At 67.9% G+C, this 221,326-nt stretch carries 209 protein-coding genes, 1 tRNA gene, 1 pseudogene and 1 riboswitch; of the genes and pseudogenes, 109 read left to right on the forward strand and 102 right to left on the reverse strand.

Annotation, left to right across the window (positions count from 1 at the left end; genetic code table 11):
* The 3 genes from MAY35_RS12890 to MAY35_RS12900 all read left to right on the forward strand — a co-directional run.
* On the forward strand, positions 1-691 hold a 691-nt coding region (locus MAY35_RS12890), incomplete at its 5' end, for a TlpA disulfide reductase family protein (RefSeq protein WP_238421693.1).
* Entirely contained in the window at positions 688-1,524 is an 837-nt protein-coding gene (locus tag MAY35_RS12895; RefSeq protein WP_238421694.1) for a CoA pyrophosphatase, read from the forward strand. The genes MAY35_RS12890 and MAY35_RS12895, both read left to right, overlap by 4 nt.
* Positions 1,521-2,714: a MarP family serine protease gene (locus MAY35_RS12900; protein ID WP_238421695.1), complete on the forward strand. Its 1,194-nt coding sequence runs from the start codon at positions 1,521-1,523 to the stop codon at positions 2,712-2,714. The genes MAY35_RS12895 and MAY35_RS12900 overlap by 4 nt, the downstream gene beginning before the upstream one ends.
* Here MAY35_RS12900 and MAY35_RS12905 read toward each other — a convergent pair.
* The 3 genes from MAY35_RS12905 to acs all read right to left on the reverse strand — a co-directional run bounded on the left by MAY35_RS12905 (position 2,629) and on the right by acs (position 6,324).
* Positions 2,629-3,693: an alpha/beta fold hydrolase gene (locus MAY35_RS12905; RefSeq protein ID WP_238421696.1), complete on the reverse strand. Its 1,065-nt coding sequence runs from the start codon at positions 3,691-3,693 to the stop codon at positions 2,629-2,631. The genes MAY35_RS12900 and MAY35_RS12905 overlap by 86 nt on opposite strands.
* A 3-nt stretch (positions 3,694-3,696) precedes the next feature.
* Positions 3,697-4,203, reverse strand: a complete 507-nt coding sequence (locus MAY35_RS12910) for a phage holin family protein (protein ID WP_238421697.1) — start codon at positions 4,201-4,203, stop codon at positions 3,697-3,699.
* A gap of 177 nt (positions 4,204-4,380) precedes the next feature.
* Positions 4,381-6,324 carry an acetate--CoA ligase gene (gene acs / locus MAY35_RS12915; RefSeq protein WP_238421698.1) on the reverse strand — a complete coding sequence of 648 codons (1,944 nt, stop codon included), beginning with the start codon at positions 6,322-6,324 and terminating at the stop codon, positions 4,381-4,383.
* A 380-nt stretch (positions 6,325-6,704) separates the two neighbouring features.
* Between acs and MAY35_RS12920 the strand changes: the two genes are divergently transcribed.
* The 9 genes from MAY35_RS12920 to MAY35_RS12960 all read left to right on the forward strand — a co-directional run bounded on the left by MAY35_RS12920 (position 6,705) and on the right by MAY35_RS12960 (position 13,729).
* A complete protein-coding gene (locus MAY35_RS12920) occupies positions 6,705-7,460 on the forward strand; it encodes an oxidoreductase (RefSeq protein WP_238421699.1) in 756 nt (251 codons plus the stop codon).
* A 980-nt stretch (positions 7,461-8,440) separates the two neighbouring features.
* Positions 8,441-9,502 carry a septum site-determining protein Ssd gene (gene ssd / locus MAY35_RS12925; protein ID WP_238421700.1) on the forward strand — a complete coding sequence of 354 codons (1,062 nt, stop codon included), beginning with the start codon at positions 8,441-8,443 and terminating at the stop codon, positions 9,500-9,502.
* A complete protein-coding gene (locus MAY35_RS12930) occupies positions 9,499-10,695 on the forward strand; it encodes a TadA family conjugal transfer-associated ATPase (protein ID WP_238421701.1) in 1,197 nt (398 codons plus the stop codon). Before ssd ends, MAY35_RS12930 begins: the two co-directional genes overlap by 4 nt.
* Positions 10,692-11,534, forward strand: coding sequence for a type II secretion system F family protein (locus MAY35_RS12935; RefSeq protein WP_238421702.1), 843 nt, complete (start codon positions 10,692-10,694; stop codon positions 11,532-11,534). The genes MAY35_RS12930 and MAY35_RS12935 overlap by 4 nt, the downstream gene beginning before the upstream one ends.
* Positions 11,531-12,151, forward strand: a complete 621-nt coding sequence (locus MAY35_RS12940) for a type II secretion system F family protein (protein WP_238421703.1) — start codon at positions 11,531-11,533, stop codon at positions 12,149-12,151. The genes MAY35_RS12935 and MAY35_RS12940 overlap by 4 nt, the downstream gene beginning before the upstream one ends.
* Positions 12,152-12,186: 35 nt before the next feature.
* The gene (locus MAY35_RS12945; protein WP_238421704.1) at positions 12,187-12,561 is read left to right on the forward strand and encodes a VOC family protein; all 375 of its coding nucleotides are present in this window, start codon (positions 12,187-12,189) and stop codon (positions 12,559-12,561) included.
* A 207-nt stretch (positions 12,562-12,768) separates the two neighbouring features.
* Positions 12,769-12,939, forward strand: coding sequence for a DUF4244 domain-containing protein (locus MAY35_RS12950; RefSeq protein ID WP_238421881.1), 171 nt, complete (start codon positions 12,769-12,771; stop codon positions 12,937-12,939).
* Positions 12,940-13,016: 77 nt separating this feature from the next.
* Positions 13,017-13,361, forward strand: a complete 345-nt coding sequence (locus MAY35_RS12955) for a TadE family type IV pilus minor pilin (protein WP_238421882.1) — start codon at positions 13,017-13,019, stop codon at positions 13,359-13,361.
* On the forward strand, positions 13,358-13,729 hold the full coding sequence (locus tag MAY35_RS12960; protein ID WP_238421705.1) for an Rv3654c family TadE-like protein: 372 nt from the start codon (positions 13,358-13,360) through the stop codon (positions 13,727-13,729). The genes MAY35_RS12955 and MAY35_RS12960 overlap by 4 nt, the downstream gene beginning before the upstream one ends.
* Positions 13,730-13,739: 10 nt before the next feature.
* Here MAY35_RS12960 and MAY35_RS12965 read toward each other — a convergent pair whose 3' ends face one another.
* Both MAY35_RS12965 and MAY35_RS12970 read right to left on the reverse strand, forming a co-directional pair.
* Entirely contained in the window at positions 13,740-14,285 is a 546-nt protein-coding gene (locus MAY35_RS12965; RefSeq protein WP_238421706.1) for a hypothetical protein, read from the reverse strand.
* The gene (locus MAY35_RS12970; RefSeq protein WP_238421707.1) at positions 14,278-16,605 is read right to left on the reverse strand and encodes a DEAD/DEAH box helicase; all 2,328 of its coding nucleotides are present in this window, start codon (positions 16,603-16,605) and stop codon (positions 14,278-14,280) included. Before MAY35_RS12970 ends, MAY35_RS12965 begins: the two co-directional genes overlap by 8 nt.
* Positions 16,606-16,941: 336 nt before the next feature.
* Here MAY35_RS12970 and MAY35_RS12975 point away from each other — a divergent pair, with 336 nt between their 5' ends.
* From MAY35_RS12975 to topA, 3 genes are all read left to right on the forward strand, one after another.
* Positions 16,942-17,145 carry a cold-shock protein gene (locus MAY35_RS12975; RefSeq protein WP_006359048.1) on the forward strand — a complete coding sequence of 68 codons (204 nt, stop codon included), beginning with the start codon at positions 16,942-16,944 and terminating at the stop codon, positions 17,143-17,145.
* Between the two features lie 192 nt (positions 17,146-17,337).
* Positions 17,338-17,922, forward strand: coding sequence for a hypothetical protein (locus MAY35_RS12980; RefSeq protein WP_238421708.1), 585 nt, complete (start codon positions 17,338-17,340; stop codon positions 17,920-17,922).
* Between the two features lie 186 nt (positions 17,923-18,108).
* On the forward strand, positions 18,109-21,174 hold the full coding sequence (gene topA / locus MAY35_RS12985; RefSeq protein WP_238421709.1) for a type I DNA topoisomerase: 3,066 nt from the start codon (positions 18,109-18,111) through the stop codon (positions 21,172-21,174).
* Between the two features lie 126 nt (positions 21,175-21,300).
* Here topA and MAY35_RS12990 read toward each other — a convergent pair whose 3' ends face one another.
* Entirely contained in the window at positions 21,301-22,761 is a 1,461-nt protein-coding gene (locus MAY35_RS12990; RefSeq protein ID WP_238421883.1) for an adenylate/guanylate cyclase domain-containing protein, read from the reverse strand.
* Between the two features lie 172 nt (positions 22,762-22,933).
* Between MAY35_RS12990 and MAY35_RS12995 the strand changes: the two genes are divergently transcribed.
* From MAY35_RS12995 to MAY35_RS13010, 4 genes are all read left to right on the forward strand, one after another.
* Complete coding sequence (locus tag MAY35_RS12995) at positions 22,934-24,220, forward strand: DNA polymerase III subunit delta' (RefSeq protein ID WP_238421710.1); 1,287 nt, start codon at positions 22,934-22,936, stop codon at positions 24,218-24,220.
* Between the two features lie 81 nt (positions 24,221-24,301).
* A complete protein-coding gene (locus tag MAY35_RS13000) occupies positions 24,302-24,700 on the forward strand; it encodes a helix-turn-helix transcriptional regulator (RefSeq protein ID WP_238421711.1) in 399 nt (132 codons plus the stop codon).
* Complete coding sequence (locus tag MAY35_RS13005; protein WP_238421712.1) at positions 24,697-25,218, forward strand: SRPBCC family protein; 522 nt, start codon at positions 24,697-24,699, stop codon at positions 25,216-25,218. The genes MAY35_RS13000 and MAY35_RS13005 overlap by 4 nt, the downstream gene beginning before the upstream one ends.
* A gap of 99 nt (positions 25,219-25,317) precedes the next feature.
* Positions 25,318-25,491, forward strand: coding sequence for a hypothetical protein (locus MAY35_RS13010; protein ID WP_238421713.1), 174 nt, complete (start codon positions 25,318-25,320; stop codon positions 25,489-25,491).
* A 104-nt stretch (positions 25,492-25,595) separates the two neighbouring features.
* Here the strand turns inward: MAY35_RS13010 and MAY35_RS13015 are convergent, their stop codons facing one another.
* Positions 25,596-26,438, reverse strand: coding sequence for an alpha/beta fold hydrolase (locus MAY35_RS13015; RefSeq protein WP_238421714.1), 843 nt, complete (start codon positions 26,436-26,438; stop codon positions 25,596-25,598).
* 164 nt (positions 26,439-26,602) lie between these two features.
* On the opposite strand from MAY35_RS13015, the gene MAY35_RS13020 reads away from it, so the two are divergent.
* Both MAY35_RS13020 and MAY35_RS13025 read left to right on the forward strand, forming a co-directional pair.
* Entirely contained in the window at positions 26,603-27,181 is a 579-nt protein-coding gene (locus MAY35_RS13020) for a TetR/AcrR family transcriptional regulator (RefSeq protein WP_238421715.1), read from the forward strand.
* 38 nt (positions 27,182-27,219) lie between these two features.
* Entirely contained in the window at positions 27,220-27,945 is a 726-nt protein-coding gene (locus MAY35_RS13025) for a phytanoyl-CoA dioxygenase family protein (protein WP_238421716.1), read from the forward strand.
* Positions 27,946-27,947: 2 nt separating this feature from the next.
* On the opposite strand, the gene MAY35_RS13030 is transcribed toward MAY35_RS13025, so the two are convergent.
* The gene (locus MAY35_RS13030) at positions 27,948-28,796 is read right to left on the reverse strand and encodes a hypothetical protein (protein WP_238421717.1); all 849 of its coding nucleotides are present in this window, start codon (positions 28,794-28,796) and stop codon (positions 27,948-27,950) included.
* Between the two features lie 443 nt (positions 28,797-29,239).
* Between MAY35_RS13030 and MAY35_RS13035 the strand changes: the two genes are divergently transcribed.
* The gene (locus tag MAY35_RS13035) at positions 29,240-29,791 is read left to right on the forward strand and encodes a response regulator transcription factor (protein ID WP_238421718.1); all 552 of its coding nucleotides are present in this window, start codon (positions 29,240-29,242) and stop codon (positions 29,789-29,791) included.
* Positions 29,792-29,812: 21 nt separating this feature from the next.
* On the opposite strand, the gene MAY35_RS13040 is transcribed toward MAY35_RS13035, so the two are convergent.
* The gene (locus tag MAY35_RS13040) at positions 29,813-30,190 is read right to left on the reverse strand and encodes a response regulator transcription factor (RefSeq protein WP_238421719.1); all 378 of its coding nucleotides are present in this window, start codon (positions 30,188-30,190) and stop codon (positions 29,813-29,815) included.
* Positions 30,191-30,320: 130 nt separating this feature from the next.
* On the opposite strand from MAY35_RS13040, the gene MAY35_RS13045 reads away from it, so the two are divergent.
* From MAY35_RS13045 to MAY35_RS13060, 4 genes are all read left to right on the forward strand, one after another.
* Complete coding sequence (locus MAY35_RS13045) at positions 30,321-32,090, forward strand: ATP-binding protein (RefSeq protein WP_238421720.1); 1,770 nt, start codon at positions 30,321-30,323, stop codon at positions 32,088-32,090.
* Between the two features lie 118 nt (positions 32,091-32,208).
* Positions 32,209-33,030 carry an alpha/beta fold hydrolase gene (locus MAY35_RS13050; RefSeq protein ID WP_238421721.1) on the forward strand — a complete coding sequence of 274 codons (822 nt, stop codon included), beginning with the start codon at positions 32,209-32,211 and terminating at the stop codon, positions 33,028-33,030.
* A 92-nt stretch (positions 33,031-33,122) separates the two neighbouring features.
* Positions 33,123-33,476, forward strand: coding sequence for a UBP-type zinc finger domain-containing protein (locus MAY35_RS13055; protein WP_238421722.1), 354 nt, complete (start codon positions 33,123-33,125; stop codon positions 33,474-33,476).
* Positions 33,477-33,482: 6 nt separating this feature from the next.
* Entirely contained in the window at positions 33,483-34,796 is a 1,314-nt protein-coding gene (locus MAY35_RS13060) for an NAD(P)/FAD-dependent oxidoreductase (RefSeq protein WP_238421723.1), read from the forward strand.
* 72 nt (positions 34,797-34,868) lie between these two features.
* Here the strand turns inward: MAY35_RS13060 and MAY35_RS13065 are convergent.
* The 3 genes from MAY35_RS13065 to MAY35_RS13075 all read right to left on the reverse strand — a co-directional run bounded on the left by MAY35_RS13065 (position 34,869) and on the right by MAY35_RS13075 (position 36,621).
* A tRNA-Thr gene (locus MAY35_RS13065) sits at positions 34,869-34,944 on the reverse strand.
* Between the two features lie 197 nt (positions 34,945-35,141).
* The gene (locus MAY35_RS13070; RefSeq protein WP_238421884.1) at positions 35,142-35,990 is read right to left on the reverse strand and encodes a triacylglycerol lipase; all 849 of its coding nucleotides are present in this window, start codon (positions 35,988-35,990) and stop codon (positions 35,142-35,144) included.
* Positions 35,991-36,042: 52 nt separating this feature from the next.
* On the reverse strand, positions 36,043-36,621 hold the full coding sequence (locus tag MAY35_RS13075; RefSeq protein WP_238421885.1) for a hypothetical protein: 579 nt from the start codon (positions 36,619-36,621) through the stop codon (positions 36,043-36,045).
* A gap of 214 nt (positions 36,622-36,835) precedes the next feature.
* Between MAY35_RS13075 and MAY35_RS23435 the strand changes: the two genes are divergently transcribed.
* From MAY35_RS23435 to MAY35_RS13105, 6 genes are read left to right on the forward strand one after another with little or no spacing between them, the layout of a single operon-like run.
* Positions 36,836-37,720, forward strand: coding sequence for a hypothetical protein (locus tag MAY35_RS23435; RefSeq protein WP_374237953.1), 885 nt, complete (start codon positions 36,836-36,838; stop codon positions 37,718-37,720).
* Positions 37,721-37,763: 43 nt separating this feature from the next.
* On the forward strand, positions 37,764-38,969 hold the full coding sequence (locus MAY35_RS13085) for a hypothetical protein (RefSeq protein ID WP_245404021.1): 1,206 nt from the start codon (positions 37,764-37,766) through the stop codon (positions 38,967-38,969).
* A 56-nt stretch (positions 38,970-39,025) separates the two neighbouring features.
* A complete protein-coding gene (locus MAY35_RS13090) occupies positions 39,026-39,511 on the forward strand; it encodes an enoyl-CoA hydratase (protein WP_238421725.1) in 486 nt (161 codons plus the stop codon).
* Positions 39,512-39,553: 42 nt separating this feature from the next.
* On the forward strand, positions 39,554-40,036 hold the full coding sequence (locus MAY35_RS13095; RefSeq protein ID WP_238421726.1) for an enoyl-CoA hydratase: 483 nt from the start codon (positions 39,554-39,556) through the stop codon (positions 40,034-40,036).
* Positions 40,037-40,042: 6 nt separating this feature from the next.
* On the forward strand, positions 40,043-40,750 hold the full coding sequence (locus MAY35_RS13100; RefSeq protein WP_238421727.1) for a hypothetical protein: 708 nt from the start codon (positions 40,043-40,045) through the stop codon (positions 40,748-40,750).
* 50 nt (positions 40,751-40,800) lie between these two features.
* Positions 40,801-41,472 (forward strand): VOC family protein, encoded by a 672-nt coding sequence (locus tag MAY35_RS13105; RefSeq protein ID WP_238421728.1) that lies wholly within the window; start codon positions 40,801-40,803, stop codon positions 41,470-41,472.
* 162 nt (positions 41,473-41,634) lie between these two features.
* On the opposite strand, the gene MAY35_RS13110 is transcribed toward MAY35_RS13105, so the two are convergent.
* Positions 41,635-42,831: an NADP-dependent malic enzyme gene (locus MAY35_RS13110; protein ID WP_238421729.1), complete on the reverse strand. Its 1,197-nt coding sequence runs from the start codon at positions 42,829-42,831 to the stop codon at positions 41,635-41,637.
* 269 nt (positions 42,832-43,100) lie between these two features.
* Here MAY35_RS13110 and MAY35_RS13115 point away from each other — a divergent pair, with 269 nt between their 5' ends.
* The 4 genes from MAY35_RS13115 (at position 43,101) to MAY35_RS13130 (ending at position 48,355) form a co-directional block, all read left to right on the forward strand.
* Positions 43,101-43,766: a GntR family transcriptional regulator gene (locus tag MAY35_RS13115; protein ID WP_238421887.1), complete on the forward strand. Its 666-nt coding sequence runs from the start codon at positions 43,101-43,103 to the stop codon at positions 43,764-43,766.
* Positions 43,763-45,028, forward strand: coding sequence for an MFS transporter (locus MAY35_RS13120; RefSeq protein ID WP_238421730.1), 1,266 nt, complete (start codon positions 43,763-43,765; stop codon positions 45,026-45,028). The genes MAY35_RS13115 and MAY35_RS13120 overlap by 4 nt, the downstream gene beginning before the upstream one ends.
* Before the next feature lie 117 nt (positions 45,029-45,145).
* Entirely contained in the window at positions 45,146-47,242 is a 2,097-nt protein-coding gene (locus MAY35_RS13125) for a DUF6541 family protein (RefSeq protein ID WP_238421731.1), read from the forward strand.
* A gap of 276 nt (positions 47,243-47,518) precedes the next feature.
* Positions 47,519-48,355 carry a hydrolase gene (locus MAY35_RS13130; protein ID WP_238421732.1) on the forward strand — a complete coding sequence of 279 codons (837 nt, stop codon included), beginning with the start codon at positions 47,519-47,521 and terminating at the stop codon, positions 48,353-48,355.
* Positions 48,356-48,374: 19 nt separating this feature from the next.
* On the opposite strand, the gene galE is transcribed toward MAY35_RS13130, so the two are convergent.
* The 3 genes and pseudogenes from galE to MAY35_RS13145 form a co-directional block, all read right to left on the reverse strand.
* Positions 48,375-49,394: a UDP-glucose 4-epimerase GalE gene (gene galE, locus MAY35_RS13135; RefSeq protein WP_238421733.1), complete on the reverse strand. Its 1,020-nt coding sequence runs from the start codon at positions 49,392-49,394 to the stop codon at positions 48,375-48,377.
* A gap of 57 nt (positions 49,395-49,451) precedes the next feature.
* The gene (locus MAY35_RS13140; protein WP_238421734.1) at positions 49,452-50,543 is read right to left on the reverse strand and encodes a GDP-mannose 4,6-dehydratase; all 1,092 of its coding nucleotides are present in this window, start codon (positions 50,541-50,543) and stop codon (positions 49,452-49,454) included.
* An 83-nt stretch (positions 50,544-50,626) separates the two neighbouring features.
* Positions 50,627-51,136 (reverse strand): annotated as a pseudogene (locus MAY35_RS13145) (dTDP-glucose 4,6-dehydratase); the annotation flags it as partial.
* 131 nt (positions 51,137-51,267) lie between these two features.
* Between MAY35_RS13145 and rfbA the strand changes: the two are divergent.
* Entirely contained in the window at positions 51,268-52,143 is an 876-nt protein-coding gene (rfbA, locus tag MAY35_RS13150) for a glucose-1-phosphate thymidylyltransferase RfbA (RefSeq protein ID WP_238421735.1), read from the forward strand.
* 15 nt (positions 52,144-52,158) lie between these two features.
* On the forward strand, positions 52,159-52,776 hold the full coding sequence (locus MAY35_RS13155; RefSeq protein ID WP_238421736.1) for a dTDP-4-dehydrorhamnose 3,5-epimerase family protein: 618 nt from the start codon (positions 52,159-52,161) through the stop codon (positions 52,774-52,776).
* Positions 52,777-52,853: 77 nt separating this feature from the next.
* On the opposite strand, the gene MAY35_RS13160 is transcribed toward MAY35_RS13155, so the two are convergent.
* The 3 genes from MAY35_RS13160 to MAY35_RS13170 form a co-directional block, all read right to left on the reverse strand.
* On the reverse strand, positions 52,854-53,648 hold the full coding sequence (locus tag MAY35_RS13160) for an ABC transporter permease (RefSeq protein ID WP_238421737.1): 795 nt from the start codon (positions 53,646-53,648) through the stop codon (positions 52,854-52,856).
* Positions 53,649-53,656: 8 nt separating this feature from the next.
* Positions 53,657-54,595: an ATP-binding cassette domain-containing protein gene (locus MAY35_RS13165; RefSeq protein WP_238421738.1), complete on the reverse strand. Its 939-nt coding sequence runs from the start codon at positions 54,593-54,595 to the stop codon at positions 53,657-53,659.
* 124 nt (positions 54,596-54,719) lie between these two features.
* Positions 54,720-55,262: an EXLDI protein gene (locus MAY35_RS13170; protein WP_238421739.1), complete on the reverse strand. Its 543-nt coding sequence runs from the start codon at positions 55,260-55,262 to the stop codon at positions 54,720-54,722.
* A gap of 124 nt (positions 55,263-55,386) precedes the next feature.
* On the opposite strand from MAY35_RS13170, the gene MAY35_RS13175 reads away from it, so the two are divergent.
* Entirely contained in the window at positions 55,387-56,109 is a 723-nt protein-coding gene (locus MAY35_RS13175; protein ID WP_238421740.1) for a hypothetical protein, read from the forward strand.
* Here the strand turns inward: MAY35_RS13175 and MAY35_RS13180 are convergent.
* A complete protein-coding gene (locus tag MAY35_RS13180; protein ID WP_238421741.1) occupies positions 56,082-56,441 on the reverse strand; it encodes a DUF2304 domain-containing protein in 360 nt (119 codons plus the stop codon). The two genes, MAY35_RS13175 and MAY35_RS13180, sit on opposite strands and share 28 nt — an antisense overlap.
* A 4-nt stretch (positions 56,442-56,445) precedes the next feature.
* Positions 56,446-57,147, reverse strand: a complete 702-nt coding sequence (locus tag MAY35_RS13185) for a glycosyltransferase family 2 protein (protein ID WP_238421742.1) — start codon at positions 57,145-57,147, stop codon at positions 56,446-56,448.
* Positions 57,148-57,238: 91 nt separating this feature from the next.
* On the opposite strand from MAY35_RS13185, the gene MAY35_RS13190 reads away from it, so the two are divergent.
* Positions 57,239-58,093, forward strand: coding sequence for a glycosyltransferase family 2 protein (locus tag MAY35_RS13190; protein WP_238421743.1), 855 nt, complete (start codon positions 57,239-57,241; stop codon positions 58,091-58,093).
* Here MAY35_RS13190 and MAY35_RS13195 read toward each other — a convergent pair.
* Together MAY35_RS13195 and MAY35_RS13200 are read right to left on the reverse strand one after the other, a co-directional pair.
* A complete protein-coding gene (locus tag MAY35_RS13195) occupies positions 58,090-59,364 on the reverse strand; it encodes a polysaccharide biosynthesis protein (RefSeq protein WP_238421744.1) in 1,275 nt (424 codons plus the stop codon). The two genes, MAY35_RS13190 and MAY35_RS13195, sit on opposite strands and share 4 nt — an antisense overlap.
* Positions 59,365-59,372: 8 nt before the next feature.
* Complete coding sequence (locus tag MAY35_RS13200; protein WP_238421745.1) at positions 59,373-60,740, reverse strand: M1 family metallopeptidase; 1,368 nt, start codon at positions 60,738-60,740, stop codon at positions 59,373-59,375.
* A gap of 221 nt (positions 60,741-60,961) precedes the next feature.
* Here MAY35_RS13200 and MAY35_RS13205 point away from each other — a divergent pair, with 221 nt between their 5' ends.
* Positions 60,962-61,387, forward strand: a complete 426-nt coding sequence (locus MAY35_RS13205) for a DoxX family protein (protein ID WP_238421746.1) — start codon at positions 60,962-60,964, stop codon at positions 61,385-61,387.
* A gap of 3 nt (positions 61,388-61,390) precedes the next feature.
* Here the strand turns inward: MAY35_RS13205 and MAY35_RS13210 are convergent, their stop codons facing one another.
* Positions 61,391-61,963, reverse strand: coding sequence for a hypothetical protein (locus MAY35_RS13210; protein ID WP_238421747.1), 573 nt, complete (start codon positions 61,961-61,963; stop codon positions 61,391-61,393).
* A gap of 134 nt (positions 61,964-62,097) precedes the next feature.
* On the opposite strand from MAY35_RS13210, the gene MAY35_RS13215 reads away from it, so the two are divergent.
* Positions 62,098-62,595, forward strand: a complete 498-nt coding sequence (locus MAY35_RS13215; protein ID WP_238421748.1) for a DUF5709 domain-containing protein — start codon at positions 62,098-62,100, stop codon at positions 62,593-62,595.
* A gap of 205 nt (positions 62,596-62,800) precedes the next feature.
* Here the strand turns inward: MAY35_RS13215 and MAY35_RS13220 are convergent, their stop codons facing one another.
* Both MAY35_RS13220 and MAY35_RS13225 read right to left on the reverse strand, forming a co-directional pair.
* Positions 62,801-63,148: a cupin gene (locus MAY35_RS13220; protein WP_238421749.1), complete on the reverse strand. Its 348-nt coding sequence runs from the start codon at positions 63,146-63,148 to the stop codon at positions 62,801-62,803.
* Between the two features lie 100 nt (positions 63,149-63,248).
* Complete coding sequence (locus tag MAY35_RS13225; protein ID WP_238421750.1) at positions 63,249-64,028, reverse strand: Clp protease N-terminal domain-containing protein; 780 nt, start codon at positions 64,026-64,028, stop codon at positions 63,249-63,251.
* Positions 64,029-64,249: 221 nt separating this feature from the next.
* Between MAY35_RS13225 and egtB the strand changes: the two genes are divergently transcribed.
* Positions 64,250-65,521: an ergothioneine biosynthesis protein EgtB gene (gene egtB / locus MAY35_RS13230; protein WP_238421888.1), complete on the forward strand. Its 1,272-nt coding sequence runs from the start codon at positions 64,250-64,252 to the stop codon at positions 65,519-65,521.
* Positions 65,518-66,498, forward strand: coding sequence for an L-histidine N(alpha)-methyltransferase (gene egtD / locus MAY35_RS13235; protein ID WP_238421751.1), 981 nt, complete (start codon positions 65,518-65,520; stop codon positions 66,496-66,498). The genes egtB and egtD overlap by 4 nt, the downstream gene beginning before the upstream one ends.
* Here the strand turns inward: egtD and MAY35_RS13240 are convergent.
* Positions 66,479-67,540 carry an LLM class flavin-dependent oxidoreductase gene (locus MAY35_RS13240; RefSeq protein WP_238421752.1) on the reverse strand — a complete coding sequence of 354 codons (1,062 nt, stop codon included), beginning with the start codon at positions 67,538-67,540 and terminating at the stop codon, positions 66,479-66,481. The two genes, egtD and MAY35_RS13240, sit on opposite strands and share 20 nt — an antisense overlap.
* A 189-nt stretch (positions 67,541-67,729) precedes the next feature.
* Between MAY35_RS13240 and MAY35_RS13245 the strand changes: the two genes are divergently transcribed.
* Positions 67,730-68,122 (forward strand): SHOCT domain-containing protein, encoded by a 393-nt coding sequence (locus MAY35_RS13245; RefSeq protein WP_238421753.1) that lies wholly within the window; start codon positions 67,730-67,732, stop codon positions 68,120-68,122.
* 36 nt (positions 68,123-68,158) lie between these two features.
* Here MAY35_RS13245 and thiD read toward each other — a convergent pair whose 3' ends face one another.
* Complete coding sequence (gene thiD, locus MAY35_RS13250; RefSeq protein ID WP_238421889.1) at positions 68,159-69,028, reverse strand: bifunctional hydroxymethylpyrimidine kinase/phosphomethylpyrimidine kinase; 870 nt, start codon at positions 69,026-69,028, stop codon at positions 68,159-68,161.
* 62 nt (positions 69,029-69,090) lie between these two features.
* Positions 69,091-69,205, reverse strand: a riboswitch (TPP riboswitch).
* Between the two features lie 207 nt (positions 69,206-69,412).
* On the opposite strand from thiD, the gene MAY35_RS13255 reads away from it, so the two are divergent.
* Positions 69,413-69,760 (forward strand): GNAT family N-acetyltransferase, encoded by a 348-nt coding sequence (locus tag MAY35_RS13255; RefSeq protein ID WP_238421890.1) that lies wholly within the window; start codon positions 69,413-69,415, stop codon positions 69,758-69,760.
* A gap of 81 nt (positions 69,761-69,841) precedes the next feature.
* Here MAY35_RS13255 and MAY35_RS13260 read toward each other — a convergent pair whose 3' ends face one another.
* The gene (locus MAY35_RS13260) at positions 69,842-71,503 is read right to left on the reverse strand and encodes a (2,3-dihydroxybenzoyl)adenylate synthase (RefSeq protein ID WP_238421754.1); all 1,662 of its coding nucleotides are present in this window, start codon (positions 71,501-71,503) and stop codon (positions 69,842-69,844) included.
* Between the two features lie 158 nt (positions 71,504-71,661).
* Here MAY35_RS13260 and MAY35_RS13265 point away from each other — a divergent pair, with 158 nt between their 5' ends.
* The 6 genes from MAY35_RS13265 to MAY35_RS13290 all read left to right on the forward strand — a co-directional run bounded on the left by MAY35_RS13265 (position 71,662) and on the right by MAY35_RS13290 (position 77,814).
* On the forward strand, positions 71,662-73,002 hold the full coding sequence (locus MAY35_RS13265; RefSeq protein WP_238421755.1) for a salicylate synthase: 1,341 nt from the start codon (positions 71,662-71,664) through the stop codon (positions 73,000-73,002).
* A 46-nt stretch (positions 73,003-73,048) separates the two neighbouring features.
* Positions 73,049-73,297, forward strand: coding sequence for an acyl carrier protein (locus MAY35_RS13270; RefSeq protein ID WP_238421756.1), 249 nt, complete (start codon positions 73,049-73,051; stop codon positions 73,295-73,297).
* Positions 73,298-73,313: 16 nt separating this feature from the next.
* The gene (locus MAY35_RS13275) at positions 73,314-74,495 is read left to right on the forward strand and encodes an acyl-CoA dehydrogenase family protein (RefSeq protein WP_238421891.1); all 1,182 of its coding nucleotides are present in this window, start codon (positions 73,314-73,316) and stop codon (positions 74,493-74,495) included.
* Between the two features lie 28 nt (positions 74,496-74,523).
* Positions 74,524-75,828, forward strand: coding sequence for a wax ester/triacylglycerol synthase family O-acyltransferase (locus MAY35_RS13280; protein WP_238421757.1), 1,305 nt, complete (start codon positions 74,524-74,526; stop codon positions 75,826-75,828).
* A 107-nt stretch (positions 75,829-75,935) separates the two neighbouring features.
* A complete protein-coding gene (locus MAY35_RS13285; protein ID WP_238421758.1) occupies positions 75,936-76,739 on the forward strand; it encodes a hypothetical protein in 804 nt (267 codons plus the stop codon).
* Between the two features lie 103 nt (positions 76,740-76,842).
* On the forward strand, positions 76,843-77,814 hold the full coding sequence (locus tag MAY35_RS13290) for an ABC transporter substrate-binding protein (RefSeq protein WP_238421759.1): 972 nt from the start codon (positions 76,843-76,845) through the stop codon (positions 77,812-77,814).
* A 282-nt stretch (positions 77,815-78,096) separates the two neighbouring features.
* Here the strand turns inward: MAY35_RS13290 and MAY35_RS13295 are convergent, their stop codons facing one another.
* From MAY35_RS13295 to MAY35_RS13325, 7 genes are read right to left on the reverse strand one after another with little or no spacing between them, the layout of a single operon-like run.
* The gene (locus tag MAY35_RS13295; RefSeq protein WP_238421760.1) at positions 78,097-79,416 is read right to left on the reverse strand and encodes a lysine N(6)-hydroxylase/L-ornithine N(5)-oxygenase family protein; all 1,320 of its coding nucleotides are present in this window, start codon (positions 79,414-79,416) and stop codon (positions 78,097-78,099) included.
* Positions 79,413-80,978, reverse strand: a complete 1,566-nt coding sequence (locus MAY35_RS13300; protein WP_238421761.1) for an aspartate aminotransferase family protein — start codon at positions 80,976-80,978, stop codon at positions 79,413-79,415. Before MAY35_RS13300 ends, MAY35_RS13295 begins: the two co-directional genes overlap by 4 nt.
* Positions 80,979-81,028: 50 nt before the next feature.
* Complete coding sequence (locus MAY35_RS13305; protein WP_238421762.1) at positions 81,029-82,492, reverse strand: condensation domain-containing protein; 1,464 nt, start codon at positions 82,490-82,492, stop codon at positions 81,029-81,031.
* A complete protein-coding gene (locus tag MAY35_RS13310; protein ID WP_238421763.1) occupies positions 82,480-84,801 on the reverse strand; it encodes a penicillin acylase family protein in 2,322 nt (773 codons plus the stop codon). Before MAY35_RS13310 ends, MAY35_RS13305 begins: the two co-directional genes overlap by 13 nt.
* Positions 84,802-84,806: 5 nt before the next feature.
* Positions 84,807-86,606, reverse strand: a complete 1,800-nt coding sequence (locus MAY35_RS13315; protein ID WP_238421764.1) for an IucA/IucC family siderophore biosynthesis protein — start codon at positions 86,604-86,606, stop codon at positions 84,807-84,809.
* A gap of 5 nt (positions 86,607-86,611) precedes the next feature.
* Complete coding sequence (locus MAY35_RS13320) at positions 86,612-87,220, reverse strand: GNAT family N-acetyltransferase (RefSeq protein ID WP_238421765.1); 609 nt, start codon at positions 87,218-87,220, stop codon at positions 86,612-86,614.
* Between the two features lie 58 nt (positions 87,221-87,278).
* Entirely contained in the window at positions 87,279-90,998 is a 3,720-nt protein-coding gene (locus tag MAY35_RS13325) for an amino acid adenylation domain-containing protein (protein WP_238421766.1), read from the reverse strand.
* 376 nt (positions 90,999-91,374) lie between these two features.
* Here MAY35_RS13325 and mbtM point away from each other — a divergent pair, with 376 nt between their 5' ends.
* Both mbtM and MAY35_RS13335 read left to right on the forward strand, forming a co-directional pair.
* Positions 91,375-93,024 carry a long-chain-fatty acid--ACP ligase MbtM gene (mbtM, locus tag MAY35_RS13330; protein WP_238421767.1) on the forward strand — a complete coding sequence of 550 codons (1,650 nt, stop codon included), beginning with the start codon at positions 91,375-91,377 and terminating at the stop codon, positions 93,022-93,024.
* A 110-nt stretch (positions 93,025-93,134) separates the two neighbouring features.
* The gene (locus tag MAY35_RS13335) at positions 93,135-93,881 is read left to right on the forward strand and encodes a siderophore-interacting protein (protein ID WP_238421768.1); all 747 of its coding nucleotides are present in this window, start codon (positions 93,135-93,137) and stop codon (positions 93,879-93,881) included.
* A gap of 7 nt (positions 93,882-93,888) precedes the next feature.
* Here MAY35_RS13335 and MAY35_RS13340 read toward each other — a convergent pair whose 3' ends face one another.
* The 4 genes from MAY35_RS13340 to MAY35_RS13355 are packed head-to-tail and all read right to left on the reverse strand — an operon-like array spanning position 93,889 to position 97,169.
* A complete protein-coding gene (locus MAY35_RS13340) occupies positions 93,889-94,677 on the reverse strand; it encodes an exodeoxyribonuclease III (RefSeq protein ID WP_238421769.1) in 789 nt (262 codons plus the stop codon).
* Entirely contained in the window at positions 94,677-95,675 is a 999-nt protein-coding gene (locus tag MAY35_RS13345; protein ID WP_238421770.1) for a GNAT family N-acetyltransferase, read from the reverse strand. The genes MAY35_RS13340 and MAY35_RS13345 overlap by 1 nt, the downstream gene beginning before the upstream one ends.
* A 7-nt stretch (positions 95,676-95,682) precedes the next feature.
* Positions 95,683-96,282 carry a peptide deformylase gene (locus tag MAY35_RS13350; RefSeq protein WP_238421771.1) on the reverse strand — a complete coding sequence of 200 codons (600 nt, stop codon included), beginning with the start codon at positions 96,280-96,282 and terminating at the stop codon, positions 95,683-95,685.
* 20 nt (positions 96,283-96,302) lie between these two features.
* Positions 96,303-97,169 carry a triacylglycerol lipase gene (locus tag MAY35_RS13355; RefSeq protein ID WP_238421772.1) on the reverse strand — a complete coding sequence of 289 codons (867 nt, stop codon included), beginning with the start codon at positions 97,167-97,169 and terminating at the stop codon, positions 96,303-96,305.
* Between the two features lie 244 nt (positions 97,170-97,413).
* On the opposite strand from MAY35_RS13355, the gene MAY35_RS13360 reads away from it, so the two are divergent.
* From MAY35_RS13360 to MAY35_RS13375, 4 genes are all read left to right on the forward strand, one after another.
* Positions 97,414-97,785 (forward strand): DUF3263 domain-containing protein, encoded by a 372-nt coding sequence (locus MAY35_RS13360; protein ID WP_238421773.1) that lies wholly within the window; start codon positions 97,414-97,416, stop codon positions 97,783-97,785.
* 47 nt (positions 97,786-97,832) lie between these two features.
* Complete coding sequence (locus MAY35_RS13365; RefSeq protein ID WP_238421774.1) at positions 97,833-98,318, forward strand: LytR C-terminal domain-containing protein; 486 nt, start codon at positions 97,833-97,835, stop codon at positions 98,316-98,318.
* Between the two features lie 76 nt (positions 98,319-98,394).
* Positions 98,395-99,075 carry a superoxide dismutase family protein gene (locus MAY35_RS13370; protein WP_238421775.1) on the forward strand — a complete coding sequence of 227 codons (681 nt, stop codon included), beginning with the start codon at positions 98,395-98,397 and terminating at the stop codon, positions 99,073-99,075.
* Positions 99,076-99,105: 30 nt separating this feature from the next.
* Positions 99,106-100,233, forward strand: coding sequence for a glutamate--cysteine ligase (locus tag MAY35_RS13375; RefSeq protein WP_238421776.1), 1,128 nt, complete (start codon positions 99,106-99,108; stop codon positions 100,231-100,233).
* Positions 100,234-100,236: 3 nt separating this feature from the next.
* Here the strand turns inward: MAY35_RS13375 and MAY35_RS13380 are convergent, their stop codons facing one another.
* The 7 genes from MAY35_RS13380 to MAY35_RS13410 all read right to left on the reverse strand — a co-directional run bounded on the left by MAY35_RS13380 (position 100,237) and on the right by MAY35_RS13410 (position 107,547).
* On the reverse strand, positions 100,237-100,626 hold the full coding sequence (locus MAY35_RS13380; RefSeq protein ID WP_238421892.1) for a DUF1304 domain-containing protein: 390 nt from the start codon (positions 100,624-100,626) through the stop codon (positions 100,237-100,239).
* 119 nt (positions 100,627-100,745) lie between these two features.
* Entirely contained in the window at positions 100,746-101,078 is a 333-nt protein-coding gene (gene mnhG, locus MAY35_RS13385) for a monovalent cation/H(+) antiporter subunit G (protein ID WP_238421777.1), read from the reverse strand.
* Positions 101,075-101,338, reverse strand: a complete 264-nt coding sequence (locus tag MAY35_RS13390; RefSeq protein ID WP_238421778.1) for a monovalent cation/H+ antiporter complex subunit F — start codon at positions 101,336-101,338, stop codon at positions 101,075-101,077. Before MAY35_RS13390 ends, mnhG begins: the two co-directional genes overlap by 4 nt.
* Positions 101,335-102,216 carry a Na+/H+ antiporter subunit E gene (locus tag MAY35_RS13395; RefSeq protein ID WP_238421779.1) on the reverse strand — a complete coding sequence of 294 codons (882 nt, stop codon included), beginning with the start codon at positions 102,214-102,216 and terminating at the stop codon, positions 101,335-101,337. The genes MAY35_RS13390 and MAY35_RS13395 overlap by 4 nt, the downstream gene beginning before the upstream one ends.
* Positions 102,213-103,829 (reverse strand): Na+/H+ antiporter subunit D, encoded by a 1,617-nt coding sequence (locus tag MAY35_RS13400; RefSeq protein ID WP_238421780.1) that lies wholly within the window; start codon positions 103,827-103,829, stop codon positions 102,213-102,215. The genes MAY35_RS13395 and MAY35_RS13400 overlap by 4 nt, the downstream gene beginning before the upstream one ends.
* Positions 103,826-104,620: a Na(+)/H(+) antiporter subunit C gene (locus MAY35_RS13405; protein WP_238421781.1), complete on the reverse strand. Its 795-nt coding sequence runs from the start codon at positions 104,618-104,620 to the stop codon at positions 103,826-103,828. Before MAY35_RS13405 ends, MAY35_RS13400 begins: the two co-directional genes overlap by 4 nt.
* Positions 104,617-107,547 (reverse strand): Na+/H+ antiporter subunit A, encoded by a 2,931-nt coding sequence (locus MAY35_RS13410; protein WP_238421782.1) that lies wholly within the window; start codon positions 107,545-107,547, stop codon positions 104,617-104,619. Before MAY35_RS13410 ends, MAY35_RS13405 begins: the two co-directional genes overlap by 4 nt.
* Positions 107,548-107,620: 73 nt before the next feature.
* On the opposite strand from MAY35_RS13410, the gene MAY35_RS13415 reads away from it, so the two are divergent.
* Positions 107,621-108,049 (forward strand): hypothetical protein, encoded by a 429-nt coding sequence (locus MAY35_RS13415; RefSeq protein ID WP_238421783.1) that lies wholly within the window; start codon positions 107,621-107,623, stop codon positions 108,047-108,049.
* 26 nt (positions 108,050-108,075) lie between these two features.
* Here the strand turns inward: MAY35_RS13415 and MAY35_RS13420 are convergent, their stop codons facing one another.
* The 6 genes from MAY35_RS13420 to glp all read right to left on the reverse strand — a co-directional run bounded on the left by MAY35_RS13420 (position 108,076) and on the right by glp (position 116,621).
* The gene (locus tag MAY35_RS13420) at positions 108,076-108,906 is read right to left on the reverse strand and encodes a universal stress protein (protein ID WP_238421784.1); all 831 of its coding nucleotides are present in this window, start codon (positions 108,904-108,906) and stop codon (positions 108,076-108,078) included.
* Positions 108,903-110,579, reverse strand: a complete 1,677-nt coding sequence (locus MAY35_RS13425) for an MDR family MFS transporter (protein WP_238421785.1) — start codon at positions 110,577-110,579, stop codon at positions 108,903-108,905. The genes MAY35_RS13420 and MAY35_RS13425 overlap by 4 nt, the downstream gene beginning before the upstream one ends.
* Before the next feature lie 535 nt (positions 110,580-111,114).
* A complete protein-coding gene (locus MAY35_RS13430; protein ID WP_238421786.1) occupies positions 111,115-113,400 on the reverse strand; it encodes an AAA family ATPase in 2,286 nt (761 codons plus the stop codon).
* Positions 113,397-114,524, reverse strand: a complete 1,128-nt coding sequence (locus tag MAY35_RS13435) for a phosphatidylcholine/phosphatidylserine synthase (RefSeq protein ID WP_238421787.1) — start codon at positions 114,522-114,524, stop codon at positions 113,397-113,399. Before MAY35_RS13435 ends, MAY35_RS13430 begins: the two co-directional genes overlap by 4 nt.
* A 28-nt stretch (positions 114,525-114,552) precedes the next feature.
* Complete coding sequence (locus MAY35_RS13440) at positions 114,553-115,275, reverse strand: phosphatidylserine decarboxylase (protein ID WP_238421788.1); 723 nt, start codon at positions 115,273-115,275, stop codon at positions 114,553-114,555.
* 104 nt (positions 115,276-115,379) lie between these two features.
* Positions 115,380-116,621, reverse strand: coding sequence for a gephyrin-like molybdotransferase Glp (gene glp, locus MAY35_RS13445; RefSeq protein ID WP_238421789.1), 1,242 nt, complete (start codon positions 116,619-116,621; stop codon positions 115,380-115,382).
* Between the two features lie 100 nt (positions 116,622-116,721).
* Between glp and MAY35_RS13450 the strand changes: the two genes are divergently transcribed.
* On the forward strand, positions 116,722-117,522 hold the full coding sequence (locus MAY35_RS13450) for an HAD-IIA family hydrolase (RefSeq protein ID WP_238421790.1): 801 nt from the start codon (positions 116,722-116,724) through the stop codon (positions 117,520-117,522).
* Positions 117,523-117,574: 52 nt separating this feature from the next.
* Here the strand turns inward: MAY35_RS13450 and MAY35_RS13455 are convergent, their stop codons facing one another.
* From MAY35_RS13455 to MAY35_RS13470, 4 genes are all read right to left on the reverse strand, one after another.
* Positions 117,575-118,033, reverse strand: a complete 459-nt coding sequence (locus tag MAY35_RS13455; protein ID WP_238421791.1) for an SRPBCC family protein — start codon at positions 118,031-118,033, stop codon at positions 117,575-117,577.
* Positions 118,034-118,133: 100 nt separating this feature from the next.
* Positions 118,134-118,604, reverse strand: a complete 471-nt coding sequence (locus MAY35_RS13460) for a DUF350 domain-containing protein (RefSeq protein ID WP_238421792.1) — start codon at positions 118,602-118,604, stop codon at positions 118,134-118,136.
* 174 nt (positions 118,605-118,778) lie between these two features.
* Positions 118,779-119,891 (reverse strand): acyl-CoA dehydrogenase family protein, encoded by a 1,113-nt coding sequence (locus tag MAY35_RS13465; RefSeq protein ID WP_238421793.1) that lies wholly within the window; start codon positions 119,889-119,891, stop codon positions 118,779-118,781.
* Positions 119,892-119,934: 43 nt separating this feature from the next.
* Positions 119,935-121,128, reverse strand: coding sequence for an acyl-CoA dehydrogenase family protein (locus MAY35_RS13470; RefSeq protein ID WP_238421794.1), 1,194 nt, complete (start codon positions 121,126-121,128; stop codon positions 119,935-119,937).
* A 230-nt stretch (positions 121,129-121,358) separates the two neighbouring features.
* On the opposite strand from MAY35_RS13470, the gene MAY35_RS13475 reads away from it, so the two are divergent.
* Entirely contained in the window at positions 121,359-121,985 is a 627-nt protein-coding gene (locus MAY35_RS13475; RefSeq protein ID WP_238421893.1) for a TetR/AcrR family transcriptional regulator, read from the forward strand.
* A 20-nt stretch (positions 121,986-122,005) separates the two neighbouring features.
* Here MAY35_RS13475 and MAY35_RS13480 read toward each other — a convergent pair whose 3' ends face one another.
* The gene (locus MAY35_RS13480) at positions 122,006-123,259 is read right to left on the reverse strand and encodes an MFS transporter (RefSeq protein ID WP_238421795.1); all 1,254 of its coding nucleotides are present in this window, start codon (positions 123,257-123,259) and stop codon (positions 122,006-122,008) included.
* Positions 123,260-123,346: 87 nt separating this feature from the next.
* Here MAY35_RS13480 and MAY35_RS13485 point away from each other — a divergent pair, with 87 nt between their 5' ends.
* From MAY35_RS13485 to MAY35_RS13495, 3 genes are all read left to right on the forward strand, one after another.
* Positions 123,347-123,961 carry a TetR/AcrR family transcriptional regulator gene (locus tag MAY35_RS13485; RefSeq protein ID WP_238421796.1) on the forward strand — a complete coding sequence of 205 codons (615 nt, stop codon included), beginning with the start codon at positions 123,347-123,349 and terminating at the stop codon, positions 123,959-123,961.
* A gap of 9 nt (positions 123,962-123,970) precedes the next feature.
* Positions 123,971-125,383 (forward strand): amidase, encoded by a 1,413-nt coding sequence (locus MAY35_RS13490; protein ID WP_238421797.1) that lies wholly within the window; start codon positions 123,971-123,973, stop codon positions 125,381-125,383.
* A gap of 182 nt (positions 125,384-125,565) precedes the next feature.
* A complete protein-coding gene (locus MAY35_RS13495) occupies positions 125,566-127,347 on the forward strand; it encodes a PQQ-binding-like beta-propeller repeat protein (RefSeq protein WP_238421798.1) in 1,782 nt (593 codons plus the stop codon).
* Positions 127,348-127,362: 15 nt separating this feature from the next.
* Here the strand turns inward: MAY35_RS13495 and MAY35_RS13500 are convergent, their stop codons facing one another.
* The 11 genes from MAY35_RS13500 to manD form a co-directional block, all read right to left on the reverse strand.
* Positions 127,363-129,141 (reverse strand): hypothetical protein, encoded by a 1,779-nt coding sequence (locus MAY35_RS13500; protein ID WP_238421799.1) that lies wholly within the window; start codon positions 129,139-129,141, stop codon positions 127,363-127,365.
* Positions 129,142-129,265: 124 nt separating this feature from the next.
* Positions 129,266-130,921: a cation acetate symporter gene (locus MAY35_RS13505; RefSeq protein WP_238421800.1), complete on the reverse strand. Its 1,656-nt coding sequence runs from the start codon at positions 130,919-130,921 to the stop codon at positions 129,266-129,268.
* Complete coding sequence (locus tag MAY35_RS13510) at positions 130,918-131,274, reverse strand: DUF485 domain-containing protein (RefSeq protein WP_238421801.1); 357 nt, start codon at positions 131,272-131,274, stop codon at positions 130,918-130,920. The genes MAY35_RS13505 and MAY35_RS13510 overlap by 4 nt, the downstream gene beginning before the upstream one ends.
* 158 nt (positions 131,275-131,432) lie before the next feature.
* Complete coding sequence (locus MAY35_RS13515) at positions 131,433-133,199, reverse strand: cation acetate symporter (protein WP_238421802.1); 1,767 nt, start codon at positions 133,197-133,199, stop codon at positions 131,433-131,435.
* A complete protein-coding gene (locus MAY35_RS13520; RefSeq protein WP_238421803.1) occupies positions 133,196-133,657 on the reverse strand; it encodes a hypothetical protein in 462 nt (153 codons plus the stop codon). The genes MAY35_RS13515 and MAY35_RS13520 overlap by 4 nt, the downstream gene beginning before the upstream one ends.
* Positions 133,650-134,465, reverse strand: a complete 816-nt coding sequence (locus tag MAY35_RS13525) for a LytTR family DNA-binding domain-containing protein (protein WP_238421804.1) — start codon at positions 134,463-134,465, stop codon at positions 133,650-133,652. Before MAY35_RS13525 ends, MAY35_RS13520 begins: the two co-directional genes overlap by 8 nt.
* Before the next feature lie 73 nt (positions 134,466-134,538).
* Positions 134,539-135,729, reverse strand: coding sequence for a sensor histidine kinase (locus MAY35_RS13530; protein WP_238421805.1), 1,191 nt, complete (start codon positions 135,727-135,729; stop codon positions 134,539-134,541).
* Between the two features lie 81 nt (positions 135,730-135,810).
* Positions 135,811-136,464 carry a bifunctional 4-hydroxy-2-oxoglutarate aldolase/2-dehydro-3-deoxy-phosphogluconate aldolase gene (locus MAY35_RS13535; RefSeq protein ID WP_238421806.1) on the reverse strand — a complete coding sequence of 218 codons (654 nt, stop codon included), beginning with the start codon at positions 136,462-136,464 and terminating at the stop codon, positions 135,811-135,813.
* Positions 136,461-137,903, reverse strand: a complete 1,443-nt coding sequence (locus MAY35_RS13540) for a mannitol dehydrogenase family protein (protein ID WP_238421807.1) — start codon at positions 137,901-137,903, stop codon at positions 136,461-136,463. Before MAY35_RS13540 ends, MAY35_RS13535 begins: the two co-directional genes overlap by 4 nt.
* Positions 137,900-138,865, reverse strand: coding sequence for a sugar kinase (locus MAY35_RS13545; protein ID WP_238421808.1), 966 nt, complete (start codon positions 138,863-138,865; stop codon positions 137,900-137,902). Before MAY35_RS13545 ends, MAY35_RS13540 begins: the two co-directional genes overlap by 4 nt.
* Positions 138,862-140,070: a D-mannonate dehydratase ManD gene (gene manD / locus MAY35_RS13550; protein ID WP_238421809.1), complete on the reverse strand. Its 1,209-nt coding sequence runs from the start codon at positions 140,068-140,070 to the stop codon at positions 138,862-138,864. The genes MAY35_RS13545 and manD overlap by 4 nt, the downstream gene beginning before the upstream one ends.
* A 95-nt stretch (positions 140,071-140,165) precedes the next feature.
* Between manD and MAY35_RS13555 the strand changes: the two genes are divergently transcribed.
* The 3 genes from MAY35_RS13555 to MAY35_RS13565 all read left to right on the forward strand — a co-directional run bounded on the left by MAY35_RS13555 (position 140,166) and on the right by MAY35_RS13565 (position 143,377).
* Positions 140,166-140,885, forward strand: a complete 720-nt coding sequence (locus MAY35_RS13555) for a GntR family transcriptional regulator (protein ID WP_238421810.1) — start codon at positions 140,166-140,168, stop codon at positions 140,883-140,885.
* 120 nt (positions 140,886-141,005) lie between these two features.
* Positions 141,006-142,394 (forward strand): MFS transporter, encoded by a 1,389-nt coding sequence (locus MAY35_RS13560; protein ID WP_238421811.1) that lies wholly within the window; start codon positions 141,006-141,008, stop codon positions 142,392-142,394.
* Positions 142,391-143,377 carry an L-idonate 5-dehydrogenase gene (locus MAY35_RS13565; RefSeq protein WP_238421812.1) on the forward strand — a complete coding sequence of 329 codons (987 nt, stop codon included), beginning with the start codon at positions 142,391-142,393 and terminating at the stop codon, positions 143,375-143,377. Before MAY35_RS13560 ends, MAY35_RS13565 begins: the two co-directional genes overlap by 4 nt.
* A 33-nt stretch (positions 143,378-143,410) precedes the next feature.
* Here MAY35_RS13565 and MAY35_RS13570 read toward each other — a convergent pair whose 3' ends face one another.
* The 6 genes from MAY35_RS13570 to MAY35_RS13595 all read right to left on the reverse strand — a co-directional run bounded on the left by MAY35_RS13570 (position 143,411) and on the right by MAY35_RS13595 (position 148,253).
* Positions 143,411-144,997 carry a polyamine aminopropyltransferase gene (locus MAY35_RS13570; protein WP_238421813.1) on the reverse strand — a complete coding sequence of 529 codons (1,587 nt, stop codon included), beginning with the start codon at positions 144,995-144,997 and terminating at the stop codon, positions 143,411-143,413.
* Between the two features lie 22 nt (positions 144,998-145,019).
* Entirely contained in the window at positions 145,020-145,445 is a 426-nt protein-coding gene (locus MAY35_RS13575; protein WP_238421814.1) for a DUF350 domain-containing protein, read from the reverse strand.
* Between the two features lie 57 nt (positions 145,446-145,502).
* The gene (locus tag MAY35_RS13580; RefSeq protein WP_238421815.1) at positions 145,503-146,039 is read right to left on the reverse strand and encodes a DUF4247 domain-containing protein; all 537 of its coding nucleotides are present in this window, start codon (positions 146,037-146,039) and stop codon (positions 145,503-145,505) included.
* On the reverse strand, positions 146,036-146,584 hold the full coding sequence (locus MAY35_RS13585) for a DUF2617 family protein (RefSeq protein ID WP_238421816.1): 549 nt from the start codon (positions 146,582-146,584) through the stop codon (positions 146,036-146,038). Before MAY35_RS13585 ends, MAY35_RS13580 begins: the two co-directional genes overlap by 4 nt.
* A gap of 65 nt (positions 146,585-146,649) precedes the next feature.
* Positions 146,650-147,285, reverse strand: coding sequence for a DUF4178 domain-containing protein (locus MAY35_RS13590; protein WP_238421817.1), 636 nt, complete (start codon positions 147,283-147,285; stop codon positions 146,650-146,652).
* A 71-nt stretch (positions 147,286-147,356) separates the two neighbouring features.
* Positions 147,357-148,253 carry a TIGR03621 family F420-dependent LLM class oxidoreductase gene (locus tag MAY35_RS13595; protein ID WP_238421818.1) on the reverse strand — a complete coding sequence of 299 codons (897 nt, stop codon included), beginning with the start codon at positions 148,251-148,253 and terminating at the stop codon, positions 147,357-147,359.
* 237 nt (positions 148,254-148,490) lie between these two features.
* Between MAY35_RS13595 and groL the strand changes: the two genes are divergently transcribed.
* The 8 genes from groL to MAY35_RS13635 all read left to right on the forward strand — a co-directional run bounded on the left by groL (position 148,491) and on the right by MAY35_RS13635 (position 159,815).
* Positions 148,491-150,116 (forward strand): chaperonin GroEL, encoded by a 1,626-nt coding sequence (gene groL, locus MAY35_RS13600; protein WP_238421819.1) that lies wholly within the window; start codon positions 148,491-148,493, stop codon positions 150,114-150,116.
* A 153-nt stretch (positions 150,117-150,269) separates the two neighbouring features.
* Positions 150,270-150,773 (forward strand): hypothetical protein, encoded by a 504-nt coding sequence (locus MAY35_RS13605; RefSeq protein WP_238421820.1) that lies wholly within the window; start codon positions 150,270-150,272, stop codon positions 150,771-150,773.
* Positions 150,774-151,829: 1,056 nt separating this feature from the next.
* Positions 151,830-153,470, forward strand: coding sequence for an HNH endonuclease signature motif containing protein (locus MAY35_RS13610; protein WP_238421821.1), 1,641 nt, complete (start codon positions 151,830-151,832; stop codon positions 153,468-153,470).
* Positions 153,471-153,575: 105 nt separating this feature from the next.
* Positions 153,576-154,235: a DsbA family protein gene (locus MAY35_RS13615; protein WP_238421822.1), complete on the forward strand. Its 660-nt coding sequence runs from the start codon at positions 153,576-153,578 to the stop codon at positions 154,233-154,235.
* 179 nt (positions 154,236-154,414) lie between these two features.
* The gene (locus MAY35_RS13620; RefSeq protein WP_238421823.1) at positions 154,415-155,371 is read left to right on the forward strand and encodes an MSMEG_6728 family protein; all 957 of its coding nucleotides are present in this window, start codon (positions 154,415-154,417) and stop codon (positions 155,369-155,371) included.
* Between the two features lie 350 nt (positions 155,372-155,721).
* A complete protein-coding gene (locus tag MAY35_RS13625; protein ID WP_238421824.1) occupies positions 155,722-156,747 on the forward strand; it encodes an alpha/beta hydrolase family protein in 1,026 nt (341 codons plus the stop codon).
* Between the two features lie 28 nt (positions 156,748-156,775).
* Positions 156,776-157,582, forward strand: a complete 807-nt coding sequence (locus tag MAY35_RS13630; protein WP_238421825.1) for a tyrosine-protein phosphatase — start codon at positions 156,776-156,778, stop codon at positions 157,580-157,582.
* Positions 157,583-157,634: 52 nt separating this feature from the next.
* Positions 157,635-159,815: a glycoside hydrolase family 3 C-terminal domain-containing protein gene (locus tag MAY35_RS13635; protein ID WP_238421826.1), complete on the forward strand. Its 2,181-nt coding sequence runs from the start codon at positions 157,635-157,637 to the stop codon at positions 159,813-159,815.
* A gap of 30 nt (positions 159,816-159,845) precedes the next feature.
* On the opposite strand, the gene MAY35_RS13640 is transcribed toward MAY35_RS13635, so the two are convergent.
* Entirely contained in the window at positions 159,846-160,328 is a 483-nt protein-coding gene (locus tag MAY35_RS13640; protein WP_238421827.1) for a PaaI family thioesterase, read from the reverse strand.
* Positions 160,329-160,454: 126 nt separating this feature from the next.
* Between MAY35_RS13640 and MAY35_RS13645 the strand changes: the two genes are divergently transcribed.
* The 6 genes from MAY35_RS13645 to MAY35_RS13670 all read left to right on the forward strand — a co-directional run bounded on the left by MAY35_RS13645 (position 160,455) and on the right by MAY35_RS13670 (position 164,914).
* The gene (locus tag MAY35_RS13645; RefSeq protein ID WP_238421828.1) at positions 160,455-161,072 is read left to right on the forward strand and encodes a TetR/AcrR family transcriptional regulator; all 618 of its coding nucleotides are present in this window, start codon (positions 160,455-160,457) and stop codon (positions 161,070-161,072) included.
* A 122-nt stretch (positions 161,073-161,194) separates the two neighbouring features.
* Positions 161,195-161,872 (forward strand): DUF4166 domain-containing protein, encoded by a 678-nt coding sequence (locus MAY35_RS13650; protein ID WP_238421829.1) that lies wholly within the window; start codon positions 161,195-161,197, stop codon positions 161,870-161,872.
* A gap of 90 nt (positions 161,873-161,962) precedes the next feature.
* Positions 161,963-162,403, forward strand: coding sequence for an SRPBCC family protein (locus MAY35_RS13655; RefSeq protein ID WP_238421830.1), 441 nt, complete (start codon positions 161,963-161,965; stop codon positions 162,401-162,403).
* A gap of 109 nt (positions 162,404-162,512) precedes the next feature.
* A complete protein-coding gene (locus tag MAY35_RS13660; protein WP_238421831.1) occupies positions 162,513-163,034 on the forward strand; it encodes a DUF6764 family protein in 522 nt (173 codons plus the stop codon).
* Positions 163,035-163,112: 78 nt separating this feature from the next.
* Complete coding sequence (gene ppk2 / locus MAY35_RS13665) at positions 163,113-164,063, forward strand: polyphosphate kinase 2 (protein ID WP_238421832.1); 951 nt, start codon at positions 163,113-163,115, stop codon at positions 164,061-164,063.
* A gap of 35 nt (positions 164,064-164,098) precedes the next feature.
* Complete coding sequence (locus MAY35_RS13670) at positions 164,099-164,914, forward strand: hypothetical protein (protein ID WP_238421833.1); 816 nt, start codon at positions 164,099-164,101, stop codon at positions 164,912-164,914.
* An 18-nt stretch (positions 164,915-164,932) separates the two neighbouring features.
* Here MAY35_RS13670 and MAY35_RS13675 read toward each other — a convergent pair whose 3' ends face one another.
* From MAY35_RS13675 to MAY35_RS13695, 5 genes are all read right to left on the reverse strand, one after another.
* Entirely contained in the window at positions 164,933-166,597 is a 1,665-nt protein-coding gene (locus MAY35_RS13675; protein WP_238421834.1) for a thiamine pyrophosphate-binding protein, read from the reverse strand.
* A 5-nt stretch (positions 166,598-166,602) separates the two neighbouring features.
* Positions 166,603-167,388 (reverse strand): cyclase family protein, encoded by a 786-nt coding sequence (locus MAY35_RS13680; RefSeq protein WP_238421835.1) that lies wholly within the window; start codon positions 167,386-167,388, stop codon positions 166,603-166,605.
* 57 nt (positions 167,389-167,445) lie between these two features.
* The gene (locus MAY35_RS13685) at positions 167,446-168,201 is read right to left on the reverse strand and encodes a tellurium resistance protein (protein WP_238421836.1); all 756 of its coding nucleotides are present in this window, start codon (positions 168,199-168,201) and stop codon (positions 167,446-167,448) included.
* Positions 168,202-168,267: 66 nt separating this feature from the next.
* Positions 168,268-170,412: an Ig-like domain repeat protein gene (locus MAY35_RS13690; protein ID WP_238421837.1), complete on the reverse strand. Its 2,145-nt coding sequence runs from the start codon at positions 170,410-170,412 to the stop codon at positions 168,268-168,270.
* Between the two features lie 28 nt (positions 170,413-170,440).
* Positions 170,441-172,117 (reverse strand): Hsp70 family protein, encoded by a 1,677-nt coding sequence (locus tag MAY35_RS13695; RefSeq protein ID WP_238421838.1) that lies wholly within the window; start codon positions 172,115-172,117, stop codon positions 170,441-170,443.
* Positions 172,118-172,193: 76 nt separating this feature from the next.
* Between MAY35_RS13695 and grpE the strand changes: the two genes are divergently transcribed.
* The gene (gene grpE, locus MAY35_RS13700; protein ID WP_238421839.1) at positions 172,194-172,685 is read left to right on the forward strand and encodes a nucleotide exchange factor GrpE; all 492 of its coding nucleotides are present in this window, start codon (positions 172,194-172,196) and stop codon (positions 172,683-172,685) included.
* A 12-nt stretch (positions 172,686-172,697) separates the two neighbouring features.
* Here the strand turns inward: grpE and MAY35_RS13705 are convergent, their stop codons facing one another.
* Complete coding sequence (locus MAY35_RS13705) at positions 172,698-174,764, reverse strand: prolyl oligopeptidase family protein (protein ID WP_238421840.1); 2,067 nt, start codon at positions 174,762-174,764, stop codon at positions 172,698-172,700.
* Between the two features lie 169 nt (positions 174,765-174,933).
* Here MAY35_RS13705 and MAY35_RS13710 point away from each other — a divergent pair, with 169 nt between their 5' ends.
* Positions 174,934-176,586: a serine hydrolase gene (locus MAY35_RS13710; RefSeq protein ID WP_374237952.1), complete on the forward strand. Its 1,653-nt coding sequence runs from the start codon at positions 174,934-174,936 to the stop codon at positions 176,584-176,586.
* Positions 176,587-176,589: 3 nt separating this feature from the next.
* Here MAY35_RS13710 and MAY35_RS13715 read toward each other — a convergent pair whose 3' ends face one another.
* The gene (locus MAY35_RS13715; RefSeq protein WP_238421841.1) at positions 176,590-177,870 is read right to left on the reverse strand and encodes an NADH:flavin oxidoreductase; all 1,281 of its coding nucleotides are present in this window, start codon (positions 177,868-177,870) and stop codon (positions 176,590-176,592) included.
* A gap of 27 nt (positions 177,871-177,897) precedes the next feature.
* Positions 177,898-178,512: a TetR/AcrR family transcriptional regulator gene (locus MAY35_RS13720; RefSeq protein ID WP_238421842.1), complete on the reverse strand. Its 615-nt coding sequence runs from the start codon at positions 178,510-178,512 to the stop codon at positions 177,898-177,900.
* A gap of 119 nt (positions 178,513-178,631) precedes the next feature.
* Between MAY35_RS13720 and lpdA the strand changes: the two genes are divergently transcribed.
* Positions 178,632-180,017, forward strand: coding sequence for a dihydrolipoyl dehydrogenase (lpdA, locus tag MAY35_RS13725; RefSeq protein WP_238421843.1), 1,386 nt, complete (start codon positions 178,632-178,634; stop codon positions 180,015-180,017).
* A 153-nt stretch (positions 180,018-180,170) separates the two neighbouring features.
* A complete protein-coding gene (locus MAY35_RS13730) occupies positions 180,171-181,055 on the forward strand; it encodes a DNA-3-methyladenine glycosylase (protein WP_238421844.1) in 885 nt (294 codons plus the stop codon).
* Here MAY35_RS13730 and MAY35_RS13735 read toward each other — a convergent pair.
* Together MAY35_RS13735 and MAY35_RS13740 are read right to left on the reverse strand one after the other, a co-directional pair.
* Positions 181,040-181,723 (reverse strand): class I SAM-dependent methyltransferase, encoded by a 684-nt coding sequence (locus tag MAY35_RS13735; RefSeq protein WP_238421845.1) that lies wholly within the window; start codon positions 181,721-181,723, stop codon positions 181,040-181,042. The genes MAY35_RS13730 and MAY35_RS13735 overlap by 16 nt on opposite strands.
* Position 181,724: 1 nt before the next feature.
* On the reverse strand, positions 181,725-182,261 hold the full coding sequence (locus MAY35_RS13740) for a carboxymuconolactone decarboxylase family protein (protein ID WP_238421846.1): 537 nt from the start codon (positions 182,259-182,261) through the stop codon (positions 181,725-181,727).
* A 25-nt stretch (positions 182,262-182,286) separates the two neighbouring features.
* Here MAY35_RS13740 and MAY35_RS13745 point away from each other — a divergent pair, with 25 nt between their 5' ends.
* The gene (locus tag MAY35_RS13745) at positions 182,287-182,751 is read left to right on the forward strand and encodes a MaoC family dehydratase (protein ID WP_238421847.1); all 465 of its coding nucleotides are present in this window, start codon (positions 182,287-182,289) and stop codon (positions 182,749-182,751) included.
* A gap of 27 nt (positions 182,752-182,778) precedes the next feature.
* Here MAY35_RS13745 and MAY35_RS13750 read toward each other — a convergent pair whose 3' ends face one another.
* A complete protein-coding gene (locus MAY35_RS13750; protein ID WP_374237954.1) occupies positions 182,779-184,056 on the reverse strand; it encodes a lipase family protein in 1,278 nt (425 codons plus the stop codon).
* A 432-nt stretch (positions 184,057-184,488) separates the two neighbouring features.
* On the opposite strand from MAY35_RS13750, the gene MAY35_RS13755 reads away from it, so the two are divergent.
* Positions 184,489-185,895: a lipase family protein gene (locus MAY35_RS13755; protein WP_238421848.1), complete on the forward strand. Its 1,407-nt coding sequence runs from the start codon at positions 184,489-184,491 to the stop codon at positions 185,893-185,895.
* Here the strand turns inward: MAY35_RS13755 and ramB are convergent, their stop codons facing one another.
* Positions 185,896-187,332 (reverse strand): acetate metabolism transcriptional regulator RamB, encoded by a 1,437-nt coding sequence (gene ramB, locus MAY35_RS13760; protein ID WP_238421849.1) that lies wholly within the window; start codon positions 187,330-187,332, stop codon positions 185,896-185,898.
* A gap of 78 nt (positions 187,333-187,410) precedes the next feature.
* On the opposite strand from ramB, the gene MAY35_RS13765 reads away from it, so the two are divergent.
* From MAY35_RS13765 to MAY35_RS13780, 4 genes are all read left to right on the forward strand, one after another.
* Positions 187,411-188,187 (forward strand): hypothetical protein, encoded by a 777-nt coding sequence (locus MAY35_RS13765; protein WP_238421850.1) that lies wholly within the window; start codon positions 187,411-187,413, stop codon positions 188,185-188,187.
* 467 nt (positions 188,188-188,654) lie between these two features.
* The gene (gene aceA / locus MAY35_RS13770) at positions 188,655-189,950 is read left to right on the forward strand and encodes an isocitrate lyase (protein ID WP_238421851.1); all 1,296 of its coding nucleotides are present in this window, start codon (positions 188,655-188,657) and stop codon (positions 189,948-189,950) included.
* A 165-nt stretch (positions 189,951-190,115) separates the two neighbouring features.
* Positions 190,116-190,982, forward strand: coding sequence for a 3-hydroxybutyryl-CoA dehydrogenase (locus MAY35_RS13775; protein ID WP_238421852.1), 867 nt, complete (start codon positions 190,116-190,118; stop codon positions 190,980-190,982).
* Between the two features lie 290 nt (positions 190,983-191,272).
* Entirely contained in the window at positions 191,273-192,058 is a 786-nt protein-coding gene (locus MAY35_RS13780) for a heparin-binding hemagglutinin (RefSeq protein WP_238421853.1), read from the forward strand.
* Positions 192,059-192,168: 110 nt separating this feature from the next.
* Here MAY35_RS13780 and MAY35_RS13785 read toward each other — a convergent pair whose 3' ends face one another.
* Both MAY35_RS13785 and MAY35_RS13790 read right to left on the reverse strand, forming a co-directional pair.
* Positions 192,169-193,137 carry a hypothetical protein gene (locus MAY35_RS13785; protein ID WP_238421854.1) on the reverse strand — a complete coding sequence of 323 codons (969 nt, stop codon included), beginning with the start codon at positions 193,135-193,137 and terminating at the stop codon, positions 192,169-192,171.
* A 64-nt stretch (positions 193,138-193,201) separates the two neighbouring features.
* Positions 193,202-193,726, reverse strand: coding sequence for a helix-turn-helix domain-containing protein (locus MAY35_RS13790; RefSeq protein ID WP_238421855.1), 525 nt, complete (start codon positions 193,724-193,726; stop codon positions 193,202-193,204).
* Positions 193,727-193,800: 74 nt separating this feature from the next.
* On the opposite strand from MAY35_RS13790, the gene MAY35_RS13795 reads away from it, so the two are divergent.
* Positions 193,801-194,979: a benzoate/H(+) symporter BenE family transporter gene (locus tag MAY35_RS13795; RefSeq protein ID WP_238421856.1), complete on the forward strand. Its 1,179-nt coding sequence runs from the start codon at positions 193,801-193,803 to the stop codon at positions 194,977-194,979.
* 206 nt (positions 194,980-195,185) lie between these two features.
* Here the strand turns inward: MAY35_RS13795 and MAY35_RS13800 are convergent, their stop codons facing one another.
* From MAY35_RS13800 to MAY35_RS13810, 3 genes are read right to left on the reverse strand one after another with little or no spacing between them, the layout of a single operon-like run.
* Positions 195,186-196,037 carry a polyphosphate kinase 2 family protein gene (locus tag MAY35_RS13800; protein WP_238421857.1) on the reverse strand — a complete coding sequence of 284 codons (852 nt, stop codon included), beginning with the start codon at positions 196,035-196,037 and terminating at the stop codon, positions 195,186-195,188.
* Positions 196,034-196,852 (reverse strand): SDR family NAD(P)-dependent oxidoreductase, encoded by an 819-nt coding sequence (locus MAY35_RS13805; RefSeq protein ID WP_238421858.1) that lies wholly within the window; start codon positions 196,850-196,852, stop codon positions 196,034-196,036. Before MAY35_RS13805 ends, MAY35_RS13800 begins: the two co-directional genes overlap by 4 nt.
* Positions 196,849-197,649 carry a TetR/AcrR family transcriptional regulator gene (locus MAY35_RS13810; protein ID WP_238421859.1) on the reverse strand — a complete coding sequence of 267 codons (801 nt, stop codon included), beginning with the start codon at positions 197,647-197,649 and terminating at the stop codon, positions 196,849-196,851. The genes MAY35_RS13805 and MAY35_RS13810 overlap by 4 nt, the downstream gene beginning before the upstream one ends.
* A gap of 41 nt (positions 197,650-197,690) precedes the next feature.
* On the opposite strand from MAY35_RS13810, the gene MAY35_RS13815 reads away from it, so the two are divergent.
* The 6 genes from MAY35_RS13815 to MAY35_RS13840 all read left to right on the forward strand — a co-directional run bounded on the left by MAY35_RS13815 (position 197,691) and on the right by MAY35_RS13840 (position 203,526).
* Positions 197,691-199,031 (forward strand): DUF445 domain-containing protein, encoded by a 1,341-nt coding sequence (locus MAY35_RS13815; protein WP_238421860.1) that lies wholly within the window; start codon positions 197,691-197,693, stop codon positions 199,029-199,031.
* A 178-nt stretch (positions 199,032-199,209) separates the two neighbouring features.
* Positions 199,210-199,698, forward strand: a complete 489-nt coding sequence (locus tag MAY35_RS13820; RefSeq protein WP_238421861.1) for a helix-turn-helix domain-containing protein — start codon at positions 199,210-199,212, stop codon at positions 199,696-199,698.
* A gap of 3 nt (positions 199,699-199,701) precedes the next feature.
* Positions 199,702-201,093: a heparin-binding hemagglutinin gene (locus MAY35_RS13825; protein WP_238421862.1), complete on the forward strand. Its 1,392-nt coding sequence runs from the start codon at positions 199,702-199,704 to the stop codon at positions 201,091-201,093.
* A 68-nt stretch (positions 201,094-201,161) separates the two neighbouring features.
* Complete coding sequence (locus MAY35_RS13830) at positions 201,162-201,485, forward strand: DUF2516 family protein (protein ID WP_238421863.1); 324 nt, start codon at positions 201,162-201,164, stop codon at positions 201,483-201,485.
* Between the two features lie 6 nt (positions 201,486-201,491).
* Positions 201,492-202,355, forward strand: coding sequence for a MerR family transcriptional regulator (locus tag MAY35_RS13835; RefSeq protein ID WP_238421864.1), 864 nt, complete (start codon positions 201,492-201,494; stop codon positions 202,353-202,355).
* A 55-nt stretch (positions 202,356-202,410) separates the two neighbouring features.
* Complete coding sequence (locus tag MAY35_RS13840; protein ID WP_238421865.1) at positions 202,411-203,526, forward strand: alpha/beta fold hydrolase; 1,116 nt, start codon at positions 202,411-202,413, stop codon at positions 203,524-203,526.
* Between the two features lie 13 nt (positions 203,527-203,539).
* Here the strand turns inward: MAY35_RS13840 and MAY35_RS13845 are convergent, their stop codons facing one another.
* Entirely contained in the window at positions 203,540-204,649 is a 1,110-nt protein-coding gene (locus MAY35_RS13845; protein WP_238421866.1) for a UDP-N-acetylmuramate dehydrogenase, read from the reverse strand.
* A 38-nt stretch (positions 204,650-204,687) separates the two neighbouring features.
* Between MAY35_RS13845 and MAY35_RS13850 the strand changes: the two genes are divergently transcribed.
* From MAY35_RS13850 to MAY35_RS13870, 5 genes are all read left to right on the forward strand, one after another.
* Entirely contained in the window at positions 204,688-205,194 is a 507-nt protein-coding gene (locus MAY35_RS13850) for a DUF2505 domain-containing protein (protein WP_238421867.1), read from the forward strand.
* A gap of 9 nt (positions 205,195-205,203) precedes the next feature.
* Positions 205,204-205,716 (forward strand): DUF2505 domain-containing protein, encoded by a 513-nt coding sequence (locus MAY35_RS13855; RefSeq protein WP_238421868.1) that lies wholly within the window; start codon positions 205,204-205,206, stop codon positions 205,714-205,716.
* Positions 205,717-205,917: 201 nt separating this feature from the next.
* Positions 205,918-206,616, forward strand: a complete 699-nt coding sequence (locus MAY35_RS13860; RefSeq protein ID WP_238421896.1) for a class I SAM-dependent methyltransferase — start codon at positions 205,918-205,920, stop codon at positions 206,614-206,616.
* A 5-nt stretch (positions 206,617-206,621) separates the two neighbouring features.
* Complete coding sequence (locus MAY35_RS13865; RefSeq protein WP_238421869.1) at positions 206,622-207,497, forward strand: carbon-nitrogen hydrolase family protein; 876 nt, start codon at positions 206,622-206,624, stop codon at positions 207,495-207,497.
* Entirely contained in the window at positions 207,494-208,663 is a 1,170-nt protein-coding gene (locus MAY35_RS13870; protein ID WP_238421870.1) for a hypothetical protein, read from the forward strand. The genes MAY35_RS13865 and MAY35_RS13870 overlap by 4 nt, the downstream gene beginning before the upstream one ends.
* Here the strand turns inward: MAY35_RS13870 and MAY35_RS13875 are convergent.
* Positions 208,639-209,289 carry a hypothetical protein gene (locus tag MAY35_RS13875; protein WP_238421871.1) on the reverse strand — a complete coding sequence of 217 codons (651 nt, stop codon included), beginning with the start codon at positions 209,287-209,289 and terminating at the stop codon, positions 208,639-208,641. The two genes, MAY35_RS13870 and MAY35_RS13875, sit on opposite strands and share 25 nt — an antisense overlap.
* A 261-nt stretch (positions 209,290-209,550) precedes the next feature.
* On the opposite strand from MAY35_RS13875, the gene MAY35_RS23285 reads away from it, so the two are divergent.
* Positions 209,551-209,673, forward strand: a complete 123-nt coding sequence (locus tag MAY35_RS23285; protein WP_281063134.1) for a hypothetical protein — start codon at positions 209,551-209,553, stop codon at positions 209,671-209,673.
* A 581-nt stretch (positions 209,674-210,254) separates the two neighbouring features.
* Here the strand turns inward: MAY35_RS23285 and purU are convergent.
* Positions 210,255-211,190 carry a formyltetrahydrofolate deformylase gene (purU, locus tag MAY35_RS13880; RefSeq protein WP_374237955.1) on the reverse strand — a complete coding sequence of 312 codons (936 nt, stop codon included), beginning with the start codon at positions 211,188-211,190 and terminating at the stop codon, positions 210,255-210,257.
* Between the two features lie 18 nt (positions 211,191-211,208).
* Between purU and deoC the strand changes: the two genes are divergently transcribed.
* Complete coding sequence (gene deoC / locus MAY35_RS13885) at positions 211,209-211,886, forward strand: deoxyribose-phosphate aldolase (RefSeq protein ID WP_238421872.1); 678 nt, start codon at positions 211,209-211,211, stop codon at positions 211,884-211,886.
* 19 nt (positions 211,887-211,905) lie between these two features.
* Here deoC and MAY35_RS13890 read toward each other — a convergent pair whose 3' ends face one another.
* Together MAY35_RS13890 and MAY35_RS13895 are read right to left on the reverse strand one after the other, a co-directional pair.
* Positions 211,906-212,880 carry an NAD(P)/FAD-dependent oxidoreductase gene (locus MAY35_RS13890; RefSeq protein ID WP_238421873.1) on the reverse strand — a complete coding sequence of 325 codons (975 nt, stop codon included), beginning with the start codon at positions 212,878-212,880 and terminating at the stop codon, positions 211,906-211,908.
* A gap of 58 nt (positions 212,881-212,938) precedes the next feature.
* On the reverse strand, positions 212,939-213,874 hold the full coding sequence (locus MAY35_RS13895) for a trans-aconitate 2-methyltransferase (RefSeq protein ID WP_238421874.1): 936 nt from the start codon (positions 213,872-213,874) through the stop codon (positions 212,939-212,941).
* A 48-nt stretch (positions 213,875-213,922) separates the two neighbouring features.
* Between MAY35_RS13895 and MAY35_RS13900 the strand changes: the two genes are divergently transcribed.
* Together MAY35_RS13900 and MAY35_RS13905 are read left to right on the forward strand one after the other, a co-directional pair.
* Positions 213,923-214,534: a helix-turn-helix domain-containing protein gene (locus MAY35_RS13900; protein ID WP_238421875.1), complete on the forward strand. Its 612-nt coding sequence runs from the start codon at positions 213,923-213,925 to the stop codon at positions 214,532-214,534.
* A gap of 67 nt (positions 214,535-214,601) precedes the next feature.
* Positions 214,602-215,840: an Ig-like domain-containing protein gene (locus MAY35_RS13905; RefSeq protein WP_245404067.1), complete on the forward strand. Its 1,239-nt coding sequence runs from the start codon at positions 214,602-214,604 to the stop codon at positions 215,838-215,840.
* Here the strand turns inward: MAY35_RS13905 and MAY35_RS13910 are convergent.
* Positions 215,837-216,601: an SDR family NAD(P)-dependent oxidoreductase gene (locus MAY35_RS13910; protein ID WP_238421877.1), complete on the reverse strand. Its 765-nt coding sequence runs from the start codon at positions 216,599-216,601 to the stop codon at positions 215,837-215,839. The genes MAY35_RS13905 and MAY35_RS13910 overlap by 4 nt on opposite strands.
* 84 nt (positions 216,602-216,685) lie before the next feature.
* On the opposite strand from MAY35_RS13910, the gene MAY35_RS13915 reads away from it, so the two are divergent.
* Together MAY35_RS13915 and MAY35_RS13920 are read left to right on the forward strand one after the other, a co-directional pair.
* Positions 216,686-217,813 (forward strand): ROK family transcriptional regulator, encoded by a 1,128-nt coding sequence (locus tag MAY35_RS13915; protein ID WP_238421878.1) that lies wholly within the window; start codon positions 216,686-216,688, stop codon positions 217,811-217,813.
* Positions 217,814-217,869: 56 nt separating this feature from the next.
* On the forward strand, positions 217,870-218,679 hold the full coding sequence (locus MAY35_RS13920; RefSeq protein WP_238421879.1) for a transglutaminase family protein: 810 nt from the start codon (positions 217,870-217,872) through the stop codon (positions 218,677-218,679).
* A 10-nt stretch (positions 218,680-218,689) separates the two neighbouring features.
* Here MAY35_RS13920 and otsB read toward each other — a convergent pair whose 3' ends face one another.
* Genes otsB through MAY35_RS13935 form a run of 3 tightly spaced genes read right to left on the reverse strand, consistent with a single transcriptional unit; the run spans position 218,690 to position 221,179 of the window.
* Complete coding sequence (gene otsB / locus MAY35_RS13925) at positions 218,690-219,484, reverse strand: trehalose-phosphatase (protein ID WP_238421880.1); 795 nt, start codon at positions 219,482-219,484, stop codon at positions 218,690-218,692.
* On the reverse strand, positions 219,481-221,013 hold the full coding sequence (locus MAY35_RS13930; protein WP_308192457.1) for a trehalose-6-phosphate synthase: 1,533 nt from the start codon (positions 221,011-221,013) through the stop codon (positions 219,481-219,483). The genes otsB and MAY35_RS13930 overlap by 4 nt, the downstream gene beginning before the upstream one ends.
* Before the next feature lie 4 nt (positions 221,014-221,017).
* The gene (locus tag MAY35_RS13935) at positions 221,018-221,179 is read right to left on the reverse strand and encodes a hypothetical protein (protein ID WP_005200235.1); all 162 of its coding nucleotides are present in this window, start codon (positions 221,177-221,179) and stop codon (positions 221,018-221,020) included.
* Positions 221,180-221,326: the final 147 nt, after the last annotated feature.

Genomic DNA, 221,326 nt, shown 5'->3' on the forward strand with positions numbered 1-221,326 from the left:
CCCCACCCCGACGCACCGACCGCCCCGTTTCCCTCCTGCCGCACGGTGGACCGTCGTCTTCATCGTCGTGATGATCGCGTTGATCGTGGCCATCTGGCCGCGCGGCGACGACTCGACGCCGATGTCGAGTGCGCCGCCGTCGGCGAGCGGGGCCCGACCGCAGGACGCGCCCGTCGACGAGGCGAGGGTCGCCGCGGCGCGGACCGATGCCGCGTTGCCCGACTGTCCCGTCACCGGCCTCCCCGAGGCCGCGGGTTCAGTGCTCGCCGGGGTCGTCGAACCGTGTCTGGGAACAGGTGCGCCCTACGATCTCGGGGCCGCGACCGCGGGCAAGCCCCTGGTGATCAACGTGTGGGCGCAATGGTGCGGTCCGTGTAAGACCGAGTTGCCGTATTTCGAGGAGTACGCGGCCCGCGCCGGCGATCGGGTGACCGTGCTGGCGCTCCACGCCAAGGAGGGCGGCAGCAACCCCTTCTTCCCGCTGACGTTGCTCACCGAGATCGGAGTTCGTCTGCCATCCGTGCTCGATCTCGACGGCCGGGTGGCCGCCGCCATCAAGGCGCCCCGCGTGTTCCCGTCGACCGTCTTCCTGCGCGCCGACGGCACGGTCGCGAAGGTCTATCCCGGGGTCTTCGACAGTCCCGACGAGATCGCCGACGCCGTGAACGAACATCTGGGTGTGCGCGCATGACCCCGCGCCCGGACGCCGAGCCGGGACCCCTCGTCCCGGCAGACGAGATCCCGCCGTGGCTGCGCGCCCTGACCGTCGATGTCGGGGCCGTCTCGAGGAGTGTCCACAACCGCGGCGGGGACCGGTCGCGGTGGGCGTCGATGTTGCCGAAGAACTCCCGGTCGGCGGCGGTGCTCGTGCTGTTCTCAGGTTCGTGGGAGGCGGCCGATGACCACCCCGGCGGGCTGCCCGCCGATGCCGAGGTACTCCTCACCGAGCGGGCGTCGACGCTGCGGCAGCACAGCGGGCAGGTCGCCTTCCCCGGTGGCGCCGCCGATCCCGGTGACGACTTCCCGGTCGGTACCGCCCTGCGCGAGGCGACCGAGGAGACGGGCCTCGATGCCTCCGGGGTGAGCATCCTCGCGACCCTGCCGAGCTTTCCGGTCGGGGTCTCCGGGTTCGACGTCGTCCCGGTGATCGGCTATTGGCACCGTCCGAGCGAGGTGCGCGTCGTCGACGAGGGCGAGACCGCGCGGGTGGACCGCATCAAGCTGCGCGAGTTGCTCGACCCGGCGAATCGGTTCCAGGTACGCCGCAAGGCGGTGGGCATCGTCTACAAGGGTCCCGCATTCTTCGTCGACAGCCTGCTCGTGTGGGGTTTCACCGGCGGTCTGATCGCCGCGATCAGCGAGGTGGCCGGCTGGGACCGGCCCTGGGACTCCGACGACGTCCGTTCGCTGGAGAAGATGATCGAGCTCGCCGGGAGTGCGCAGGAGTCCGGGTTCGAGCAGTTGCACCCCGACGGCCGGGCCCCGGTCGACGTACGGACCGCTGAGTCGGAGGGCGCGGGATGAACAGCTCGGCATGGGTCGACGTCATCGTCATCGCCATCGCCCTGCTGGCCGCCGCAAGCGGTTACCGGTCGGGCGCAGTCGCCTCGGCGCTCGCCTTCATCGGGGTCGCGCTGGGTGCGGTCGCCGGCGTGCTGCTCGCCCCGAGGTTGATCGAGCGGTTCGACGACCTGCAGGCGCGTGTGCTCGTCGGCGTGTTGGTGCTCGTGGTGCTGGTGGTCGTCGGCGAGGTCGCGGGCATGGTCCTGGGACGCGCCGCGCGGGGCGGGATCCGATCGCCCGGACTGCGTGCCGTCGACAGCGGTGTCGGATCGTTGCTGCAGGTGATCGCGGTGTTGCTCGCGGTCGGTCTCGTCGCGATACCGCTGCGTGAATCGGCCGATCCGGCGATCGCGGGCGCGGTGAGCGGCTCGAAGGTCCTGACCGCGGTCGACGAGGTGTCGCCGCAGTGGGTCGACGACATCCCCGACGACTTCAAGGCGCTGCTCGACAGTTCCGGACTGCCGAAGTTCCCGTTCGTCAGCACCCCGTCGACCTCCGTGGAGCCGCCCGACCCGGCGCTCGCCGGGCTGCCCGTGGTGAGGCAGGCGCGGGCCAGCGTCGTCAAGATCGACGGTGTCGCGCCGAGTTGCCGTCAGGCTCTGGAGGGCAGCGGGTTCGTCGTCTCGCCCGAGCGCGTGATGACCAACGCGCACGTCGTGGCCGGCACCGAACGTCTGCAGGTACAGACCTCGACCGGCGCGCAGCTACCCGCGAAGGTCGTCCACTTCGACAGCGAGAACGACATCGCGGTGCTCGACGTCCCGGGGCTGCGAGCCCCCGCACTCAAGTTCGCGTCCCGGCCCGCCTCCACCGGTGACGACGCGATCGCGCTGGGCTTCCCCGAGGCCGGCCCGTTCTACGTGAGTCCGCTGCGGGTCCGGTCGGTGTTCTCCCACACCGGCGACGACATCTACCGCACCGGGCAGGTCACCCGCGAGGTGTACGCGGTTCGCGGGTTGATCCGGCAGGGCAATTCGGGTGGGCCGCTGCTGAACTCGGACGGCGAGGTGCTCGGTGTGGTGTTCGGCGCCGCGGAGAACGCCGCCGACGAGACCGGTTTCGTGCTCACCGCCCGTCAGGTGCGTTCCGACTTCGACGAATCCGAGCGACAAAACGAGCGGGTGAGTACCCAGAGCTGCGTCCTCGCCTGATCTTGCGCTGGTGCACGCGCGCGATGTCCGCGGCCGGGTCGGGTTCGTGCCCCAGGAAGTCGAGAATCTGCCCGGTCACCGCCGCGGGCTGCTCCTGATGCGCGAAGTGCCCGCTGCGATCCACCTGCCGGTAGGTCTGATGGGCCGCCCAGCGGTGACCGTCGGCCATGACGTCGTCGAGGATGTACGGGTCGTCGCGTCCCCGCAGCGCCAGCACCGGTAGGTGGAGCCGCTGGTCCATGAGGTCCATGAACCGCGCTCCGTCCGGCCGGAACTGGGATCGGAACGCCCAGCGGCGGTACTCCAGACTGCAGTGCGCGACGTTGGGGATCAGCATCGCCGACCGGTTCAGTTCGACGGTCTGCGCGTAGTCGTCGTTCTCGCGCCACTCCGGCGACGACCGTTCCGCGAAGTAGTCGGCGACGAACACGGCGTCGTCGCGGGTGACCTGACGTTCACCGGCCCGCGGGATCTGGTTGCGCAGGAACAGGGGCAGGAATCTCGACCGCTGGGCCTTGTCGCGCAGCACGCGGCGTCGGAGCGCGCGCGGATGCGGCGAGGCGATCACGACGATGCGGTCGACCACACGTGGATGCAGCGTGGCCGTCGCCCAGCAGACCAGGCCGCCGTCGGAGTGGCCGATGAGCGTCGCGCTGGTGTGTCCGAGGGCGCGGACGAGTCCGTTGGTGTCACCGGCCAGGGTCCAGCCGTCGTAACCGCGCGGTGGTTTGTCGGTGTCACCGTAACCACGCAGGTCCACGGCGACAGCGCGGTAGCCGGCCTCGCTGAGGGCGGTCAGCTGGTGTCGCCAGCTCCACCAGAATTCGCCGAAGCCGTGGAGCAACAACACGAGTTCCCGGTCGCCCGCGGGGACGCCCGCCGGCTGGACGGCGTGGAACCGGACCCCGTTGGCGCGGACGTCGAAATGCTCCCAGTCGCCCGGGAGTCGAACGCTCGAGGGGTCGGGCGCCTCGCTCACGACTCAGCCTTCGCGCGCGGGCGGGATTCTCGGGTGCGAGGTCTCGTGCTCTGCGTGACGGTTCGGCAGGACGGTCGGCAGTTCGTTGACCGACTCGATCGTCTTCTTCGGTCCCCGTACCCGTTTGAAGAACAGGTACCCGACGAACGCGGCGACCACCGTCACCAGGACCAGGATGAGGAACACGATCAGGAACGCCAGCCAGCGCCAGACCCACTCGTCGAGCAGCTCGGCGAGGAAAAAGAAGAAGAAGAAGCTGGAGTACAGCGCCATCACACCGGCGACGATCAGCAGCCCCGTACCGGCACCGGCCTTCTTCGCCTCGGTGACCAACTCCGCCTTGGCGAGGGCGACCTCGGACCGGAAGAGGGTCGAGACACTGGCGGTCGCATCCTTGACCAGGCTTCCGATCGTCGGCTCACCGTTCCGACCGGCGTTGGCGTCGGAAAGCGGGATCGACGGGACGGAGTCCCGGCCCGCGTCGGGCAGGCCGTGCTCGTTGGGGCTCACAGAATCCTCCGTTGTTCGGCTGATGGGCCTTATGTTGCCATGCGAGCGCCGCCGAGGTGGCGGCCCACCCATGGGTGCGTCGGGGTGTCCCCGAACGCGCGATGCGCCACCGGCGACAGTTCACCGGTGGCGCATCGGTACTCCGACGTTCCCTGGGGAGTGTTCGGCCGGTCGGGATCAGGCCTTCTTCGCGCGGATCGCCTCGAACACAGACGGATCGACGAGCGTCGAGGTGTCGCCGAGTTCGCGTCCCTCGGCGACGTCCTTGAGCAGGCGGCGCATGATCTTGCCCGAGCGGGTCTTGGGCAACTCGGGGACGACGTTGATCTCGCGTGGTTTGGCGATCGGGGAGATCTCCACCGACACCTGCTGGCGCAGTTCGGCGATGAGCTGGTCGCCGGTGTTCTCGACACCTTCGCGCAGGATGACGAAGGCGACGATGCCCTGACCGGTGGTCTCGTCGGCGGCACCGATGACCGCGGCCTCGGCGACACCGGAGTGTCCGACGAGGGCGGATTCGACCTCGGCGGTGGAGATGCGGTGCCCGGAGACGTTCATGACGTCGTCGACGCGGCCGAGGACCCAGAGGGCGTGGTCGTCGTCGTAGCGGGCGCCGTCGCCGGCGAAGTACCAGCCCTGCTCGGCGAAGCGCGACCAGTAGGTCTCGCGGAAGCGCTCTTCGTCGCCCCAGATGCCGCGCAGCATCGACGGCCACGGCTGATCGAGCACGAGGTAACCCTGTTCACCGGCGCCGACCGGGTTGCCCTGGTCGTCGACGATGTTGGCGCTGATGCCGGGCAGCGGCTTCATGGCCGAGCCCGGTTTGGTTGCGGTCACGCCGGGCAGCGGCGAGATCATGATGGCGCCGGTCTCGGTCTGCCACCAGGTGTCCACGATCGGGGCCTTGTCGCCGCCGATGACCTCGCGGTACCACTTCCACGCCTCGGGGTTGATCGGTTCGCCGACGCTGCCGAGGAGTCGGACGCTCGACAGGTCGTGGGCATCGGGGATCTCGCGGCCCCACTTCATGAAGGTGCGGATGAGGGTGGGGGCGATGTAGTAGATCGTGACGCCGTACTTCTCGATGATCTCGAAGTGGCGGTGTTCGTTGGGGGAGTTGGGTGTGCCCTCGTAGACGACCTCGGTCGCGCCGTTGGACAGCGGTCCGTACACGAGATAGGAGTGGCCGGTCACCCAGCCGATGTCGGCGCCGCACCAGAAGACGTCGCGACCTTCTTTGTGGTCGAAGACGTAATGGAAGGTGTAGCTGACCTGCGTGAGGTAGCCGCCCGAGGAGTGCACGATGCCCTTGGGCTTGCCGGTGGTGCCGGAGGTGTAGAGCAGGAACAGCGGGTGCTCGGCGTCGAACGCTTCGGCCTCGTGGGTGTCGGACTGCTCGTCGACGGTGTCTTCCCACCACACGTCACGGCCCTCGACCCAGTTGAGGTCGGGGTCGTGGTTGGTACGACGCACGACCAGGACCTTCTCCACCGAGGCCGCGGCATCGTCACCGGTGCCGAGCGCCTCGTCGACCTGGGTCTTCAGCGGTGCGGGTTCGCCGCGGCGGTACTGGCCGTCGGTGGTGATGACGAGCTTCGCCTCGGCGTCGTCGACGCGCGAACGCAGTGCTCCAGAGGAGAAGCCGGCGAAGACCACCGAGTGGGTGAGTCCCAGTCGGGCGCAGGCGAGCATCGAGATGAGGGCCTCGGGGACCATCGGCATGTAAATGGCGACGCGATCGCCCGCGACGAGTCCGATGGAGGCGAAGTAGTTGGCCGCCTTGCTGACCTCGGCGAGGAGCTGGCTGTAGGTGAGGTCGCGGGTGTCGCCGGGTTCGCCGACCCAGTGGATGGCCACCCGGTCGCCCTTGCCCGCGGCGACGTGGCGGTCGACGCAGTTGACCGAGACGTTGAGCTTGCCGCCGACGAACCACTTCGCGAACGGGGCGTCCGACCAGTCGAGGGTGTCGGTGAAATCGGTGGCCCACTCCAGTCGGCGGGCCTGCTCGGCCCAGAACTCGAGACGGTCGGCATCGGCGCGGTCGTACATCTCGGCGGTGCCGTTGGCCTGGGCGGCGAACTCGTCGGAGGGCGGGAATGCCTTGACGGACGTGGAGGACATCGGTGACATGAGCCTTTCGCTGTCGACGGAGGACACACCACAGTAAGGTGACCCGACGTCGGGACGGGCAATCACTGTGAGCGTAGTCACGTCCTCGCTGAGGGCGGAACCGTCGGTATGCGAGCGCATCTCCTGCGCGATGAACGGCATGTGGACCGCGACGAACGGTCGTCATGCCTTTCGGTCGGATAACCGACAGGGCTCCCCGGGGAAACCGCCCGTTGCTATCTGAAACGGCCACTAACAATGCAGAGCGACGCATTCCTTCCACCCGAGAACACGGGTTCGGCGAGCCCGGCCTTCCGGTGATGGTGGACGCGCGGTGACGAACCGCAGGGGCGTCGGTCTCCGAGCATGGCGGGCGCAACTATCGTCGGAGGGTGACCACCGACCCTCTGGCGCCCCTGTTGGACCTGCCCGGCGTCGCCGACGCCGCCGACCGCGCTCGCGATGCCCTGTCTGCGGTACATCGGCACCCCGCCAACCTGCGCGGATGGGACAAGACGGCGACCGAGGCCTCCTGGCGGGCGGGTCGTTCCTCGGCCGCGATCGACGGGGGAAGCGTCGAGCTGCGGCGCGACGGTGACTTCGACGATCCCATCCTGGCCGGGGCGATGCGGGTCTCGCAGGCGCTCGACGGCGACTCGCTGGTGTCGTTGACCGCGGTGATCCGACGCGCGCCGGCCCAGGCGCTCGCGCGGTTGCACACCCTTGCAGCCGCCGACATCGTTACCGACCCCGATCTGCTGGGTCGCCCCCGAGGCGGGACGGATGTGGCAGAACGTCTCGATCTGTTGGGGCAGTTGACAACCGGGGCGACGTCGGTGCCGGCCCCGATCCTCGTCGCCGTGGTGCACGGAGAACTGCTCGGTCTCGAGGCGTTCCCGACGGCCAACGGTGTGGTGGCGCGGGGTGTGGCCCGACTCGTCGGAGCGTCGACCGGTCTCGACCCGCATTGCCTCGGGGTGCCTGAGGTGACCTGGTTCAAACGGGTCGTCGAGTACCGCGAACTCGCCACAGGGTTCGCGACCGGCAGTGCATCGGGTCTGCGGGACTGGATCGTGTTCTGCTGCGACGCGCTGGAAGCGGGTGCGGCGGAGGCGAAGTCGATCGCCGACGCGGCTCGCGCCGGGTAGGTCCGCGATCCCGAAAGGCGGCCCCGGACAGCACTGCGGGCGGCCGCCGGCGTCGTAAACGACGCGGTTGCCGCCCGCGTAGCACGGACTCAAGTTACCAAGCGTGCTTGGTGGGCTGTGGTCACCGCCTCGGCGATTGACCGCGAGTCGGGGTGTCGTGACCGTCCACGTGCTGCCAATCGTGGGCCATTCCTCCCGGGCCTGGCGCCTGTCGGAAAGAAGGCACGTGGCGCAACGAGTGGTGGCGGTCGGTCGTCCCGGCTGCGATGTCGCAGGCGCACAACACTTTTGCCATATGCGGCGTGCTCCGCGTGGGTGCTTGCCGCCCGTGCTGGGAAGTGCTCGGCGTGGGGGTCCGTTCCTTCTCTTCCGGATCGAACTTGGCCTTCCGAGTTTCCGTAACAACTGTTGTACACCGTGACGCCGATCACATCAAGCGTTGGGCGCCGGAATGTTGCGCAAAGTACTGACATGATCCAGAAGTGCTGTCTGACAGTTGAATTGGGGAGAATGTGCCTGTCACGACCCCCTTGAGCAGCGGCTGGGCGCCGGCGGGCGGGTGTCGACGCCCGCTGCGGCGGCGTACCTGGGTGGAGGTTGCAGCGGCGTTGCAGAAAACCGCATGGAAAACAATGCGTTAACGGATACGAATCGTGGCACGCGAACGATTACCGCCGTTGTTACCGATGAGTAGTACGGACATTCACGAAAGATATTGTTGTGCTTGCAAAGAATCCGAGCGCGTGTGTATAGTCATCGGTACCCGGTTCTCATACCGTCACGTTTCAGCCCGACCCCCCGGGGCTGAAACGTGACGACCCCGGCCTCCTCCCCCCCTGGCCGGGGTTGTCCTCTATCTGGGGTCTGGTATACCTCCCCTCGCGCCCAGGCCCGTAGGTCCTGTGCACAGCCTCGGCAGTTGTCCACACCCGTTCTCGGACCGGCCCCGTCGACCGTTCGACGGCCGCATGATCGTCGGCATGTCCGATGATCTCCTCGTTCTGGTCGATTCCGATCTCCACGACGACGTCGCCCGCTGCGCGGCCGCAGCCGGCTACCGCATGCTCGGCGGGCGTGCCGACGACTGTCGTCGCGAATGGCTGACCGCGCGGGCGGTGGTGGCCGACCCGGCCGCGATCGAGGTGCTCGCCCGCCTACGACCGCCTCGGCGAAGCGGCCTCGTGCTCGTGTCGGCCGTGGACCCGGCCGCCGACACCTGGCGGATGGCGATGGACCTCGGCGCCGACGACGCCGCGACCCTTCCCGCCGACGAGGGTCGGCTGGTGCGATCGCTGACCGATTCGCGGGTGCCGCGGCGTCGCCCCGCCGGAGTCGTCGCGGTCATCGGAGCACACGGCGGCTCGGGTGCCTCGACCCTGGCCGCGGCGGTGGCATTGTCCGCCGCGGAGGCGGATTCACCGACACTCCTGCTCGATCTCGACGATCTGGGACCCGGGACCGACTTGCTGCTCGGGCTCGAGCGGTGCCCCGGTGTGCGATGGCAGGATCTCTCGCTCGACGGTGGCGTCGTCGGCGGCACCGCCCTGCACCAGGCGTTACCCCGTGCGCGCGACGGGTTGTCGGTCCTGACCTCGSAGCGGGCGCCGTCGCTGGGGCTGACCACGGACGCGGTCACCGCCGTCATCGACGCCGGGCACACGCATGGCGATCTCGTCGTGATGGACCTGCCCCGATCCGCCGGGGCCGTCGTGCGCGCGGCCATCTCGTCGGCCGACGTGGTCGTCGTCGTCACCACCGCCACTGTCAGCGGTTGCGCGGGTGCGCGCCGGGTCGTCGATCGCGTCATCGGCGACGAGGTGGCCGTCGAACTGGTGGTTCGTGGCCCGGCACCAGGGGGTCTGCGTCCCCGGCAGGTCGCTGAGGCCATCGGGCTACCGTTGCTCACCGCATACCGTCACGATCCGCGACTGGCGGTGCGATCGGAGAGTGGGCCGCTACGACTCAGGCGTCGCAGCCCGCTCGCCCGCGCCGCCGGCGTCGTGTACGAGCGGGCGATGCAGCGTCGGCGGCAGTCGTCGTGACGCACGTGCGTGATGCGGGGCTCGCCGATGACGATCTCTTGGACCGCGTCCGCTCCCGACTCGCGGCCGACGCCGCCGACCCGAGTCCGGCGGTCATCGCCGAGGCGATCCGGGCGGAGGCAGGTGGCGTCCTCGGCGACACCGATCTGCTTGCCGCCCTTCGATTTCTGCAGACCGAACTGACCGGCGCGGGAAAGCTGGAGCAACTCCTCGCCGAACCCGGTATAACCGACATCCTCGTCGCCGGACCCGCGGAGGTGTGGGTCGATCGCGGCCAGGGCCTCGAGACGACCGCTGTCCGATTCCCGGACGAGGCCTCGGTGCGACGGCTCGCCGGTCGTCTGGCGCTGAGTGCGGGCCGCAGGCTCGACGACGCGCAACCGTGGGTCGACGGTCAGCTGTCGAACGTGGGTCGACGGGGCTACACGGTGCGGTTGCACGCGATCATCCCGCCGCTGGCGGCCGACGGAACGTGTATCTCGTTGCGCGTCCTGCGATCTGCGTCGAAGGATCTGACCGCTCTGATCGAGGGCGGCTCGATCCCGGGAGACACGGTGCCCGTCATCGGCGACCTGCTCCGGCACCGCCTCGCGTTCCTGGTGATCGGAGGCACCGGGTCGGGGAAGACGACCCTGCTCAACGCCCTGATCGGTGCGATGGATCCGCGGGAACGAATCCTCTGCGTCGAGGACGCACTCGAACTGGCACCACAGCACCCGCAGGTTGTGCGGCTGGTGGCACGCGCGGCGAATGTCGAAGGGGTGGGGGAGGTCCCGGTCCGGTCACTGGTACGGCAGGCGCTGCGTATGCGTCCGGACCGGATCGTCGTCGGCGAGGTCCGCGGCGGGGAGGTCATCGATCTTCTCACCGCACTGAACACCGGTCACGACGGCAGCGCGGGCACGGTGCACGCGAACTCGACCTCGGAGGTGCCGGCCCGGATGGAGGCGCTGGCCGCGCTCGGCGGGATGGCGCGGGACGCGCTGCACAGTCAGTTGGGTGCTGCCCTGCAGGTGGTGCTCGGGGTGGCGCGGCATGCGGACGGAACACGGGGTCTGGCCGAGATCGGCGTGGTGCGGCGCGACGCGGACGGGCGGGTGTCGATCGTGCCGATCTGGCTGCGCGATCAGGGTTTCACCGACCACCGGCGACTTTTCGATGCGATGGTCACCGGGCGCGAGGCGCCGCGATGAGCTGGACCCCGTCTCCGGTTGCCCCGATCCTGGCGGCCGTCGGCATCGCGCTCGTGCTCTGGACCCCGCTTCCGGCGAGCAGGCGCTTGGCCGCGGTCTGTGATGTCCCGTCCGAGGGTCGATCTTCGATGCCGGTGCTCCTCGTGCCGGTGGCCATACCGGTCGTCGTGTTCCTGGCCGCGGGAACCTCCGCAGGCGTCGCCACCGGGATCGCCGTGACGGTGGTGCTGTGGATTCGACGCAAGCGCCGGGCCGAGAGACTGCTGGACCGACAATTGGACGACATGCTGCTCGCGTTGTCGTTGATGATCGCGGAGTTGTCGGTGGGTGCACCGCCCGTGCGCGCCTGTGAGGCTGCGGTGACGGAGCTGCGACGCCGTGAGCCCGACGCCGCCGGGAGCCGTTCGGAGATCGCGGATGGTCTCGAGGCCATGGCGTTCCGGGCCGCGTTGGGCGGTTCGGTGATCGACGCACCACGCCCGACGGACGGGGCTTCGGGCCACGCGTCGTGGCAGCGGATCGGGATCGCGTGGCAGACCGCCGACCAACGCGGGCTGCCGATGATCGACATGCTGGGTGCTGTACGCGCGGATCTGCAGTCGCGCCGGGGATTCGCCGACCGGACACGCGCCGGGTTGTCGGGCCCGCGAGCGACCGCGACAGTCTTGGCCGGGCTTCCGCTGCTGGGCATCGCCCTGGGCCAGGCGACCGGGGCGCAACCGATCCAGGTCCTGCTCGGCGGCGGTCTCGGTGGTGTTCTGCTGGTCGCGGGCACCGCCCTGGCTGCGGCGGGCGTCGCCTGGTCGGAGCGCATCACCGGCAAGGTGCTCACCCGGTGAGCGACGGGGTGGCCGTCGCGTTCGTGATCGGCGTTCTCGGCGCGGCGCTGTGGATCTGGCCGTCCCCGAGATGGCATCTGTATCGCGTGGTCGACCCGCCACCCGGACGGGACCGTTCGCCGCGCTGGCTCGGCGCGGGCCCGCCTGCCGACGATCCGTTCGCGGTGGCGTCCGCGTTCGACCTGTTCGCGGTGTGCCTTCGATCCGGTCTGCCGGTCGGCACCGCGGCGTCGGTCGTCGCCGAGCGTGCGCCCGCCTCCATGCGCGGACCACTGTCACGGGTCGCGGACCTTCTCCAACTCGGTGCCGATCCGGACGCGGCGTGGTCCGCGCTGCTCGACACCGCTGGCGCCCGACCGGATGACGACGATCACCTGGAAGCGCTCGCGGCCATGGCGCGGCGTTCGGCTCGTGCGGGTTCGTCACTCGCCGGCGGGCTCGCCGAACTGGCCGAGGATGTCCGACGCCGCGCCCACGACGACGCCCTGGCCGCCGCCGAACGCGCCGGGGTCGCCATCAGCGGTCCGCTCGGACTGTGTTTCCTGCCCGCATTCATCTGTCTCGGGATCGTTCCGGTCGTCGTCGGGCTGGCGTCGTCGGTGATCGGCTCGATCTGAGCCGCGATGTCGGTGTCGGACCGCACAATGGCGGCATGACCGATTCAGGATCCCGACACCACGCCATCGACTACGTCGAACTGACCGTCACCGATCTCGACGCCGCACGGACGTTCTACGCCGACGCCTTCGGTTGGGAGTTCAACGATTACGGACCCGCCTATTCCGGGATCGTGAACCCAGCGGGCTCGGATGCGCCGGAGGTCGGCGGGCTCGCGGTTGCCGACACTCCCGCGCCCCGCGGGGGCCCACTGGTGCTGCTCTACTCAGAGGACCTCGATGCGACGGTGGATCGGGTTCGGGCGTCCGGTGGTGAGATCGTCAACGGCCCGTACAACTTTCCGGGTGGCCGCCGATTCCACTTCACCGACCCGAGCGGCAACGAGCTCGGGGTGTGGGCCACGTCGTAGCGGGGCAGGCGGCATATTCATCGGGATTCGAGGGATCCGTTCGGCGCCGCGGTGCGTCCAAGTAACTGCAACATCCCATCGACTCCCGTAGGAGAAGCCATGCCACCCATCATGATCCGCAACCACGACGCCGATACCGCGCCGGTTGCCGTGGTCGAACCGGACGCGTTCGGAACGCCCGGGGTGCTCGACCGGCTCGGCGCGCACATGACCCGGCTCGTCACGGACGAAGACGGGATGTCGACCGCCGAGTACGCGATCGGCACCATCGCTGCGGCGGCGTTCGGGGCCATCCTCTACACGGTCGTGACCGGTGACAACATCGTGAGCGCCCTGACGGGGATCATCGGGAAGGCTCTCAACACCTCGGTCGGCTGATGAGACTCCGCGACACGCTGCGGCGGCGTCTGAGTGGCACCGTGTCTCGTCGACGCGTGGTCGTCGACGAGGCGGGAATGGTGACGGTCGAGGCCGCGTACGCCATCGCGGCGATCGTCGTCGTGGTGCTCCTCGCCGTCGGGGCGATCGCCGGGGTGACGGCGCAGATCCGCTGCGCCGACGCCGCCCGCGAGGCCGCACGATTGACCGCCGCGGGGGACCCGTCCGCCCGGGACACGGCCCGCCGGGTGGCGGGTGACTCCGCGCGAATGTCGATCTCCGAGAGCGGGGATCACGTGATCGTCGAGGTGCGGACCGGGGTCGCGCTGTTACCCGGTCTCACGCTGTCCGCCTCGGCGGTCGCGGCGAAGGAGCCCGGTGGGCAGGACCAGGTGATGTTCGCACCGGGTGTGGAACGATGAGCGCCCGTCCCGGGCTGCTGGCCGATGAGAGCGGGAACGCCACGATCCTCGGCGCGTTCGGCATAGCGGCGCTGGCAGCGGTTCTCGTCCTGGTGATCTACGTCGGGGGAGCGGTGCTGGCCCGTCACCGCGCGCAGTCGGCGGCCGACCTGGCCGCACTGGCCGCAGCGATCGAGCATGCCGGCGGGGGAGCCGACCCGTGTCGGAACGCGCGCGACCTGGCGGGGATGCAGCGGCCCCCTGCCGAACTGGTCGGGTGCCGGATCGACGGTGAGGACGTGGTGGTCACGGTCCGCATCCCGGTCGACCTTGGCGGCTTCGGGATTCGTGCTGCGACCGCACAGGCGCGGGCCGGACCGGTGGCGTGACGCCCGCGTCTCAGTCGTCCTCGCCGACGACGATCCGCTTCGGATACACGCGCATGGATTGCATGGGAGCGAACCACAGTTGGTGAAAGTGAACGTCGGTGTCGCCGCGGTAGGCGAGCTCGAGGGGTTCGGTGCCCGTGTTCATCGGGATCCACGACCGCGCCGACCGGACGAACGACGACCAATGGATGAGCTCGCCCTCGGTCAAGAATCCGCCGGCCGCAGCCCACGTTTCGCCGGACTGTGCATCGGAGGAAGCGAGATACACCTCACCGAGTGAGGCGGTGACCCGCGGCCCGACCATCGCGGTCTGCAGGTACCACTGAGCGGTCGTCACCACATCGGTGAAACCCCCGGATCGTGCGGCGCACCAGGCGTAGTGCAGGTCGAGAGCGTCAAGTGCCTCCTCCTCGGAGAAGAACACGTCACGCTCGCCGATGGAGGACGGCAGATTGTCGGTGTCCTGCGTCGGCCGGGCGAGTAGGAAGAAGGCGCGCGACGGCCGGGGGATCTGACGCTGCGTGTAGATCCCCCGGTCCGATGCCTCGTCATGCATGGGCCAAGTATTCCCGACGCAGCAGTTCGAGGACGGCGACTGCGCCGTTCTTGTCGAGGGGATCGTTACCGTTCCCGCACTTGGGACTCTGCACGCACGACGGGCACCCGCTCTCGCATCCGCAGCTCGCGACCGCGTCCCGGGTGGCATCGATCCAGGTCAGGAAGGCCGAGTGGCCGCGCTCGGCGAAACCCGCACCACCCATGTAGCCGTCGTAGACGAACACGGTGGGCAGCCCGGTATCGGGGTGCAGGTCGGTGGAGAGCCCGCCGATGTCCCAGCGGTCGCAGGTGGCCACGAGCGGAAGGAGACCTATCGCGGCGTGTTCGGCCGCGTGCAGCGAACCCGGGAGGCGCGTCTCGTCGATGCCGGCGTCGGCGAGCGCCTCCGGGGTGAGCGTGTACATCACCGCGCGGGTGTGCAGCGTCTGCTCGGGCATGTCGAGTTCGACGGCGTCGAGCACCTCGCCGGTGCGGAGCGTGCGCAGATACCCGACCACCTGATGCGTCACGTCGACCTCGACGAAGGCGACGGTCAACGGGCCGAACCGGCGGCTGGCGAGAGTCGAGGTGATGGTGATGTCGGTGGTCTCGCGGGCCGAGGTGGTCCAGTCCGGGTCCTCCGGATGTGCCAGCGCGAGTCCGTCATCGAGGTCGAGCTCGTCGACGAGGTACGTCTCGCCCTGATGGATGTGGACCGCACCCGGGTGCACCGTCGACATCGCCCGGCCGGTGTCGACGGTGCCCAGCAGCTGAGACGTGGTCGTGTCGACGATGAGCACCTGCCCGCCGATGCCGCCCCGGATGTCGACGTCGGCGTGTGGTTCGACGCCTGCGGTGACGTACCAGCCCGACTTGCGATTGCGCAGAAGCCCCTCGGCTGCCAGTGTTTCCGCGACCTCGCGGGCGTCCCACGCGTCGATTTCCCTCTCCGACAACGGCTTCTCCATCGCCGCACACAGGAGATGTGGGCCGAGGATGTAGGGGTTGGCGGGGTCGGTCACCGTGGCCTCGACGGGCTTGCCGAGAAGCGATTCCGGATGGTGCACCAGGTAGGTGTCGAGGGGATCGTCACGAGCGACGAGCACGACCAGGGAGTCCCCGGACTCGCGCTGGCGCCCGGCGCGGCCGGCCTGCTGCCAGAACGAGGCGACGGTGCCGGGGTAGCCACTCACGATCACCGCGTCCAGGCCGCTGATGTCGACGCCGAGCTCGAGCGCGTTGGTCGTCGCCACCCCGAGAAGCTCCCCGTCGGAGATCGCCTTCTCGAGACGGCGCCGGTCGTCGGCGAGATAGCCCGCCCGATAGGCGCCGACGCGGGACTCGAGTTCGGGGGCGCTCTGCGACAGCAGGTGCCGGGCACTCAACGCGGTGAGCTCGACGCCTCGGCGACTCCGCGCGAAACACAGGGTCCGCGCGCCTTCGACCACGAAATCGGCCAGCAGGCGCGCGGATTCGGCTCCCGCGGATCGTCGGACGGGTGCGCCGTTCTCTCCGGTGATCACCGGCAGGAAATCGGGTTCCCACAGGGCGACGGTGCGTTCGCCGCGCGGGGAACCGTCCTCGGTCACCGCGACGGCCGGTTCGCCGATCAGTCGTCCCAGCGCTTCAGCGGGTTGTGCGACCGTGGCGCTCGCTCCGATGACGGTCGGGTTCGCGCCCGCGGCTCGGGCGATCCGGAGCAGACGCCGCATGACCAGGGCGGTATGCGACCCGAACACTCCTCGGTAGTGGTGGCACTCGTCGACGACGATGAAGCGCAGATGCCGGAAGAACTGCCGCCAGCGGTGGTGGTGGGACAGGATGCCGATGTGCAGCATGTCGGGGTTGGTGAAGATCCAGCGCGAGTGCGCTCGCGCCCACTGCCGGATCTCGGGATCGGTGTCGCCGTCGTACGCGCAGGGCTGCAGGTGCCCGAACTCGGGGCGGCCGGCGATGACCGAGGTGACCGAACGGATCTGATCGGCCCCGAGCGCCTTTGTCGGAGCCAGGTAAAGCGCGGTCGCATTGTTCTCGTTCAGCAATGCCGTCAGAATGGGCATTTGATAAGACAGGGATTTGCCGGATGCGGTACCCGTACAAATAGCTACATGGTTTCCCCGGAATGCCTCGTCGGCCGCTCGCACCTGGTGCGTCCACAACGAATCGATGCCGTTGTCCGCATAGGCCGCGCGCAGCGCCCGCGGCACCCAGTCCGGCCACTCCGCGAAAGATGCTGGGCGCGAGGAAATTACCGAGAGGTGGGTCAGCGGTGACGGATCGGCGTCGGAGCCGGCGAGGGTCCGGGCGAGTAGCCCCGTCCCGAATGTGGAGTACTGCATCTTCTCGTGGAAACTCTTCGAAATAGTGTCGATGCGGCCGGGTTCGGCCGCTCGCGGTGTTACCGACTGATGTCGTCGGGCTGAAGTTTGACGAGGTTTTCACTCTCTTTGGTTCGAGCGACTATCGCTGGTGGGGTGAACATGATTGACTGTTCGCGGCCGCAGCTTTCGCGACCCACCTCCGGGTGGGCGACAAGCGCGTTGCAGCCGTGGTACTGAGGTTAGTTTGGCGGATCGAAGCAGATCTTCGCGGGGCTCTTTGAGGTATGGCGGTCAACCGGCCACGACGCGATGACCCATCGCGTCGCGACAGTTGATATGTAAAGGATTGCAAGAATGGCACAGGGAACTGTGAAGTGGTTCAACGCGGAAAAGGGCTTCGGCTTCATCGCGCCTGATGAGGGTTCCGACGACGTGTTCGTCCACTATTCCGAGATCCAGGGTGCCGGTTTCCGCACCCTCGAGGAGAACCAGCGGGTGGAGTTCGAGGTCGGTCAGGGCACCAAAGGGCCGCAGGCCACTGGCGTCCGCGCCGTCTGAGAGTCCCCCGCGTGACTGCTGAGCGCAGTCGGGGCAAACCACCGCTCCCGTCTTGATTCGTCGAGGCGGGAGCGGTTTGTTGTGTGCGGGCCCGGTTCGACGGCCAGGTGACCGCCGATCTCGTGTTTTTCGGTGGAGCGAACCGCCGTCGGAAAGCGCGCCCGCGGGCCCCAGACGACATAACCTCGATCCGTGGGCCAGTTGTCCTTCTTCTCTGCGGAGACCGAACAGCCCGCGTACACCGATCTCGCGGGCCTGCTCGCCGCGCACGGGCAAGCCGTGCGTTCCGATTCCGGTACGCGGGTCTCGATCGTGGTCGCAGACAGGTGGCGGGCCACGCACATCGTCGAGGAGATGCGCGCCGCCGGGCTCGACGCCGAGGTGACCACGTCGGACGAGGGCACCCCGTTGGCACGTACCGCGGCATGCCACGAACTCGACGCGCTGCACCGGGCCTGGTCGGCGGGCGCGGTCAAGGCGATGCCCGCCGGTTGGGTCCCGACCTACCGCGCTCTGCGGCTCTGGGTGATCGCAGCCGGACACTCCGACGACGGCCGCTACCAGCTCGGTCTGGACCCGCACGCCCCCGACTCACACGCCGCTCTGGCCACCGCGCTGATGCGCGTGGGGATCGCGCCCACGCTCGTCGGTACGCGGGGGCAGTCGCCGGCGCTGCGGATCGCCGGACATCGTCGTCTGACCCGTCTGCACGAGTACGTCGGACCACCGCCGTCCGCTGAGGCCGTCGCGGACTGGCCTCCGGTGGACGAACATTAGCGATCTCAACTGGCAACGCTCTGAGCTGGCGAAACGCCTGCGGTCGGTAGGCTGCCGACGGTGTGGACAGCTCCGCCACGGAATTCTGATGTGCAAACGGCGCTATACATAAGGTACAAACCCAACGAACGCACCTGAACTGACACGCAGGAAAGTTCTCCACCCAGTCAACCAAAGGACGCCCCGGTGGCAGAGACCAGCACCGCATCCCGCTCGAGTGGGGGCACCCGACGCCTCGTGATCGTCGAGTCCCCGACCAAGGCCCGCAAGATCGCCGGCTACCTCGGGTCGAACTATGTGGTGGAGTCCTCCCGCGGGCACATCCGCGACCTCCCGCGTGGCGCGGCCGACGTCCCGGCCAAGTACAAGGGTCAGTCCTGGGCACGTCTCGGCGTGAACGTCGACGACAACTTCGAGCCGCTGTACGTGGTGTCCCCGGACAAGAAGGCGACTGTCAGCGAACTGAAGGCGCTGATGAAGGATGTCGACGAGCTCTACCTCGCCACCGACGGTGACCGCGAGGGGGAGGCCATCGCATGGCACCTGCTCGAGACGCTGAAGCCCAAGATCCCGGTCAAGCGGATGGTCTTCCACGAGATCACCGAGCCGGCGATCCGCGCGGCCGCCGAGAATCCCCGTGACCTCGACATCGACCTCGTCGACGCGCAGGAAACGCGCCGCATCCTCGACCGCCTCTACGGCTACGAGGTATCGCCGGTGCTGTGGAAGAAGGTCATGCCGAAGCTGTCGGCGGGCCGGGTGCAGTCCGTCGCGACCCGCATCATCGTCGAGCGGGAGCGCGAGCGCATGGCGTTCGTGTCGGCCGAATACTGGGACATCTCCGCGACGATGGACGCCGAGAGCACCGACGACTCGAACCCGCAGACCTTCAAGGCGCGACTGGTCAACGTCGACGACGCACGTGTGGCCACCGGACGCGACTTCGAGTCCACGGGTGAACTGAAGAAGTCCGACGGCGTCATCGTCCTCGACGCCGACCGCGCCGAGAGTCTGGCTGCCGGTCTGCGCGGTGCGGCGATGAGTGTGACCTCGGTGGAGGAGAAGCCCTACACCCGTCGCCCGTACGCGCCGTTCATGACGTCGACGCTGCAGCAGGAGGCCGGCCGCAAGCTGCGGTTCACCTCCGACCGCACCATGCGCATCGCCCAGCGGCTGTACGAGAACGGTTTCATCACCTACATGCGTACGGACTCGACGAGCCTGAGCGAGTCGGCGATCAACGCCGCCCGCGCGCAGGCTCGTGAGCTCTACGGCGACAACTTCGTCCACCCCACGCCCCGGCAGTACACCCGAAAGGTCAAGAACGCTCAGGAAGCGCACGAGGCAATCCGCCCGGCGGGCGAGACCTTCCGCACCCCGGGGCAGGTCGCCGGCCAGCTCGAGTCCGACGAGTTCCGTCTCTACGAGCTCATCTGGCAGCGCACCGTCGCCTCGCAGATGGCCGATGCCAAGGGCACGACTCTCAGTCTGCGGATCGCGGGCACCGCCTCCACCGGCGAGCGCGCGACGTTCGCGGCATCGGGTCGCACGATCACCTTCCCCGGCTTCCTGTCCGCATACGTCGAGACGGTCGACGAGCAGACCGGCGGTCAGGCCGACGACGCCGAGAACCGCCTCCCGCAGCTGACGGAGGGGCAGGCGCTCACCGCGACCGACCTGACCGCCGACGGTCACTCGACCAATCCGCCCGCGCGTTTCACCGAGGCCTCGCTGGTGAAGGTCCTCGAGGAGCTCGGCATCGGCAGGCCGTCGACGTACGCTTCGATCATCGGCACGATCCAGGACCGCGGTTACGTGGTGAAGAAGGGCAATGCGCTCGTGCCGTCGTGGATCGCCTTCGCGGTCGTCGGTCTGCTCGAGGCGTATTTCGAGAACCTCGTCGACTACGACTTCACGGCGACCCTCGAAGATGATCTCGACCAGATCGCCACCGGCAACGAGAACCGGACGAAGTGGTTGTCGGGGTTCTACTTCGGTGAGGACGGCAGCGATGCGGAGGGCGAAAGCCGTTCTGCCCAGTCGGCGATCGCACAGCATGGTGGTCTGAAGAAGCTCGTCGGCGTCAATCTCGAAGAGATCGATGCGCGGCAGGTGAACTCGATTCGCCTGTTCGACGACGAGGAAGGCCGCCCGATCTATGTGCGGGTGGGCCGTTTCGGGCCGTACCTGGAACGCAATGTCGCCACGTCGCCCGACGCCGAGCCGGACCTGCAGCGGGCCAACCTGCCTGCCGACATCACCCCGGACGAGCTGACTCTCGCGATCGCGGAAAAGCTGTTCGCCACACCGCAAGAGGGTCGTTCCCTCGGCACCGACCCGGCGACGGGTCACGAGATCGTCGCCAAGGAAGGACGTTTCGGTCCGTACGTGACCGAGATCCTGCCGTCGGACGACGATGACGACGACGGCGATGCGCCGGTCACGATCCCGGCCGGCCCGACCCCGCGTGACGGCGGTTCCGGCAGTGGCGCAGGCGGTTCGGACTCGGGCGACGCCGACGTCGTCCCGCTGGACACCCCGGGTGGCGGCACGGCCACCAAGACCAAGCCCGCGGCGAAGAAGACCGCCAAGAAGGCCGCGAAGAAGGCCGGGCCGAAACCGCGCACCGGGTCGCTGTTCAAGACCATGGACATCTCGACGGTGAGCCTTGAGGACGCCCTCAAGCTGCTGTCGCTGCCACGCGTCGTCGGCGTCGACCCCGAGTCCGGCGACGAGATCACCGCTCAGAACGGCCGTTATGGGCCGTACCTGAAGAAGGGTTCGGACTCCCGCTCACTCGGCAGTGAGGAGCAGCTCTTCGAGATCACGCTCGACGAGGCGCTCAAGATCTATGCCGAGCCCAAGCGACGCGGCCGGCAGGCCGCTGCACCGCCGCTGCGCGAACTGGGCAAGGACGACGAGGTCAGCGGCAAGCCGATGGTCATCAAGGACGGGCGTTTCGGCCCGTACGTGACCGACGGTGAGACCAACGCCAGCCTGCGCAAGGGTGACGAGGTCGCCACGATCACGCCCGAACGCGCGATGGAGTTGCTCGCCGATCGCCGGGCCCGCGGTCCGGCCAAGAAGGCCGCGAAGAAGACGACCAAGAAGGCCGCAGCCAAGAAGACGACCGCGAAGAAGACCGCGGCGAAGAAGACGACCGCCAAGAAGACCGCGGCGAAGAAGACGACGGCGAAGAAGACCACCGCCAAGAAGACGGCGGCCAAGAAGGCGACCCCGCCGGCCGAGTAGTGCCCGACCCGCGGAGCTTCCCGAGGCCGTATCTCCGTCCCGCTGTTCAGATTTGATCGGCGAGATGTAGACGGCATCGCGGGAGGTTCCGGCGGGCGCGGCACGGGGGCCGGTGACCCCCGTGTGTCAATCCTGCCGATGCGGTTCCAGGTGCGGCCGCGCGAGGAGCGTCTCGATGCCACGGCCGCGGAGTTCGACGCCTTCGCCGATCTCCCAGTGCTCGGCCTCCTGGTGGGAGGCGAGGAACACCGCACGCGCCGATCCGAGGACGCGCGTGGGCTCGTCTTTGGCGAGTTCGGTGAGACGTGCGGCCTCGTTGACCGGGTCGCCGATCACGGTGTACTCGAGGCGCTGCTCCGCGCCGATGTGACCGGCGATCGCCTTGCCTGCCGACACCCCGATACCGATGTCGGTGTCGCCGAGCGTCTCGTACAGTTCGGCACGGAGTTCGCGCGCCGACGCGAGTGCGCGCCCCGCGAAGTCGTCGAGGTCGAGCGGCGCCCCGAAGATGGCCAGCGCCGCGTCACCCTGGAACTTGTTGACGAAGCCGCCGTGCCGTCCGACCACGCCGACGACCACCCGGAAGAACTCGTTGAGCAGTTCGACGATCTCGCGTGGCGGCCGGTTGACGGCCAAGCGCGTCGAACCGACGATGTCGACGAACAGCACTCCGACGTAGCGTTCCTCGCCGCCCAGTTCGGTGCCCGTCTCGATGGCCCGTCGGGCGACGTCCTCGCCGACATACCGGCCGAACAGGTTGCGGAGCTGTTGGCGTTCGCGGAGGTCGGCGACCATGTCGTTGAACCCGGCCTGCAGCAGACCCAGATCGCTGCCGTCGTAGATCTTCACCGCGACGTTGAGGTCGTTCTCGCTGACCCGGGCCTGCGCTCGGCGAAGCTGTTTGATCGGGTCGTTGATGGCCGCCACGACGCGCACGATCGCGATCACACTGAACGCGAGCGCCGAGATCGCCATCCACAGGATGGGCCGTTCCAGGCCTGTCGAATCGGCCTCGATGATCCCCAGCCGGTGCAGGACGATCATCCCGATGATCACCAGCATCGGGGCCACCACGCTGATCACCCAGAATGCGGTGATCCGGGTGGTGACGCTCGGGGCGATCGCGTTGTCCGGGTTGTTGGCCATCGCGGCAACGGTGATCGGCCGCAGGACCTTCTCCGCCTGCATGTAGCTGAGCGCGCACGTGACCATCGCGCCGATCGTGCTGGCGATCGCGACGATGAACGCGTTCTTCGACGAGACGGTCAGGTTGACCAGGGTGAACAACGTTCCACCCACCACCCACAGGGCGGCGTTCACCGCCGTGAGCAGCATCGGGAGGGCGAGTGCGCGGCGTCGTGCCGCTTCGTTGTCGAGGCGCGTCCGGCGTCGATGCCAGATCAGCACCGGAAGCGACAGCTGGATGCTGGCGAATCCGCCGATGACCATGGCGATGAGCAGATAGGCCGCGAAGATGACCTGGTTCAGCGCGGTGATCTCGTCGAGACTGATCGAGTCCTGGATCGGCATGCCGAAGCGGAGGAACGCGAAGGTGAACAGCGCACCCACGAGGTTGGCTCGCAACATGTCCAGCGCAAGAATCGGCCACGGCGTATGAATCAGCCATCGGGCCAGATGCAGGCCCTTTGACCACCGCGACCGTTGTTGAACCACGAAGACCACGGTAGCTGGCTGCTTGCAATCGTTAAACACGGTTCCGCGCATCAGACGTGTCCGAACTGCGGATTAGGGTGTTGCTGTGACGAATGTCTTCGATCGACTGACCGGGCAAGAGGCGATCGCCGACGATCTGCGTGCCGCCGCGCGCGCCGCGCGAGCCCTGGCCCAGCGGCTCGACGCCGGCTCGTCGGCGGACCTGTTCCTCGCCGATGACGAGATCCCGGGGGTCGACGCGGGCTGGTCCCGAGCGTCGATGACCCACTCATGGCTTTTCACCGGGCCGCCGGGGAGCGGACGCTCGGTTGCTGCGACCTGTTTCGCGGCGGCTCTGCAGTGTCAGGCGCTCGACGCCGCGAACGTCGGCTGCGGGGAGTGTCGCGCCTGTGTGACGGTGATGGCGAAGACGCACGCGGATGTGCGTCACGTCGTGCCAGAGGGTCTCAGCCTCGCGGTCGGTGCGATGCGCGACATCGTGCAGGCGGCTGCTCGCCGACCGGGGACCGGACGCTGGCAGATCGTCATCGTCGAAGACGCCGACCGTCTCACCGAGCAGGCCGCCAACGCGTTGCTGAAGGTCGTCGAGGAGCCGCCGTCGCGGACCGTTTTCCTGCTGTGTGCGCCGTCGGTCGATCCCGAGGACATCTCGGTGACGTTGCGGTCGCGGTGCCGGCACGTCGCGCTGGTCACGCCGACCACCGCCGACATCGAACGCGTCCTGGTGGAACGCGACGGCCTCGATCCGGAGCAGGCGCGGTGGGCCGCATCGGTCTGCGGTGGTCACATCGGGCGTGCACGTCGGTTGGCGACCGATCCCGACGCTCGTTCGCAGCGGGAGAAGGCGTTGGGCCTGGCACGCGCCGCCTCGCGGGACTCCACGGCGTATGCCGCCGCCGAAGAGCTGGTGCGCTCGGCGGAACAGGCCGCGAAGGCGATCAGCGCGGAGCTCGACGAGGCCGAGACCGAGGAGATGAAGACCGCGCTCGGAGCAGGCGGTACCGGCAAGGGCACCGCCCGGATGCCGCGTGGCAGCGCGGGTGCACTCAAAGAACTCGAGAAGCGCCAGAAGTCCCGGGCCACGCGCGTCGGCCGAGACGTCCTCGACCGTGCGCTGGTCGATCTGGCCGCACTCTTCCGCGATGCGCTCGTCGTCGGTGTGGGAGCGCAGGTCACCGCGATGCACCCGGACAAGGCCGACGACATCTCGATCCCACTCGCCGGCTACGCGAGACCCGAACAACTGCTCCAGTGTGTCGAGGCGGTGCTCGCCTGCCGCGAGGCACTCGACATGAACGTGAAACCGAAGTTCGCGGTGGACGACATGGTCGCCCGGATCGGACTCGCGCTCAAACGCCGGGTCGACGTGTAGACGGACACCTCGTCGCCTAGCTCTCGTGCCGAGGGTGGTGGACCTCTTGGCTATTGGTAACCAATGTGTTACCAATAGGGGGTGGACGGATTCGAGGCGATCGCCGACCCGGTCCGCCGCTCGCTCGTCGCGCGGCTGGCCAGAGGGCCCGCGCGAGTCGTCGACCTCGCTGCCGATCATCCGATCAGCCGGCCCGCCATCTCACGCCATCTGCGGCTGCTGGGGGAGGCCGGCGTCGTCTCCGCGGTGGACCACGGACGTGAGCGTCACTACGAGCTCGTGCCCGGGGCTCTCGACGGGGTGCGAGAGTTCCTCGACGCGGTGGACGGCGGCACCGCCACTCCCAGGTTCGACGAGCACCACCTCGATGCCCTCGATCTCGAGGTACGACGCACCGTGCGTGAGCGCGAGCAGGCGGGCTTCGACGACGGCAACCGGCCGGCATCGGATTCGAGCAGCAGAAAGAAGGAGACAGGATGAGTGCCGACATGACGGCGACGGGCCGCCGGGAGGTCCGGGCGGGAGTGCCCTACGTGGTCCTCGAGCGAACGTTCGCCGCGCCGATCGACGCCGTGTGGGCGGCCATCACCGAGCCGTCCCGGCTCGAACGGTGGATCGGTACATGGACCGGCGATCCCACGAGCGGGTCGGTCGATTTCCGCATGACCGCGGAGGGTGACGACGTCGAGTCCGAACGGTTCTCGATCCTGGAATGCACACCGCCGCAACGGCTTGCGGTGACGTCCACGACCCCCGGCGATCAGGGCGACGAGGTGTGGCTGCTCGAGTTGGATCTGAGCGAGGTCGACGGCGCGACCACGCTCGTCTTCGCGCAGGGGATGTCTCGACCCGAATCCGCCGAGAACGTCGGTCCCGGCTGGGAGTACTACCTGGATCGTCTGGTGGCGGCCGAGTCGGGTCGTGATGTCGCGACGGTCGACTGGGATGCGTACTACCCGGCGCTGTCCGAGCCCTATGCGGTCATGTTCCGTCGCTGACATCCGCGAGAACCCCGTCCCCGCGGTGACCGCCCCGCGGCGACCTATCATGAGGTCACGGTCTCGGGCCGCGAACTGATGACGAGCGAGGGAGCAGCGATGTCGGACTTCATCCGCAAGGTCAAGGACGAGGCCAAGGCGGTCTCGGCCGCCATCGACCAGGAGCTGACTGTGCTCGAAGGCGTGCCCGGCTACGACCCGTTGGCCGACAACAACGATGACGAGGCGTCCGACGACGCCGACGCCCCGGGCGACGGAGCGGTCGAGAAATAGGCTGAGAATGTGAGCAAACGGCCGCCGGATGGGAAACCATCCGGCGGCCGTCCTGCTTCACGCGCGGGGGCCGCTCGCTTCTCAACGAACCCCAGTGGGGGCGCTCACTTCTGAACGAACCCCAGCAGCGCCTCGTTGACCTCGGCGGCGTGAGTCCAGAGCAGGCCATGGGGGGCATCGGCGATCTCGATGTAATCGGCTTCCGGGAATGCCTTGTGGAAGCGGCGCCCGCTGGCGTCGATCGGCAGGATGTTGTCGGCCGTGCCGTGCAGGATGAGCGTCGGCTTGCCCGAATCTCGAACCGCGGCAACATCTTCGCGGAAGTCTTCGATCCAGGTCGGCACCACTGCGTAGGCCGCGACCGGTGCGCTGCCGACGGCGGTGTTCCAGTTGGCGTCGACGACCTCCTGGGTGATGCGGCTGCCGAGGTTGTCGTCGAGGTTGTAGAAGTCCTTGTAGAACTGTGTGTACCAGGCGTAGCGATTCTGCTTGGCCGCCGCGGCGATGCCGTCGAAGACCGAGCGGTCGACGCCCTCCGGGTTGTCGTCGGTCTTGACGAGGAACGGTTCGAGCGACGCCAGGAACGCGAACTTGGCGATGCGCTCGGTGCCGTGGTTCTTGGCGTAGCGGGCGAGTTCACCTGTGCCCATGGAGAATCCGACGAGGATGACGTTGCGCAGATCGAGGGTTTCCAGCACCGTGTTCAGGTCGGCGGCGAAGGTGTCGTAGTGGTACCCGGTGCCTGCCTTGCTGGATTTGCCGAAACCACGGCGGTCGTAGGTGATGACGCGGTGGCCGGCGTCGATCACCTCGCGGGCCTGCAACTCCCAGCTGTTGCCGTCGAGCGGGTAACCGTGGATCAGCACAACCGGCTGACCGGTGCCGTGGTCCTCGTAGTACAGCTCGATGTCGGTCGAGTTCTCGGTGCCGACGGTGATGTAACCCATGGCGATCACTTCTCTCTGCTGAGACGACCCGATCGGGTCGGTGTGGAAGGAGCGGTAGATGTCCGGCGCGGTGAGAACGATCGTTCTCGCTGCTGATTGCTACAGTAGAGAACGATCGTTCCCCGCGCAAGCCCTGGGACCGGATTCGTTCGAGGAGGAGTGTCGTGACCGACGCAGTAGACCAGCGTGAACAGGTGATTCGTGCCGCTGACCAGTTGTTCAACGCACACGGGGTGCACGCTGTCGGAATGGACAAGGTGCGCGACGCCGCCGGCGTGTCGCTGAAGAAGATCTACTCGTTCTTCCCGTCGAAGGAAGCTCTGATCCTCGCCGTGCTCGACGACCGCACCCGCCAGTGGAACGCCGGCATCCTCGCGTGTGCCGAAGGTTTGTCGAGCCCGCGGGAGAAGCTGTTGGCCGTGTTCGACTTCCTCATGAAGTGGTTCGACACCGACGAGTTCCGTGGGTGCGCATTCATCAACGCGTACGGGGAACTCGGCGCCGAGATGCCGTCGGTGGCGTCGGCGGTCCGCGCTCAGAAGGCGGACTTCCAGCGGTACGTCGCCGGCCTCGTCGCGGAGCTGGGGGCTCCGGACGGTCTCGGCGCGCAGCTGTCGATCCTCGCCGAGGGAGCACAGACCACCGCCGCCATCGCCGGCTCCACCCGGGCGGCCGACGACGCACGCGCCGCCGCCGAGGTTCTGATCGATCAGGCGCTGCGCACACCGGCGGGACGAAAATGACTCGCGCCTGACTCGATCCGGTGCGACGATCGGCAACCATGATCGACATCCAGGCTTTCGTCGAGGACGGTTTCGTCAAAGTCGAACGCCCGGCGCTGCGCCCGGTCGCCGATGAGGCGCGGATGTACCTGTGGGCGCAGCTCGGGCTGTCCGAAGACGATCGGTCGGGGTGGACAGAGGCGGTGAAGTGGGCCTCGGACATGACCGGCCGGGGCCCGTTCGCCTCGCTTGCCGACGGCCCGGAGCTTACCGAGGCGCTCGACGCGGTGTGCGGACCCGGCACGTATGAGCCCCGCCGGGTGCTGGGCAACATCCCGGTCCGATTCCCGGTGCCGCCGACGGTCGACGACCGCGGATGGCACATCGACGCCAACACGCCGCGTCCGGACGGAACATGGTGTGTGAGTGGACGTCCGCAGACCGTTCTGGTGCTGACCCTGCTGTCCGAAGTCGGGCCCGACGACGCGCCGACACGGCTGCGACGCGGTTCGCACCGCGACAGCGTGACCGTCCTCGACGAGGACGGGATGAGCCCTTTCGATGCGGGGCCGCTTCTCGACGAGGCGAGCCGCGACCGTCCGATCGCCTTCGCAACGGGCAACCCCGGTGATGTCTACCTGGTCCACCCGTTCACCGTGCACGCTGCCGACGAACATCGGGGTGTCACACCACGTTTCATGGCGCAGTCGCCGGTCATGCTGACATCACCGCTCACGCCGGCCACCTCGGCACCGTTGGCGTGCGTCTTCGAGAGGTCTGTCTGACCTCAGGCCCCGCCGTCGTCAGAGTCCGAACCTGCCGAGTCGCGGCCGGTGTCCTCGTCGTCGCTGCCCGACCGATCGTGGGTGCCCAGTTGATCGTCGCCGCCACGGCCGGAATCCGAAACCGGCTCGTCGACCGGGGACTGCGGGTCACCGGCGGGTCGCTCCGGGGGGCCGTCGCCGCGGTCGGGCACAGAGCCGCGGGGAACGCCCGGGTCTCGATCGCCGGGAATGGTCTCCGGTGTGGCATCCCCACCGGTGTCACGCGGTACGACGACGGAGTCGTCGCCCTGGTCGACCGGCCGCTCTCCCGGCACCGGGTCGCGGGGCGCCGGCACGTCCCGAGGTGGTTCACGCACCTCATCGACGAGGACGACGAACGGTGGCGGGGCCAGCTCGGCGCCGCCGAACGCGTCTTCCACCGCGGGCGCCACCACCTCGTCGCCCTGCGCGGACGCGGTGTAGATCACGGGCGGTCGATCATCCCCGACGCCGCCGAACGCCATCATCGCCGACAGATTCTTTTCCATCGCAGCGGTTTTCGCGGAATCGAAGGTCGGGGACACCAGTTCGATCTTGTGGGAGCGGCCGGCGGCGACCGGACCGATCGATCGCGGGTATTCGACGATCAGGGACTGCCGGTCATCCCGCAGCGACAGGTTGCGGGTGATCAGCGTGCCGTTACGTCCATCGGGGGCCACCAGGAGGATCGCGCCCGTCCGAGGTGAGTCGACGAAGGCGGCCGCCTCGATCCGTTGCGTGGTCGCGGACGCCGGTACAGGCCGGTCGCCGGTGACACCGGCGATCATCCCGGCCGAGTCGGCGGCGGCGAATGTTGTCGGGACGATGGTCACGATCGAGACCATTGCGAGGGTCAGCGATGTGGCGGCACGCGATCTCGTGTCCCGCTGTCGCACGACCGTCGTCGTGCTGGCGTGGTGTCCACCCCGCCGGTGTGTTCCTGCCACCCGGGCCCCCTTGCTCGAGGAAATCATAGGCGGTCCGGTCGTCGGGACGTGTCAGACGAATGGACCACTGACAGGTGCACACTCCCCGTATCCTTCTGCGTCCACCGTGTCGGGTGACCATGATCTCATCTGCGCGCCTCGGACGTGCGAAGACCGTCCGATCGGCGCGTTGTCGGGACCGGCGTCGGGATACAGTGCCGGATGAGCGCGCCCGGTGGGCGCCGAGCGTCACGAAGGAGCGCGCATGACACTCCGGGCCCGGACCCCGACCGAGATCGGCCATCGTCGTGCGTCGACTGTGTTGTGCCGTTGTACCGAGGGCTGCTGACGTGGCTGTTCGGGTCGTGCTGGCCGACGACGACGTCCTGCTGCGCGAAGGGCTGGCAAGTCTGCTGACGACTGCCGGATTCGACGTGGTCGGACGGGCAGGCGACGCCGAGGATCTGCTGACCGTCGTGGCCGAGGCGATCCTGGTGCTGTCCGCGCACGTCGACGTCGACCAGGCTCTGGAGTTGCTCGAGAGCGGCAGGGGGATCGGTTACCTGCTCAAGACCCGGGTCACCGACGTCGATGACTTCGTCGACACCGTGCACCGCATCGCCGGTGGGGCGACGGTGATGGACCCGGCGCTGGTCCACGAGCTCGTCGCAGCGCGGCGACGCAACGATCCCCTCGAGGTGCTGAGCGCGCGGGAACGAGAAGTCCTGACCCTGATGGCCGAGGGGTTGTCCAATGCCGGGATCGGCCGCCGCCTGTGGATCACCGAGGGCACGGTGGAGAAGCACGTGCGCAGCATTCTCACGAAGTTCGATCTGGCCGACACCGCCGACGACCACCGACGGGTTCGGGCCGTCATCCTCTTCCTCGACGCCACGGCCTGAGCGGGCCGTGGCCCGACCGGATCACCTCCGGCCGGCGAGCAGCTGACGTATGCGGTCGGCCGACAGCGCGAACTTCGGCAGGAACCCGACCGCCGGACTGGCGTCGATCATGTCGGCGAACTCGTCCTCGTCATGCGTCGACACCAGGACGATGGCAGGCGTGGGGTCTGCGTCCAGCTCGTGGAGGGCCTCGACGACGTCGAAGCCGCTCTCTCCGCCGAGGTCGATGTCGACGAGCGCGAGATCGGGCCGAGTGGATCGGGTTTCGCGAACCGCGTCGTCGAGCGTCGACGCCGTCGCGATGACCGAGATGCCGCCGGCTTCGAGCATGTCACGCGCCGAGGCGCGGAAGTCGGCGCTGTCGTCGACGATGAGGCAGCGCAGAGGGGCGGCATTCATACTGTCGAGCGTGTCAGATATCGATGAGCGGGACATTCCTGCTAGCGGGAACTCCGACCGGGGACCGTGGTGGGATCGAGTTGCCGCGATCGTTGTCCGTCCGACGCCTCCGCCGCTCCGCTGGGGAGTCGTGACGGCGATCGTGCTCATCGCGTGCGAGGTGGGAATCGTGCGGTTGCTCAAGCACGTGTCGCCCGAGAACGCGTTCGGTGCGATCTTCCTGTTCGGCGTGCTGGTGGTCTCCGCCGGCTGGGGATTCGGTCTCGCAGTCGCGACCTCGCTCGCCAGCGCAGGGGCATACGTCTGGTTCCACGTCAGCGAGAGCAGCGAGAGTTTCGCACCCGCCGTCGTGGTGTTCCTCGTTCTCGCCCTGCTCACCAACTTGCTCGTCGGCCAATCCCGATCTCGGGCACTGGAATCCGAACAGCGCCGCCGCGAGGCGGACCTGTCGGCCGCGCTGGCGCGAACGGTACTGCGTGCCGCCGACCTCCCGGAGGCACTGACGGCGGCGAGCGCGCGACTGAGCAGCGTGCTCGAACTGCCACCTCCGGGCGCGGTCCTCGCCGAACCGGAGGCCCGCCATACGTTGGGCCGACGTCGGATTCCCCTGCTCGACGACGGCCGGTCCGTCGGCTCACTCCTCGTGCCCGCAGATCTCGACGCCGCCGGCCGGCGCAGGGTTGCACGTATGGTGCCCAGTCTCGAGGCGCTCCTGGCGGCGTCGCGCGATCGTGAGGAACTGTACGAACGCACGGTCGCCCTGGGTCGCCAACAGGCCGCGCTTCGCCGTGTCGCAACCCTGGTCGCCGCGCGCGCCGAACCGTCCGAAGTATGTCGGGCCGTCACCGCCGAACTCGCCGACGAACTCGGCGTCGAGCATGTCACCGCTGTACGGTTCACTCCCGACGGCGACTGCGAGATCCTTGCCGCACGCGATGACGGTGCCGATGGGGATTCGGTCGCGGTGACCACGGGGGAGCGGTTGACGCTGGGCGGGAACAACGTGTCGACGCTGGTCGCGCGGACCGGTTCGGCGGCGACCCTCGACTATGCCGAGGCCACCGGGCCCATCGGTGATCGGCTGACGGAGCGTGGAATACGGTTCGGCATCGGTGTTCCGATCACGGTCGACGATCGGCCGTGGGGAGCGGTCATCGTCGGCACGACTCATCGAGCCGCCCCGACGGATCTTCGGCTGCGGCTCTCGGACTTCTCGGATCTGGTGGCCACCGCGGTCTACAACAGCGAGTCCCGAGCATCGATGGCGCGGTCACGTGCACGCGTCATCGCCGCGGCCGACCAGGCGAGACGTTCCATCGAGCGGGACCTGCACGACGGTGCGCAGCAACGGATCGTGTCCCTGGGCCTCGACATCCGCGCCGTGCAGTCCGTCATCCCGCCGGAGCAGAACGCAGTGCGCGACAGGTTGGACGGACTGATCGATTCGCTGGCTCAGATACACCGGGACCTGCAGGAGTTGTCCCGGGGTATCCATCCCGCCATCCTCTCCCGCGGCGGCCTCGGGCCCGCCTTGAAAACGCTGGCCCGGCGGTCGCCGGTGCCCGCCTCGTTGACCGCCTCGATCGACGGCAGGTTGCCCGAAGCCGTCGAGGTGGCCGCCTACTACGTGGTGGCCGAGGCGCTGACCAACACCGCGAAGTATGCGCGGGCGACCGAGGTGGTGATCTCCGCGCACGTCGACGACGGTCTCCTGGTGCTGTCGGTGGTCGACGACGGCATCGGAAGCGCCGATCTCGCAGGGGGATCGGGCCTTCTCGGGTTGCGCGACCGCGTGGAGGCCGTCGAGGGCGAGTTCTCCGTCGCGAGCCCGCCCGGTGGCGGCACCACCATCCGTGCCGCGATACCGGTGGCCGGTTCGCCGGGTGTCGATACCGGCTAGCCGGTAACGGGAACCACCGGCCAGCATCCGGTCGTGTTTGCGGGCAGCATCGACGACACCGACGCCCGGGCGGACGAGTCTTGAGGTCAAGCGAACACGCGCTGACCAGGAGGATTCCATGCCGTTCATCACGACCACCGACGGAACCGAGATCTACTACACCGAGCAGGGTTCCGGCCGGCCGGTGCTCCTCAGCCACGGTTGGCCGCTGTCGTCGGACGCGTGGCAGGTCGAGCTCAAGCTCCTCGCCGACGCGGGCTACCGCGCGATCGCGCATGACCGTCGCGGCCACGGCCGATCCTCGAAAACGGCTGTGGGGCACGACATGGACACCTACGCCAAGGACCTGGCGGAACTCGTCGAGGCCCTCGACCTGAAGGACCTCGTGGTCATCGGACACTCGACCGGCGGTGGCGAGGTGGTGCGTTACACGGCGAAGTACGGCAAGGGACGTGTCGCCAAGGTGATCACCGCGGGCGCGGTCCCTCCGCTGATGCTCCAGACGGCGGACAACCCGGAAGGCACCCCGATCGAGGTCTTCGACGGCATCCGCAAGGGGGTGTTGACCGACCGGTCGCAGTTCTACAAGGACCTCGCCGAGACGTTCTTCGGGGCCAATCGCGACGGCGCACAGGTGTCCCAGGGCGCCAAGGACGATTTCTGGCGCCAGGGCATGATGGCCAATCTCTCGGCCGCCTACGACTGCGTCAAGGTCTTCTCCGAGACCGATCAGACCGAGGACCTCAAGGCGATCGACGTGCCGATGCTGATCGCGCACGGCGACGACGATCAGATCGTGCCGATCGCGGCCGCGGCGGAGAAGACCATCAAGCTCGTCAGCAACGGCACCTTGAAGGTCTACCCCGGTGCGCCCCATGGCATCTACGGTGAGTACCAGCAGGAACTCGACGCCGACATCCTCAAGTTCATCGCCGAGTGACCCCAGCTCCGGGCCGGCGGAACGGCCACCCCTCACCATTCCGCCGGCCCGGTTTCCCGGACCTTCGACGTTGCGCGAGAACGGAGTTGATGATGAGCGATCAGTCGATCGACACCTCGGTGGGCCCCAGCGGGCCGGGTTGTGTGGAATGTGAGGCCGCCCGGTCGTGGTGGTTTCACCTGCGGCGTTGCGCCGAATGTGGGCACGTCGGCTGCTGCGACGATTCGCTGAACCGTCACGCTTCTCGACACGCGGCCGACACCGGGCACGCGGTCATCCAGAGTTTCGAACCCGGGGAGGACTGGTTCTACGACTTCTCGACCGGCGAGATGTTCGCCGGCCCCGTCCTCGCGGCGCCGTCGTCGCATCCCGCGGACCAGGGTGTCCCCGGGCCGCGATCGAGGGTGCCGGCGGACTGGGTCGAGCAGCTCACCCAACGGCGGTAGTGATCGATGATCGACGATCGTGTGGTGCTTCCGCACAAGGTGATTCGTGAGAAGCCGGATCGCGGACCCGTCGGCGCCACCATGCACGCGTGCATCGTCGTGCGGATCTACGGACGCAGCCAGTGTCGTCATGCCTTCGAGATCCGAGACTTCCTGAGTCGCAGTGTTGTCCGGTTCACGTGGACGCCCATCGACACCGACGACGACTGCACGCACCTGCTCGGGTTGTCGCTGGCCGATGCGGGTCTGCCCATCGTCGACCTGCCGGACGGAACCCGTCTGCGGGCTCCGTCGGTCGCGGAGATCGCGGCCCGGCTGGGGTGGGTCAGTGACCCGAAGCTCCAGGAGTACGACGTGTCGATCTACGGGGCGGGTCCGGCGGGACTGTCCGCGGCCGTGTACGCGGCTTCGGAGGGACTGAGTGTCGCTGTCCTGGAACGTGAAGCGGTGGGCGGGCAGGCCGGTTACAGCAGTCTGATCGAGAACTACCTCGGATTCCCGGGCGGTATCTCCGGTGGCGATCTGGCCGAGCGCGCTCGTCAGCAGGCGGTCGAGTTCGGCGCCGAACTGCTGTTGATGCGTGACGGGCTCAGCACACGTTTCGCGGACGGGCGGGTGCACACGACGCTCGGCGACGGGACGACCGTCGTCGCTCGGGCCAGCGTGTGCGCAACCGGGGTCGAATGGCGGCGGCTCGGACTCGATCGGGAGGAAGAGTTCATCGGGTCCGGCCTGTTCTACGGCGCGGGCACCAGCGAGGCGCCCACGTGTAGCGATCTCGAGGTGTTCGTCGTCGGCGGAGGCAACTCGGCCGGTCAGGCGGCGATGAACCTGTCGTCGTTCGCCAAACGCGTCACCATGCTGGTGCGCGGTCAGACGCTGTCCGCCACGCTGTCGAGCTATCTCGAGGAGCGTGTTGCGCGACAACCGAACGTCGACATCAGAACCGATGCGCGAGTTGTCGGTCTCGAGGGAGGCAAGGGGCTGACCGCCATCCACATCGAGGACTCCCGCACCGGAGAAGTCGAGGTCGTCGAGACGCAGCGGTTGTTCGTCTGCATCGGCGGTGACCCGGCCACCGAGTGGGCGGCCGGCACACCGATCGCCCGGGACGACCACGGGTTCGTCATCACCGGTCCCGACCTGCCGACATCGGACTGGCCGCTGGACCGTGCCCCGTTCTATCTCGAGACGTCGGTGCCCGGCTTCTTCGCCGCAGGAGATGTGCGTCGCAACTCGGTGAAACGAGTGGCGTCGGCAGTCGGGGATGGCGCGATGGCGATCACCTTCGTCCACCACCACCTCGCAAGCAGTGGCTGAACGGGCTCGGTGGTGAGGTGCTGCGGTCGACGACGAAAGCGATCCGCTCGAGAGCGAATCGCCTGGTCCAAGTGGAGCCGCCCAGGGGAATCGAACCCCTGACCTATTCATTACGAGTGAATTGCTCTACCGACTGAGCTAGGGCGGCGTACTGCGCGAGGCAGCGCAGACGAGTCTAGCGAGCGCCGGGGAACGAGCAAAACTCGGGTCGGCGGAGGTTGGTCGTCGGCCTGCGGTTCGGAAACGAGGTCGCACGCGACTCCGGTTCGTCGACGCGACTTCGATCGAGGTCGCCTGGACGGAATCAGATCGCGTCCGACCTCATTTCGGACGGCTGCGTGTGAATCAGAACGGGAAGTCGGGCCCACACACCATCGGGACCCGATGAGCGGGGTCGAGGGCGTTGCGGACCAGCGCGGCGACGGTCGGGGAGTAGGCCATGCCGACGTGACCGATCCTCGACGACGGGCACACGTCCTGGACCACCGTGTTCGTGACGTTCGGCCCCGGAGGCATGAGCGTGAGCACGTATGGCGTCGAGATCTCGTCGAACCGGGTCGCCAGATTGACGTACTCGATCGAGGGATGTCTCGGACCCCAGTAGCTCTGACCGGGAGCGCGTGCGGGCAACCGGTCGGTGATCGCGCCGACGCGTGAGTATCCGCGGTTCGACGCCGACAGTCCGACGATGGTGCCCACCTGATCGGCGCGGCCGGGAAGCTGGGTGACGAGTTGGGCGATCGCGCCGCCCTGGCTGTGGCCGACGAAGTCGACCTTCGCAGCGCCGGTGGCCGCCAGGACCCGCCCGACGAAGGCCGAGACCGCGCGTGCGGACCGCTCCTTGTTCCCCAGGCCGCCGGTGTTACCGCTCCAACTGGTCTGACCGTAGGTCAGGCTGAAGACGCAGTAGCCCGCGTTGGCCAGGGTCGGGGCCAGGTAGGCCCAGTTCGCGCTCTGGTTCATGGCGGTCGCGTGCAACAGCACCACAGGGTGTCGCCCGGAGCGGTCGCGACAGTCGAAGCGGTTGGCGCCGGCAGGCGACTCCGATGCCGGGCTCAGATAGCGCGTGGCGATGGCGGTCGTCGCGTCGGTGGATACCGGGAACGGTGCGGCGTGCGCGGTGCCTGCGGCCAAGGACAGGCACACCGCCACCGCGCTCATGGCCGACACGACTCCGGATCGGATGCGGTTCATGAACGGATTGTCGCCGATGTTGTTCTCGTCCACGGCGCTTCGGTGACTGTCGTCAGGTGTCGCGACGGAGGAATTCGACGCCGCGCGGCGACAACTCGTACCCGACGACGAGGCTGTCGGTCAGCCCCATCGTCTTGAGCTTGGTGATGTCCTGCTTCAAACCTTCTCTGTCCCTGCCGAGTTCGGCAGCGAGATCGGTCGAGACGACGCCGGGCCTGCGTCCGATGAGGTCCAGGACCTCGCGTGTCCACTGCCCGCGCTTGGAGCGTGCGTCCATGCGATCGAGACGGGTCCGTATCTCGGCGACATCGTCGTCGGAGAGATTGTCGTCGGCGCGCAGAGCGATCCTCGGGTCTTCGCCGATGCACTGCAGGCCGATGCGGTAGGTCGGATTGTGGACGTTTACGCACAGGGTCGCCCGTAGGGCATCGGCGTCGTCGAATCCCGCCCGGCGCGCTTCCTGCTCGGAGATCCGCTCGGGGTCGACGCGTTCGAGCGAGGTCACCTCGATCACGTGCGTCTGTGCGATGAAGCTCGAACCGGGACGTATGCGGGCATGACCCCATCGCCGAAAGGCGAGGTCGACGGTTCCGTCGGCGACCCCGCGGACAACTGCGGCCGTGAGAAGCACGTCTTCGACGATAGCCACCGCAACGACCGTGCGTAGGGCGGTGTTCGGGGCCTGTCGCCCCTGTGGACGACAGCTGAGACGTTCCTGAGAGCTGTTGTAAGGTTGCCCGAGGTCAGCGACGGCAATGCCGACGTGTTCGGGGGGACCCCCTGCGTCGTGCTGTCGTTGAGCGCAACTGAACGACGACATGATCACCGGCCGGGGGGAGGGATCTTTGGTGCCGCCGCGCGCTCCCGCACTGTGGTTTGCCGACGTTCCGCCGATGCCCGCCGTCGATGCGACTCCCGCAGCCGATCTGGCCGCTCACCTGGCTCGATACCGATCAGTCGACGCAGTTCACGACGCCACATCTTCCTCGGCGGTGGCGGTTCTCGAGCGTCCCGTGGGCCCCGTCGAGCAACCAGATCGAGCGCCGGTCACCACAATTGAGACGGTCGCACCCCGGTCATCCTCCGACCTCGAAGCATTCTTGGCGGATGCGGAGAAGTCGGTACGTGCCAAGCGTGGCGGTGCGTCCAGCCGGGCGGGGGTCGTTCGTGCACGACTCGGTTCGCGACTGTGGATCGCCGGTGTGGCAGCAGCATTATTTGTGATTGTCGCCACAGTCGCGGGCGTGATCCTCGTGGCGGGAGGCGACGCGGACGAACCGTCAGTCGCCTTGACGCCGAGTGTTGACTCGACCTCGACACCTGGCGGCGCATCGACACCTCCGGTCGCCAGTGAGGCGGCGTGCACGCAGCGTCCGGTGGGTGCCGGGACCACGGTGTCCGACGGTGACGACGCCGGGAATCAGGAGTCGGGCGCCGGGGCGATTCGCGCGTTCAACCACGCCTACTACGTACTGCGGTCGGCTAAGGCGGCGCGTGCAGTCGCCGTACCGGGGGCGGTCGCATCCGAGTACGTGATGCAGCAGTACATCAACCAGCGGCCGCTGGGGACCAAGCACTGTCTGACGGTCGCCGATCGCGGACCGGGCGAGTACTCGGTGGTGCTCACCGAACTGCAGCCCGACGCCGCGCCCATCACCTATCGCCAGGTCATTCGCACGACGACCACCGGCGGCAAGTCCTACATCCAGTCCATCCGCTCGGTCGAATGAGTTACCGCCCAGCCTGTCCGGGCGCCTAGAGAGGTAGATGAGAATGAGTCACAGTCGGGGTCGGCATCGTAAGCGTCGTGTGCCGAGTGGTCCGTTGTTGTCGGTGACGTCGGCGGTGGTTGCGGTGTCGATCACTGCGGGAACCGGTGCGGCGTTTGCGGTTCCGGAGCAGGGTGGTACTGATCCGACCGATACCGCTCCGAGTCAGGGCGGTACGAGTCCGGGTGATGTGACTCCGGGTGTCGGTGCGGGTGCCGAGGCGAATGTGGAGCCTGTTGTGGTGCCTGGTCCGGGTAGTATTCCGGGTCCGCCGGTGGAGGCGCCGTATCAGGCGTACACCGCGCCGGGGTCGCAGTCGTATGACGAGCCGTATACGCCGTTGATCAACAATCGGGTGGCTCCTCGTGTTGCTCCGCCGGTTCGGCCGATTGCGCCGCCGCCGGAGAAGATTCGTGTGGGCAACTTTGTCACCGACATTCCGGAGGGCATGTCGAAGCGGGATGTGAACTCGATCAATGCGTGGTCGGCTTATGGTGAGGCCAAGATTGCGCAGGGTCTGATTTCTGCTGGTGTTCCTGAGGATGAGGCCACTCGTCGTGCCGCGGCGACGATCATCGGTGTGATGGCCGGTGGTACCGCTGGTGCTGTCGCGCTTGGTATTCCGTCGGCGGTTGTGGGGGCGGTCGGGGGAGCGGGAGTTGGCGCGGTTACCGGGCTTATTGTTGGTTCGTTGCCTCCGTACTACGCCCTTGGCGGACCCGGGGCAGCGATAGGTGCTGGTGCGGGTGCTGCAATCGGGGGCATCGGTGTTGGCGCTGCCGGCGCAGCGCTCGGATTTGCCATCGGCGGTACTGCTGGCGGATTGCTCGCGTACTCGCTCGGAGCCGGAGATCCGGGTGCGAACCCTGACGAGCCATGGCGCCAGAACGGCCCGCGTCATGCGCTGCCGGAATATGGACCGAATCAGTTCGAGTTTCATTTGCCATCGGACCAGGCACGTCTTTCGGGGCTCCCTGCTGTCGACTATGTGGTGAACCACCGCGGCGACGTAGACGCGCGGGTCGGTGCGTCGACGTTCAAATGGTCAGGCGTGCAGGCGCGTTTGCCCTACGCAGTGCTGGGTCCGCATGCTGAGAAGTCAGTCCGTGACTGGACACGGGCGCAATCTGAAAGTCTCAAGAATGCCGTCCCGGGTAGTGACGTGTTGTGGCCAAAAGAAGATGACGACAGCAGCTCGCTAAGGCAATGATTTGTGAGGCGTGAAACTAGTGTCGAAAATCTGTGTACCGATGAAGAGAGTGTGAGATGAAGAAGCCAGTGGTGGCAATTTGCGTTGCGGTAGTTGCCCTGTTCAGTGTCTTGCTCGGCGCAGGGCACGCATCCGCTGCTCCGATGCAGAACTTCAGTACCAACGGTACGACGTTCGGCACATTCGGCGACCATTCGTTCTGTCGCGGTGCGATTACATACAAAGTCGACGCCGCGCCCAATAAGCGCGGGGTCGTCCGGGTCACCGCGACTTCCCACGGGTTCTCGGGTCAGGGCCCGAGCTGGGTTCGAAACCCCAATTGCCGCTTTTTATTCCGATCTGCCTTCACGAGCGTCAGAGGGTTGGACCTGGAGAAGTGGACGACCGGATCATTCGGACCTGAGCGTGGCCACAAGAAGGTATGGGAAGTTGTGACTGGCTCGGGCCCGGCGACGGTAGGTATCACCACCTATGCCGTCAACAGTGCCGTTCGTGTTCCTCAAGCGCCGGCTGGTCCTGCATTCTTCATGCTGGTGCCGTAGTCGCTCTATTCAACTCTTCTGGGCCTATCGAAAGGTATTGTGATGACGAAGATCTTCGCGTTGTTTACCGCGCTCGCCGTGGCGGCCGTCCTCTGTAGTGTTAACGCCGTTCAGGCGGGAGCGGCTCCGATTCCCCAGGTTTCGCCTACCGGCTATAACTTCGGAATTTTCGGTGACCACTCGTACTGCCGAGGCGCGGTCAATGTCACGCTGGGTGCACCCAAGGGCAAGCGTGGCGTCGTCAGGGTCACGGTGCGCTCGCACGGGTTCACCGGGGCTGGGGCGAGTTGGAAGCGAAATCCGAATTGTCGAGTGCTGTTCGGTAACTACTACACCAGCATTCGGGGCTACAACCTGGAAAAGTGGGTTACCGCGTCGTTCGGCCCACGTGCGGGCGAGAAGAAGGTGTGGGAGATCAACACAGGTTCAGGTCCGGCCAGTCTGGGCTTCGGTGGCTTCTCGCCCAACAGCCCGGTTCGAGTTCCGTCCGGTTACGGTTCGACCATCTACATGCTCGTTCCCTAACTCCAGATGACCAACCCAACCACCCCACGCGACGGCGACCCGCAGGCCTGGGCCGAGCGGGCCGTCGTCGTGTGCGGGACAGCCGGCGGCGTTGGGACATCGGTTGTTTCGGCTTTGCTTGCCGAGCATCGGGCGTCGTCGACGCTCGGGTTGCTCTCATGGTGGGTGGACGCCTCGGGCAACGATTGCGACATCGAGCTGCGACTGCGTGGTTCGGGGAATCAGGAACTGCTCCGCACGGCGTCGGGGACCGGACTCTGGCTCCCGCCCGATGATGCGACGGCCACCGACGCCGTCGTCGAAACGTGGCGGCAGGGCGCGGTTCCCGTCGTCGACGCCGGCGCGCACCCGCTCACGCTGCTGCCCGAGCTCGCCGAAGACGACCTCCCGAACCTCACTCCGGTTCTTGTCATCGCCGCGCGACCCGACCTGCTCAACCGCGCCCGCGTCGTTTTCGCCGAATGGGACCGGGCAGGCGTACTCGAGAAGACGATCGTCGTCATCTCCTCACAGACACCGGCCACCCATAACGACGGGCTCGCCGACATGTTGGTCAATGTGGTGTCGGGGGCGGTCGGTGGCGTGATCGGCCTCGACTACGACCCCGTCATCGGCGCGGGTACCGCCCTCGACCAAGACGCGCGTCGCGGCTTCCTCTCGGCGACACACCAAGCGATCGCAACACTCGCCGCGGCGACCACCAATCGGAGCTGAACCGCGCCCACCCTTTCGCAAAACCGGTGAAGCGGGCAGCATGGGGCGGTATGACCGGCTCAACCCGCTCACCGCTCACCACCGCCCAGGCCGCCGAGATGGTGGCCGATCCCTGGCGCGTCATCGCCGACAGGCTCGCCGCCGCCTACACGACCGGCTCGATGGTGCGCGGCGGTGAGTTCGTCGCGAAGATCATCGACGCCGCCGAGGAGGCGAATCACCACCCGGACATAGACCTCCGCTACGGCACAGTGCATCTCGTGCTGACCACGCACAGTGCGCATCAGCTCACGGAAGCCGATGTCGCGCTGGCGAACCGGATCACCGGTATCGCCGCAGACCTCGGTCTTGAACCGGCCACCGCGCCGGTGACCCAGTTCAACCTGGCCATCGACGCCCTCGACATCCCGGCGATCCGGCCGTTCTGGAAAGCGGTGCTGGGTTACGGCGACGCCACTGAGCGCGAACCCGTCGACCTTGTCGACCCAGCCGGCCGGCTGCCCAGCGTCTGGTTCCAGCAGATGGACGAGCCGCGCCCGCAGCGCAGCCGAATGCACGTCGACCTGTGGATTCCCACCGACGAGCTCCACGAGCGACTGCAAGCCGCTATCACCGCCGGCGGACAACTGCTCACCGACGAGTACGCTCCCGCCTTCTGGGTGCTTGCCGACGCGGAAGGCAACGAGGTGTGCCTGTGCACCTGGCAGGACCAGAACTACTGACCCTGATCGCGCTGATGGGCTGGTAGCCGGCCCGCGCCGAAACGCGCCTCTGAAAAGCGCCCCTGAAAACCGCCCTCCAGCGGGCGACCGACGGTTATGTGTCATCGGGTCGCTTCTGATGGGCGGTTTTCAGGGGCGGTTTTCGGGTGGGTGAGGCCTCGACTACGAGCAGTGCCCCTCCGCACGGGCGACATCGGCGACGGCCGCTGCGACGGCCGGGGCGACCCGGTCGTCGAGCGGGCTGGGCACGATGCGATCGGCGCGCAGGTCATCGGCGACGACCGAGAAGATGGCCTCTGCCGCAGCGATTTTCATGCCCTCGCTGATGCGGCGTGCGCCGGCGTCGAGGGCGCCCTTGAAGACGCCGGGGAAGGCGAGCACGTTGTTGATCTGGTTCGGAAAGTCGCTGCGGCCGGTCGCGACGATCGCGGCATACTTGGCCGCGGCCTCCGGATGGATCTCCGGGTCGGGGTTCGACAGCGCGAAGACGATCGAATCGTCGTTCATCGACGCGATGAGCTCTTCGGGGATGAGGCCCGCCGACACACCGATGAAGACATCGGCCCCGGCGAGCGCCTCGACCGCGCCGCCGGTCAGCCCGCGCGGGTTGGTGCGCGAGGCAAGCTCGGATTTCGACTCGTTCAGTCCGTCGCGACCCTGGGACACGATGCCCTTGGAGTCCAACACCACGACGTCGGAGATACCCACTGCCAGAAGGATGTTCGCGCAGGCGACGCCCGCGGCTCCGGCGCCGGAGATCACGACCTTGAGGTCGGCGAGGTCGCGGCCGAGGTGGGTCGTCGCGCCCTTGAGGGCGGCGAGGACGACGATCGCGGTGCCGTGCTGGTCGTCGTGCATGACCGGGCAGTCGAGGGCCTCGATGACGCGACGTTCGATCTCGAAGCAGCGGGGCGCGGAGATGTCCTCGAGGTTCACGGCGCCGAAGCTCGGACGCAGCCGGATGAGGGTCTCGACGATCTCGTCAGGATCCTGGGTGTCGAGCACGATCGGGATCGAGTTGAGCCCGGCGAAGCTGCGGAACAGCGCGGACTTGCCCTCCATGACCGGCAGCGAGGCGCGCGGGCCGATGTCGCCGAGTCCCAGAACTGCCGATCCGTCACTGACGACGGCCACCAGGCGATCGGTCCAGGTGTACTTGTTCACCAGGGTGGCGTCGGTGTCGATCGCGCGCGACACCTGGGCCACGCCCGGGGTGTAGGCGATCGACAGGTCGCGCTGGGTGTCGATGGGTGCGCGCAGCTCCACCGAGAGTTTGCCGCCGACATGCGCCAAGAAGATCTCTTCGTCGGTGATGGGGTGATCGGCGATCGTGGGTTCGGTGTAGGGGGTCTCACCCATACGTGTGTCCTCCGTGCTCGTCACGGGTCCTCCTGGAATGCCGCGAAATATGCGGGTTGCATCGTCTCGCCGGCCACGCTGCCCGCGAGCTAGAAGTGATCCGCATCGACGCGAGCGAGGTGCGCTCAGCGGAGGCGGGCCGGGCGCGTGTGAGCGGGGTGACGCTCGTTACGGCCGCATTAAGTGTCTCACCGTCTGGGATTGACGCGGAAGGTGGGTCGGCCCAGGTGAAGACCTCAATGATCATTGGTAAGGTACAACTTGTGTCTATGTCGCATGCGACCGCTGAATCCGCTGCTGAACGGGTATATGCCGAGGTCAAAGAGCAAATTCTCACAAACGAGATTGCCGGCGGTGAGCTGATCAGCGAGGGTGAGATCGCCGCGAAGTGCGCAGTGAGTCGCACCCCGGTGCGTGAGGCATTCCTGCGTCTGGAGACGGAAGGCTGGATGCGTCTCTACCCGAAGCGCGGTGCTCTCGTGGTCCCGATCGGCGACCGGGAGACCCGCGACGTCGTCGACGCCCGCCTGCTCCTGGAGCGGCACGCCGTTCGATCCGTGGTGGCCCGCCCGGCCGCGGCCGCCGACCTCGTTGTCCGCCTGCGCGAGAATCTCGCCGCCCACCGCCGGGCCGACGCCGTCGACATGCCGCAGTTCGCACGCATCGACGCCGAGTTCCATCAGCTCATCGCGGCGGCCGGTGACAACCCGCTCCTGTCCGGTTTCTATTCGACGCTGGGGGAACGGCACCGTCGCATGACGACGGCTTCCGTGCATCGGGACGCACGCGTGGCGGCTCGTATCCTCGACGACCACCAGGCCCTCCTGGAGGCGATCGAGGCCGGTGACCCCGAGCGTTTCGACCACCAGCTCGCTCGACACCTCGCCGCGGTCCATGACCTCCCTGGCGATGACTCGTCGGGAGCGAATTCGTGAGCGCCGAACGCGCCCGCTTCGGTTGGCCTGCCGTCGCGCTCGCGGTGTTCACCACCGCGTGGGGCGGCAACGAGTTCACTCCGCTGCTGGTGATGTACCGGCAGATCTCCGACCTGTCGCCGGTGGTCGTCGACGCGCTGCTGTTCGCATACGTCCTGGGCATCGTGCCCGCTCTGCTGATCGGTGGTCCGCTCTCGGACCGGCTGGGTCGACGACCGCTCATGCTGCCCGCTCCGCTGTTCGCGGCTGTCGGTTCGGGATTGCTCGCCGCGGGATCGGAGTCGGTGGCACTGCTGACCGCCGGACGCGTGTGCAGCGGCATCGCGCTGGGCCTGTCGATGGCCGTCGGCGGCAGCTGGATCAAGGAACTCTCCGACCGTGACGGCGCGCGCACCGGTGCCGGTGCCGGCCGTGCGGCGATGAGCCTCACCGCCGGGTTCGGCGTCGGCGCGGGCGTGGCCGGTGTGCTCGCGCAGTGGGGGCCCTGGCCGCACGTCCTGCCGTACCTGATCAACATCGGCGTCGCGGTCGTGGCGGCGAACCTGATCGTGCTGGTACCGGAGACGCGTCTCCGGCAGGCTGCTCCGGGCCGTCTGCGTGACGACCTGCGCATCCCGTCCGCGGGGCATCGCCGGTTCCTGTTCGTCGTGATGCCGCTCGCACCCTGGGTGTTCGGTGCCGCGGCGTCGGGTTATGCGATCGTCCCCGCCCTCATGTCCGCGCGCACCGCGGGAGCGCCGATCGCGTTCGCCGGCCTCTGCTGCGTTCTCGGCCTGACCGCGGGCTTTGGCATCCAGTCTCTGGGGCGGCGGATCGACCGGCCGGGAAGTGTCCGCGGGGTCGTCGTCGCCCTGGTGGTGCTGGTGGCCGGGATGGTCCTCGCGGCGGTGGCCGCCCACGTGCTGACCGTCTGGGTCGCGCTGCTGGCATCGACGCTGCTCGGATGTGGTTACGGCATGGCGATGATCGCCGGTCTCCTCGAGGTGCAGCGCATCGCCGGTCCAGACGACCTCGCCGGACTCACGGCGGTCTACTACGGCGTGACGTACCTGGGCTTCGCCGTGCCTGCGGTCTTGGCGTGGATCTCGGAGACGTGGGTGGCCATCACGTATCCGGTGATGTTCGGGTTCGGTGCCGTGGCCGCCCTCGTGTCTCTGGCGGTGACCATCATCGGGCATCGACGTCACGGGCCGGAAGCCGCGCGCGACCCGCACGCCCCACTGGCGTCGACTGCGGACATCGGAGCCGGCCGGGCACGGTGACACGACGCCGCGCCGCGACCACCCGGTAACCTGCTGGGAGTTTGGTCAGGCACCGCAGGCAGCGGCCGCGGGTGCGACGGGGAGTGTGCAGCGGGTGAGTGTGGAAAGGCGCGGGCGATGATGCTTGGGGCATGGATCGTCGTGGTGTCCGCACTGGTGCTGATCCTGCCGGGCGCGTTCGTCGGCCGGCGGATGAATCTCCCGTGGCCGGTCGCGCTGGCCGCCGGCCCACCCATCACGTTCGCGCTCGTCTCGATCCTCACGGTGCTGTACTCGGTGGTCGGGTTCGAGTGGAATGCGGTGTCTGCGTTGGTCGGCCTTCTCTTCGCGATCGCCGGCGCCTGGGTCTACTCACGATTGCTGCACACCCGGTGGGGTAGGCGGGTGGCGCCGGTGCCGGAAGCATCCGACGAGCCGCGCGTGGGCCGCACCGCGACGCTGCGGGTCGCCGCGGGACTCGGCCTCGGTGGGCTGATCATCGCCATCACGTGCATCCGCCCGCTGGTCAAGACGGCGTTCGCCGGGTTGAACAACATCTCCCAGGTGTGGGATTCGTTGTGGCACGCCAGTTCTCTGCGCTGGATACACGAGACGGGCATCGGCTCGGCCATGCGTATGGGCGAGCTGATGAACTACGACACCCAGGGCTTCAACTACTACCCGAACACCTGGCACGCGTTGGGCGCCTTGCTGTTTCCGCTGACCGGAGCCGATCCGGTCGAGTTGTACAACGCGTATTCGCCTGCGGTGCTGGCGGTCACGGTGCCACTGGGTGTCGCATCGCTGGCCTACTGGTTCGCCCGCCATCGTTACGACGTCGACGCCTCGGCGCTGATCGCCGGCACCGCGGGAGCGCTGAGCGCACTGTTCCCGTCGCTGCCCTACGTCGAGGTGCAGCTGACGTCGGTGCCCAACGCCGTGGGCGTCAGCCTGGCCCCGGTGGCTGCCGTGCTGGTGATGAGCGTCGTGTCGGACCGCTCCCGTGTGTTGCCCGCCGCGCTGGCCGTCGCGGGCGTCACCGCCACGCACCCGTCGGCGCTGATCGTCGTCGGCGTGATCGTCGGCCTGTGGTGGCTGTGCGAGGGTCTGTGGCGTCCGGTCGCCGGCCGCCTGCGCGATCTCGCGGCCCTCGCGGCCACGGCTGTCATCACGCTGGTCCTCATCGCCCCGGTGGTGCTGGGCACGATACGGGTCGCCGACACCAACGAGCTCCCGTTCTTCGACTTCCGCGAGGACACCATCGGTGTCTTCGACGGCCTCACCAGAGGGGCGTTCAACGGGACCATTCCGCTCGAGCTCGACCATTTCCCGAACTGGCCGCTGATCGTCGTGACCGTTATCGGTCTGGCCGCGCTGGCGTGGTTGCGATGCTGGGCCGGGCTCGCCGCGTGGTTCGTGTTCGCGCTGGTCACCGCCAATGCCATGGTGTCTCTCGGCCCGCTGTCGGCGCCCCTCGGCGTGATCGGCGGCTACTTCTACAACTCACCGCATCGCCTCACGTTCGTCGTCGCGATTCTCTCGGCGGCCGCGGCGGGCGTCGCGATCGGTGCCGCTGTCCTGGGGATCGTCGGACTCGTCCGGCGGCGCCTCGAATCGTCGGAGTCCGACGATCGCGCGACCTCGACTCCGACTTCGACCTCGACTCCGACTACGACACGGGCGCGGTGGGTCGTCGCGGCGTCGTACGTGGTCTTGCTGGCGCTGATCGGCGGCGCCGCCGTCGTCCGCTATCCGCCGAACGCGCAGATCGCGTCGAAGGAGCGGGGCGGCAAGTACGTCGGCCCCGACGATCTCGCCGCTTACGCATGGCTGGCGTCGCAACCCGACGCACAGGACGTGCTCGTCCTGAACAATCTCGACCAGGGGACCGGCTGGCTCTATCCGGTCACCGGGGTCACACCGATGTTCCCCTTCTATCGCGCCAACGAGTTCTCCGAGCGGCAGCGCGACCTGTTCTGGGGCGTGTCCGAGATCGGCGCCGACCCGGCGATCGACCAGATCGTGCGAGACATGAACGTGCACTACGTCATCGACTCGCCACCGAGCTACTGGGAGTTCCAACGCGGGATGCCGGACCCCGCTCGCGGACACCAGGGTGACCCGTTCCTGGCGTTGCGGCAGAACGGAGCGCCGGGACTCACCGAGGTGTTCCGCCGCGGAGACGCGGTGATCTACCGGGTCAACGACCTGGTCTATCCGCCGCCGGCTAGCTGATCGCCCGGCTCCCCGAGGTGCGAGTTTGCGTGCGTCTGGCCCTGCTCCCTGAGGTGTGAGGAGCGCAAGCGACGAGCCTCGAAGGGCCGGCGAGGCACGTCGCGAATGCCCTTCGAGGCTCGCTTCGCTCGCACCTCAGGGAGCGGGGACTTCGCTCCCTCGCACCTCAGGGAGCGGGGGAGTCGCTCGCACCTCAGGGAGCAGAGGCTCGCTCCGCCGGCACCTCAGGGAGCAGAAGCGGGCTCAGGGGTCACGAGCAGGGGCTAGCGTCGACACATGCGGCCCTGGATGTGTGTCTTCTGCGCCAACGAGTTCCCGCCCGGCGAGACGCCACCTGCGATGTGCCCGATCTGCGACGACGATCGCCAGTGGCTCCCGGAGAGCGGCCCGAGTTTCACGCCGTTGGACGAGACCGCCGACAACGCACTGACCGCCGACGAGATGGAGCCCGGCCTGACCGCGCTGACGGTGCGTCCGTCGGTCGGGATCGGGCAGCGCGGCTTCGTGATCGCCACGTCCGACGGGAACATCCTGTGGGAGCCGCCGGGGTTCATCGGGCCCGCGCTGGTCGAGTGGCTGGAGCACCACGGTGGGCTCGCCGCCATCGCCGCGAGCCACCCGCACCTCGTCGGTGCGGGTGTGTCGCTCAGTCATCGTTTCGGTCGGGTGCCGGTGTACTACAACGACTTCGATCGACGCTGGGTCACCCGTCCGGATTCGGTGATCGAATTCTGGACCGACGCCGCTGACCTTCCCGGCGGGGTGCGACTCGTCCGGTGCGGCGGACACTTTCCCGGGAGCGCGGTCCTTCACCTACCCCACGCGGCGGGCGGGCGTGGCGCGGTCCTGACCGGTGACACCATCAAGGGCGTGATGCAACCGGGCATGGTCACCTTCATGCGCAGCTACCCGAACATGATCCCGCTGTCGCCGCGGCTCGTCCGCCAGATCGTCGACCGGGTGGGTGAACTCCGGTTCGATCGGCTCTACGATGCGTTCGGCGTCGTGGTCGACCGCGACGCGCACGGTGTCGTCGAGACGTCCGCCCGGCGCTACATCGGCTGGGCGACAGACGAGATCGTCGATCCCGACGACCCGCACGCGCCCGCCTGAGCAGCGCTCCGCGAACGGCTCAGGCGTCCGGGTATCCCTTCGGATTGCCGGACTGCCAGCGCCAGGTGTCTGCGCACATGTCGTCGATCGTCTTGTCGGCGTGCCACCCCAGGTCCTCGTTCGCGCGTGTCGGGTCGGCGTAGGACGCGGCGATGTCCCCGGCACGACGCGGGGCGACCTCGTAGGGGATCGGTCGGCCGCTGGCCCGCTCGAACGCGTGCACCACCTCGAGGACCGAGACACCCTGTCCCGTACCGAGATTCCATGTCGACATGCCGGTGTCCCCGGTACTGATCCGGTCGAGCGCGGCGACGTGGCCCGCGGCCAGGTCGTCGACGTGGATGTAGTCGCGGACACCGGTCCCGTCCGGGGTGTCGTAGTCGTCGCCGAACACCGACAACTTCTCGCGCCGGCCGACCGCGACCTGCGCGACGAACGGCATGAGGTTGTTGGGGATCCCCGACGGGTCCTCGCCGATCGTCCCGCTCGGGTGAGCGCCCACGGGGTTGAAGTAGCGCAGTGCCGCGATTCGCCAGGCGTCCGAGCTGGCGGCGACATCGCGCAGGATCTGCTCGATCATCACCTTGGTCCAGCCGTAGGGGTTGGTCGCAGACGTCGGCAGGTCCTCGGTCATCGGCAGCTGGGGCTCGGCGCCGTAGACCGTCGCCGAGGATGAGAACACCAGCGTGTGTACGTCGTGGCGCTCCATCGCGCGGAGCAGCGCGAACGTGGTACCCAGGTTGTTCTGGTAGTAGTCGAGCGGCTTCGCCACGGATTCGCCGACGGCCTTGTAGCCGGCGAAGTGGATGACCGCGTCGATGTCCTCGTGGGCGAAGAAGTGTTCGGTCTTGTCGACGTCCGCGAGGTCGAAGGCGTGGACGGGTATGGACCGACCCGACAGCGCCTCCAGCCTGCCGACGACCGTCGGTTTGGCGTTGCTGAAGTCGTCGACGATGACGACGTCATGTCCGGCGGAGACCAGTTGGATGACGGTGTGCGAGCCGATGTAGCCCGCGCCGCCGCTCACGAGTACGCGCATGACCACCACCGTATGCGGCGACCCTGTGAACCGGCCACGACCCGCACAGGTGTCGTGTCAGCCGATGACGCGTTCGGTGGTGGCGTACTTCTGTTCGACGGCGTTTTTGGTGGGTTGCCACCAGTCGGTGTTGGTGCGGTACCAGTCGATGGTGGCGGCGATGCCGGCGCGGAAGTCGAGGTAGGTGGGTTGCCAGCCGAGTTCGGTGCGTAGTCGGGTGGAGTCGATGGCGTAGCGGCGGTCGTGGCCGGGGCGGTCGGTGACGAAGTCGAAGGCGTCGGTGGGGTGGTCGAGGAGTTCGAGGATGGTTTCCACGACGGTGCGGTTGTCGACTTCGCCGTCGGCGCCGATGAGGTAGGTTTCGCCGATCTGGCCGCGGTCGATGATCCACCGTATGCGGCGACCCTGTGAACCGGCCACGACCCGCACAGGTGTCGTGTCAGCCGATGACGCGTTCGGTGGTGGCGACTTCTGTTCGACGGCGTTTTTGGTGGGTTGCCACCAGTCGGTGTTGGTGCGGTACCAGTCGATGGTGGCGGCGATGCCGGCGCGGAAGTCGAGGTAGGTGGGTTGCCAGCCGAGTTCGGTGCGTAGTCGGGTGGAGTCGATGGCGTAGCGGCGGTCGTGGCCGGGGCGGTCGGTGACGAAGTCGAAGGCGTCGGTGGGGTGGTCGAGGAGTTCGAGGATGGTTTCCACGACGGTGCGGTTGTCGACTTCGCCGTCGGCGCCGATGAGGTAGGTTTCGCCGATCTGGCCGCGGTCGATGATGGTCCACACGGCGTCGTTGTGGTCGTCGACGTGGATCCAGTCGCGGATGTTGCGGCCGTCGCCGTAGAGCTTGGGGCGTACCCCGGTCAGCACGTTGGTGATCTGGCGGGGGATGAATTTCTCGATGTGCTGGTAGGGGCCGTAGTTGTTGGAGCAGTTGGAGATGGTCGCGGCGACGCCGAAGGAGCGGACCCAGGCGCGGACGAGCAGGTCGCTGCCGGCTTTGGTCGAGGAGTAGGGGCTCGAGGGGTTGTAGGCGGTGGTTTCGGTGAAGCGGGCGGGGTCGTCGAGGTCGAGGTCGCCGTAGACCTCGTCGGTGCTGATGTGGTGGTAGCGCACCTGGTGGGTGCGGACGGCTTCGAGCAGGGTGTAGGTGCCCACGAGGTTGGTGGTGACGAANTCTGGCGGGGGATGAATTTCTCGATGTGCTGGTAGGGGCCGTAGTTGTTGGAGCAGTTGGAGATGGTCGCGGCGACGCCGAAGGAGCGGACCCAGGCGCGGACGAGCAGGTCGCTGCCGGCTTTGGTCGAGGAGTAGGGGCTCGAGGGGTTGTAGGCGGTGGTTTCGGTGAAGCGGGCGGGGTCGTCGAGGTCGAGGTCGCCGTAGACCTCGTCGGTGCTGATGTGGTGGTAGCGCACCTGGTGGGTGCGGACGGCTTCGAGCAGGGTGTAGGTGCCCACGAGGTTGGTGGTGACGAACGCTGAGGGGTCGGCCAGGGAGTTGTCGTTGTGGGATTCGGCGGCGAAGTGCACGACGAGGTCGGTTTCGGCGACGAGGCGGTCGACCAGGGCGGTGTCGGTGATGTCGCCTTCGACGAGGTCGACGCGGTCGGCGACCGGAGCGAGGGTGTCGGGGTTGGCGGCGTAGGTGAGTTTGTCGAGCACCCGGATCGACACCTCGGGGCGGGTGGCCAGGGTGCGCAGCACGAAGTTGGCGCCGATGAACCCGGCACCACCGGTCACGAGAACACGCACGTGAAGGCCTTTCCTGGACGTCGACGGACGCCGTCACTCTACCGACGGAGCGAACCCGGCGTGCCGGGCCGCACACCCGCTGCAGCGAGCATGTCCCGGACGGACGGTGCGCGGGCACTAGGCTGATCGCCATGCGAGGGATCATTCTGGCCGGTGGCACGGGCTCGCGGCTGCACCCGATCACGCAGGGGGTGAGCAAACAGCTCGTCCCGGTCTATGACAAGCCGATGATCTACTACCCGCTGTCGACGCTGATGCTCGCCGGTATCCGCGATATCCTCATCATCACCACACCCCACGACGCCCCCGCGTTCGAGAACCTGCTCGGCAACGGTGACCAGTTCGGCATCAACCTGACCTACAAGACCCAGCCCTCACCCGACGGGCTCGCCCAGGCCTTCGTCCTGGGTGCCGAGCACATCGGCACCGAGTCGGTCGCACTGGTGCTGGGCGACAACATCTTCTACGGGCCGGGCCTGGGCAACCGCCTGCAGGGATTCGAGAACGTCGACGGCGGAGCGGTCTTCGCCTACTGGGTGGCCAACCCCGAGGCCTACGGCGTCGTCGACTTCGACGCCGACGGCACCGCCATCTCGCTGGAAGAAAAGCCTGCACAACCGAAGTCGAACTTCGCGGTGCCCGGCCTCTACTTCTACGAAAACGACGTCGTCGACATCGCCCGCAACCTCGAACCCAGCGCACGCGGCGAGTACGAGATCACCGACGTCAACGCGCACTACCTGCAGCAGGGCAAGCTGTCGGTCACCGTGTTGCCGCGCGGTACCGCCTGGCTCGACACCGGAACCTTCGACAGCCTCCTCGACGCAGGCAACTTCGTGCGCACCGTCGAACAACGCCAAGGACTCAAGATCGCCGTCCCGGAGGAGATCGCCTGGCGTCGCGGCTTCATCGACGACGACGGGCTGCGCACCCGCGCTGAGAAGTTACGCAAGTCCGGTTACGGTGACTACTTGCTGGAGCTCCTGCAGCGCGGCAAAGGCTTCTGAGGCGAAAGGCTCTCCATGAAGATACGACCCCTCACCATCGACGGTGCCTGGGAGTTCACCCCGGTGCAGCACGGCGACGATCGGGGTCTGTTCGCGGAGGCGTTCAAGGCCGACGTGCTCAGCGACGTGATCGGCCACCGCTTCGACCTCGCCCAGGTCAACCTGTCCGTATCCGCGGCCGGCGTGCTGCGCGGTGTGCACTTCGCCGATGTGCCTCCGGGACAGGCCAAATACGTCACCTGCCCGGCGGGTGCCATCCTCGACGTCATCGTCGACATCCGGGTCGGTTCGCCGACCTTCGGGACCTACGACACCGTCTTGCTCGACGACGTCGATCGTCGTGCGGTCTATCTCTCCGAGGGGCTGGGTCATGCATTCTGTGCCCTCGCCGACAACTCGACCGTCACCTACCTGTGCTCCACCGGGTACAACCCGGCCGGTGAACACGGCATCAACCCGCTTGATCCGGAACTCGGCATCGACTGGCCGACGCGGGCCCGCGACGGTTCGGCGTTGGAGTACGAGCTGTCCCCGAAAGACACTGCGGCCCCAGGGTTGTCCGAAGCGCGGGATTCCGGTCTCTTGCCGGACCACGACGAGGTGTCCGCGTACCTGCGCTCGCTGGCCGACTAGCGAATCGTGCACGGCCGGAGCCGTACACGATTCGGACGCAGCCGAACTCGACCCGACTGAACTCGACCCGACTGGGCTCAACCCGAAGTGGACCGCCGGAACGAGCTGACCGCCCAGAAGTAGCCGCCGATCAGGAACACCAGGCTCCACCCGACAGCCCAGGGCCAGCGGTCGCTGATGTCGATACCCATGAGGAGTCCGCGCAGCGTGTCGGCGATCGGACTGAAGGGCTGGTACTCGGCGAACTGACGGACGCCGTTCGGCATGCTGTCGGTGGGCACGAGTCCGCTGCCGAGGTAGGGCAGGAACAGCAGGGGCAGGGGCATGTTGCTGGCGCTCTCCGGATTCGGCGCGATGACGCCCATCGCGACGGCGATCCACACCAGGCCGGCTGTCAGCAGCAGGAGCAACCCGCCCGCCGCGCACCATCCGAGAAACCCTGCGTTGGAGCGGAATCCGAGTCCGAAGGCGACGGCCAGCAACAGGGCCACGGCGATGACACCCTGGATGAGCGCGCCGACGAAGTGTCCGGCCAGGATCGCCGTCGGCGGCGTCGCCAGCGAGCGTAGGCGGTTGACGATGCCCTCGGTGACGTCCTGGTTGACCGACACCGCGACGGCCACCGTCAGGAACGACGGGACGAACAGCAGCAGGCCGGGCAGCAGGTAGTTGATGTACTTCCCGTCGAGAGGGCCGTCGGCGGACAGTGCGCTCTCGATCGCCCCGCCGAAGAAGAAGGTCATCAACAGCAGGATGACGACCGGCATCGCGATGGTCGAGAACATCATCGTGGGGTATCGCCGCAACCGGATGAGGTTGCGTCGCACCATCACAGCAGAATCGGCCAGGGTGTGTTCGACAGTGGTGGACATGGGATCTCCTAAGGGGTGGTGACGGCCGCACGGCCGGTGATGGTCAGGAACACGTCGTCGAGGTCGGGGGTGTGGACGGAGATACCGGCCGCCTCGATGCCGGCGTCGTCGAGGGTGGTGAGGATGTCGCGGATGGCGCTGATCCCGTCGCCGCCCGGGACGGCCAGCGTGTTCTCCTCCTGCGCATCCACCGCGGACGGGAAGTGCGCACGGGCACGGTCGAGTTCGCCGGCGTCGGGAAATGCGATCTTGATGTGCCCACCCGGCACGAGCCGTTTGAGCTCTGCGGCGGTGCCCTCGGCCACGATGCGACCCCGATCGAGGACTGCTATCCGATCGGCGAGGTGATCGGCCTCCTCCAGGTACTGGGTCGTGAGGAATATCGTCGTGCCACGTGCGACGAGGTCGCGAACCGTGTCCCAGACCGCCCGGCGTGATCGCGGGTCGAGGCCGGTGGTCGGTTCGTCGAGGAAGATGATCGACGGCTCACCCACGAGCGTCATGGCCAGATCCAGCCGTCGGGTCATGCCGCCCGAGTAGTCGCCGACCCGGCGGTCGGCCGCGTCGACGAGGTCGAAGTCGATCAGCAGCCTCTCGACCCGCTCGTGGGCCTCCGCCTTCGGCAGATGCCGCAGCCGGGCCATCATCATGAGGTTCTCGCGCCCGGTGAGCAGGGTGTCGACCGCAGCGAACTGTCCGGTGAGACCGATCTTGCCGCAGATGGCTTCGCGGTCGGTGCGGGTGTCGAGACCCGCTACCGACACCTCGCCGGCGTCGGCCCGCGACAGGGTCGAGAGGATCTTGACCGTTGTCGTCTTTCCCGATCCGTTGGGCCCCAGCAGCGCGAACACGGTGCCGGCGGGGACCGAGAGGTCGATGCCGTCGAGTACACGGTGATCGCCGAAGGACTTCGTGAGTCCTCGGGCGTCGATGGCCGGTGATGTCATGGTCTGCTCTTCTCTTTCGATGGGGTGTGGGCGTGCATTAATACATGCGCATATATGCATGAGTTGGTAGACGAACGTCCCTGGTGGACGTCGTCGGGGTGGCGCTGTCGGGACCCGGTGCGGACTACACGTCGAGGTCTTCGATCTCGGGCCGCAACGCCGCGGCCGTCCGCTCGAAGAAGCGTTCGGGGACAAGTGGTTTGAGCTGCTCGACGTCGTCGAGGATCTCGACCGAGTAGTCACCCCAGTCGGGAAGCTCCGCCGTGAACAGGCTGCGAACGCTGGGAATTCCGGTGAGGTCCTTCAGCCAATTGCCGGTCTTCTGCTTGCGCGTCACCCCGTAGTTGACCCAGTCGACGTAGTGCACCGCGAGGACCACCTTTCCGGTGCGGCCTTCGTAAGCGGTCAACTTGGTTGCGTTGCCGGTGTTCTCGTCGAACTCGGTCTCCTCGGCGAGCAGGCGACCGAAGAACCGCTTGCGCCGCACGCCGTCGGGACCGTCGCGGAGTACGACCTCCTCGTATCCGGCGTCGCGGTAGTCGGCTGCGCGGACATAGGCTCGCAGTGCTTCGACCACCGCGCCCGAGAGGTTGCCTCCGGACACCTGTTGGGCGCGCTCGAGGACTTTGATGTCGTCGTCGGAGACGTAGATGGTCTTGTTCGGCATGGACCAACTATATGTAGATGTATACGTAGACGCAAGGGTTGGCTCGACGGAGATCGTGGGCAGTCCGTCCTCGGTGTCCCTCCGAATTGATCAGTAGGCTGAGGAATTGGGAGGTTGTGAGCGGATGCATTCAGAAGTGATGGGGAACTCGTCGATCATGGCCGCGATCGGTCTGGGGATGATCGCGCTGACGGTGTACGCGTTCCGCCTCAGACGGTCGTGCGGGGCGGTGACCTCGCTGGTGGTCGTTCTCGGTGTGGCGTTGTCGTTCGACAATGTCGCGGTCGCGGTCGGGCGCATCGTCGGCTTCGGTGACGCCCTCTACGCGATCAACCTGCCCCGGTTCTGGATTCACGCGCTCATGACGCCGCTGATCGTGGTCGCCGCCGCGGTGCCGGCGCGGCGCCTGGGTGTGCGATGGAGCCGATCGGTCCTTGTTGCCGGGACGCTCCTGGTCACGGCCTTCGTGATCGTGGGGATCGTCGAATTGTTCGTCGCGCTGGAACTGACGCCGACGACCGACGGCGACGCGTTGCGATACTCGAACGCGGCGGTTGCCGGCCCTCCTCTCCCGGCTCTGGGCACGGTGCTGCTGCTCATCGCGGCAGGCGTCCACCTGTGGCGATCCGCCGAGTCGCCCTGGCTCTGTCTCGGATCGCTGGTCATGCTCGTCACGGCAGCCGCCGGCACGTCGGTCTTCTGGCTCGGGAACTTCGGTGAGCTGGTGCTCTACGCGTCGATCGTCGCCACCATGTCTCAGGTGGCCGAGGCGGGAGATCCCGACCCGTCGGCGAGCGAGGCGGTCCCGCTCGACGCCGGTTACGAAACGTCGTCGGTGCCGCGTTGATCGGCACTCTCGGCGTTCTGCAATGCGATGGCGCGGGCGAGTCGCGCGTACTTGACCTCCAGATCGCGGAACCTCAGGTAGGTCGAGACCGTGGTGAACGCGAAGGCGATGACCAGCAGGAACAGGACGAGGTCGAGACCGCGCTGGATGCCGATCTTGTTGGCGACCCACGTGACGTCGTCCTGACGCAGCATCGCGTACAGGCCGAACCCGACGAACGCGACGAAGAGCAGCTTCACCCCGGCCGACGCCCGCGCCGTACCGCGGTTGACCACGAAGAACCCCACGAGGGCGACCAGGCCGAGGATCGCGAGGATCTGGAACCAGATCATGTGCTCACTTCCTCATCCGGGTGTGAAAGAGTCCGTCGGCGACGATGTTGACCCCGTTGATCAACGACTGCCCCTTGGCGCGCGAGTAGTCGGTGTAGAGGATCGTCACCGGTTGCTCGCTCACCCGCCAGCGATGATGGTCGATCAGCGCGATGAACTCCGATGCGTGACTCATCCCGCTCATCAGCAGATCGAGCTCCTCGGCGACGGTCCGGTTGAACGCCCGAAGTCCGTTGTGCGCGTCGGACAATCCGAGTCGCCGCGTTCGCGGACTCAGGAACACGATGGTGCGCAACGCCATTCGACGCAGGAGCGGGACCGACTCGCTGCGACCCTCGGCGAACCGGGTTCCGACGATGATGTCGACCGGTTCGGTACGCAGGCGTCCGATCATCGCGGAGACGTCCTCGACGCGGTGCTGACCGTCGGCGTCGAACGTGACGAAGAATCGCGCTCCCGGCTGCCGACGCGCGTATTCGACGCCGGTCTGGATCGCGGCCCCCTGACCGAGGTTCACCGGATGCCGCACGAGGTGTACGCCTGCGGCCCGGATCTCGGCGGCCGAGTTGTCCGAACTGCCGTCGTCGACGCACACGATGTTGGGGAACGTCTCACGCGCACGGGCCGCGACGTCGCGGATGACCTGACCCTCGTTGAAAACGGGTACCACCAGCCACACGTCGGCATTGGTGATCGGATCGGCCATGGTGAACAACCCTAACCCGGTCCGGCGTGGGCTTCCTCGCCCGGCACGCCTCATGCACGACGGGGTGTGTGCATCCGGTTAGTCTTGCCCGGTGACGATCGACGTGATGATGCCGTTCTATGGCGACGTCGACCAGTTCCGGCAGGCCGTGACCAGTGTCCTCGACCAGACCGACCCGGATCTGCGGCTGGTCGTCGTCGACGACTGCTTCCCGGACCCCACACCTGCCGAGTGGCTCCTCGCGCTCGACGACGCCCGCGTCGAGTATCTGCGCAACGAGACCAACCTCGGGGTCAACGGCAACTTCCGGCGATGCGTCGACCTCGTCGTCGCCGACTGGTTCGTGGTGATGGGGTGCGACGACCTCATGCATCCGGACTACCTGTCGACCGTCCGGACGCTGGCGCGGCACCATCCCGGCGCGGCCGTCATCGCGCCCGGCGTGGATGTCATCGACGAGAGTGGACGCCCGGTCGCACCACTCGGAGACCGGATCAAGTCGGTGTTGGCGCCGTCGCGCGCTGCCGAACTGTCGGGGGAACGTCTCGCGACGAGCCTGTATCACGGCAACTGGACGTATTTCCCGTCGCTGTTGTGGCGGACGAAGGCGGTGCGGGAGGTCGGATTCCGACCCGGGCTCGAGATCGTCCTCGACCTCGCCCTGCTCGTCGACCTCGCCAGTGCCGGTGGATCTCTCGTCCACGATCCCGAGGTGGTGTTCTCGTACCGCAGGCACCGTGCGTCGGTGAGTTCGGTCCAGGCCGTCGACGGCCGGCGCTTCGCCGAGGAGAACCAGTTCTTCGACGACGAGGCACGGCGATGCGAAGCGCGCGGCTGGCCGAAGGCGGCACGCGCCGCGAGGTGGCATGCGACGTCGAGGCTGAACCATCTGCAGGCCCGGGTCGGGGCGGGGATCGGGCGGTTGCGGGGCAGACCCGCTCACTAGGCCCGAAGAACGCCGATGAGGTGCACGCCCAACCCGACGACCGGCCCGACGACGAGCGCCGCACATGTTCGGGCCTCGACATCGAGTGGCAACAACAGCATCGCGACGGCGACGAGGGTCGCCACCCACCAGCCGGCCGCATACCAGCGGTGGGCGCCCGCGGCGATGGCGGCGGCACCGGTCACGGTCAGGAGTCCGAGGCAGGTGGCGCCTGCCGTCAGCATGGCGACCACGATGCCGGCGAGGTCGAAGTCGGCGCCGAAGACCGACCGCAACAGCCACGGACCGACCAGCCACGCTCCGAGTACGCCGACGCCGCCGATGGCCGCGACCACCCCGAGTGGCGCGCCGAGTGACCGGACCCGACGATCCCGTCGATCGACGAAGCGTGAGATCAACACACCCTGAAAGCTGTTGAGCGGCACGAGTAACGGTGCACGGGTGAGCGTCACCGCGAGAACGAGCGCGCCGATGATTCGTGTGTCGTCCGCGTCGGGGGTTCCGCGCAGGTTGGTGGTCAGGTTGATCAGCACCGGGAACCCCATCACCAGGACGGCGCTCGCGGCCGCGGCGGCCATGGCCGTCAAGGTGTTGACCGCGAGCCTGCCCGACGTCACGTCGCCGGAGATCCCGACGGTGCGCCGGGCCGTCGACGAGGTCGCCAGCACCACGCACCATGAGACCGATCCGATGACGGTGATGACGAGGAAGGCGGTGGTGTCCCATCCGGCGGCGACGGCGACGACCGCTCCCACCAGCCGGATCAGCGCGTCGACCGACAACAACACCGCGAACGCCGCCCAGTTGAGCGTGCCCGAGAGCGCGCCGCACAGGTGCGCATAGACGGCGAAACTCGCGACGCCGACGGCCAACAGGGCAATGGACAGTCCGCGTTCGTCGGTGAACACCTTCCCGGCCCACAACGGCGACGACGCCGCGACGACGATCGCCAGACCGACGCCGATCACGGTGTTCACGACGAGCGGACGGGACCGGCCGACGCCCTCGGCCCCGGCGGTTCGCACGCTGCGCGTCGTCTCCTGCAGCTGGCCGTTCTGGGCGCCCGTCACCAGTCCGTATGCGGCCCAGAACACGGCGAACACGCCGTACCCGACCGCCCCGAGATGGCGGGCGGCGAGCAGGAGGACCACGTACCCCGACGCCGCGGCGATGACCGTCGCGACGGTGACCCGTCCCAGGGACCGTCCGGTCGACTCACCCGGCAGGTCATGGGCAGCGGCCGGACCCGGCGGAGTCGGATCGGTGGTCATCGAACGGGTCAGGAAGGACCGGGGAACGGCGGCAGCTCGGGCGTGAACAGCCAGTCGTCCCACAGTTGCTTCAACGGCTTCGACGAGTGGGCCGCGGCGAGGGCCATGAAGTCCTCGGTCGTCACCGACCCGTAGCGGTATTTGTCTGTCCATCGCTGGAGCAGGGCGAAGAAGTCGCCGTCGCCGATCGTCAGGCGCAAGGCGTGCAGGGTGAGGGCACCGCGTTTGTAGACCCAGTCGTCGAACATCTTGCGGGGTCCGGGGTCCGCGAGAGGTACACGCACCGGCGATGATTCGAGCTTGTCGTAATAGTGGCGCGCCCACTCGTCGGCGCTGCGGCCACCGGAGTGCTGACTCCACAGCCATTCGGCGTAGCAGGCGAAACCTTCGTGCAGCCAGATGTCGCGCCAGCGGGCCGCGGTCACCGAGTTGCCGAACCACTGGTGTGCGAGTTCGTGGGCGATGAGCCGCTCGGCGTGCCGGCTGCCGTCGCAGTGATTGGCGCCGAAGGTGGAGAAACTCTGTGCCTCGATGGGGATCTCGAGCTCGTCCTCCGTGACCACGACCGTGTACTGCGGGAACGGGTAGGGGCCGAACATCTCGACGAATGCCGAGACCATCTCGGTCTGGGCGCCGAAGTCGATCGCGAAGTTGTCCTCGAGGTGCGACGGGATGAGACCCGCGACAGGAATCGGCTTGGACGCCAACGACACCTGCTTGTACTGGCCGATCTGGATCGATGCGAGGTAAGTGGGCATCGGCTCGACCTGCTCGTACACCCATGTGGTCTGCGCCGCCCGGACGCGCTTGGACTCGAGGACACCGTTCGCGAGCGCGTGGTACGGACTGTCGGTCGTGATCGAGATCCGGTACGGGGCTTTGGCACTCGGGTGGTCGTCGCAGGGGAACCACGACGCCGCGCCGTTCGGCTGGTTCGCGCACAGCGAGCCGTCGGTCAGTTCTTCCCAGCCGACCTCTCCCCACGGACCGCGGATGGGCCGCGGGGTGCCGTGATAGCGGACGGTGATGGTCATCGCGCCCCCGGGCGGCAGCGGCGTGTCCGGGGTGACGGTGAGCTTGTGGTGGCGGTGACTGTAACGGGCGCGTTTGTCGTTGACCGAGACGCGTTGAACCGACAGCGAGCCGGCGAGGTCGAGGGTGAACCGCTTGAGTTCTGCGTACGAGGTCGCGGTCAGCACCGCGGTGCCCTCCAGCCGGTTGCTCGCGACCTTGTACTCGAGATCGAGGTCGTAGCGCGAGATCCGGTAACCCAGATTGCCGTTGTCGGGGAGATAAGGATCGAGGACGTCGTCAGGCGCACCCAACACGGGTTGCCCGGAGTTGCCTCGCGAACCCCAGCCAGACTTTCCGGGCACTCTCGACTCCTACTCCGTTCTGCCCTCGCGGGCCGACGTGCCGCCGCACGCCTCGTCGAACCGCGTCGGTGACGCTGCGACCGGTTACGAGGCGGTTGCGGTTGGGTGGCGATGTCTCGATTTCGGCGTATCGCCCGCGACGGGGCGATGCTGTCCCGGACACTGTGAGAGTACCTGGCGGCGGCAGAGCCGGCCCGCCCGATCGATGCGAGGAGTACGGAATGAGCGGATTCGGCAGTGTGGCGCAGTTTCTCGCGCGCTTGATACTCGGCATCATCTTCATCGCCCACGGCTGGCAGAAGCTGGTGACCATGGGCATGGATGCCACCAAGGCGGGATTCGGCCCCGCCGGGATGGACATCCCGTACCCGGAGCTCGCGGCCTACTACGCGACCTGGGTGGAGCTGGTGGGCGGCATCCTGCTGATCCTGGGGTTGCTGCTGCCGATCGTGTCGACGTTGCTGATCGCGGACATGATCGGCGCGATCGTGTTCGTGCACTGGGATGCCGGGTTCTGGAACTCCGACGGCGGGTACGAGTGGCCGCTCGCGTTGATCGCCGGTCTGCTGGCCGTCGGATACACCTCGGCGGGCCGGATGGGTGCCGACAGCTACATCATGCGGAGACGACGCCGCGACGTCGTCTGAGACTCAGGCGAAAGCCAGGCCGTCGATGGTGGCCGTGCTCGTCGACACCGCATCGGTGTCGGTGAGGGCGGCCACCAGTCGTGCGATCATCTCGCGTTCCTCGTCGGCATGCCGGAGACCGACCCCGTCGATCAGACCGGGCGTGATCAGCGCCAGCGGGTCGGTGTCGTGGCGATGGATGACGGCGGCGCCGAGCAGACGTTGCGCCTGGCCCGGGTCGGAGTCCCACAGGGCATCAGCGGTCAGCAGGTAGAGGCGTACCGCGGGCGGATAGTCGTGCAGATGCACGAGCGCCCAGGCCCAGTGCTTCGCGACGTCGACGGTGTCGACCTCCCCCCGACCATGCGTGCGCACGTACTTGCCGTGGAGTTCGCGGCACAGGTGGCTGGCGTCCGACCACAGCATCAGGTGCGACATGCACCGGATGCAGTCGTGCACATTGGACAGGTACTTTGCCGAATACGGTCCTTCGCGCCGTGACCTGATCTCGCGGAGCACGGAGAACTCGGCCAGCGCGTGGTCGTATTCACCGGCCGAGAGCAGCGCCTGGGCCTCGGCCTGCATTTCCTCGATCACCCTGGTGATTGTCGCCGATCAGAACTGTCACCGCCGGTTGTTTCACCGAACCGGGACCCGGGCGCGGGACGTGGGCTGCCCCGGCGCACCTGCGATCCTGGCGGACCGACCGGCGGGCTGGCATCGTGGCAGGAATGAAGGACGACATCGGTAGCACCCCCGAGGGCTCGGACGGCGAGTACAGCCTCGACGAGGACGATCAGCTGCAGCCGGAGGACACTCTTGACGACCGCGGGGTCGACGACGTCCTCGACGAGGGATACTCGCCGCCCGACTACGAGCCCAAGGGCGCGGTGCACGGGCTGACGTCTCGCGAACAGGCCGAGGGGGAGACTCTCGACGAGAGGCTCGCCGAGGAGGAGCCCGACGTCGGGGCGGTGGACCCGCTGGACGAGATCACCGCTGATGAGCGTGCTCGGACCGATTGGCGCGCACACGATTCCGATCGGAGCGATGAGTTCGAAGAGGACGACGAGGTCGGGGACACCCGGGCCGGTCGTCTGATCGCGCCGGATGCGGGCTCCGGCATCGACACCGAGTCCGAGGCGGTCGCCGAGGACGCCGGCATCGACGGTGCCGGAGCGTCCGCGGAAGAGGCTGCCGTGCACTACATCTCGGACGCTCCGGAGTAAGGGCGCCGGGTGGGTGGTGGCCGAGCCTGGCCCGACAACCGCCCCCCTGACCACCGCCCCGAAAACCGCCCCTGAAAACCGCCCTCTGGAGGGCGGTCAGAGGCGATATGCCCTCGACCGCCCTCCAGAGGGCGGTTTTCAGGGCGGTTTTCAGCACATGAGGGCTGACGGAGCGCCAGCCGTCGACCGTCCGGAACCCCTCTCCTCATCGCTGTTCGGCGCAGACGGCGATGACGGTCAGCCCGTCGGGCCCGGCGCGTAAGCGGCGGCGGGTCTGCAGATCGACGGAGATGAACTGGCCTGGCGCGATCGGCGTCGGTTCGTCGTCGATGACGACCCAGCCGCTGCCCGCGATGACGGCGTAGACGTCATCGTTGCGATCGTCGATGTGATCGTGGTCGACCGTTTCGGCGCCCGGTGGGAGCTCCACCTGGTAGACCTCGAAAGCCGTGACGCCGAGGGCGTCGCTGATGCGCCGATCGAACGGGCTGGCTGCCGGATGCGGGCCGTGGCCGGCAGGTACCGAGGATGCGTGGACGATGACGTGACCCATGAATGCATGCTAGTTGCCGGCCGCTCGCCTGGTCTCGCCGAAGTCTCCCACACACCCATCGGCCCCCGACTCGGGTGGACGGAAAAACATTGCGGCGCAGTCATTCCTTCCGTCCGCGATCGATGCGCTGATCGGACGGCGGCGTCTGGTCCATGACCTGCTCGAGCGCCGCGACGATCTTCCCGCGAATAGCCTCGGGGGTCAGCCCCAATCCGCCGAGCGCTTCGGCCAGGCCGTCATCGGCGAACATGCCGAGGAGCAGATGTTCGGTGCCGATGTAGTTGTGGCCCATCTCGACCGCGACCCCCACGGTCGACTCGAGCACGGCCTTGGCCGCCTCGTCATAGGGCACCACGCTGGTGGCCTCCGCGTCGGGGATGTCCCGCGGACTCGGCACCAGCGGTGTGATCGCGGCCGTCCACGCGGCTGGGTCGACACCGAACTCGGACAGCACCACGAAGACGAGAGACGTCGGTTCGGCGGTCAGGGACCGCGCGATGTGCGCGGGGGTCACGTGTTCGGCACGATCGGCCGCCGCGCCGGCGTTGGCGGCCATGAGGACGTTCGCCGCGCGTGGGGTGAAGCGCGAGAACGGGTTCTCGTCGGCGGCTGACTCGTTGTCGCTCGGCGTCGACACCCGGTCGACGAACCGCTTCTGGGCGGCCTGTTTGCTCACCCCCATGCTGGCGCCGATCGAGGTCCAGGACGCGCCGGAGCGTCGTGCCTGGTCGACGAAATGGCCGATGAGGCTGTCGGCCACGTCGCCGAGATGCTGGGCGGCGAGGACGGCGTCCGACAGCTGATCGAGCGGGTCGTCGTGGACTTTTCGGATCGCGGTGATGAGGTCGTCGAGACGGATGGTGACGGGTGTATCAGGCATGCGTCAACCATAGGTTGACGACGGGTGTGCGTCAACCCTCGGTTGACGAACTGTGCTGACCGGGGTGTTCGGCCGGGTTCGTTGACAGGATCGGAAACCGTCGTGACGATGGATGCGGAGATCGGCGAAGACGTCGCCGGCGACTCCCTTTCTTGCCACGGAGGATTCCAGTGAGCATCACCGAACCGTCGATCCGTCCCCAGTCGCCGCATGACGTGCCTGTGAACGGCGGGGCCACACCGGCGCAGAACTCCCATGCCGACGCCGCCCAGCGGTTCGTCGACGTCCGTGCGCTGACCGACACGCTGGCGGCCAGGCTGTCGGCCGAAGACCAGACGCCGCAGTCGATGACCGAGGCCAGTCCCGCGAAATGGCATCGGGCACATGTCACCTGGTTCTTCGAGGAGTTCATCCTCCGGCGGGATCCCGGCTACCGGGTCTACGACGAGTCCTTCCGCTACCTGTTCAACAGCTACTACGAGGCTGTCGGAGAACGACATCCGCGCCCCGATCGAGGCCTGGTCACCAGGCCGGGGGTGCGCGACGTGACCCGCTACCGCGAGCACGTCGACGCCGCCATGGTCGACCGGCTGGAGCGCGGGAGTCTCGACGACGCGACCCTCGAACTCGTCGAACTGGGGTGCAATCACGAACAGCAGCACCAAGAGCTTCTGCTCATGGACATCAAGCACCTGTTCTCCACGAACGTGTTCGCCCCGGTGTACATCGATCGCGAACCGGACGAACCGGGCACCCCGAAACCGCTGGGCTGGCGGCGATTCGACGGCGGTGTCCATGAGATCGGGGCTCTGGGCAACGGATTCTCCTACGACAACGAGGGGCCCCGGCACCGCGTCTACCTGGAGGACTTCGAGATCGCCGACCGTGCCGTGACAAACGCGGACTGGCTGGAGTTCATGGCCGACGACGGTTACCGCCGTGCCGAGTTCTGGTTGTCCGACGGCTGGGCGAAGATCCGCGAGACCGGCTGGGACGCCCCGGGTTACTGGCGGAACGAGGCCGGGGTCGGGTCCACCGACACGGACACCGAGTGGACGACCTACACATTGTCGGGACGACGCCCCATCGTCCTCGACGAGCCCGTGTTGCATGTCTCGTTCTACGAGGCCGACGCGTACGCGCGATGGGCCGGCGCGCGATTGCCCACCGAATTCGAATGGGAGATCGCCGCGGCATCGTTGGGCGACGAGCGCGGGATGCTCCTCGATCCGCAGCGGTGTCACCCCGGCCGCGCGGGTGCGGCCATGGTCGGCGATGTCTGGGAGTGGACCGCCAGCGCGTACCTCCCGTATCCGGGTTTCGTGCCGGCCAACGGTGCGGTGGGGGAGTACAACGGCAAGTTCATGTCCGATCAGCACGTTCTGCGGGGCGCCGGTGCGGTGACCCCAGCCGGCCACGAGCGCATCACCTACCGGAACTTCTTCCCGGCACAGTCGCGCTGGGTCTTTTCGGGGCTGCGACTCGCCCGATGACCCTCGACAGCGACCCGAGCGTCGATTCCGAGACCACCACCAGCGGTCTTGCCGCCGACGCGTTGTCCGGCCTGTGGCAGACCCCGCCGACCCTGCCGACCAAGTGGCTCTACGACGAGCGCGGCAGCAAGCTGTTCGACGAGATCACGCGGCTGGACGAGTACTACCCGACGCGCCGCGAGACCGCCATCCTCCGTGCACGATCCGCGGAGATCGCGGCGACGACCGGGGCGGCGGTCATCGTCGAACTCGGATCGGGTACGTCGACGAAGACGCGCCTGTTGCTCGACGCGTTCAGCGCGGCGATGGGCACCGAGCGGCGCCTGACCTACGTACCGGTCGATGTGAGCACCGAGATGCTCACCACCACTGCGGAAGTGCTCTCGGCCGACTACCCCGAGATCGACGTCGTGCCGGTCGTCGCCGATTTCACCGAACCGGATCTCGAGCTGCCCGCGGCCGACGGGCCTCGGCTGGCGGTGTTCCTCGGGGGCACCATCGGGAACTTCGTACCCGACGAACGCGCCGGGTTCTACCGACGGCTCGCGGCGTCACTCGCACCCGGTGACTACTTCCTGCTCGGCACCGACCTCATCAAGGACACCGGGCGTCTGGTGGCCGCGTACGACGACAGGGCGGGTGTCACAGCGGATTTCAACCGCAACATGATCGAGGTGCTGCGCACGGGCTTGGATGCGCGCGGGCTCTACGTCGACGACTTCGAGCACATCGCGCGCTGGAATCCCGACGAGCACCGCATCGAGATGTGGTTGCGCGCCCGACGTGACGTCGATGCCTACTTCGGAGTGCTCGGCCGGTCATGGCGGGTGCCCGCGGGGACGGAGATCCACACCGAGATCAGCACCAAGTTCGAACCCGGTGCGCTGCAGAGCGAACTCGAGGCGTCGGGCCTGACCGTCGAGGCGACCTGGACCGACCCGGCCGGGGATTTTCAGCTCACCCTGACTCGGCGCTGAGCAGTTCCCGCACGCGCGGGATGACCTGCGTACCGTACAACTCGATGCTCCGCATCAGTTCGGCATGGCCGAGTGTCCCGTGCGAGTACTTCAGATCGAAGCGGCTCACACCCAGTGCGCGGACGGTGGATGCGATCTTGCGCGCGACCGTCTCGGGTGACCCGACGTGGAGCGAGCCCCCCGGTCCGGTCGAGCGTTCGAACTCGATGTGCGTGGGCGGCGGCCACCCGCGCTCGCGGCCGATGCGACCGACGTATTCGCGGTAATGCGGCCACAACTCGTCGCGTGCCTGGGCGTCGGTCTCGGCGACGTGCCCGGGTGAATGCACCCCGATGGGCAGCGTCTGCTTGCCCATCTCCTTGATCGCTCGGTGATAGAGATCGACGTAGGGACGGAACCGCAGCGGGTCGCCACCGATGATGGCCAGCATCAAGGGCAGCCCGTACGACGCCGCGCGGACCACCGACTCCGGGCTGCCACCCACCGCGATCCACGTGGGCAGTGGGGGATTCGCCAGCTCGGGATAGACCCTCTGCGCCTGCAGCGGCGGACGGGTCGAACCCGACCACGAGACCGGCTCGCCGGTGCGGAGCTCGGCGAACAGGGCGAGCTTGTCGCTGAACAATTCCTCGTAGTCGGAGAGGTCGAATCCGAACAGCGGAAACGACTCGGTGAACGAACCGCGTCCGAGGATCACCTCCGCGCGCCCCGACGACAGGGCGTCGACGGTGGAGAAGCGCTGGAACACGCGGATCGGGTCGTCGGAACTGAGTACCGTCACCGCCGAACCCAGGCGCATCCGGGTGGTGCGTGCCGCGATGGCACCCAGCACCACCTCGGGTGCCGAGACGGCGTAATCGTCACGGTGGTGTTCACCGACACCGAGGAAGTCGACGCCCACCTCGTCGGCGAGGACGGCTTGGTCGAGGAGGTCGCGGAGCGTCTGGGCTCCTGTGCGCAGCGAGCCGTCGGGATCGGCGGTGATGTCACCGAACGTGTCGAGTCCGAGTTCCACCTCGGTCGGTGCAGCCTGAGAGTCCATGTCGCCCTTTGTGAGTGTCGTGCTGGGGTGGTCCGTGTCGGTTTGTGTGTACGTCACGTCACGATGCCACGATTTCACGGACAACTTTCGCTGTGGTCGTTATGCCGAGCCTATTGCTGTGACATGCTCTTACCGGTTCAGGGGTCGACTACGAACGATCCCACTTCTTCTAGACCAAGGAGACATCCCATGTGGGACTCGTTCTGGGACTTCATCTGGTACACCATCGTCATCTTCGCGTTCGTCGCGTACCTGATCGTCCTCTGGCACATCATCGCCGACCTCTTCCGTGACAAGGCGGCGTCGGGTTGGCAGAAGGCGGCATGGGTGATCTTCCTGATCGTCTTCCCGTACCTCACGGCCATCGTGTACCTCCTTGCCAAGGGCAAGGGCATGGCCGAGCGTCAGCGCGAGGCGTACAGCGAGGCAAAGCAGGCCTCCGATGAGTACATCAAGTCCGTCGCCGGCACCTCGCCGACACAGCAGATCACCGAGGCGAAGGCGCTCCTCGACTCCGGGGCCATCACGCCGCAGGAGTTCGAACACCTGAAGTCCAAGGCGCTGGGCACCACAGCGGTCTGACGCGTCGAGACCACCGCGCCTGACCGGTTGCCCCGGTCAGGCGCGTCCGGTCGCGGGCCCGCTGACCCGCCACAACGGGTTCACGGGACCGTGCCCGCCGCCGAGCGGGTACGCCGCGGCCAGGCACCTCGTCACCCATTTCTTGCCGAACGACACTGCGTCGGGCACTGAGTATCCGTGCGCCAGTGCACACGTGATGGCGGCGGCGAGGGTGTCCCCGGCCCCGTGGTCGTGCACGGTGTCGATGCGCTCGTGATCGAGTTCGACGAACTCCGTGCCGTCGTAGAGCAGATCGGGCGAGTGATCCGACGAACGCAGATGACCGCCCTTGACCAGCGCCCACCGGGGTCCCAGATCGAGAAGTGCCCGTGCGGCATCACGCTGGGACGCGGTGTCGGTGACGTCGATCCCGGTGATGAGCCGCACCTCGTCGAGGTTGGGTGTCACCACCGTTGCGAGCGGGAACAGTCTGTCGCGCAACGTGCCGAGGGCGGAGTCGGCGAGCAGCTGATTGCCGTGCATGGACGCGCAGACCGGGTCGACGACGAGCGGAACCGAAGTGTCCCGCCCGATTCCACTCGCCCCGCACTGGTCGACGATGGCGTCGATGATGGGCGCCGACGCCAGCATCCCGGTCTTGGCCGCACCGGCGCCGATGTCGCTCATCACCGAGTCGATCTGCGCCGCAACGGTGCTCGGGGCGATCTCCTGGAAACCGGTCACGCCGAGGGAGTTCTGGACGGTCACCGCGGTCACGGCGACGCTCCCGTGCACGCCCAGCATCGCGAAGGTGCGCATGTCGGCCTGGATGCCGGCGCCTCCGCCGGAGTCCGATCCGGCGATGGTCAGCACCCGCTTCGGGACCGAACCCGGTGCCGCGCAAGGCAACAACTCGACACCGTCCACGACGGTCCCGCCGGTCACGACGGATTCCCGGCGGCGCTGCTCATACGGGTGCGGGATACAGGTCTGCCCATGGCCGATCTCCCTACGCCGGCATTACCCGGACAGGTTCGAGCGGTCGGCGACCGCCCGTCGCCATCTCAGCCCTCGGTGATCGTGAGAGCCCCCGCGGTGTGGTTGTGATGCGTTCGCCACCCTACAACGGGTCACCGGGTGGGTCGCGCATGGAGGTGGATGCGTATCGATCTGAGACGGCGAGGCGTGCCTCTCGGCAGTTACGGTTCCGTAAGGTACTGTGTGACCCGAATCACAGGACGTCTGATCGGTGCCGGACGCCGACCGACGTCCGGTGGCGCGGTGAACGGATCTCGGAGTGAGGAGGGAAAGGTGCGACGCAAGTATCGCCAGCGGCCACCGCAGTCGGCGAAATCGATCCTGCAGCAGATCTCGCAGGTGGTGCACAATCCCGACCGGGACCGGTTCGAACTCTGGGTCGCGGGCGACCTCGTGGGCGTGGTCGGTTACTCGACGGAGACCGTCGACGGCCAGACCACGATCACTGTCCTGCACACCGTGCTCTACGACGAATACAGTGGTCACGGGCTCGCCACCCGGCTCACCCGCACCGTCATCCACTACACCCGGGATCAAGGGGCGCGATTGCGTCCCGTGTGTTCCTTCACCAAGCACTACATCGACGCCCACCCGGGCGTCGTGACGCTCGCGCCTGTCTGACGGCGCCGGGAGCGGAGCGAGCGGGCCGCGAGTGACGGCGCCGGGAGCGGAGCGAGCGGGCCGCGAGTGACGGCGCCGGGATCAGCCGGCGGACAGCAAGGTCTCGCGGAGCACCTTCTTGTCGATCTTCCCGACGGCGGTGACCGGCAGCGTCGTCACGATGCGGACCACGTCGGGGAGCTTGAACGACGCGAGTCCACGCTCGGCGAGGAACGTGCGCAGTGTCGCGAGTTCGAGCGGCTGGGCCGGCGGGTGCTCGTGGGACAGGACGACCGCGGCGCAGATCTTCTCGCCGAGGGCGTCGTCGGGGAGGCCGACCACGGCGACCTGCCGAATCGAGGTATGGGCGAGCAGGTTCTCCTCGACGTCGTCGGCCGCGACGTTCTCACCCGCCCGCACGATGGTGTCCTTGATGCGGCCGGTCACCGCCAGATGGCCCGACGCCAGACGGGTGACCTTGTCGCCGGAGCGGTAGAAGCCCTCGGGAGTGAAGGACTTCTCGTTGTGTGCATCGGCCCGGTAGTACCCGCGAATCGTGTACGGGCCGCGAACGAGCAGCTCGCCCTCCTCGCCGTCGGGAACGTCGGCGCCGTTCTCGTCGACGACGCGTACCTCGTCGAGCTCCGACATCGGCGCGCCCTGCACCTCGTGGATCAGCTCACGTGGGTCGTCCAGGCGGGTGTAGCAGATGAGTCCCTCGGCCATGCCGAACACCTGCTGGACGACGTCGCCGAGCGCGGCGTCGAGGGCCTCCGCGTCGGGCTGCGCCAGCTTGGCTCCGCCGACCTGCAGCAGCCGGAGCGAACTGATGTCCGCGGGCTCCCACTCGGTTGCGGCGCACCACAGCTGGGCGAGCGCAGGCACCAGGGCGGTCACGGTGATCCGATGTCGCTCGATGAGGTCGAAGGTGTTGTCCGGGCTGGGATTGTCGGCGAAGACCACGTGTCCGCCGGCGCCGAACGTTCCCAGGAGGCCGGGGCAGCAGAGTGGGAAGTTGTGGGCGGCCGGTAGCGCCACGAGGTAGGTGTCGTCCGGGCCGAGCTCCGCGATCTCCGCCGACAAACGGGCGTTGAGGTCGTAGTCGTTGTGCGTGCGCGCGATGAGTTTCGGGAGTCCGGTGGTGCCGCCGGAGACCAGGAACAGTGCGGGTAGGTCGGGGTCCGGGTCGGTCGGGAGATCGACGACGGCGGGGTCGGCGTCGGGGAGCGGGCGAAAAGCCCCGGGGTCGCCCGCCACGAACACCTGGGCGATTCCGGGCACGCGTGTCTGCAGTTCGGTTGCGAGATCGCGGAAGTCGTATCCCCGGCGGCCGTCTTCGGTGATGTACGCGACGGCGTCCGCACCGGCTGCGAGATGTGCGATCTCGGTGATCCGATGGGCGGGCAGCGTCATCACCGGGACGATGCCCGCGCGGAGCAGTCCGAACAGCGTCACGGCGAAGTCGAGCGAATTGTTCTGCTGCAGGACGACGCGCTGTCCGGGCAGCAGCCCCGCGTCGACGAAACCGGCGGCCCGACGAGCTGTTTCCGTACGGAACTCCGCGTAGGTGAGCGTGCGAGGGCCGTCGACGGAGGCATCGGTGACGGCGGGGGCGTCCGGTGTCCGTTCGGCCACGAGATCGAGTGCGGCGAACAGGGGGCGGTCACGGAAGATGTTCGCGTCTCGGTAGAGCTGCGCCTGGGCATCGGTGTGCGGTGCGAAGCCGTCGAGCAGGTCGGTCACGGGGTCGAGGTGCGTCGGCATGATGCCATTCAAACACAGCCAGGATAGGGTAACCTTACCGGTCGGAGCGTGTGCGTGGGGCCCGCTCTCGACCCCGGGGGGTTGGTTTGATTAGGCTGCCCTAAGATTCCCTAAGATCATCGGTGCTCGAGTGCATCACGACCGGAGGAACGAAGGACATGTCGCTGACAACCGAATCGCACACCGCGGAGTTCGTCGACCTGCTGGCGCCGGCGTCGCCGCTCAGCGAGTCCGACGCGGCGCGCATCACCGCCGCCTGGGCGGCCTCGGGTGAATTCGGTGATCACGTCGTCTACGAGCGCGACCGTCGCTGGACCTTTGCGGCCGGTGTCCGGGCTCGCGTCGTGATCACCCGCGGTGAGGTCATCGTCGACGACCAGGGCAACCGGACGACCACTGCTTGGCAGGGCGATCCCGCCGATGCGCTCGCCGAGGCGACCGCGTCCCTCTCGATCCCGGACTGGCGGGTGTACGGCTGGGTGGGGTTCGATTTCTGTGCGCCCTACCACGGCATCCTCGACCGGGTTCCCGAGGACACCGTGCTCGCCCACCTCATCGTTCCCGAGTTCGAGGCCTTCGTCGACGCCGATGGCGTCGACACCGGGTCGGCCCCGTCCGATCAGGGTCGTCGACTCCTCGAGATCGCCTCCACCGCAACGGTGTCCACCCAGTCGCGACCGGTCGATGTGGGCGCCGACCCCGATGACTATCGCGGACGTGTGGCCACCGCGGTCGCCGAGATCCACGCGGGCCGGTATCAGAAGGTCATCCTCTCGCGGGCCGTGGACATCCCGTTCGAGGTCGACATCCCGGCCACCTATGTCCGCGGTCGCGCCGACAACAACCCCGCACGCAGCTATCTGCTGTCTCTCGGCGACCTCCAGGCCGCCGGATTCAGTCCCGAACTCGTCGTCGCGGTGCATGACGACCGGACGGTCGTCACCGAACCGCTCGCCGGCACACGCGCTTTCGGGGTCTCGGCCGAACAGGACGCGGCCGCGCGGGCAGAGCTGCTGTCGGACTCCAAGGAGATCGCCGAGCACGCGATGTCGGTGCGCGCCTGCTTCGACGAGATCGCCTCCATCGCCGCCGCGGACACCACGGCGGTCAGCGAGTTCATGGAGGTCCGCGAGCGCGGCAGCGTCCAGCACCTGGCATCGACGGTCCGTGGTGTTCTCGCCGACGACGAGACGCCCTGGCGTGCACTCGAAGTCGTGTTCCCGTCGATCACCGCCTCCGGCATCCCGAAGACGCCGGCCGTCGAGGCCATCGACCGCCTCGAGCCGCGACGTCGTGGCCTCTACTCGGGCGCCATCCTCACCGTGTCCTCCACGGGCGAACTCGAGGCAACCCTCGCGCTGCGCACGATCTTCTCCTCCGGTGCGGGCGCGTGGCTGCGTGCCGGGGCGGGGATCGTCGCGGAGTCCACGCCCGAGCGCGAGTTCACCGAGACGTGCGAGAAGCTGGGCAGCGTCGCCCCGTACGTGGTCCCGCGCTGATCACCCGATACTTTCGACCGAACACCACCATCTCAGGAGTCACCACATGTCCGACCACATCACCGAAGCCCTGCGCGGCATCCTCGAAGAGGACCTCGACCTCGCGCTCGGCGACGTCAGCCGTGACTCGCGGCTGATCGACGACCTCGGTCTGGACTCGGTGGCCTTCGCCATCGGCGTCGTGGCCATCGAGGAACGTCTCGGTGTGAAGCTGTCCGAACGCGAACTGTTCGAGTCCAAGACCGTCGGCGATCTCGAGGACCTGATTCGTCTGAAGGCCGGCACCCCGGCCTGAGATGACCCGAACCGACATGAGCCTCGACACCGCACTGCAGTCCTACACCGAACTGCTCGACGCCGCCTTCGACGAGAAGGTCACCGCCTGGACCGAGCAGGCCGAGCGCGATCACCACTTCCCGCGCCCGCTCCTGGAACACCTGGGCGAGGCCGGTGTCTTCACCCGCAAGTGGGAGGACCGCAAGCTCACCGATCTGCACGATCACTTCGCCCTCGGCCGCCGGCTGGGTTCGCTGGGGTCGGCGGCGATGGGTGTCGGTGTCAGCCTGCATGATTCGGCGATCGCCATCCTCCGGCGCTTCGGACGCAACGACCACCTCAAGGATCTCGCCCAGCGCGCGATGACCGCCGAGGTCGTGCTGTGCATCGGTGCCTCCGAGGAGCAGGGCGGGTCGGACCTGCAGAACTCCGAGACGCGGATCATGTCGGAGAACGGGGGCTACCGCGTCGTCGGGCACAAGAAGTTCGTGTCGCTCTCGCCGATCGCAGACCACGTGTTCGTGGTCTGCCGTGGCGTCGAGGACGGACCCGAGACCGGCGGCAACGTCGCTCTGGCCGCCGTGCCGATCGAGTCGGTGCGGGTGGGCGAGCCCTACCGGAAACTCGGCGCCGGCCCGCTGGACACCGCACCCGTCACGATCGACGCGTGGATTCCGGAGGAAGCGCTGATCGCCCGTCCCGGAACCGGATTGGCGGTCATCAGCTGGGGACTGGCGCACGAGCGGTACTCGGTGGCCGCCCAGATCGCCGCAGCCTGCGACGTCATGATCGGGGTGACGCTGGCCCGGATGATGGACCGCACACAGTTCGGTAAGCGGCTCTACGACCACCAGGCCCTCCGGCTGCGTCTCGCGGACCTGCAGGCGCGTGTGGACGTGCTGAGCTACTCACTCGACGGTGTCGCCGCCGCGGGCAAGATCAACCTCCGGACCGCGGCGGCCCTCAAGGCCACCGCGGCCAATCTCGGCGAAGAGGTCGCGTCGGAGTGCCTGCACATCTTCGGCGGGATCGGATACCTCGACACCGGTGTACCCATCGAGCGCTGGTGGCGGGACATGAAACTCGCACGGGTCGGTGGCGGCACCGACGAGGTGCTGTGGGAGCTCGTCGCGGCCGCGATGAAGCCCGACACCGAGCGCTACCAGGCCATGTTCGTCCCGACCGGGTCCACCGGTTCCGACACCCCGACGCTGTGACGCGTCGTCTCTTCCCAGGCGGTCATCCATGAACAGTCCAGTCAGCGCTCCGGTCGATTCTCGCGTGACCGAACTCGCCCGGCCCGACCACACCTACCTGCACATGGACAAAGACAGTGCGCCGATGCACTGGTCGATGATCCTGCAGCTCGACACCGAGGGCGAGTTGCTCGGTCTCGACGAGGTGCGCGCACGTGTCCGGGAGCGCGCCGGACTGTTCGACATCTTCCGCATGGGCGTGCGCAACGGGCGGTGGCGCAAACCCGAGGTCGTGCTCGCCGACGACGGGTGGGACGCAGGCCTTCACGTCACCGAGACGGGGTTCATGGATCGGGCCCACCTGCAGCGACGGGTGTCGGCGCTCCTCGAGAGCCCCTTGCCCCGCCCGCGCCCCTTCTGGGACATCACCGTGTTCACCCCGTCGGCGGGCGCGGAGGGCGTCGGCCAGTGGCTGTTGCTGCGCGTGCACCACAGCATCTCCGACGGCATCGCGGGAGCGGCCTTCGCGGCACTGCTCGCCGACGGCGGGCCCGAGGACCTCGCCGAGTTCGAGCGGTTCGCGACGAGCCCGCGCTTCCGCATCAGCGGGATCGACCCGGAGAAGCTGACCGAGGCCAAGGCCGCCTACGGAGACCAGCACGCGGCCGGGGGAGGCAAGAAGCGTGCCTGGCCGGCGCTCACGAAGTCGGGCAAGCGCGAACACGCCCTGTACACCGCATCGACGCGAACGCTGCGCAAGGCGGCCAAGCGCAACGACGCGACGGTCCACGAGTTCCTGCTCGCCGCCATCGGCCGTGCCATCAGCCTCAACCCGCCCGCTTCCCCCCAGGCCGATGTCGTCCGCGTGACGCTGCCCGTCACCCTCGACGAGGAGTTCCGGCACACGGGTAACGCGGTGTCGGTCGCGCTCCTCAACCTACTCGGCAACGAACCCGACCTGTCCCGTCAGATCGACCGTGCGCGAAGCGAATTGGCGACAATCGCCGAGCGGAGGCCGGAGCTGTTCCTGGCCGCCGCCGACGACCTGCCGCGCGCGCCGGTGTGGGGCCTGCAGCGCGCCATCGTGAACGCGTCGATGTCGCACATGCACCCCGACATCCACATCGGGATCAACCCGGGATTCTCCCGGGTGCGGTCGGTGCTGGGGAAGTCCATCGTCACCCTGACGCCACTGTCGCCGCTGGCCGGTTACTCGCTGTCGGTGACCACCCTGATCCTCGGACACACCACCACGTTCGGCGTCGTGACCGACTCGCAGGCCCTTCCCGGTTATGCCGAGCGGTTCGTGGCGACGCTCGACGAGGTGCTTCAGGAGGCCCTCCCGTCGACCTGACGGGGGAGCGAGCTTAGGCTTGCCTTGTAATCCGAGGTCGGGGGCCGCAATATACAGGGTGGCCGTCGGCTCGGCGGGGGCGAACACATACACGGAGAAAGAGCAACATGAGCAACGACGTCAACTACCAGGACCCGTACGTGGGCGAACACCACGAACCTGACACGGGTTCGTCGCGCCGGTCGGGCGGGATCAGCATTCCCACCGTGCTTGCGTCGGCAGGCGTCGCCGCCATCATCTCCGCGATCGTCGTCACCATCGGTGTGGTGGGCATCGTCGTGAGTGAGCGCAACGACTCCGCGAACGCCGCGCAACCGACCGTCGTCAACCTGGGTTCCGCGCAGTCAGCGCTGCCGCAGCAGGCCGTCGCCGGCCAGCAGCCGGCCGCCGCGCCGGGACAGCCCGCGCCTGCTGGTGCACCGGCACCGGCTGCGGCACCCGCCGCCGAGAACGTCCCCGAGAGCGGCGGCACCGTCGGAGCCGGACCCGCGCCCGCTCCCGCACCTGCGCCGGGCGCCACCACTGCGCCCCCGCAACAGACCGCCGCCGCGGCCGGACCGACCGCGCTGACGCCGGGACAGCTCAACACCAAGGTCAACACCGTCATGAACTCACGGGGCAGTCGCGCCGCGCGCGCCTCCGAGCTCGAGGGCGGCGAGCGGGCCCTGCGCCAGATCGACGCGGTCGCAGCGGCGATCACCACCTACGGCAACGTGGGGCTCAGCTACCAGATGGTCAACCCGGTGCAGCTCAACGGCACCACGATGACCGCACCGCTGCAGATCAGCATCGTCGGCCGCGGTAGCCAGAACCGGGCGCTCACCTGGGTCTGGACCGGCGACAAGTGGAAGCTGTCCAACAAGAGCGTCTGCACCATCGCCGGCTTCCTCCTGCTGCCCTGCTCGCTCTGACCACCTGACTCCATCCGTCTCGTTCCCGGCCGGTCGTCGACGACCGGCCGTGGTTCGGGCATCTCTGACATCGAACGACACCGACAACCTGGGAGATCTTCACGTGACTTCACGACATCGCCTCGGCGCGCTCATCGCGAGCGTGCTCCTGTTCGCGGGCCTGGTGGCCGGTTGTTCGAGTTCGGACGACTCGAAGGGTGGCTCGGTCCAGCTGAACCTGCCCGACGGCCGATCGGTCACCATCCCGGACACCCCGGAGCGGATCGTCACACTGGGCGATCAGTGGACCGACGTGGCGCTGTCGTTCGGCGTGACCCCGGCCGGCTACTACGACTACTCGAAGTCGGCCACCGGTGAACTGCAGCCCTGGTACGGCGAGAAGCTCGCCGACGCCACCTTCGTCGACCCGACCAAGGGCGACGATGCGACGACCATCGCCAAGCTGAACCCGGATCTGATCTTCGCCCCGGGCTTCGCTTCCGACAGTCCCGAGTTCCAGCAGATCTCCAAGCTCGCCCCGACGGTGAACTCCGTCAGCGGACAGGAGATCGATCCCTGGCAGGACATGGTCACCGTGATGGGAACCGTGTTGCACGAGCCGGAGAAGGCGACCGAGATCATCGACGGGACCAAGGCCAAGGTCGCCGCCGTGGGCGAGGAGTTCCCCGGGCTGAAGGGCAAGACCTACGCTTTCGCGTTCATGTACGGCAACGATCAGATCTCCGTCCTCGGTGACGAGAACGACGGTGCGGCAAAGCTGTTCACCGATCTGGGGATGAAGATGGCGCCCAAGCTGGTCGCGGAGTACCAGCGCACCGGCCAGCCGCGATTCGCGCTGAGCACCGAGAACGTCCCGATGCTCGACGCCGACGTGCTGATCATCGCGACGGCCACCCCGCAGCAGGCGGACACCCTGCGCAACCTTCCGGGTTACAAGAACCTGAAGGCCGTGCAGGACAACGCCGTCACGTTCATGACCCAGTCGCAGATCACCGGCCTCAACTCGCCGTCGCCGAACTCGATCCCGTACGTCCTGGACCTGCTGAAGCCGTCGTTCGCGGCCGCCACCAGCTGATCCCGCTCCACCCGACTCGCCCTCCGTGGATTACGGAGGGCGAGTTCGTGTTCGGGACCCTTCGAGGCTCGTCGCTTGCGCTCCTCGCACCTCAGGGAGCGGGATGGCGTTGCTTGCGCTCCTCGCACCTCAGGGAGCGGAGTAGTGCGCCTGCGGGGCCGGTCGACCTCTGCTCCCTGAGGTGTGAGCGCAGCGAGCCACGAAGGGCTCCTTGGTGCCTCGACGAACGCCGTCGGCCCGACCCGCAAGGCGGATCGGGCCGTGGTGGACCGGACTGGGGTGCTACGAGGTGACGATGTCGTCGTCGTCCGAGGCGCCGAAGCTGGTGAAGGCGGTGTGCTTCGGCACGCGGTAGGCCTCGCGGCCGAGGACGGTGTTGAGGATGCGGGCGTTGCGTACCGCACCGATGTCGAGGTTCGGGGCCGAGACGCCGTGCGCGTGCTCCTCCGCGTTGGCCACGAAGATGCGGTTGGTCAGCGCGTCGTCGGTCTCGATCTCGTGATTGGCGCCGATGATCAGGCGTCCACGCGAATCACGGTGCAACAGTGAATCGATCGGAGCGAGGAAGTCGGCCCGACGGGCCTGGTAGCCGGTACTGGCGATGACCATGTCGGTGGTGTGGGCGAGTTCCGTACCGGTGTCGAGGTGGCGTCCGCGCACGCGCAGCTTGCCGTCGGCCAGGGTGTCGATGCCCTCGACCTCGACCGAGATCCGCAGCTGCACCGGGTTCAGCTTCTCCTGCAGTTGTCGGCGGTACAGCAGGTCGTGCAACCGCTCGAGGGTGTCGGTCGAGACGCCCTTGTGGAACTGCCAGTGCTGCGGTCGAATACGATCGCGCGCGGCCTCGGGCAGGCTGTGGAAGTACTCCATGTACGCCGGCGTGGTCATCTCCAAGGACAACTTGGTGAAGTCCAGCGGCGCGAACCACGGGGTGCGTGTCCACCAGCGAACCGCCGGCCCTCCGCGCAGGTTCGACTCGAGCAGGTCGATGACGATCTCGGCGCCCGACTGACCGGAGCCGACGACGGTCACGGTGTCGGCGGCGAGTGCCTTCTCCTGAACGAACAGGTATTCGGAACTGTGGACCACCGCGGGCGAATCCGACGAGAGCGCCTGCGGTACGAAGGGTTCGGTGCCGATGCCGACCACCACGTGCTCGGCGATCACCGTCGAGACGACGTCTCCGGACCGGGTGGTCACGCGGAAGGCGTCGGCGTCGGCATCCCACACGACTTCGTCGACCGTGGTCCCGAAGCGCAGCGAGTCCAACCGGTCGACGCACCACCGCAGGTACGCCTCGTACTCGATGCGGGTGGGGAAGAAGTCCTCCCGCACCAGGAATCGGTACATGCGGTCGATGTCGGCCATGTAGTTCAGGAACGACAGCGGGTGAGTGGGATCGACCAGCGTCACCAGGTCCGACAGGAAACTCACCTGCAGGGTGGCGTCGTCGAACATCAGACCCGGGTGCCACCGGAACTCGTCACGCGAGTCGACGACGAGCAGGTTCACGTCGTCCAGCGTCGAGGCGAGCGCGGCCAGGCCCAGATTGAAAGGGCCGCAACCGATCGCCAGTACATCTACGGTCTCAACACGGGTCATTCGGGTACTCTCACCATTTCTTCTGTGTGGGAACGAGCGCCGCCGGCTGGGGCTGATCCGCCGGGTGCGGCGCTGCCTTCGGACTCGACCTCGAGCGCCACACGGAGGAGCTCGTCGAACAGGTCGTCGATGTCGCTCTCGGCGGTCTCGGGATTGAGCAGGGTCAGCTTCAGGCACGTCTGGGGTTCGTCCTCGCCGGGAACCCGGACCTGGGTGCGCCCGATGAGCGCCTTGCCGTCGGTGATGAGCCTGCGGCGCAGCTCGCCGTTGACCGCGTCGAGGTCGCTGCACCGGTACCGGAACACCACGGTGGTGAGGGTGACCGGGGCGATGAGCTCGAGCTGCAGTTCGGTTGCGACACGCTGCTCGGCGTACACGGCGAGGTCGTTGCACTTCTCCAGCATCTCGCCGAGCGTGCGGCGGCCGTAGGCCATGAGGGTGGCCGCGACCTTCAGCACATCCGGTCGGCGCGTGGTCTGCAGGGTCTGGCCCAGGAGCCCGCTGTAACCGGCCTCGACGTCGTCGTCGGGGTTCAGGTAGGCGACCGAACGGTTGAGGGACACGAAGCGGTTGGCATCCGAGAGGAGCATGAGGCTCGCCGCCGCGGGCTGCCATCCCACCTTGTGCAGGTCGAGCGTGACCGAGTCGGCGCGCTCGACGCCGGTGAGCAGGCCGGCGAGCCGGTCGGAGAACAGGGAGCCGAAACCATATGCGGCGTCGACGTGCATCCAGATCTCATGGCGTTCGGCGATGTCGGCGATCTCCGTCAGCGGGTCGACGGTGCCGAAGTCGGTGGTGCCCGCGGTCGCGATGATCGCCAATGGCGTGACGGCACCGGCGGCGCGGATCGCTGCCTCCAGGGCCTCCGGGATCATGCGGTGGTGCGAGTCGACCTCGACCGGGATGACCGCGGACTCGCCGAGACCCAGTGCCGCGCAGGCACGGTGAACCGAGAAGTGGGCGACACGTGAACAGAACACGACCGGCCGGGGCAGTGCGCCCACACCGTCCTGTCGGACGTCGATTCCGCGTCGTGCCGCGGTGTGATCACGAGCGATCATGAGCGCCAGCAGATTCGAGATCGACCCGCCGGGACTGAAGACGCCGCCGGCATGTTCGCCGAAACCGGCCAGGCGGGCGAGTGATTGCACGGTCCAGGTCTCCAGCGCGAGTGTGGCCGGGCCGGAGTCGTAGGTGTCCAGCGAGGCATTCGTCGCACTGGCCAGGGCATCGGCCGCGACCGCAACCGACAGCGGCGCCGGTTGCAGGTGGGCGGCCGCCATGGGATGGGTGAGGTCGAGTCCGTACTCGGCGACGAGCCGTGCCAACCGCTCGAGGGCCTCGGACTCGCCGATCCCGTTCTCGGGGATGCCGTGCGGGCCCAGCAGCGCGGTGACGCCGGCCAGGACCGCGACGGGGTCGCCGCCGGGGAGAGGCGCACCGTGGTGGTGTTCACTCACGGCGGCGGCGACCTCGGCGAGGCCGCGGCCGACGCCGGCCCAGCCGTCGCCCGGCCGGGCGAATCGCGAGGCACCCCACACGGACTGGCGGTCTTCGGACACTGAGTTCCCCCCTGTTGGATCTGGTGCGGTGTGATGCGGCGGGTGGCCGGTCATCGGACGATGAGTTTCTGTGCGACGCGCTCGTCGAGTGCGTTCAGCAATTCCGAGACGGTGAGGTCCAGCGAATCGGGGACCAGGTCGACGAGGGTCGTCAGCACCTCGGTGCTCCGCGACGCGATCTCGTCGGGAACGACGCCGGGTTGATGGTCGACCTCGACGTGCGTGGCGTCGTCGTCGGCCTCGAAGGCGATGGAGAGCGGATAGTTCGCGATCCCGTGGAACACCGACCGGCAGGTGACGGGCGCATCGGCGGGTTGCGGGATACCGCGCAGCGGAGCCGGGCGAACGGAGGCCATGATCTCCATGACCGGGAATCTGCCGCCCCCCTGCCGCAGTGCGGTCAGGACGGGACCGAAGTCGGTGCCGGAGTGCTCCATCGACCGGTAGATCTCCGCTGCCGCGCTGCGTAGCGACTGTTCGACGGTCGCCGCCGGGTCGACGCGGAACCGCATTGGAATGATGTTGCCGCAGTATCCGATGTACTGCGGTGACTGTTCGCGTCTGCGGTTGTCGGCGGGGACGACGAGAACGTGATCGGCCGCACCGGTCAGTGCGAACGCCGCCAGCGAACAGATCCCGATCAACAACGCGTTCGGGGTGGCGCCGACGGTCTGCGACACGCGGTCGAAGGCGGCGAGCGAGTCGCCGGCAACCGGAGCCGCGACCTTGACGCCCGCCCGGTCGTCCATCGGCGACAGCCAGCTCTCGGCGGCACTCTCGGTGGGAAGTGCACCCGTGAACGGGTGGCGGACATCGTCGGCTGCCCAGGTGTCGAGCGCGTGACGCACCGCGCGTTCGGCGGCGTCCGTCGCGGCCTCGGCGTCGGGGGTCTCCGGCCGGTTCTCGGCGGCGGTGTCGCCGGGCCACGAGCCCGAGACCAGGGTGCCCAGGAGCAATGGCCACGACGTGTCGTCGACCGCCAGGTGATGCACCACCAGGATCATGGTGACGTTGCCGTCCGATCCCGAGACACGCATGCGGACAGGAGGTTCGGCGGTGAGGTCGAACGCGGCCCGGGTGAGGCCCGTGGCGATCGCATCGATGCCCGCCGCTTCGGTGGCCGCTGCGTCGGCAGCGGGCGTGCCCCACGTCCACACCGATTCGGTGGCGTCCCAGGACCCCGCGCGGTCCACGGCGCGGCGCCGCGGCACACCCGCGGCGTCCACCTCGACGACCGAGCGCAGCACGTCGCATCGTTCGACCAGCAGTTCGGCGGAGTCCACCACCGAACGCACGGAACGGTTGCCGCTGAACTCCAGCACCAGACCGATGTTGTGCGACAACGATTCCGGATCGAGCTCGTAGATCCGCCACATCCGGCGCTCGGCGATGCCGAACTCCCCGAACGGCATGTCGGCGGTGCGGGGCCCGTTGTCGGCGGCGGTGTCGGTGTCGGTACTCGCCGCGATCCGGCGGCGCAGCAACGTCAGTCGCGCTTCGGTCAGCGCAGGCATGGCTCTCCCTCGGTCGATGTGGCGATGGAATCCGCTGCGGCGCGCAGTGCGTCCCAGTCCCGGACGACGGTGACGAGCTCGCCCCGGGCCCACAGCGGGGCCTGATCCTGGAAGTGTTCGGACCGCGGGTCGCCGCTGACCCCGAGCGGAACGATCCACCTGCTCGCACCACGGTCGGCGAGATCCCACACGAATCGTGCGGCGGCACCGGTGATGCACATGTGGGTACCGACCGCCGCGGCGTTGGCGAAGACGCATTCGGCGTCGCCGGCCAGCGGGAGCGGTGTGGGTCGGAGGCCGGCGAACAGTTCCGGGTACTGCGGCGAGGCGCCGACGAGGTCGAACCCGTGGATCGGCGCGAGGAGGTGGACACTGCCCCAGGTCGGCGTCGCCCCGAACGCCGCGATCCGGGCGACGACGGCGTCCAGGGCGGTGACCGCCACGGATTCGATGTCGATGCCGATCCCAGCGGTGTTGGCGACCACCGATGTCAGGGCGGTCGCGAGGCGCGGCTCCGGGACGAACCAGGGCTGGAAGACCGCGGGGAACCCGTGGGGCCCGCGGAGCGGGGCGAGCACATCGGTGCTCGCGACCCCCAGTACGAGCTGGGTGCGGAACTCGGCGTACAGGTACGCGTCGGTGCTCTCGACATCCATCGTGCGGTCCCAGGCGACGAGACGTCGTCGGATGTCCTCGGCCTCCGGTGTCTGCGCGCGGATGCGGGAGAGCAACTGCTGGACCGACTCGGCCTGTTCGAGACGGATGTCGCCCTGGATGTCGCCGCAGTCGGCGGGGCTGACGGAATCGAGTTCGTCGAGGCGGGTCGTGATCCGGTCGGCGCGGAACGGTTCCACACACTCGCTGGTGACGGGTTGCAGGGGCAGCACATCCGACAACCGCTGATTGGCCGTGACGGTGACGCCGCCGTGGAGGGTCGCGTCGAAATCGGGGTCGCCCAGCGAACCGGTGTCGTAACCCCGCCACTGATAACGGTCGTCCCAACCGGGAACCGGCAGCCAGTAGTTCTCCGGTGCACGCACGGGCACCCGGCCCGCGACGTGGGTGGCGACCGTTCCGTCGGCCGAGGCGATGACGGCTCGGTTGACCGGTTCGACCCAGTTGGTCAGCGCGGCTTCGACATCGGCGATCGTCCGCGCGAACAGCAGGTCGATCGGCGCGTCGAAGGTGACCTCTTCGGAGAGCAGCGGCGAGCGCAGGCTCATCGCGAACGCCTCGTCCGGGCCGCCGAAGACGACTGCGCCGTTCGGCGTCGTGATCACCTGCACGGGCACGGCTTCGGCGTCTCGGACGGCGATCGACTCGATCTGGACCGTCGCGTGGACGCGGTCCCCGCCGGGGGTCTCGACGAGCACCTCGCCGGAGGAGTTCCGAGTCAACCGTTCGATGAACAGGTCCTGGTAGTCACCCATGGCATTGGTGATGCCCCAGGCGATGTCGTCCCCCTGGCAGAAGTGGGGGACACCCGGGACGCCGGCGAAGGCGAAACCCGCCATGTCGAACGGCGCGGCGGGATCCGTCGACGCCAGGTGGAACTGCTGGTAGATGCCCGGCAGTTCGAGGAAGCGATGGGGGTCCCCGGCCACGATGGGCGAGCCGGTGGAACTCCGCTCGGCCGACACTCCCCACGCGTTGCTGCCGGACATCGGGTCGCCGAGATCGATGGCGGGGGCGGGTCGGTCGGGTGCCGCGGGCCGGGTGAGGTCCAGGATCTGGTCCAGGAACGCCTGGTCGGGCATCGCCGGCACGGTCGGGTCCACTTCGCGGGTCTCGAAGTCCCAGAACCGCAGAGCGTCCAGACCGAGGGTGCGACAGGCGTGGAGACGGAACAGTTTGGTGGTGAACCGGCCGAACAAGACGTGATGCATGATGAAGACCGAGATCGGGGTCCACGGTTGCCACGGCCGAGCCCGGTGGTCGAGTGCTTCGAGTTCCGGTGCTGCACAGTCGGGATCGATGTCGTCGAGGGTGCTGTTCACGCCGTCGACGTAGGCGCTGATGAGACTTCGGGTCCGATCGGACGACGCCTCGAAGATCCGTTTCGCCGCGGCGTCGAGCCGGGCGCGGCGCGCGAAGGTGTCCCATTCGACGCAGGACTCGCCGAAGACCTCGGCGGTGCGACCCTCGGCGCGGAGCCGCATGAACTCGATCTGCCAGCGGCGGTCCTGCCCGCAGGCGCGGCCCTGTCCGTAGAGTGCGCCGATCGCACTCGAGGACAGGACATGCGGGATGCCGTGCGTGTCGCGCAGGATCTCGACGTCCGGTCGGTCGTTCAGCTGGGTGGAACTCACTTCGATCACCGACCGCCTTGAACAACAATGGGATTGGCCAACCGGTGGCCGGCGTCGATCAGGGACGCGTAGGAGTCCTCGATGTCGACCATGCGCTTGTTGTTGCGCAACTGCAGACCGTTCATGTGCACGGCGCCGAAGTCCGGCGCGAACAGATCCCAGCGGGCGAACCGGTCCTCGAGCTCGGGATGAGCGGCGACGAATTCTCGCAGGCTCTCGCCCACAAGAGACCAGAACTCGGTGTCGTCGACGATGCCGTGCGTGTGCAGGATCTCGGCCAGCGGGCGGAGGAAGTCGTCGAAGACGTCCGACAGGACCCCGAGATTGCGGATCTCGTCGGGCTCGGTGGTGCGCACCCGCGCACAGTTCTCGGGCAGACCCGCCGCCTCGCCGAAGACCGACACCTCCTCGCCGATGTCCTTGAGGATGGCGCGTACCGGGATGCCCTCGGCGAGAACGAGGATCAGGTTCTCGCCGTGCGGGCTGAACTTGAGTTCGTACCGGTAGAGCAGGTAGGCGATGGGGTGCAGGTAGGTGCGGAGGTACCGGCGGAGCCACTCGGAGGCCGGGACCCCGGACCTCTCGATGAAGGCGCCGACGAGCGGATCACCGAGGTGGTCGACGTGCAGCAGCGCCGCCATCGTCGACAACTGCTCGTCCGCGGCGACCATGGGCACCGGACTCTGACGCCAGAGCGCGGACAGGATCTTGCGATATTCCGAGCCGGGCTGGGTGATCGGGGTGAACGTCGGGCTGCGGTAACCGATGGCCGCGACCTCGAAGATCATCTCGAACCCGATCGCGGCGAGGTACTGGTCGTCGGCGACGAGCCCTCGGACCCAGTTGTTGATCAGCGGCGTCGTCCGCATGTAGTCGGCCGACATTCCCCGCGTGAAGCCCATGTTCACGATCGACAGGGCGACCTTCACGTAGTTGCGCGACGGCGTGGTGGCGTTGAACACCGTGCGGATCGACTGTTGAGCCTGGTACAGGTCGGGGCTCTCACCGACCTCGACGATCCGCAGGTCGGCGATGTCGGCCGAGTACAACTTCTGGACCTTCTCCGCCCACTGCCACGGATGAACCGGCAGGTACCGGTAGTCGCCGGGATCACAACCCTTGTCGCGCAGCACGTCCGCGAAAGCTTCGAGGGTGTCGACGCCCAGCTCTGCGACGAGCATGGCGTCGTAGTCGACGTCGCTGACGGTTGCGACGTCACAGTCCTCACGACGTGCGGCCAGCCATACGAGCCGGAAGTGGTTGCCGACCTCGGGGGCGTAACGCTCGATGTCGGTGGCGCTGAAGCCGAGCCGCCCGGCGTTGGCGACGATGCAGGGGTGGCCCTCGGTCATGGTCTTCTCGATGGTCTGGAAGTCCGACCGGGCGAGATCGGCAGCGGCGACGCGTCGTTCGTCGGGACGCTCGGTACTGATGGCGAGGGTGTTGATGAACTCCTCGAGATACTCGGGCAGCGCTTGCGGACCGATGCCCAGGAGGGGGGCCAGGTCGACGATGAGTGCGATCGCGTCGAGCGGGAGGTCTTCGCCGTTCCGGACGCGGCGCAGCGACGATTCGTCGATGGCCCAGCTGTCCAACGCCAATCGCTCGGCACGGAAGCGGTACTCGGTGTGGCCGTCGACGGAGCGGACGGTATAGGTGCCGGCGCCGGTCTCGACCGGTGTGAGCGCGCGCTCGTGGGAGAACTCGGCGAGGATCTTCTTGGCGATGCGGGTGTGGTACGCCTGGCGGTACGTCGGGGGACCCGATGCGCCGGCGGTGCGCACGGCGAATTCCTGGATGGTCAACGGAATTACGCCCCCAGGTCCGTGACCTCGACGGCGCCGACGGTGCTGCCGTTGTCGGTCACTTCGAGGAAGTCGGCGCGCGTGCAGTAGCTGAGGTGTGCGGTCTTGTTGCCGACCGGGTAGTCGCCGTCGACGCGGAATCCGACACTCGCGTTCAGGCGGTGCACGGCCTTGTTGCGGACGTCGGGTTCGACGACCACGCGCGCCGCGCCGACCTCGAGGATCGCGGTCCGCATGATGTGGAGCATGACGGCGCCGGTGAAACCGGGCAGGGATTGTTCGGCATGTGCGACGAGCAGATGCATGCCGATGTCGCCGTCGGCGGGGACGTATCCGCTCGAGGGGTCGGCCAGCTCACTCGCGGCGGGGTCGTAGAGCTCGAACAGGAACTGCGGAGCTCCGTCGTGATAGCCCAGGCGCATCCCGTACGGGGTGCCGGCGGTGGCCTCGGCGCTGTCGCGGATCATCTTCTCCACGTCGGCCACCGAGCTCTCCAGCATGTCCCAGTACTTGGCCTTGGGATGGGTGAGCCATCCGTGGACGGTCGCGGCGTGCGACACGTCGTCGAGATCGACCGAGTGCAGGTCGTAGGTCGGGGCGGAGGAAATGGTCATGATGCCTTTGCTCTGGGAGATGATTCGCTGTGCTGATGGCCGGCGGAGTCCGGACGCGTTAGCCGCGCCCGATTTCGGCTTCCACCTGTTCGTCACTGAGTTGCATGATCTCGAGGAAGGTCTCGGCGACGAAGGTCGCTCGCGTGCCGTCGAATTCGACGATCCGCTCGGCGAGGCCGGCGATGGTGCGGCGGGTGAAGACGTCGGCGACGGACAACCCGGGGGTGTCGAGCCATTGTCGCGACAGGGCGACCACCCGTGTCGCCTGTACGGAGTCGCCACCGAGGGAGATGAAGTCCTCGGTGACACTGCGCGGGGGAACCGCCAGGACCTCGCCGAAGATCAGCGCGAGCGCCTGCTCCACCGGGGTCCGCGGCGCCACGGCATCGGCCTCGTCGTCCGTGGTGTCCGCACCGGCGGCGATCGCCTTGCGGTCGTACTTGCCGTTGGAGGTGAGCGGGAAGGCGTCCAGGATGCCGACCGATCGCGGAACCATGTGCGGCGGTAGCGCTTCGGCGACCGCATCGCGGAGTCCGGCCTCGTCAACGGTCGCTGCTTCCGTCAGGACCACGGCCGCGCGGAGGTCTCGTCCGTCCGACCAGGCCACCGCGGCGCCGACCTGGGCCAGCCCCAGCAGCGCGGCTTCGACCTCGCCGAGTTCGACACGGTAACCCCGTACCTTGACCATGTGGTCGGCCCGGCCGAGGAAGTCCAGGAATCCGCCCGGCAGGTATCGGGCCAGATCGCCGGTGCGATACCACCTCTCGCCGTCGTGGAGTACGAAGCGGTCGGCGGTGCGGTCGGGGTCGGCCCGGTAGCCGTCGGCGACCCCCGCACCGCCGATCCACAACTCGCCGGGGACGAGATCGGGACGGTCGCGGCCGAGGTCGTCGACCACCCGGCAGCGCACCCCGCGCAGCGGAATGCCATAGGGCACGAAGGCCATCCCGGAGGGGACGTCCGGTGCCTCGCAGATGGTGGAGTGGATCGCCGTCTCGGTGGTGCCGCCGAGACCGGCGACCCGGCAGTCCGGCAACTGCGCGGCGACGCGGTCGAGCAACGACACCTCGACCTTGTCCCCGCCCATGATGATCATGCGGAGGGAGTCGGGCAGGGGAGCGATGTCGAGGAGCATGCCGAGGATCGACGGCACGCAGTTCAGGACACTCACCGATTGTCCGGTCAGCAGACGTGCCCAGTCGTCGACCTTGGTCCGCTCGTCGTCGCCGGGCACGACCACGGCCCCGCCGGCTGCGAGTAGTCCGAAGATGTCGAACACCGACAGGTCGAACTCCAGCGACGACACCTGCAGGCTTCGGTCGTCGGCGCCGATGGCGTACCGGTCGACCAGATCGGTGATGGTGGCCACGGCGGCGCGATGCGGGACCTCCACGCCCTTGGGCAAGCCCGTCGAACCAGAGGTGAACAGCACGTAGGCGAGCGCGTCGCTCGCCAGCTCGACGGGCTCGACGGGCTCGGATTCCCGCGCCTTGTCGAGAGTGAGAACTGTTGTGCCACTAGAGGTCTGAGTGGTGTCTCCGCTCAGGTCCCAGGCGCCGGGGGAGTCGGTGATCACCGCCGCCGGGGTCGCCACCTCGACGATGCGGTCGCGTCGTGCCTGCGGCTGGGTCGGTGCGATCGGGACGTAGGCGGCTCCGGCGGCCAGCACGCCGAGCGCTGCGACGACCTGTTCCCCGCCCTTGGGCAGGTTCACGATCACCGTGTCGCCGACGCGCACCCCTGCGGCGATGAGCGCACCGGCCACGCGACGTGCGTCGTCGGCGAGGTCGCCGTGACTCCATGTGCGGCTGTCGGTGATCACCGCCGGGTCGGCGGCACGATCGGCGGCGTGTGCGAAGACGGTGCCGTGCAGGGTTCCGTCGAAGAGCCCGGTGGCGGGCAGCGGTGTCTCGACCGAGAGTCGTTGCGCGCGCAGGTCAGCAGACACCGGATCCGGCGCCGGTACATCCCAATCGCCGTCCACCAGCAGGCCGAGCAGGCGCACGTAGTAATCGAACATCGAACGCGCGGTACCCAATTCGAGATCGGAGGCGCGGACGTCCCAGTTGAGGAGGAGACCGCCGGCGACTTCGGTGACCTGCGCGTCGAGCAGGACCTGCGGGCCCTGCGAGACGATCCATGCGGGATCGCCGAGAACGTCGGTCGCCTGCTGCGAGAACAGATCACCGAGTCCGAGCGCACTCGTGAAGACGATCGGGGACACCACCGGTTCGCCGCGTTCGCGACTCAGCTCGCGCAGGACGTCGAGGCCGCTCATCGAGCCATGGGCCGCGGCCTCGTGCATCGACGTCCGCATCTGGCGGGCGCGTTCGGCGAGGGTCGCCCGTTCGGTCAGGTCCACGCCGATGACGAGAGAGGAGGTGAAGTCGCCGACCACCTGCTCGACGTCCGGATGGACCTGCGGGCGGTCGAACAGCGGAACGGTGAGGAGGAAGCGTGGACTCGCCGAATGCGTGCCGACGGCCTCGGCGAACACCGCGGCGACAGCCGCTGCCGGGGTCACACCTCGACGATGTGCGTGCTCCTCGAGTCGCTTCCAGTCCGACGCTGACAGCGAGTGATGCAGACGGACGGTGTGCGGCTCGGCCTCGCCGCGCGCGGCCTTGTCGTCCAGCGGTAGTTCGGGAGGCCCGGGCATCGACGGAATCCGCTCACGCCACCAGGCGCGGTCGTCGGCGGCGACCTCGCGCGCGGTGCGATCGGCGGTGACCGCCGCGAAGGTGATTCCCAGATCGGGGAGTGTCTCACCGCGATAGAGGCGCGCGAAGTCGTCGACGAGGACGCGGTAGCTCATGGCGTCGGCGGCGATCATGTCGACGTCGAGGTGGGCCCGCGCCGAACCACCTGGCAGCAGACTCAGTTCGGCGCGGATGACCGCGCCCTCCTCGACCGGGAGGGTGCGGTGCGTACCGTGGTTGCGCTTCTCGCCCAGGATCTGCTCGACCATCTCCGGCGACTGCGTGCGGAGGTCGTGCACGGCAATGGCTTCCGGGTGTGCGGGCCCGACCTCCTGGGTGCCGTCGGGCAGCACCCGCACGCGTAGCATGGGGTGGCGCTCGATGAGGGCGGCCATCGCCGCCCTGAAACGGTCCGGGTCGATGTCGCGACCGTCGAACTCGATGTAGAGGTGGGCGGCGACGTTGCCGAACGCGTGCGTGCCCGACCGGCCGATCCAGTAGGCGTGCTGCATGGGCGCGAGCGGGAAAGGCCCGTCGGGAGCGGGGGATTCGGCCCCAGGGCCGGTGGGGGCGGTTGTCTCGGTCGGGGTGCCGGTGACGATGCTCGTCCAGGCCGTGATGGTGGGTTGTGCGGCGAGACGGGCGAAGTCGACGTCGATGCCCCGTTTACGCCAGGTGCCGGCCAGTCGCATCATCCGGAGAGAGTCGAGTCCCTGGGCGATGAGGTCCGCGTCGACGTCGACGGATTCGGGGTCGACCCCGAGGGTGGCGGCGACTTCGACGCGGACATCGGGGCCGGGGTCACCCGTGGCAGCGGTGGTCGTCTCCGTCGGGGTGCCGGTGACGATGCTCGTCCAGGCCGTGATGGTGGGTTGTGCGGCGAGACGGGCGAAGTCGACGTCGATGCCCCGTTTACGCCATGTCCCCGCAAGTCGCATCATCCGCAGGGAGTCGAGTCCCTGGGCGATGAGGTCCTGATCCGGGTCGATCGATTCCGGCGCCACGCCTAGGACCGTGGCGACCTCGGCGACGACATCTGCCGAGGAGGTGAGGACCGTGGTCTGGGAATTCGTGGCCATCAGCCGGCGTGCCTCTCGCAGTTCGGGGACATTCTTACTCAGGCTGGGGAACCCGCATTTAGGGTAGGTTATACTAACTACCCGCTCCGCCCAATCCTTGGGCATCGCCGTCAGGCTTCCCCCTCGCAACGAAAATTAGGTTAGCCTAAGTTCTCGCGAGTGGTCTCATCGGATGACATGAATCACGCACGCTCCTCGACGGGCGTCGGGTCTTGTGCCCGAGAAAGATTAGGCTACCCTACCCAAATAGAGCGAACGCTTCTGTTCGCGATACCGGCGGTCGGGGACGGCACGCGGTATGACCCATCCGGTCTCGACCCAGACCGGACATCAACCAGTAGACCGACGCCACGGGTTGGCGAAGACGGGAACGAGAATGTCGCAGAACAGCGTGATCCTGGAGGAAGCGGGCTCGACCAATGCATTGGCGGCCACCGTGCGTGAGGCGATGCTGGCCGGAGACACCAGCCTCTCCGTCCTGGATTCCGACACGGGCGAATGGGTGACGGCGCCCTGGCGTGAGGTGCATGCACGCGCCGAGCAGATCGCGGTCCAGTTGCTCGCCGACAGCGAGCTGCACGAGCCCCAGGCGCTGGGACTGATCGGGGACCCCACCGTCGACCTGATCGCCGCGATCCAGGGAGCCTGGCTCGCCGGGGTGCCCGTCAGCATCCTTCCCGGTCCGATCCGCGGCGCCGATGAGGAGCGTTGGGCGCAGAACACCTACACCCGCTTCATCTCCATCGGGGTGGGGACGGTGTTGGGCAGCGGCACGCAACTCGACCTGTTGTCGAAGGTCGAGGACCGCCTGCGCATCGCACGCGTCGGTGAATACGGTCTCGGCGCCGACACCACCGACTTCGTCGCCCGTAACGTCAACGGCAACACCGTCGCCGTCCTGCAGGGCACGGCCGGTTCCACCGGCGACCCGAAGACCGCCGTGCTGCCCGCCTCCGCCGTCTACTCCAACGCCATCGAACTGGTCAGTCGCCTCGGCCTGCACCGCACGCGCGACACCGGGTTCAGCTGGCTGCCGCTTTACCACGACATGGGCCTCATGTTCCTGTTGGCCGGGATGACGACGGGTATCTCGACCTACATCGTTCCGAACACCGCGTTCGCGGCTGCGCCGTTCAAGTGGATGCAGTGGCTCACCGAGACCAAGACGACCGTCACCGCTGCACCCAACTTCGCCTACGACATCCTCGGTCGATACGGAAAGTTGTTGCGCGACATCGACCTGTCGCATCTGCGGGTCGCCATCAGCGGCGGTGAGCCGATCGACGCCGACGCGTTCGACAAGTTCCTCGAGGCGACCGCCCCGTTCGGTTTCGAGCGCGCGGCCGCGGCCCCCGCGTACGGCATGGCCGAGTCCGCCTGTGCGGTCACGATGCCCGCGGTCGGCGAGGGCGCACACTACGACGAGGTCAGTGTCACCCCGCCCGGTGGCGGTGAGCCCATCCGTCGTCGCTACGCGATTCTCGGAAAGCCGCTGGGCGGCATGCAGGTTCGCATCGTCGAACCCAACGTCGACGTGCCGGTGATCGACGGGCGCAACGTCGGTCACGTGGAGATCCGCGGCACCTCGATGATGCGCGGTTACCTCGGCAACGCCGACCTCGGTCCGGGTGAATGGTTCTCGACCGGCGACCTCGGTTACCTCGTGGACGACCGTCTCGTGATCTGTGGCCGGGCCAAGGAGGTCATCATCGTCGCGGGACGCAACCTGTTCCCGATCGAGATCGAGCGCGCCGCGGCCGAGGTCGCCGGTGTGCGACGCGGCGGCGTCGTCGCCATGGCGCGCGGCGAGGGGTCGGCTCGTCCGGGCCTGGTCATCCTCGCCGAGTACAAGGGCGCCGATCCCGACAAGGCCCGCGCAGAGGTCAATTCGGAGGTCGCCTCCGCGTGCGGGATCATGCCGGCCGAGGTCATCTTCGTCGCGCCAGATTCTGTCCCGCGCACCACATCGGGGAAGATCCGTCGCCTCGAGACCCGGCAGATGGTCGAGAACGGCACCTTCGCATAGGTCCGAATTTTTCCGTGGTGCATCGTGTCCTGCCGATGGCCACGAGAATGACAGTGCCTCTTCGGCCCGGTCGCCGGGCCGGAGAGGCACTGTAGAGAGAGGAAGTGCACATGAGCGACACGTCGACGAAGGGCCGCGGCTGGCAGGGCGCGGTCATGAAGCTGATGGGCGCCGACGACTACACGTTCACGGTGACCGGAACCGAGTCCGTGACGGATCACTATCTGCGCCTTCGCTTCAACGGTGGCGGACTGCTCACCGATCGTGCCCCGCACCCGACGATGTGGGTGCGGCTCTGGTTCGCCGACGGCGGCAAGATGCACCAGCGCGGATACACCCTCGTCGACCCGGACCCAGCATCGGACTCGTTCGACATCGAGTTCGCCATCCACGACGGTACGGCGGCACGGTGGGCCCAGCGGGCGCAGGCGGGAGACACCGTCGGCGCAACCCTGATGGGCTCCAAGTTCGCGGTGCCCGATCCGGCGCCTGCCGGCTGGCTCATCGCCGGGGACACCGCGTCGCTGCCCGCCATCAACTCACTCCTCGACTCCCTGGGTCCGGCGTCGCCCGCGGCGACCGTCTGGTTCGAGTACCAGCACGAGAGCGACAAGTCGTTGCCGCTGCGCGCCCGCGAACAGGACACCGTCCACTGGATCCCGCGCGAGCGCAACGGTGCGGCGCTGGTCGACGCAGTCCGCGACGGGGTCTTCGACGCCTCGGACCACTTCGGCTGGGTCGCACTGGATTCGGCGAGCACCCGCGCTGTCGCCGGGCTGTTCAAGGGTGAGTACAGGCTGCCGAAGAAGTCGGTCAAGTCCCAGGCGTACTGGATCGAGGGCAAGTCGTTCGCCTGAGCATGTCTCAGTCGAGGATGTCGAACACCACCGGCGCGTGATCGCTGGCGCCCTTGGCTTTCCGGGCGTCCCGATCGACTCGCGCACCGACGATGCGGGTGTCGAGAGCCGGAGAGCAGAACGCATAGTCGATGCGCATGCCCTCGTTGCGGGGGAACCGTAGCTGGGTGTAGTCCCAGAAGGTGTAACCCGGCGCATATGGCAGCGCCGAGTCGACGAGACCGCCGTCCAGGAAGCCCTGGACCGCAGCACGTTCGGGCGTAGTGACGTGGGTCCGACCCTCGAAGTACGCACGGTCCCAGACGTCGTCGTCGGTCTGTGCCACGTTCCAGTCACCCGCGAGCATCATCTCGGCCGCCGGGTCGTGCGCGAGACGAAGGCCGATGTGGTCGCGCAGGGCGTCGAGCCACGCCAGCTTGTATGTGTAGTGCGGGTCGTCGGGGGTGCGACCGTTGGGTACGTACAGACTCCACACGCGGATTCCGTTGCAACGCGCGGAGATCGAACGCGCCTCGCGGATCGGTTGACCGTCGACGGGATGGGTGGGTACGCCGTCGAAGGCGACCTCCACCTCGTCGAGCCCCACCCGTGAGGCGATCGCGACGCCGTTGTAGGCGCCCTGTCCGACATGGGCGACGTCGTAACCGGCGGCGAGGAAACTCATCAGCGGGAACGCGTCATCGTGACACTTGGTCTCCTGCAGCGCCAGGACGTCGACCTCGGCACTCTCGGCCCAGGCGACCACGGCCTCCGATCGGGCACGGACGGAGTTGACGTTCCAGGTGGCGATCCGCATCAGAGGGCCTCGGTGTCGGGCGGGATGTCGGGGGTCAGATACCGGTAGGTGTGGTGCAGTCCGAAACCCAGGCGGCGATACCACGATCCGGCGGTCCGATTGGTCGCCTCGACCTGGAGATAGGCCGCGTCGACGCCGTGCCGGACACCCCAGGCCACGAGCTCGGCCGCGACCGCGGAGGACAGCCCGGAGCGGCGTCGCGCGGGATCGGTCCACATCGCGGACAGACCCAACCACTGTGTCCCGTCCGGGGATTCGGTGATCGCGCCGCGTCCGATCGCGCTCGCATCCGCTGTGCAGGCGAAGGAGAGCAGACGCTCACCTGCCTCGACGACCTCACGAGCGGCGTCGACATGTCGATCATCCGCGGGGCGCGCATCCGCGTACGCCGCCAGCCAGGAATCGCCGGGGGTGTCACCGAGTTCTACTGCGGCGCAGCGCCGCCCGTCGAGGGACTCGACGAGTCGGGAGATCGGGCACGTCAGCATCTGGACCTCGACGCCCTCGACACCGCCGATGGCCGCCGGGCGGATGAGTCGCTCCGGCAAAGCGAGCAGTGGGGGCAGACCTCGATCTGCATACCAGCGGGCGATCCGGCGGAGCGTCGAACCGTCCGGGTGGGCATGGCGGTCGAGGGGGACGGCCGAGTTGGCACGCCGACTGAACCCGTACCCGGAACGCACGAACCAACCGTCGATCCAGTCGGAGTCCACTCCGGGCCAGGAGCGCGCCGCGACGTGTTCGAGGGTGCGGATCTCACTGTTGCGCACCGGCTTCGCCGACAGGAGGCGCACCGAGGTGATGGCGGTCGACGGAATGGTGAGTTCCTCGCCGTCGCGCCGCAACCGCAACGGGTCGGCGTCGTCGATCAGGATGCCGGTGACATCGGACTGGGCGGCACCGGGATCACCGCGCCAGTCCGCCGGGGTCGACTCGCCGAGCAGGTAACGCACGACGACGCGATCGCCGACGACCGCACCCGACCGGAAGACCTTCACGCGACGATCAGTCGTCGTGACCGAACGGGTCCTCGACCTCGCCCGGCACCCAGGTCAGTCCGGGCACGCCCCACTTGTTGCGCTTGATGGCCTTCTTCGCCGCCCTGGCGTTGCGACCGACGAGCACGTCGACGTAGAGGAAGCCGTCGAGATGGCCTACCTCGTGCTGCAGCATGCGGGCGAAGAACCCGGTGCCCTCGATGTCGACGGCGGCGCCCGTCCGGTCCACGCCCGTGACGCGGGCCCAATCGGCCCGGCCGGTGGGGAACTGCTCACCCGGGACCGACAGGCAGCCCTCGTCATTGTCGTCGGGATCCGGCATCGTCTCCGGGATCTCGGAGGTCTCGAGCACAGGGTTGATGACCTCGCCGCGACGACGGGTCGCCGAGCGATCGCCATCGGGGCAGTCGTAGACGAACATGCGCGAACCCACCCCGACCTGATTGGCCGCCAGGCCCACGCCGTGCGCGGCGTCCATCGTCTCGTACATGTCGTCGAGCAGGTTTATGACCTCATCCGACGGACGGCCGTCGGCGTCCAGAGGGATCGGCGTGGTCGGCTGGTGGAGTACCGGCTCGCCCACGATGCAGATCGGGAGAATCGCCATGGCGCTCACCTTAGCGCTGCTCAGGGCGCAGGAACGACGCCGGGTACGGCGTCGCGGATGGCCTCACCCGCCGGCCCGGGGATGCCCGGGAACAGCGTCGACTGCCAGTCGAACGAGTCGACCGGGTCCGTGACGACGTCACCCGCGCAGGAGCCCCGCAACGAGGTCAGGACGTTGGCGATGACGGTCGGGTCACGCATCTCGATCGTGTGGTCGAAGCCGGTGTTCGCGAGCGGGACGGGCGAGTACGCACGGCACTGCGCCGTGCCGTCGAGACGTCCGTCGGTCCATTCGCCGTCGCTCTGCACGACCGAGTACCGGGTGGGTCCAGGGGCGTCGGCGCCGCGATTCAGCTCGGTGATCGCATCGGCGTACATGCATGTGTCGTAACCGCCGTCGCGCGGTTGTGAGCAGCCGCCGGGGGAACCGTACTGGGCGGTGCCGATGGCGATGTACTCGTCGACGATGTCGGAGCCGCCGAGGAACTTGAGATAGGAACGGGCACCCAACCCGCCCGCGCTGTGCGCGACGATGCCGACCGACCGGGCGGTGCCCGCGAACGGGGCGATCGTCGTGGCGATGAGTCGGGCGTCGGCGTCGACCTCGCGCCCCGCGGCATGTGCGAAGACCACCGTGTGACCCGCGGCGCGTACGGCGTCGGCGAGTGGACGGAAGGCCTCTTCGTTCTGCTGGGCGTCGGCATACAGCTGCTGGCCCGGGACGATGACGACAACGCGGTCACCAGGCGACACCTCCGACGGCGCGGCGGACGCCGTACCCGCGGCGCCGAGGCCGGCGATCGAGAGGGCCGCCGTCGTCAGCGCGGCGGCAGCCGTCCGACGGAGTGCCCGGTGAGACCCGCTGTTCCGGAACGTTGATGAAGTCATGATGTCCCCCGATGGCGAATGTAGTGAGGGCAGCCTAACAGCGGGTCCCGGCCCGGTGTCGCGGATAGTTCCGGACGTGGCGAGTCACAGCGCGAACCGACCGCCGGGCCGTGGTTAGATTGTCTGCGAACCACACCGCTGTCATTCGCCTCCACCGCGGAGGTCGTCTGGCCGCATTGATCACGAATCGATGCACGTCAGCGGCGGTGTGAGGATCGTCGACCGTTATCGGTGAGGGAGTGAGATGGACGGCGCAGCTGCGCGTAGCCAGAAGCAGGGCGATCAACCCACCCCCGACAGGAACGCGGACTCAGGGGCTGACGCCGCTGGGCAGACTCTCGATCCGCACGAGGTCGGCTCGGACGGTCTGAGCCGGCGCGAGCACGACATCCTCGCCTTCGAGCGCCAGTGGTGGAAGTACGCCGGTGCCAAAGAAGAGGCGATCAAGGAATTGTTCGGGCTGTCGGCGACGCGGTACTACCAGGTGCTCAACGCGCTCGTCGACCGGCCGGAGGCGCTCGCCGCGGATCCGATGCTCGTCAAGCGACTCCGACGGCTTCGTGCTTCACGCCAGAAGGCCCGCGCCGCGCGCCGGCTCGGCTTCGAGATCACCTGAGACGCTGAGCCCGGTCGCCTTCGCGATGTGCGTTAAGGTCGTCGGTGATGAATGCAGACCGTGAGCCCAATCGCCTGCCGCTGCGCGCGGGGGCGATGATGCTCTTCGCAGTCGCCGTCGTCTTCATCGGCCTCGGCTGGCATTCCGCGGCGACCGCGGGCAACGACTCGCCGGACGAGGCCGCGTCCACGCTGACGTCGACGCCCACCACCTCCGCGACTCCGTCGACCACCGCGGTGTCCACCGACAAGCGGTTGTGCGTGATCAACGCCGGACAGGTCGCGGGACTCGCCTCCGATGTGTCCGAACTGCTCGAGGGCAAGGGCTATCAGATGGCTCAGCCCGGCAATTACACCGCGGGCGGGTTCAGCGAGAACACCGTGTTCCACGACGACGATGCCGACAAGGCCCAGGCCGACGAGGTCGCGAAGGCACTCGGCGGGGAGGTCGCGGTAGAGGAACGCCCCACGTCGTTCACCCGCTGCCGCGGCGGCATACCGGTCATCGTGGTGACCTCGGTCAGTGGTGCCTGACCGCTCGTAGAGTTGCAAATGACTGTCTGTCAGTGATCGTCAGTGAAACAAGATCGTCAGTGAAACAAGGAGTGACATGTCCGGACGTTCCACACTCGCCGCCCCGCGCGCCCTCGCCGCGTTGGTCTCCGCGGGCCTGATCGGCGTGGCACTGGCCGGGTGCAGCCCCGATCAGGAGCCCACGGACGTGCCCGGCACGACACCGTCGGTGGTCACCGACCAGCCACTGCCCCCGGGCGCCGAGGACGATGTCGACGGCGAGCCCAACGGCCAGATCGCGGTCGCCGAGATCAAGGACACCTCCGGCAAGGTCGTCGGCAAGGCCACGATCTCCGCAGCCACCGAGAGCGAGAAGCCGGTCACCATCAGCGTGCAGGTCAACGCCGGTGACCTGCCCGCCGGGTTCCACGGCATGCACATCCACGAGAACGGCAGCTGCGACGCCGGCTCGGGCGGATCGCAGGCATTCACCTCCGCGGGCGGTCACCTGCAGGTCGACGGCAACACGAGCCATCCCTCGAGCGGTGATCTCGTCTCCATCAACATCCTCGAGGATCACACCGGCCGTACCGTCACCACGACCGACGCGGTGACGCTGGAACAGCTGATCGGCAAGTCGATCATGATCCACGAGAAGCCGGACAACTTCGGCAACATCCCCGCCGACAAGTACCCGGGCGGGCCCAACCCCGACACCCTGAAGACCGGCGACGCGGGCCCCCGCATCGCGTGCGGTGTCATCGAAGAGCAGAGCTAGGCACCCGAACCGCCGACGATCACGGCACGCATGGCATCGATCGAGTTCGACGGGTCGCCGACCCCCACTCTCGGGGTCGAATGGGAGTTCGCCCTCACCGACAAGGTGACCGGCGACCTGTCGAACTCGGCGGCGGCGCTGTTCGCCGCAGTCGGTGAGCACCATCCCGATCGAGCGGGGAAGATCCACAAAGAACTGCTGCGCAACACCGTCGAACTGGTGACCGGGATCTGCCGCACCACCGGCGAGGCGATCGCCGATCTGACCGACACACTCGGCGTCGTGCGCGTGCTCACCGAGGACCTCGGCGTCGACCTGTACGGCGCGGGAACCCATCCGTTCGCCGAGTACTCCACCCAGTTGCTCACCGAGGGTCACCGGTACGCCGAACTCATCGAACGGACCCAGTGGTGGGGACGGCAGATGCTGATCTGGGGCGTACACGTCCACGTCGGTATCAGTCACCGCGACAAGGTGTTACCCGTTCTCGACGCGCTGCTCAACTACTATCCGCATCTGCTGGCGCTCTCCTCGTCGTCGCCCATGTGGGCGGGACAGGACACCGGTTACGCCAGCAACCGCGCCATGATGTTCCAGCAACTCCCCACCGCCGGACTGCCGTTCCAGTTCGAGACGTGGGCGCAGTTCGAGGCGTTCGTCACCGACCAGATGACGACCGGCATCATCGACCATCTCAACGAGATCCGCTGGGACATCCGGCCTTCGCCGCACCTGGGCACCATCGAGGTCCGCGTGTGCGACGGCATGACGAACCTCGGCGAGCTCTCCGCCGTCGTCGCGCTCATCCATTGCCTCGTCGTCGACCTCGACCGTCGGTTCACCGCAGGCGAGACGTTGCCGACCATGGCTCCCTGGCTCGTTCAGGAGAACAAGTGGCGCGCCGCGAGATACGGGCTCGACGCCATCGTCATCCTCGACGCCGACTGCCGCGAGAAGCTCGTCACCGACGATCTGCGGGTCCTGCTCGAACGGCTCGAACCCATTGCCCGCGAACTGGATTGCGTCGCCGAACTCTCCGGCGTCGAGCGGATCATCGCGCGGGGTGCCAGCTACCAGCGCCAGCGTGCGGTGCACCGGCGGACGCAGTCGATGCGTGACGTCGTGGCCTCGGTGGTCGCCGAGCTCGACGGTCCGTGAGGATCAGAGGCCGACTCCGAGTGCGAGGGCGATGATCGCCAGCGCGGGAATCACCCCTTGTTTGAGCGCCGCCGCCGTCTTGTCCCGGCTGGTGACCAACAGCACCAGCGCGGCGGCGGTCATCGAGCCGATGCCGGTGAAGACCAACGTCAGCCCGACGGTCTCCTGTCCCGCCGCGTACACACCGATCCCGATGCCGACCGCGATTGCCAAGAACAGGTTGTAGAAGCCCTGGTTGAACGCGAGTTCTTTCTGCGCGGAGGCCTGCTCGACCGTTCCCGTGCCGAACGTCGCACGAGCACGTTCGCTCGTCCACGCTATGGATTCGAGATAGAAGATGAACACGTGGACCAGGGCCGCGATCGCGGCGAGAACCAGACCTGCGATGACCACGACGTCTCCTCGAATCTCCTCGGACGCGATCCCGGGCAGAATCGCCACCTCAGCCTAGACGCGCGGATCGGGAGTGGCGTCGCGCGGCCAGGGGCGAGTCCGCGCACACCTCCGCCCGCTCAATCCCGGTCGGGTGCCTCCATGTCGCGTTCGTCCATGAGACCGTCGCGAGCGCGCTGCTCCTGATAGGCGAGACGACCGATGCGATGGGCCACCACGGGAGCGGTGATGAGGGCGAAGAGTCCGGCGAGCACGAGCATCCCGCTGTCGACGTTGTCGCCGAGGCGCAACACCGCGCCGAGCAGGATCAGCAGCAAGCCGAAGGTCTGCGGCTTGGTGGCGGCATGCATCCGGCTCAGGGTGTCCGGGAAACGGACGAGGCCGATGGCTGCAGTGACCGCCAGCAGACAGCCGGTGAGGAGCAGCGTTGCGCTGATGACGTTGATGATCATGTCTGGTCGTCCCGGACTCGGAAGCGTGCGATGGAGACCGAGCCCACGAAACTCAGCAGCGACAGGGCCACGATCGCCGGCACGACCGTCGAGTCACGACTGAACGCCGCCCACGTCCCCAGGCCGCACATGCACAGCGCGATGAGGACGTCGAGGGCGACGAGTCGGTCGAGCGTCGTCGGGCCGCGCAGGATGCGGACCATCGTCAGGACCGCGGCGATCAACAGCATCGCCGCCGCGATCGTCCACACGTAATTCAAGCGTCCCCCCGTTCCGGCTCGGTGCCGCCTGGCCGCCGTTCCGGCTCGGTGCCGCCTGGCCGCCGTTCCGGCTCGGTGCCGCCAGGCCGCCGTTCCGGCTCGGTGTCCACCGAGCGGTCCACATCGCGGACATGGTGGAATTCCTCGTCGATGCCGTGGAACGGGCTCGGATGCCATTCGCTGTCACGCTCGAACGCCTGGATGAACATGCGCTCGACGTAGGCGACCTGATCATAGAAGGCCCGCACCTGCTTCTCGGACCGGACGTCGAAGACGTGCACGTACAACATGCGCCGACGATGATCGATCTCCAGCACCATCGTGCCGGGCACGAGGTTGAGGTAATCGACGGCGAGCGTCAGCACCATGTCGGACTTGATCGCGACGCGGACACGGACCACCGCGCCCAGGGGAGGGCGGCCCGGGCGGATCGCCATCCACGCCATCTGCACGCTCGACCGGAAGAAGTCGACGATCAGCCGGCCGATCAGTCGCACGACCGTCAGCGGGTGGATCCGCCCCTCGACCGGAACCCTGGGCAGCGGCAGCACGGTCAGCACGAGAGTCGCCAGCAGGACCCCGCCGAGGACGTTGGCCCAGGACACGGTGCCCCACAACAGAACCCAGACGAAGGTGAGCCAGGCGATGGTCCACAAGCGGACCGCGACCTCGCGACCGTCGCTGCCGAGCCACTTCGGCAGCCGGATGCGCGAGCGCAGCCACACCAGTCCGCCGACGAAGTGCCAGAAGACGAAGAGCAGCGATACCCGCCACACGTTGATGACCACCGACAGGACAGGTCCCTTGGTCGACACCACGGGTGCGCGACGCTTCCGCGATTCGAGTGGGTGCTGCTCCGAGCGATCGGGTGCGCTCATCGGACACCTCCCGCACCGAGAACCGCGTCGACGTACACCGAGCGGTCGACGACGTCGGTCGCCGCGCTGTCGGTGAAGTCGAAGATCGGGCCGGCCCACAGGGTGAGGACAAGACCAGCGGCGACCATCGCCATCGTCGGCAGGACCATCATCACCGGCATCCGGCCGACGTCCTCACGGTCGGAGAACGCCGCGTCGTCGGAGCTCTCGTCGATGAGCGCCGAAGGACCCTTGTCGGCCAGATCGCCCTCGGGCGCGTCGGCGCGGGGGCGCCAGAAACCCTTGGTCCAGATGCGGGCCATGACGTAGAGGGTGAGCAGGCTGGTGATCACCGATCCGGCGACGAGGATCCAGGCCAGCACCGAACCGTCCTGCGTACCGGCCTCGAGGAGCGCGACCTTGCCGATGAAGCCGGAGAACGGCGGAATACCACCGAGATTCAGTGCCGGTACCAGGAACAGCACCGCCAGCAGGGGGCTGGCGATCAGCCCACCCAGGCGACGGAGCGATGCCGAACCGGCCTGGCGTTCGATCAGTCCGACGACCAGGAACAGCGTCGTCTGGACGAGGATGTGGTGCGCGACGTAGTAGATCGCCGCCGACATCCCCAGGTCGGAGGACAGGGCGATGCCGAAGATCATGTACCCGATGTGGCTGACGAGCGTGAACGACAGCAGACGCTTGATGTCTGACTGGGCGATCGCGCCGAAGATGCCCACGAGCATCGTCAGCAGGCCCGCCACCAGCATGATCGTGTCCAGCGACCCGCCCGGGAACAGCAGCGAATGCGCCCGGACGATCGCGTACACACCGACCTTGGTGAGCAGGCCGGCGAACACCGCGGTGACCGGTGCGGGTGCGGTGGGGTACGAGTCGGGCAGCCACGTCGACAGCGGGAAGACCGCCGCCTTGATCCCGAAGGCCACGAGCAGCACCGCGAACAGGGCGTTGCGCGTGCCGTCGGGCACATCGTCGAGGCGGACGGCCATCTCCGCGAGGTTCAACGTGCCGGTCGTCGCATAGGCGAAGGCGATGCCGGCCAGGAAGATCAGCGACGACACCATCGAGACCATCACATACGACGCGCCGGCCCGGACGCGTTCGGCGCTCGCCCCGAGGGTCAGCAGCACATAGCTCGCGGTCAGCAGGATCTCGAAGGAGACATACAGGTTGAACAGGTCCCCGGCGAGGAACGCATTGCACACGCCCGCGGTCAGGATGAGATAGGTCGGCAGGAAGATCGACGTCGGCTGCTGCGCCGTGCCGTCCCGGATACCCTGGCCGATCGCGTACACGACGACGCACAGCAGCACGATCGTCGACACCACGAGCATCAGCGCGGCCAGCTGGTCGACCACCAGCGTGATCCCGAGGGGCCCGTTGCCGAAACCCTTGTCGCCCCATCCGCCGATCGCGACCGCGAACGTGCCATGGCGCTCGGTCAGGTACAGCAGCAGGCACGACGCGATGAACGCCACGGAGATCGCCGCGATCGACACCGTGCGCTGGAACCGCGGGCTGCGTCCGAGCAGCAGAGACAATGCTGCGGCGCCGAGGGGTACGAGCGTCGGCAAGGTGATCAACACGGGGATCCATGACTCGTCGGGCGTCATCGGTCACCCCCGTTCCGGTCGGTTTCGTGCGTGTCGGGGATGCCGGGGTCCGGCATCTCCGGTTCGGTCGTGTCGTTCTGGCCGGTCTCGGTCGGGGCGGGCGCGTCGTCGCCCTTGGGTCCCACTTCCTCCGGCCCGAGCTCGCCGGGGCCGTGTACCTCGGGAGTCGCTCCTCCGGGGCCGGCCTCCTCCTCCCGTGCCTCGCTCTGCGCGGGGGTGTCGGTGTCGGGCTCCTCGTCCTGGGCGCCGATCTCGTCGACGACGTCGGAGTCGGTCGGCATCAGGTCGGTCTCGTGGAGCGCCGCGTGCCGGGCGGCGGCCTGTTCCGGGGTCAGCGGGTTGCCCTCGTCGTCGAAGTGGTCGCCCGTCGGGGTGTCGGAGTAGGTCACCGGGTCGTCGCTGCGATCACGGTCGGGTGCGGTGCCCAGCGATCCGCTGAGGATCTTGACGTCCTCGACGTCGTCCTCGACGTCGTCGTCGTCGCGGTTGATCACGAACAGGCGATACACCAGCGCCAGCACGAAGGCCGCGACACCCATCATGATCACGATCGCGGTGAGCACCATGCCCTGCGCGAGCGGATCGGCGTCGGCCGCCCGGTTCTCCGACGAACGACCCATGATCGGCGGGTTTCCCATCCCGCCGGACACGACGATGATCATCAGGTTGAGCGCGTTGCCGACCAGCAGCAGACCGAACAGCATGCGGACGAGGCTGCGTTCCATCAGCAGGTACACGCCGCATGCGGCCATGACGCCGACGACCAGCATCAGCGAGAGGTTGGTGGTCATCGGCCCACCTGCTCGCCGGTCGCAGTGTGTGCGTCGCCGCGTGACGCCTCGATCCGGGCGGTGTCTCGCGCGATCGTCGTCTCCACGTCGAGGCGGGCGCCGAGACTGCGCAACACGTCGAGGACGAGGCCCACCACGATCAGGTAGATGCCGAGGTCGAAGAACAGGGCGGTCACGAACTTGATGTCACCGAGGACCGGGACGGTGATCTCGAAGACCGCCGACGAGAGGGCGGGCGCCCCCATGAACATCGAGACGATGGCCGTCGTCGCCGAGACGGCGAGGCCGGCGCCGAGGATCCGGCCGGGCTCGATGGGCAGGGCTTCGCCGAGTTCGTAGCGTCCGCCCGCGAGGTAGCGAAGCACGAGGGCGAGACCCATCGTCAGGCCGCCGGCGAAGCCGCCGCCCGGCGCGTTGTGGCCGGCGTAGAAGAAGTAGATCGACAGCACGACCATGGTCGGGAACAGCAGGCGGGTGGTCGCCTCGAGAACCATCGACCGGTGTCGTGGATCGCGCAGGCCGGAACCGAGCAGCCAGGTGGTGCGGTCCGGTGGGACGAGATCGTCATCGTCGTCGCCGTCCCCGGACTGCAGGCGAGCCGCGTCCGCGACACGCGGCGCTGCACCGAACCGGCGGTTGCGGAAGACCATCGACGCGACGCCCGTGGCGGCCGCGATCAGAACCGACACCTCGCCGAGGGTGTCCCAGGCGCGGATGTCGACGAGCAGCACGTTGACCGCGTTCGCCCCGTGTCCGTACTCGTAGGCGGCCTCGGGCAGGTCGACGTGGAGCGGTTCGGTCGAACGGGCCGACGCCGCGAAGAGCCCGATGAGGACCAGCATCGCGCCGAACGCGATGCCGATGAGTGCTCGCAGGGGTTTGAAGCCGGTCGCATGACGCTTCTCGGGTTCGGCCGGCAGCTTGCGCAGCACGAGCACGAAGATGACCAGGGTCAGCGTCTCGACCAGGAACTGGGTGAGCGCGAGGTCGGGGGCGCCGTAGAGGGCGAACAGCATGGCGCAGCCGTAACCGGTGATGCCGACGACGAGCGTCGCCGCGAGCCGGTTGCGCAGCAGTACCGCGGCCAGCGACGCGGCCACGATGCATCCGCCGATGACCAGTTGCACGGCGGTCGCGGTGTAGTCGATGCTCAACCGGTCGCGCGCTCCGGCGAACAGCACGATCGTGGGCAGCAGGATCGCGGTGCAGAGGATGACGCCCTGCGTGTAGGGGAGCGAACCGCGCTGGGTGTTGCGGGTCAGCATCAGCGAGATGGTGTCCGCGCCGCGCAGGGTCGCGTCGTAGATCCGGTCGGCGTTGATCAGCGGTCGGAAACCGAAGATGCGATCGCGCACCCGACGGACGCCGAGGAACAGCAGTGCGCCGCCGATGACGACGATCACGGAGAAAACGACCGGCAGGCCGAAACCGTGCCACAGGGCGAGGTGCTCGAGCGGGTGTCCGTAACTGTCGAGGGTCTCGGCGTACGGCTCGAAGAGGTCGCCGAGCTGCGGACTGAACACGCCCGCCGCGACGCCCGCCGCGGCGAGCACCACCGGGGACACGTAGAACGCCCACGACGGCGGGTGCATCTTGGCGACCGCGGGACTCGGGGTGCTGCGGACCTTGCGGCCGAAGGCGCCCCACAGGAAGCGCAGCGTGTACGCGCAGGTGATGATCGACCCGACCAGCAGCACGATGTCGATGGTGTGGGCCTGCCAGGAGACGAATGCCCCGGTCTCCCACACCGACGCGAACGCCGTCTCCTTGCCGACGAAACCGAGTGTCAGCGGGATGCCGGCCATGCTCGCCCCGGCTACGGCAGCGGTGATCGCCAGCCCCGGGAGTCGCTGACCGAGCCGGGCGAGCTTACGGATGTCGCGGGTGCCGGTCGCATGGTCGATGATGCCGACCACCATGAACAGCGACGCCTTGAACAGCGCGTGCGCGACGAGCATGGCGATGCCGGCCATGGCGACGTTCGCGTCACCGATACCGACCAGGACGGCCATGAAGCCGAGTTGGGACACGGTGCCGAACGCCAGGATCAGCTTGAGGTCGAGTTCGCGCAGCGAACGCCAGCCGCCGAGCACCATCGTCAGCATGCCCAGACCGACCACGGCGACCTGCCAGGTGATCGTCACCGAGAAGGCGGGCGCCAGCCGCGCGATGAGGTAGATACCGGCCTTCACCATCGCCGCGGCGTGCAGGTACGCGCTGACGGGGGTGGGGGCGGCCATGGCGCCGGGGAGCCAGAAGTGGAACGGGACGATGGCGGACTTCGTGAGTGCACCGATGAGCAGCAGGACGACCGCGATGTCGACGTAGAGGCCGGTCGGCGGTGACGCGATGATCTCCGAGAGGAGATAGGTGCCCGTCCGCTCGCCGAGCATGATGATGCCGACGAGCATCGCCAACCCGCCGAACGTGGTCACCAGCAGCGCCTGGGTCGCGGACCTGCGCGCGGTGGCGCGCACCCCGTAGAAACCGACCAACATGAACGACAGGACGGTGGTGAGCTCCCAGAACACGTAGAGCACCAGCATGTTGTCGGAGATGACGAGACCGAACATCGCCGCTGCGAAGGCGACCATCTCGCCGCCGAACAGCGCGACACGGGGTCGGGCGTCGTCGAAGTACTGGGCGCAGTAGCAGAGCACGAGGGCGCCGACACCGAGGATCAACACGGCGAGGATGGCCGTCAGCGTGTCGAAGCGGGTGACGATGTCCATCTGGAGCGACGGCACCCAGGTGAGGGTCTCGACGCGCGCGGCCGACGCCTCCGGGGGCGGCCAGTTGAGGATGACCCAGATCAGACCACCGAGAGGTGCCAGGGCGAGTACGTAGAAACCCCGGGTACCCATCCAGTGGATGACTGCGGGCGCGAACAGTGCGCACACTGCCAACGCAGCCAACACAGTGATCAAAAGGGCACTCCGTCTTTCTCCCGGCGGGGTGTCACGGGCGACCGCCCGCGCTAGCTACTTTACCGTTGCCCGTATGTTCCGGTTCGACTGGCTCCGGCGTCCCGCCGTGATGATCGCTGCCGTCCTGCTGCTCGTCGGCCTCGTCGCCGGGTGCAGTGACGAGGAACACGCGGGGCCCGAGGGCGTTCCGCTTCCCTCCGACTTCCCGGTAACACAGGTGCCGCTCATCGACGGCCACGTGCTCTCGGCCAGTGGCAGCCGGGCGGACGGCTGGGAGGTCACCGTGCAGGGACCCGTCAACGCGGGCAACCAACTCGACGCCGCCACCGACACACTCACCGACGCCGGTTTCGCCGAGTCGCATCGTTCCACCGAAGGCGGACAGTCGGTCGTCGTGCTGTCGGCGACCAAGGACGGCACGACCTACTGGGTTCAGATCGGCGCGTCTCCGCAAGCGGCCGGCGGAGGGTCCTCGGTGTTCTATCTGGTGAACGTCGAATGAGCTGACCGGCTGACTCCTGACGGACGTCACCGGCCGCTGTGGTCGACGATCGCGATCGGGCAACGCGTGTGATGTTGCGCCGCGCGGGCCACCGACCCGGCCCAGGTCGCGAGACTTCCACCGGCTCGGGGTCGGGTGAAGACGAGCAACGATGCCTGCGGCACGGCGTCGGTGATCGCACGGGACGGGTTCCCGTTGACCAGCTGGAGTGTGGCGTGACACTCGGGGAAGCGCTCGCGCCACGGGGCGAGAACGGCCTCACTTCGAGCGAAGACCGCCTCGATCAGTGCCGGTTCGGCCGCATCCGGGATTGCGCTGATTACCGCGACGGAACTGTGCGTGGCCTGCGCGTATCGAAAGGCGGTGGCGAGCGCGAGATCCGATGGCGCGTCGGCGTCGATGGCCGCAACGACGGGCCCACCGGTCGCCAGGTTGCCGTAGGGGACGGTCACCACCGGGCACTGCGAGCGTGCCGACAGCGCCGAGCTGATGCTCCCCGTCGTGAGGCGTTCGATGAGGCCCGGCCGATGGTGGCCGAGAACCAGCAGGTCGACGTCGCGGGACAGTCTGGTGAGCAGGGGGATCGGGAACTCGTGCTCGACAAGAGTTCTGACGTCGATGTCGGGGTGGCCGGCCCGGAGGTCGTCGGCGAGCCTCGCGACGTGGGCGACCGCGGTGTCGCGGGTGGACGCGACGTCGAAGTCGAGTTCGAACTCGCTCAATGGCTGTAGTGCGGCGGCTGCGGCGAAACCGTGCACCAGCAGCAGACGGTCACCGACGCGCGCCGAGGCGGCCGCCCAGCGGGCGGCCGCCTCGGATTCGGGACTGAGATCAACCCCGGCCGCGATGGTGGTCATCGCGTGCTGGTGGGGTCGCCCGTTCGCGTCCGGTCGGCGGCGGCGACGGCATCAGCCGTTGCGTCGACACCGGGTGCGACGGCAACCGCGGCGGGCTCGACGACCTCCGTCGCCTGTGCGCGACGTTCTTCGTCACTGCTCATCGTCTTCAGCGCGACCTCCTTGATCAGGGTGATGGCGATGAAGCTCAGGGCCGCCATGACCGCCGCCACGAGGAAGATCCGTGCGGTGCCGTCACCATAGGCGCCCCGCACGATGGCCGCGATCGGAGCGGGCAGCTCGTTCAGGTTCGCGAGCCCGGCGTTGCCGCCGCCGGTCTGCCCGGAGCCGATGCCGAGTGCGCCGAGGGCCTTGGCGATGAGGTCGGTGACGTGGTTGGACAGGACCGCTCCCAGGACCGACACGCCGGCCGCACCGCCGAGTGAACGGAAGAACGTGACCGTCGATGTCGCCGCACCCAGGATGTCCGGGGTGACGTTGTTCTGGACCGCGAGGACCAGGTTCTGCATCGTCATGCCCATACCGCAGCCGAGGACGAACAGGTAGACGCCGACCAGGGCCATGTCGGTGTGCGCGTCGATGGTCGACAGCAGGCCGAAGCCGATGGTCATCATCGCGGCACCGGCGACGAGGAATCGCTTCCAGCGTCCGTAGCGGGTGATGAGGTTGCCCGAGATGGTCGCCGAGATCATCGACCCGATGACCATCGGCAGGGTGAGCAGACCCGCCGCGGTGGGCGAGTAACCACGTGCGATCTGGAAGTACTGGCCGAGGAACACGGCGCCGCCGAAGAGGGCGACACCGACGCCGACGCTGGCGAGCGTGGCCAGTGTGGTGGTGCGGTCCCGGAAGATGTGCAGCGGGATGATCGGGCTGGACACCTTCGACTCCACGTAGACCGCCACGAGCAGCAGCACGACGCCGAGCGCGACGAGTCCGTACGAGGTCGGCGACGCCCAGGCGAAGTTCTTGCCGGCCAGGGTGACCCAGATCAGCAGGGTGCTGACGCCGGAGGCGATCAGCAGCGCGCCGCCGTAGTCGATGCTGACCTTGTTGCGGACGACCGGGACGTTCAGGGTGCGCTGGATGACGAGCAGCGCGATGATCGCGAGCGGGACGCAGACATAGAAGGTCCAGCGCCAGCCGAGCCAACTGGTGTCGACGATCACGCCGCCGATGAGCGGGCCGGCCACGGTCGCGACCGACATGACGGCGGCCATCGGACCCTGGTAGCGGCCGCGTTCACGCGGGCTGAACATCGTCGCGACGACGATGACGACCAGTGCCTGCAGGCCGCCGAGGCCCAGACCCTGGATCACGCGGAACCCGATCAGCATGTCGACCGAGGTGGACAGTCCGGCGAGTACCGAACCCAGCGTGAACAGGACAAGTGCGCCCTGGACCAGCAGCTTCTTGCTGACGATGTCGGCGAACTTGCCCCAGATCGGCGTCGTGGCGGTCGAGGCCAGCAGGGTGGCGACGACGACCCAGGTGTACTGGTCCTGCGTGCCGTGCAGGTCGGTGATGATCGTGGGAAGAGCGTTGGACACCACGGTCGAGGACAGGAATGCGACGAACATGCCCAGAAGGAGGCCGACGAGGGCCTCGATCTTCTGGCGATGTGTCATCGGTACGTCTTTGACCGGCGCCACCGCTGAAGCGGGTGCACTCATATGAAGAAACCTCCGAGAAAGAAAGCTGCCCGCGACGACAGGGGACGGGCGGGCTGCGAATCGGCGCGCACGGTGGCACACACGATTGGTTGATTGATGCAACTATAAAGCGTGATGGTTGCAACCAACAACTATCTGAGGTTATTCCGGGTGTGTTCCTGGACTCATCGGCTCATCGGTGACCCGGCCGGTTCCGTCGACCGGGCGGCTGATCTCGTCGACCGGGTAGGCAAATCCGTCGACTGTGCGTCCGAATCCGTCGACTGGGTGGGGAAATCCGTCGACCGGGTGGGGAAACCCATCGACTGTGCGTCGTTTCTCGTCGACTGGCCCGATCTGACGTGGCACCGGCCTCGTGGGCCCGACTTCGAAGTTGCCGCCTGCATCAGTTGTGCACGGTCGACGGGAACTGATGCACGGTCGACGAGAATCGGTACCCGGTCGACGGGAACTGATGCACGGTCGACGAGAAACGACGCCCAGTCGACGAGATCTGATGCACAGTCGACGGGAATCGACGCCCAGTCGACCCCGCTCAGTCCAGACGCCGCTCGGCGTAGGCCTTCAGGTTCTCGACCTGCGCGGGGTCGAGCGACGGTCGGACCCGACTGCGGGCCTCGTCCACGTCGGCGGCGGTGACGGCCGCGGCGTCGATGTCGCGACGCATCGCCGACAACGCGGCTTCGCGCAGCAGCGCCGAGCAGTCGGCCGCCGAATACCCGTCGAGATCCGCGGCGAGCTCGTCGAGGTCGACGCCGTCGAGCGGCACGTCGCGGCCGGTGGCGCGCAGGATGTCGCCACGCGCGGCGGCGTCGGGCGGCGGCACGAAGACGAGGCGTTCGAGTCGTCCCGGCCGCAGCAGCGCCGGGTCGATCAGGTCTGGACGGTTGGTGGCACCGAGCACCACGACGTCCTGCAGCGGCTCGACACCGTCGAGTTCGGTGAGCAGCGATGCGACGACGCGGTCGCCGACGCCGGAATCGGTGGACTGGCCGCGCCGAGGGGCCAGCGCGTCGACCTCGTCGAGGAAGATCAACGACGGCGCCGACTCGCGGGCTCGGGCGAACAGGTCACGGACCGCCTTCTCCGACGACCCGACCCACTTGTCCATCAACTCCGCGCCCTTGACGGTGTGCACCGACAACTGGCCCGACGCCGCGAGTGCTCGCACCACGAACGTCTTGCCGCACCCGGGTGGGCCGAACAGCAGAACCCCACGCGGCGGGGCGACGCCCAATCGCGCGAAGGTGTCCGGATGCTGGAGCGGCCACAGGACGGCCTCGGTCAGCGCCTGTTTCGTCTCGACCATGTCCCCGACGTCGGCCAGGGTGATCGAACCGAGCGCGACCTCGGGGGAGTCGGATCGCGACACCGGCCGGATGACGTCGAGGGCCCCGACGAGATCGTCGGTGCGCAGTGCGGGCGAGGACTTCTCGCTGCTGGCGCGGGTGGCTGCGCGCAGTGCCGCTTCACGTGCGAGCGCGGCCAGGTCACCGGCGACGAAACCGGGCGTGCGCGCCGAGACCGCGGTCAGGTCGAGGTCACCCTCGGTGGGCACGTCGGACAGGATCGCCGACAGCAGCCGGCCGCGCGTCGCCGCGTCGGGCAGACCGATCACGAGCTCGCGATCGCACAGGGACGGATCACGCAGGCGCGCGTCGAGCCGGACGGGCTCGGCGGTCGTGGCGATGAGCGCGATCCGCCCGTCGGCGATGCCGGACCGCAGTTCGTCCAGGATGAGAGCCGACACCGGTTCGGGCTCCGACGGGAGCAGCGCGTCGATGTCGGTGATCAGCAGGACGCCGCCGCCGGACCGTGCGCGGGCCACGGCATCGGTGACCAGTCGCAGGCGGGCGTTGGCCTCGGTCGCGCCGGCCGTGGGGCCGTCGACGGTCACCAGCGTCCGGTGCGCGCACACCGACCGCACCAGGGTGGCCTTGCCGCCGCCCGCGGGTCCGGTGACCAGGACACCGAGCCGCGGGGTGGCGCCGAGTGTGCGGAGGACGTCGGGCTCGTCGAGCGTGATCGTCAGCCATTCGGTCAGCTTGGTGATCTGCGAGTCGACACCGACCAGCTCCGACACCGGGCGGACGGGCACGTCGGGTTCACGGGCCTGCGGCGGTGCGGCTGCCGTCGGCTGCCTGGGAGACTCGGTCTCCGCGACCATCCCGAGGGCGCCCGGGATGCGGGGTGTCGTCGGTCCGGCCCGGTCGACGAGTGGCGCCACCTCGCCCGACGACGTCGACCACAGCACCGCGGTGTTCGTCTGCACGCTGACCGGAGCCGACACCTGGCCGTTCACCGGCGGACCCGGCTCGACACCCGTGACGGTGAGCAGTTCGGTGGTCCACGTGATGCCCACCGAGCGGGCCAGTGCGCGCGTCGCCTCGGTGGCCGCCAGCTCGGGTCCGAGGTCGCGGGGGAGCAGCGAGACCGCGTCACCCACCGAGAGCACCTTCCCGAGCAGTGCCCGGCGCAGCGTCGACTCGGTGATCGACTGGGTGGCCAGCACCGAACCACTCACCACCACACGGCTCGCGCCCTGTACGACGACCGGGGCGAGTACGACCGCCGAGTTCTCGCGGACACCGGCGTTGGAGAACGCGATCTCGTCGAGGAGCACGACGCCGGTGGGCGCAGACGCCTCGGTGGCCGCGACGACCGCGGCGGTGACGCGCGCGCCGGTGATCGACACCGCGTCCCACTCGCGTAGGGACAGCGCCGTCAACACCTCGGGGTGCACCCGGATGATGCCGCGCCGTGCCTCTGCCGCGGACGGATTGAGTCGTGCCGTCAGGGTGAGAGAGGCCGGTGTGGTCATTCGGGCTCGCTTTCGGTCGGACGCGGCCCCACGGTGGTCGTCCCCGTCGTGGCTGTCCCGGTGGTGGCTGTCCCGGTGGTGGCCGTCTCGGTCGTACCGGTCCCGGGAGCGGCGACCACGGGCGCCGGTCCCGTCGGACGGTTCAGGCCCAGTCGGCCGAGCGAGTTGAGCACCGGCCGGCGACGCCGACCGTTCGGCGACGAGGTTCGCAGCGCACGTCGTTGCGCCCGCCGGACCGCGGGCTTGTCGTCCCAGTGCTCGGGACGCGACGCCACCCACCGCCGGGCGCGCCATGCGAACGGGATGTGCAGCGCGTATCCCGCGATCATGATCATCATCAGCACGTACGGGAACGTGACCAGCAGCGCCGCGGCCGCGGCCACGAGCACCAGCAGGCCCGCGACGGCACGGGCCGGGATCGACACCGTCTTCAACGACGAGGTCGGGATGCGGCTGACCGCCAGGAACGCCACGACGACCAGCCAGCCCCCGACGACGGGCAGCGACGTCCACCATCCCTCACCGAACTGTTGTTCCAGCCCGATCGGCAGCAGCACGACGATCGCGGCGGCCGGCGCCGGGACCCCGACGAAGAAGTCCCGGGTGTAGGCGGGGGCCTCGTCGTCGTCGAGCAGGGTGTTGAAGCGGGCCAGCCGCAGCACGACCGCGCAACAGTAGACGAGTGCCAGCACCCAGCCGAGGTCTTGGCCGTCGAGCAGGTGGAAGTAGATGATCATCGCCGGGACGACCCCGAAGTTGATCGCGTCGGCGAGGGAGTCGATCTCCGCGCCGATGCGGCTCGTCGCGCCCATCATCCGCGCCACGCGACCGTCGATGCCGTCGAGGAAGGCCGCCGCGACCACGAGTCCCATCGCGGCGTTGATGTCGCCGTTGGTGGCAGCACGCATCGCGGTGAGTCCGGCGCAGATCGCGAGGATCGTCAACGACGACGGGATGACGATGCGGCTCGCCTGCGCCTGTCGACGCAGCCGGCGGCGTTCGGGCGGTGGCTGCGGAACGGTGTGCGTGGACTTCGCGTGCCGTCTGGCGGATCGGGCGGTCGGGGTGCGGGAGGTCCGCGAGCCCGATCGGCGCCCACTGGGTTTCGGGCCGGACGAGTTCATCTCGGTCGGGTTCACCGGGCGGCTCGGGTCACTGGTCCAGGTACGCGAACGGGGTCTCGCCACCGACCGCGCGCTGGCCGACCGAGACACGAGGGCGGGTCCCTGCGGGGAAGTAGACGTCCACGCGCGAGCCGAACCGGATGAGACCGTAGGTGTCCCCGATCCGGAGGGTGTCCCCGACCTGCGGCTCGCACACGATGCGTCGGGCGATGAGGCCGGCGATCTGGACGACGGCGAGCTCGGGGCCTCCGGGGCCGCTCGTCCGGATGGTCATCGTCGTGCGTTCGTTGTCCCGGCTCGCCTCGGGGAGGTCGGCCGAGACGAACGCGCCCGGCGTGTGGGTCACGGTGGTGACCGTGCCGGCGATCGGCACCCGCTGCACGTGGACGTCGAAGATCGACAGGAAGGTCGAGACCCGGGGCAGCGGCTCGGTGCCGAGCCCGGACTCGGCGGGCGGCACCGCCTCGTCGACCAGGGCGATGGTCCCGTCGGCGGGTGCGACGACCACGCCGGGCTCGCTCGGGGTGACGCGGGCCGGATGCCGGAAGAAGGCGGCACATGCACCGGCGGTCAGCAGAGCGGGCCGGGAGATCCAGCGATGCCGCCGGCCGAGCAGGGCCACGGCCGCCGGTGCGGCGACGAACGGCACCCCGGCGGGATGGATCGGCGGGACGGTTTCACGGGCCAGATCGAGAAAATGGGCGACACGACCGATGTCGCCGTTGCCGTCCGGACGCGGACGTCGGGCCACGATCAACCTCCTCTGGCCTGTCACCAGGCCGATTCCGATGGGGGCACCTCATCGCCGGGTGCACTGGCGTCCACTCTAGAGCGCCGCGTCCGGGCACCCGTTCGTCAGCGCAGGAGCAGGACGTCCACCGACGATCCCGCGGCGACCTCGTCGACGTCGGCGGGCACGTCGATGAGGGCGTCCGCCTCGGCCAGATAGCGCAGGTGGTGCGAGGCGGGTGGGCCGATCGGGTCCACCACCATGTCCGCGGCGGGTTCGCCGTCGTCCAGGACGCCGCGGAGGAACTGGCGTTTGCCCCGAGGCGACCGGATGTCGGCGCCGAGGCGCGCCGAGACCCGACGACGGTGCGGCGGCAACCCCATGGCGCCGCGCAGGGCCGGTCGGATGAACACCTCGAACGACACGAGTGCGCTCACGGGGTTGCCCGGGAGGGTGATGATCGGCACCTGCGCGCCGCCTGCGGAACCGTAGAGTCCGCAGCCCTGCGGCATCCCGGGCTGCATGGCCACTTTCACGAACTCGACGGTCCCCGTCGCCGACAACGCGTCCTTGACCACCTCGAAGGCGCCGGCGCTGACCCCGCCGGAGGTGATGATCAGATCGGCGGAGTCGGCGACCTCGTCCAGTCGGGTCGTGAAGTCCGCGGTGTTGTCCGGCACGAAGTGCAGGTGGCGCCCGGTCGCGCCCGCCTCGATGACGGCCGCGGTCAGCATGGCCCCGTTGGACTCGTAGATCTGGCCGTGGCGCAACGCATTACCGGGCTCGATGAGCTCGGACCCGGTGGAGAGCACCACCACGCGCAGCGGGCGGGCGACGGTCACCTCGGCGATGCCGAGCGCGGACAGCAGACCGATCTGGGGTGCGCCGATCACCGTCCCCGCGGGGAGTGCGCGGGTGCCGCGCTCGATGTCGGAGCCCGCGCGCCGGATGTGTTTGCCTGCGTCGACGGGCCCGGTGAAGGTGACCGTCGCCGCGGCGGCAACCGGTCCGACGGCCGCGTCGGTGAGTTCGACGGGCACCACCGCGTCGGCGCCGGAGGGCAACGGTGCGCCGGTCATGATGCGGTGCGCGGTACCCGGCTCGAGTTCGAGGTCGTCGGTGCGGCCGGCCGGGATGTCGGCGCCGACGGGCAGGACGACGGGATGGTCGGCGGTGGCGCCCGCGAGATCGATCGCGCGCACCGCGAATCCGTCCATCGCCGAATTGTCGAAGCCGGGCAGGGACAGGGGGGCGTCGATGTCGGACGACGTCGCCAACCCCATGGCGTCGGGGACCTTCATCAGCACGGGTTCGGGTGCGCCGAACAGCGCCGCGACGACGCCTTGATGCTCTACGACGGTACGCATGCGCACAGCATGCCAGGTGTCGTCGGGAGTGTTCCCGACGTCGGGGTTCTGCGCGAGGCCTGTTCTGCGACGCCGCATCTGCGGGACTACATTCGTGCGCATGGCACTGGGTCTGCTGTTCGACATCGACGGGGTGATGGTCACCTCGTGGAAGGCGCTGCCCGGTGCGGTGGAGGCGATCACGGAGCTCGCCGATCGCGGCATCCCGCGGATGTTCTTGACCAACACGACGTCCCGGTCGCGCGGCGACATCGCGAAGGCCCTCGAGGAGTGCGGCTTCGAGGTCGATCCGGACGAGATCCTGTCCGCGGCCAAGCTGACCGCGGAGTTCGTCGCCTCGACCTACCCGGGCAAACGGGTCTGGGTGCTCAACGAAGGCCCCATCGCCGAGGACATGACCGGCGTCGAACTCACCGACGACCCGTCGACGGCCGACGTCGTCGTGCTCGGCGGTGCGGGCGAGGTGTTCACGCATTCGACGCTGTCGACGGTGCTGCAGATGCTCCTCGACGGGGTGCCGGTGATCGCGATGCACCGGTCGATGACGTGGTCGACCGAGCGCGGCCTGTGCATCGACACCGGCGTGTACCTCGAGGGGCTCGAAAAGGCTTCGGGCACAAAGATCAAGGCCGTCGGCAAGCCGTCACCGGTCGGTTTCCGCGCCGCCACCGACATTCTCGGACTCGAGCCCACCCAGGTCGTGATGGTCGGCGACGACATGCACAACGATGTCCTCGGCGCGCAGGCGGCCGCGCTGGTCGGGGTGCTGGTGCGCACCGGCAAGTTCCGTGAGGAGGCGCTGCGAGCCCTGCAGCGTGACGAGTTCGGGCCCTACCCCGACCACGTCATCGACTCGGTGGCCGACCTCCCCGAGCTCATCGACAAGCTCGCCGGAGCCTGACCCCCCGCCCCCTGAGGAGCGAGGAGCGCAAGCGACGAGCGTCGTGGAAGGGTCAGTTGGACTCGGCGGCGCGCTTGATCTTGCCGAGAGTCTCGGCCATGCCGAGCTTCAGCTCCGCCTCGAACGAGTCGGCACCGCCGAACAGCTTGTCCACGAGCACCGAGGAGACCTTGGTGGTCGACCCGTTGACCTCACGGCGCTCGGTGACCGTGACGCCGGCGTCCTTCGGGGTGATGGTGTAGCTCCACACGGTGTGGTTTTCCGCGACCCGGAAACCGAGTTCCTGGTTGGGGGTGAAGCGCACGACCTTGGAGGTGGTCGGCCACACCAGCGGGCCCCGGCGGTTGATGTTGATGGTCTTGGTCCCCAACCCGACGGTGCCGCCGCGGATGATCATCTTCTTGCACTGGGGGCTCCACTCGCCCATGCGCTTGAGATCGGAGATCACCGACCACACCTGCTCGGGCGTGGCGTCGATGTCGATGGATTCCTCGATGAGTGCTGCGGTCATGGTCGCCAACCCTATGGGCTTGTTGGCCGAGGGTCAATAAGCAGGTTCGGCCACTCGCGTCAACCCGGAAAGGGCGTGGACCAGCGGCGTCACGCCGAATTCAGACCAGCAGGGTCATTCCGATGATGGCGCCCACGGTCACGAAGACCGCGGCCGTGATCCACCCCGCGGGGTGTTCGTCGGCAGCCCCACGGCCGGCCGGATCGGCGTCGTCGCGCGGCGGCCCGTCGAACAGCAGCGTGCCGAGCTTGCCCGGCGTGAGCCAGTCGATCAGCACGAACGACCACATCATCACCGCGATCGTGAGCACCGTGTAGGCCGCTGTGTAGAGGAGTGCGCGCCACAGCTCCAGGAGCTCGGTGTCGATGACCGAACAGACCAGCACGATCGCGACGCCGAGGACCATCGAGGTGGTGAGCAGCACCGCGTTGCGGTTGTGTTCGATCCACACCAGCTGCCGCAACCGGCCTGGTGTCACCAGGTCGAGCGCCGCGAATCCGACGACGAGCAAGGCGATCCCGACGAGGCTGAACGACGCCCCCGCGGCAAGGTTGTCCCGCAACAGTTCCATCCGGTTCCTCTCGCTTCACGACCCCGACAATGTCATCCCGCGGGCTGCCGCCCGACAACGACTTCAGCGAAGGTCCGCACGCTCACAGGAGCGGCAGGACCTTCGCTGAAGGACAGTAGCCGGGGCGGAGCCCCACAGCACCCCCCCGGCGGATGTCCGGAGGAGATCGGGGTGTCAGCCGACGCTGAGCATGTCGTAGGTGTCGACGTTCTCCGCCAGGCGCGTCACATGATCCGACGCGTCGCCGAGCGTGTGGCTGATCGCGGTCAGGCGGCTCACATAGTGCGCGATCGGGTACTCGGCGGTCATGCCGATGCCGCCGTGCATCTGGATCGCTTCCTGGCCGACCAGACGCGCGGACCGGCAGATCTGCAGCTTTGCCCGCGACGCGATGATCGGGTCGGCGATGCCGTCGGCCAGCGCCGAGGTCGCGTACAGACTCAGGCTGCGCGCCAGTTCGAGCTGGACATACATGTCGGCGGCACGGTGGGTGAGCGCCTGGAACGACGAGAGGGTGACGCCGAACTGCTTGCGCGACTTGAGGTAGTCGACGGTGAGGTCGAGGCTGCGCTCCATCGCGCCGACGGCCTCGGCACACAGCGCCGTCTGGATGCCGACCTCCGCGTCGGCGATCGTCTGCGAGGCGTCCCCGTCGCCGAGACGCGTGGCCTTGGCGTCGGTGAACTCGATCTGCGCGCCGCGCCGGCGATCGTGGGTCCGGTACGGGGTGCGGGTGACGCCCTCGGCGTCGGCGTCGATGAGGTAGAGGCCGACACCCTTGTCGTCGCGCGCCGACACGATCAGCTTGGCTGCGCAATCACCGTGTCCGACAAGGCTCTTGGTGCCGTTCAGGGCGCCGTCGGCCGATGCGGTGGTCTCCACCCGGGCCTCCGGCCACCGGTCGCCGGGCTCGGTGTGGGCGAAGGCCATGAGGAGTTCGCCGGATGCCAGCGCGGTGCGCAGCTCGGTGCGGGTCGCGTCGTCGGCGAGGCCGAGGAGCGAGCCGGGGACGAGGACCGAGTCGAGGTAGGGCTCCGGAGCCAGTGCGCGGCCGAGTTCGGTCATGACACTGGTGAATTCGACGGGGCCGGCATCCATGCCGCCCTCGTTCTCCGGGAAGGTGAGGCCGAGGATGCCGATCTCGGCCAGCGACTTCCACACCTTCTCGCTCCAGCCGAGGTCGGTGTCGGTGACCTTGCGCAGCGTCTCGACGTCGTAGGTCTTGGTGAGGACTTCGCGAACGGTGTCGCGCAGCATCCCCTGCTCTTCGGAAAGCTCGAAATCCATGGTGTTCCTTAGGTGAAGGTCGGAAAAGAGTCGTGGCCGGGGCTCAGAGGCCCAGGACGGCCTTGTCGATGATCTGGCGCTGCACTTCCGACGAGCCGCCGTAGATCGTGACCTTGCGGTAGTTGAGGTAGGTCGGGGACGCGAGCTGGGCCCACTCGGGTGCGCTCACCTCGGCGCTGCCGTTCGGCGCCGACGCGTCGAGCTGTGCCACCGGAAGCGAGTCGGGGCCGGCGATGTCGGCGATCAGCTCCATCGCGGCCTGCTGCAGCTGGCTACCGGTCAGCTTCAGCAGCGACGACGCGGGGTTCGGCTTGCCGTCGGCCGACGACGCGGCGACGCGCAGCTGGGTCAGCTCGAGCGCGAGCAGTTCGTTCTCGACCTCGGCCAGACGCGCGGCGAACAGCGGGTCGTCGAGCAGCGTGCCCTTGGCGGTCCGGGTCTGCTTGGCGAGTTCCTTGGCGCGCGCGAGCTTGGCCTTGGTGTAGCCGACCCGGGCGATGCCATTGCGCTCGTTGCCGAGCAGGAACTTGGCCTGCGTCCAGCCGCTGTTCTCCTCGCCGACCATGTTCTCCACGGGGACGCGGACGTCGTTGAAGAAGACCTCGTTGACCTCGTAGCTGCCGTCGATGAGCTGGATCGGGCGGATCTCGACGCCCGGGGTGTCCATCGGGAACAGGAACATGCTGATGCCGGCCTGCTTCTTCACGTCCGGGTTGGTGCGCGCGAGACAGAAGATCCAGTCCGCGAACTGGCCGAGCGTGGTCCAGGTCTTCTGGCCGTTGATCACGTAGTGGTCGCCGTCGCGGACCGCGCGGGTCTTGAGCGAGGCGAGGTCGGAGCCGGCCTCGGGCTCGGAGAAGCCCTGGCACCACCAGATGTCGAGGTTGGCGGTCTTGGCGAGAAAGCGTTCCTTCATCTCGTCGGACCCGAACTGTGCGATGACCGGACCGATCATGCCGACGTTGAAGGGGAGCATGTCGGGGACGAACGCGAGGCTCATCTCCTCGCGGTAGATGTGGTGCTGGATCGGGGTCCAGTCCTTGCCGCCGTACTCCGCGGGCCAGCTCGGCGTCGCCACGCCGTGCTCGTTGAGGATGCGGGTGGTCGTGACGAGGTCCTCGGGGTAGTTGAGCTTGCCCTCCTCGCACCGCTTGCGGACGTCTTCGGGAACCTTGGCGAAGATGCCGCGCAACTCCTCGCGGAAGGCCTCTTCTTCAGGACTGAATTTCAGCTGCATGAGTTCTTCTCTACTCCTGTCGAGGATGTCCGTGTCCGGGCGGTGGTGCCCGACGAGGGCCTCTGCCGAGGCGCTCCTGCTGGGAAAACCCGGCCGATCCCATCAATGACTAAGCGCTTGCTTAGTGGTAGGTTGCATGATGCCGCGCCGGCCGGATGCTGTCAATCGCCGCCGTCGGCTCGGGCCTGGTGCCCGATCTCGACTCCGCTTCCGACTTCGACCGACAGGGGATGAACGTGGTCCCGTCCGCCGACCCGGCACCCGAGGTGCGGCCCGTGGCCGCCCGGTCCCGGCTGCTGCGTGCCGCCGTCGAGGCGTTCGCGGCCAAGGGCTTCAACGCGACCACCACGCGCGACATCGCCAACGGGGCGCAGATGAGTTCGGCTGCCGTCTACGTGCACTTCCGATCGAAGGAAGAGCTGCTCTTCGAGATCTCCGACGCCGGGCACCGCTCGATCCTCGCGACCATCGACGAAGCCGACGATCCCGCGGCACCGCCGAGCGAACGCCTTCGGGCCTGCGTTCACGCGTTCACCGCCCACCACGCCCGCGACCACGTGTGGGGTCGGGTGGTCAACTACGAACTCAATGCACTCGCCGCCGACCACCTCGACACCGTGATGTCGATGCGGCGGGAGATCACCCACCGCATCCGGGCGATCATCGACGCCGGCATCGCGCATGCGGAGTTCGATGTCGCGGACTCGCTCGCGACCACCAATGCCGTGCTGTCCATGGGGATCGACGTCGCGCGGTGGTATCGCGACGGGAGTTCACTCTCGCCCGAGGAGATGGGCGACTTCTACGCAGAGCTGGCCACCCGGATGGTCGGATGGCGACCGCCCGTCGCGGAGTGACTCGGCCCCTGCGGAGTGACTCAGCCCTTGCGCGCCGGTTCCGGTCGCGCCGGAGAGTCTCGAGCGGCATCACGGGCTGCTGACGTCGCCTTGCGACGCACAGTCACCGCAGATGCCGCCGCGATCATCACCATCGCGAGCACGTAGCCGACGTAGCCGATGATGGTGTCGCGCAAGCCGATGTGCGACACGACGATTCCGGCGATCACGGCCGGAACGCTGAACGCGAGGTAGCTCGCGACGAACACCGACGAGAAGACCTGGCCGCGCTGGGCGGGTGGGGTCGCGGCGGTGATGTTGTCCATCGCGGAGAGGAAGGTGGCGGCCCAGCCCGAGCCGGCCACGATCGAACCGACGATGTACAGGGGCAATGATTCCGACAGGACCCCGGCCAGTGAGACCACCACGCCGGCGGCGAGGGCGGGAAAACCGTACGCCGCCTTGACCGTCGACGAGCGATCGGTGACGAACAGGGACGTGACCGCCGCGCAGGCGAAGAAGACGAACAGGATGACGCCCGCCGCGCCGTGATTCTCCACGCCGAAGACGCGGGAGACCACCGACGAACCGAGGGAGAGATACAGGCCGCCGAGGGACCACGTGGCGACAAGCGTGGGGACGGAAGCGAGGAACACCGTGCGGACCTCGCGGGGCACGCGCACCTGCGGCGCGAGCGTGCCCGCCAAGTGTCGTCGGGAGTCGAAACCGACCCGCTCGCGGGTCTCCGGGACGACGAGCAGGGCGATCAGCAGTGCGGCGAACAGGCCGAGAATGATCTCGTAGATCAGGACGCGGGGTGCGGGTGCGTACTCCACGAGCACACCGGCCACGGCGACGCCGCTCGCCAAGCCGATCGCCGGGGCAGCGCCGACGATCGTCGATCCGGTACGGGCCGAGGGCTGCAGATCGACCGTCGTCGCGGTCAGGGTGCCCATCGCCGCCCCGGTGGCCAGGCCTTGCAGGGCGCGCGCGGCGAGCAGGGTGCCGACATCCTGGGCGACGACGAACAGCACCATGCTCGCGATGAGCAGGACGAGCGCAACGGCGAGGACGGGCCGCCGCCCGACATGATCGGAGAGGGACCCGACGGTGAGGAGGCTCACCAGCATGGTCACCACGTACACCGCGAACACGAGCGTCAGCGTGAGCGCGGAGAATCCCCAGAGTTCCTGGTAGACGGGGTACAGCGGCGAGGGTGCCGCGGAGGCGAACAGGACCATCATGTAGGTCGCCGCGATCAGCCAGAACGCGCGATGAGGATGCAGTGGCGCCACGAGGTCTCCTTAAAGCAAACAGAGTTGCATTCAGAAAGTAGCCCGGACCGTCTCCCAAAAGCAATCAGCTTTGCAATAATGGCTGTCATGACGACGGCCCGCACCCCCGACAAGCTGACATCTGGTGGCCCCGCCGCGCCGGCCCGGCGCCCCGGCGGTCGTAGCGCGCGTGTGCAATCGGCGGTCTACACGGCAGTGGGACAGCTCGTCGGCGCGGGGAGTCGCGAGACGATGACGATCCCGGAGGTCGCCGAACTCGCCGGCGTCAACCCCACCAGCATCTACCGGCGCTGGGGGACGATCGACACGCTGCTCGGTGAGGTCGCGGTCGCGGCGTTGACGCAAGGGGAACCCCTCCCCGACACCGGGACGCTCGTCGACGATCTGTCCGAATGGGCCCAGATCATCGCGGCCGACATCGGCCGGCCCAAGCGCCGCGCCTACCTGCGGGCGATGGTGGCCGCACGCGACGAGCTCGTCGACGTCTGCCCGTGCTGGGAGATCCGTCGTGAGCAGGCCGAGCAGATGATCGCGCGGGCGCGCGGCCGCGAAGAGTCGACGCCGTCGGTGCGTCAGGTCCTCGACCACGTGATCGCGCCGCTGTACCACCACGCGGTCTTCGGACTCCCGATCGACGATGATCACGTCTCCGCCCTGATCGCCGACGTCCTGTCGATGTCGGGAGGCGACCCGAGACGATAGGGTCCGGGCATGAAAAACGTGCACGCGTTCACCGACGACGCGCTCGGCGACCACGATGCGGTGGGCATCGCCGACGCCATCGCCTCAGGAGAGATCTCCGCCGCCGAGGCGGTCGAAGCGGCCATCGCCCGCATCGACGCCGTCAACCCGCAGCTCAACGCGATCGCCTTCGACGACCGCGAGCGTGCGCGAAAACGCGCCGTGGACAACGACTTCCCGCTGGGTTCGTTCATCGGCGTCCCGTCGATCATCAAGAACAACACCGACTTCGCCGGCCTGCCGACCTGCCACGGTTCGGCGGCGGTGCCGCAGCGGCCCGCCGAGGCCAACGAGGCGTTCACCAATCAGTTCCTTTCCAGCGGGGTCAACGTGATCGGAGCGTCGTCGATGCCGGCGTTCGGGCTCACCTCGACGACCGAGTTCGTCGACCGGGAGCCCACCCGCAATCCGTGGGACACCGACTACTCGTCGGGTGGCTCCTCGGGCGGTTCGGCCGCTCTGGTTGCAGCCGGTGCGCTACCGATCGCCCACGCCAACGACGGTGGAGGTTCGATCAGGATTCCCGCCGCCATCTGTGGTCTGGTCGGCCTCAAGCCCACCCGCGGGCGCGTGGAACCGTCCAAGGAGACCAAGGACGCACCCATCGATCTCGTGTCGAACGGGATCGTCAGCCGGTCGGTGCGTGACACCGCCCGATTCCTCGCCGACACACAGGGATTCCGGCCGGCGCCCGGACTGCCACCCCTCGGGATGGTCGAGGGGCCGGGAACGGAGCGGTTGCGGGTCGCGCTGATCACCGAGCCGCTGACGGGAACCCTTCTCGACCGGGACACCCAGCGATGCGTCACCGAGGCGGCGGAACTGGTCGAGTCGCTGGGGCATCGCACCGAGATGGTGCCGCTGCCGGTGGATCGTGACTATGTGCAGGACTTCATCGACTACTGGTCGTTGTTGGCGTTCGCGCTCGACCGGTTCGGGAAGCGAGTCGTCGACAAGGGGTTCGACCGTTCGAAGGTCGACTCGTTCACCCGCGGGTTGTCGCGAAACGCGTTGCGCCACTTCTACCGGTTGCCGGGAGCGGTTCGCGGCCTGCGTAGGTCGACAGACGCGTTCCGCGGACTGCACGACAAGTTCGACGTGATCCTCACCCCGACCGTCGTCCACGCCACTCCGGAGATCGGATACCTCGATCCCGCAATCGAATTCGACGAGGCGATGGATCGGCTGACCCGGTTCATCGCGTTCACCCCGGCCAACAACACCGCGGGCACCCCGGCGATCAGCCTCCCGCTGGGACGTGCGGAGTCGGGAATGCCGATCGGCGTCCACTTCGCCGCCGACCTCGGTCAGGAGCGCACCCTGCTCGAGTTGGCCTACGAACTCGAGGCCGCCAAGCCGTTCGCGCGTATCCAGGACGCCTGACTCCGGGGTTGATTGTGTTCCCGCGGTTCCGTTTCCGTTCCGCTGATCGGATCTGATTAGCGGGACGGGAGCAGGACCGCGGGAGTTCGGACGGGTCTGGGGATGGTGTCAACGACGGCGGTTCGTCGTGGTCTACGCTTCCGGCTGGAACAGTTACGGGGTAGCGGTCTTTCGGGGGTTTGATGGGCTACGACGAAGAGCATCTCGAGACAACGGTGGTCGGCACAGGAACCCGGTGGCGCGCCGCCGTCGCGGGAGTCGCGCTCGGTATGTCGATCGGCGCGGTGGGGCTTGCCGCGTATGCGTTCCTGAACCGCGAAGCGCACGGCATACTCGACCTGGATGCCGCGCCTGCCACGGTGTTCACCGGTGCGGTCTTGTCCGCAGTGATCGTGGTCGCCGTTCTCATTCTGGTCTCGGCCGAGCTGTTACGACGCGGGGTCGACCTCGTGGTCTGGATTGGTTGGCTCCTGGCCGCGGTGGTCGTCGGCGTGTTCGTCGCGTTCAGTGATGCGGCTGCCGGCGCCGCGTCCGCGGCCCTGGATGGCACGGACGCCGCCGGCGTCGTATCTCTGGCGCAGGCGGCGACGATCGGGACGGCCGTGTCGGTCGTTGTTCTGCTCGCCACCGCAGCACCGTCGTCCCCGCCGACACTTCGGTTCGCTACGTCACTCTCGAGTGGAACCCTTGCGCTGACAGTCGTACTCGCTGCCGGGACCGCAATAGTCTCGGCGGCCACTCCAATCCCGTATCCCGTTGCTGCGCCAATCGGTATCCCGCCCGTGCCGACCGTTGTCGGCAACGAGGTGGGCTACCGGGTTTCCGTCGAACAGGGCCGCGAGGTGTTGCCGGCCGGTCCTGGATTCGTCGTGCGGAATCACGAGGCGGTCACCGGTTACGACGGCGCGACCGGAACACCGCGATGGAGCGTCGCGGGAACCGCGATACCCGGCGGTTGCATGCCGACCGCGCTCTGGTCGACGGGGATCTCGCCGGACAGCACGGTCGTGATGACCTGCTCGGCGGGTCGGGACGACCAGCAGTTGGTCGCGATCGACGCGATGACCGGAAGCATCCGTTGGATCAAGCGGGCTTCCTGGGAACCGATGTCGAGTGTCGCGATGCCGGATGCGGTTGTCGGCGTCGTTCACCGGTCGGCGGGCGAAGACCCGGCAGAGGAGTTCGGGGCGTTGGATCTTGCGACCGGCGAGGTCCTCTGGAAACGCTCGGCGTCGTGCGACCACGGACTCGAGCAGATGACATCGACCTCGACTGCGGTGGTGGTCGTGGAACAGTGCGAATCCGGTGACCTGGAGACATCGACCCGGGAAGCGACCGTGCACATCTACGATTCCAGGTCCGGCCGCCAGAAGAGCATCCCGGTACCGCCACTCGCGGAATTGCCTCCTGCCGACACCATCATCGTCTCCCTCGTCGCCGCCTTCGAAGAGCACGTCCTGCTGAAGGTGAATGCGGTGGACACGAGCGGTCTGAGCGGCGTGCTCCTGTTGGACAGCCATGAGGCCACGCTGCAGGGGGTTCCCGTCGCACACGGTTGGATTCCCCGAGTTCAGACAGGGTCCTACCCGGGTCAGATTGCCGAAGTCGCGAGCAGCGACAATCAGCATCCGGACTTCATCGAGGTGATGGACATGACGATCGGGTCACCGGTGCGGATCCCCGGTGTGAGCACGATCGCGAGTCCCGAACGGCGGGTCACCGCGCACGAATGGGCGAAGGTCGGTGAGTTCCTTGTGGGGATGACTGCCCTCGGTGAGGAAAGCATCTACGACGACCGGGACATGATCGTCGTCGGTGCCGGTGGTCGCGTCGAACGACGACCGTCCCCGTGTGGCGCCGACGGGGGCGGCGTGTTGGCCGTCCCCGGAGCCGTCCTGGTGCGGTGTCCGCGTGACACTGCGGATGGAAAACGCATTGCTGTCGATGTGGTCGGGTTGCGTTAGCTGCCGTGCACGATGTCAGCGGAAGGCGACGGCTCCTTCCGAGCAGTTGACGACGACGGCGCCCGGGAGCCGCCATACGCCCTTACCGTCGCCCTGCGCTCGGCTACATGTTCCAGGTAGTGCCGAATGCTCACCGGATGCGTTGATCCTCCATGATCGCTCGGTGAGCTGAGGATCGGAGGGGTCCGCTCCCATGCCCACCCACGACGAGTCCAGAGCGATCCAGCCGTACGGTTCGACGGTGTCCTCGGCCGGCCATTCGGTGACGAGGTCCAGTGGTATGAGTTGTCGCCGCCCGATGTCGTAGATGGCCTGCGTATAGCTCGAGCGTCCCGAATATTTCTGCACGAGAACAGAATTGCCATCCAGTAGGGATAACCGTTCACCGTCGGCAAAGCGGTGGATCGCTCTTCCCGTCGCGAGTTCGACGAGAATCCGCGCGTACGAGCCGGGTTCTCGGGACCTGACCTCGACGATCGCGACTCCTCCGCTGGCTCCGAGCAGTTTGCCCGTCGCCGCTCCGTAGTCGGCCGCTGTGAGTTCGCGAAGCTGTCGGCCCGTCTCGGGATCGACGACGGTTGCGAAACTCGCGGCGTCAGCAGGGCAGGTTGGTAGGACGACTGCGGTATCGGAGACGTACACCTCGTGCTCGCACGAGCCCGGAACCTCCCTCGCCCACATGACTTCTCCGCTGCGCGGAGCCAGAGCGAGCCACCGCGTGCCGGACTGCGACACACCGGCGACGGGTCGGTCGAATCGCTGTGGAAGCATGATGACGTCTAGTGAGCGTCCGACCGCCTCGGGGCTTCGGATGCGTGTGAGACCCCACTTCGCCCAGAGCAATTCGCCGGTCATCGCATCCACGCCGATCATCGGGAGTCCGACGAGCTTCGGCGTCGAGACGTCGGCGTACACCACGCTCCCGGGTCCCGTGCCGGTCGAGTCGGTGGAATAGAACGACAATTCGTCATCGGACAGGGACCAGGTCGGTTTCCCGTCGCCTCCGAATGCCTCGAGCCCGCTGCGACCTGTCGCACCTCCGTCGAATTCGCTCACGTATCCGGCGCCGGCGACCGCGGTGACTCGGCCCTGCACCTCGTAGGCGAATCGGCTGACCGAATCCGGAAACGGCGCCACCTCGACGCCGGACGCGGTCGTGACGTCGAACGGTGATCGATCGAGAGTGGCACCGAACAGGATCCAGCCACTGATGATCACCACGAGGACGACCGCAAGCAGGCTTCGTCGGCGGGTTCGTTCGGCGCCGGTGGGCACGGTGCAAATGCCACGAGGTGTGTGACAGCGCGCGGCGACCACAGAAAGGCTCAAGACCGACAGGCACGCACACCACCACGCCACGCGCGCCGCTCGATCAGCCTGACCGGTGTCGATGGTCGACTGCTCGATCCGCGCGTCGGCGAAGACGACAGCGACCGGATCGACGTGCAGCATCACCAGGCCACCGATGCCCAGCGCCACGAGCGCCGGGGAGAGCGAGGAGGCGAATCGTCGGATGGCTCCCTGGCCGCGTCGCTGGGCACCGACCACCACCAGCGCGAATGCCAACAGGACAACCGCAAGCCCGACGACGAAGCCGGTGCGCTCGAGCACGGCGCCCGTCGCGCCCAGCCCATCGACGACAGGGGTCGGTGTGCGTTCGACGATCGCATAGACCAACGAGATGACTGCGGAGACAGCCAGTCCGACAGCCGTCGCGGTCCACAGCCACTGACTCTGCTCGTACGGTTCCTCGTCCGTGACTTCATAGCGCGACTCGATGTCGGTGACCCCCATGCGGGACAGCCTAGAGACAACGGCCTACGACCCGCTGCCCACGTCCACAGGCCCACCAGCAATGGACAGGCGCACCACCGAATCGGTGGTGCGCCTGTCCATTCGTGGTGGGTTTGTCGACGGCCTAGTGCTGCACGGCCTTCTCCGCGCCGATGCCGGTGAGCGAGCGAACCTCCATCTCCGCGTTGCGTTCCGGGGTGCCGTTGTCGGACGGGCTGGTCAGGGTGCCGACGATACCGAGGACGAAGGCCAGCGGGATCGAGACGATGCCGGGGTTGGCCAGCGGGAACCAGGCGAAGTCGGCGCCCTTGATCATCGCGGTCGACGATCCGGACACGGCGGGGGAGAAGATGATCAGCACGATCGTGGAGATCAGACCGCCGTACATGCTCCAGAGCGCGCCCCGGGTGTTGAACCGCTTCCAGTACAGGGAGTACACGATCGTCGGAAGGTTGGCGGCCGCGGCGATCGCGAAGGCCAGTGCCACCAGGAAGGCGATGTTCTGGCCGTTGGCGAGGATGCCGAGGACGATGCCGAGGATGCCGAGCACGACCACGGTGTACCGCGAGACGCGAACCTGGTCGGCCTCACTTGCCCTGCCGCGCTTGATGACCGATGCATAGATGTCGTGGGCGAACGACGCCGATGCGGTGATGGCCAGGCCGGCGACCACGGCGAGGATCGTCGCGAACGCGACCGCCGAGATGATGCCGAGCAGGACGACGCCACCGAGTTCGAAGGCCAGCAGCGGTGCCGCGGAATTCTGTCCGCCCGCGGCGTCGAGGATCTTGTCCGGACCGACCAGTGCCGCCGCGCCGTATCCGAGCACGAGGGTGAACAGGTAGAAGGCGCCGATCAGCGCGATCGCCCAGACCACCGACTTGCGAGCTTCTTTCGCGGTCGGGACCGTGTAGAAGCGCATCAGCACGTGCGGCAGACCCGCGGTGCCGAGGACGAGGGCGATCGCCAGCGAGATGAAGTTGATCTGGCTGGTGATGGAACCGCCGTACTGTGCGCCGGGAGCGAGAACGTCACGCGCGGCGACCTTCTCGCTCGTGGAGTCGCTGACCGCGTCCTGGGCGGCGCCGAGGATCGACGACAGGTTCATGCCGAACTTGGCGAGCACGATGAAGGTCATGATGCCGGCGCCGGCGATGAGCAGGACAGCCTTGATGATCTGCACCCAGGTGGTCCCCTTCATGCCGCCGATGAGGACGTAGGCGATCATGAGGGCGCCGACGACGGCGATGACGATCGATTGACCGACCCGTCCCTCGATGTCGAGCAGAAGTGCGACCAGGCCACCGGCGCCGGCCATCTGGGCGAGCAGGTAGAACAGCGACACCGCGAGGGTGGAGATGGCGGCCGCCAGACGTACCGGACGCTGCTTGAGCCGGAAGCTCAGCACGTCGGCCATCGTGAACTTGCCTGTGTTACGCAACAGTTCGGCCACGAGCAGGAGCGCGACCAGCCAGGCGACGAGGAAGCCGATGGAGTAGAGGAAGCCGTCGTAACCGTAGACCGCGATGGCGCCGGCGATGCCGAGGAAGCTCGCCGCGGAGAGGTAGTCGCCTGCGATGGCGATGCCGTTCTGCGGTCCGGAGAACCCGCGTCCGCCGGTGAAGAAGTCGGCGGCGGTCTTGTTGTTCTTGCTCGCACGGATCACCACGAACATGGTGACCGCGACGAAGCCGGCGAAGATGGCGATGTTGGCGGCCGGGCTGCCGACCGTCGCGGCCAGGTTGGTCACCCCGCTGGTGTGGGCGTCGAAGGTGTTCATTGCGTGGGCCCGCCTTCCATCTCGTTGCGAATCGCCTCGGCGCGCGGATCGAGCTCACGATTGGCGAAGCGCACATACATGCCGGTGATGACGAAGGTGGTCACGAACTGCAGCAGTCCGAGGATGAGGCCCAGGTTGATGTTGCCCCACACCTCGATCGCCATGAAGTCGTGCGCGAATGCGCCGAGCAGGACGTAGAGCGTGTACCAGATCAGGAAGAACGCGGTGAGCGGGAAGACGAACTTGCGCAGTGTCCGTCGGAGTTCCTGGAACTGCGGGCTGGCCTGCATCTCGACGAATTCCTCGCCGGTCGGCGCGTGTGGCGCCGGTGGTGGTTGGTCGATGGTCGACACGTTTCCTCCCAGGGTGAGTGGCCACAGGGTGTGATGGCTCTTCGACGATCAGCCTGATTGAGGTGCAGATCACACCGCAATCGGGTGTCCTGGGTCACACGCCGAAGCCCGCGGACTGTGCGACAGGCGGTCGGTGTGCCACGACGAACGGTGAGCGGTCAACTGTCCGATCGGTCGTCGCCGACCCGTCCGGGTGTGCGGTCGAGTCCCATCCCGACACGTTCGGGGACGTGCATCCGGGCGAAGATCCGCGCGCGGTCGGGTGGCAGGCTGCGTCGCGTCGCCTTGCTGACCAGCACCATCGTGCCGAAGGCGAGCGGGACCGTCACTGCTGCGGGGTAACCGATCGCCACGGCGGGCCAGCCGCCGAGCGCGTCGTCGTCGACGACCCCGGCGATGGCGAGCATCGTCGCCGATCCCGACGACACGCCGCCGACGACCAGCCCTGCGATCGCCCCGGCGGCGCTGAGTCCGCGCCACCAGATGCCGAGGACCAGCAGCGGGCACAGCGTCGACGCCGCGACGGCGAACACCAGTCCGACGGTCCGGGAGAGTTCCAGCGATGCTGCCGCCAGCGACAGCCCGATCGGGATGAGGCCACCGATGATCGCCGCGACGCGGAAGTCCCGCACCCGCCCCCGGAGCACGTCGGTCGCGAGTGCTCCCGCGACCGACACCAGCAACCCCGACGATGTCGCGAGGAACGCCGCGATCGCCCCGGCGGCGACGAGGGCCGCCAGTACCTGTCCGCCGACCCCGCTGATCGCGGCGCTCGGCAGCAACAACACCGCGGCGTCGGCCGTCCCGGTGATGAGCAGTTCGGGCACGTACAGGCGAGCGAACACGCCGAGCAGGATGGGGAACAGGTAGAACAGCGAGAGCAGGGCGATGACCGCGAGCGCGGTCCGTCGCGCCGACCGTCCGTCGGGGTTGGTGTAGAACCGCACCAGTACGTGTGGGAGTCCCATCACGCCGAGGAATGTCGCGATGATCAGCGAGAGCACCTGGTACAGAGGGTGATTGCCGCCGAATCCGCCGCCCGGTGCGATCCATTCCGAACCGTGCACCGGGGCGCCCGCCACGACGGGTGTCGCGGCGCCGGCGTCGAGGATGATCGTCGACCCGGCGGCGATCACGTGTTGGCCGGGTGTCGTGATCGGTGCGTTGTCGACGACGACCCCGTCGAGGCTGCCCGTGACCCGGACGCCGGTCGGTTCGGCGACGGTGACCGACACGTCGGTGGTGACGTCGACGGTGGTGGCGACCGTGATGCGGGGTGGCGCGGGGGCACCGACCGGGGCCGGGTCGTTGGCGAAGACGCCGATGAGCACGAGGGCGGGGACCGCGATCGCGGTCAGTTTGAGCCAGTACTGGAAGGCCTGCACGAAGGTGATCGACCGCATGCCGCCACCGACGACGTTGACGATCACGATCAGTCCGACGCCCACCACGCCGGCCCACACGGGCGCGCCGAGAAGGATGTTGAGGGTCAGCCCCGCGCCCTGGAACTGCGGGATGAGGTAGAGGACGCAGACGACGACCACGACGACCATCGCGGTCTTGCGCGCCGTGGGGGAGGCGAGGCGGAACTCGGCGAAGTCGGGCACGGTGTAGGCCCCGGAGCGTCGCAGTGGTGCGGCCACGAACAGCAGCAGGCCGAGGTAGCCCGCGGTGAAACCGACCGGATACCAGAGCGCATCGGCACCATATTTGGCGACGAGTCCGGCCACGCCGAGAAACGATGCCGCGGACAGGTATTCGCCGGACACCGCGGCGGCGTTCCAGCGCGCCCCGACGGTCCGCGACGCCACCAGGAAGTCCGATGTGGTCCGGGAGAAGCGTCCGCCCCATGCGCCGACGGCGACGGTCGCGACCGCCGCGACGAACAACCCGACCGCGGTGACGACATCGATGCCGCCGGTCATGAGCGTGGATCCTCGGTGATGTCGCTCCCGACGGAGTCGGTGGTGTCGCTCGCGACGGAGTCGGTGATGTCGCTCCCGACGGAGTCGGTGATGTCGTCGTCGACGAGGCCCATGAAGTCGCGTTCGGCCTGGTCGGCGAGGTGAACGTAGAGCCGGCCGGTCAGGTAGAGGACCGGGAAGGTGAGCAGTCCCAGGACCAGCCAGGGCAACCGGATGCCGAAGGCGTCGGCGTCGGCGACGCTCGGCATCAGCCAGAACACCACCGGGATCGCGGCGGCCACCACGAGCAGCGCACCGCCGAGGCGGAGGCCGAGTCCGAGCTGGGCACGCATCAGGCCGCGGACCAGTGCGTCGCCGACCTCGGTCTGTTCCTGCACCTCCACCCTGGTGCGCACCATCCGCGCTCCGCGTCGGGTGGCCAGTACCACCCGCTCGCGCTGTGGTGGGTGATCAGGCATCGTTTCGGCCGGCGGGAGAACGGTAGTGGCGCAGCGGGTCCCGGATCAGCCGATCCTTGAGTTCGCGGACCTGCCTGCGGCTCACGGGTAGTTCGACGGCCTCGGACGCACCGTTGGCGCGTACGCACACCACGGTGCCGCCGCTCGCGGTGCGGAGTCCGGTGACCATCGGCAGCGCAACGAGGTACGACCGGTGTACGCGGGCGAATCCGCGCTCTTGCCAGCGCGATTCGAGGGTGGATAGCGGAATCCGGACGAGGTGTGCACCGGTTTCGGAGTGCAGGCGGGCGTAGTCGCCGACCGCTTCGACCCAGGAGATCGAGTCGCGGCGCACGAGCGAGGTGACCCCGCTCATCTCCACCGGGATGACGTCCTCGGAGGTGTTGCTTCGCTCGGCGCGGGGTGCGGGTGCAGGTGGTTCTGCCGTTCGCCCCCGTTTGTCCAGGCTCGCGCGCGCCCGTTCGACTGCTTGGGTGAGGCGTTGTTCGCGAAGGGGTTTCAGCAGGTAGTCGACGGCGCCCACCTCGAAGGCGTCGACGGCTTTGTCGTCGTGGGCGGTGACGAACACGATGGCCGGTGGCGACGCGTACTTGGCGAGCACCCCGGCCAGTTCGAGTCCCGACAGTCCCGGCATGTTGATGTCGAGGAAGATCGCGTCGATGCGGGGGTCGTTCAACTCGCGGAGCGCGCCGGTCGCGTCCGACGCCGACAACACCTCGCCGACGTCGTCCTGCCGGTCGAGCAGGTAGCGCAGTTCGTCGAGTGCGGGCGGTTCGTCGTCGACCGCGAGGACCACCAATCCGGTCATCGGCCACCTCCCGCTTCGACGACAGCCCGCAGTTTACCGCCCACGCCATCGGCCACCGGTGGAAACGGGGCCGTCACGCCCGGATGCCGGCGCGGAACTTCGGGACCCGCATGCCGACCTTGGTTCCCGCCCCGACGGCGGTCTCGACGACGAGCCCGTAGTCGTTGCCGAACGCGGCGCGTAGGCGGTGGTCGACATTGGTGAGGCCGACGTGGGCGCCCTCGCTGTGGTCGAGGGCGTCGATCGCACCGCTTCTGAGCAGTTCGGGGTCCATGCCGACGCCGTCGTCCTCGACGGTGATCACGCAGTCCGACCCCTCGTCGGCTGCGGTGATGGTGATCGTCCCGCCGCCCTTGGAGGCGAGCCCGTGGCGGACGGCGTTCTCGACGAGCGGCTGCAGTGCGAGGAAGGGGACGACCACGTTCAGCACCTCGGGTGCGACGTGGAGGCGGACGTCCAGTGAGTTGCCGAAGCGTGCTCGTTCGAGGGTGAGGTACCGGTCGATGTTGCGCAGTTCGTCGGCGAGGACGGTGTATTCGCCTGCGGCCCGGAACGAGTACCGGGTGAAGTCGGCGAAGTCGAGGACGAGTTCGCGGGCGCGATCGGGGTCGGTGCGGACGAACGATGCGATGGTGTTGAGCGCGTTGTAGATGAAGTGCGGACTGATCTGGGCACGCAATGCCAACACCTCGGCGCGGTTGAGCCGGGCACGGGAGGCGTCGAGGTCGGCGAGCTCGATCTGACTCGATGCGTAGCGGGCGACCTCGGCGATGGCGCCGAGCATGCCGGGCCCGGGCCGTCGCGTCGTCGCGACCACGAGCACCCCGACGCCGGCGTCGTCGGTGACGAGTGGTTGCGCGACGAGGGCGCGGACCGGTGACTCGGTTCCACCGGGATCGGTGAGCAGCACGCGACGCAGATCGGCCAGCGCCGATGCCGCGGCACGGTCGGCGTGCCCCAGCAAGTCGGTGTCCCACAGGTCGTCACCGGCGGATTCGGTGGCGAGCCGGGCGGGTTCGCCGTCGTAGAGGGCGACGGCCTCGGCGGCGGTGAGCGTGTGCAGGTGTGGGAGCGCCTCGCGCGCGGACTCCGCGGACAGTCCGGTGCGCAGCGAGTGCGCGGCGAGCGATGCGGTGTGCAGCGCGGTGTGGACGGCCCGTTCGGTCGGTGACGCGACGCGGCGTCGGGTACGCACGAGAACGGTGAGCGCCCCGACGATCATCACGACCAGGACCCCGAACACCACCGCCAGTTCAGCCGACATCGCACCTCCCGTGGCACATCCTCGCGCATCCGGTGACGCGGGCGCCACGCTCGGCGGGTTCGATGCGCGCCGGTGTGTCGGTCAGCCGACGATGCGCAGTTCGCGCGTGGCCCGACACAACGCCGAGATCCGGTCCCAGTCCTCGGCGGCGACGAGGTCGGCCGGAGCGATCCATGATCCCCCGACGCAGTCCACGTTCGCCAGCGCGAGGTAGTCCGACGCGTCGCCGGGGCCGATGCCGCCGGTGGGGCAGAAGCGCACCTGCGGGAACGGTCCGCCCAGTGCCCGGAGTGCGGCCGGGCCGCCCGAGGATGCGGCGGGGAAGAACTTCATCGTTTCCACGCCGTGCTCCAGCAGTGCGACGACCTCGCTGGCGGTGACGGCTCCGGGCAGGAACGGGATGCCGCTGTCGAGACCGGCTTCGACGAGGGTCGGTGTGGCGCCCGGGGTGACGACGAACGTCGCGCCGGCGTCCACGGCCCGGTCCAGCTGGGCCACCGAGGTGACGGTGCCCGCGCCCACGGCCATCTCCGGAACCTGGTCGGCGACGGCCCGGATGGAGTCGAGCGCGGTCGCGGTCCGGAGGGTGATCTCCATCGTGTCGATCCCACCGGCGAGCAGCGCCCGGGCGAGCGGGACCGCGCGTGCGGCGTCGTCGAGTACGACGACCGGTATGACCGGTCCGCGGTTGAGCAGTGTCGTCGTGTCGGCGACGAGTGAGGGTGTCGATGTCATAGGGAAACCTCCGAGGCGAGCGCGGCGATACCGCCGCGGTGTAGGGCTGTCGCGTACGCGACGGCGGTGTCGACGAAGTCGGTGTCGTCGGCGAGGTCGCCGACGAATCGGGTGTCGGAGAGGAGTCGGCGCACCGCCTGTGGGGTGGCGAGGCCGGCGACGCAGGCGACCAGGTCGCCGGCGCGCGGGTCGTCGAGAACGGTCGGGGTGCCGTCGGCGTCGATCGGGTCGACGACATGCAGTGCCCATGCGGCGATCCCGAGCACGGCCCAGTGGGCACGCCGTCCGCCGGTCGCGCCGTCGCGCACCGTGTCGAGCAGGCGCGGGCCGATCTTCTGTGACCCGTCGGCCGCGACCTGCAGCGTCGTGTGGGGCAACGCTCGGTTGGCGAAGCGGCGCAGCACCTGATCGCCGTACTCGGACACGGTGACCCCGGTAGGCGCGTCGACGACGGGCGCGACGTCCTCGTCGATGAACCGCCGGCAGATCTGTTCGAGTGTCGGGTCGGCGACGGCATCAGAGATCCGACGATGTCCGGACCGCAGGCCCACGTACGCGAGGATCGAGTGCGAGGCATTGAGGACCCGTAGTTTCATCAGCTCCCATGGGGTCGCATCGTCGACGTAGCTCGCGCCCGCGGCCGACCACGCCGGCACCGGACCGGCGAAATCGTTCTCGATGACCCACTGGCGGAACGGCTCACACAGGACGGGCGCGGCGTCGTGCGCACCGTGGGCGCGTTCCAGCGCTGCGATGTCCGCATCGGTGGTAGCCGGGACGATGCGGTCGACGACGGTCGACGGGAAACGATGCGCGTCGTCGAGAGTCAGTCCGGCCGCGTCGGCGTACTGCGCGACGAGGCGATGCAGAAGCCTGCCGTTCTCCGGCAGGTTGTCGCAGGAGATCACCGTCAGTGGTGCATTGCCCAGCGCGGACCGTCGGGCCAGTGCGGTGGCCAGGATCGCGGGGACGGTGTGCGGTGCGCGGCCCGCCAGGTCGGCCGCGATGTCCGGGGAATCCAGCGCGAGTTGCCGGGTCACCGGATCGTGTCGGTACCCCTTTTCGGTCACGGTCAGCGTCACCACGCGCACCGCGGGATCGCAGAGGCGGGCGATCACGTCGGCATCTCCGGAGCCGTCGAGTGCCTCGCGCACCGAGCCGATCAGGCGTGCGGGCTGCGCGTCGGGCCCCTTCTCGACGACGGTGTACACCCCGCCCTGGGGTGCCAGGCGGCGTGCGGCCCTGCCGCTTCGTTGCGTGAATGCGGCGATACCCCAGTGGTTCTCGCCGGATCGGACCATCGCGTCGGCGGTGTAGACCGCCTGGTGGGCGCGATGGAACGCGCCGAGTCCGAGATGTACCTGTCCCACGGTCACCGCGCGCGGGTCGGGGATCGGAGCCGGGAGATCGCCGTGGTGGTCGAGGCCCAGGCGTGTCATCGCAGGGCTCCCGTCGCGGCCACCGCTGCGGGCGCGGTACGGGCATGGGCGGCAACGGTATCGAAGCCCTGGATACCCCCGCAGCCCCCGGCGCCGCCGACTGCCAGCGAGGATGCCGCCGCGCCGAGACGGATGGCGGCGGGCAGATCGTCGCCGAGTGCCAGGCGGGCGGCGACGGTCGCCACGAAGACATCACCCGCGCCGGTCTGGTCGACGACGGTCGGCGCGGGTACCGACGGCTGCCAGAGCGGCTCCTCGGGGACCCCGTCGCCGGAGATGTGTACCCCCGAGGCGCCGCAGGTGACCGCCACCGTCGGTACCCCCAGTTCGTGCAACGTCGTCGCCGCCGACACCGCGTCCTCGCTGTCGAGCAGTGCGCGTGTCTCGGTGGGAAACGACGGGGTGATCAGGGCGGCGTGGCGAGCGATCTCGTGCAGCAGCGCACGCGCATCGTCGACGCCGGTGAGGCGTGGGCGGTAGTTGGGGTCGTAGACGAATCGCGTGGCGCGGCGTGCGGCCTCGACCAGGGTGTCCCGGCACGACGACGAGAGGGCGCCGGTGATCCCACTGGCGACGACCGCCCCGGCCGACTCGAGGACGTCGGCGGGCAGGTCGTCGGGAGACAGCGTCGACCCGGCGGAACACGAACGCGCATAGAGGAATTGGCGCTCGCCACTCGGATCGGCGTGCTGGACGTACACCCCCTGCGAGCCTCCGCCGCGCTGCAGGAAGCGGATGTCCACGCCGAGTTCGACGAACCGTGCGGCCACTGCTTCACCGAGCTCGTCGTCGGACACTCGTGCGATCACGGCGGTGCGCGCCCCGGCGGCCGCCGCGGCAGCCGCAGCGTTGACCACGTCGCCGGACACGTCGAGTCGGCACATGGCGCCGGCGGAGATCGGGTCGGTGGAGCTGAACTCGATCAGCGGCTCACCGAGGACGATGACGTCGTAGGTGGTCACCAGTCATGCACCGTCCCGTCGGTCCGTCGGTTGACCGGCAAGTACTTCGGGTCGTAGGGGAATCTCTCCGCAGCCTTCTCGTCGAAGTCGACGCCGAGACCCGGTGCATCCCCGGGATGCATGAGCCCGTTGTTGAAGGTCCAGGTGGTGCCGAACACCTCACCCGCGGGATCCCGGTGACCCATGTACTCCTGCATGCCGAAGTTCGGTACCGCCATGTCGAGGTGCAGTGCGGCGGCGAACGAGACGGGGGACAGGTCGCCCGCGCCATGCGACCCGGTGCGGACCCCGTAGAGCTCGGCGAGCGAGAAGATCTTCCGCAGGTGCGAGATGCCGCCGGCGTGCGAGACCGATGCCCGGATGTAGTCGATGAGGCGTTCGGTGATGAGGTGCTGGCAGTCCCAGATCGAGTTGAACACCTCGCCGACGGCCAGCGGCGTGGTGGTGTGCTGGCGGATGAGCCGGAACGCCTCTTGGTCCTCGGCGGGGGTGGCGTCCTCCAGCCAGAACAGCTGGAACGGCTCGATGTCGCGGCCCAGGCGCGCGGCCTGGATCGGGGTCAGCCGGTGATGGGCGTCGTGCAGCAGGTGGACGTCGTAGCCGAACCGGTCGCGCACCGCGCCGAGCATCTCCGGAACGAAGCGGAGATAGGGCCCGACCTCGAAGCGCTCCTCGTCCGGCATCGACCCGGACGCGGGTTCGTAGAGCTGGTGGCCGCGATGGACGCCGTAGCCCTTGTCGCCGCCCGGCACCGCGCACTGCGCGCGGACCGCGAGGTAGCCGCGGTCGAGGTAGCCGGCGAAGTCGTCGAGCATCTCCGGCAGCGATCCGCCGCTGGCGTGGCCGTAGACCATCACGCCGTCGCGGGCGGCGCCACCGAGGAGTTGGTAGACGGGGAGTCCCGCGGCCTTGCCCTTCAGATCCCAGAGCGCGATGTCGACGGCGGCGATGGCGGTCATGGTCACCGGACCGCGCCGCCAGTACGCCCCCTTGTAGAAGTACTGCCAGATGTCCTCGATCTGGTGCGCGTCGCGGCCGATGAGCTGGGGACACACATGATCGCGGAGATACGAGGCGACAGCGAGTTCGCGACCGTTCAGGGTGGCGTCACCCCACCCGATGAGGCCGCTGTCGGTGGTGATCTTCAGCGTCACGTAGTTGCGGCCGGGTGAGCAGACGATGACGTCGGCTCCGATGATCTTCATGGGGACAGTCCTCACGGGGTGGGCGTCGACAGGTACTTGTATACAAGCACTGCTGAACATTCGATGTCAACGCTTCGGTGTCTAGGATCGCTTGTATGGCAGCAGCGAACGGGGCCAACAGCCGGTCCAACAGACAACGCGTGTACGAGACCCTGCGACGACAGATCGTGTCCCTCGACCTGGCGCCCGGGGCGTCGCTCTCGGAGAACGAGCTGTCGGCGGCGATGTCGGTGAGCCGTACACCGGTGCGGGAGAGTCTCATTCTCCTCGCCGACGAGGGGTTGGTGCGGATCTTCCCCAAGCTCGGGTCCTTCGTGGCGCGGATCGATCCCGGCAAGGTGGCCGACGCGCAGTTCATCCGTGAGGCCATCGAGTTGGCGTCCATCGCCGACGCCGTGGACCGTGTCGACGACGCGATCATCGGGGGACTCCGGGCGCAGATCGCCGCTCAGCGCGAGACCTCGGATCTGAACGAGTTCTTCGGCCTCGACGAGCAGTTCCACCGGTCGCTGCTCGAGGCCGGCGGTCACGGCAGCGCGTGGCGGACGGTGGTCGGCGCCAAGGCGCACCTGGATCGTGCCAGGCGGCTGGGTCTCCTCGGGTCCAGTGCGATATCCGTGCTCATCGACGAGCACGAGGCGGTGGTCGACGGGCTCGCCGGCCACGACCTGGCCGCAGCGCAGGCAGCACTGCGCACCCATCTGCGGAAGGTGTTCACCGACATCGGGCAGATCCGCGACGCGTCGCCGGAGCTCTTCGCCGTCGAGGGCGAGGATGCACGTCCGACGAGACGGGTCGTCTCCGCCTGGGAGTGAGCAAGGAGGTCGGGGAACTGATCGGAGGTGCGGCGGCAAGTTGTTGACAAGCGATGGCTACAACAGCTTGTATGTAAGTGAACGCGCTCACACCAGTTCCCTCTTCCTGGAGATCGACACATGACCCTCAACGACGCGCCGGCGGAGTCGCAGCCACGACCCGCCCAGCGCACGACCCGTGATCTGACCCGGGCCGCTGTGTCCGGCTGGCTGGGCACGGCCATGGAATTCATGGACTTCCAGCTCTACTCGCTCGCGGCTGCCATCGTCTTCAACGAGCTGTTCTTCCCCGACGTCAGCCCGGCCATCGGGCTGATCGCGGCCATGGCCACCTACGGGGTCGGTTACGTCGCCCGGTTGGCCGGTGCGATCTACTTCGGGCGCATGGGCGACCGCCTCGGTCGCAAGAAGGTCCTCTACATCACCATCGCGCTGATGGGTGGTTCCACGACCCTGATCGGCGCCCTGCCGACCCACGCGATGATCGGTATCTGGGCACCCATCCTGCTGGTGGCGCTGCGATTGATCCAGGGGTTCGGGGCGGGCGCGGAGATCGCCGGGGCCACCACCATGCTCGCCGAGTACGCACCCGCGCCCAAGCGCGGTGTGATCGCCTCGCTGGTCTCGTTGGGGACCAACTCGGGAACCCTTGCGGCGTCCGGGATCTGGGCCATCCTCCTCGTCGTGCTCTCCGAGGAACAGTTGATGAGCTGGGGTTGGCGCCTGCCCTTCCTGCTCAGCTTCGTGCTGCTGATCTTCGCGATGTGGCTCCGTCGGAACCTCAAGGAGAGCCCCGTGTTCGAGGAACGGGCGGACGTCGTCGACGGTGTCGCGCTGTCGCGCACCGACCTCGAAGAGGCTGCGGAGGAGACCGGTTCGGGTGCTCTGACAGCGGGCTTGAAGCAGCGTAAGGGTCGCGCATTCCTGGTCGCACTGGGTCTGCGGTTCGGGCAGGCGGGCAACTCGGGTCTCGTGCAGACCTTCCTGGTGGGTTACATCGCGTCCACGCTGCTGATGGACAAGTCCGCGGCAACCACCGCCATCGTGTACGGGTCCGTCATCGGCTTCGCGACCATTCCGATCGTCGGCCTGCTCGGCGACCGCTTCGGACGCCGCCCGGTCTATACCGCGCTCACGGTCCTCACCATGCTCCTGGCTTTCCCGATCATGCTCGGCATCACCAGCGGCAGCACGGTCTGGATGACGATCTCACTCGTGCTGGCACTCAACGTCGGCGTGCTCGGACTGTTCTCTCTCGAGAGTGTCACCATGGCCGAACTTTTCGGTGCCCGAACACGATTCACCCAGCTCGCGCTGGCGAAGGAGATCGGTGGCATCCTGGCCACGGCCATCGGACCGGTGATCGCCGCGGGCCTGACCGCCGCCACCGGGAGCTGGTGGCCCATCGCGGTGATGCTCATCGTCTACTCGGCCATCACATTGGTGTCCATCCGACTCGCGCCGGAGACCCGCGGTCGCGACCTCGTCGAACTGGAGGACGCGCTGTGAAGGCGGTCGTCGTCCACGCCGCCGACGACCTGCGTATCGACGAGCTCCCCGATCCGGAACCCGCGGCCGACGAGGTCGTGGTGGCGATGGAGTGGGGCGGGCTGTGCGGCTCGGACATCGCGTACTGGCGCAACGGGATGTCGGGCACGGCCGTCCTCAAGTGGCCGCTCGTCCTCGGTCACGAGGTCGCCGGGCGGGTCGTGCGGACCGGACGTGACGTGTCCGGGATCGCGATCGGCCAACCGGTGACGGTGCACCCGGCGACGCCGAACGGCGGGTACTTCGGTTCCGCGGCACTCGACCCGCACACCGACGGCGGATTCAGCGAGTTCCGTGCCGTCCGTGCCGATCAGCTCCGCCCGCTGCCGGACGGCGTCAGCACGCGCGACGCTGCGCTCGCAGAGCCGCTCGCGGTGGCGATGCACGCGGTGAACCGTGCGGGCGACGTGGCCGGTCGCGACGTGCTCGTCAACGGTGCCGGACCGATCGGATCGCTGGTGATCGCCGCACTCCGACATGCGGGCGCGGCTTCGGTCACCGCCGCGGACGTCAACACCGCGGCACTGCGGATCGCTCGCGAGCTCGGCGCCGCCGAGACCGTCGACCTCTCCGCGGGTGAGGAACTGCCCACCGGATTCGACCTTGCGTTCGAGGCATCCGGCGCCACCGTCGCGATCGGTGGACTGCAGCATGCACTCGCGCGCGGCGCCACCCTGGTTCAGGTGGGCAACCTCCCCGGCGCGCCGGCACCATTCGCCCTGGGGGATCTCGTGACCCGCGAGATCACCTGGATCGGTTCCTATCGATTCGACGACGAGATCACCGATGCTGTTGCGGCACTGCGTGATGGCCTGGACGTCAGTCCGCTGATCACCCACACCTTCGATATCGACGACGCCGCCCGCGCGGTGGCGACGGCGGCCGATCGCACGAGCGGCAGTGGCAAGGTCCTGATCGCCCTGTCGGCGGGCGCCCCGTCGTAGGTGCATCCTGTCGCCGACTTTCGGTTGCGGGGTTCAGTAGGTGGCCCACTCGCCCTGTGCGTACCGCAGTATCCGGGGGTCCATGAGGGTCGACGGCGGTAGCTCGATGGGCTGCCGGTCGAGCGGGAACACCGTTGCGGCGGTGAGCTGTTCGGGACTGAGGAAGCGTAGCGGCCGGGGTGCGTCGACAGTCGGGGCGACGGGGCCCGCCGCGCCGGCGAGGTGGAAACCCCAGTCGCCGAAGGCGGGTACGTCGACGTGGTAGGGCGTCGCAGTCAGCCCGGCGGCACGCAGAGTGGATGCGATGCACCAAAACGACTTCGGTGCGAAGTACGGTGACCCGGCCTGCACGACGGTGCGGCCGCCGGGGGCCAGGTGCGCGCGCACGAGGGTGTAGAACTCGGTGGAATACAGCTTGGCGGTGGCCGAGTCGTCGGGGTCCGGCATGTCGACGATGATGACGTCGAAACGTCGATCGGTGCCGCGGAGCCAGGTGAACGCGTCGGCGGCGACGACGTCGGCCCGCGGGTCGGTCATGGAGCCGCGGTTGAGCGCGACGAGGCGTTCGTCCTCGCGGGCCAGGCGGATCATCTCCGGATCGAGTTCGACGAGGGTGACCTGCCCGGCGTCGGGGTAGGTGAGGACTTCGCGTAACGCGAGGCCGTCGCCACCGCCCAGGACCAGCACCGACCGGTGCGGGCCCGCCATCGCCGGGTGTACCAGCGCCTCGTGGTAGCGATGTTCGTCGGCGGAGGCGAACTGGAGGTCTCCGTTGAGGTAGAGCCGGGTGTCGACGCCTGCGCCGCTGCGGTTCTCGGTGATGACGATGTCCTGGTAGGCGCTGCGTTCGGCGGCGACGATCGGGTCGCGGTACAGGGCCTGCCTCGCGGTGACCTCGAACCGGGACGAGAGCAGCAGTCCGGCGATCAGGGCCGCGACCACCGCGACCGCCGCCGCGGACAGGGCAATGAGTCGGGTACGGCTCAAGGACCTGCGGAAGATCACGAAGACGAGGAAGCATCCCGCGGCTGCGTTGACGAGTCCGACGACGAGCGCGCCGCGCAACTGGCCGAAGACGGGCAGCAGCAGGAAGGGAAAGCAGAGGCCACCGATCAGTGCGCCGATGTAGTCGACGGCGAACATGTCCGCGACCGCCGACCCGGCTTCCTGGCGTCGGATGCGTTGCAACAGAACCATCAGCAGCGGGATCTCGGCGCCGATGAGGAGTCCGAGTACGAAGGCCACCACGATCAGCGCCGGGGTGTACAGCTCGAGGTAGGCGAATGCGGCGTAGAGGGCCATCACCGAAAGTCCGCCGATGAGCGCGAGCAGCAGCTCGATGATCGCAAACGAGGTGATCGACTGCGGCTGCAGCGGTTTCGCGGCGAGCGAGCCCACCCCCATGGCGAAAACCATGACCGCGAGCACGATCGACGCCTGGGTTGCGGTGTTGCCGATCAGGAACGATCCGAGCGACACCAGTGCCAGCTCGTATACGAGACCACAGGCGGCGCAGACGAACACAACGGCCAGAAGCGCCGTCCGCGCGAAACGGGGACGCTCGGCCAGGGTGTCGGTGGAGAGGTCGCCGACCGGTGGTGCGGAGTCGTCGACGGTCACGGTCGGGCGGGGGAGTGCGACGTCACAGGATGGAAGCGGCGACGATGATCGAGACGCCCACGTGCGCGACGGCCTGGACCCAGACGGCGGGATGGCTCTCCGGATGGACGAGCAATTCACCGAGCTTGCCGGGGGTCAGTACATCGATGACGAGGAAGGTCACGCCCATCACGACGAGGCCGATCGCCGAGTACACGATGGTGTAGGTGAGGCCTTCGACGAGGCGTCCCTCGCTCGCGACGATCGCCGCGGTGACGATGACGGCCACCGCGAGCAGGTTGGAGCCCACAAGGATTCCCGCGTTGCGGTTGCGGTCGGTCCACAGTTGGTGACGCAGCTTCCCGGGGGTGAGCAGGTCGAGGATCGCGAACGACACGATCATCAGGATCACGCCGACACCGGCGTAGGCGCCTGCTGCGTAGGCGTTCTCGGCGATATCAGCGAGCATGGTCATCTCCGTGGGTAGTTCGGACGTGATCGGATTCGGATGCCGGACCGGTCGGTGTCATTTGCCGCCACCGCCGCTTCCGCCGCCGCGGTAGCCGCTGCCGCCGCCGGCATATCGGGGAGTCGGGACCCAGAAGACGCCGACGTAGCTGTGGTAGTGGTTGTAGCCCGACCGATAGTCGCGGCTGAGCATGACGCGGGTCTTGTCCGCGCCGTACGGGAACAGGCCGACGAGGTAGTCGGGATACTGCAGGAACTGGGACCCCGAGACGTTGCCCGCACCGGCGGCGCCGCCTCGCTGGTCGGTGGGGCGCTCCGCGTCTCGGATCTCTGCGGCCACCTGTGACGGATTGCCGTCGGCGATGTAGGCATCCACGTCGCCCTCGTCGAGCGCGGTGTCCCGCTCGTAGTTCTGCGAGATGTAGCTGCGCGCCGAACCCCCGATGCCCCCCCCGCCGAGGGCGCGGGCGCCGCACGCGCCGACGAGCGCGAAGATCGTGATGACGACGATCACCCCGATGATGATGTTGCGGATCTTGTTGAGCCGGCGCCGAGGATCGGGCGGCGGTCCGCCCGGCGGCGGCTGCTCGGTCATGGCCGGGCCACCGGGCCGCGGTCGATGCGGCTGGAGGTGACCACCACTTCACCGGCTTGCGGATAGGTGTGCCACGTGTGCCAGGAGATCATGTCCTCCGATGACTCCGACACGATCGCGGTGACGGCCTGCGGTTCGCCCGGGAACCTGCCCATCACGCACGGATGCCCGGTGGCCATTTGTTCGGAGACCCGGACGGTGAGCTGTTCGATCAACGCGGCCAACTGATCCGGCGTGATCGATTCCACGCGCGAACTGAAGTAGTAACCGCTCTCCTGGAAGCTCTCCGGCAGAGCCGAGGTGACATCGGGAAGGCAGGCGACGGTCTCCAGGATGCGCTGCGCGCCGTCCTCGACGAGCACCTGATGGCTCGCGCCGAGGAGTCGTACCGAGACCGTGATGCCGTCGATCTCGGCGTCCTCCTGGGCCAGCGGCTCCTGCAGGGGCGCGCTGAGTGAGAAACCGAGCTGGGCGGCGCTGGTGTCGGCGTAGGCGACGGCCAGTTGCGCCGTCGGGTCACCGGGGTGTTCGAACTGATCTGTCATGCGTGTGCAAAGTCTCCGTGCTCAGGACGTCTCGGTCGGGACGGCGTCGAAGGTGAACGTCGTGCTCAGCGCGTCTCCGGAGCGGGGTTGGTGGGGTAGATGCGGTAGTCGGTGCGGGACAGGACCTCGCCGCGGGCGCATTCCCACCCGCTGCCGTAGTCCTCGAAGGACAACCGGTCGGGCCCGGCCTCGTAGTCGTGATAGGCCATCCGGCCCGACGTCGCGACGCCGGTGGTCCCCGCGGAGGTGAAGCGAGCCGATCCGGCTTCCTCGGACCGGTATCTGCGGCCCTCGATCTCCACCGTGTCGGGTCCGGGGGTCACGGCCACGCCGGACAGCTCGCGCCACAGGACCACCTCGAGGTCCGGATCGTCCTCGACCGAGATCCAGGCCTTGGACCCGACTCCGGTGTCGAGGAAGTTCTCGGTCCAGGTGTAACCGTCCTGGGAGAGCCGCAGGGTGCCGCGTACCGCGTAGGTCTCACCGCGCAGTTCCACGAGATCGCCGGGCTTGAGGTCGCGCGGGTCGCCGTAGACAGAGTCGTCGTCGGCCGAGGAGAAGGGATCGCCGGGTCGGTAAGTGCGATCGCGCAGCGCGTCCTGCTCGGCTTGGCGGGCCTTGCGGTTGCCCAGGAAATTGAAGATGACGACCACCGCGATGATCGCGAGCAGCGCCACGATGATGATCAGCAGGAACTCCACGCCGCTGACCCTATCTCTATCGCCGAACACAGTCAGCTCGGTTCAGCGGGGTGAATGATCGGTGAACGCGGTCAGGCGTCGACCCTCCGGAGTTCGGCGATCACGGGTGCGAAGTCCTCGAGAGCCGGTTCGAGCACGGTGAGGTAGCTGATACCGGTTCGGGCGCGGAGTTCGACGAGGCGTGCGGCGATGTCGGCGGCGGACCCGATGAGTACCGACGGCAGGTCGGTGAACTCCTGTGCGCTCATCGTGAGGTCGTGTTCTTCGACCAATCTGTTGGCCTCCGCCACGGGATCATCGGTGACGGCGACGATCTGCAGGAGCAGGTTCCATTCGATCTCCGTGGCCCGTGAGCCGGCCGCGCCGCGGGCGAAGGCCACCCGCTCGTCGAAGTCGGATGCCGACAGCGGTTGGAGGTCGCCGCCCGGGCCGGTGCGCGCGGCGGTGAATCCGACGATGTCGGAGTGTTCGGCGGCCATCCGCAACACGCGATCACCGTTGCCGCCGAGAAGCAGCGGCACCCGTGACTGGACTGGTCGTGGTCGGTGTTCGGGGTCGGTCAGCAGCGTCGTGACCCGGGCGACGGTCGCGGCGAGATGGTCGACGCGGCGACCGGGTGGCAGGAATTCGATTCCGGCTGCGTCGAATTCGCCCCGGACGTACCCGGTGCCCACACCGAGCTCCACCCGGCCGTCGGACAGCTGGTCGACCGTGGCGACGTCGCGGGCGAGCAGGGCGGGATTGGTGAATGCCGCATTGAGGACGAACGGACCCACCCGGAGCCTCTCGGTGACGGTCGCCGCCACGGCCAGTGCGGGCCAGGGACTCGGGATGCCCAGATGGTCGGGGACCAGCAGGACGTCGTAGTCGAGCGCTTCGACACGTCGCACCCGATCGAGCCACGACGGGCCGGTGTCGACGGCGAGCATGTTGACCCCGAACCGGAATGGCCTGGACACGAGAGACATGCGATCCACTTAACCGCAGGCGAGCCGTGCCCGACGACCGAGCGCGACGGTTCGGGAGGCGGGCGGACCTTGCACTCGTACTGGTCGAGTGCTAAAAACGAGGTTGGCACTCACGGACTGTGAGTGCCAGGTCGGGACGGTGAGACCGGTACCGAATGACACACCGGTCGTCCGTCGCGGGCACCGAGTTCCGGCCATACGAACCTAGTGTCACCCCCTTCGGAGGATCACTTACCCATGGCCAAGCAAATCGCGTTCGACGAAGAGGCCCGTCGCGGCCTCGAGCGGGGCCTCAACAGCCTCGCCGACGCCGTCAAGGTGACGTTGGGACCCAAGGGTCGCAACGTCGTCCTGGAGAAGAAGTGGGGCGCCCCCACGATCACCAACGATGGTGTGTCCATCGCCAAGGAGATCGAGCTGGAGGACCCGTACGAGAAGATCGGTGCCGAGCTCGTCAAGGAGGTCGCCAAGAAGACCGACGACGTCGCAGGTGACGGCACCACCACCGCTACCGTTCTGGCCCAGGCCCTCGTTCGCGAAGGTCTGCGCAACGTCGCTGCCGGCGCCAACCCGCTGGGTCTGAAGCGCGGCATCGAGAAGGCCGTCGAGGCCGTCACCGAGTCGCTGCTGAAGAGCGCCAAGGAGGTCGAGACCAAGGAGCAGATCGCTGCCACCGCCGGTATCTCGGCAGGCGACCCCTCGATCGGCGAGCTCATCGCCGAGGCGATGGACAAGGTCGGCAAGGAAGGTGTCATCACGGTCGAGGAGTCCAACACCTTCGGCCTGCAGCTCGAGCTCACCGAGGGCATGCGCTTCGACAAGGGCTACATCTCGGGCTACTTCGTCACCGACGCCGACCGCCAGGAAGCCGTCCTCGACGACCCGTACATCCTGCTGGTTTCGGGCAAGGTCTCGACCATCAAGGACCTGCTGCCGCTGCTGGAGAAGGTCATCCAGGCCGGCAAGCCGCTGCTGATCATCGCCGAGGACGTCGAGGGCGAAGCTCTCTCGACCCTGGTCGTCAACAAGCTCAAGGGCACCTTCAAGTCCGTCGCCGTCAAGGCTCCGGGCTTCGGTGACCGTCGCAAGGCCATGCTGGCCGACATCGCCATCCTCAGCGGTGGCGAGGTCATCAGCGAAGAGGTCGGCCTGTCCCTCGAGGGCGCCGGCGTCGAGCTGCTCGGTACCGCTCGCAAGGTCGTCGTGACCAAGGACGAGACCACCATCGTCGAGGGTGCGGGCGATCCCGACGCCATCGCCGGTCGCGTGGCGCAGATCCGCGGCGAGATCGAGAACAGCGACTCCGACTACGACCGTGAGAAGCTGCAGGAGCGTCTGGCCAAGCTGGCCGGCGGTGTTGCGGTCATCAAGGCGGGCGCGGCCACCGAGGTCGAGCTCAAGGAGCGCAAGCACCGCATCGAGGACGCCGTCCGCAACGCGAAGGCTGCCGTCGAAGAGGGCATCGTCGCCGGCGGTGGCGTGGCCCTGCTGCAGTCGGAGCCGGCCATCGACGCACTCTCGCTCGAGGGTGACGAGGCCACCGGCGCCAACATCGTCAAGGTCGCGCTCTCGGCTCCGGCCAAGCAGATCGCAATCAACGCCGGTCTCGAGCCGGGCGTCGTCGCCGACAAGGTCCTCAACTCGCCCACCGGCACCGGCCTCAACGCCGCCACCGGTGTGTACGAGGACCTCCTCAAGGCCGGTATCAACGACCCGGTGAAGGTCACCCGCTCGGCGCTGCAGAACGCAGCCTCGATCGCGGCTCTGTTCCTCACCACCGAGGCCGTCGTCGCCGACAAGCCCGAGAAGAACGCTGCCCCGGCCATGCCGGGCGGCGACGAGATGGGCGGCATGGGATTCTGACCTGACTCCGTCAGGGATGGGCTTCTGATCTCCTGATCAGATCCCTGCGTCTACTCACGCAGTTCCAACCGAAGTCCGGTCACCCGTATGGGTGGCCGGACTTCGGCGTTTCGAAACGCGCTACGACGCCGAACCTGCCGCATAGTTGCAGCCATGACACGAAAGCGTGTGCTGTTCACCGCCAGGACTGTCGGTCACGTCATGTGGTGGGTGTTCGTTGTCGCTGCGCTGTTTGCAGGCGGAATCACCTGGTGGATGACGGAGTATGTCGCGGTCGACGCTTCTTTCGTAGGCGGGTCTCACGGTTGGACGGTCTATACACCCACCTCTGGGGCAAGCCATGTAGTCGATCTCATAGGCTCGTCTGGCCCGGAGTGGTGGCAGGATCCGGCCGTATACGCGCTCGCCGCATTCGTGGCGGTCGCGATCGCCGCGATCGTCGATGCGCTCGCGGCCCGTCGCCTCATCGCCGGCATCATCACGGTCGCAGCGCCTTTCGTAGCGCTGGGCCTCTTTGTGCTCGCAACCCCAGGTGCGATCGATGAGGTCTACCTACACAGCACCGTTTCCCTCGTGTTGATTCTCATCGGTGTGGCGATCCGCGAGGTGTTGATGCGCGCCATCGCGCCCGGGGTGCAGGATGAGCCCCATGGGTGAGCTTTCCTGCGTGGAGCTCGCGGGACGGCACGCAGCAAGCGCAGCGCTGCATGTCTCCGGACTGACGAACTAAGCGATCGCCGAAGGTCAACGCCAGCAGTTTGTTTGGTGGCACGGGCCGACCGCGCAGTGGCGCATCGCCTTGTCCGACGGCACTCAGCTGGACGGAAGTCTCCTCATTACCCACCTGCGCCATCACTCGATTGTCCATACAACAAACCTGTGTCTTCGAATCTGTTGACTCGCATCGTTTTACATCACTCGTGATCGTTCGGCCGAGCGAAGTATCGAGTGGGCGCGGCGTACTCGGCGGGCGCACCTGAATCGGGGTCAGCGGTAACGATGTCGAGGTCTGTGTGGGTCAGTAAGTCTGCGATCGTCACCGCATTCGCACCGATGCCCGCCCAGTGTGCGTCAACGTCGGACGCGATGCACCACGCGTGATCGGCTGGCCACACAAACGATGCGGGGTTGTGCCCCGTTTCTCGCACACCCCAGCGTCCGAAGTCGGACAGCGGACCGTGCAGGAGGTAGTAGGACCGGTTGGGGATGCTCATTCGAGCGCTCCGGCGCATAACCGTCGAGGTATCAGGCCATCCCTCCCAGATTGCGAAGTAACAGTCGTCCGGAGTGCCGGTCGCAGAGTGCAACAACTCGCAGAGACGACCAACTTTGGCCTGATCCGTGGGATCGTCCGGACCCGCGGCGAAGTCTTGTCCGTCGGGGTCGGGCATGAACCGCAATCGCGCGTAGGCCTCGAACCCTGGAGTGGCGAAAGCGGTCAAATCCTGCCACGGCTCCTGGGAGTTTACGATCCAGGCCGCTGCTCGAGGAGTTTCGCACGGTCGCAGTTCCACTGGTCAATGACACCACAGTCGCGATCGGAAATGCTTCGGCTCGTCAGCACTGAGCCCTGCGTTCTGCTTACCCTGGAATCGGAGCGTCGCCACGCTGCCCGTGACGGTGATCAGCGTCCCACCCAGGCATCGCCGCCGGGGAGGTCCGGCCGACTGACGGTCGGCAATTCTTGTCGGTGGTCGCACGTATGTTTGATTCATGCAGTTCGGGGGCGGGGGCGCAGAGATCTCGGGTGAGGAGTCCGGGGTCGAATCGCCGCTGCCTGCAGTGGTTGTCGACAACGAGTTGTCGGCGACCGAGCTCGTCGATGTCATCACTCATTGTGCGTCGATCACCTCCGCGGCCTCGTATCGACTGCTGACCGCGGCGAGTCTGTTGCACGAGGAACGCGAACTCGACTACCACCTCCGCCGTACCGAACACCATGACGGACAGGTCTTCTCCGAAGACGACCTCCACCGCCGGGCCGCCGACGCCGCCGCCGGGATCGACCCCTACGCGCAGTTCCGTCCCGACGGGTTCGATCAGGCCACCGCCGAACTCGGTGCGGCCCTGATGATCACCGCAGCGCAGGCCCGCGAACTCATCCGCACCGGTGACGTCCTGCGATACCGGTTGATGCTGACCGGTAGCACCCTGGCGTGCGGCCGGATCGACCAGAAGCGGTTCGAGATCGCAGTTCGGCGCACCGACTTCGTGTCCGACGCCGACATGCCGGCTGTCGATGCGCACCTGGCCGAGGCGATCTTGGCGCGCCCACCCATGTCGACAACCCAGTTCACCACCATGGTCGATGCGATCGTCGCCACCCACGCCCCGGATGCGGTGCGCCGCCGCCGCGAACGCGCCGGCGATGACCGCCACATCACCATCGGCCCCGACCGGTTCGGGCCGGGCCAGTCCCGCATCAGCGGCAGCCTGCCCGTCACCGACGCCGCCACCCTCGATGCCCAACTCAACGCGATGGCCGCCTCCGTGCACCCTCACGACCCACGCACCAAACGGCAACGACGCATCGACGCACTGCTCGCGTTGGCCGCACACCTCGACGTGCTGGCCTGCCGCTGCCCCCACTGCGCACCCCCAGCAACGACGACCGACCTCGACGACACCGACCGGAACGACACCGACCGGGACGACGAGCACGACACCGGCCGGGCAGGACCCCAGCCCGACCCGTCACCTGAGGTGCCCGGGCGCGCCCCGGTACCCACTTTCCACATCGTGGTGAACCTGACGACGCTGCTCGGCCTCGACCAGGAGTCGGGTTTCCTCGACGGTCACGGCCTCGTCGACGCCGACACCCTGCGATCCCTGCTCGCCGACGCCCGCCGATCTTTCATCACCGGCCAGCCCAACACCGGTCAGCCCATCACCGGCCAGCAGCAGCCAACCGGCACCCGCTACACCCCGAGCCGCGCACTGCAGACCCTGGTGCGGTGCGGCGAGCTGGGTTGCACCTTCCCCGGCTGCACCCAACCGGTGTGGACCACCGATCTCGACCACACCATCCCGTTCGACCACCACACACCCACCACCGGTGGCGCCACCACACAACGCAACCTCAAACCGCTGTGTCGTTTTCACCACCGCATCAAGACGTTCGGGATGTGGCGGGACTACCAGGACGAGTACTGCACTGCCTGGTTCTGCTCCCCGACCGGACACACCTTCGTCGGCAACGCCTTCAACGGTCGCGACCTGTTCGGCTACCTCGTCCCCCGACAACCACCCGACCACCCCGCCCGCAGCCACCTCGCCGAACAGCGAGATACCCGCACCACCACCCGCCGTCGCGAACTCGACGCGTGGGAGGCTGCTAACCCACCACCCTTCTGAACACCTCCGAAGCAGAGGGTGAGTCGACGATTTACTAGCCCCGACCGCTGGACAGGTGCTCGGGCCGTGGGGAACGATTTCCGTCACGGCGATGTTGAGACGGCCATGAGTGCTCCCATCACCGTCGACATCTGGTCCGACATCGCCTGCCCGTGGTGCTACATCGGCAAGCGCAAGTTCGAGGCGGGTCTCGCCGAGTTCGCCGGGCGTGACGACGTCGAGGTGACCTATCACAGCTTCGAGCTCGCACCCGATACGCCGGTCGACTTCGACGGGTCCGAGGTGGACTTCCTGGTCCGGCACAAGGGCATGCCTGCCCAGCAGGTCGAGGGGATGCTCGAGCAGGTGGCCGGGATCGCCGCCGAGGTCGGTCTCGACTACGACTTCGACAGCCTCCAGCACACCAAGACCCTGAAGGCGCATGAGGCGCTGCACTTCGCGAGAGAGCGTGGCCGACAACTCGATCTGGTGGAGCGGTTGTTCAAGGCCTACTTCGAGGAGGGTCGTCACGTCGGCCGTCCCGACGAACTCGCTGATCTGGCCGCGGACATCGGCCTCGATCGCGACGAGGTCATCGCGGCGCTGGACTCGGGTGCCTACGCGCCGGCGGTCGCGGCCGACATCGACCAGGCGCGCGCGTACGGCATCAACGGGGTGCCGTTCTTCGTCGTCAACGGCAAGTACGGAGTGTCCGGCGCCCAGGCGCCCGAGACCTTCACGCAGGTGCTCGACAAGGTGCGGGCCGAGGCGGGCGATCGTGTCTGAGCCGCTGATGCCGTTCGAGATGGTCGGCGACGAGGGCGCCGCGGTGTGCGTCGACGGCGTGTGCGCGCTGCCAGAGGTCGAGACCGACGCATCGGGTGTCGAACCGGACTGAAATCTCCGGTTCGCGGGTTGCGGCCGCCGAGGTGTGGACGACCGGGCGCGCTGGGTAAGCACCCGCCATGCAGACGTTCCTGCCGTATCCCGATTTTCGACGGTCCGCCGAGGCGCTCGACCAGGCGCGACTCGGCAAGCAGCGGGTGGAGACACTGCAGATCCTGCGTGCGCTCGAGTTGTTCGACTACGGCTGGACCAATCATCCCGCCGTCGTGATGTGGCGTGGCCACACCCCGGCGCTCGTCGCCTACGGCCTGGCGTTCGTCGAGGTCTGGACCCGGGAGGGACGTGCCGACTCGACCGCCCCGATGATCGCCGAGTTCGCCCCGGGCGTGGTGGGCAGGTCGCAGTCGGATCTGGCCGCGAGCGGTCTGATGCCACCGTGGCTCGGTGACGAGCGCGTCCACCGGAGCCACCGTTCGGCGCTGCTGCGCAAGGACCCGGACTTCTACGGGACGCGGTTCGACGACGTTGGCGACGACCTCCCGTACTTCTGGCCGGACGCGCCCGATTCAGCAGCACACGACCTCGACGTCCCGATGCGCAGCGTGTGGGTCATCCGCCCGTCGTCGGTGGATCAGTACGCCGAGTTCATGCGGAGGCGGATCGTGGGAGTCGGTACGGAGTCCGGCATCGACGCCGATGCCTCGGTGGGAACCGAGACCGGATTGCGGGCACTGCTGAAGGAGGTCAGTCCTGGTCGTCGGCCGGGCAAGGACCTCCGCGTACTCGCGTCGTTCGTCTCCGACCTCGCGGTCGGGGACGAGATCGCCGTCGTCGACCCCGCCGATCCCGATGCCCTCGCGCTGGGGGAGGTCGTCGGCGAGTACGAGTTCTCGATGCGCGGCAGAGCCCTCACCCCGCATCGACGACGCGTCCGGTGGACGGGCACGCTCGACCGGGCTTCGGTCGTCCCGCCGGCCCTCCTGCAGAACCCGAGGATGCTCTTTCCGGTGGCCGTCGAACGTGCCGGGCGAACCACCACCGCACGACGACAGCTACAGAACGGCAACAGGGTGTAGTCCGATCGGGTGAATCTGCTCGACGCCTCGGACACGGGTCGGGCCCCCTGATGACGAATCACGCAGGCAATCGCGGCCCCGAACGACCCGGCGCTCACCGCGGAGTCGGCCCGTATTCGCTGCTCAGTCGCACCCGTCGCCCGAGAAATACTTCTCCCTTCTCGGTGATACGCCGAATGCATTTGTTGTTCGACGACCAGTTGCGTCTGAACAATCGGTCTCCGGGGATGCAGTCCCGGGGACGCGTTCCATCCGGGTGCGTATGGTGAAAAGTATTCGGATTGATACCTGCACGTTGGAGTTCCGTTGTCGAGGCGACGGTGCGGTAGAAGTCATGTGAAGGGACTGTGATGTCCACAGTGGGTGGTTTTCTCCACCGGCGCCTGATCGTCACGGCTGTCGCCGTCATCGCAATCGTTGTGGCCGTTGGTGTTCCGTCGGTAGCGTCGGCGGAGCCGGGCCCCGAGTCGGCACGGGCTGCGGCGCTCGACCGTGCGATCGCCGATGGGCGGGTCCTGGACCTGTCGGTGTACTCGTCGTCGATGAAGCGCGAGGTGCCGGTTCGGGTTCTCCTCCCGGCTGACACATCGAAGCCGCATCCCACCCTCTATCTGTTGAATGGCGCGGGTGGCGGTGAGGGCACCGGACATTGGTTCGAACAGACCGACATCGTCGACTTCGTCGCCGACAAGAATGTGAATGTGGTCGTTCCCATGCGCGGCGCATACAGCTACTACACCGATTGGGTGAAAGTCGATCCGGTGCTGGGTCGAAACAAGTGGACCACCTTTCTGACCAGCGAATTGCCGCCCCTGATCGACAAGAAATTGAACACGACCGGCGTCAACGGGATCGCGGGCATCTCGATGGCGGGAACGTCGTCGCTGAGTCTCGCCGAGTCCGCTCCTGCGCTTTACCGGGCGGTCGCCTCCTACAGCGGATGCGCCGAGACGAGCACCAATCTGGGCAGGCTGGCCATCCGGGCGGTCGTCGAGGGCCGCGGCGGTGGCGACATCGCCAACATCTGGGGGCCGGTCGGATCACCCGGGTGGCGTGCGCACGACCCGGTGGTGAACGCCTACAAACTGCGCGGCAAGTCGATCTACATCAGTACGGGTACCGGTGTGCCCGGTCCCCACGACCGCCTGCAGAGCCAGGGGATCGACGGGCAGACCACGATCTACATCGATCAGATCGCCGTCGGTGGCGCCATCGAAGCGGCGACTCACCAGTGCACTCTCAACCTCGACCGCCGGCTCAAGCAACTCGGCATTCCCGCGACCGTCGACTACACGCCCGGAACCCATGCCTGGCCCTATTGGCAGGACCAGCTGGTGAAGTCGTGGCCGATGCTCGAACGCGCGCTGACCGACTGACCTCGCCGCGATCTGTCACGATGTGTGCGTGACCTCGACCCCGGGAGCGCCGAGCCCCGTCCGGAGCCTGCCGAACCTGCGCGACCTGGGCGGCTGGAAAGCGACTGATGGGCGGACGGTCCGATCGGGCCTGTTGTTCCGGTCCACGGACTTCTCCGCGCTCGACGCAGCGGACGTGGCGGCGCTGGAGGCCTTGGGGCTGAAGACGGTCTACGACCTGAGGTCGGGCCACGAGAGCGACGCCATCCCGGACCCGGATCTTCCCGGGGCGTCGAACATCGGCCTCGACGTCCTCGCCGATGCCCAGATGTCGATCCCGGCCAACATCGGCGCGGTCCTCGCCGATCCGGAGGTCGTCGCGCAGGCCGACAAGATGCTCTCCGGCGGAAAGGCCCGCGAGATGATCGCGGGGACCTACCGCGAGATGATCACCCTCCCGAGCGCCACCGCCGCGTACACCGCTTTCTTCCGTGGGCTGCTCGGCGACGCCCCCACTCCAATCCTGGTGCACTGCACCACCGGCAAGGACCGGACCGGCTGGGCGTCGGCGGCGTTTCTCACCCTGATGGGGGTGCCCGCGGACGACGTCTACCGCGACTACCTGCTCACCAACGAGCGATTGATCCCGGCACTCGCCCCGATCTTCGACGGTTTCGCGGCGGCGGGCGGGAATCCCGAGCTTCTCGTCGGCGTGCTCGGCGTCGACGCCGGGTACCTCGACGCCGCGTTCGACGAGATGCGTGCGCGGTTCGGGGACATCGGCGGCTACTTCGGCGAGGGGCTGGGGATCGACGCAGCCGAGCAGGACGCACTGCGGGAGCGGTTTCTGACGTAGCGCGGCCCGCAGTGTGAACAGGGCTTATGCTCCGCGGCCGTACTGTTTGGGGATGAGCGAGCTCGAGCTGACCGACAAGGCCGCACTGGGCAGCGGCGCCGATTTCTGGACCACGAAGGCGGTCGGTTCCGTGCCTGCCCTCACCCTCACCGACGGGCCCCACGGGGTGCGGAAGCAGACGGGTGCGAGCGATCACCTCGGACTCGGGGGTAGCGAACCCGCGACCTGCTTTCCGCCCGCGGTCGGGCTCGGGCAGAGCTGGGACCCCGATCTCGTGCATCGCGTGGGTGAGGCGCTGGGCCGCGAGGCGCGGGCGCTGGGGGTCGACGTCCTACTGGGACCGGGCGTGAACATCAAGCGAGATCCGCGGGGCGGTCGGAACTTCGAGTACTACTCCGAGGACCCGATCGTCACGGGCCGGCTCGGTGCAGCCTGGGTGAGGGGTGTGCAGAGCACCGGCGTCGGAACATCTCTCAAGCACTTCGCACTCAACAACGCCGAGCACGACCGGATGAGGTCGAGCTCGGACGTCGACGCCCGACCGATGCGGGAGATCTACCTGCGGGCCTTCTCGCACATCGTGCGATCCGCCGATCCGTGGACGGTGATGTGCTCGTACAACCGCATCAACGGCACCTACGCATCGGAGAACCATTGGCTGTTGACGGAACTGCTGCGCGATGAGTGGGGTTTCGACGGTCTCGTCGTGTCGGACTGGGGCGCCGTGTCGGATCGTGTCCGCGCGGTTGCCGCCGGCCTCGATCTTCAGATGCCCGGCCGCGGTGGTTCGACAGACGACCAGGTGGTCGCCGCCGTCGGCGACGGTGAGCTCGACGAGGCCGCGGTCGATCGAGCGGCTCGCGCGGTCATCGACCTCGCGGCTCGGACCGCAGCGGGCCGCGAGAACAGGACGGCGATCGATCCCGAGCGGCACCATCGGCTGGCCCGCGAGGCCGCGGCACGGTCGATCGTGCTGCTGAAGAACGAGGGTGGGCTCCTGCCGCTCGACCCGGCCCGGTCCGTGGCGGTCGTCGGGGAGTTCGCTCGACAACCGCGCTATCAGGGCGGCGGTAGCTCGCACGTGAATCCGACCCGGCTCGACGTGCCGGTCGACGAGATCCGGGCGCTCGGGGGACAGGTGACCTTCACCGGCGGTTTCCGCACGGATGGATCGCCGGGGGATCCGGCCGAGGCCGTTCGGGCGGCCGCGGACGCCGACGCCGCGGTGGTGTTCCTGGGACTCGCGGCCGACCAGGAGTCCGAAGGCTTCGACCGCGACCACATCGAGCTGCCCGACGGACAACTCGAATTGCTGAACGACATCCTGCAGGCCCAGCCGCACACGGTCGTCGTACTCGTGCACGGTGGGGTTCTCCGCCTCGCGCCTCTCGACGGCGTGCCCGCGATCCTCGACGCGGCGCTGCTCGGGCAGGCGGGCGGCGGCGCCATCGCCGACGTGCTCTACGGCCGGACCAACCCATCGGGTCGGCTCACCGAGACCGTGCCCGTCCGGCTCCAGGACACCCCGGCCTACCTGGACTTCCCCGGGGAGCACTCACACGTCCGCTACGGCGAGGGCATCTATGTCGGCTATCGGTGGTACGACGCCCGAGAGCTCGACGTGACGTATCCGTTCGGACACGGATTGTCGTACACCAGCTTCGAGCACGCGGGTCTCGTCGTGTCCGATGACGCGTCGGAGGTTCGGGTCGAGGTGACCAACAGCGGTACCCGCAGCGGGCGGGACGTCGTACAGGTCTACACCTCGAGGCGCGACTCCGCGGTGAGGCGTGCACCCCGTGAACTGAAGGGCTTCGCGGTCACCCGGGAGCTCGAGCCCGGCGAGTCGCAGACCGTCACGGTCACCCTCGACCGGGACGATCTCGCGTACTGGGACACCCGGGTCGGTCGGTGGATCGTCGAACCGGGGGAGTACACCATCGAAGTCGGCGCGTCGAGCCGCGACATCCGGGTGACGACCACGGTCGAACTGGACGGTGACGACGTGCAGATCCCGATCGACGAGAACTCCACCCTCGGCGAGGCGCTCGCACATCCGGCCGTCGCCCAGAAGCTCGCGGACCTGGCGGGGCAGAACCCGATGATGAGTGCCGGGAACGATGCACTGGGTGTCGACATGGTGCGCATGATCGCGTCCATCCCGCTGGGCCGTCTCGCCGGTTTCGGGATGAGCGCCGACGACGTCGCCGCGATCATCGCCGCCGGCCGGTGACTCCGTGACCCTGCTACTCGATCTCGTGGCTCAGCGGAACACGATGCACGTGGTGGTTCCGTGCGCGACGAGTTTCCCGTCGTGCGAGAACACCTTGCCCTCGGCGGTCGCGGTGGTGCGCCCCGCGTGGATGACCGTGCCAACACCGGTGAGCTCGCCGGCGTCGACCGCGACCGAGCGGATGTAGTTCACCTTCAGTTCCAGCGTCGTGTAGCCGACCCCCGCGGGCAGCGTGGTGTGCACCGCGCATCCCATGACGGAGTCGAGCAGGGTCGCGCAGATGCCGCCGTGGACGGTGCCCAGGGGATTGGCGAAGTCGGGTTGCGGGGTCACGGCAAACGTCACCGATCCCTCGTCGATCTGCTTGGGCACCATGCCCAGCAGACGGCCGATGCTCGGACGGTCCGCGCCGGCGCCCCCGGCCTGCCACGCGCGGAGCAGTTCGAGGCCCGAGAGGGCGGTGGGGTCGGTTGCGGTGTCCGCTGAGGTGCTCATGACTATGCATGGTTGCATAGTCGGCTGAGATTATGAAGACCCGCATAGTCGAGCCACTGTGCTCGTGCGCTGATGACCTCGGCGAATGCTATGTATGCTGGCATAGGACATCGCGAGTATGAGGGTCTGCATAGGAGTTGCTGCATGGCGTCACAGCCCGCCGAGTCCGTGGTCACCGGCTCGGACGAACGCGGTCCGCGCGAACGCATGGTCGTGCACGCCGCCGACCTGATCGGACGTGACGGCGTCGCCGCGACGTCCATCGGTGACGTGATCGCCGCCAGCTCGGCCCCACGTGGATCCATCTACCATCATTTCCCGGGCGGCAAGACGCAGCTGATGACCGAGGCGGTCGAGTACGCGGGGGACTTCATCGCCGAGCGCATCGGACGTCGTACGACGATGATGCCGGCGGACACGGTCCGCGAGATCGGCGGCGTATGGCGACGACTGCTGGTCAACACCGACTACCAGTTCGGATGTCCGGTCCTGGCCGGCGGGCTGGCGCGGCGCAGCGAACCGGCCGTCGCCGACGCCTCCGCCGAGATCCTCCAGCGCTGGGCCGACCTCGTCACCGCGCGCCTGGTCGTCGACGGCGTGGACGGTGAACGCGCGGGATCACTCGCCAACCTCATCGTCGCGGCGATCGAGGGAGCCGTCGGTCTCTGTCAGACACAGCGCAGCGTCGAACCCCTCGATCGGGTCATCGAGGAGCTCGCGGGTCTCTGCGATGCTGCCGTCGATCGGCTCCGATCTCACTGAGACGTTGGACACGCGTCTGCTCCATCAGTAGGTTCTCCATGTCGTCACCACCGGGGTGACGGTGGCCCGCGGTGATCATCCGCGGTGACCGACAGGGTGGGTGAGTTCGGGGAGATGACGCCATGACGCCGGTCTTCCGGCACGCGCTGGGTTCGGATTTCGACCGGTTGCACCCCAACGTCGCATGGCGCTACGGCATCGACTCCACCTCCGGGGTCGCCCAGATCTGCACCGGGATCTACGAATCCGTGTACATGTCCTCCGCCCTGCCCCCGCCTGCGGTCTGGCATTACGCAAAACGCAACGCCCTGCCCGCGAAGACGAGTCGGATGGTGCCGTTCACCCAGGGCTACTACTGCTACTCCGACGAACTCGGACGCGAATCGCTCGCGGTGCTGCGGACATTCCAGTACACCACCGGGCCGCGCAGGCTGAACTCGCTGCTCGTCGCCGGACACTCCGGGCTCGTCGACTATTTCGGCGACGGACCCGAGTTCCTCTATCCGATCGAGCCGTCGGTGACGCCTGCGGGAGAACTCCTCCTCGAGAGCGGGCCCATGCGCTGGCTCGGGCGCGGCCCGAAGGTCGGAATGCGTGGCCTGTTCACCGCCCAGATGAAGTACATCGAGGGGTGGGACGAGAGACGCGAGCGCTTCCGCTGCGACGCGACCGTGCGCAACCCCCTCATCGGCGAGATCATGCATTTCCGCGGGTGGTTCACCGCCGTCGACCAGGCGTGCTCGCTGCGGGACATCCCCGACGAGGCGTGGCCGGTCAACCTGGTCGATCGCGAGAACTGACCGGCGTCGGCAGAGCGTGATGTCGTGGGGTTCGGTACGCCGTCGACAGTTCGTTGCATCGCCGAGATGAGGGCGCGGTAGGTTCAGCCCATGGCTGTCTCAGCGAACATCGAATTCGACGTTGCCGCCCCGGTCTCCGTGGTGATGGAAGTGCTCATGGACATCGAGTCCCTGCCCGAGTGGTCGGGTCCGCACAAGGAGGCGGAGATCCTCTCGAGTCATGACGACGGGACCCCGGAGAAGGTGCGCATGGTCGTCACCGCCGCCGGCATCTCCGATGAGCAGACGTGCTCCTACGAGTGGACCGACACCAGTTGCGAGTGGCACCTCATCGAGTCGAATCAGTTGAGCCAGCAGCACGGCAAGTACAGCGTCACCCCGACCGACAGTGGATCGCACGTGCGGTTCGACCTCGCGGTCGACCTGAAGATCAAACTGCCCGGACTCATCGTGAAGCGGGCCCAGAAGATGGCCGTCGACACCGCACGCAAGGGTCTCACCGCAGAGGTGGAGAAGCGCGCGGCCGGCTGAGCAAAACCGTGACCCGAGTGAGACGGGGCGATCGTCATCCGCCGACGCACCGCGCGGGTACGCTGAGGGCGTCATTTACCCGGCGCCCGCACAATGGAGGCCAAAGCAGTTGAAAATCAAGAAGTTTGCCGTTCGTGGTCTGGTCCTGCTGGCCGGTGTCGCCGGATGTGTCGGATTCGCCGGTCTGTCGGGTGAGGGGGTGTCCTCGGCATCCACGCACTGCTCGGTGTCGAACGGACATCAGGTCGAGCGCGTCGAGGGTCGCAGTGGTTGTGGCGCCAAGGCCGGACCCGGCAGCCGCGCGACTGCCGACGAGCAGAGCGGAAGTGGTACGGCCGTCTCGGTGTCGGACAACGGCGGCAACGCCTCCGCGTACAACCTGCAGCCCGGGTCCACCGCTCTCGCCGGTGCCAACAGTCGGGGCACCGCCTACTCGGTGACGACGGGACCGAGTGCGCTGTCCGTCGCCCAGGCACGTCGCGGCGGGACCACGGTGGCCGTCGGCGGTTGGGGTGGCGAGGCCTACGCCGGACCGGAAGGTGCGCGCTGCAGCGGCGGTTTCGCCACGGCCTTCGACACCAGCACCGGCAAGGCATGCCTCCACGCGGGCTCGATCGACCTGCGGAACTGAGAGTCAGAACACGCCCGGCGCGACGGCCGTTCACCGGAGCGTCGGGCGTCGTTTTCCCCTTCGACCTATCGTTGTGGCGTGACCGACCTCCACACCACTGACGCCCAGATCGGCCCCGACTTCAGCGTGCTGAACGGTCGTGAAGCCCTGCAGCAACTCGTCGACCTGCACGACACCACGCTCTTCACGGTCAACGACGACGATGACGACGACCCCGTCCTGCTGACCCTGCCGGAGCGGAACGTCGTCGACACCTGGCGCGAGGATTATCCCTACGACGAGCGCATGAGCCGTCGGGAGTACGAGGTGACCAAGCGTCGCCTGCAGATCGAGTTGCTCAAGCTGCAGAAGTGGTCCAAGCAGACCGGGCAGCGGCACCTGCTGGTGTTCGAGGGACGTGACGCGGCGGGCAAGGGCGGCACGATCAAGCGCTTCAACGAACACCTCAACCCGCGCGGCGCCCACGTCGTGGCGCTCGGCAAGCCCAGCGAGCGCGAGGCCACCGAGTGGTACTTCCAGCGCTACGTCCAGCATCTGCCCGCGGGCGGAGAGATGGTCTTCTTCGACCGGTCCTGGTACAACCGGGCCGGCGTCGAACGGGTCATGGGCTTCTGCAGCCCACAGCAATACACACAGTTCATGTCGCAGGTGCCCGCCTTCGAGAAGATGCTCGTCGACGACGGGATCAACCTCGTCAAGTTCTGGTTCTCGGTGACACCCCTCGAACAGCGGACGCGGTTCGCCATCCGCCAGATCGATCCCGTCCGCCAGTGGAAGCTCTCGCCGATGGACCTCGCGTCGCTGGACAAGTGGGACGCCTACACCCAGGCGAAGGAGGCGATGTTCGCCGCCACGGACACCGACCACGCCCCGTGGACGGTGGTGAAGTCCAACGACAAGAAGCGTGCCCGGATCAACGCCATGCGGCACGTGCTCAGCCTGTTCGACTACGACGGCAAGAACGAGTCCTTCGTCGGGGTGCCGGACCCGCTCATCGTCGGACGCGCCGCCGATGAGATCGGGGAGTAGCGTCCCGGTCTCAACGTCTCGGTAGCCTCGTGGCTGTGCGTAGCTTTCTGAGTGCCCTGTTGACGCTCGTCGCGATCGCGGCGACCATTCTCGCCGTACCGTCGTTCTGGCTGGACCAGCGGCTGGTCGATCGGGAGGGATTCGTCTCCACGGTCGCGCCGATGGCCGAGAACCAGCAGGTCAAGGACTATCTGGCGGACGAGATCGCCGCGCAGGCGACCGCCCGCACCGACCTTCCGATCGCCGGCGTCCTCGTCCGGCCGCTGGCCGGTCGCTATACCGACAGCGAACAGTTCCGGCAGGACTTCGCCGACGTGGTGGGTCAGCAGCATGACTTCCTGTTCGAGACTCCCGCCCCCGGCACGGACACCTCGGTGATGCAGCTCGACATCACCGACATGATCAACCGGGCACTGAACCTGTCCGGCGGCAATCGGATCCAGGGGCCGGTCGTCGTCGAATTGACCAACGGCGCTTCGGGTCTCGAAGCCGGCAGGTACGCCGAGGTCGGCGACCAGATCACGCTTCTGGCATGGGGATCGGCCGCGGTGGCGGTCCTCGCCGCTCTGCTCGCGTTACTGGTCGCACGACGACGCGGGACCGTCTTCGCATGGCTCGGACTGGGCGTCGTCGCCGCCGGTGTCTCGACCTGGGCGATGGGATTGTTCTTCGCCGATCGAGCCAAACAGGAGGTGTCGGGGGCGGAGAGCTCCGGTCGCCGGGTGGCCGAACTCATCATCGACGGCGCCTACGACGATGTGACCCGGGTGGCCGTCATCGTCGGCGGCGTGGGCATCGCGATGTTCGCAGTGGGGATTCTGGGCAGATTGATCTTCGCCGGACGCCGCTGACCTGTTGCCCCAGGGACGTCAGTGGCCGGCGAACGCCTCGGCGAGCCACCACGCGCCGCCGTCGTCGGCGATCTTGGCGTCGATGACCAAGGGACCTGACGGCGTCGCGGTGGAGAGGGAGGCTACCCAGCGCCGGACGCCGTCGAGGTCGTCGAGCCCGGTCACCGTGACCCCGGTGGCGCCGTGGCCGCGGGCGATCGCGGCGATGTCGACGTCGGGAAAGGTCACCGTGGTCATGTCCGCGTCGCCGAAGTGGTGGACTTCCGCCCCGTAGGCGGAGTCGTTGTAGACGATGACGACCAGCGGCAGAGCCAGCCGGACGGCCGTCTCCAATTCGGCGATGGCCATCAGGAATCCGCCGTCTCCGGTGCCGAGCACCGGGATTCGGCCCGGTTGGGCGAACGCTGCGCCGATCGCGGTGCCGAGACCGAGGCCGATCGACTGGAACGCCTGGGTGAAACAGAATCCGAACTCGTCGGGAACCGACAGGTGCGTCGACGGATAACCCATGAAGTTGCCGGAGTCGATGGACACGATCCGATCGGCGGGCAGGATGTCGTCGAGCGCGATGGTCACTGCCCGCGCATCGACCCGGCCGGGCGTGACCTCCTCGGTCACCGGGACATCCCGCCATCGGGACGACGCGGCGATTCGTTGTTCGACGTCCGCGGTTCGATAACCGTTCCGGGCCGGGCGGTTCCCGTGGAGCGCGAGTACGTCCGACGCCGTTTCCGCACAGTCGCCGACCACCCCGACGTCGACGCCGCGATGCGCGCCGAGCGCGTCGACCTCGATGTCGACCTGGGCCACGACGCTGCCGTCACCGATGAGGCGGCCGTGGCGCATCGTCCACATGTTCAGTGCACAGCCCCAGCCGACGATGAGGTCGGCTCCGGCGATGAGTGCGGCGGAGGTGGGGGAGGAGAACCCGCCGGAGATCCCCAGCGAGAACGGGTTTCGGCCGAACAGGCCGTTCGCGACGGCCGAGGTGGCGACGAGCGCACCGGAGTGCTCGGCGAGGGCCGCGATCTCGGGCCCCGCGCCGCGCGCGCCGCGGCCCGCGACGAAGACCGGCCGGTCTGCGGCGTCGATGGCGTCGGCCAGTCGCTGCGCCGACGCGGCGTCGGGTCGAACCCGTGGGGCCTCGGCCTGTGTCGTGACGGGTGCCGCCACCTCCGCGGGCGCGGCCGCGACGTCGATCGCGACATTGAGGACGACGGTCCGGCGCTGTGTCACCGCGGTGCGGACTGCCCGCGTCACATCGGCGACGACCGAACCCGGGCCGTGGACGCGATCACTGACCGCGCCCACGCTCGTGACGAGAGCGTCCTGGTCGATGCGGAAGTTCGAGCGCAACGCCGCCGCCGGGGCGTCGGCGGTGAGCACGATCATCGGGGTACGGCTCTTGGCCGCCTCGGTGATGCCGGTCATCGCGTTCGTCAGTCCGCAACCCTGATGAACCGACAGCACGCCGACGCGCCCGGACATGCGCGAATACGCGTCGGCCATGCTCGCGGCACCGCCCTCGTGGCGCGCCGCGGTGAACGGCACCCCGCCGGAGCGCAGGGCGTTGGTCATCACGAAGTTGCCGCTGCCGACGACGCCGAAGGCGTGACCGACCCCGAGGTCGGCGAGTAGGCCGCCGACGACGTCGGCAATCGTCGGACCGTATGTGCCCGCCACGCGTATCAGGCCGCGACGATCGCGAGCACGCGCGAAGGGCTCCCGGTTCCACCGACGATCGGCAGCGGACTCACCACGATCACCGCGCCGGTCGGCGGAAGCGAACCGAGGTTGCGTAGCGAGGTGAGACCGTACTTGTCGTTGCCGAGGAAGTGGTAGTGGACGGGGAACGCCGGATCGAACCCGCCGGCGAGGCCGGCGTCCACACCGACGGTCTCGACGCCCAGGCCGGTGATCTCGCGTTCGGTGGCGAGCCACTGCGCACACTCGACCGAGACGCCGGGAGTGTGCGACCCGGTCTCGTCGGCGTTGAGGAAGTCGGCCTCGGAACCGCCGCGCGACTCCCAACCGGTGCGCAGCAGCAGCCAGGTCCCCGCGGTGAGCTGCCCGTGGACGTTCTCCCACTGCTCGACGTCGGCGACTTCCAGGAGGTGGTCGGGGTCGGCGGCGACCTTGTCGGTGAGGTCGAGAACGGCGGCGGGCCCGATGAGCCGCTGCACGGGGATCTGTGAGACATCGTCGCCGTCGCGGCCGCTGATCCAGTGGATCGGCGCGTCCAGGTGGGTGCCGATGTGCTCACCGGTGTGAATGTTGTTGTGGCGCCAGTAGGGTCCGGGCTCGTTGTACGCGCTGACCTCTTCGAGACTGAAGTCGATGAGGTTCGCGAACGGGGCGGGCAACCGCAACGCCGGTGTCGATGCGCTCAACGGGGTCGTCAGGTCGAGCACGCGGAGCGAACCGTCGGCGAGACCTTCGAGGAACGCGGACAGGGCGGGGGCGGTGGAGGGCATGGGCGACATCCTTTCGGCGACTGCGCCGAATGATGCCAGGTCCACCGCCCCGGCACGCTACTTGCGGGCGCCCCGCCAGTTCATGCCCCAGCCGTACGCCTCGTCGACCTTGTCCTGGGCGCCACGGATGTATCGGACCTCGCGATTGAGAACGAGTTCGCCACCGCGGTTCTCGAACAACGCGATCGCACACGAGAGAGCAGACTGGTCGGCTTCGTCGAGCCGGACCTCGATCTGCGGTCCACTCACCGGGTAGAGGGTGACGACGCCGTTGGCGCCCGCCCAGTTGGGGGTGCCCTCGTAGATGTAGGCGAAGATCAGGATGCGCCGGATCTGGTTGGTCGCCGCGAGATCGATGTACATGTTCTCGCCGCCGGAGCCGGATCGGTCGTCTCCGTCGAGATAGATGATGGGCTGACCGTCGCGGGGTGCCCGGAACGAGTTGCCGAGGGCCTGGACGATGCCCTTGCTGCCGTCGGTGAACTCCCACAGGCAGGCGAGGTCGAGATCGATGCCCTGTGCCTTGCGAAACAGGCCGCCGCCCTTGGAATTCGAGGTCCAGCTCAGGTTGACACGCACCTGTCCGGTGGTCGCGCCCTGCTTGCTCAGCGAGATGCTGGGCGCGGACTTGGTCAGGGTGATCTTGGAGAGCGACACCGGTTGTGCGGGCGGCTGCTGGCCGTAGCCCGCCGGGGTGGGCGGTTGCTGTCCGTAACCCGCGGGAGCGGGCGGCTGCTGTCCATACCCCGCCGGCGGCTGCGCGGGCGGCTGCGGCGGCTGCGCCTTCGGACGCTTGGTGTAATCGATCCCCATGTCGGTTTCCTCATCTCATCGGTGGGTGACGCGGGTGGTGTTGGCGCCCAGCGTAGTGGACCTGGCTCACTCGACGGTCCGGCTCGGCCCGGCCTCCGCACGCGCCGACGGGCCGAACGACGACGCGACGGCGAGGGCTCCCTGGGGAGTCCGTCGGCAACTCGCCACCGCCACGTGGCACGGGCGCGGGATGTGCGGCGGGATCGGGTAGCCGTCGTCGATCTGGTAGCGGGTGTTGGTCACCTTCGCGGTGACGGCGCGCGGGTCCGCGGGATCGTCCGGCGCCGTATCCGGCCGGATGACGACCATCGCCTCGGTCACCCCGGCCGGCCAGTCGAACCGCAGGGTGTCCCCGTCGACGCGGACCGCGGTGATCGCGGGTGGATCTGCGTCTCGGGGAGTCGAGCTCGGTGCGGCCGGTGCGGAGACAGTCGGTGAGGGGGCGGTCGGTGAGGGGGCTGGGCCGGAACGGGCTGGCTCCGAGCGCTGGTCCCCGAGCACGGCGGTGACCTCGTAGACGGGCGGGACCGGGTCGACCGTACCGCCGTCGGACAGTTCGGTCGCCGGCGTACGGCCGAGGGTCCGTGTCGAACCGTCCGCTCCGATCCGCACCACCCGGTAGACCACCGCGGGCGTCGGCGAGGCCTCCCAGGACACGGTGGTGCCGTCGTGGCCCGTCGTCGTGCGTACGTTCCGGGGCGGTTCGATGCGGACACGGTCCGCGACGGCGTTGAGCTCCTCGTGATCGACGATCCGGCGTCGCATCTCGATCACCGCGGCGAGGCTGCCCGGGTCGCCCGCCGCTGCACGGGCCAGCTCGTCGGCTGCGCGGACCAGGGCGCGCGCGGCGTCGAGCCGGGCGTCGAGGCTTCCGTCCGCGCCGCCGGCCAGGTCCACATCCCGTGCTTCGCGGTGCAGCGCCTCGAACAGTTCCAGGGCGGCGACGTGGTGGTTGTCGGCGACCAGTGCCTGCGCATGTCGGTAGTCCCCGAGCGCCTTGTCGGCGACGCGGTCGATCTCGGCGGCGACCGCCGCGATCTGGCGGAGGGCATCACCGTCGTCTCCGGCGGCGGCACGTGCCTCGGCGATCGCCGTGCGTGCCCGGAACGGCAGGCCGTCACGCAGGGCGGCGCGCGCGGCGCGCAGGTCGTTCTCCCACCGTCGAGAAGGGGTTTCGACAGGCGGGGCAGGGGGCTCGACGCTTCCCGGGGTGACGGCGGGCGAGGTGACCACTCGGGCTCCGAACTCGTGTGCGACAGCGGCGATCACCTGCCGTGCGTCGCGGGCGCCCAACCCCAGACTGCCCGCCTCGGCGAGGAGGAACTCGTGGTCGGCGGCGCCCAGTTCGTCCTCCACCAGCACGGCCGCGCGGACGCGAGGCCGCAGATGTTCGGTCACCTCGTCGACGACGGATTGTCGATATGCCTGCGCGAGGGCGGGATCGGTCAGCAGGACGTCGTTCACGTGCACCAGGAGTTCGTCGATCACCGCCCGCATACGCCCCGCGGCGAGTTCGCGCGCACGCTCGTTGAGTGCGGCGGCACGCGATCCGACGAGCGCGTGATCAGCCGCGTCGTCGGTGTCGAGGTGCAGAAAGGTGAGCAGGGTCGGGGTGGGTTCGCCGTCGCGGAGGCGGTCGAATTCGGCCAGGAGGTCACCGATCTGGCTGCGTTGCCGGTCGGTCAGCGCCGCTGCCGGTCCGGCGACAGCGGGCGCCGCCGGAGGCGGGTCGTCGATGAGCCGGTGTCGTCGGAGTCGCGTGGCGATCTCGGCGGGGGTGAGACCTCCCATGGCGCCGATGTCGTCGAGTCCCTGTCGTTTCGACGCCGGGATGCCGCCGTAGCGTTCGTTGAGCCGGGCAATGGCGTTGTCGAGGAGTTCGAACCTCTTCTGGTCGCGCAACTCGCGCCGGGTGCGCACCGCCCGCGCCTCGGCGATGCGACCGGTCTTGTGCCGCAGCGGAGCCGACCGGACGTCGTGTTCGGCAACCAGGCGTGCGACCAGGACGCGATACTTGGGGTGGTCCCGCTGCTTCTGCCAGAACGCCCAGACCTCGTCGAGGCGTTGCAGTACCTGGTCGTCACCGAGGCGCTCGGCCTCCTCGATGGGGATGTCGTAGAGCTCGAACACGTCGGACTCCCCGGCACCGCCGCGCTTGTCGACCGCGGCGAGCACCCGTTTGCGGTAGTCGTTGCCGACGAACGGTTCCATCACACCCCCAGCTCCGCCATATCCGGTGTCATCGGTCGCGTCGCCGGGACCGATGCACCTGCTCGAGTTCGCGTTCGACCTCGGACTTCGACAGCGATGCACCGGTTTTCGCGGACAATGTCAACGGGATCTGCGCGTCGACGTGGAAGGCCGTCACGTGCAACACGCCGTCGAAGGCCATCTCGAACGTGACCGACACCTCGCTCCCCTCGTCGTAACCGGGCGGGATGTCGGTGATGGCGCCCTCGATGAGGACCTTGGCGTCCTCGGGACGTGGGGACGCGGCCTGGCCCTGTTGCTCCAGGACGACCAACTCGATGCGTGTCTGGTCGCGGCGCATGGTGCCGAATGAGCGTCGGACCCGGATGGGCAGGGTCTGATTGCGGTGGACGAGCCAGCTCGCCTCGAGTTCTCCGTTGTGACCGTTGACCGCCAGAACTCCGAAACCCCGTGACACGACGGTGTCCACGGAGATCTCGAGCATGCGCCGCACGCTGCTCACCGGCAGCGCGAACGCCTGTGCCACCCGCGTGCAGGACTCGTCGAGATCGGCCGCAGCGACGGTGTCGAGGCCGCGGTCCTCGCGGAGCCGGCCGCGGGTGGTGAGGTCGGCGCGGACCAGTCGTTCGATCTCGAGCTTCTCGCCGTAGATGGCGGCGCCGCGCGCGACGGCGAGGTCCGGGTCGTCCAGCTCAGGTGACCTGCCCAGTGCCGCAGCCAGTTCGCGCGTCACCATCGGCATCCGTGACGAGCCGCCGACCAGCAGGACGCGGTCGACCGAGCCGACTCCGCGGCGCTCGGCCGCGGCCAGACACGACCTGGTGAGTTCGATCGTGCGGGCCAGCAGGGGACGGGTGAGTTCCTCCAGCTCGGCTCTGGTGACGGTGATGACTGACCGCGCCCCATCGTGCGCCACGACCACCGACGTCGACTCCGATTCGGTGAGTTCGTGTTTCGCCCGTTCAGCGGCCAGGATCAGGGTCTGTGAACCGGCCGAGTCGTCGAGCGGGTCCTCGGCGTCGGGGTTCTCGGTGCAGAAGGCACGGGACAGGTGGAGCGCGAGCCGCTCGTCCCAGTCCGCCCCGCCGAGCTGATGGTCGCCGTCGACGGCGAGCACGGTGATGCGACGGTCGGCGAGTTCGATGACCGTCGCATCGAAGGTGCCGCCGCCGAGGTCGTACACCAGGACCGTCTCGTCCGGTGTGTCCTTGGCGAAGGGGTCGGTGATCCGGCTGAAGCCGTAGGACAGGGCCGCGGCGATCGGCTCGGACAGCACCCCGGCGACGTCGAGGCCCGCGTAGGTTCCGGCCTGGATCGTCGCGCGGCGCTCCTCGTCGCCGAAGTAGGCCGGCACGGTGATGACCGCGCGCTCGACCCGCTCGCCGGCGAACTCCGCGTCGGACATGAGGGATTTCAGGATGAGCGCGGAGATCGCGGGCGCCGACCAGGTCTGACCGTGGGCGACGAAGCGCCACTGCGCGTCGCCCATCCGCCGTTTGACGAGGCTGCACACGTTCTCCGGATCGAGTCGGGCCTGCCGGCGCGCACCCTCACCGACGACGTGATCGGTGGCCGAGGTCAGCAGCACGGTCGACGGGGTCGTCGGCGCCCCCATCAGGCCGACGATCACCTCCGGGCGGCCGTCGGCGTCGATCTTGGCCATCGCCGAGTTGGTGGTTCCCAGGTCGATCCCGATTACGCCCACGATCGGGGATGCTAGCAGCGCCGACGGCCTCGACGACTCGGACGAACGGCCGGGCACCGGTGATTACGCTGTGGAAATGACGACTTCCGGGGAGCCGACGCCGCAGCAGATCGATGCCCTCGCACAGCTCCGGGAGCAGGTGTCCGACCTCGCCCTCGTGGTGGCGCGCCAGACCCGGACCATCGAACGTCTCGTCGACGCGACGCGGGCCCCGGCCGGACCGGCGGCCGCGGACACATCGCTTCTCGTCGATCTCTTCGCACTCCACACCGATGCGACGACGTGCGCGGCGTCGGCGTCGGACGCCGACCGTCCGGCGTTCGAGCTGCTGCGTGCCGGCCTCGAACGGGTCATCGCCGGGCGAGGGGGTGTCGTCGTCAGTCCGGTCCCGGGCGTCGAGTTCGACGCCCGGACGATGGAAGCAGTCGACGTCCGGACGGCGGACGATGCCGCCGCGGATCGGACCGTCGCCGAGCTGCTGCGGCCCGGCTTGCTCGTCGGTGAACGGTCCGTACGCCCGGCGGCCGTGGTCGTCCACCGGCATTTCGTAGCGAAAGATGGTGCATAGCACCATTTTTTGCTACGAATTCCCGATTGTCCGCCAGAGGAATTCGTAGGCGAGGGCCGACTTGAATGCGGCCTGCTTGTTGTCTGCCGCGCCGCCGTGGCCGCCCTCGATGTTCTCGTAGTACAGGACGTCGTGTCCGGTCTCCTCGAGGCGCGCGACCAGCTTGCGCGCGTGCCCGGGATGGACACGGTCGTCGCGAGTCGAGGTGGTGACCAGGATGGCCGGGTACGCCACGCCGGCCTCGATGTTCTGGTACGGCGAGAACGGCTTCATGAACTCCCACTGTTCGGGATCGTCGGGGTCGCCGTATTCGGCCATCCACGACGCGCCGGCGAGCAGCAGGTGGTAGCGCTTCATGTCGATCAGCGGCACCTGGCACACGAGTGCGCCGAACAACTCCGGGTATCGCGTGAGCATCACACCCATCAGCAGACCGCCGTTGGAGCCGCCCTGTGCGCCGAGCTGTTCGGGTGTCGTCAGGCCGGTGTCGACGAGCGCACGGGCCACCGCGGCGAAGTCCTCGTAGACCTTGTGCCGCCCGGCCTTCTGTGCCTGGGTGTGCCACGACGGCCCGTACTCGCCGCCGCCGCGGATGTTGGCGATGACGTAGATGCCGCCGCGCTCGATCCAGCTCTGTCCGGCGACCGCGAGGTAACCGGGGGTGAGGGAGTTTTCGAAGCCGCCGTAACCGTAGAGAAGCGTCGGACCGGAGGAGACGTCGCGTCGGCGGACCACGAAGTACGGAACCTGGGTGCCGTCGTCGGAGGTGGCGAAATGCTGTTCTGCGGTGACAGTCTCGGAGTCGAAGAACGACGGGCTGTGCTTGATGACCCGCGGTGCGCGACCGCTCTCGCCATGCAGGAGGCTCGGTGGATCGGTGAACGAGGTCGCCGACCAGAACACCTCGTTGCTCTCGTCGGGGTCGGTGTCGAGCACCGAGACCGTCGCGAGGTCGGGCAGGCCGGGCATGTCGACGACCGTCCATGACCCCAGCTCACGGACCTCCACCCGGGTGTGGACGTCGTGGAGCAGCACGAGGATCAGATGCGAACGCGTATAGGCATAGTCGACGAGACTCGTGTGTGCGTCCGGGGTGAAAAGGATCGTGGCCCCTCGGTCGCCTGTCCGGTACGCCTCGTAATCGAAGGCCAGCAGGGTGCCGGGAGCGTGTGTCGTGCCGTTGACCTCCCATGGCGAGCGCGTCATCACCAGGAGCCAATTCTTGCGCACCCCGGCGCTCGCGTCCGTGGGGACGTCGAGCAGCTCGGGTTCTCCGTCGCGCAGTTCATAGTCCAGCGAGTTGAAGAAATCCGTTGCGCGACCGATGAAGTGCCGCTCGTAACCGGGGGTGTCGTCGTAGACCGCGTGTACGGACACATCGCCGGGCTCGCCCGCGAAGACGGTCACCGCGTCCTCGAGCGGCGTGCCCCGAGTCCACCGCTTGACCACACGCGGATAGCCGGAGTCGGTCAGCGACCCGTGGCCGTCGGGCTGTTCGCCGAAATCGGTTCCCACGTAGACGGTGTCGCGGTCGATCCAGCCGACGCTCGACTTGTTCTCCGGCAGCGCGAAGCCGCCGTCGACCCAGGTGCGGGACGGAATGTCGAACTCGCGGACCACCGATGCGTCGGCGCCGCCGCGCGACAGCGAGATGAGCGCCCGCTCGTACTCGGGTCGCAGCACGGTCGCGCCTGCCCAGACCCAGTTCTCGTCCTCCGCGCGCGCGAGCTCGTCGACGTCGATGAGGACGTCCCATTCGGGCGAGTCGGTGACATAGGAGTCGAAGGTCGTGCGACGCCACAACCCGCGTGGGTTCGCCGCGTCACGCCAGAAGTTGTAGAGGTACTCGCCGCGGCGGCGGGCGTAGGGAATGCGGTCGTCGGTGTCGAGGGTCGCGAGGGTGGCGGCCTCGAGTTCGCGGAATCGCTCCGAGGTGGTCAGCTCGGCGACGGTGGGCTCGTTGTGGGCGCGCACCCAGGACAGCGCGGCGTCGCCGGTGACCTCTTCCAGCCACTGGTGGGGATCGTCGGAAACGGGGGACGTGGCTTGGGGAGAACGGACGTCGTCGTGCGCGGTCATGGCGTCCAACGTACGCGGGGAAGCCTGGTGTCAGACGTGTGGTCGGTGCCTGTTCGCGCAGGGCGAAGCCACCGCCACGCGTGGGCGATCGGTCGGTGAACAGCACAAATCGGCATACGGACGCAGGTGCGGCGCGGTATCTTTGCCCGGCGAGGATGAGGAGATCCCTATGGCCCCCGACGAATCGGTTCCTGCCCGCCACACGGACCAGCGGGTGCGCCGGCGCCCGAGGTGGGGTCGCCTGCCGGTGGCCACGTGCACCGCACTCACGGTCATCGCGCTCGTCGCCGCCTGCGACAGCGGATCCTCGGGAACGGGTTCGCCCCCGAGCTCGTCGGCCCTGGTGAATCCCAACGACGTGGCGGCTGAACCCCTACCGGCCGGCGCGGTCGACAAGGCGGTGGGTCAGCTCGACGACCTCGTCGGCTCGATCATGGAGTCGACGAAGATCCCCGGTATCGCCGTCGCCGTCGTCTCCGGTGGGGAGACCAAGTACGCCAAGGGTTTCGGCGTCCGAGACATCGACACCGGTGACGCGGTCGACGCGAACACCGTCTTCCAGCTGGCCTCGGTGTCCAAATCGGTCGGGTCGACGGTGGTGGGTGCCGCGGTGACCGACAAGACCGTCACCTGGGAGATGCCCATCGTCGAATCGCTGCCGTGGTTCGCGCTGGCCGAACCGTATGTCACCCGCACCGTGACCGTGGGCGACATGTACTCGCATCGTTCGGGCCTGCCCGACCACGCCGGTGACAAGCTCGAGGACATGGGCTACTCGCGTGACGAGATCCTGCAGCGGATGCGCTTCATGCCGCTCGAACCGTTCCGCATCAGCTACGCCTACACCAACTTCGGGGTGACCGCCGGCGCCGAGGCCGTGGCCGTGAAGGCCGGCAAGGACTGGCCCACGCTGTCCCAGGACCTCGTCTACGGGCCTCTCGGTATGAGCAGCACGAGCTCCCGCTACATCGACTTCGAGAAGCGGCCCGACCGCGCCGTCGGACACGTCAAGGCCGACGGTAAATGGGTTCAGACGCCCATCCCGCGCGATCCCGACGCACAGTCACCGGCCGGTGGTGTGAGCTCGTCGGTCAACGACATGGCGATCTGGCTGAAGATGGTTCTCGCGCAGGGCAAACACAACGGGCAAGAGGTCGTCGCCGCCGACGCGCTGCTGCCGGCAGTGTCCTCGCAGGTCATCTCCAATCCGCCGAAGACGCCCGATTCACGCGCCGGCACGTACGGCTACGGATTCAACGTCGGTGTGACCGAGGATGCGCGCACGCAGTTCAATCACGCCGGCGCCTTCTCCTCGGGTGCGGGAACGGTGTTCTCCATCCTGCCGTCCGCCGACACCGCGATCGTGGTGCTGTCCAACGCCGCACCCGTGGGAGCGGTCGACGCGATCGCCGCCGAATTCATGGACCTGGTCCAGTTCGGTGAGGTCCGCAACGACTGGCGCGATCTCTACGCCAAGGCATATGAGCCGCTGAGCGTCCCCAACGGCGTGCTCGTGGGCAAGCCGCGCCCGACCGATCCGGCACCGGCGCAACCGCTGCCGTCGTACGTGGGTACCTACGCCAACCCGGTCTACGGTCCGGCCGAGGTCGTCGAACGCGACGGCAAGCTGATCCTCGAGATGGGCCCGGGCGGGGTCCGCAAACACGAACTCGCCCATTGGGACGGCAACGACTTCACGTTCACCCTGCTCAACGAGAACGCCGAGGCGGGCACGATCTCCCAGGTCACCTTCGACGGGCCGCGTATGAAGATCGAGTATTACGACGACGAGGAGAGCAACGGCGAGTTCGTCCGCCGGTGACCGTCAGCTCGCGGCGCCGCCCACGGGTGCGGCGACCGCGAGCGGGTCGGGGACCTCGCCGGTCCGGATAGGACAGCGCGTGTGCGAGTAGATCGTCGGCATGCACAGGTTGCAGTGCACGCACTTGGATCTCGTCGACGGGTCGTCGGCCAGGCGCAGCGGGAGGTCGGGTTCGCGCAGCAGGGCGCGGCCCATGGCCATGAAGTCGAAGCCCTCGGCGAGCGCGAGGTCCATCGACGCGCGGTCGGTCACGCCCCCGAGCAGGATGAGCGGCAGGTCGACGGCCTTGCGCAGTTCCCGGGCGAGCGGGAGCAGGTAGGCGTCGTGGTAGCGATAGTGCTTGAGGAAGAACGGCGCGAAGGCCTTCAGGCCGTACTTCATCGCGCCGGAGAAGGCGTCGGCGAACTCCTTGCGCGGGGCCTCGCCGTGGAACAGGTACATCGGGTTGAGAAGTGAGCTGCCCGCCGTCGGTTCGATGGCGTCGAGGTGGCCGTCGGACTCCAGCAGCTGCGCGACCTGACATGCCTCGTCGACGTTGAAGCCGCTGAGCTTCGCGCGTCCGCGTGCGCGCGCGGTGGGGGAGCGTTCCAGGTCGACGCGGCCGATGCCGTCGAACATGTTGAGCTTCACCCAGATCGCGACCTCGCCACCGACCTCCTCGCGCACGCTCTCGACCACCTCGCGGGCGATCCGCGCCCGGTTGACAAGACTGCCCCCGTACCCGTCGCGCCGGTGGTTCAGCAACGGGGACAGGAAGCTGGAGATGAGATAGCTGTGCCCGCAGTGGATCTCGAGGCCGTCGAAGCCGGAGTCGACGGCGATGCGCGCAGCCTGCCGGAACTTGACTCGTAGCGCGGCGATGTCGTCGACATCGATCTTGCGCGTCACCGACATCCCCATCGGGGCGGGAATGCGCGACGGCCCGAGCGATGCCGCCCGGTTCGACGCCGAGTTGGCGACCGCACCGGCATGGCCGAGCTGGGCGGCGGCGAGTGCGCCCGCGGAGTGGATGGCATCGGTGAGTCGGCGTAGTCCCGGCGCGACTTCGGGGCGCATCCACATCTGGTGACGGTCGGTCCGGCCCTCCGGGGAGATCGCACAGTAGGCGACCGTGCTCATGGCCACCCCGCCCGCCGCGATCTCCCGGTGGAACTCGATCAGTTCGTCGGTCACGAGGGCGTCGGGGGTCATGCCCTCGAAGGTCGCGCACTTGATCAGGCGGTTGCGCAGGGTCAACGGGCCCAGGCGTGCCGGGCTGAACGGTCCGGCGGTGGGGCTGTCCACGTCGGGTCCTCTCGATCGGGGTGGGGGTCAGTCGGTGTGCTGCCCGGGTGGCGCGGTGAGGCCGGCGGTCACGAAACCCCGCAGGGAGGCCACCGCAGGTGCGGTCAGCGTCTCGGTGCCGCCGAACCGCAGGAGGATGAGCTGGAACGCGAGCGCCCAGCGGCGTCGTGCTTCGGTCGCGGTCAGGCCGGGCACCGCCGCGGTGAGCATGTCGGCGAAGGGATCGAGGTCGAACCAGCGTGAGGTCCAGCTCGCGGTCGGGTGAGCGAACACGAACCGGGAGAGCAGGCGCAGGTGCAGGTGGCCGGTGGGGTCGCGCTGCAGGTCGACGAACGGGGTCACGACGATGTCGACGATCTCGCCGACCGGGGCGGCCGGGTCCAGGGATGCCAATGGGTCGGCCCACAGGGGGCCGAGTCGTGACTCCAGCAACGCGATGGTGAGGTCGTCCTTGGTGCCGAAGTGATAGTGGACGGCGGCCGGATTGGCATCGGCGGCCGCGCAGATGGCACGCACCGACACACGCTCGTAGCCGTCTGCGAGAAACAGGCTCTCGGCGACGGTGAGCAGGGTGTCGCGCGTGGGCATCGGCGTCGAGCCGGAGCGGCCGGCAGCCCGACGTGCGCGGGTGTTCTGGGTCACACCGCGATGTAAGCACAGATCAATCATTGTTTCAATCAGTGATTGAAAGTAGTGGCAGGCTACCGGCGAGTAGTGGGACACCCTGCGGCGGACCGCAGGCGCGACGTACGCTGGCTGTCGTGGCTGAACACTTTCAAACAGTTGTATTGGGTGCAGGTCCAGGTGGGTACGTAGCCGCGATCCGGTCGGCTCAACTGGGCATGAAAACCGCCGTCATCGAGGAGAAGTACTGGGGCGGTGTGTGTCTGAACGTCGGATGTATCCCGTCCAAGGCGCTGCTGCGCAACGCCGAACTCGCGCACATCTTCAACCATCAGGCCAAGACCTTCGGCATCAGCGGCGACGTCTCCTTCGACTTCGGGGCCGCATTCGACCGCAGCCGCAAGGTGTCGGAGGGCATCGTCAAGGGTGTCCACTACCTGATGAAGAAGAACAAGATCACCGAGATCGACGGATACGGCGTCTTCACCGACGCCAAGACGATCACGGTGGGCGATCGCGAGATCACCTTCGACAACGTCATCATCGACACCGGGTCGACCGTCAAGCTGCTCCCCGGCGTCGAACTGTCGGAGAACGTGGTCACCTACGAGGACCAGATCCTCACCCGTGAACTGCCCGACTCCATCGTCATCGTCGGCGCGGGCGCCATCGGCATGGAATTCGGCTACGTCATGGCCAACTACGGCGTGGACGTCACCATCGTCGAGTTCCTCGACCGCGTGCTGCCCAACGAGGACGCCGACTCGTCCAAGGCGCTTGCCAAGGAGTACAAGAAGCTCGGCATCAAGCTGCTCACCGGCACCCGTGTGCAGTCGGTGACCGACAACGGCGACAGCGTGACCGTCACCTACACCGATGCCAAGGACAAGGGCGGCGAGCTCACCGTCGACAAGGTCCTCATGTCGGTCGGTTTCGCCCCTCGCGTCGAAGGCTTCGGCCTCGAGAAGACCGGCGTCGAACTCACCGACCGCGGCGCCATCGCGATCGACGACTACATGCGGACCAACGTCGAGGGCATCTACGCCATCGGTGACGTCACCGCCAAGCTGCAGCTCGCCCACGTCGCCGAGGCGCAGGGCGTGGTGGCCGCGGAGACCATGGCCGGCGTCGAGACCATGACCCTCGGGGACTACCGGTTCATGCCGCGCGCGACGTTCAGCCAGCCCCAGGTCGCGTCCTTCGGACTCACCGAGGCGCAGGCCAAGGACGAGGGCTACAACGTGAAGGCGACGACCTTCCCGTTCTCGGCCAACGGCAAGGCGCAGGGACTCGGCGAGACGGCGGGCTTCGTGAAGCTGCTCACCAACGCCGACACCGACGAACTCCTCGGCGGACACCTGGTGGGCGACAACGTCTCCGAGATGCTCCCGGAGATGACGCTGGCGCACAAGTGGGACCTCACCGCCAAGGAACTCGCCCGCAACGTGCACACCCACCCGACCCTGTCGGAGGCACTCCAGGAGACGTTCCACGGCGCGATCGGGCACATGATCAACCTGTAGTCGCGACCCTTCGAGGCTCGCTTCGCTCGCACCTCAGGGGCTGGATGCCGGCTCGCTTCGCTCGCACCTCAGGGGGCGGGACCTCACTGGTCCCTGAGGTGCGAGGAGCGCAAGCGACGAGCCACGAAGGGTCTACGCACTACCCTCGGAACGGTGAGTGCCGCCGAACGTGTCCGCGAGTGGACACCCCCGTGGCCGCTGGACATCGGTGCGACGGTCGGCCTGCACCGTCGCGGTGCGGGCGACCCCGCCTTCGTCTACGGCCGGGACAGGTCGGTGTGGCGGGCGGCGTACACGCCCGACGGGCCGGGCACGCTGACCGTTCGCTCCGACGGCACGACCGTCACCGGGCGCGCCTGGGGGCCGGGGGCGGACTGGCTGCTCGAGCAGATGCCCGATTTCCTCGGGGCCGGCGACGACCCGGACGCGCTCGTCCCACGTGACCCCGTGGTGAGCGAACTCGTTCGCCGTACCGAGGGATTGCGCCTCGGGCGCACCGATCGCGTGTGGGAGGCGCTGGTGCCCGCGATCCTCGAACAGAAGGTGGTGGGCGCCGAGGCGTTCCGTGCATGGCGGTATCTGTTGCGCCGCTTCGGAACTCCCGCTCCCGGCCCGGTTCCGGAAACGATGAGGGTGCCGCCGCCCCGGACGGAGTGGGCCCGCATCCCGAGTTGGGAGTGGCACCGCAGCGGCATCGAACCGGTCCGGATGCGGACGATCCGCGGGGCGACCTCCCTCGACGTCGAACGTCATGCGGCCAAGCTCACCGTGCTACGCGGCGTCGGGCGGTGGACCGAGGCGGAGGCCCTGTCGCGCGCGCTCGGCGATCCCGATGTCGTCAACGTCGGCGACTACCACATCCCGAAGCTGGTGGGGCTCACCCTGATCGGCGAGGCCGTCGACGACGCGGGGATGCTCGAGTTGCTCGAACCCTACGCGGGACAACGGCAGCGCATCATCCGGATGGTCACGCGGGGCGGCGTTCGCCCCGAGCGTCGCGGACCGCGGATGACCATCCGCGACTACCGGTCTTTCTGATCAGCCGCTCGGTCCTGCGTTCCGTTCGGGTCGCGCTTGCGCGCCAGCACATACTGCCCCTGCCCGGTGATCGTCTGTTCGACTTCGTCGAGGCCGGCGCGGCGAAAACGCTCGACGATCTCGTGGTCGTCGAAGATGCGGTATCCGCTCGCACCGGCAAGGGGTCGGACGCCCGGGAGTGACGTGAGCGGCGTCCTCACCGAGGTGAAGACCACGATCTCACCGCCGGGCGCGGTCACCCGCACCAGCTCGTCGACGACGGGCAGGGGGTCGGGGATCAGATACAGCGCGGCCAGACAGGTGACCACGTCGAAGGTGTTGTCGGCGAACGGCAATGCGTGTGCGTCACCGCGCAGGAACGCAGCCCGGTCGACGGCATTGGTCTGTGCGGCGCGCGCGAGCATCGGTGCGGAGAAGTCGATGCCGATGCACCGACCTTTCCCGGTGAGTGCGTCGGCGATCTCACGCGTGTAATTACCTGGGCCGCAAGCGACATCGAGGACCAGGCGATCGCCGGGGCGGGCGAGGTAGGCGCGAAGGGCGCGATCGAAGTCGGCGGTGGACCGGCCGCCGAGACTGAAGAGCCGGGTGAATGTCGGTCGCCACAGGTGTTCGTAGATCTCGGCGAAGTACTCGTTGCGCATCAGGCGCTGAGCGATCGACTCCATGCTAGGTGCGCTCGTCCCGCTGGATGCGCAGTGTGTGGATGGTGGTGGCGAGACTGTCGTACTGACCGACCAGCAGGGTGAAGCCGATGAGCCGGCGTGCATCGAGATGTCGGGTCAGCGCCTGCCACGCGGTGTCCGAGACGTCTCTGGTCTCCACGAGCTCGTCGACCGCTCGCAGGATCGCGCGTTCGCGGTCGCCCCACCCTGCGTCGGGACCCTCCAGGATGCGGTCGAACTCCTCCGCGGTGATCCCGGCCCGCCTGCCGAGTCGGCGATGGTGGTCGAGCTCATAAGCGCACTCGCGAAGGTGCGCCACTCGGATGATCACCATCTCGGAGTCCTTGCGCGACAACACACCGAACGGCATGAGTCGACTGCTGAAGTGCAGCCAGCCCCGAAACAGTCCTTTCGCACGCCCGAGGGTCGAGAAGATGTGGGCGTCGTCGACGCCCATCACGCGCGCGGCCCCCCGTGCGTAGACGAAATTGATCGGCCCGAGCTCCCGGAAACCACCCGGTGCGACGCGAGGTGTGCCCATGGGCCCACGGTAGACTACGCGGACTATGACGCACACCACACGGACCTTCACCAGTGTCGACGAACTCAAGGCCGCGATCGGCGAGGATCTCGGGTCGGGCGAGTGGCTCGAGATCACCCAGGAACGGGTCGATGCCTTCGCGGACGCCACCGGGGATCATCAGTGGATTCACGTCGACCCGGAGCGCGCGAAGTCCGGCCCGTTCGGTACGACCATCGCGCACGGGTACCTCACGGTGTCGTTGCTGCCGATGATCGCCGGCAAGATCTTCACCGTCGAAGGCCCCAAGCTGGTCCTCAACTACGGGATGAACAAGCTGCGCTTCCCGAATCCGGTGAAGGTCGGCGCGCGTATTCGCTCCAACGCGGTGATCACCTCGATCGAGGAGACGCCGAAGGGCGTGAACATGGTCGTCACCAACACGGTGGAGATCGAGGGAGAAACCAAGCCCGCGTGCGTCGCCGAGAACCTCCGCGTCCTCGTCTTCTGACCAACGATCTGCCCGGCGATCCGGCGGTCACCTTCGACAATCGCTGACCGCCGGCTCGCCGGACAGTCGTCGGTCGAGCCAGTCCATCGCGACCGGAAAGCCCAGCAGCGCACCGGTGATGTGCTCGCCGAAGATCTCCCGGTAGGCCGCGTTCACGCCGTGCGCGCACTGCTCGCGGAACAACGCCCGGGCCCCCGCCGCGGGTATCCACCACTCGTGGGTGCCGTGATAGATCAGCAGGGGTGTCGCCGATCCCAGGTCCGACATCCGCGTCAGCCGGTAGATCCGCTCGGCCGTCGGTGACCGGAACGGATCGGGATCTCGGGAGAGCAGTTGCATGGGCATGAAGCTTCCGCCCCCGACCGCCGCGGGAATCACGCACACGTTCTTCAGCGGCGACGTCGCGAGCCATCGGGCCGGACGATTCGCCAACGCGAGGATCTCCGTGCGTTCCCGCGCGATGCCGAGGGTCGCGGCGTGGAAGAGTCCGGTGGCGAGGTTGGCGTTCATGCTGCCGACGAGCGTGCGGAAGTCGGCCGGCACGCCGCCGAGGGCCGCACCCACGACACGTTCGACGAGCTCCGGCGCGTAACCGCGCAGCAGCTTCGTCGCGCCGTGCGTGGCGATTGCGCCGCCCGAGTAGCCGGTCAACGCGATCCGGCTGCGGCGCAACGAGTCCGGCTCGGCGCGGAGTGCGGCGCGGATGGCGTCGAGTATCACGTGCCCGGCCAGTACCGGCTCGGCGTACGCCATCCGAGGTCCCTGGTGGTCGGGAACGAGAACCGCGTGTCCGGCATACAGCGCGAGCTGTGTGGTCGGTGGGATCAGGTCGGTGACGCCGGTGGCGATGGAGAAGCCATGCGCGAGAGTGACACCCGGTGTGCAGGCAGCGCCCAGGGAGTCGATCGGCAGATTGTTCACCAGCAACGGCATCGGCGTACGAGCCGAGTGTCGCGGGAACAGCAGGGTCGCCGTGCCATAGACAGGCGCCCCGTTCGCGTCGGTGCTGCGGAACTTCAGCAGGGTGGCCGAGCGGAGGGGTACGGTCACCACCGGCGCGGACGATGCCGTCACGTCGCGTGTGGCGATCACCTGACCCGGTGTGTATTCGCCGAGGTCGGCCGGCCACCGGTCGAACATCGGGTCTCCGGTGGGCGAGGGGAGTATCGCCTCCCGCAACTCCAGTGTGCGGTGGTCGAAACCGGTGGAACGCGCGCGCAGGGGAATCGACTCGAGGTGGGGGACAGGCGCATCGGGGATCGCGCTGTCGGCGAGGTCGGCCAACGGCGGTGGGACCGCCATCATATTGGGTGGGTCGGCGGGAGCGGGCCCGGCGACGGCGAACCCGAGCATCGCCGACAGACAGGCGACGATGGCGGTGGTCACCCAGCGGCCCGTCGGCCTGCGTCGCTGTCGGTGCGAGTCTCCCGGCATCGGACACCTCCGCATGGCGGCCGCGTCGTCGCGACCGCTCACCTCCGCAGACTAGGACAGCAGACTGGGACGATTGACCCATCCGGCCCGACGGTGTCCGGTCCGCAACCGAAATGTGATGTGTGCCATAACGTCAGCGTCGATGCTGGCGAGACGTGTAGTTCGATCGGGTGAAGATTCGTGGCGGGCTGCAACCGGACATCAGCCCGTCTAGCATCAAGCGGGTTCGTGTACGAGCTCGAGCCAGGCTGCCCAGCGGGGGTGCGCCGACCCTGGATCGCTGTTGTGACAGGAGGGTTGGCGATGCCGATGTTGGGGAACTGGCAGCGTTCGACGTTGCGGGTGATGGCCGGCGCGGGTCTGGCACTGACGATGATGATCGGTGCCGTGGGAGGCCCGGCCGTCGTGCGAGCCGAGCCGCCGAACCTCGGGCCGGTCCCTTCCGGGGTTCCCGAGGGCATCGACGCAGCTGTGCCCGCGCCACCGGTGAAGTCGTTGCGGCACATACCCGATCGCGCTGTGACTCCCGGAGCCTCGCATGAGATGCAGGAGCTTCGCGAGGCGATCATGCCCTCCCCGAGCGGCGACCGGTTCTTCGATCACTGGCCCGCGGACCTCGCGAGCCGTGCGCCGGGAGATGTCATCGCCTCACGCGACGTCATGCGCGCGACGCAGCTGTTGATGACCGTTCCGTTGCGGTCGGCTCGCCAGATCAAGTTCCGCAGCGTCGACGCCGCCGACCGGCCGATCTTCGGTACCGCGACCCTCCTCGTCCCGGCCAAGGCGTGGAAGGGGCCGCGTCCACGCCCGGTGTTGATCCACAACTCGCCGATCGTCGCGCTGGGTACGAAATGCACGCCCGGCTACACGCTGGCCCACGGATACCACGCGGATACCAACATCACCGACCTCATCCCGCCGTTCGCGCAGCTGGCGCTCGATCGCGGTTACGCGGTGATCGTGCCCGACCACACCGGCCCCCGAATGGCCTACGCCGAACCGTACGTCGCGGCCCACGTCATCATGGACTCGGTGCGCGCGGCGAGCCGGCTCGATCCCGACGACTTCGGCGGCGGCCCGATCGCTCTGCATGGATACTCCGGGGGCGCCATCGCGACGAACGCGGCGGCGAAGCTCGCCGACCGCTACGCGCCGGAGCAGGCCGGTCGGATCGTCGGCGCCGCGTACGGAGGCGTTCCGGCCGACTACCGCTCCCTCGCCGGCGCGATGAACGCCAACCTCGCGACCGGGGTGTTCCACGCCGCGATGCTCGGTGTGGCGCGCGAGCGTCCCGAAGTGCTCGCCATGGCCAACAACGCCGCACGCTGGCTCGCGACGTCGCCGATGCGCGACCTGTGCACCTCCGGCATGGGCATCCTCGGTGTCTCGCACGTGCCCACCCAGCTGCTCTCGACCGATCCCGATCCTTTCCACTCGCCCCTGGCCGAGCGGTTGTTCGCGATCACGTCGATGAGGGATCTCCGGGCGACGATGCCGGTGCGCATCTATCACGGCACCTACGAGTGGTGGATTCCGGCGACCCAGGCACGTGCACTGTTCGCTCAGCAGTGCGCGCTCGGGGCATCGGCGTCCTACCGCGAGTATCCGGCCGAGCACATGACCGGCATCTTCGCCGGCCTCCCGGACACGTTGACCTGGCTGGACGATCGTCTGCGCGGGGTGCCCGCGCGGGACGAATGCCGACGGTGATCAGGAAGGGCGATTCTCGGTCAGGCTCATGTACGGCGAGACGCTGCTGCTGTGCTCGTCGATACGCAGGGACGCCCCGAGTGCCGGGAAGGCACGCTGGGCACAGTTGGTCCGTTCACAGACGCGGCAACCGGCACCGATCGGCGTGACATGTGCTTGCGGGCCGATCTCCAGCCCGTCGGAGTAGATCACCCGGGCAGCATGGCGCAGTTCGCATCCCATCCCGATGGCGAAGGTCTTGCCGGGTTGGCCGTAGCGGGTGGCCCGGCGTTCGACGGTCCGTGCGACCCAGAAATAGTTACGCCCGTCGGGCATCTCGGCGATCTGCGTGATGATCTTCCCGGGATAGGCGAACGTCTCGTAGACGTTCCACAGCGGACACGTGCCGCCACTCGACGAGAAGTGGAAACCGGTGGCCGACTGACGCTTCGACATGTTGCCCGCACGGTCCACGCGGACGAACGACCATGGGATGCCACGGAGGTTGGGTCGTTGCAGGGTTGAGAGCCGGTGACAGACGGTTTCGTAGGAGACGGCGTAGAACGCCGACAGGCGCTCGATGTCGTACCGGAAATCCTCTGCCGCTCCATGGAATTGGCCATAGGGGAGCACGACGGCCGCGGCGAAGTAGTTGGCCAGTCCCAGAAGTCCGAGGGCCCGGGCGTCGGCGCTGCTGAAGTTCGCCTCGTCGACCAGCTTGTCGAGGAGGTCCTGGTATTCCAGGTAGCAGAGCTCGCTGGCCAGTTTGAAGGTGCGTTGTCCCGCGGAGAGGGAGGCGGAGAACTCGAGGCGTCGTTGTTCGCGGTTGAACCGGTGCAGGGTGTAGTCGCCGAGGTCCACGCGCCGGACGATGCTGATGCCGTGGACGTTCTCGATCCGGTTCATGATCTCGCGCCGGATGTCCGCGGAGTGCATGCGCATCCGCGCCGTCATCTCCTCGGCGGCGACGTCGAGTTCGTGGATGTAGTTGCGGCGTTGATAGAAGTAGTCACGCACCTCCTCGTGCGGGGCGCTGATGGTCCCGCGCATGCTGCGGTCGCCTCGCTCGTCGGTGGCCGCGGCGAGCTGATCGGTCGCGACGCGGTACCGCCGGTGCAGGTTCACCATCGCCTGCGCCATTTCCGGGTGCGCAGCGACCATGGCGCTGATCCCCTGCGCGTCGAGCGCGCCGGGGGAGGCCTCGAGATCGTCGTCGAGCAGCGCCTCACGGAGCTCGGCGACGAGCCGGACGTCGTCCTGGGAGTCGAAGAACCCGGCGTCGACGCCGAACGCCTCGGTGATCTTGTGCAGCACCGACGCGGTCAGCGGTCGGGCGTCGTGTTCGATCTGGTTGAGATACGACGCCGAGATCGACAGTGTCTGCGCGAGCGCCACCTGCGACAACCCGCGTTCCGACCGTAGCTGCCGCAGTCGCGATCCGACATAGGTCCGGCTCATCACGCGCCTCCCGACCAGGTGCTCGTGCACCGAGGGTCGTCGTCCGATTCGGGGATGACCACAGGGTACGGTGACCGCGTGCGCACTCCCGTCGGTCGACGCCGTTCCGCAGCGGCGGTGTTCCCGGCGATCGCCGCGGTGACGCTGGCCGTCATGGCGGCCGGATGCGCAGGCGACCCGGTCAGTGCACCTGCGCCGCGTGGCCCGGCGGACATGGTCCTGTCCGCGGCGGGCCTGCCGCCCGGTTTCACCGCGGCACCGCTGTCGGTGAGCGACCTGGTCGCGGGCAACAAGGGTGCCCTCGGCGCCGCGGCGTCCGCCCGGATCACCCCGGAATTCTGCCGGCCGACCGCCGATACGGCTCTCAACCCGCAACTGACCGCAGACAACTCGGCGGTGCTGGCCGCGCGCGACGGGGACACCGCCAATCTCGTCGAGGTGGTCACCACCATCCCGCGCGATGTCGACGCCGATCGTCTCACCACCACCGGCAGGTGCTCGCGTACGACGACCGAGATCACCCGCGGCAACCTGGCCGGGACCCGCGTGTCGACCGAGTACACCGAACTGGCGCTGCCGGACATCGCAGGCGGGTTGCTGGCGGGCGAGCAGATGCTGCTCACCCGGTCGGAGGTGACCACGACGCTGCCCGACGGCGGCGTCCGACGCCAGATCGGGTTCGCGGGATACGCCGTGCTCGACCGTCCCGCCTCGGGGCCGGCCACCGTCCAGCTGACTGTGACCGGTGCGCCGACGCCCGCGACGGATCCTCCGACCGAACCGGTCGAGCCGATCGATGCCGCGGGGTTCACGCGACTCTTCGACGCGGCCGTCGAACGCGTCACGACGCCCTGAACCACTCGCGCGGGGGGCCGCCTCCGGTCGCAGCGCACTGTGAAGGACGTCACCGAGAGCACGCGACCACTCCGATGGTTGCTCGACAGAGCCGACGAGCGGACCGCAGTCCGCGTACATACTCGCGAGTAGGAAATCCCAGTACGGACGTACTTTTTGGCACGATCGCGGCGCGGTTTCACAGACCAATATTTGCAAACTTTGCAACAGGTTGACGAAAAATAGCCCATATTTACACGTCGCGAGGGTTGGACCTGCGTGTTTGTTGTGTGGCACCCTTGCTTCAGGCACCACCGACCCGGAGACGACGGGTTCGCAAACTGGCCGAGACTGTCGCCGATTGCGAATCTCAACCCTTTGTCCCGCCCGTCGGCTGTCTGTCAGCAGAGAGGCTCCGGCGGCGCGCCGGGCCGGTCGTCCCGTCCGCCACGGTCGGGTCGAGCAGGACAACGAAAGCGAAGTAGCCAATGAGCAACGTCGGAAAGCCCCGTACCGCCGCCGAGATCCAGCAGGACTGGGACACCAACCCGCGCTGGAAGGGCATCAAGCGCGACTACACCGCGGAGCAGGTCGCCCAGCTCCAGGGTTCGGTCGTCGAAGAGCACACCCTCGCCCGCCGCGGCGCCGAGATCCTGTGGGACGGCGTCACCAAGGGCGACGGCAGCTACATCAACGCTCTGGGCGCCCTCACCGGCAACCAGGCGGTGCAGCAGGTCCGCGCCGGCCTGAAGGCCGTGTACCTCTCGGGCTGGCAGGTCGCCGGTGACGCGAACCTCTCCGGTCACACCTACCCCGACCAGTCGCTGTACCCGGCCAACTCGGTCCCCAGCGTCGTGCGTCGTATCAACAACGCGCTCCTGCGCGCCGACGAGATCGCCCGCGTCGAGGGTGACGACAGCGTCGACAACTGGGTCGTGCCGATCGTCGCCGACGGCGAGGCCGGCTTCGGTGGCGCACTCAACGTCTACGAGCTGCAGAAGGCCATGATCGCCGCGGGTGCCGCCGGTACCCACTGGGAGGATCAGCTCGCCTCGGAGAAGAAGTGTGGCCACCTCGGTGGCAAGGTGCTCATCCCCACCCAGCAGCACGTCCGCACCCTGAACTCGGCTCGTCTGGCCGCCGACGTCGCCGGTGTGCCCACCGTCGTCATCGCGCGCACCGACGCCGAGGCCGCGACGCTGATCACCTCGGACGTCGACGACCGCGACAAGCAGTTCGTCACCGGTGAGCGCACCGCCGAGGGCTACTACCACGTGAAGAACGGCATCGAGCCGTGCATCGAGCGTGCGAAGTCCTACGCTCCCTACGCCGACATGATCTGGATGGAGACCGGTACCCCCGATCTCGAGCTGGCTCGCAAGTTCGCCGAGGCCGTCAAGTCGGAGTTCCCCGACCAGCTGCTGTCCTACAACTGCAGCCCGTCGTTCAACTGGAGCAAGCACCTCGACGACAGCACCATCGCGAAGTTCCAGAACGAGCTGGGCGCCATGGGCTTCACCTTCCAGTTCATCACGCTGGCCGGCTTCCACTCGCTGAACTACGGCATGTTCGACCTGGCCTACGGTTACGCCCGCGAGCAGATGACCGCCTTCGTCGACCTGCAGAACCGCGAGTTCAAGGCTGCCGACGAGCGCGGCTTCACCGCCGTCAAGCACCAGCGTGAGGTCGGCGCCGGCTACTTCGACAACATCGCCACCACTGTCGACCCGAACACCTCGACCGCGGCGCTGAAGGGCTCCACCGAAGAGGGCCAGTTCCACTAGGAACTCGACCGCCTCCGGCGTGATCTTGGCGAACCAGTCAGGCGGTCCGCGGCTTTCGCTGCGGGCCGCCTGCTGGCGTATCCAGGGCTTTGTTCCTACCCGGGGAGTTATCCACGTTCTCGCGAGATCGGTTGTCGTGTAGAACTTTCCATTCGAGGAGCCGACATGGCAAGCCAGAAGATCTCCCGCGTCGGCGTGGTGGGGGCAGGACAGATGGGCGCGGGAATCGCGGAGGTGTGCGCACGCGCCCACGCGGATGTGCTCGTCTACGAGTTCACCAGAGAACTCGCCATCGCCGGTCGTGACCGGGTGCTGCGGTCGCTCGACCGAGGAGTGTCGAGTGGCAAATTGACCCCACGGGAGCGCGAACAAGCGTCGTCGCGTCTGCGTTTCACCTCTGACCTGGGCGATTTCGCCGATCGTCAGCTCGTCTGCGAGGCCGTCGTCGAGGACGAGGCCATCAAGACCGGGATCTTCACCGAACTCGACAAGGTCGTCCGTGATCCGGACGCGATACTCGCCTCCAACACCTCCTCCATCCCGATCATGAAGCTGGGCATGGCAACTCAGAACGCTTCGCGCGTGATCGGGCTGCATTTCTTCAATCCGGTGCCGGTGCTCCCTCTGGTCGAGCTCGTCACGACACTCATGACCACCCCGGAGGTCGGTGAGCGGGCCGAGGCCTTTGCCCACGACGTCCTGGGCAAGCAGGTCGTGCGCTCGGCCGATCGCTCCGGGTTCGTGGTGAACGCGCTCCTGGTTCCGTACCTGCTGTCATCCATCCGCATGGTGGAGAGCGGTTTCGCGACCGTCGACGACATCGACAAGGCCATGGTTCTCGGGTGTGCTCACCCGATGGGACCGCTCAAACTGGCCGATCTCGTGGGTCTCGACACGGTCAAGGCCATCGCCGACAAGATGTACGAGGAGTTCAAGGAGCCCCTCTATTCACCTCCTCCGCTGCTGCTGCGCATGGTCGAGGCCGGACGGCTCGGCAAAAAGGCAGGCCAGGGCTTCTATCAGTACGCCTGACGTCAACGCCCGAATCGTCGTATTCGACGTGAGCTGAGTCACGAGTGTTAGCAAGATGCTTGCATTTGCTAGCACGTCGTGGATACTGGAATACGGAAACACCAATACCGATGGCGCCGCGGTTCCCTTTTCTCGCGCGGTGACGAGCCTGAGACCAATCGGCTTGCGACACCGGACGTTTCAAGGCGACAGGCGACGGAACTCTCCGACATGCGCCCGGCGACGATGCCGAGATCAGCGAGACCGCATGTGCTGCAGCGCGATTGGTGACCCGACCGAAGGAGTCCAGCGTGACCACCACCGAACGTAACTATGCCCCCCTCTACGCCGCAGTCGGCGCCGGTGACTTTGCCGTCGCGCAGGTCACCGAGAAGTTCACCGAGCTGCGTGAGCGCACCGAGGCGGCCGCCGAGACCGCTCAGTCGCGCTTCGAGGCCCGCCTGACCGAGACCCGTACGCGGATCAACGAGCTGCCCGAGACCGCGCAGTCGCGCTTCGACGAGGCCAAGACGCGCATCGGCTCGCTGTCCGAAGAGGTCCCCAGCGACCTCGACGAACTTCGCGGCAAGCTGACCGCCGACGAGCTCAAGAAGCTCGCCGATCCCTACGTCGAGAAGGCCTACGGCCTGTACACCTCGCTCGCCGAGCGTGGCGAGGCCACTCTCGAGCGCCTGCGCACCAAGCCGGTCGTCCAGGAGAACCTGTCGCGGGCCGAGAAGGTCTACAACGACGCGGTCGACCTGACCGAGGACGCCCTGGGCGTCGTCTCCACGCAGACCCGCCTCGTCGGTGACCGTGCCGCGAAGCTGGCCGGCCGCGTGAGCGAAGAGGTCGAGGACGTCGCCGTCGCGATCGAGGAAGCCGGCAGCAACGTCAAGGAGCAGGCCGACGACGCAGCCAAGGAGATCGACGGCGCCGCAGGCACCGTCGAGGCCAAGGGCCGCGCCGCCAAGTCCTCGCCGGCCAAGAAGGTCGCCGAGGCCAAGGACACCTCCGTCCCCGCGGTCAAGAAGACCACCGCGAAGAAGGCGCCCGCCAAGAAGGCTCCCGTCAAGAAGCCGACCACTGCCAAGTAGTCTCTGGCGCAGTCGAACCGACGCCCCCGCCATTGTGCGGGGGCGTCGGTCGTTTCGGATCGGGTGCCCGCCTCCCGCGGCCGTGTCTCCGTCGCGCTGATCAGATCTGATCAGCGCGACGGAAGTGGCGACGCGGGAAGGGCGGGCATGAGTTCGAGATCCACGAGCCAGGTGCGGAGCAGGTCGAGGAACGAACCGTCTTCGAGTATCGCCCAGGTCCAGCGCACGACGATCGGACCGAGTGCCCGGATCTCGTCTTCGCGGAGTTTCTCCTGCACGATCACGTCGGCAACGGTCTTGCCGGCTTCCCGGAACCGGCCGTACTTCACCATCCCGTCGAACTCGCCCACCAGCTTGCCTTCCCAGTCGAAGTCGGCGCGATAGACGCCGCTCCGCCCACGGAACTCGTGCTGTAGGCGCGGCGTCGGCAGGTGCGCGTCGATCATCTGCGCGCGACTCCAGGACTCGCCGACGCTCTCGGCCGCCTTGTCGGCGAGGACCAGAGCGCGGCGCGCAACTCTTCCGCCTTGCCGACGACGCGATGTGAGGATCGTGTCCATGACCTCTCGATCGGCACCTGCACGCAGCGCTTGGTCGAATGCGGTGAGCGCTTGTGCGAAGTCGCCTCCGGAGGCCACATCGACGGCGGTCCGCTCCAGGCAGGTGACGAGCACATCGTCGACGACGACGAGCTCATCGTCCGACAGGGGTGCCGCGTGAACGTGGCGATGGGTGGCGATGAAACCGCCGGCCATCTTGCCGTTGGTGACGTGAACCCGCGTAGTGTCCGGCTTCAGCAACGGGATGCCGAGCACGGCCGCAGCGGAGGCATGACTCAACGGCAGCGTAGGTCCCGTCGTGGTCTGGGAGGTCGCGACCGCGATCGACTTGAGCCGGTGCAACTCCTGGGCACCGTCATGCCCGGCGAAGCCGTCGGAGTTCGAGACGAATACGCCGGGAACGAGGCGAATGAGATGGCCGGCGGCAACTGCTGACGCGAGTAGGTTGTCGGAGAACGCTGCTTCGAGAGCGTCTCCACGGCGGATGAGACCGTGCCGGTCCAGTGGGTAACTGATCATCTCTGTTCGACGCAGACGGCGTCGATTCGGATCCATCGCGTCATGCCCGACCCTCCCGCGGCCGTCAGGGCGAACGGATGGTGAGGACTGCGAGGGCACCGTCGTCGCTGCGGTAGGTGTGCGCGGCATCGGAAAGCCACTGCAGTGATTCGCCTGGCCCCGCGGCGCGCTCGTCGCCGACGGGTCCGGCGACCAGGTGGCCGCTGACGACGTGGACATGCTCGACGACGCCTGGGCCGTGCGCGGGGGACTCTCGGATCCCGCCCGGGGTCACGCGTAGCCAGAAGACTTCGGTGACCGACCCGTCGTCGTGGTGCTCGACATGCAGCAGGCGGGCAGACAGGTGCGGACTCGCGCCCTCGGTGCCCGTGTCCTCGCCGAGCAGGGCGGTCAGCGGAACGCCGAGGGGCCCGGCCACCGCATAGAGGGTGTCCAGCGTCGGATTTCGTTGGCCTGCTTCGAGTTCGGACAGTGAGCCCTTGCCGATCCCGGCTTCCCGGGCCAGCGCGGACAGGGACAGCCCGCGACGGTGGCGCAGGGTGGTGATCCGGGTGCCGACCGAGCGTCGTCGGTCCTCGCCGTCGGTCATCGTCGTGGTCACTGTCCTGTCGGGGCCGCCTGGGTGTGTTCTGTTTACGGAACGATACCGGTTATGCTCGCGGCATGACCAGTCCCGGATCGTCGGCGCGAAGCGAGCCGATCATCGCCGGCGTCGTCACGTCGCTCGTCGGATTCACCTCGTCCTTTGTCGTGGTGGTCACCGGCCTGCGCGCGGTGGGAGCCTCGCCGGCTCAGGCCGCGTCGGGTCTGCTCGCGCTCACGGTGATGTTCGGTCTCGGGACGATCCTGTTGTCGCTGCGCACCCGCCGTCCGGTGACATTGGCGTGGTCGACGCCGGGGGCCGCGCTCCTGGCGTCGATGGGGACGTCCTACCAAGGCGGTTGGTCCGCGGCGGTCGGCGCGTTCCTGCTCGTCGGCGTTCTGGTCCTCGCGACGGGCCTCGTGCCGGCCCTTGGTGACCTGATCGGCCGAATCCCGACGCCTATCGCGCAGGCGATGCTCGCCGGGGTACTCCTCTCCCTGTGCCTCGCGCCGATGAAATCCCTGGCCGTGCAACCATGGTCGACGCTGCCGATCCTGATCGTGTGGCTGCTCGCGATGCGATGGCTCACCAGATGGGCTCTGCCGCTGGCGCTGGCCACCGCGCTGATCGCGATCGGCGTCAACCTCGCTCTGGACGGATACGACGGCTGGGCGACCGCCTCGTGGCTGCCCCGACTGGCCTGGACGACACCGAGCTTCGACGCCGCGGCCGTCGTCGGACTCGCGGTACCGCTCTACCTCGTCACGATGGCATCGCAGAACGTGCCGGGGGTGGCCGTGCTGAAATCGTTCGGTTACGAAACTCCCTGGCGCCCGGCCATGTTCGTGACCGGAGCGGGAACGGTCATCGGCGCGCCGTTCGGTGGTCACGCGATCAACCTCGCGGCACTCTCGGCTGCGCTGGCCGCGGGACCGGAGGCCGGCGCAGACCGGTCACGACGCTGGATCGCCGGTGTCGCAACGGGTTCGACGAGCCTCGTGCTCGCCGTGCTGTCCGGGGCGCTGGTGACGATCACCGCGATCGCGCCGGACGGGTTGCTCGAAGCCGTTGCGGGACTGGCCCTCTTGGCGACCTTCGTCGCTGCCATCACCGGGGCATTCGACCGTGAGGAACTCCGCATACCGGCGGCACTGACCTTCGTGACCGCGGCGGCGGGTGTGACCTTCGCCGGCATCGGCGGGGCCTTTTGGGCCCTCGTCGTGGGTCTGTTTGCGCACGGAGTGCTACGCAGGAGGTGAGTTCAGCGGCGGGTCAGGCACGGCTCGTCGCTGCGCACTTCACCTGTTCGGCCAGCGCTGTGGGGTGGTGGCACTCGACGGTCTCGGCCGCACGGTCGACGGGAATGGACGCACGGTCGACGGGAATCGACGCACAGTCGACGGAAATTAATGCACGGTCGACGGGAATCGACGCACGGTCGACGGGAATCGACGCACGGTCGACGTCAGTCGGCGGCGGCGAGCCGCTTCTTCTCGGCCTCGACGTCGAAATCGGCTGCCGGCCAATCCAGGCGGAGGGCCGAGAGTGTGTGGATCAGCAGTTCGCACACCGCGAGACGCGCGAACCACTTGTGGTCGGAGGGGATGACGAACCAGGGGGCGGCGTCGCGGTCGGTGAGGTCGAAGACCGCCTGGTAGGCCTCGAGGTAGTCGTCCCAGTAACCGCGCTCGTCGATGTCTCCCGGGTTGTACTTCCAGTACTTGTCCGGTCGTTCGAGCCGTTCGGTGAGCCGCTTCTTCTGCTCGTCCTTGGAGACGACGAGGCAACACTTGATGATCGTCGTCCCGGACGCGACGAGGTCGGACTCGAACTTGTTGATCAGCTCGTAGCGTTTCTCCCACTCGGATCGAGGCACCAGTCCGTGCACGCGCACGGGCAGGACGTCCTCGTAGTGGGACCGATCGAAGATCCCGATCCGCCCGGCGGGCGGAAGGGCTCGGTGGATGCGCCACAGGAAGTCGTGCTGCAGCTCCTCTTTCGTGGGCTTTCCGAAACCCCGGACGGTCAGGCCCTGGGGGTCCATCATGCCCCCGACATGACGCACGATCCCGCCCTTGCCTGCGGTGTCCATACCCTGCAGGACGAGCAGTACGGAGCGGTGGTCACCCGATCGGCCGTTGGCGTACAACAACTCCTGCAGATCGGCGAGCACCTCGCCCCGCTCGGACAGGAGCCGGGTGCCCGCGTCCTTGTCGCCACGGAATCCCGGGGTCGTGTCGGCGTCGAAGTCGGCGATCGGGCCGATGGCGCTCGCGCGCAACGCGTCGACCGCGGGCATGGACCAACCGTTGCTCATGCCGATGTCTCCCGGCCTGCGGAGGGGGTGGCCGGTGGCGGGAACAACGGCCCGCCACCGAACGCATCGCGATGTGAGTCCGGCTGTGCACCATCGTTGTTGACGATGCCGTAACCCTCGCCGAGTTCAGCGGTCACGAGTGTGCGCCCGCTCAGGCCGGGCAGTTGCGGGTCGGAGGCCAGGCGCGCGATCACCCGGCCGACGAATTCGGGGTCCTCGGCGCGGGCCAGGGAGAAGCCGGCGAACTCCTCGACCCCGAGCGACAGCAGGAGTTCGGTGCGAATCAGACCGAGCCACAACGACACCGCGCTCACGCCCGTGCCGTCGAGCTCGACGGCCATGTCGGCCGCCATCTTGTCCAGGGCGGTCTTGCTCATGCCGTAGAGCACCGAGTGCAGGTGGCCACGCGAACCGAACGAGGAGATGTTGGCGATCAGGCCGCTGCCGGCGACGGTCATCATGCGGGCCGCGTGCACCGAGGCCACGTAGTGCGCTCGGAGTCCGACGCCGATGAGGGTGTCCCAGTCGTCGACCGGCCGCTGCCAGAACGGATCCGAGAATCCGCCGAAGCCGCGTGGTGCGGCCCAAGCGTTGTTGACGAGCAGGTCGAGTCGTCCGCTTGTCGTAGAGATCTCCTCGAACACCGCGGCGACGGACTCGTCGTCGGTGTGATCGCAGGCAAGAGCGACAGCGCCGTCCGGGCCGGAGCCCTTGCGTGACGTGACATACGTGGTCCACCCGTCGTCGACCAGTGCACGCGCGATCCCGAACCCGACTCCCCGGCTTCCGCCGGTCACGAGCGCGACGCGGCTCACGGCAGCCCGGGAGCGTCGGGGGACGCGTCGAAGAGCGTCGGCGGAGCCGCCACGAACGCCTCGCGGGAACCGTTGACCTTCCACACGCCGACCACGGCGCTCCACACCATCATGGTCAGATAATCCACGACTTCGTCCGCGTCGAGCGTGCGATTGGACATCCACCAGTCGACGACGTGCTGAATCCCCCCGACGAGCGCGTGCGACCACAGCTCGGCGCCCGTGGTGTCGGCGCCCCGTTCCGCCATGCGCATCTGGATGCTGCTCATGACCAGCTGGGTGACCAGCCGGACGGAGTCGGCGGGAGCCGGCGAGGAGGTCGGAGAACTGGCCAGTGCGAACCGGTACAGGTTCGGCTCGTCGTCGACGGCGTGGACGTACACCCCGATGATGGTGTGCGTGAGCGTGTACTCGTCGACGTCGTCGGCGATCGCCTCGGTCAGCCGCGGCCAGATGGTGGTCTCGAAGAAGCGTGCCGTGGTGGCGACACCGAGGTCACTCTTGTCGGTGAAGTAGCGGTACAGGACGGTCTTGGACACGCCGATGTGTGCGGCGATCTCGTCCATGCCCACATCGGCGCCGAGGTCGCGGACCGCGGCGATGACACCGTCGGTGAGTTCGGTGCGTCGAGCGAGCTTGTGCTTCTCCCAGCGCTGTTTGCGTCCGTCGGGTTTGGCCCCGGTCTCGGCGACCGACTCGGTCACCGAGGTCAGCACCTGTTCGAGACCGCGCGTCACATTGGCCGCGGCCGCCACTGCTGCGCGCGCGGCGGCCGCTGGTTTGGGGCGGTTGGCCATCACGCAGCCAGCGTAGTCGCTCGATGGGTGACACTGGTCCCATGGCATCGACAGTCATCCCAGGAGTCGCCGGTCAGCACGAGGGGCCGCCGGCAAAGGCGTCCTCGCCCGGTTTCGGTGAGAACGGCGCCGGCGACGCGGGCAGGCGCAAAGATCTGCGCAAGATGAAGGCGGTGGCGACCGGGTTCCTTGTGTTCGCCGCGATCGTCTACCTGTTCACCCGCTACCTCGAGCATCGGGACGGCACCGATGTGGCGGCGTGGGTCGGCTACGTGCGGGCGGCGTCGGAGGCCGGAATGGTGGGTGCGCTGGCCGACTGGTTCGCGGTGACCGCCCTCTTCCGTCATCCGCTGGGCATCCCGATTCCCCACACGGCCCTGATCCGGAAGAAGAAGGACGACATCGGAGATCAACTCGGGGGCTTCATCGAGGAGAACTTCATGACGCCCGACGTGGTGGTCTACCGCGCCGAGCAGTTGGACCTGCCGCGACGGTTGTCGACGTGGGTCGCCGACCCGCGCAACGCACCGCGGGTGAGCGGCGAAGCCGCACGGGCGATCAAGCTCGCCGCCGAGATGCTGCGCGACGAGGACGTCGAGCAACTCATCCAGGCAGCGCTGAAGTGGGCGGCCGAACCGCAGTGGGCGCCACCGACCGGACGCATCCTCGAACAGCTCATCGCCGAGGACCGGTTGGAGCCGGTCTTCCAGATGCTGTGCGATCGCGCCCACGAGTGGGCACTGGGCAGCCAGGAGTTGATCGACCGGGTGGTGGACCGCGACGGCCCGCAGTGGACGCCCAAGTTCGTGAACAACCTCGTGGGCGACCGGATCCATCGCGAACTGGTCGACTTCACCTACAAGGTGCGGGTCGACCCGGACCACGAGATGCGCCGGGCCATGCACGAATTCGTGGAGAAGTTCGCCAACGACCTGCAGCACGATCCCGACATGATCGAGAAGTTCGAGACCATCAAGCTCGAACTGGTCGGGCGCGACGAGGTGACCGGCGCCGCGTCGACGGCGTGGAAGACCGGCAAGGCCGTCATCGAGCAGATGCTCTCCGATCCCAACAGCACCCTGCGGAACACGTTGTCGGACTCGATCATCCAGCTCGCCGAGCGGATCCGCGACGACCGCCCGCTGCAGGAGAAGATGAACGGCTGGGTCGCGCGGGTGGCGCACCACGTCGCGGCGAACTACTCGCAGGAGATCATCTCGGTCATCACCGAGACGGTCCGCGGCTGGGATGCCGACGACACGAGCCGCAAGATCGAACTCCAGGTGGGGCGCGATCTCCAGTTCATCCGGATCAACGGCACCGTCGTCGGTGCGCTGGCCGGACTGGTCATCTACTCGACGTCGGTGTTGATCTTCTCGTGAGGGTCATCTCCTGAGCGCCGCCCACGGCAGGGACGCCCCGCGCATTAGCTGTGTGCTTGCACGGGTTAGCAGTGGTGTTGATACTGGGAGAACGGGCCGCATGTGGTCACCCGGCCCGTTTCGGTGAAGTCGGCCGACGGCCGAACGGCACCGGTGAGCCCACACGAACGGAGCGTTGATGCAGTCCGAGAAGGACGAGCAGTCCCTCGACGCGGAGGGCGCCGTCGAATCACGGGAGACGACAGCGGATTCCGACTCCGAGGAGTCCGGCGACGCCACCACCGCGATCGCCGTCGAAGCGGTCGAGGCCGTGGCCAACGCCGCTCAGGACATCGGCGCGTTCATCCGATCTCAGCGTGTCGCGGGCAAGGTCTCGCTGCGTCAGCTCGCGGAACGGGCCGGTGTGAGCAATCCGTATCTCAGCCAGATCGAACGCGGACTGCGCAAGCCGTCGGCCGAGGTGCTCGCCCAGATCGCCAAGGGACTGCGCGTGTCTGCCGAGGTGTTGTACGTCCGGGCAGGGATTCTCGAAGAACGGCCCGCGAGTCCGGTCCGTGATGCTCTGATCGCAGATGACTCCATCAACGAGCGTCAGAAGCAGATGTTGCTGGAGATCTACGAGTCATTCCGCAAAGAGAACACGATCGAGTCGACCGGCAGGGAGTAGCTGATGAGCGAGAATCCGTTGACGACAGCCGTGGGGCAGGTTGCTGCCTTGCTCGCAGACGTGCGTGAACGCGGCGAGGCCGCCGGCGAACAAGCCCAGTCGAGGCTTGCCGAGACTGTCGGTTCCACTCAGTCGAGGCTTGCCGAGACTGTCGGTTCCACTCAGGCGCGGGTCGACGACGCCCGATCGAAGCTTGCCGAGACTGTCGGTTCCACCCAGTCGAGGCTTGCGGAGACGGTCGGAAGTACGCAGTCCATCATCGAGTCGAGGATCGCCGGCACGCGCGACGATGCGCAGGCACGGCTCGACGAGGCTCTGGCCACGGCGCTGGCCCTGTTCGAGGAGGCCAGGACCAAACTGTCGGCCCTGCCGGTCGAATTGCCCGCGGAGATAGAGGAACTGAGGGCGAGGTTCTCGCCGGAGGAGCTGCGCAAGGTCGCCGAGGCGTACCTCGCGGTGGCGGCCGGTTTGCTGACCGCCTTGTCGGAACGACGCGACGAGGCCGTGGAGAAGCTGAAGTCGCAGCCGCTTGTCGGAGAGAATCTGCCGAAGCTCGAGAAGGTGTACAACGACGCCGTCGGGCTCACCGAGGAAGCGTTGGGGACGATCTCCGAACAGACACGCGCGGTCGGCGAGCGTGCGCTGAAGCTGGCCAACCGCACCGACGGCGACGCCGATGATGCCGAGGCTCCGAGAGGTGCGGGAATCCAGGCGACCGATGAGCTCCCGCCGAAGGCTGCGGCCAAGATCGCCGAGGTCAAGGCGGCCGTCGACCGGGCGCCGGTGGACAAGGCGCCCGAACCGCCGGTCACTCCCCAGAAGGCGACTCCCCAGAAGGCAACTCCTCAGAAGGCGACTCCCCAGAAGACGACACCTGACAAGGCCGCGACCGCACCTGCGACGCAGCCGGCCAAGAAGGCGCCGGCGAAGAAGGCGACCGGGGCAGGGACTGCCGCCAAGAAGGTGGCGCCCGCCAAGGCCGCCACCAAGAAGGCCGCGGCCGTCCGAGGTGCGGCCGAACGGGCTGGTGCCAAGAAGACGGCCGCCGCCAAGAAGACGGCCACCGCCAAGAAGACCGCCGCCAAGAAGTCACCTGCCAAGAAGTCACCAGCCAAGAAGGCGTCCGCGGAGAAGTCGCAGACACCCACGCCGGGCGCGAAGAAGGCTGGGCCGACGAAGACCGCCGCACGGAAGGCTCCGGCCCAAAAGGCTCCGGCCCAGAAGGCCGCCGCGACCGGAAGTCCCGCCGAAAAGGCTCCCGCCAAGAAGACCGCCGCCAAGAAGGCCGCCGCCAAGAAGACCTCGGCGCAGAAGGCGCCTGCCAAGAAGGCACCGGCCCAGAAGGCCTCGGCACAGAAGGCACCGGCGAAGAAGGCGTCCCCGAGCGCGGAGTGACGGCTGATCGGCCAGATGAGCGGTTCGCGTCGTAGGGTGTCGCAGCAAACCCGACCGGCGCGGCTACAGTGTTCGACGTGGACTTCTTCAGCGTATTGGCATATGGCCAGAGTCTGATCATGTTGACCTTGACGGTGGTCGCGGGTATCGCCTCGACCGTCGCGCTGATCCATGCGGCCATCCAGCGGCCGGACGCCTTCCCGGCGGTGGACCGGCAGAGCAAGGTCATCTGGGTGTCGATCCTCGCCGCCGCGACCCTGTTCATCTGGTTCTTCGGGGCGGTGAACTTCCTGGGCATCATCGGCGTGGTCGCGATGCTCGTCTACCTCGTCGACGTGCGCAAACGCGTCGACGACGTCCAGGGCAAGTCCTGGTTCAGCAAAAGGGCCTGACGCGTCGTGGCGGAATATCGGATCAATGACCTCGCGGAGGCCTCGGGGGTCAGTGTTCGCAACATCCGGGTCTATCAGGACCGCGGACTGCTCCCGCCGCCCACGATCCGGGGCCGGGCGGGTTGGTACTCCGACCAGCACCTCGTCCGGTTGAACCTGATCTCCAGGATGCTCGAGCGCGGCTACACCTTCGCCACCATCAGCGAGCTCCTCCACGCCGCCCACCACGGGATGCGCGTCGAACAGATCCTGCGCGGGAACCCGAAGGGTGGTCGGTTCCGGAACTTCAAACGTGCCGCGACCATCACGATCACCGAGCTGCGCAAGACGCTGAACGCCAGCGACCGGTCCATCGCGCTCAGCCAGAAGCTCGGTCTGCTGGCCAAGGACGGGGCGCACTACGCGATCCGCAACCCCGAACTCCTCGAGGGCGCGGAGATCCTGGTCAAACGGGGCATCGACATCGACGTCCTCCTCGACCGCTGGGTGCGGGTGCAGGAGGATCTGGAAGACGTGGCCACGAGCTTCGTCTCCATCATCACCGACCGGTACTTCGACGAGAACCTCCCGGACCTCGGCGAGGCGGGCGTCAGCGAGATGGCCGATCTCATCCAGACGGTGCGGCCGATAGCGCACGAGATCGTCGAGACGACCTTCCGCAAGGCGCTGGACGATCAGATCTCCAAGGCGATCGGCGAGGCCGCCACCTACTTCGACGCCGAGGTGCCCCCGTCGATCGTGTCCGACGACGAACAGCCCGATCTGGATGAGCCGGAGCCGGACCAGTCGGGCCAGGCGTCGTCAGACCAGGCACAGACGGACTACGAGACAACGGACATTGGTACATTGAACACCGATACGGGGCGCTGAGCCGGACTCGGCGCCGCACGGGGTCATGTCGGCCCCGAACAGGTGAGGAGTGCCGGTGAACACGAAGTCGTTGGCCAGTGCGGGTGGCATAGCCACCGCCGTCGGAGCAGGCATCGTCGGCCTGGGGGTGGGTACCATCCTCGCCGGCCTCGCACGAGAAGCGCTACGCGCCGAAGCCGCGGTCGACGACGGACCTGACGATCTGCTCACCGAACCCCGACATGCTCCCGAGCGGCTCGGGGTCCGCACGCCGGACGGCACCCTGCTCAACGTGGAGGTCTACGGCGACACCGCCGACCCCGCCTCGACCGACCCCGCCTCGGTCGACACCGGCGACGTCATCGTGATGGTGCACGGCTGGACCTGCAACACCGCGTACTGGTATCCGCAGATCAATCACCTGGCGGCCTCCGAAGGCGGAGTGCGGCGCGTGGTGGTCTACGACCAGCGCGGCCACGGGCGCAGTGAGCGCGGTCGGCGGCGCCCGACGGTCGCGATGCTCGGCGAGGACCTCGACGCCGTGATCGAGGCCGCGGTCCCCGCGGGTCGCCGTGCGATCCTGGTGGGCCACAGTATGGGTGGGATGACGATCATGTCCTGGGCCGCGCAGCATCCCGAGAAGATCGAATCGCGCGTCTCGTCGGTCGTGCTCGTCTCCACGGCGGCGAAGGCGGTCATGGACAACCACCTGCTGATCCCGGTGGACCTGCCCGTCTACGCCAAACCGTTCGCCCCCGCGGTGTCGAAGCTCATCACCTCGGTGCCGGTCCCGATCCCCAAGACGTCCTACGGTGTCCGCTTCTCGCACTACATCGCGCTCGGTCCCAATGCCCGGCGAGCCCATGTCGACTTCGTCGACGAGATGATCGGTGCCTGCCCGCCGCGTGCGCGCGCCGGATGGGGTTCGGCGATGGGCAAACTGGACGTCACCGCCGGCCTCGCGGCGCTGACGGTGCCCACCACCGTGGTCGTCGGCACCGAGGACCGGCTGACCCCCCGGCTGCATGCCGAACAGATGGCGGAGATGTTGCGGCGCAACGGTTCTCTGCGGGACCTCGTCGTCTATGACGGTGTGGGCCACATGTCCAGCATCGAGGCGGCCGAGCGATTCAACGAGTTGCTCGACCAGGTCGTCGCAGAGAGTTCGGGGGAGACCGAACGCGTGTCCTGAAGCCCAGCTGCGCTCAGAGCGTGCAGTTGACCAGCACGGGCTCGGGCCGGAGTGCAACGCCGAACGCGTCGACGACACCGTCTCGTACCTCCCGCGCGAGATCGAGGAGTGCCGCGGTGGTCGCGCCGCCCCGATTGGTCAGTGCGAGAGTGTGTTTCGTCGACAGTCGCACGGTGGAGTCCGGGCCGGGGTGGCCGCGGTGGAATCCTGCCCGCTCGATGAGCCAACCGGCCGACAGCTTGATCGCCGACGGGGCGTCGTCGGTGTTCGCGGGATCAGGGCCGGCGGGATATGCCGGGATGGCGACGTCGTCCCCGACGCGCGCGGCGATGCGCTCGAGTACCGAGGCGGCCTCGACGCCCGGGACGATCGGGTTGGTGAAGAACGAACCGGCACTCCAGGTGTCGAAGTCGTCGGCGTCGAGCACCATGCCCTTGCCGCGACGCAGGGCCAGTACCGCTTCGCGGGCGGTGCGGGCGTCGACACGTTCCCCGGGTTCCACGCCCACCCGGGTGGCGAGCTCGCGGTAGCGGATGGGTTGGCTCGCGTGGTCGTCGTTCAACCAGAAGGACACCGCGACGACCACGAAGTCGTTGCGGTGCTTGAGGTTGCTCGTCCGGTAGCCCAGCCCGAGCTCGCCGGGGGACACCCAGCGGAGGTTTCCCGAACGCCGGTCGAGTACCTGTACCGACCGGAGGATGTCGGCGACCTCCACGCCGTAGGCCCCGACGTTCTGCACCGGGGTCGCACCCGCCGCACCGGGGATGCCGGACAGGCATTCGAGGCCGCCGTACCCGGCCTCGATCGTCGCGGACACCAGGTCGTCCCAGCCCACCCCGGCATCGGCGACGACGTAGGTGCGGCCGGACTCCCGGCCGGCTCCGAACTCGACGCGGGCACTGGCCAACACGACGGCGGTGCCGTCGAATCCGGCGTCGGCGATCACCAGATTGGAACCGCCACCGACGACGAGGACGGGTTCGGATCGTTCGTCGAGCTCGAGGATGGTCTCGACGATGCCGCGGGTGTCGTCGCAGCGGATGATCTCGCGCGCGGGTCCACCCAGACGCAGCGTGGTCAGCTCGGCAAGTGGCGCGCTCAGCGGCGCCTGCGTGTCGGTCACGCCCTCAACGTTAACCGTCGCCCGGTAGCGTGCACCTCATGGCGAGCAAGCTGCAGCACACGGTGTCCTATCCCTTCTCCACCGCGCGACTGTGGGCGATCTACACGACAGAGAAGTACTGGCACGACCTGGTGGAGCGGATGAACTCCGGCCACGGGCACGTCGACAAGGTGACGATCGGCGCCGACACCGTCACCGTCGAGATCCAGCAGGGCATCCCGGCGGAGAAGCTTCCGTCTGCGGTCACCAAGATCATGCCCGGCGACCTGCGCATCCCGCGGAAGAACACGTATCGGCTGGTCGGGGACCGGATCGAGGGGGAGACACATGCGACCGTCGACGGCGCGCCGGTCCCGGTGAACGTGACGGGCACGACGCTCACCACGGGTGATCCGGCCGACACCGACAACCGCGCCGAGGTGTCGGTCAACATCCCGGTGTTCGGTGGCAAGATCGAGAAGTCGGTGGTCAGCGAGCTGTCCGCGCTGCTCGACGCCGAGCGTGGACACACCGTCGACTGGGAGAGCGAAAACCCGCTGACGTAGCCTGTCTGCATGGCACGACGGCTCAGCTACTCCGCTCGCTACACCCAGCCGGCGGAGAAGCTCTACCAAGCGCAGAGCATCAAGCAGTACTGGGACGACATGATGGCGGGATTCCAGATGATCTCGCCGCACTGCGAGGTCGACTCCTTCGTCTCCGACGAGACGGGTATCCGGGTGGTGCTCAAGCAGACCATCGGGCGGGACCAGCTCCCATCGCTCGCGCAGACGGTGATGAAGAAGGACATGGTCATCACCCGCGAGGAGTCCTTGGGACCGTTCGATCCGGACAACACCAAGGGCACCTACAACGCGTCGATCCCCGCAGGTCCGGGCAGTCTCAACGGCTGGCAAGAGCTGTTCCCCACCGACAACGGAGGCTGCACGATCCGTCGGACGAGTGAGGCCAAGGTCTTCGTGCCCTTCGTCAACGGCAAGCTCGAGCAGATGATCCTGATCAACCTCGTCGACCTCTTCCGCGCCGAGGCCGAGTACGCCAAGGACTGGGTCGACAAGAACTTGTGAGCCGTCTCGGTCGCACACCGTGAGCGAGAGCAGGCCCGGGCGCAGACCGTCGGCCGGGTTGCCGAGTGAGAATCGACGAGCGTAGTGAGGTACGAGCGCAGCGAGGAGGCTCGGAGCGAGAGCAGGCCCGGGCGCAGACCATACGGCCGGATCACGCGGGGCACGACGAACATCAATCGGTTGCGTCGGGTCGACCGCTGGATGGTCCATGAGCCCGCCGTGACAGCCGCGCTCGATGTCCCACGTCCCCTCGTCGTCGACCTCGGCTACGGCGCCCGCCCCGACACGACCGTCGAGATGGCCGGGCGACTCCGCAGGGTCGCGCCGGACCTCGAGATGGTGGGCCTGGAGATCGATCCCGAGCGCGTCGTCGAACCGCGGGACGGGGTGCGGTTCGGGGTCGGCGGCTTCGAGCTGGGTGGTCTGCGACCACGGTTGGTCCGCGCGTTCAACGTGCTGCGGCAGTACGACGAGGACGAGGTCGAGGCGGCCTGGGCACGGATGCGCGCCGCCCTCGCGCCGGGCGGGGTGATCGTCGAGGGTACGTGCGACGAGATCGGCCGACGGTGCACCTGGGTGCTCCTCGACACCGGCGGGCCGGTGAGTCTGACCCTGAGTTGGTCACCGGAACACTCGACGCGGCCGTCGGACCTCGCCGAGCGGTTGCCGAAGGCGCTCATCCATCGGAACGTTCCGGGCGAGAAGGTGCACGATCTGCTGGCGCTGGCCGACCAGTGCTGGGATGTCGCCGCACCTCTCGCGGTGTACGGCCCGCGGGTCCGTTGGCGTTCGGCACTCGGGTTGCTGCGGGATCGTGGCGTCGAGTGTGCGGTGCCTCGGCGGCGGACCTCCGACAATCTGCTGACCGTCCCGTGGTCGACGGTGGCACCGCTACTGTGACGGACATGCGTGTGGCCATGGCCCAGATCAGTTCCACCGACGATCCGAACGCCAATCTGGCGACCCTGCGGACAGCGACCGAGGACGCCGCGGCGCGCGGTGCGGAACTGGTCGTGTTCCCGGAAGCGACGATGTGCCGATTCGGTGTGCCGCTCAAGCCCATTGCCGAAGACCTCGACGGCCCGTGGGCGCGCGGTGTGTCGGAGGTGGCGGCGTCGGCGGGTGTCACCGTCGTGGCCGGCATGTTCACCCCGTCCGGCGACGGACGGGTCCGCAACACCGTGCTCGTCGCGCAACCGGACGGTACCCGCGTCGGCTACCACAAGATCCACCTGTTCGACGCCTTCGGCTTCACCGAATCCAAGAACGTCGCGCCCGGCGACGAGCCGCTCACCTTTCGGGTCGGGGAGGTCACCGTGGGGGTGGCGACCTGCTATGACATCCGATTCCCGGCACTGTTCACGCACCTGGCCCGACGCGGCGCCGAGGTCATCGTGGTACCGACCTCCTGGGGTTCGGGCCCCGGCAAGCTGCGTCAGTGGGAGGTGCTGTCCTCGGCGCGAGCCCTGGATTCGACGACATTCGTGGTCGCGGTCGGCCAGGCGGTGCCGCCCGACGAGGAGGTGGCGGCGTCGGCCGCACCGACCGGAATCGGACACAGCCAAATCACAGACCCATTCGGTACGTTGGTCGCCGCGTATCCGGATAGCATCCGGATCGACGTGCACGACCTCGACCTAGCACTGGTCGAGAAGGCCCGTGGACAACTGGCAGTCCTCGCCAACGAGCGACACCTGCCGGTCGGCGGAGCGGTGGACACCGACCTGACAACAGCCGACGCGCGGCTCCGCGAGTCCGACGACCGAGGACGGAAACCATGAGCGACAGCAATACGCCCCGCCCCGACTCTTCATCCGGGGACGATCCCGTCGACCCGACCCATCGCATCGACCCCGCACCGGGAGACGCAGGCGACGAGTGGCAGCCGGCCCCACAGCAATCCGGACCAGACCAGGCCGCGTCAGAACAGTCCGGGCCGTCTCAGGCCGCACCTGAGCACTCACCGACCGAGCAGTTCCCGACCGACCCGATCGTCCCCGGCGCGCAGGCGTATTCGAAGGTTCCGCCCGCCGATGCCGAGACCACGGACTTCGGCAGCGGCCAGAAGCCGGCCACCACACAGTTCGGACCGGGCGACGAGCCCTACGGTTCCGGCCCCGTCGATGCGGCACCTCCGGGAGCACCCGGAAGCGGACCGGTCAGGACCTCGCCGCGGAAGAAGCGCAGCACCCGCAAGATCATCGCCTTCAGCGTGGTGGGTGTGCTGTTGCTGGGAGTCATCGCCGCGGTGGGCAGCGAACTATACCTGCGTAACAAGGTGACCGATTGTCTCGAGCAGTCGTTCAGCGGTCTCACGGGCGTGCCGACCGAGGTGTCGCTGAGTCGCAAACCGATCGTGCTGCAGGGCAGCGGCGACATCCCGTTCGTCCAGGTCGACACCGACGACAAGGCCGGCGGTGTGCGACTGCACATGCGGGCCGACGGCATCTCCGGCAGCGACACCGCCACCGACATCCGCAGTCTCAACGGCACCGGCTTCATCCCGTACGAGCGGATCGTCGAACTCAGCAAGGAACAGGCCGCGAGTTCCGGCCAGAGCACCGGTACCGCTGCCGGTGCCGCGACGGTCGAGCAGATCACCGGCAGCGCCGCCGACGGCACCTTCGAGGTGCAGGCCGCGTTCCCCGTCATGGTCTTCCAGGTGCCGGTGTCGGCGACCATCAAGCCGGTCGTCACCGACGGTCGCGTCGAGTTCCAGGTGGTCAAGGCCAGTGCACTCGTCTTCGGCATCCCGCCGGACTTCGCCCAGCAGATCGTCGACCAGGTCACGACGTCGTCGCTCGGGCCCTTCTTCGACGAGGTGCAGGTCGACTCGCTCAAGGTCACCGACACCGGACTGGAGTTCGCGATCAGCGGTTCGGACGTGCAACTGACCAGCGAGATGACCGGTGGATCGCAGGGTCAGTCGGGTGGTTGTTCCGTCTGACGGGGCCGACCCTCGACGAACCACACCGTGGGCCCGTCGGTGAGCGTGAACTCGTCGTAGATCCGACCGGACCAGTGCGGTCCGGACCACTTCCGGATGTACACGTCGGCCATGTGCTGGTCGGCGGTACTGGTGGTGACCCGTGCTCCGTTGCCCAGTGCGGCGGTCAGCACCGGTTCCATGAGACCGGTGAGTGAACCGGCCTGGCGGTGGTCCGGGTGCACCAGCGCGAACACGATGCTCACGGCTCCGGGCACCACGCACGCCGCCGACCTCTGCTGTAGTTCGCGGAATCGTGCGATGAAGCCGGGCAGCGCGGTCACGTAATACTGCGACCGCGCAGCCAGCTCGTCGCCGACCGGTTGCGCGCTGTGGTCGGGTTCGGCGACCGCGATCAGCGCGATCAGCCGGCCGTCCTGGGCGAACATGCCCCGGATGCCGGGCAGGAGATCGGTGAACAGGACGTCGGCATACCAGCGGTAGGCGTCGTCGGGGGCGTCCTCGCCGATCAGCCAGCGGTACACCGGTACCTCGCGCATCTCCGGGCCGAGAAGGTCGAGCGCAGCCGGCCGATCGTCGTCTGTCAGCGGGCGCACGGTCGTGCCGACCGCCTGCGAAGTCCCCATATCCGTATATCAGCACATTCGTCGGGAGAATCGGGTCGAAGTCGCTGAGGAATGTCAGATCCCTCGATTTTCTCGCGACAACCCGGTTCGTGTGTCGGATTTGCGCTTCGGTTAGAAATGCTCCTGCGATTGTTAAACTGAGAGTTTTGGTTATTGAATGACAGTCCCGTGATCGCTCTGTAATGTCGCCCCCGAGCCGTTCCGCATGTGAGAGTGGGCGGTTTGCACAGATGATCTCACCACTGGCGAAAGAGGACGACCATGGCAGGAATAGTGGACGGCGGCATCACCGGAGCGATCACGGGAGCCATCGAGGTGATTCTCGGTGGACTCGGAGATTCCGGATCGATCGGCGGCGGCTCCCTCGGCGGCGACGCCGACTGACACAGTTCATGCCGACGCGGCATCCCCTCCGCGTGTCGGCATCGCTGCAGTTCCACCGGTTCGGCAGTCGTTGACGCGCTGTGCGGAGACGACTGCCGAACCTTTTGTCTGCCCAGAAACAGCAATATCGTTGCATTGACGATGCAATCAGAATATCGGCAACAATTTTTCGTCTTTCTGGTCGTAATTCTTCCCGACCCCGCTCACCTGCGGCTTCGCGGAATCACCGACATGTGTTTTGCCCACGATTGCCGAGTGATCGGCGCGCACGGGCAGACATTTCCGAAATGGATATGTAACGTCGGAAACGAGCCGACGCACGGGTGAGAGCGGACGGTTTGTATCGAAAGATCTCACCAAAAGACGAAGGAGTAATCATGGGAGAACTTGTCACCGGTGTCATCGAAGAAGTCCTCGGCGATCTCGTCACCGGATCGCTCGAAGGCGAACAGCCCACAGACCCGTCGTAAGTCGACGCACACTTCGGAACGCCCCGCGACCTCGGTCGCGGGGCGTTTCGCGTTTCACGTGATCAGAAAAGTGCGGTCGTCTGCAGGCCGGTGTGTCGGCGATGACGACGGTCAGTTGAACACGACGGTCTTGCGGCCGTGGACGAGTACACGGTCCTCGAGGTGCCATCGCAGCCCCCGTGAGAGGACGAGGGTCTCGATGTCCCGACCCTGCCGGACCATGTCGGCCACGGAGTCGCCGTGATCGACGCGTACGACGTCCTGCTCGATGATCGGTCCGGCATCGAGATCGGCCGTCACGTAGTGGCAGGTGGCACCGATCAGCTTGACTCCGCGCGCGAACGCCTGATGGTAGGGGCGCGCGCCGATGAAGCTGGGCAGAAAGCTGTGGTGGATGTTCAGGGCGCGACCGGCCCACGCCTCGCAGAGCTGCGGCGGCAGGATCTGCATGAACCGGGCCAGCACCACGGCGTCGGGCTGATAACCCTCGACGATCCGACCCAGCTCGGCAAAGGCCTCGGCCTTGCGCTCCCCGGCGAACGGGACGTGGTGGAAGGGAATGCCGAAACGCGTTGCTAGATCCTCGAGTTCACGGTGGTTGCCGATGATCGCGCGGATCGCGGCCGGAAGTTCGCCCCGGTGCGCCCGACCGAGCAGGTCCAGGAGGCAGTGGGTTTCCTTGCTGACCAGCAGCACGACGGACTTCGTGGCCCGAGAGTCGGTGAGTCGCCACTCGGTGTCGGGTCCGAGCTGGTCGGCGACCTCGGCGGCGAAGCGTGCACGCAGCTCCTCCGGACTCGACGACACCGAATCCGCGCGGATCGCTTGACGCGTGAAGAACCAGCCGGTCTCCTCGTCGGAGTGGTAGGCCGCCTCGGTGATCCAGCCGCCGACGTCGGTGAGGAAGGTCGAGATGCGGGCCACGATGCCCGTGCGGTCGGGGCAGCCGAGCGTCAGCACATAGCGGTGCTCGGTGTGATCTGCCTGGGTCGGATCCTTTTGGGTCGGATCCGTATGGGTTGTCTGTCCGGTGGCCACGACTGCCAGTGTGCCAAGCTCGTCGGTGTGACGAACACGGACCTGCGGCGGAGCGATGTCGCCGCCATCATCGACCACACCCTCCTCAAACCCGAGGCCACGCGTGCGGATGCGGAGGCCACGGTCGCCGAGGCGGCGCGGCTCGGGGTGCTGGCGGTCTGCCTGTCGCCGTCCATGCTGCCGATCGACACCGGGGACCTGCGGACCTGCGTGGTGGCCGGATTCCCGTCGGGAAAACATCATTCGCTGGTCAAGGCCGCCGAGGCACGGCTCGCCGTCGATTCGGGCGCCCAGGAGATCGACATGGTCATCGACGTCGGCGCGGCGGTGGACGGCCGGTTCGACGAGGTCTTCGCCGACGTCCTGACGGTTCGCGAGGCCGTCGGTGAGGACACACTGCTGAAGGTCATCGTCGAGTCGGCCGCCCTGCTCGAGTATGCCGGGCCGGACACCCTCGTCGAGGTGTGCCTCCGGGCCGAACGCGCGGGCGCGTCGATGGTGAAGACGTCGACCGGCTTCCACCCGGCGGGCGGCGCGAGCGTCGAGGCCGTGACCTTGATGCGCGACGCGGTCGGCGCCCGGGTCGGGGTGAAGGCCAGCGGTGGCATCCGCACCGCCGACTTCGCCGCCGAACTGATCGCCGCCGGCGCCACCCGACTCGGCCTGTCGTCCTCGGCGACCGTTCTCGACGGCTTCCCCGACTAGCACCCGGGTCCGCGCGACGTCAGGCCGGCGCGGCGACCTTCGCGTCGAGTTCGGCCATCACCAGACTGGCGTTGACCGCGGCCCCGGCCGACACGCCCTCGCCCATCGCGACGGTCACCATCGCGTGCACGGTGGTCGCATTGCCCACTGCCCACACCCCCGGGACGTCGGTCTCACCCATCACACCGGTGCCGATGAGCCCGCCCATGGGCCCCTCGGCCAGGGAACCGCCCAGACGTTCGTACAGCTCACCGCGCACGACGAACTTCGGCGCCACGACCACCGCGTCGGCGTCGAGCACCGAGCCGTCCGTCATGAGCACGCCGTCGAGGACCGCGGTACCGCCCTCGTCGCGGGTACGGACCCGCTCGACTGATCGCTCGTCGATCGCGATGTCCATCGCGGCGAGGTTCGTCCGGTCGGTGTCCGACAGGGCGGCCGGATCGTGGGTGATGATGGTGACCTGATCGCTGAGCTGCCGGAACATCAGGGCCTGGTGTGCCGACATCGGGCTCGTGGCGATCAGCGCGATCCGCTTGCCGCGGACCTCGTATCCGTGGCAGTAGGGGCAGTGCAGCACGTCGCGCCCCCACAGTTCGGCGACGCCGGGGATGTCGGGGAGCTCGTCGACGAGTCCGGTCGCGAGGATCAGCCTGCGTGCGGCCACCTTCTCGCCCGATGCGAGCGACAGGGTGAACGCGTCGTTGTCGGTGGCGGCGTCGACGACGGTGCCCGAGCGGATCTCGGCGCCGTATCCGATGGCCTCGGCACGGCCGCGCTCGAGCAGGGCCAGCGGGGAGATGCCGTCTTGCCCGAGCACGTTGTGGGCGCCCGCGGCCGGAGCGTTGCGCGGTGCACCCGCATCGATCACGACCACCTTGCGCAGTGAACGTGCCAGCACGGTCGCGGCGCTCAGGCCCGCGGCCCCGCCGCCGATGATCGCGGCGTCGTATTCGATTGCGGCGGAATCATTTATGTTCTCATTCGTGGTCATCGGGTCCTCTTTCGGGAGATGAAGGTCGGGTCGGTGCGTGTGCTGGATGCGGCACTGTTCAGGACGCGGCGCCGCGCGGACGCGCGATCCAGACGAGTCGCCCGGCGCTCATGGTGAGGTCGTCGCGACGGTGCAGCGCTGCGGGATTGTCCTCATCGAGCAGATCGTCGAGGGCGGACACATCGACGGGGCTCAGAGCGGACGGATGGGGGTCGGCGGACGTTGGGGTCAGACGGTGCCGGAACTGACTGAACCAGTGCCGGGCGTACCGCGCGACCGACTGGCTCGGGCCGCCGCGCTCGATCTCGATGGTCTGGTGACGCAGAACGTCGTAACCGGCATCGTCGAGCGTGTCCGTCCAGTCTACGAGGGCTTCCCATCCGGCGTGTGCGGTTGCAGCCTGGCAGCGGTCCTGGAGGTCCCGCAGTTCGGAGTCCTCGCCGGCCGGCGAGAACCGGGGCACGTCCGCCATCTCGGCGATCGCGACGACGCCGTCGCCGGCGAGCGAGGTCGCGATCGCGCGAAGCAGAGCCACCGGGTTCGCGACGTGGTGCAACGACATCGCCGCCCACACGACGTCGGGGGAACCGAGTTCGGGCAGTCCGGCGTCGAGGTCGGCGACGACGGTCTCGAGCCGGGCGGCGAAGCCGGCCTTCTCGGCCCGCTGCGTGACGAGCGCCGCCATCTCCGGCGAGCTGTCGACAGCGACGATCCTTGCGTCGGTGAACCGACGGGCGAGGGCTTCGGTTCCGGTCCCCGTTCCCGCGCCGAGATCGACGATGGTGCGGGGTGCCCGGCCGAGGGCGTCGGCGATGAGCGCTGAGGCGTCGTCGAGGTATCCGCCCATCAGCTCGGCGTCGAGGTCGAGGGCCGACACGAGATGCGGGTGGGTCCCGTGGTCGTGTCCATGGTGGTTGTCGGAAGCGGATGCGGCGTGGTGTGTCGATGCGGATGCGGATGCGTGTGTCGATGCGGAGTGGTGTGTCCCGGTCATGACATCCACGGTAGCGCCGGTATGCCCCGATGGCATAGCATCTTGCCAATGACGCAAGAACTCGACACGGTGGTCCGTCAACGCATCCGTGGCCTGCGCGTGGCGAAAGGGTGGACCCTCGACGCCCTGGCCGCCCGCTGCTATCTCTCCCCGTCGACCCTGAGCCGCATCGAGACGGGTCATCGACGAGTGGCCCTCGACCAGCTCGTGCCGATCGCCCGCGCGCTGGGCACCACGCTCGACCAGCTCGTGGAACCGGCCGACGACACCGACGTCGTCATCCGACCCCAACCGCACACCGTCGACGGGATGACGATGTGGCTGCTGTCCCGCGAGAACACCCCCCAGGGGGTAACGGTGGCAAAGGTGCGGTTCGAGCGGGAGGAACCGCCCGGTGAGCTGCGCGTCCACCCCGGACTGGAGTGGTTCACGGTGCTGTCGGGCACCATCAAGCTGTGGCTGGGTGACCGCACCATCCTCGTTCCCACGGGTGACGCCGCCGAGTTCCCGACGATGGTCCCGCACGCGATCTGCGCCTACCAGGGCCCGGCGGAGGTGCTGTCGATCATGGATCACGCCGGTGAGCGCGCACATCATCCGTCGATGCGCACGGCGACGGACACGCATGCGCTCGAGAGCGTCGAACACACCGCGTCCTGACGTTCGGACGATCGATGCGGTGCGTCGCATCGGTAAGGTTGATGCGGTGATCACTCCCCAGGTCCCGCTGAACCGACGTTCCGTGCTCGCGGCGGCCGGCGTCGGCGCGCTCGGGGTCGCGGTGGCGGCCTGCTCGGGTTCCGGTACCGGCTCCGGCGACGACAAGCCCGCCGACCCGTCCGTCCGGCTCACCTTCACGCCCGCTCTCGACGCCGAGCCGCCCAGTCCCACCGCCGAGATCTCGGTGAAGGCGTCCGACGGCCTCCTCAACCCGGACGTCAAGCTGACCAATCCACGTGGCGTCGTCGTGAAGGGTGAACTCTCCGCCGACCGCACGACGTACACGATCGCCGAACCGCTGGGGTACGGGACCGAATACACTTGGAGCGGAACCGCGGTGGGCACCGACCGCAAGGTCGTTCCGGTCGCCGGGACCTTCACGACACTCGAACCGTCGAGCCAGGTGAACGTGGTCGTCAACATCGGCGACGGGCAGGAGGTCGGCATCGCGGCGCCGATCATCCTGAAGTTCGACGGCACGGTCGAGGACAAGGAAGCCGTCGAACGCGCCCTGACGGTCACCACGACACCGCCCACGGAGGGGTCGTGGGCCTGGCTCGGTGAGGACAACGGTTCCCGGGTGCATTGGCGGCCGCGCGAGTACTGGGCGCCGGGCACCAAGGTCAGCATGAAGGCAGATCTTTACGGGCTCGACCATGGTGCCGGCGCATATGGCGCGGCGGACGTGACATGCGATTTCTCCATCGGACGCGCGCAGATCGTGAAGGCGGCGGAGTCGTCGCACCAGATCGTCGTGCAGCGTGACGGGGCGGAGTTGATGACACTGCCCTGCAGCTATGGCGGCGGCGACCTCGACCGCAACGTCACCCGTTCCGGAATCCACGTGGTCACCGAGAAGTACGAAGAGTTCTTCATGAGCAACCCGGCCGCGGGCTACTTCAACATCCGCGAGCGCTGGGCGGTGCGGATCTCCAACAACGGCGAGTTCATCCACGCGAACCCCGAGACGGTCAACGTGCAGGGCTCGGCGAACGTCACCAACGGATGCATCAACCTGTCCGAGGCCGACGCCGAGCGCTACTTCGGGGTCGCGGTGTACGGCGATCCCGTCGAGGTCACCGGGACGAGGATCGCGCTGTCGGAGGCCGACGGCGACATCTACGACTGGATCTACGACTGGGAGACCTGGCAGAGCATGTCGGCGATCAAGGGTGAGGTCCGCGAGACGTCGGTCCCCGCGACCCCCAGCGGTGCGCCCACGTCGAACGCCCCGGCGCCTCGCTAGCCGGTCCGGATGTTGCGGCGGGCCGAGGCCTGATCGCGCGGCTTGAGCACGATCTGGTCGAGGTTGACGTGCGGCGGACGTGATGCGACGAAGCCGATGACCTCGGCGACGTCATCGGCCGTCAACGGCGTCAGTCCCTCGTACACCGCGTCGGCGCGTTCCTTGTCGCCTTCGAAGCGCACGAGTGAGAAGTCCGTCTCCACCATGCCCGGGAGGATCTCGGTGAGCCGGACGGGTTCGCCGAGCAGTTCGTAGCGCAGCGTGCGGTGGGTCAGCGCCTGGGCGTGTTTGGCGGAGGTGTACCCGGCACCGTTGTCGTAGGCCTCGATGGCGGCGATCGACGTGACCGCGACGATCAGTCCGTCTCCCGATGCGATGAGCGCGGGGATGAGGGCCTTGGTGACCCGGAGGCTGCCGAGGACGTTGGTCTCCCACATCCAGCGCCAATCGTCGAGATCGGCCGTCGCGACCGGATCGAGGCCCTTGGCGCCACCGGCATTGTTGACGAGCACGTGCACGGTGTCGAGCCCGTCGACGAATGCGGCCACCGACTCGTCGTCGGTGACGTCGAGTTGCCTACCGGTACCGCCGATCTCGTCGGCCAGCGCGGTCACCCGGTCGACCCGCCGCGCGCCGACCACCACATGGAAGCCCTGTGCGGCGAGTCGCCGCGCGGTGGCGGCGCCGATCCCCGAACTCGCGCCGGTGACCACGGCGATCGGTCGGGTGTCGGTCGGGCGGGAAGCGTTGTCAGTGCTCATGCGCTCAACCTTACGGTTCGGCGCAAGCGGTGCGGTCGGGCCTCATCGGCGCCCGGTGTTCGAGTCCACTGCTACATTCGTCGCATGCATGGGGGAGTGATCCCGGCGGCACTGCAACTGACGTCCACCCCGGCGGCGGCCGTGTTGCACGCGATCCGCGTGAACGGGCCGGTGACGCGAGACCAGCTGGCCGCGTCGACGGGCCTGTCACCCGCGACCATCAACCGCCAGATCCATGCCCTCGCCGCACACGGCCTCATCGCCGAGCGCCCCGATCTGGCGGCGCCGAAATCGATTGGCAGACCCAAGAATCCGCTCACCATCGACCGGGACTCGTTGTGTGTGGCGGGGATGCACATCGGTGCGCGGCGGACGGTGCTGGTCATCGCCGACCTCGGCGGCCGACCGCTCTACAGCCACGCCGTGCTGACCCCGACCGGCGATCAGACCGACGCCCTGGAGCAGCTGTGCGATCTCCTCGCCGAGCTCGCCGGCCGCTTCAGCGGACGCCGGGTGCTCTGGGGCGGGGTGGCGGTCGGCGGGGCGGTCGATGCGGACACCGGTGTCGTCAACCATCGCGTACTGGGCTGGCATCAACTCCCGGTGGGCGCAACGCTTGCGGCGCACCTCGACACTCCGGTATCGGTGTGCGAACACGTCGAGGCGATGGCCGCCGCCGAGCTCCTCCTGACCCATCCGCGCGACGACCAGGGCTCGGGCCTGTTCTTCTACGCCCGGGAAACCGCCGGTATGGCAATGACTCTCGACGGTCGGGTCCATGTCCCGGAGCGGGGGGCCGGCACCATCGCGCATCTACCGGTCTCGGCGCCGGTCCTCGCCCCGGGGCTCACCCGCGTCCGTTTGCAGAACGTCATCGGCAACGATGCCGCGGAGGCCGCAGCCGGTCGCCTGGGCATCGACGCGACGTCGGCACGCATCGTCGACGAACGCGCGCGGGTGCTCGGCGAAGCCGTCGCCCTGATCCGGGATGTGATCAACCCCGACGCCATCGTCGTGGCGGGGGAGGCGTTCGCCGCCCATCCACACGGACTCGCACCGGTGCAGGCCGCCTTCGACGAGACCACCACCCTGACGTGGCCGCTGGAGATCGCGCCGTCGAGATTCGGTGTGCGCGTGCAGGAGAGCGCGGCGATCGTGGTGGCGCTCAGCGTCATCTACGCCGACCCGATCGCTGCGGTCGCAACACTCTGACGGTGGTCGGGGCGCCTGCCACTGCCGTCGGCGCGGGCATCCCCTACGGTGAGACCATGACGCTCCCACGCGATGTGTCCGCACACCTCGAGGTGCGGGTCGACGACCCGACCGAGCTGGAGATGCAGATCACGGTCGCCAAGCTCCCCGGTCTCCAGCTGGAGGAAGAACTCGAGATCGAGTTCGACGGCCGCCCGCTGACACCGGAAGAGCTCATCGCGCCGCACGGCTCGCGCATCCACCGCATGCAGCTCGATCGGGGTCTGCTGACCATCGACTACCGGGCGTCGGTCCTGACTCCCGCCGACCCGTTGCCGGTGGACATCACCGACCGGTCGATGTACTTGCGGCCCAGCCGATATGCCGAAAGCGACAAGTTCTTCGGTTTCGTGGCCGGGCAGTTCGACTTCTCCACGCCCGACGGCGAGCTGCTCACCCAGGTGGCATCATTCGTCTCGGAGCGGCTCAGCTACATCCCCGGCACGAGTGATCCGATCGACGGCGCCGCGGACACCCTCCTGGCGGGTGCCGGGGTGTGCCGCGACTACGCGCACCTCGTCGTCGCCCTGCTGCGGGCGCTCAACATCCCGGCACGTCTGGTCGCCGTGTATGCACCGGGTTGTTCGCCGATGGACTTCCATGCGGTGGCCGAGGCCATCGTCGACGGGGAGTGGGTGGTGGTCGACGCGACCGGACTCGCCCCACGCCAGAGTCTGGTGCGGATCGCCACGGGCCGGGACGCGGCCGACACCGCGTTCCTGGACAATCACCGCGGCTCGATCAATCTCAACTCGTACACGGTGACCGCGACGGTGCGCGGAGACCTGCCGGTCGACGACCGCACCTCGCGCGTCCGGATCGGCTGAACCGGGTCCGTCAGGGGCGGCGGGCAGTGAGTCGCTCGGCGCGCTGTGCCGCCACGAACCCGAGAACCGTTGCGACGTCGGCGGTGTCGGCGATGCGATACCCGGCCGCCGTGTTGCCCTCACCGACCTTGATGCCGATGTCGCCGGTCTCCGGGCTCAGGTGGGCGAAAGCCTTCTCGTCGGTCACGTCGTCGCCGAGATAGATCACCGCGTCGGCGCCGATTCGCCCGCGCAGTGCGTCGAGCGCGTGACCCTTGCTGGTCTCGATCACCGCCAGCTCGATGACGGCCTTGCCCTCGGTGACGTGGACGCCCGGCCACGACGCCGGTCCCGAGCGGGCGCGGTCCAAGGCGGCGTCCGCGTCGACGGCGGACGCGTTGCGGACATGCAGGACGGTGCTGGCCGGTTTGACCTCGACCGTCGTGCCCGGGTGTTCCGCTGCGATCGAACGCAATTCGTCGACGAGTCGGGCGAGCAGCGTGCGTGCCTCGTCGGTGACCTCGACGGCGAACCCGGACTCGAACTCGCTGCCGTGACTGCCAACCAGCACCACCGGTGCGGACAGGCCGGACAGCTCCGCCAGCACGGCGCGCTCGCGACCGGATACCACGGCGACGGCGGTGTCGGGCAACCGGGCGGCGGCGGTGAGGGCGTCGATCGATGCGGGGTCGGGAACGGCATCCTCGGGACGCGACACGATCGGCGAGACGCACCCGTCATAGTCACTGGCCAGGAGCAACACCCGCGCCTCGGCGGCGCGGGTCAGTGCCTCGGCCAGGTCCGCGGGGATGGCGTTGTCGCTCACCGCGGTTCGTCCACGAGGTGCACACCGCGATTGGCCGACAGCTCGGTGTCCGAGTCGGCGCCGAGGGTGCCGAGGAAGCTCTCCGCCCACTTCGAGACATCGTGGGTGAGTACCTGCCGGCGCAGCGCGCGCATGCGACGCCTGCCTTCGTGTTCACTTTGTTCGACGGCGGCCTGGATCGCGTCCTTCACGCCGTCGAGGTCGTACGGGTTGGCCTGGTAGGCGGAACGCAGTTCGGCGGCGGCGCCGGTGAATTCGCTCAGCACGAGCGCTCCACCCAGATCGCCGCGGCAGGCCACGTACTCCTTGGCGACGAGGTTCATGCCGTCGCGCAGCGGAGTGACCAGCATGACGTCGGCGGCGACGAAGAACGCGACGAGCTCCTCCCGCGGCACCGGGCGGTGCAGGTACTGGACCACGGGCTGCCCGACGCTGGCATAGGTGCCGTTGATGTTGCCGACGAGCTGTTCGATCCCGGCCCGCATCTGCTTGTAGCTCTCGACACGCTCACGACTGGGCGTGGCGAGCTGCAGCATCACGGTCTCGGCGGGGTCGAGACGCTCCTCGGCCAGCAACTCCGAGATGGCCTTGAGTCGGACATCGATGCCCTTGGTGTAGTCGAGACGGTCGACGCCGAGCATGATCGTCTTCGGATTGCCGAGTTCGCGACGGATCTCGGCGGCGCGTTCTCGGATCGTGCGGCTCTTGGCCAGCGTCGCGAGCTCGCCGGAATCGATCGAGATGGGGAACGCGCCGACGCGGACGGTGCGGAAACCGACCTGCACCACACCGAATCGCGAGCGGACGCCCACGGTGCCCTTGCTCGTCGCCTGACCGGCGAGACGCCGCGCGAGGAACAGGAAGTTCTGGGCGCCGCCGGGGAGGTGGAAGCCGATCAGGTCCGCGCCGAGGAGACCTTCCACGATCTCGGTGCGCCACGGCATCTGCATGAACAACTCGACCGGCGGGAACGGGATGTGCAGGAAGAAGCCGATCTTCACGTCGGGTCGGAGCATGCGCAGCATCTTGGGGACGAGCTGCAGCTGATAGTCCTGAACCCAGACGACCGCACCCTCGCCGGCGGCCCGCGAAGCCGCCTCCGCGAAGCGGCGGTTCACCTCGACGTAGGTGTTCCACCATTCGCGGTGGTACTCGGGTTTGACGATGACGTCGTGATAGAGCGGCCAGAGGGTGGCGTTGGAGAATCCCTCGTAGTACTCGGCGATCTCCTGCGTCGACAGCGGCACCGCGTGGATGTCGATGCCCTCGATGTCGGGGTTGTCGTCGGAGTCGGGGATGCCCGACCAGCCGACCCAGGCGCCGGTGTTGGCGCGCAGGATCGGTTCGAGCGCGGTGACGAGCCCGCCGGGACTCCGCTTCCAGTTGACCGTCCCGTCGGGCAGGACTTCCTTGTCGACCGGCAGTCGGTTGGCGACGACGACGAATTCGGCGCCGTCGCGGGCGGCCCGGGGTCCTCCGCCCGCCGTGTCGGCAGGCGTGTTGTCGGTGTCTCCCGCTCGCGGTGTCACCTGGTCAGGCGTTCTCGCCCGGCGCGATTCCCAGCATGGCGAGCAGCATCCGGCACTCGTCGGCGTCGGTGGCGTAGGCGGCGACGACGCGGCGGGCCGAATTGGCGGTCTCGTCGGCTACCGGTTCCAGCTCTTCGTCGGCGATGTCGGTGGTCTTCGCGGGCATGGATGTCCCCTCTTGGTGCGGCATGTCTGTGGGTCGGAGCGGCCGAGGTGGCGACGCCCGACTTCCTATTCTACCCGGGGTGTGGCCGACACCCACCTCGGCGGCTCAGCGGTACGGCGGCGGGGGAGCCGGTGGTGGGGGTGCTGA

Origin of the sequence: Gordonia sp. 'Campus' (assembly GCF_022206305.1) — a bacterium.
Lineage (GTDB): Bacteria > Actinomycetota > Actinomycetes > Mycobacteriales > Mycobacteriaceae > Gordonia.

What these genes read in the sequence shown, in the direction of transcription:
- MAY35_RS12895 (WP_238421694.1), top strand. Translation starts at nt 688, where the DNA reads ATGACCCCGCGCCCGGACGCCGAGCCGGGACCCCTCGTCCCGGCAGAC.
- MAY35_RS12900 (WP_238421695.1), top strand. Translation starts at nt 1,521, where the DNA reads ATGAACAGCTCGGCATGGGTCGACGTCATCGTCATCGCCATCGCCCTG.
- acs (WP_238421698.1), bottom strand. Translation starts at nt 6,324, where the DNA reads ATGTCCTCCACGTCCGTCAAGGCATTCCCGCCCTCCGACGAGTTCGCC.
- MAY35_RS12935 (WP_238421702.1), top strand. Translation starts at nt 10,692, where the DNA reads ATGAGCTGGACCCCGTCTCCGGTTGCCCCGATCCTGGCGGCCGTCGGC.
- MAY35_RS12945 (WP_238421704.1), top strand. Translation starts at nt 12,187, where the DNA reads ATGACCGATTCAGGATCCCGACACCACGCCATCGACTACGTCGAACTG.
- MAY35_RS12950 (WP_238421881.1), top strand. Translation starts at nt 12,769, where the DNA reads ATGACCCGGCTCGTCACGGACGAAGACGGGATGTCGACCGCCGAGTAC.
- MAY35_RS12955 (WP_238421882.1), top strand. Translation starts at nt 13,017, where the DNA reads ATGGTGACGGTCGAGGCCGCGTACGCCATCGCGGCGATCGTCGTCGTG.
- MAY35_RS12960 (WP_238421705.1), top strand. Translation starts at nt 13,358, where the DNA reads ATGAGCGCCCGTCCCGGGCTGCTGGCCGATGAGAGCGGGAACGCCACG.
- MAY35_RS12965 (WP_238421706.1), bottom strand. Translation starts at nt 14,285, where the DNA reads ATGCATGACGAGGCATCGGACCGGGGGATCTACACGCAGCGTCAGATC.
- MAY35_RS12970 (WP_238421707.1), bottom strand. Translation starts at nt 16,605, where the DNA reads ATGCAGTACTCCACATTCGGGACGGGGCTACTCGCCCGGACCCTCGCC.
- MAY35_RS12975 (WP_006359048.1), top strand. Translation starts at nt 16,942, where the DNA reads ATGGCACAGGGAACTGTGAAGTGGTTCAACGCGGAAAAGGGCTTCGGC.
- MAY35_RS12990 (WP_238421883.1), bottom strand. Translation starts at nt 22,761, where the DNA reads ATGTTGCGAGCCAACCTCGTGGGTGCGCTGTTCACCTTCGCGTTCCTC.
- MAY35_RS13005 (WP_238421712.1), top strand. Translation starts at nt 24,697, where the DNA reads ATGAGTGCCGACATGACGGCGACGGGCCGCCGGGAGGTCCGGGCGGGA.
- MAY35_RS13010 (WP_238421713.1), top strand. Translation starts at nt 25,318, where the DNA reads ATGTCGGACTTCATCCGCAAGGTCAAGGACGAGGCCAAGGCGGTCTCG.
- MAY35_RS13015 (WP_238421714.1), bottom strand. Translation starts at nt 26,438, where the DNA reads ATGGGTTACATCACCGTCGGCACCGAGAACTCGACCGACATCGAGCTG.
- MAY35_RS13025 (WP_238421716.1), top strand. Translation starts at nt 27,220, where the DNA reads ATGATCGACATCCAGGCTTTCGTCGAGGACGGTTTCGTCAAAGTCGAA.
- MAY35_RS13040 (WP_238421719.1), bottom strand. Translation starts at nt 30,190, where the DNA reads ATGAATGCCGCCCCTCTGCGCTGCCTCATCGTCGACGACAGCGCCGAC.
- MAY35_RS13050 (WP_238421721.1), top strand. Translation starts at nt 32,209, where the DNA reads ATGCCGTTCATCACGACCACCGACGGAACCGAGATCTACTACACCGAG.
- MAY35_RS13055 (WP_238421722.1), top strand. Translation starts at nt 33,123, where the DNA reads ATGAGCGATCAGTCGATCGACACCTCGGTGGGCCCCAGCGGGCCGGGT.
- MAY35_RS13060 (WP_238421723.1), top strand. Translation starts at nt 33,483, where the DNA reads ATGATCGACGATCGTGTGGTGCTTCCGCACAAGGTGATTCGTGAGAAG.
- MAY35_RS13070 (WP_238421884.1), bottom strand. Translation starts at nt 35,990, where the DNA reads ATGAACCGCATCCGATCCGGAGTCGTGTCGGCCATGAGCGCGGTGGCG.
- MAY35_RS13085 (WP_245404021.1), top strand. Translation starts at nt 37,764, where the DNA reads ATGAGTCACAGTCGGGGTCGGCATCGTAAGCGTCGTGTGCCGAGTGGT.
- MAY35_RS13090 (WP_238421725.1), top strand. Translation starts at nt 39,026, where the DNA reads ATGAAGAAGCCAGTGGTGGCAATTTGCGTTGCGGTAGTTGCCCTGTTC.
- MAY35_RS13095 (WP_238421726.1), top strand. Translation starts at nt 39,554, where the DNA reads ATGACGAAGATCTTCGCGTTGTTTACCGCGCTCGCCGTGGCGGCCGTC.
- MAY35_RS13100 (WP_238421727.1), top strand. Translation starts at nt 40,043, where the DNA reads ATGACCAACCCAACCACCCCACGCGACGGCGACCCGCAGGCCTGGGCC.
- MAY35_RS13105 (WP_238421728.1), top strand. Translation starts at nt 40,801, where the DNA reads ATGACCGGCTCAACCCGCTCACCGCTCACCACCGCCCAGGCCGCCGAG.
- MAY35_RS13110 (WP_238421729.1), bottom strand. Translation starts at nt 42,831, where the DNA reads ATGGGTGAGACCCCCTACACCGAACCCACGATCGCCGATCACCCCATC.
- MAY35_RS13115 (WP_238421887.1), top strand. Translation starts at nt 43,101, where the DNA reads ATGTCGCATGCGACCGCTGAATCCGCTGCTGAACGGGTATATGCCGAG.
- MAY35_RS13125 (WP_238421731.1), top strand. Translation starts at nt 45,146, where the DNA reads ATGATGCTTGGGGCATGGATCGTCGTGGTGTCCGCACTGGTGCTGATC.
- MAY35_RS13130 (WP_238421732.1), top strand. Translation starts at nt 47,519, where the DNA reads ATGCGGCCCTGGATGTGTGTCTTCTGCGCCAACGAGTTCCCGCCCGGC.
- galE (WP_238421733.1), bottom strand. Translation starts at nt 49,394, where the DNA reads ATGCGCGTACTCGTGAGCGGCGGCGCGGGCTACATCGGCTCGCACACC.
- rfbA (WP_238421735.1), top strand. Translation starts at nt 51,268, where the DNA reads ATGCGAGGGATCATTCTGGCCGGTGGCACGGGCTCGCGGCTGCACCCG.
- MAY35_RS13155 (WP_238421736.1), top strand. Translation starts at nt 52,159, where the DNA reads ATGAAGATACGACCCCTCACCATCGACGGTGCCTGGGAGTTCACCCCG.
- MAY35_RS13160 (WP_238421737.1), bottom strand. Translation starts at nt 53,648, where the DNA reads ATGTCCACCACTGTCGAACACACCCTGGCCGATTCTGCTGTGATGGTG.
- MAY35_RS13165 (WP_238421738.1), bottom strand. Translation starts at nt 54,595, where the DNA reads ATGACATCACCGGCCATCGACGCCCGAGGACTCACGAAGTCCTTCGGC.
- MAY35_RS13170 (WP_238421739.1), bottom strand. Translation starts at nt 55,262, where the DNA reads ATGCCGAACAAGACCATCTACGTCTCCGACGACGACATCAAAGTCCTC.
- MAY35_RS13175 (WP_238421740.1), top strand. Translation starts at nt 55,387, where the DNA reads ATGCATTCAGAAGTGATGGGGAACTCGTCGATCATGGCCGCGATCGGT.
- MAY35_RS13180 (WP_238421741.1), bottom strand. Translation starts at nt 56,441, where the DNA reads ATGATCTGGTTCCAGATCCTCGCGATCCTCGGCCTGGTCGCCCTCGTG.
- MAY35_RS13185 (WP_238421742.1), bottom strand. Translation starts at nt 57,147, where the DNA reads ATGGCCGATCCGATCACCAATGCCGACGTGTGGCTGGTGGTACCCGTT.
- MAY35_RS13195 (WP_238421744.1), bottom strand. Translation starts at nt 59,364, where the DNA reads ATGACCACCGATCCGACTCCGCCGGGTCCGGCCGCTGCCCATGACCTG.
- MAY35_RS13205 (WP_238421746.1), top strand. Translation starts at nt 60,962, where the DNA reads ATGAGCGGATTCGGCAGTGTGGCGCAGTTTCTCGCGCGCTTGATACTC.
- MAY35_RS13215 (WP_238421748.1), top strand. Translation starts at nt 62,098, where the DNA reads ATGAAGGACGACATCGGTAGCACCCCCGAGGGCTCGGACGGCGAGTAC.
- MAY35_RS13220 (WP_238421749.1), bottom strand. Translation starts at nt 63,148, where the DNA reads ATGGGTCACGTCATCGTCCACGCATCCTCGGTACCTGCCGGCCACGGC.
- MAY35_RS13225 (WP_238421750.1), bottom strand. Translation starts at nt 64,028, where the DNA reads ATGCCTGATACACCCGTCACCATCCGTCTCGACGACCTCATCACCGCG.
- egtD (WP_238421751.1), top strand. Translation starts at nt 65,518, where the DNA reads ATGACCCTCGACAGCGACCCGAGCGTCGATTCCGAGACCACCACCAGC.
- MAY35_RS13240 (WP_238421752.1), bottom strand. Translation starts at nt 67,540, where the DNA reads ATGGACTCTCAGGCTGCACCGACCGAGGTGGAACTCGGACTCGACACG.
- MAY35_RS13245 (WP_238421753.1), top strand. Translation starts at nt 67,730, where the DNA reads ATGTGGGACTCGTTCTGGGACTTCATCTGGTACACCATCGTCATCTTC.
- MAY35_RS13260 (WP_238421754.1), bottom strand. Translation starts at nt 71,503, where the DNA reads ATGCCGACGCACCTCGACCCCGTGACCGACCTGCTCGACGGCTTCGCA.
- MAY35_RS13265 (WP_238421755.1), top strand. Translation starts at nt 71,662, where the DNA reads ATGTCGCTGACAACCGAATCGCACACCGCGGAGTTCGTCGACCTGCTG.
- MAY35_RS13270 (WP_238421756.1), top strand. Translation starts at nt 73,049, where the DNA reads ATGTCCGACCACATCACCGAAGCCCTGCGCGGCATCCTCGAAGAGGAC.
- MAY35_RS13275 (WP_238421891.1), top strand. Translation starts at nt 73,314, where the DNA reads ATGAGCCTCGACACCGCACTGCAGTCCTACACCGAACTGCTCGACGCC.
- MAY35_RS13280 (WP_238421757.1), top strand. Translation starts at nt 74,524, where the DNA reads ATGAACAGTCCAGTCAGCGCTCCGGTCGATTCTCGCGTGACCGAACTC.
- MAY35_RS13285 (WP_238421758.1), top strand. Translation starts at nt 75,936, where the DNA reads ATGAGCAACGACGTCAACTACCAGGACCCGTACGTGGGCGAACACCAC.
- MAY35_RS13295 (WP_238421760.1), bottom strand. Translation starts at nt 79,416, where the DNA reads ATGACCCGTGTTGAGACCGTAGATGTACTGGCGATCGGTTGCGGCCCT.
- MAY35_RS13305 (WP_238421762.1), bottom strand. Translation starts at nt 82,492, where the DNA reads ATGCCTGCGCTGACCGAAGCGCGACTGACGTTGCTGCGCCGCCGGATC.
- MAY35_RS13320 (WP_238421765.1), bottom strand. Translation starts at nt 87,220, where the DNA reads ATGACCATTTCCTCCGCCCCGACCTACGACCTGCACTCGGTCGATCTC.
- MAY35_RS13325 (WP_238421766.1), bottom strand. Translation starts at nt 90,998, where the DNA reads ATGGCCACGAATTCCCAGACCACGGTCCTCACCTCCTCGGCAGATGTC.
- mbtM (WP_238421767.1), top strand. Translation starts at nt 91,375, where the DNA reads ATGTCGCAGAACAGCGTGATCCTGGAGGAAGCGGGCTCGACCAATGCA.
- MAY35_RS13335 (WP_238421768.1), top strand. Translation starts at nt 93,135, where the DNA reads ATGAGCGACACGTCGACGAAGGGCCGCGGCTGGCAGGGCGCGGTCATG.
- MAY35_RS13340 (WP_238421769.1), bottom strand. Translation starts at nt 94,677, where the DNA reads ATGCGGATCGCCACCTGGAACGTCAACTCCGTCCGTGCCCGATCGGAG.
- MAY35_RS13350 (WP_238421771.1), bottom strand. Translation starts at nt 96,282, where the DNA reads ATGGCGATTCTCCCGATCTGCATCGTGGGCGAGCCGGTACTCCACCAG.
- MAY35_RS13355 (WP_238421772.1), bottom strand. Translation starts at nt 97,169, where the DNA reads ATGACTTCATCAACGTTCCGGAACAGCGGGTCTCACCGGGCACTCCGT.
- MAY35_RS13360 (WP_238421773.1), top strand. Translation starts at nt 97,414, where the DNA reads ATGGACGGCGCAGCTGCGCGTAGCCAGAAGCAGGGCGATCAACCCACC.
- MAY35_RS13365 (WP_238421774.1), top strand. Translation starts at nt 97,833, where the DNA reads ATGAATGCAGACCGTGAGCCCAATCGCCTGCCGCTGCGCGCGGGGGCG.
- MAY35_RS13370 (WP_238421775.1), top strand. Translation starts at nt 98,395, where the DNA reads ATGTCCGGACGTTCCACACTCGCCGCCCCGCGCGCCCTCGCCGCGTTG.
- MAY35_RS13375 (WP_238421776.1), top strand. Translation starts at nt 99,106, where the DNA reads ATGGCATCGATCGAGTTCGACGGGTCGCCGACCCCCACTCTCGGGGTC.
- mnhG (WP_238421777.1), bottom strand. Translation starts at nt 101,078, where the DNA reads ATGATCATCAACGTCATCAGCGCAACGCTGCTCCTCACCGGCTGTCTG.
- MAY35_RS13395 (WP_238421779.1), bottom strand. Translation starts at nt 102,216, where the DNA reads ATGAGCGCACCCGATCGCTCGGAGCAGCACCCACTCGAATCGCGGAAG.
- MAY35_RS13400 (WP_238421780.1), bottom strand. Translation starts at nt 103,829, where the DNA reads ATGACGCCCGACGAGTCATGGATCCCCGTGTTGATCACCTTGCCGACG.
- MAY35_RS13405 (WP_238421781.1), bottom strand. Translation starts at nt 104,620, where the DNA reads ATGACCACCAACCTCTCGCTGATGCTGGTCGTCGGCGTCATGGCCGCA.
- MAY35_RS13415 (WP_238421783.1), top strand. Translation starts at nt 107,621, where the DNA reads ATGTTCCGGTTCGACTGGCTCCGGCGTCCCGCCGTGATGATCGCTGCC.
- MAY35_RS13420 (WP_238421784.1), bottom strand. Translation starts at nt 108,906, where the DNA reads ATGACCACCATCGCGGCCGGGGTTGATCTCAGTCCCGAATCCGAGGCG.
- MAY35_RS13425 (WP_238421785.1), bottom strand. Translation starts at nt 110,579, where the DNA reads ATGAGTGCACCCGCTTCAGCGGTGGCGCCGGTCAAAGACGTACCGATG.
- MAY35_RS13430 (WP_238421786.1), bottom strand. Translation starts at nt 113,400, where the DNA reads ATGACCACACCGGCCTCTCTCACCCTGACGGCACGACTCAATCCGTCC.
- MAY35_RS13435 (WP_238421787.1), bottom strand. Translation starts at nt 114,524, where the DNA reads ATGAACTCGTCCGGCCCGAAACCCAGTGGGCGCCGATCGGGCTCGCGG.
- glp (WP_238421789.1), bottom strand. Translation starts at nt 116,621, where the DNA reads ATGCGTACCGTCGTAGAGCATCAAGGCGTCGTCGCGGCGCTGTTCGGC.
- MAY35_RS13450 (WP_238421790.1), top strand. Translation starts at nt 116,722, where the DNA reads ATGGCACTGGGTCTGCTGTTCGACATCGACGGGGTGATGGTCACCTCG.
- MAY35_RS13455 (WP_238421791.1), bottom strand. Translation starts at nt 118,033, where the DNA reads ATGACCGCAGCACTCATCGAGGAATCCATCGACATCGACGCCACGCCC.
- MAY35_RS13460 (WP_238421792.1), bottom strand. Translation starts at nt 118,604, where the DNA reads ATGGAACTGTTGCGGGACAACCTTGCCGCGGGGGCGTCGTTCAGCCTC.
- MAY35_RS13465 (WP_238421793.1), bottom strand. Translation starts at nt 119,891, where the DNA reads ATGGATTTCGAGCTTTCCGAAGAGCAGGGGATGCTGCGCGACACCGTT.
- MAY35_RS13470 (WP_238421794.1), bottom strand. Translation starts at nt 121,128, where the DNA reads ATGCAGCTGAAATTCAGTCCTGAAGAAGAGGCCTTCCGCGAGGAGTTG.
- MAY35_RS13475 (WP_238421893.1), top strand. Translation starts at nt 121,359, where the DNA reads ATGAACGTGGTCCCGTCCGCCGACCCGGCACCCGAGGTGCGGCCCGTG.
- MAY35_RS13485 (WP_238421796.1), top strand. Translation starts at nt 123,347, where the DNA reads ATGACGACGGCCCGCACCCCCGACAAGCTGACATCTGGTGGCCCCGCC.
- MAY35_RS13490 (WP_238421797.1), top strand. Translation starts at nt 123,971, where the DNA reads ATGAAAAACGTGCACGCGTTCACCGACGACGCGCTCGGCGACCACGAT.
- MAY35_RS13495 (WP_238421798.1), top strand. Translation starts at nt 125,566, where the DNA reads ATGGGCTACGACGAAGAGCATCTCGAGACAACGGTGGTCGGCACAGGA.
- MAY35_RS13500 (WP_238421799.1), bottom strand. Translation starts at nt 129,141, where the DNA reads ATGGGGGTCACCGACATCGAGTCGCGCTATGAAGTCACGGACGAGGAA.
- MAY35_RS13505 (WP_238421800.1), bottom strand. Translation starts at nt 130,921, where the DNA reads ATGAACACCTTCGACGCCCACACCAGCGGGGTGACCAACCTGGCCGCG.
- MAY35_RS13515 (WP_238421802.1), bottom strand. Translation starts at nt 133,199, where the DNA reads ATGACCGGCGGCATCGATGTCGTCACCGCGGTCGGGTTGTTCGTCGCG.
- MAY35_RS13520 (WP_238421803.1), bottom strand. Translation starts at nt 133,657, where the DNA reads ATGCCTGATCACCCACCACAGCGCGAGCGGGTGGTACTGGCCACCCGA.
- MAY35_RS13525 (WP_238421804.1), bottom strand. Translation starts at nt 134,465, where the DNA reads ATGACCGGATTGGTGGTCCTCGCGGTCGACGACGAACCGCCCGCACTC.
- MAY35_RS13530 (WP_238421805.1), bottom strand. Translation starts at nt 135,729, where the DNA reads ATGTCGGCTGAACTGGCGGTGGTGTTCGGGGTCCTGGTCGTGATGATC.
- MAY35_RS13535 (WP_238421806.1), bottom strand. Translation starts at nt 136,464, where the DNA reads ATGACATCGACACCCTCACTCGTCGCCGACACGACGACACTGCTCAAC.
- MAY35_RS13540 (WP_238421807.1), bottom strand. Translation starts at nt 137,903, where the DNA reads ATGACACGCCTGGGCCTCGACCACCACGGCGATCTCCCGGCTCCGATC.
- manD (WP_238421809.1), bottom strand. Translation starts at nt 140,070, where the DNA reads ATGAAGATCATCGGAGCCGACGTCATCGTCTGCTCACCCGGCCGCAAC.
- MAY35_RS13555 (WP_238421810.1), top strand. Translation starts at nt 140,166, where the DNA reads ATGGCAGCAGCGAACGGGGCCAACAGCCGGTCCAACAGACAACGCGTG.
- MAY35_RS13560 (WP_238421811.1), top strand. Translation starts at nt 141,006, where the DNA reads ATGACCCTCAACGACGCGCCGGCGGAGTCGCAGCCACGACCCGCCCAG.
- MAY35_RS13575 (WP_238421814.1), bottom strand. Translation starts at nt 145,445, where the DNA reads ATGCTCGCTGATATCGCCGAGAACGCCTACGCAGCAGGCGCCTACGCC.
- MAY35_RS13580 (WP_238421815.1), bottom strand. Translation starts at nt 146,039, where the DNA reads ATGACCGAGCAGCCGCCGCCGGGCGGACCGCCGCCCGATCCTCGGCGC.
- MAY35_RS13585 (WP_238421816.1), bottom strand. Translation starts at nt 146,584, where the DNA reads ATGACAGATCAGTTCGAACACCCCGGTGACCCGACGGCGCAACTGGCC.
- MAY35_RS13595 (WP_238421818.1), bottom strand. Translation starts at nt 148,253, where the DNA reads ATGTCTCTCGTGTCCAGGCCATTCCGGTTCGGGGTCAACATGCTCGCC.
- groL (WP_238421819.1), top strand. Translation starts at nt 148,491, where the DNA reads ATGGCCAAGCAAATCGCGTTCGACGAAGAGGCCCGTCGCGGCCTCGAG.
- MAY35_RS13605 (WP_238421820.1), top strand. Translation starts at nt 150,270, where the DNA reads ATGACACGAAAGCGTGTGCTGTTCACCGCCAGGACTGTCGGTCACGTC.
- MAY35_RS13610 (WP_238421821.1), top strand. Translation starts at nt 151,830, where the DNA reads ATGCAGTTCGGGGGCGGGGGCGCAGAGATCTCGGGTGAGGAGTCCGGG.
- MAY35_RS13615 (WP_238421822.1), top strand. Translation starts at nt 153,576, where the DNA reads ATGAGTGCTCCCATCACCGTCGACATCTGGTCCGACATCGCCTGCCCG.
- MAY35_RS13620 (WP_238421823.1), top strand. Translation starts at nt 154,415, where the DNA reads ATGCAGACGTTCCTGCCGTATCCCGATTTTCGACGGTCCGCCGAGGCG.
- MAY35_RS13625 (WP_238421824.1), top strand. Translation starts at nt 155,722, where the DNA reads ATGTCCACAGTGGGTGGTTTTCTCCACCGGCGCCTGATCGTCACGGCT.
- MAY35_RS13635 (WP_238421826.1), top strand. Translation starts at nt 157,635, where the DNA reads ATGAGCGAGCTCGAGCTGACCGACAAGGCCGCACTGGGCAGCGGCGCC.
- MAY35_RS13640 (WP_238421827.1), bottom strand. Translation starts at nt 160,328, where the DNA reads ATGCAACCATGCATAGTCATGAGCACCTCAGCGGACACCGCAACCGAC.
- MAY35_RS13645 (WP_238421828.1), top strand. Translation starts at nt 160,455, where the DNA reads ATGGCGTCACAGCCCGCCGAGTCCGTGGTCACCGGCTCGGACGAACGC.
- MAY35_RS13650 (WP_238421829.1), top strand. Translation starts at nt 161,195, where the DNA reads ATGACGCCGGTCTTCCGGCACGCGCTGGGTTCGGATTTCGACCGGTTG.
- MAY35_RS13655 (WP_238421830.1), top strand. Translation starts at nt 161,963, where the DNA reads ATGGCTGTCTCAGCGAACATCGAATTCGACGTTGCCGCCCCGGTCTCC.
- MAY35_RS13680 (WP_238421835.1), bottom strand. Translation starts at nt 167,388, where the DNA reads ATGCCCTCCACCGCCCCCGCCCTGTCCGCGTTCCTCGAAGGTCTCGCC.
- MAY35_RS13685 (WP_238421836.1), bottom strand. Translation starts at nt 168,201, where the DNA reads ATGGGGATCGATTACACCAAGCGTCCGAAGGCGCAGCCGCCGCAGCCG.
- MAY35_RS13690 (WP_238421837.1), bottom strand. Translation starts at nt 170,412, where the DNA reads ATGGAACCGTTCGTCGGCAACGACTACCGCAAACGGGTGCTCGCCGCG.
- grpE (WP_238421839.1), top strand. Translation starts at nt 172,194, where the DNA reads ATGACGACTTCCGGGGAGCCGACGCCGCAGCAGATCGATGCCCTCGCA.
- MAY35_RS13705 (WP_238421840.1), bottom strand. Translation starts at nt 174,764, where the DNA reads ATGACCGCGCACGACGACGTCCGTTCTCCCCAAGCCACGTCCCCCGTT.
- MAY35_RS13710 (WP_374237952.1), top strand. Translation starts at nt 174,934, where the DNA reads ATGGCCCCCGACGAATCGGTTCCTGCCCGCCACACGGACCAGCGGGTG.
- MAY35_RS13735 (WP_238421845.1), bottom strand. Translation starts at nt 181,723, where the DNA reads ATGGAGTCGATCGCTCAGCGCCTGATGCGCAACGAGTACTTCGCCGAG.
- MAY35_RS13740 (WP_238421846.1), bottom strand. Translation starts at nt 182,261, where the DNA reads ATGGGCACACCTCGCGTCGCACCGGGTGGTTTCCGGGAGCTCGGGCCG.
- MAY35_RS13745 (WP_238421847.1), top strand. Translation starts at nt 182,287, where the DNA reads ATGACGCACACCACACGGACCTTCACCAGTGTCGACGAACTCAAGGCC.
- MAY35_RS13750 (WP_374237954.1), bottom strand. Translation starts at nt 184,056, where the DNA reads ATGATGGCGGTCCCACCGCCGTTGGCCGACCTCGCCGACAGCGCGATC.
- MAY35_RS13755 (WP_238421848.1), top strand. Translation starts at nt 184,489, where the DNA reads ATGCCGATGTTGGGGAACTGGCAGCGTTCGACGTTGCGGGTGATGGCC.
- ramB (WP_238421849.1), bottom strand. Translation starts at nt 187,332, where the DNA reads ATGAGCCGGACCTATGTCGGATCGCGACTGCGGCAGCTACGGTCGGAA.
- aceA (WP_238421851.1), top strand. Translation starts at nt 188,655, where the DNA reads ATGAGCAACGTCGGAAAGCCCCGTACCGCCGCCGAGATCCAGCAGGAC.
- MAY35_RS13775 (WP_238421852.1), top strand. Translation starts at nt 190,116, where the DNA reads ATGGCAAGCCAGAAGATCTCCCGCGTCGGCGTGGTGGGGGCAGGACAG.
- MAY35_RS13785 (WP_238421854.1), bottom strand. Translation starts at nt 193,137, where the DNA reads ATGATCAGTTACCCACTGGACCGGCACGGTCTCATCCGCCGTGGAGAC.
- MAY35_RS13790 (WP_238421855.1), bottom strand. Translation starts at nt 193,726, where the DNA reads ATGACCGACGGCGAGGACCGACGACGCTCGGTCGGCACCCGGATCACC.
- MAY35_RS13795 (WP_238421856.1), top strand. Translation starts at nt 193,801, where the DNA reads ATGACCAGTCCCGGATCGTCGGCGCGAAGCGAGCCGATCATCGCCGGC.
- MAY35_RS13800 (WP_238421857.1), bottom strand. Translation starts at nt 196,037, where the DNA reads ATGAGCAACGGTTGGTCCATGCCCGCGGTCGACGCGTTGCGCGCGAGC.
- MAY35_RS13810 (WP_238421859.1), bottom strand. Translation starts at nt 197,649, where the DNA reads ATGGCCAACCGCCCCAAACCAGCGGCCGCCGCGCGCGCAGCAGTGGCG.
- MAY35_RS13815 (WP_238421860.1), top strand. Translation starts at nt 197,691, where the DNA reads ATGGCATCGACAGTCATCCCAGGAGTCGCCGGTCAGCACGAGGGGCCG.
- MAY35_RS13820 (WP_238421861.1), top strand. Translation starts at nt 199,210, where the DNA reads ATGCAGTCCGAGAAGGACGAGCAGTCCCTCGACGCGGAGGGCGCCGTC.
- MAY35_RS13825 (WP_238421862.1), top strand. Translation starts at nt 199,702, where the DNA reads ATGAGCGAGAATCCGTTGACGACAGCCGTGGGGCAGGTTGCTGCCTTG.
- MAY35_RS13850 (WP_238421867.1), top strand. Translation starts at nt 204,688, where the DNA reads ATGGCGAGCAAGCTGCAGCACACGGTGTCCTATCCCTTCTCCACCGCG.
- MAY35_RS13855 (WP_238421868.1), top strand. Translation starts at nt 205,204, where the DNA reads ATGGCACGACGGCTCAGCTACTCCGCTCGCTACACCCAGCCGGCGGAG.
- MAY35_RS13860 (WP_238421896.1), top strand. Translation starts at nt 205,918, where the DNA reads ATGGTCCATGAGCCCGCCGTGACAGCCGCGCTCGATGTCCCACGTCCC.
- MAY35_RS13865 (WP_238421869.1), top strand. Translation starts at nt 206,622, where the DNA reads ATGCGTGTGGCCATGGCCCAGATCAGTTCCACCGACGATCCGAACGCC.
- MAY35_RS13870 (WP_238421870.1), top strand. Translation starts at nt 207,494, where the DNA reads ATGAGCGACAGCAATACGCCCCGCCCCGACTCTTCATCCGGGGACGAT.
- MAY35_RS13875 (WP_238421871.1), bottom strand. Translation starts at nt 209,289, where the DNA reads ATGGGGACTTCGCAGGCGGTCGGCACGACCGTGCGCCCGCTGACAGAC.
- MAY35_RS23285 (WP_281063134.1), top strand. Translation starts at nt 209,551, where the DNA reads ATGGCAGGAATAGTGGACGGCGGCATCACCGGAGCGATCACGGGAGCC.
- MAY35_RS13890 (WP_238421873.1), bottom strand. Translation starts at nt 212,880, where the DNA reads ATGACCACGAATGAGAACATAAATGATTCCGCCGCAATCGAATACGAC.
- MAY35_RS13895 (WP_238421874.1), bottom strand. Translation starts at nt 213,874, where the DNA reads ATGACCGGGACACACCACTCCGCATCGACACACGCATCCGCATCCGCA.
- MAY35_RS13900 (WP_238421875.1), top strand. Translation starts at nt 213,923, where the DNA reads ATGACGCAAGAACTCGACACGGTGGTCCGTCAACGCATCCGTGGCCTG.
- MAY35_RS13910 (WP_238421877.1), bottom strand. Translation starts at nt 216,601, where the DNA reads ATGAGCACTGACAACGCTTCCCGCCCGACCGACACCCGACCGATCGCC.
- MAY35_RS13915 (WP_238421878.1), top strand. Translation starts at nt 216,686, where the DNA reads ATGCATGGGGGAGTGATCCCGGCGGCACTGCAACTGACGTCCACCCCG.
- MAY35_RS13920 (WP_238421879.1), top strand. Translation starts at nt 217,870, where the DNA reads ATGACGCTCCCACGCGATGTGTCCGCACACCTCGAGGTGCGGGTCGAC.
- MAY35_RS13935 (WP_005200235.1), bottom strand. Translation starts at nt 221,179, where the DNA reads ATGCCCGCGAAGACCACCGACATCGCCGACGAAGAGCTGGAACCGGTA.